Here is a 170,842-nt window from a genome sequence, read left to right on the forward strand (position 1 = left end):
GCCACCAATACCGCCGGGAGAGGTAGGCATACCACTGTAGGGGTTGGGGTAGCGCGTGTTAGCTTCATAGCTGCCATCGGCGCGGGGGAAGCCCAATTGGCTGGTTGCGCGCCAGGCGCCGTTGCCGTGGGACATAAAACCAGATTGGAACAGCCCATCCTCATTGAATGAGAAGCTGGTATCGCCGTAGGGGCGAGTGTTGCGGTCCGAATTTTTGTAGCCGCCTTGATATTTCAGCGCGTTTTCCCACCAGTTGAGCGAGGCATCAGAGCGAATGTACTCTGCAGTAAGCAGGTAGGTGTCGTCGTTATCTTTCCATTGGAAAGAGGTCGCGAGCCCTTCGCGGTCGCGCTGGTCTTCTTTCATCATCAGATTGGCGCCTTGCGGCATCCACACTGTGCCCTTGCCATCGCTGCCTGCAAAGGCTTCTGCCCCCTTGATATTGGCAGCATCGTATTTCTTGTACACGTCAGATTGAATGCCGTGAGATACACCGACTAATTCAGAGCTTGCCATATTAATCAGAAAGCCAAACTCACCGGCACTGGTGTCCCAGCGGTCGCTGAACATGCCAGAGAACGATGGTTTCCACTCTTGGGCTATGTCACCCCAGGTGCCGTCAGCGGTAAATGCGAGCATGCGGTCAGCTTGATCAAAAGGCTTGCGTGTACGCAAGCTTACCGTGCCGCCAATACCACCTTCGATCATATCGGCAGACTGGTTCTTGTAAATGTCCACGCCGGACATCAACTCCGGCGGTACGTCCTGAAAGGACAGGCCGCGGCCAGAGTCGGCGGTAAAAGAATCGCGCCCGTTGAATTCAGAGCGGGTAGCGCTCATGCCGCGAATTACGGCACCTGAGCCTTCTACCGAAAAATGGTCTGGGTCATTAGCTGCCGCAAAACGCTCAATCGATACGCCGGGTAAGCGCTGCATAGCTTCCAATACACTGCGGTCGGGTAGGGAGCCTATGTCTTTGGCGGTAATCGAGTCGACAAACGTATCGGCATTGCGCTTTAACGCCTGCGCATTTTGCAAATTCTGGCGCATACCGGTCACGACGACCTCTTCAACAGTATCGTCTTTTTTAGTTGCTTCTTGTTGCGCGTAAGCGGGAGATTGCAGTGCAATGATGCACATTGCCAGCAGTGACTTTTTAAACAGACTCTGCGGCGCTTGGTAACCAGTCGATTGTTTTTTGTACATAGCCAACACCTTGTTAAATTTATGATTGGGCACTTGTTGCGCATGGCATCACCGGTCAACCCTGACACGTTCAGGCGTGCAGTGATTGACTTGTGTTCTTGTATGCTAGTGCATCAAGTTGGCGTCAGATTACTCAGCTGAAATCAAAAAGTCAAAGCAACTATAAGCCTGGGTGGTGCGGGTGTACCATTTACACTCCTTGAGGTTTTGGTGTTACGAGCGGTAGCACACCTGTGGTGTTATTGCTGGGGCAGGGGGGGGTAAGTATTGTGCCGATGATAAATGTCACCACGATTCCATGACATTGGCTGCTGTGATATCGCTATCTGCAGGGCTATTCTGAGGCCATAAAAATATCCCAGCCTAAGGATCATTACGGCATTGGGAAAACCTCTAGGCTCAGGTGCGGATATTGATTGATAATGCCGCGCGACACCTTTATCGGTTTTCCTTCAGCCGCCAACGAACAGGACATATTGTGACGAATAAAGACGAACTCCTATCGCAACTGCGTATTAATCGCGACCATCCAGCTGAATCCAACCACAAGGCTCGCCTGTGGATTGGCATAGCAGCAGCTGTTGCTGCTGTAGTAGTGGGCATCAGCTTATTGAGTGACCCAGCACCGATCAAAGTACAAGTCGAAATGGCGCGCATGGCGGTGCCCGATTCTTCTTCTGCCACAGTATTGGATGCCACCGGTTATGTAGTCGCGCGCCGCACTGCCACAGTGTCTTCAAAAGTGACGGGCAAAGTTGCCGAGATTTATATTGAAGAGGGGCAGCAGGTTGAAAAAGATCAGGTGGTTGCGCTGTTAGATGATTCCAATACGCGCAGGTCCTGGGAGCTGAGTAAAGCCGAATTGCATTCAGCCAAAACCTATGTGGCGGAAACCCAAGCGCGTTTAACCGAAGCGAAATTAAATTTGGAGCGCAATACCGAAATGGCGCGCCGCCAGTTGGTGAGTGCAGCGGTATTAGATAAAGCACGGGCGGATTTTGAATCGCTCAGTGCGCAATTAAAATCGCGGCAGGCCGATATTACCGTGAGTGAAAAACGCTTGGCCTTGCAGCAACAAAATTTGGATGACTTAACCTTGCGTGCACCGTTTACCGGTGTAGTAATCAGTAAAGATTCACAGCCGGGCGAAATGATTTCCCCCATTTCAGCGGGCGGCGGTTTTACTCGCACCGGTATTTGTACCATTGTCGATATGAGCTCGCTGGAAATTGAAGTCGATGTTAATGAGTCTTACATCCAGCGTGTACGTGTCGATCAATTTGTGCAAGCGGTGTTAGAGGCTTATCCCGATTGGAAAATTCCAGCCAAAGTTATCGCCATTATTCCTGCGGCAGATCGCCAAAAGGCAACGGTAAAAGTGCGTATTGGTTTTCAAATTAGCGATGCGCGAATTCTTCCCGATATGGGGGTGAAGGTTGCATTTATGAATGCCGAACCTGTGGCCGAAGAACAAGCCAAAGAGCCGCTGGGGGTGCGTGTGCCGATTACCGCCATGCGCTCTGAAGAGGAAGATAAATTTATTTTTGTGGTGAAAGATGGCGTAGCCGAGTTGCGTAAAGTGACACTCAAAGCAAGCTACGGCACCGATGTTTATATCGCAACTGGCCTGCGCCCGGGTGAGGATTTTATTGTCAATATCACCCCGGAAGTAAAAGACGGCGTGAAAGTGGAGCTGCAATAACGCCGACTTTTTTGCTGAAAATTGCTCGACTAAAACTGTCTGTTAATTCTGGTCTAACTTCCTGGAGGATCTATGACTGCGCTCGAATCCCAAACATTGGTTGCCGATGAATTGCTGGTTCAATTAAAAGGAGTAGGTAAACGTTATAAAAAAGGTAAAGAGCAAGTCAGCGTATTAGAGAATCTCAATTTAGATATTCATCGCGGTGATTTTTTGGCGCTGATGGGACCTTCGGGTTCAGGTAAAACCACGCTATTAAATTTACTGGGTGGTTTGGATAAACCCAGTGCTGGTGAATTAATGATTGGCGGCCAGCGCTTGGATCAAATGTCCTCCGCGCAGTTAACCAAATGGCGTGCGCGCCACGTGGGTTTTATTTTCCAGTTTTACAATTTAATGCCGGTATTAACCGCCGAGAAGAATGTCGAACTGCCGCTCTTGTTGACCAATTTGTCCAGCAAGCAGCGCAAGCAGCATGTGGCAGCCGCATTGGAATTGGTGGGTTTGTCCAATCGCGCCAAACACTACCCCAGTGAATTGTCTGGCGGGCAGGAGCAGCGTGTCGCGATTGCGCGTGCACTGGTGAGCGACCCGGATTTGTTGTTATGCGACGAACCAACCGGTGATTTGGATCGTGCGACTGCGGATGAAATTCTCTCGCTCTTGCAAACACTCAATCAGCAACAGCAAAAAACCATCATCATGGTTACCCATGATCCGCGTGCGGCTGAGCACGCGCGTCACACCTGGCATATGGATAAGGGCTCGCTGGTTACTAACAGCAGTAGTAACAATGGCAATGCAGGAGGACGCTAATCATGTACTACTTGCAATTTCTATTGAGCAATTTGGGGCGCAAAAAAATGCGCACCACACTGACCCTGCTCTCCATCATGATCGCGTTTTTATTATTTGGTTTACTGCGCAGTTTGGCCGCAGCATTTGATCAGGGCGCAGAAATCGCCGGTGAAGACCGCTTGGTCAGCATTAATAAAATCAGTTTAATCCAGCCCTTGCCTGAATCCTATCTGCCCAAGGTGCAAGCACTTGCGGGCGTCGATAAAGCGACCTCTGCCAATTGGTTTGGCGGTTATTATCAAGAACCTAAAAATCAATTTCCGCAATTTCCGATTATCGCGGAAGATTATTTTGAAATTTATAAAGAAATGATCAGCTTGCCCGATGAACAAATGCAGGCGTGGAAAAAGAATCGCATTGGTGTGGTAATCGGAAAAGCCTTGGTGGATCGCTTTAAATGGAGCATTGGCGATCGGGTTTCGTTAAAAGGTATGTTTCCGCGCGAGGGGGGCAGCACCACATGGGAATTTGAAATTTCAGGTATTTATGAGGCGAAAAGCAAAAGTGCCGATACCAGTGCCATGCTCATGCATTACGATTATTTTGATGAGGCGCGTCAGTACGGCAAGGGTGATTTGGGCTGGTTGATTGTTCGCGTAAACGACCCAAAACAATCTGCCCAAGTGGCTGCCGCTATCGATGCGCTGTTTGCCAACTCTCCCGCCGAAACCAAAACCAGCAGCGAAAAAGAATTCGCTAAATCTTTTGCCAAACAATTTGGCGATATAGGTTTAATCACTACGTTAATTCTCGGTGCAGTGTTTTTTACTATGTTGCTGGTTGCCGGCAATACCATGGCGCAATCGTTTCGCGAGCGAATTCCAGAGTTGGCGATTTTAAAAACCCTGGGTTTTTCCGATTTTGCGGTGATGCTTATGGTGTTGTCAGAAGCGATTTTAATTTCGCTTATCGGCGGCCTTGCAGGCTTAATGCTGGCGAAATTTTTTATTACCGGCGCGGCAGAATCCATGGCCGCTACACTGCCGGGTTTAACCCTATCCAATACCATGCTGTTGTTCGGTGTAGGCCTGATGTTTTTGTTTGGCCTGCTCACCGGCATTATTCCCGCGCTGCAAGGTTTGCAGCTTAATATTGTTGCAGCATTGCGGAGGCGTTAATTATGTTTAATGCAATTACTCAAATTATTGTTGTTACCCTAATGAATTTGCGCAACTTACCGCAGCGCCTGGGCACTTCTGCTGTTGCTGTTTTTGGTGTGGCCTGTGTGGTGGGGGTGTTTATTGCGGTGCTCTCAATGGCCAGTGGTTTTCAGCGCACTATGGTGAGCGCCGGTGCCGAAGATGTATTAATTCTCATGCGCGCGGGCGCAACCTCGGAGATGAGTAGCGGCATGGGTTATGATCAAACCCAACTGATCGCTAACTTGCCCGGCATTGCCAAACTCGAAGGCAAACCGCTTAGCTCACCGGAATTATTTGTGATAGTGGATGTGCCCATGCGCACCAAAGACACTAATGCCAATGCTCCTCTGCGCGGTGTGGAGCCTATGGCATTTGAAGTGCGCGAATCGTTCAAGATTATTGAAGGGCGCAATTTTGAACCGGGCAAAAATGAATTGATTGTCGGGCGGGCCGCGCAAACACAATTTGCCAATTTAGCCGTGGGTTCAGTGGTGAAGTTTGGCCAAAATCAATGGACAGTGGTCGGTGCATTTGAGGCTGGCGGCGGTTTGGCCGAATCTGAACTCTGGTGTGATGCAAAAATTTTGCAAAATGCCTATCGCCGCGGCAACAGTTATCAAATCGTGCGTGCGAAGTTGGACGATAAAAATGGCTTCGCTGCAGTGAAAGATGCCATCGCAGCAGACCCAAAATTTAATCTGGATGTAAAACGCGAGGCGGATTACCTCGCCGAGCAATCAGAACCGCTGAGTAAATTTATTAAAATGGTGGGCTACCCGCTCGCATTTTTAATGGCGCTCGGCGCAATTTTTGGCGCAGTCAATACTATGTATACCTCAGTCTCCAACCGCACCCGTGAAATTGCTACGTTGCGCGCAATTGGTTTTGGTTCAACACCGGTGGCTATATCCACACTCGTTGAATCGCTGGTGCTAGCGGTGATCGGCGGCCTAATCGGCGCGCTGATTGCGTATCTGGTATTTAATGGTTACACCGTTTCCACCTTAAATTTTGCCAGCTTCAGCCAAGTGGTATTTGATTTTGCCGTCACCCCGGACCTGTTAATTCAAGGTGTTGTATTTGCAATAGTAATCGGTTTTATCGGCGGCTTCTTCCCCGCCATTCGCGCCGCCCGCTTGCCGGTGGCGACGGCATTGCGCGAAGTATAGATAATCTTTAGGGGTTTTCCGGTAAAAGCCGCTGCCTGTCAGCGGCTTTTTTATGGCTGGCAGTTTTGCGCTGCAGGTCAATATTTGGTCAGTACTGGGCTATTCTTGCATGCTGTACGTAAAAAGGGGGTTGATGTAGTATCGCTCCCTTATTGCATAAATATGCAAAACAACAATTACAACAAAAATGGAATCACAGCGAGGGTAAACAAGTTGAAAGACGATAAACCCACATCCTTTGATATTGCCTTTCGCGCCGGGGTGTCCCAGTCCACCGTTTCCCGCGCGTTGCGTAACAGCCCCTTGGTTAACTTGGAAACACGCCTCAAAGTTCAGCAAATTGCCCGCGAATTGAATTACAAAGTCGATAAAAACGCGAGCAGCCTGCGTTCCCAGCAGACTAAAACGATTGCACTTTTATTGTGCGAAGATCACGGCACCGGCAACTCCTTAATCAATCCCTTTTTTCTATCCATGCTCGGTAGTATCACTCGCGCAACGGCGAGTCGCGGGTTCGATTTGTTGATTTCCTTTCAGCAATTCAGTGAGGACTGGCATGCGGATTATGAAGATGCTAATCGCGCCGATGGCATTATCTTTTTAGGCTATGGTGACTACGAAACCTTTGTAAAAAAACTCACCTATCTGACGGAAGTCGGTGCACACTTTATTACCTGGGGGCCAGTACTTGAAGGTCAGCCCGGTGTTTCTATCGGCTGCGATAATTTCAATAGTGCTTACAGCGCCGCACAACACTTGCTGTCGCTCGGGCGCAAAAACATCGCGTTCCTTGGTGATGTCTCTGAACACAGCCCTGAATTCTCTGATCGCTATCGCGGCTTCTGCAAAGCATTGCAAGAGGCCGGAATTGAAGTGAACCCCAAGTTACAAGTTGCCGCCGAAACTTCGGAAGAAGAAGGCTACAAAGCGACCCTAAGTCTGCTGCAGCGCCGCCTGCCATTTGATGCCATTTTCGGCGCAAGTGATTTGATCGCCATAGGTGCAATGAAAGCATTGGAAGAAGCGGGCATGCATATCCCAAAAGATGTTGCAGTGATGGGCTTTGACGATATTCCCATGGCCTCCTACACCTATCCACCACTGTCTACAGTGCAGCAAGATACTCTGCTCGCGGGTGAACTATTGGTAGAGAATTTATTGCTGTTGGTAGATGGCGAAAGACCCGAGTCGATGTTATTACCCGCGAAATTAATTGTGCGCGGTTCCTGTGGGGCAAATCCGGTTAAAAAATAAAATCATGCTTGAGAGCAGCTATAGATAATACTTGCTTGAATATTGGTCAGTGAGTACCATTAAATACCCAAAATAGGTACTTAATGGGGGCTGTATGGTCAAAAACACAAGTATTACCTTAGGTGATCACTTTGACGGGTTTATTAGTGCCCAATTGGAGTCTGGGCGGTACGGCTCTGCCAGTGAAATTGTGAGGGCTGGTCTGCGTTTATTGGAAGATTCAGAGAATAAACTCCATGTTTTGCGACAAATGCTTATTCAAGGTGAGGAGAGCGGCGTTGCAGATTATAACTACAAGGATTTCCTTGCTGAATTGGATGAAGAAAAACCGTAAATGGAATCTTAATCGTAAGAGTTCTGCTCAAGAACATGGATATAGACTTGCATATCTAACACGATAAAAAATCAAAATCCCTGTTGTTTAATAAACGGCAGGGGTTTTATGTTTCGATTTTGTATCAATGCCCCTGCACAACCAAATCGCTTTTCTCTCCCGCATCCTTCACAAAATAAACCGAAATCGCGCCGAGAATCATACACACGCCCGCGAGTACCAAAATATAAATCGCCTCGTTATTAAAGACATATTTCAAAATTTGCCCTGCGACTAGACCGGAAACAATTTGTGGTGCGGCGATGGTGAAGTTAAATATTCCCATGTACACACCGGTTTTATCCGCAGGGAGTGAGCCAGCGAGAATGGCGTAGGGCATGGCAAGTATTGCGGCCCAGGCGATGCCGACGCCGATCATGGGGATTAATAAATTCAGCGCGCCTTGTGGTACATCCACCTGCGTTAACCATAAATTCACATGTACAACGTCTGCGTTTTGAAATAATAAAAAACTCATATAACCCAACCCACCGGCAAGTAGCGAAAGGGAGTAGGTGAGCTTGCGGCCAAAGCGATTCGCGATGCGGGTAAGTACAATCGAAAATAGCGCAGCAAATAATGAATAGGCGGCGAAAATAATACCGACCCAATCTCCCGCTGCACCTTTTGCGGCGGCGACTTCTGGCGGGATGACTTCGAGCGAATGTAAATAATCTGCATCAAACCATTTGGCTTCTATGCCCCAAATATATTGGGTGATCGCCGGGGTGGTGTAGACCCACATAATAAATAATGAAAACCAAGAGAAGAATTGCACCACTGCGAGTTGGCGCATGGTTTTCGGCATGTTGATAAATAATTGCCAGAAATTACCGAGGCGTATAGCGAGCGATGGTTTAATTGCTGGCGCTACGGCGGCAGTTAGGCCTTTGTAGCGATTGTAATCAGCCGGTGCATATTCTTTAGTGCGAATGACTGTCCAGAGTACAGTGAGGAGCAGTGCGCTAGCGCCGATATAAAACGCCCAGGTGACCGTTGGTGCAACTTCGCCTTTGGCGGCAGTGTTTTCCAGCCCGATAACATTAGTGAGCACAAACGGCAGTATGGAGCCAATGACGGCGCCTATATTAATGAGCAGTGCTTGAATGGAGTAGCCGAGCGTGCGCTGTTCATTGGGCACCATATCGGCAACCAGTGCGCGGAATGGCTGCATGGTCACGTTAAAGGCGCCGTCCATTAACGCTAACATCAAACCGCCAAATAACATGGGGGTGATGAATGCAACAAACAGCGATGCATTGGGCATTAATAGCATGCCGGTGGCTGCAGCAATCGCACCGCCGAGAATATAAGGGCGGCGGCGACCAACACGGTTCCAGGTGCGATCAGAGGCGGCGCCGACAATCGGCTGTACTAACAAACCCATAATCGGTGCGGCGAGCCAAAAGAGTGAGAGTGAGTGTAGATCGGCACCGAGATCGGAGAGTACGCGGCTGACGTTAGCATTTTGTAATGCAAAGCCAAGTTGCACCCCTAAGAAGCCGAAACTGACGTTCCAGACTTGCCAGAAGGGGAGGGTGGGTTGTTTCGTCGTCATCGTGTACTGCCTTTGTTATAAATTTATTTTTTAAATTAAAAAAATGGATCCCCGCTACGCGAGGATGACGATTCCCATACAAATTAAATTTTTAGATGTCCGTCGTCACTCCCGCGTGCGGGAGTCCAGCTGTAAAATGGTTCTATTTCACGTAGCGCGCTTCGGTGCTCGCGTTACGATCCCATACTTTGCCGTCGCTGTAACTGCGCAATAATTTCACATACTCCGCGTGGGTCCAGGCCAATGGCGTTGCGCCGTTAGTCCCTTCGCCGATTTGATAATGGTAAGCGGCATTACTGCCGATGCCATCCCACACTTGCTCGGGCAGCATCATGCCTTCGTTGGCAAATAATTCCATCGCTTTTACATAGGTATTGCGCAGTTTGTCCATGTCGATAGCGCTATTTGTTTTAGCCAGTTGCAATTCATAGTGGCCGCGTTCGCCGGTAAAAAATGGCCACACGCGCCCGCGCCCTTCGCTGGAGTTATTCGCTTCAACATAACCAAAACCGGTTTGCAGGTCTTCACCATAGCCGTCGATACCATAACGGCGCCAGCCGGGGAATGTGCCCTCAACACCGGGGAAGGTAAATTCGTATTTGATGCGCAACAAATCGGGCAGTTGTTGATTGTCGTATTCAGGAATGGTTTCAAGGATATGTTTATCATTCGCGGCGCGTACACCGTAGCGCACCAATTCCAAAAATCCGCCATCGACAACTTGTGATTCATCGTTAATCACTTGCGCGTTGCTGGTGCCAAGTGCGGAGCGATCATTGGGGTTATCATTGGCATTAATGCGCAAATAATAATTGCCATTGCCCATCTCGCCAGTTAATGAACCGTTGGTGGTGAAGGTGAGTGATTCCAATTCACCGGAATATTTATCGGCTGCGGCAAAATACTTTTCAGCACCGGCTGTGTCGCCCGCTTGTGTGGCTATATCACCGGCAGAAACCAAACCGGCGATGATAGCGGCGGTAGTAGACGGTGAATATCCTTTTTGTTCTTCCCAGCGTTCTTGTTGGGTATAGGGAGGTTTGATTTCAGTATCGTTCCACATGATTTTAACTTTGCCGCCGTCCGCTAAAAAATCCGCAGCCGGTTTGAGCATACTGTGATACCAGCGCGTAATTTCTGCATCGCTCAATATGCCTTCTTTCCACAGGCGCCAGCCAAGCATAATCGGCATGCCGGTTTGATCGAGCTGCACACCTACCCACTCGGGTTCGCCATCAACGTGCGTTTTTTGTAAAAACCAACCGGGTGTACCGCTGTAGCCAGCAATTTTTTCGCTCGCTTGCACTTGCTGTAAATATTCAAATGCAATGCGTGGCGATTCAGTATCGCCCAGCGCTAGCATGGCCATGGCTACCTGATAAAAATCCCGCGGCCATACTGCTTTGTATCCCGTGGCCGATTGCTCGGCGGGTTTGGTATCGCCCCAGGGGTTGGAGAGCGAGGCGATAAAAGCACCTGCGTGAGTTTTATCTTCCTGCGCTTTTAATACCATCGCGCTGGTATAGAGTAGTTTCCCACCGTCGGTTGCGGTTGCAGATAATTTTTCTAGCGCGGGTAGCGTTTGTAAAAAATCCTGCCAGCCAATCGCATCGCCATCACCGTTGTAATGTGCGAGTACCTTGTCATAACCGCGGGCTAGGGTTTTGTCGGCTGCAGCCAGGCTCTCAGTTGAATTCTTACCAAAGCCCAAGACAAAGTCCCACTGCGCAGTTTCACCTTTTTTCATTGCTGGTAGTTGCAAAGTGAATGCGACATTACCTTTTTCTGCGCCGGTTGTTGCATAAGTCTTGCCGAGCGTGCCGGATTTTTTTAATTCGGTTATACCATCGGACGTTCCCTCAAAACCCACGGTGCTTTGCACAACTCGCGCACTGGTTTTTAAGGTCATGCTGTTGTCGCCATCGGTAGCGGTCCAGCTGTTATTGCTAAAAGCTGCGCTATCGTTGCTACCGGTATTGGCGATTGCAGGGTTTACATAAACGTAAGGAGTTATGTCATCGGCCAGTGCGCGAAATTGCACACGCATCATTAAACTTTGCGAATCCGGGTCAGTAAAAAAATGTTTTTCAATTTCATATTGCTGGTTTTTATCTTTGTTAATAATTTTGTAGGCAAGGGATAGCGGGCGCCCTTGCGCATCAGTAGCTAAATAGTCGGTGGTGGAAACTGTGTCTTTCTTTTCTTCATCGAGAAAGTCTTGGCCTTTAATAAAAAATTGCAGCTCTTGCAGTTGCGCTTGATGAATCAAACCGTACATGGTTTCGGTGAGTACGCCCTGTGCAATCGAAAACCAGACTTTAGAAATGGTGCCCGTTGCTCCCGAATCGCGGTAAGCGCCATTGGTGTATTGTTCGTACGATGTGCCTATGCCGGTTTTCCCCGCATAAGCCCATACCGATGGACTGCCGGGTGCGCCGGGTGCGATTGCATCGCTAGCGGCGCCAGAGCTTGTCGATGAATGATCCGAGCAGGCAGATAACAACAGGCTGCTGCTGATAACCAGCGCTAAAATATTTTTTGTCATGACAAGACTCTCGTGTTTTAAATTGACTGTATTAAAAGATGTTATTGCTGTTTTGCATTCCTGGCCATCTACGGCTAATAAAGGTTATGTAGCGCTTGGATATAAGCGCTGGCAGTCATAGCAGAAATGACTCTTTCATCACATTAGGCTTTGGCTAGAATCAACTCAAGTGCGTGCATACGTATTCAGCCTGCATACGTATGCATTCAAGACTAGTCCAAAATTTTTAATGCAAGGGAAAATTCTATGTATTTATGAATACGTATTCTATGTGTTTTTTGCGCGGAATTTACTGTTCGTCTGCTTGCATACGTATGTAGTCGCTTGGCGAAAAAATAGCGCTCGCGTATGGTGTGTACATCGGAAACAGAATCGATGTTGGGTTGATGGCGATACCGCAATTCAGTTCGTCATCAATCAGTTCGCAAATCAATAAAAAGTAGAGATTTCTGCAATGACAACAAATCCCTGGTGGCGCGGTGCAGTGGTGTATCAGGTATACCCACGCAGTTTAATGGACGCCAACAATGACGGTATTGGCGATATTCCCGGCATTATTAGCAAGCTCGACTATATCGCCAGCCTCGGTGTAGATGCGATTTGGGTGTCACCTTTTTTCAAATCGCCAATGAAAGATTTTGGTTACGACATTAGCGATTACCGCGATATAGATCCTCTGTTTGGCAGTCTGGCTGATTTTGACAGGTTGATTGCTGAGGCTCATGCGCGCGGCATTAAAATTATTATCGACCAGGTATTGAGCCATACATCGGACCAGCACGCCTGGTTTTTGGAGAGCCGCGAGTCGCGCGATAACGCCAAAGCTGATTGGTATGTATGGGCCGACCCCAAGCCCGATGGCACGCCGCCCAATAACTGGCTAGCGATTTTTGGTGGCTCTGCATGGGAGTGGGAGCCGCGCCGCTGCCAATACTATTTGCATAATTTTTTAAAATCCCAGCCAGACTTGAATTACCACTGCGATGCGGTGCGCGCCCAAATTTTGGAAGAGGTGGAGTTCTGGTTAAAACGCGGCGTTGATGGGTTGCGCTTGGATGCGATTATTTTTTGCTTCCACGATAAATTGCTGCGCGACAATCCGGCCAAACCGATTGAGGAGCGCAGAGGGCGCGGCTTCCGCGAAGACAATCCCTATGCTTTCCAGCGTCATGTGTACGATTGTGATCGCCCGGAAAACTTGCAGTTTTTGGAATCGCTACGCAAGTTGATGGATCGCTACCCTGGTGCCGTTACACTCGGTGAAATCGCCTCGGAAGATTCACTGAAAACCATGGCCGAATATACCGCTGGTAATTCGCGCCTGCACATGGCCTACAGTTTTGAGTTATTGGTTGATCAACTGTCGGGTTCTTATATTCGCGAAACCGTAGAAACCCTGGAGAAAAATTTAACGGAAGGTTGGCCTTGTTGGTCAATCGGTAATCACGATGTGGTGCGGGTAATGTCGCGCTGGGGTGGCGCCGAGCAGTCGCCTCAATTAGCAAAAACACTCAATGCACTCTTATTATCATTGCGCGGCAGTGTGTGCAGTTATCAAGGTGAAGAGTTGGGTTTGCCGGAAGCGGAAATTCAACAGCACGAATTGCAAGACCCCTATGGCATTACCTTTTGGCCGCGTTTTAAAGGCCGCGATGGCTGCCGTACGCCTATGCCTTGGCACCACACGGAAACTCACGCAGGCTTTGCGCAAGCAAAAACCTGGTTGCCTATCCCCGCTGCTCACAAAGAGCGCGCGGTCAGCTTGCAAGATGATGATAGTGCGTCAATACTCAATGCATATCGCACCTTTATGCAGTGGCGTAAACAGCAGCCAGCGTTGCGTTTAGGCGAGATAGCATTTGTTGCCGATGCGCAGGATTATCTGGTGTTTATTCGTCGCTATGAAAATCAAGCGCTTTTGTGTGCGTTTAATTTTGCCAATACATCACAGCGCGTCTCGCTCGATCGGCCTTATAGTTTGGCGGCAATTAGTGGTCATGGTTTGGCATCGATAGAAGTCAATACTGACACACTTGAATTACCTGCTTATGGCGCGTTGATCTCGCGAATTATCTGATTTTTATTGTTCGTTTTTTGTAGTAGTTCCCCTGGTTGTTTTATTGTTGGTCTCGCTTTGAGAGGGCTTGCGCTCTCTCTTTTTTCTTTTGTCCCCCGTCTTCAGTTTTTCTCTCCTTCTGTTATTGCTATCTGCGCTGTAAACACCGCTGCTTATTTGCTTTTTATCGTTAAAATTCTGGCTGGTAAAAAAACATCAGCTAGGCTTAAGCCTGTAAAACACACGCGTTTGTTGATTTTTTTTTAGGAATGCATACGTATGCGGCGTGTTGAATACGTATGCATTCTATTGTGACTAGGGCTGAGTAAGGCCTACTATCATTTCAACGACAGAACCATTCTGTTTTGTGCTTGTCGCCTAAAACAAGAGTCGTTTACGGAAAACGTTAACAATAAAAGATATACCTCTGCGGAGAGAAACCTCATGAAAAAGCAATCGTTCAACCATATGCTCGCACTGGCCGCAACAATGGCACTCGTGTCGGGTTCACAAGCTGTTTATGCACAGCAAGCTGCTGAGCAAGTAGAAGAAGTGACTGTTACTGGTTATCGCGCTACGGTGCTTAACTCAATTGAAACCAAGCGCCAATCTGATGTGGTCGCCGATGTTGTCGATGCAAGCGCAGTTGGATCCTTACCTCAAGTATCGATTGCCGATGCGTTGGGTCGCATTCCAGGCGTCACTACTGTGCGCGATTCTGGCCAGTCATCGCAATTAAATATTCGCGGTATGAATGGCGACTTTATTCAAACCACTTTGAATGGCCGCGAGCAAGCGACTACCAGTTCTTACACTGAAAGTCTGCGCTGGATGTCATTCGACCAATACCCCGCTGAGTTGATTAGTCAGGCGGCGGTGTACAAATCACCAAAGGCTTCGCACATAGAAGGTGGTGTTGCAGCGGTTGTTGAACTCAAAACTGTTAACCCATTGTTGGCGGCGAAAGAGCACAATTTTAACGCCGGTGTGCGTTTGTCGAAAAACAATGACGCGACTGGCGATGATCAAGGCGAGCGCTACAGCCTCTCTTATCAAGGCAAGTTTTTAGATGACACATTGGGGGTTGCCCTGGGTTATTCCAGCCTTACCCAGCCTAATAATTTTGAAGGGTCGCGTGCCGGTGCCGACGGCCAAATTGGTTATGCCTCTGCCAACTCTGATTTTGCCCGCGCCTATCAATTTCAAACCGGTTACGGCGATGATCAGCGCGATGCATTTATGCTGACCACTGTGTTTCAGCCGAATGATTTTTTCAAAGCGCAAATAGATTATTTTAAATCTGAGTTTGAATCAGAAGACAAGCGTCATGGTGTAACTGTGGGCGGCTTGTCAAATGCGACTGCGACTAATGGTGTAATCAACATTGGCAATCCTAAAACGACTGGCGATTCATCGCCCTGGATTGAGGCGCGCACTGAAGATCAGTCTACTAATGCCGACTCAGATAGCGTTGGTTTAAATCTGGAATTTAATCTGACCGACACTACCACGCTCACGCTGGATTACACCAATAGTAAAGGTGATAAAACCCGTAAAGACCGTTTGGTTTCTATGCATGCGTACCAGTTTGGTACCGCAACTGGCAACCTGAATGGCAGCAGCGTAACTGGCGCAACTTGGGAAGAGTTGGCTGGCCAAACCATTTCCATTATCGAAAATGGCGAAAAAACACCAACGATTTCATTTAACAATCCTGATTTGCTGACCAGTTCCAATATGCGTTTGTCGCGCTACGAGGAATATCCACACGTTTATACCGATGAAGTAGAAAGCTTCAAGCTCGATGTAAAACAAGAATTGGAAATGCCATTGATAAAATCGGTTGAAGCGGGTGCGCGTATGTCAGAGCGTGTATTCGATTCTCGCCGTGGTACCTTCCTCTACGGTGCGCGCGATGGTCAATTCAACTATGTAGATGGCAGCGGTAATTGGCAGTCTTATTGTGCTGATAACCTCACTGATCCATTTATCGCTTGTAAGCCACAAGCAATTGATGGTTTTGTATCCGTGGGCTCAGTTACTGGTGCACCAGATCATTTAGTGGTGAATATGCAAGGCCTTGCCGATCAAATCTTTGGCGCAGGTAATTATCAAGGTAAGCAAGTATTCAGTCGCGATTGGACTTTTGTTGAGTCGGGTGCATTGGAAGAAAAAACCGATGCATTTTATTTAATGGCTAACTTGGAAACCACATTGGGCAGCGTTCCTGTGACCGGTAATATCGGTGTACGTTACGTAAAATCTGATGTGAAATCCAAAGGTGTACAAAACGTTGGTGCTGGTAACGGCGAATCAATTACCGATGATGTTGGTGTAACCCAAACCAATTACAAATACGTTGAGTACGGCCCGGAATTTAGCGATACCTTGCCCAGCTTGAACTTGAACTTTGAGTTGAGCGATAACGATGTATTGCGCTTTGCAGCAGCAAAAGTAATGGGTCGTCCACCGGCAGGTCAGTTAAAAGGTGGTGCAGGTTCTTGGAATGGCGGTGATCGCGGCGGTAACCAATACAACGTGTGGACTAAAGGCTCTCCTTATCTGGATCCATTCCGTGCGAACCAACTTGATTTGTCTTACGAGCATTATTTTGACAATGGCGGCGCGATTACCGTTGCAGGCTTCTGGAAAGATATTGAAAGCTTGGTGGAAAATATTTCCTATAACCCGGTTATTCAGCGCGATGGCAATGGCAATCCAGTGTTGGATAGCAGTGGCCAGGTTGTGGTGGTTGAAGACACGCTACCAATCTTCCAAGCCAATGGTTTAATTATTCCAGCAGGCATGGTTGCCGGTACCTACAATACTGCAGTAAACAATGAGAAGGGCGGTTACATTCGCGGTCTTGAATTGGCCGGTACTTATACGTTTGACTCATTGCCCGGTATTTTTTCTGGCTTAGGTACTACTGCAAGCTATTCTTTCACGCAGAGTGAAATGGAAATTACCGGTGGCTCACTGTTCTCGGAAAAACTTTCATTGCCGGGTCTGTCGGAAAATGTCTGGTCGGTAACTGCGTTCTGGGATATTGGCCAGTTCAGCACTAACCTGAACATGCGCTACCGCGATGAATATGTGTTGAATATGCCGGTACCAGGTAGTTCAACACCGGTGCTTGGTCAGGCTTATACCACTGTGGATTATCAAGCGTCTTATGCGTTTGATAATGGCGTAGATGTAGTGTTTGAAGTTACTAACTTGACCGATGAACCAGTGGTGCTGTCTTACGGTGAAGACAATCGTTTAGGCGAGTACAAAACCTTTGGTCGTCAGTTTTATGTAGGTGTGAACTACAAGTTTTAACCGCTTGAAGTAACACTGGGAAACTCCAGCGACAATCAGGAACCGCCCGTCGAGCCGATTTGACGGGCGGTTTTTTACTAAATGGCGGCGATAAAAGGTGTTGTTATGAATGGCAAACGTGTACTGATTTTGGGTGGTGGTACTGCCGGTTGGATTACCGCTAATTTGATGGCGACCCACTGGCAAGGAAAGGGTTTCGACATCACGCTAGTGGAGTCGCCTGATATCGGCATTATCGGTGTAGGTGAAGGTTCAACACCGCCATTAAGAGGCTTCATGGATGTAATCGGAGTAACAGAGCAGGAGTGGATGGCCGAGTGTAAGGCGACTTACAAAACCGGAATCACTTTTAAAGATTGGTCAGTAAAACCTGGCTTTACCGAGTATTTTCATCCCTTTTTATCCCAGCCAGATGATTTCAGTGCGCCGGCCTTTTTTCACAATAGCCATTTGCGCCGCAATGGCGTGGATTTGGAAGGTCACCCCAATCACTTTTTTTTAGCCGCCGAATTAGCGCGGCAAAAGTTGGCACCTATCGCGCCGGAAAATTTTCCGTTTGAAATTAATTATGGCTATCACTTTGACTCATCGCTCTTGGGCAAATTTCTAGCCAGAGTCGCGGCGCGCAAAGGCGTTAAGTATATTCAAGCAACCTTGCAGGAAGTGCTGCTGGCGGAGGATGGCAATATTCGTTCGCTCAACATGCGCGACGGTCAGCAGCTAGAGGCAGATATTTTTGTTGATTGCACAGGTTTCAACAGTGAGCTGTTACAAAAAGCCTTGAAAGTGCCGTTTATCAGTTGCGCGGATACTTTATTTAACGATTCTGCCGTGGTATTTCCCACTGAGCAAGAAGAGCAAATTGAAGTACAAACCATCGCGACTGCATTGCAATATGGCTGGGCGTGGAAAATTCCGCTTACGCATCGTAACGGTAATGGCTATGTATTTAGCTCAAGTTTTTGCGACAAAGATAAAGCAGAAACTGAATTTCGCGCGAATTTGAATTTGTTGGATACCGATGTGGAAGCGCGACATTTAAAATTCAAAGTGGGACGTGTGGCAGAGCAGTGGCATAAAAACTGTTTAGCCGTTGGTTTGGCGCAGGGCTTTATTGAACCGCTAGAAGCAACCGCATTGGATATGGTGCAGGAAACCGTCGCGCGTTTTATTGAAGCTTACAACAACGGCAACTACAGCGATCAGTATCGCCAAGATTTTAATGATCGCATCAACGCTCGCTTTGACGCGGTGCGCGATTATATTGTGTGCCACTATCGAATTTCATCGCGCACAGACACAGATTATTGGATTGAAAATGGCCGCAATGAAAAAATTTCCAATTCCCTTCGCGCCATTTTGCTGAGCTGGATACAGGGTAAAAGTATCACCGATGAATTGGAGCGGCAAAAACTCGACGCCTATTTCCCCAATGTCTCCTGGAGTTGTCTGTTGGCAGGCAAAGGGATTTACCCTACACAAGCACAATTAAAACCCGGTAACGAACTTGCGCACCAATATGACCTCAATCATATCAAGCGTTATGTGCGCGGCTGTGCGCTGAATTTTAAACCCCATGTTGAGCAGCTAGCCTTGTTGGCTAAATCGGCAGCGATTTAACCGGGTTAGATTTATCGCGCAGCGACAATAATAAGGAATCCTCTTAGATGAAGAACTCTTCTCGATCCAGCTTACTGGTGCTGGTCTCTGCACTGCTTTTTCCGATCAGTGTGTTTGCCGACACTTCCTATAACATAAAACACCTCGAACCTGCCAATTGGTGGGTGGGCATGAATTACCATCAAGTTGAGTTGATGGTGCACGGTGACAATATCAGCGCGACCAAACCACAGCTTGATTACCCTGGTGTGCAAATTGTTGCGGTGACAAAAACCGATAACCCCAATTATTTATTTGTCACAATCGATATTGCCGCAAATGCCAAGCCTGGAAAATTCCCCATTCAATTCCAAGTGGATGGTAAAACCCAAAGTCGGTTTGATTATGAATTACTGACGCGGGAGAAAAATTCTGCCCAGCGACAAGGTTTTTCCGCTAAAGATGCCATTTATTTAATCACTCCCGACCGCTTTGCCAATGGTGATACCAGTAATGATGCAGTAGTTGGTTTAACTGAACAGCCTAATCGCGCGTACAAAGGTGGTCGTCACGGCGGGGATATTGCAGGCATGACGCAGCACTTGGATTACATCGCCAAGATGGGCTTTACCCAAGTCTGGCCCAATCCGCTTGCCGAAAATAATCAGCCGGAATATTCCTACCATGGTTATGCCGCAACGGATTTGTATTTAATCGATGCTCGTTACGGCACTAATCGGGACTTTAAAAATTTTGCACAAAAAGCCAAACAAAAAGACATAGGTGTTATTCAAGACATAGTGCTCAACCATATAGGTTCAAAACACTGGTGGATGGCGGATATGCCCGCCAAAGATTGGTTAAATTTCCCCGAGGTATTTACTGGCACTAATCATCGCCGCACTGTGATTCAAGATCCCTATGCCGCGCCTACAGATAAGGCTCGTTTTGTTGGCGGTTGGTTTGTTAAGTCCATGCCGGATTTAAATCAGCGCAATCCGCAGCTTGCCAACTATTTAATTCAAAACAGTTTGTGGTGGATTGAATACGCCGGATTAAGTGGTATTCGGGAGGATACCTATGGTTATGCTGATGAACAATTTTTATCGCGCTGGGCAAAAGCCATTATGGACGAATACCCCAATTTTAATATTGTGGGCGAAGAGTGGAGTTCCAATCCTGCTGTTGTGGCTCATTGGCAGCGCGGCAAAGAAAATAAAAGTGGCCATGTTTCATATATGCCTAGTGTGATGGATTTTCCCATTCATGAAACTCTGCGTACTGCGCTTAATGAAGCAGAAGGCTGGGACACAGGTTTTATTCGCCTGTACGAAATGTTGGCCAATGATTTTCTCTACGCCGATCCATTTAATCTGGTTATTTTCCCCGATAACCACGACGTATCGCGAATTTATTCCTCGCTCAATGAAGATATAGATTTGTTCAAAATGGCGATGGTGTATATGGCCACCATGCGCGGCATTCCACAATTTTATTATGGTTCGGAAATTCTATTGACCAGCCCCCGTGAGCGTGACGACGGTGCGGTGCGAGCTGATATGCCCGGTGGCTGGAAAGGTGATGCTAAAAATGCGTTTACCGGAAAAGGTTTAACGGCCAAAGAAAAAGACGCACAACAGTTTATGAAAACGCTGCTAAATTGGCGCAAACATGCCGATGTCATTCACAACGGAAAGCTGCGTCACTATGTGCCGAGCAACGGTGTTTATGTCTATGTCCGCTATCTGGATGATAAGGCGGTAATGGTCTTGCTCAATAAAAACAGCCAGGATGTAACGCATAATCTGCTTGCCTATCAGGACTTTTTAACGGGCAAACAAAAAGCAGTGGATGTGCTCGCTAAACGTGCGGTAGATATCAGTAAGCCACTGCAGCTTAACGCAAGGTCAGCGCTAATTATTGAGCTGGAAAAATAAAACTGAATGGTCATGGCTAGTCGGTTATCGCTTTAAATGAGAGAGTTATGAAAACAAAAAATATATACGCTGGCATATGGATTTTTTTTGTTGCACTGGTGTGCGCGCCGCTCAACGCTAAAACCCTGAGCCAGGCATCACCCAGCGGCAATATTATCTTTTCTGTGAATGATGACACTGGAACACCCGTTTATTCGGTGAAGTATCGCGGTAATGACATTATCAAACCGTCGCATTTGGGTTTGGAATTTAACAATATTGATGGCTTTGTACGCGATTTGAAAATTGCATCGCACACCAGCGCATCGGCTGATTCAACCTGGGAGCAACCCTGGGGCGAGCAGCGGCTGATGCGCGATCATCACAATGAACTCCTGCTCACGTTTAGCGGAATTCACAACACTAAAAAAATAATGAATCTGCGCGTGCGGGTGTTTGATGATGGTGTAGGTTTTCGCTATGAGGTGCCCGAGCAAAAAGGTCTGACTAAAAAGTCAAATAGCGCGATTGAAATCATCGACGAGAAAACCGAATTTGTTATTCCTGAGCCCACGCAAACTACGGCGTGGTGGATTCCCGGCCGCGGCTGGAATCGCTATGAGTATTTATATAATACAGCCGCGCTAACGAAGGTTGACCGCGCACACACGCCCTTCACGTTTAAATTGCCCTCGGGTGTGCATGTCAGTATTCACGAGGCGGCACTGACGGATTATGCCGCAATGGTATTGGATCAACAGCGCGACGGTGTATTAAAGGCCGATCTCACGCCTTGGTCAGATGGCATTAAAGTCAAAACCCAACTTGGGTTTACATCATCATGGCGCACCATTCAAATTGCCGATAATGCAGCGGGCTTAATTAATTCCAGTTTAATTTTAAATTTAAATGAGCCGAATAAACTGGGCGATGTCAGTTGGGTAAAACCGGGTAAATATATTGGCATCTGGTGGGGCATGCACCTGAATAAAAATACCTGGGGTTCGGGGCCAAAACACGGTGCCACTACCGAAAATACCAAAGCCTATATAGATTTTGCTGCGCAATACGGATTTGATGGTGTATTAGTCGAAGGCTGGAATGAAGGTTGGGATGGCGACTGGTTTTATAACGGCGATGTATTTAGCTTTACCAAACCCTATAAGGATTTTGATATAGCCGACATCACTCGTTATGGGTTGAGTAAAGGTGTGCGCTTGATCGGGCATCACGAAACTTCCGGCGCAGTGACCAACTATAAAAACCAAATGAGTGATGCCTATGACTTGTATAAAAAATACGGCGTCACACAAATCAAAACCGGTTATGTCGCCGATGGCGGTAAAGCAAAGCGTATCGACGAAAACGGCATAGCACGCAACGAATGGCACGATGGCCAATTTATGGTGGGCGAGTATTTGCGCTCGGTCACCGAGGCAGCAAAACGACACATCAGCATTAATACTCACGAGCCGATTAAAGACACAGGTTTGCGCCGCACTTATCCCAACTGGATTGCGCGCGAAGGTGCACGCGGTCAGGAATATAACGCGTGGGGCTCGCCGCCCAATTCGCCTGAGCATACGGTGATGTTGCCCTACACCCGTTTGTTGGCTGGCCCTATGGATTACACGCCGGGTATTTTTAATCTCGCACCCTATGGGCTGGATGCAGAAAACCGTGTGCAATCTACCCTTGCAAAAGAGCTGGCGCTCTACGTGATTATTTACAGTCCCATCCAAATGGCGGCGGATTTAATTGAAAATTATCTGCAGCCCGATGGCAAAACAATTAAGCCCGCCTTTCAATTTATTCTCGATGTACCTACCGATTGGGAAACGTCAAAGGCGCTTGCCGGTGAGGTAGGGGACTACACGGTAATCGCGCGCAAAGAGCGTAATGGGCAGGATTGGTATCTAGGGGCAATTACCGATGAACATGCGCGTGATATTTCAGTTTCACTCGATTTTCTCGATGAAAATAAACAATACGAAGCGCAAATTTATCGCGATGGCGCCAAAGCCGAATGGAAAACTAATCCTTACGATATGGTCATTGAAAAGAAAATTGTTACGGCCAAAGACGTGCTGAATTTTAAGTTGGGCACCAGCGGCGGTGTTGCGATTCGGTTTAAAGCACTGCCACAACAAGGTAAGCCTGTCGTCTACCAAATTTTTACGCGCCTTTACGGCAACACCAATAAGACCAATAAACCCTGGGGTACGATTGAAGAAAATGGTGTGGGGAAATTTAATGATATTAATGAAACTGCACTCAAATCGATTAAAGCCTTGGGTGTGACCCATGTGTGGTATACCGGTGTGCCACACCATGCGGTGATTCGTGATTACACTGCCTATGGCATCAGCAATGACGACCCGGATGTTGTAAAAGGTCGCGCTGGTTCGCCCTATGCGGTGAAAGATTATTACAACGTAAATCCCGACCTTGCGGTTGACCCCGCCAAACGCCTGCAAGAATTTGAAGACTTAATTGCGCGCACTCATGCGCAGGGCATGAAAGTTATTATCGATATAGTGCCCAATCATATCGCGCGTGCGTACCACTCATTGAGTAAACCTGCCGGCGTTACAGATTTCGGTGCGCTTGATGACACAACAGTTGAATATGCGCGCGATAATAATTTCTATTATGTGGTCGGTGAAAACTTTAAAGTCCCGGAAGCACAAAACAACTATCGTCCATTAGGCGGTGAATCGCATCCACTTAGCGATGGGAAATTTGCAGAAAACCCTGCCAAGTGGACTGGCAATGGTTCACGCCTTGCTCAGCCGAAATTTGATGACTGGTATGAAACAGTAAAAATTAATTACGGCGTACGCCCGGATGGCAGTAAAGATTTTCCTGAATTACCTGCAGGCTACGCACAAAAAAGCGTGCAGGAACATTATCGGTTCTGGAAAGGGAAATCCGTTCCAAATTCCTGGATTAAATTCCGCCAGATCGCCGAGTATTGGTTAAGTAAAGGCGTTGATGGTTTCCGTTACGATATGGCGGAAATGGTGCCGGTGGAATTCTGGAGTTATTTAAACTCAGCGATCAAACAACAAAATCCCGATGCGTTTTTGTTGGCAGAGGTCTACAACCCGCAGGAATACCGCAATTATATTCGTCTGGGAAAAATGGATTATCTGTACGATAAAGTAGAAATGTACGATAGCTTAAAAGCGATTATGCAAGGTAAAGCCGGTACCGATGTGATCGCTAAGGTGCAAGCGGGCATGAGCGATATTGAAGAGCATATGTTGCATTTTTTGGAAAACCACGACGAACAGCGCATCGCCAGCCCGGAGTTTGCAGGCAGTGCGGAAAAAGCCAAACCGGCGATGGTGGTCTCTGCGTTAATCAGTCGCTCACCTACCATGTTGTATTTCGGTCAGGAGGTGGGTGAAGCGGGGGCGTTGAATTCCGGTTTTGGCAGTGCATCGCGCACCACCATTTTTGATTATGCCGGTGTACCTGCACACCAACGCTTTATGAATGCCGGAAAATTTGATGCGGGCCAATCAACAGCAGAAGAAAAATCCCTATTGGCATTTTATCGTCAGCTGTTAACGCTCTCTGCTACTGAATCGGGTTTTAACGGTGAATATCGCGAACTGCATTCATTCAATCTTGCGCAAGCGAAAGGCTACGATGAAAAAGTATTTTCTTTTGCCCGTTGGGATTCAGAACAGAAATGGTTGGTGGTGAGCAATTTCAGTGCAACAGAAGCAAGAAAGTTTAATTTGCAACTAACACCAGAGTTGGTGAATGTGTGGAATCTTTCTGGTAAGTCGCGATTACATTCGCGATTGGATAAGGACAAGACCTACGAATTGAGTGTGAATGATAAGCATGCTCATGTTGCAATACAGTTGGCTCCGTTGGAATCAGTGGTGTTGCTATTACAAAAGTAAATACCGTCACGGCAAGTAATTATTCAATACATTAATAATTGTAAAGAGGATTGCTGAATACGTATGTAGTGAGTTGGTTGCGGAAAATTTCATGGTTATTCTGTGTGCATAACAGTGAATAACTTAATTAGGATGTTGTATGCAACCGGCTCACTTTTCAGCGATCAATCTTGATCCTGCCCGCTATATTCATTCATTAACCCCGTTGCGCGGTCTTGCAGCACTTTGGGTTGTTCTCTTTCATATTGATGTCAGTCTTTATTATCGTGACCTTGGTGCATTATTGCCTCGCGCCAGCACGGGTATATTTTCACAGGGTTACCTGTGGGTTGATTTTTTCTTTTTGCTCAGCGGTTTTATTATTGCACACGTCTACGGCGAACGGCTTCAGTCCAGTAATAAGTCTCATGCTATTAAAGAATATTTATGGGCAAGGTTTGCACGTATTTATCCCCTGCATGTGTTTACGCTTGCGTTGTTGGTTGTTGTTGCGCCATTGGTGGCCTATTTTTTTCCTGCAGTCATAGATGGTAGTTGGAAAACGTATTTTGCCTGGAGTGCAATTCCCTCCCATTTGCTATTTACGAATGCAATGAACCAGCATGAGTATCTTTCCTGGAACATTGTGTCTTGGTCGATTGGTGCAGAGTGGTGGACATATCTTGCTGCGCTTGGGGCGATAATCGGTTTGTGGCGAAAGTCACTGCTGATTGTTGTAATCGGCATGTTGTTGTCTTTTATTTGTTTGACCGGATTGGTGTATTGGTTGCCAGAGAAAAAATTAGACATTACGTTTAATTATGGTTTTTGGCGCTGCTTGTTTGAATTTATTGTTGGGTTAGGAATTTACCAGTTTTATCTGCGCCATTACGGTCGGTTTTGGCTAAAGCGAGACAGTATTTTTGCGGTACTATTGGTGGGAATTGCGGCAATATTTCATTTTAAATGGGCTGACTTGATTGTTATTCCGATATTTTCACTCTTGATATTGTCTGCTGCTTATAATCAAGGCGTTTTTTTTACGATACTGCAAAAACCCTTTTTGCAGTATCTCGGCACTATTTCTTATTCAATCTATTTAATTCACGGACTGTGGTTTTTTGTTTTCTGGTTTAGCTTCCCCTTTATTAAAGAGTCCTATGAATTGGCGCAATTGCCACTATTAGCAAAGTGTGGCTATGTGTTGGTTTTTGTTGCTGCCACTCTGGTTTCTGCTCATTTTTCTTATCGTTATATAGAGGTTCCTGGCCGGCGTTGGTTTAGGCCTCAATCCTTTACTTCTGTATAAGTTACACGGAATTTTTAAAAATCAATAAGTATTATCTATGGGAGAGTGTATGAAACTGGCAATAACATTATTCATGTTGTTTTGTTCTGTGGGATCGGTGGCTGCCAATTATAAAGTTGATCATCTTGAGCCTATGCATTGGTGGGTGGGCATGAATAACCCTCAGTTGCAATTATTGCTGCACGGGAAAAATATCGCCGAACTTGAACCAGAAGTAAATTATGACGGCGTATCCTTGCTGGGGGTAGAGCGCACCTCTAATTCCAATTATCTATTTGTTAATTTACAAATTTCACCGGCTGCGAAAGCTGGAGAGCTATCAATTCGGTTGATGAAAAACGGTACTCCAGAATTGACGTTGCCTTATCGGTTGGAAAGTCGTTTGGCTGGTTCCGCATTGCGCAGTAGTTTTTCGGCGAAAGATGCGGTGTATTTGATTACGCCGGATCGCTTTGTCAATGGTGATATTCGCAACGACTCACACGCGGAAATGCTTGAGCACGCAAATAGGATGAACCCGGTTGGGCGCCACGGCGGTGATATAAAAGGAGTGACAACCGCGTTGAAATACATTGCTGATATGGGTTTTACCATGCTTTGGCCTACACCGCTCATTGAAAATAATCAGTCTGAATATTCTTATCATGGTTATTCCCCAACAAACTTATACCGGATTGATCCTCGCTTTGGCAGTAATGAGGATTATAGAAAATTGGTTGCCGCTGCGAATAAACAGGGTATAGGTGTTATCCAGGATATAGTGCTTAATCACATCGGTGATGGGCACTGGTGGATGAAGGATTTACCCGCGAATGATTGGTTGAATCATCAGACGGGTTTTGTGCCAACAAATAACCAACACACCACAGTGCTGGATATCCATGCTGCCCCCGAAGACCTAAAAATGTTTACTGACGGTTGGTTTGTAGAATCCATGCCCGATATGAATCAGCGCAATCCTCTGCTGGCAAATTATCTGGTTCAAAATACGATTTGGTGGATTGAATACGCTAATTTGTCTGGCATCCGTGAAGATACTTATGCGTATTCGGATAAAGCGTTCCTTTCTCGTTGGGTTAAAGCAGTTTTGGATGAGTATCCGAATTTCAACATCGTTGGGGAAGAAATGAATTCCAATCCGCATATTCTTGCTTATTGGCAAAGAGGTGCTTCTAATCGCGACGGGTATAAATCCAATTTGCCCAGCTTGATGGACTTTCCGGTTGTGTTTTTGATGCCTGAAGTGCTAAACGCGGAAGAAAGCAGCTCCAGTGGTTTAATCAAACTCTATGAAATGATTGCCAACGATTTTGTCTATGCTGATGCCATGAGTTTGATGGTGTTTCCTGATAATCATGATATGTCCAGAATCTATTCGTTATTACATGAAAATCTGAATTTGTGGAAAACCTCCATATTATTTACTGCTACAACACGTGGCATTCCCCAAATTTATTATGGTACTGAAGTGCTTGCTACCAGCCCAATTGTGCGCGATGACGGTTTATTGCGGTCAGATTTTCCTGGTGGTTGGGGTGGTGATAAAGTAAATGCGTTCACAGGAAAAGGATTAACTATGCAGCAACGGGAGGCGCAATCATATTTAAAGAAACTATTGCAGTGGCGAAAGACGAGTCTGGCCGTCGAAAAAGGAAAGCTGGTTCATTACATTCCAGCCGGAGGTCATTATGTCTACTTTCGCCAACATAAGGATGAGATGTTGATGGTAGTGTTGAACAAAAACAAACAACCTTCGCATTTGGCTCTGTCACGCTTTAAATCTATGTTAAATCACAGGACTTCAGGTGTTGATATTATTTCGGGTAAAAGAATAACCTTGGATGAGTCATTGATTCTTTCCCCTCTTCAGTCGATTGCGATTTCATTTAAGTAAATGTTCTCCATACAGGTAATGGCTTCATTACCTGTATCATCATCCTTCTGCACTACTCGGATATCTTTGTGATTTTTGGTTCTTCTGAATTTTTGTAAAAGTGTTACTTTTATTCCACTTTCGTCCCTTTGCATACGTATGCAAAGGGGCTTTTTTTTAACCTGAGTTTTTGCATACGTATGTAAATTGCGGATGATTTTTTGCACTCATAGACTAGACTCACAGGTGTCCATTTATTTTTTATTGGTTTTCCAATCTCATCTTTTTAGCGCAATTTTCATTTCAAAAATAATTAACCGGGGGATAAATCCAATGATCATTTCACGCGATCTTTTAACACGGCAGAGGTTGGGGCTATTGGCTCTAACATTTGGCGCGTTGCTGCTCAGCGCTTGTGGCGGTGGCAGCGGTACTGACAATAAACAAACTAATTTTCCCAGCTGCCGCGATCCTTTGGTGTTGTTGGATAACGGCACCTGCGGTGAGCCGCGCGAGCCCTATGTGCCGCCGCCATGCCCCGAAGGCCAAGTGCGCAATGGCGCAGTTTGTGTAGTGCCAGATTTTCCCGTGCCGGAAAAAATTGCTGGCCCCAATGAAGCGGTTATTTATGTCAATGTCGATAGCGACACCAAGTTGGATAGTTTTGCCAGCTACAACCTGCATTTGTGGCAAGACTGCGGCAACGGCTGGGGTAGCACAGTGGTGGATGGCAAAGGTGCCAGTTATGCGATTCCGACCACTTGGCCCAATGGCCCGGGTGTGGCGAGTAAAGATGATGGCCCCATCGGCGTAAGACACGACCCCTACTACGGCGCTTATTTTGTGATTCCGATTAGCGCTACAGGCACTTGCGGCAATTACATTATTAAAACGCCCGGTGGTGCAGCGCAGACCAACGATTTACAAATCAATATTAAACGTGATGACAGCGATTACGCGCGCATGGCCTGGGTGATTATCAACTCAGACAATATGCGCAACAGCCGCGTGAGTGCGTTGCCGATTTGTATTAACGATGTGTGCAGTTTGAAGCGCCCATTGTTGAGCATTACCGATGTGGAAGCCCATTGGATTAGCCCGCGCACTATCATTTGGAATCGCGAATTTGCGGCAAATAAAAAAGTTGAAATTTATCGCTCTACCGAAGGTGGTATGACGGCAGCAGACAACGGCAGCATCGCCGGTGGTCAATTGTTGGCGACGCTCAATGCTGGCCGCCCAATGACCAATGAAGAGAAGGCCTTGGTGCCGCACTTGGCTTCTTACACCGCGTACGATTTACCGGCGAGCATCTCCCTCGACACCATCAAAGCGGCATTAAAAGATGAGCTGTTAATTCTTGGCCGTTACGATTCACTTGAAGAAAACAGCAGTGGGGCGATGGTCAGTGTAGAGCGTGGTCGCGCAACCCGTATTCAATTGCCACGGGTATTGGATGCACTGTACACCGCCGGTGTTAATGATGCAGACGAAGCAAAACTCGGCGTGAATTATGCCAATGGTGTGGGCGTTTCGGTGTGGGCACCGGCCGCACAAAATGTAGAGTTGCGTATTTATTCGGGCGAGCCATTGCGCTTGGCGGATTCCAAAGCCATGCAGTGGAATGCCAATACCGGTATTTGGAGTTACACCGGTTCTGCCGCGGAATTGGATCGCAAGTTTTATCGTTTCCGTGTAACCACTTACAACGCGCAAGCGAAAAAAGTACAGCGTTTGGAAGTGACCGATCCCTATTCCGTATCGCTCGCCAGCAATGGCCGCTATTCACAATTTGTGAATTTGGATGATGCAGATGCAAAACCCGCCGGTTGGGATGGCCACGCCGTACCGACGGTAGTCGCGCCAGAAGCCATGACTATTTATGAAGGCCATATTCGCGATTTTAGTATCAATGACCAAAGCACGCCGGCGGCGTATCGCGGCAAATACATGGCATTTACTGAAGCCAATAGCGCGCCGGTTGCGCATTTGCGCGAGTTAGTGGGTGCGGGTTTAACTCATATGCATTTGCTGCCGAGCAACGACAGTTCCAACATCGAAGAAGATGTGAACGCGCAGGTCAATCTGGACAGCTACATTTTTGAGCTCTGCCAAAAAGTGCCGAACAAAGCCTCGGTCAGTGTGTGCGACGGTTCGGTTAGCAACGGTGCCACTGTGCGCAGTGTGTTGGAAAGTTTTGATCCGCAATCTGACAAAGCTCGCAACTTGATCGCTGCCATCGCCAATTTGGATGGTTTCAACTGGGGTTATGACCCGCAGCATTTCAATGCTCCAGAAGGCAGCTATGCCACTAATCCTAACGGCATTACCCGCGTGAAAGAAATGCGCGCAATGAATATGGCGCTGCATCAACTCGGTTTGCGCGTGGTGATGGATGTGGTGTATCCGCACACAGTGTCATCGGGCAATCAGGCGGCCAACTCGGTCTTCGATAAAGTCGTGCCCGGTTATTACTATCGCACCAATCCCGCAACTGGCGAGCCGGAAACCGGCACCGGTGCCGGTCCAGATACCGCCACTGAGCATCGCATGATGGGCAAGTTTGTGGCTGACTCTGTGGTGCAATGGGCACAGGCCTACAAAGTAGACGGCTTCCGTTTTGACCAGTCTGGTTATATGCCGAAATCCGTTTTGGTCGATGCCTACAACGCGGTGAAAGCGGTTGACCCAGATAACTACTTCTACGCCGAAGCCTGGACACCCGGTGGTGGTTCCTCGGGCGATCGCATTGCTGAGCGCTCAGTGCAGGAGGCATTAGCCGGTACGGGTATAGGCACTTTCAATGACCGCCTGCGCAATCCGCTGCAGCAGATGGCATTGGTCAAAGGCGATAGTTTGGATGCAGTGCGCGCCGGTCTGGCGGGCAACCTGAAAGACTTTATGCTCAAAACCAAATCCGGTGCGGTAATCAAGGCGGCAACTGTGGGTGCTTACAACTTGGATCCGCAAGAAGCCATCAACTACGTTGAAAAGCACGATAACGAAACCCTGTGGGACTGGATGCATCGCCCGGGCGCATTGCCTAGCGATATGTCGCTCGCCAATCGTGTGCGGGTCGATAGCCTGACCCTGTCAGTGCCGCTGTTGAGCCAAGGTGTGCCGTTTATCCAAATGGGTAGCGACCTGCTGCGCTCTAAATCCATGTCGCCTAATAGCTACAACGCGGGCGATTGGTTTAACGCGGTGGATTTCACCAAACAAAACAACAACTGGGCCGTCGGCCTGCCGCCAGAATTGCGCGATGGCGTGACTGATGCGCATGTCAAAACCCTGTTTGCCAACCCCAATACCAAGCCGATGGCCACCGATATTGCCAAGTCGTCTGCAGTGTTCAACGAGTTCCTCAAAATCGCCTCGGGCAGCCCGTTGTTCAGCTTGCAAACCGCTGAGCAGGTCATGGATCGCGTCGGCTTCCACGACGGCGGCAAAACTCAGGTTGCCGGTCTGATTGTGATGAGTATCGATGACGGTGTTGGCACGGTTTCCGGTACCAGCGCAACCGCCCGTGCCGATTTGGATGCCGCGGTAAATGCCATTGTGGTGGTCGTCAACGCGACCGCAACGGCGCAATCGCCCAAGGTTAAAACTGCCAGTGGTTTTGTATTGCATCAAGTGCAGCAAAACTCGGCTGACGCCACAGTGCGCAACGCCAGCTTTGCCGTCGATGGTGAAAACGGTGTGTTTACAGTGCCTGCCTACACCACCGCTGTCTTTGTGAAACCGCAAGCGGGTGCACAGGGTATGGGCTTGGCGGCGAACGTGACTATAGGTTCCAGTGTGGCCGTGCCCTATGGCGATACCGCGCTCTATGTGCGTGGCGATGTGTCTGCCGCCGGTTGGGATGCCACCGCAGCCAACCGTATGACCTACGAAGGTGATGGCATCTACGCGGTGTACCTCAATGTCACTGCTGGCGCCCATAACTTTAAAGTGGCTGAAGCCAATTGGAGCAACCCAAACCTGGGCTCCAATCAGCCAATCGAAGTGGGTGGCAGCATCACTCTGGCGCAGGGCAGCAACGACAATATCGCGATTAACGTTGCCACCTCTGGCACTTATCGCTTCGAGTTGGATGCGTCATCCAGCACCAGCGCACCGACCTTGAAAGTGATTGACCCAGACACCTACAAGGCGACTTCGGTCTACCTGCGCGGCACCGTCACGGCGTCCGGCTGGGGCGATACCAATTCCGGTAACAAGTTGGTCCATGAAGGTAAGAGTATCTACGCCATCAGCGTGGCCATGACCCCGGGCGACTATATGTTCAAGGTCGCATCGAGTGACTGGAGCACAGTCAACTTGGGCTCGGCTACGGCGGTGACACTGGGTGATTACGTCGGCCTGACGCAAGGCAGCAACGACAACTTGCTGCTGACCGTTGCCACAGCGGGTAACTATCGCTTTGAAGTGGATGCCAGAAACCCAGCCGCGCCTGCGATCAAGGTGTATCGCGAAGACTTGTTTGCCGCTACCCCCGTCTACCTGCGCGGCACTGTGTCCTCGTCTGGCTGGGGCGATACCAACAGCGTCAACCGCCTCAACTACGTGGGTAAAGGGCTTTATACCCAAACCCTGACCATGGCCGCGGGCGATTACATGTTCAAAGTGGCAGAGGCTAATTGGAGCAACCCCAACCTGGGTGGTTCCGCGGCGGTGTTGGGGCAACCCACCGAGCTGACCCAAGGCTCCAACGACAATATCGGCCTGAGCATTACCACTGCCGGTGACTACCGCTTCACGCTGGATACCAGCAGCCAAAACGCCATCACCATCACCGTTGATGCGCTGAATTAACCGGTCGCGCCCTCCCTGTGAGGGCGCTTGAAGCGATAGCAAACAGATAACACGCTGAGATAAAGCATATGAAAACATTTACTGTAAAGCCGCTGGCCGCTGTAGTGTCTGCTCTGGCCATGACCTCAATGTCCCACGCCCTGCTGGCGCAAGATGCTGCGCCAGAGGTGGATAAAGAGGTACAAATCGAAGAAGTGATGGTGACGGGTTACGCTCGCTCCATTCAAAATAGTCTGGATACCAAACGCAATGCCGATACCGTGGTGCAGGCAATTTCCGCTGCCGATATCGGCGGTTTGCCCGATGTATCCATCGCCGATGCCCTGGGCCGTGTGCCGGGCATCACCGTCACCCGCTCCGGCGGGCAGGCGGGCACAATTCAAGTGCGCGGTATGGGTGAAGGGTTTGTATTTTCCACCCTGAATGGTCGCGAGCAGGTATCGCCTAACGGCACCCGCGCTATGGAATTCAGCCAATTCCCCTCGGAGCTGATCCAATCGGTTGAAGTCTATATGTCGCCCAAGGCATCGCTGATTGAAGGTGGTGTGGCGGGTACGGTAGAGCTGAAAACCGCCAACCCGCTGGAAATGACTGAAGACCAAAAAGTGTCTATTGGCGTGCGCGGCAGCTACAACGATCAAGCCGGTGATATTTACGGTGCTGAGCCAATCGGGCAGCGCTTTTCCGTATCCTTCCAGAAGAAATTGTTCGATGACACATTAGGTGTAGCGCTGGGTTATGCCCACTTGCTGCAACCGCGTTCGGCCACGCGCTTTGAGCAATATAATTACGAAGGTGAAGCCTATAGTTTGCTGGAGCCAAACAGCCGATTGAACACCACTATAGTGGATCGCGATTTCAACGCCGTGCCTACCGACAACCGCCCAGCCGCCGTGTTTATGAGTGATGGCTTTGAACTGTTTCAAACCGGTGGTGAAGAGACGCGCGATGGCTACATGGCGGCGATTCAGTTTGAACCCAATGAACACCTCGCGGTGCAATCGGATTTGTTTTACTCCAAGTTCGAATCCGACAGTTACTCGCGCGGCTTCCGTATCCAACCGTTAAAAAATGCTGAAATTAGCAACTTGGTGTTGTTTGAAAATATCGCCGTAGTCGGTGGTGAATTCAAAGTGGGCGATACCAACCCCACCGCGTTTAATTTGCAAATCAACAGCAACGATGTAACGCAAACTAACGAATTGTTATCCGGTGGTTTGAATCTGAAATGGAAACAAGATGCACTGACCGCCGCGCTCGATTTGTCCCACTCCGACGCATCGGGTGTGCAGGCGGATGGCGTAGTGCGGGCGCATTTGTATCGCCCCAAAGCAACGCCTGTTGCCGGGTTTGACGCCTATGAGCGCGACCCGGATCAATCCATGACTTATTTGCTCGATGGCATTAATCGCCCCAGCATCAGCCTGAGCCGCGATTACACCCAGTACGATGCTGCAGGCGTCAGCAATTTGCGCATGACCAACTACGAACGCTATCCGCGCATTAATGACGATGTGATCAGCGCCGCGCGTTTTGATTTGAAATACGAATTGGAATTGCCGCTGATCAGTTCGGTAGAAGCGGGCGCGCGTTATTCCGAGCGCAATCATAAAGATCGCCGCCAAGTATTTGTGTATGGCGACGGCGCCAACGGCACTATTCAAACCGATTTCTCGTTGCCAATCACCACTGCGACCTCGGACGTAGTGAATTGGAAAGGCGAGTTTGCTAATTTCCCGTCGTTCCTCGCGATCGATGGCGACAAAATTATTCAGCAAGCCTATGAGAATGGTTTGGTGTTAGGCCCAGTGCCTGCGGTAACCGCTGGCAATTTAAATCCGGTTGCATCACCGCGTTCAATCGAACCGGCTGCACGCTGGGGCGAAGGGCGCGATTGGTCGATGAAACAGCGCTCGGAAATCGATGAAAACGTCACCTCGTTTTATTTACAAGCGAATTTGGCCACCACATTATTTAATCGCGATTTGGTGGGCAACATTGGTGTGCGCCATGTAAAAACCGAACAGGCGAGTACTGCATTAATTAACGTCAATGGCAATTTAGAAAAAGGCGCGCGCGAAATTTGCGACGAAGTCGGCGAATGCAAAACCGATTTTTCTTATCAAGATTTAGGCGCAACTTACAGCTACAACTTGCCCTCGCTTAATTTAAATTACAGCCTCGCAGAAGATGATTATTTGCGTTTGGCCTTGGCGCGTGTCTTGTCGCGCCCGCCTATTAATCGCTTGGCTGCGCCCGACTCTGAAGGTTCGGTTTCGCTGCGTGGTGACACCCCGTATTTCAACTACGGTAGCAATACCTCGCCGTTCTTAACGCCGTTTATTGCCGACCAAGTTGACCTATCGTACGAGCACTACATGCCCGACTACAACGGTGCATTTGTCGTGGCGGTTTATCACCGTGAAATCAAATCGTTTATTCAAGATATCACCTACGAAAATTTTGATTTCCGCGCAGCCGGTTTTGATATGCCCGACACCTGGATTGTTAACGACGGTGGCGGCAACTTTGTTGAAGCAGAAGTGCAAAACGGCAACTACGCCACCTCCATCAACAACCAAGAAGGCGGCTTCATTCGCGGGCTGGAAGTGTCCTATACCCAAACCTTTAATTTCCTACCCGAAATTTGGCAAGGTTTAGGTGTAAGTGCGAGTTACTCACTCACCGACAGTAAAATCAGTGTGGTAAATCCGGTCGAAAGTTTTGAAGGCGACAACAATCTGCCGTTCCCCGGTTTGGTAGAAAAATCGGCAAACTTCACCCTGTTTTATAGCTTGGGTGGTTTTGAAACCCGCCTATCCACCACCTTCCAGGATTCGTTTGTCGGCGAGACACGCAACATCAATTTGCAACCGATTATCTATGCCCCGGAAACCCTGCTGGATTATCAAGCCGCGTATAAATTTGATAGCGGTTTAGATGTGGTGTTCTCCATCAGCAACCTCACCAACGAACCCAACAGAAGTTATATGTTCGACGAACAATTAACCCGCACCCTGCAATGGTTCGGCCGCACCGCGTATTTGGGGGTGAATTACACCTTCTAAGTTTTCTCCATCGTCAGCGTAAAACCCTTGGCGCAGCATTAGCTGCGCTTTTTTTGCGCGCTTGTTTATTATTGCGCGTACTTTCGGCGAAATCCGTTTGTGCAGGCGCCCTATAATTCGCAGAGTTATAACCGTTATTCCTATGTGTTTAATAACCCGCTGCGGATTTGAAGAATGCGATGAGTCAAGCTGACTCGACCAGCACCAACGGAAACCTATTGTCGCAAGTTGGATTGTGGGTCGGAGCCGGGGGTGGCGCATTAGAAAAATCTAGAGGTTATATTGGTATTCACAGAACTAATTCTTTTGACTGGCGGTTTTACAAAAATGGCTGGACTGGGAATGGGTACGTTAATACTCAGCGGCTTGCTAATGCGGGAAGAGCGGCAAGTGTTGCTGGGACTTTAATAGGGATTGCAGCTGACACTAACAAATTGGCTAACGCGCGTACATCAAAGCAGGTTCATGATGCTAAGGTATCACTTGTTTTAAATACAACATTAGGTGTTGCTGCTATGAAGTTTCCAAAGTTAGGATTGCCTGGGCTCGCAAAGGGCATCACTGATGAATACGGTCCGCAAATTATGGGTGGAGCGATGCAGTTACTTATAGGTGCTCAGAAAGATTCTAACGCGTATATCCGGGCTCCCAACAATGATTTAGAAAAAGCATTTGAAGCTTCCTTTGTTGGCTATAAAGCTGTGAGGCAGTGATATGGAAAAAAATAGTTTTATTTGGTCATATGACTTCTTTTTTTACACTTGGGTAAAACATTTTAGAAAAGAAGGTACTCTCGGTGATATAGCACCTTTTGCAGCTGCATGCGCTGTGTCATTTATGATTGGCATAATTTATTTAATTGTGATGCTGATACAAATGGGAAATTGTTATCCTAACTACTTAGTTGTTTCGTTATTCCCTGAAGGTTACGACTGGTTGAATGGTCGGTCTTATTTGATATTAAGTATTGCTTTGAATGTTTTGTATTTTAAGTGGGGTAAAAGGTACCAACAAATAGAGGCTAAGTTTGATAATTTACCATTAAAAAGCAAAACAGTAGGGCACAGAATTTCGTGGGGATGTTTTTATTTTATATTTGTTTTTTTTCTTGGTACATGTTGGTGGTTTCCGGTTGATGCTTATCTTTCTTGTAGTGAGATCCCCTAAATTTTCACGATTAAATGGTCAGGTTTCTGGATATTTAACTAAAAACAACAAACCTCAGTATTTGTTTGTGTTACAAAGTCCAAGCGGTGAAAGCTGTTCGGGCTTTTTTTAGAACAAATATCAAAGAAGGTAGGTTGATAGATAATCAGCAATAATAGAGCTAGCATTTAAAGCCTAAAATCTAAATTCCAAGGAGAGGTATATGGCAAGGCTGCCGGGGTTGTACGTAGCTTCTGGCACTTCGCGCCCCATCAACGGTTGCTCGCGTAGCAGATCTACTGTTTCAACAATCCGGTCAACAAACTGCTCGGCATAAAGGGTACATCGCGGGCAATGTATGCATAGATATCGCCCAAATCCAGTTCGGCGGGCTCCGCCCATTCAATCTTCATACCTGTTTCTGATGTCTTGCAAGTATGCGTGCTTTGACTTGGTCGTGCGGTATGGTTCGGCCTTCCTCAATGGCCTTCAGGCCAGCCTCAATTTTTTGTTTTACGTAAAGCTCGTACATGATGTCGCCCCACGAGGCCTGCTCGGGCAGCTGGCTGATAACTTGTTGTGCTGATTCTTTCGCATTCATATTGCACCTCGAAAGATGGGTTGGTTTGTTGCGGGCTTATTCTGTTTCAGTGCTCACAATAGTAGCACGAAGAGGCTGCGCCGCTTCAACCAATGGAGTGGCCCGCTGGATAATTTATTAATCCCAACCTCTACCGCAAAAGGGTTTACCGACCACGAACATTTGGATGCGGTGGGATTGATCCATATGACAAAAATGCAAGGAACATTTTTGAACGCCGCAGGCGGCCCGCAGGGCGAGTCTCATGGATGAGACGAGTAGCGGCCGTGTGTACGATCCAGAACTAGGCCGCTTTATGAGCGCCGACCCGTTTGTGCAGGCGCCCTATAATTCGCAGAGTTATAACCGCTATTCGTATGTGTTCAACAACCCGCTGAGTTTTACGGATCCGAGTGGGTACCTCACGAGCGATTATTGCCCAGGGAACAATACTGCAGTTTGCAAAAAAGATAAGAAAAAGGATGAAGATGAAGTTGAAAAGGTTGATGTTACTGGTAACAAGGGCGAGCAAACGCGCTTACAAAATCAAGAAAAAGGCAACAACATCTCACGCGATCAGCAGAATAGAGATTATATTCGAGAAACCTTATTGGGAGGAAAGGACTTTGGTGTTGTTGAGCTCGACGGTAATAAATATTTAGTCTCTGTGACAGATCCCGGAACGGTAACTGCCGGCGTTGGCGGGGCGGGAGACTACTCTAAAAACACACTTATGGGAGATATATCTGACCGGTTTGGTTTTAAATTTTTCAAACACTATCAAGGTGGAAAACTCGCTAAGTGGATAGATGCACAAAATGCCTTAGGCTTAAAGGTAAGGGTAATTTCACATAGTTGGGGTGCGGATACCGCAATGGGAGTTATTGCGAAAAAACATACAGTGGATACGCTCATCACGGTGGATCCGGTTGGTTGGTTTCGGCCAAACTTGGCAAATGTTAAGAGTAATACCCGCATGTGGATAAATTACGATTCGGATTATCCTGGCATTTCGTTTAGAGGTGGAAATTTCTGGTCTTGGATTGGAGGTTCTTATAATGACGCGCCGAAAGGATACGCTGATTTTCATTATGATATTACAACCCAGCCACATGCAGATATTTGTTCGTATTTGTGCCGACAGCAAGCAGGAAAATATTGAGGAGTTAATGAATGATTAGATCAATGTTAAAGATAGTATTCTGGGGTAGCTTTTTCGTTCTGTTTGGATGCAGATTCAAAAGTATTGATATGAAAATTGACGATGCGTATATTGTTAAAAAAAGCGACATACGCGCGTATGTCGGTGATGATATTGATGGTGATTGGGTGAAAAAAAGAATTGATGGTGATTTTCTGGTGGTTGACATTAGCACAAAACAAGACCTGGTGCTTTTTCAAAAACAACATACTGCTGGGATGTTTCATCAAGCGCATTTTTGCCAACAACCAATGATTGTTTCTCCATTAGTTATTGGTGGCGTTTATTTAAAAGGTAAGGAGGTAATCAAGTATTTGTGGGCATCATCGTCGCTCCATGATGTCAAAAATAGCCAAAAAGAAAGCGGCTGGTATAAGTATAACGTTGTTTTTTTTACGAGATTTGATCAGGATATTCCCTTGTACGAAGAACAAATAATGGACAAACGGCAAAAAAATTATGAAAAATTTGATCTTCGTAAGCAACCAGAAGATATATGTTTTGAAATTGGGAATGCTGGCATGATGGTTTCGTATTTATCGAACACGGCTAGATTAACTAAAGACCAAATTAAACAAGCATTTGAAGGAGAAATCATAAGTAGTTCAGACACCTTGAAAAAATAAGTCGTTCGTTTTTAGTAGTAAAGTACAACCCAACCCAGCGTTTGCTGGGTTTTGTTTTTGATCAAGGGGTCAGACTCCTTGATCTGTTTTTGTTCTTGATCAATCTGATCAAAAAGTAATAAAGTAAAAAATATTGTGAAAATTAATTTCAAGGAGATGTATATGGCAAGGCTGCCGAGATTATATGTGCCGGGTTGTTCGCATCACATCATTCAGCGAGGTAACAACCGTGATGCGTGTTTTTTTGATGAGAAAGACTACGCATTTTATTTGCAGCAATTGCAAATATCAGCGGAGCGATTTGGCGTGGCGGTTCATGCTTTTGTTTTAATGACCAATCACGTGCATTTGCTGGTAACACCTGCTGCTGCAGCTTCTTGTGCAAGCATGATGCAGTCGCTGGGTAGAAAATACGTCCAATACATCAACTTAACGTATCGCAGAACCGGAACCTTGTGGGAGGGGCGTTATAAATCCACATTGGTTGATAGCGACTCCTATTTCCTTACCGTCAGCCGTTACATCGAACTGAATCCCGTGCGCGCCAAGATGGTTGCAAGTCCAGGCAAATATGTTTGGTCGAGCTACCGAGGAAATGCAATGGGTAAGGATATTGGATTATTAACGTCACACCCTATCTACTTGGCATTAGGCGAAACAACCGCGCAGAGAATAATTCGATACCGTAAATTGTTCGCCGATGTTATTCCTGCGGATGCGCTTGACCAAATAAGGGAGTGCACCAATAAATCTTGGGTATTGGGCAGTTCTAAATTTAAAGCGCAGATAGAAGCTGCCGCCAATCGTAGGATTGAATCATTAGGGCGGGGTGGTGATCGAAAATCGAAGCGGGTAAAAGATCAAGGAGTCTGACCCTTTGATTTGCTTTGATTGTGTGACCCTTTGATTGCACAAAAATAGAGTTAAAACGGAAATTCCGAGGGGGGGTATATGGCAAGGCTGCCGGGGTTGTATGTACCGTGATGCGTGTTTTTTTGATGAGAAAGACATTGAAAACCAGATCATCTATACTTGAGGTTCTATGAGAACCTTGGAGAACCGCAATGTCTTTAAAAGCTACCTCGGTGAGACTGGATGACGAAACCTTAGCCCGCGTAGGTCAGATGGCTGAAGCGATGAACAGACCTCGTGCATGGCTTATGGCGGAAGCCATCAAGCAATATGTGGCGCGTGAGGAATGGTTTATCCATGAAGTGGAAAAGGGAGTAATAGCCGCTGATGAAGGCCGCTTGATCGACCATAAAGACATTAAGGCCAAGTGGGAGGCCAAACGTGCAGCTCAAATGGACTGACCTTGCTGACATGGATCTGGAAAAGATCGAAGCCCATATTGCTAAAGATAACAGCCCCCTTATCGCTATCGATGTGGTGATGAACATTATCGATCGCACACACTTAGTCCTACCTGAACACCCCCGCGCGGGACGTCAAGGCCGCGTTAAAAATACGCGAGAGGTGGTGATTGACGGCTTACCCTTTATTGTGATCTACCGAGAGCATGTGGCTGAGAGCTGCTTAGAAATTTTACGTGTTCTCCATGAAGCCCAGCAGTGGCCGACAGCTAAATGATCAACGAACGGAGTCTGAAACTTTGGCTTGTTGAAAATTATCTATTGCTCGCGAGAAATTTCATCGGGTTGTAAATTTCGGCGTTTGTGAATAACAGCCAGCACTCCTAAGTGATCAGTCCACTTCACCATGTTTGAATATCGCGTAGTAATTGGTCGGCATCAGTGGTTTTACCCTGCTCGGCATCCTGTTGGCCTCGACGAATATTTTCCAGTACATAAAGGCGATACATTATCTCTTCAATGTCGGCATTGTCTGGAAGGTTCTGCAGGGTTTCCAGCGCGTCTTGTTTGAGTGTATGAGCGAGCATGTCAGTTCCTCATGCGTTGGTAATGGTTATATGCTAGCACTCATTAATGGCAGGTGACAGTTGCGACAGTCGTCAGGGGCGTGGATGTATATTTTCGACTCTCCCTTGAATCACCTAAGCCTCGCCCCATCTCTTACCTAACTCAAGCCTTGGCGGCACCTATGCCTATCCACTCTCCCATGCAACAGCAAACCTTTAACCGGCTCTTATGGAGCGGGATTCTGGCTGTTGGGTTTTTGTGGCTATTGGCGCTGGGTAGTGTTGGCGATCAATTCCAGCATAGCGGCAGTGATGTCGAACGCGATGGTCGTGTGGCGTCGGTGGATATGCCGCTGCATGCTAGCAGCGAACATTCGTTATCGCTCTAACGCTTTTTTAATCGTTATAAAGATCAGCCCAAGTCTGCTGAACCCATCGAGCCAATATGGGTATTAGGTGCAAGTGAAATTATCGTTGTGCTGCCGTTAGTAGCGGCGAATACGCACAAGCCAATCATTCATTCCCCGTATTTCAGTTTGCTGCAATTGCAGACGCTCAATATCTCCCGCGCTCCGCCAATCGTTTAATCACTCCCGTTTTAAAAAACACAATTCAATTAATTTTTGCTTTCCTTTTTGCTCGTTCATGTGAGTAAAAAAGAAAGCATGGTGGAGTATTAGCGATGAAAACACTTTTTTCGCGGGCGATTGTCTATGGCCTGATTATTTTATTTGGGCTGCTCTGTGCACTGCCCAATGTATTACCTGATTCAGTTTCAAAAAAAATACCCGATTGGTATGCACAAAACCAATTAACGCTCGGGTTGGATTTGCGCGGCGGCTCGCATCTATTGTTGGAAGTAGATACCAGCGAGCTAACCGCGAATAAAAACCCGGCGCTGCATGAACAAATCGTGCGCGATGCGGTGGAGCAAAGTTTGGAAGTGGTGCGCCGCCGCTTGGATGAAACCGGCATGGTGGAGCCGATGATCACGCGGCAGGGCAGCGACAGCATTTTAGTGCAGCTGCCCGGTGTGAGTGATCCGCAACATATCCGCGAGTTATTGGGTACTACCGCGCGCATGACGTTTCATTGGGCAGCGAATGATAAGTCGGCGCTGTTGGGGAAAATCATTTCTGTGCAGGGTGATACGCCCGGCGCGCGCTATCAATTGGAAGAGCGAATCGCGTTAGAGGGAAAACATATTAGCGATGCGCGTTTGGCATTTAATTAGGAAACCGGCGAACCGGTTGTTAATTTTAAATTAGACAACGAAGGCGCGCGCCGTTTTGGCGATATGACCAAACGCAATGTTGGCCGCGTGCTTGCTATTGTGTTGGATGACAAAGTCGTCACCGCGCCAGTAATTCGCAGTGCCATTCAAGGCGGCAGCGGCGAAATCAGTGGCTCGTTTACCAGTGCGAGCGCAAATGATTTGGCGTTACTGTTGCGCGCGGGTGCCTTGCCTGCACCCTTAAATGTGATTGAAGAGCGAACGGTGGGGCCGGATTTGGGTAGCGATGCGATTGCAATGGGCATTAGCACCGGCATTGTCGGCGCATTATTAGTACTCGCATTTATGGTGGGAATTTATGGTCGCTGGGGCTTAATTGCCTGTACGGGGTTAGCGATCAATATAGGTTTGAGTTTTGGTGTGTTGAGTTTATTGGGCGCGACACTGACACTGCCGGGTATCGCCGGTTTTATTTTAAGTATCGGCATGGCGGTGGATGCGAATATTTTAATTAATGAACGTATTCGCGAAGAAACGCGGCGCGGAGAAAACGCAAATGCTGCACTGCACGCCGGATTCCAACGCGCCTACAGCACCATTCTCGATTCCAATATCACCTCGCTAATCGCCATCAGCTTATTGTTTTTATTTGGTAGCGGCCCAGTGCGCGGTTTTGCGGTGACTATGGCGGTGGGTTTATTAATTTCTATGTTTACTGCGATATCCTTTACCCGCTTGGTGATGGAGTGGCGTGTAGAAAAATTGGGTAAACAGTCGCTCAATATTTCCGGTATTAAATTGCTGGATCGCATCAGTGAAAATACCATTCCGTTTTTGCGCGCGCGCTTTTTTGGTTTGATCGCATCTGCTGTATTGTCGCTCGCTTCAGTATTTTTGTTTCTCAGTCCAGGTTTGGATTACGGTGTCGATTTTAGCGGCGGTACGGTGATTGAAGTCAACGCACCCGCGACTAACATCGCGCAGTTACGCAACGTATTTACCGAGCAAAATACTGTGCCTATGGCGATTCAGGAATTTGGCGCGCAAGGACATTACCTAATGCGCATGCCGATGCAATCAGCCGAAGATGTCGCCAACGGCGCGAGTGTACAAGCGGTTAAAAGCGCGGTGCTAGCCATCTCGCCCGATGCAGAATTCCCACGGATAGAAATGGTTGGGCCAAGAGTGAGTGGCGATTTTGGCGATGCCACAATTCTTGCAATTATTTTGGCAGGCTTGGGCATGTTGGGTTATTTGTGGCTGAGGTTTGAATCCCATTTTGCACTTGCCGCCACAATCACGCTCGCGCTGGATTTAACTAAAACTATCGGTTTTTTTGCGCTCGCCGGCGTGGAGTTTAATCTCACTGCCGTAGCTGCATTGCTCGCGTTAATTGGTTATTCGGTGAATGACAAAGTGGTGGTGTTTGATCGCATCCGCGAAAACTTACGCCTATCGCCCGATAAACCCTTCGTGCAATTGCTCAATGAAAGCATCACCTCCACCTTAACACGCACGGTGTTTACTTCCGTCACCACATTCCTCGCCCTCTTACCCATGGCAATTGCAGGCGGCAGCGCTGTATCGAGTTTTTCATTGCCCATGTTGTTCGGCATAGTCATCGGCACCAGCTCATCAATTTTAATTGCTGCGCCGATTGTGTTGCTGCTGGGTGAGCGGCGGTTGCGCAAAGGAAAATCACAACTGCATGCAAGTGCAGAAGCTGCGCAACGGGAGATTGATTTGTTGCCTTAGTTTTTTTTGGCGACTGGCTATTACTGTTTGGGGTGATAGCCATTGCTTTTTTGGTTTAAGAATTAAGTGCCATGTTCGTTTGTTGTGAACTGAATGCAAGAAAATATGAGTTTTATTTGTGTATAGTTGTGGTTCTGTATTTTTGTTTTTAGATTTGGCCATATAGGATTGGCTAAAAGGATTAATAACGTCAACATGGTAGTAATCATAAGGGGTGGAAATGAGTGCTGTGCGTATAGTGTGTTCGGTTGGGGAAGGTGGGAAAAATCAAAGGTCAGATGTTTTAGCTATTCAAAAATCACTTAATTGTGTTATTCGATGTAATTTATTATCTCCGCTTATTTCGCTCAAAGAAGATGGTGTTGCAGGGAAAAATACCAAAGCAGCGATTCGTCGATTTCAACAAGTTTCGGTGCGGTTGTTAGTGCCGGATGGTCGCATTGATCCTGGCGGTAAAACCCTCGCAAAATTAAATTCAATAATTTTATCGGTTAAGCAAAGAGCTTCCTCATTAGAAAGTAAGGTTGATTTAATGGCTGTGCCGAATAGCTTGTTATCTGGCTCGGTTCGTCAGTCGGATAATAAAAAATTTGACCTTTTTGTAAAAAGTGAATCATCTGAAAATGTTGATTTTAGATCGCTTTCTAAAGAGGATTTTGTTCGGAAGGTATATGAGGCTGCACAAAAAGAGTCTTCGATTTCGGGCGTTCCTGCTGCAGTAACTGCAGCGCAAGCTATTTTAGAGACAGGTTACGGAAAGTCTGTGCCTACAGATATTAAGACAAAAAAATATAGTTATAATTTATTTGGAATTAAGGGGGTTGGAACTGCTGGTTCAGTAAGTGTTTATACGCATGAGGTAATTGGCGGTGAGAGAATAAAAATTATTGATAAATTTCAGGCTTACAATAGTTTTTCTGAGTCTATTGCAGGGAGGACGACGTTCCTTAAGCGAAATATAAGATACAAATCTCTTTTTAATAGCACGGATTCGAGAGTATGGGCGGAGGGGTTGCAAAAAGCAGGCTATGCGACAGATCCTAATTATGCCAAAACATTAATATCAATTATGGATTCATGGAAGTTAATATGATTATTCGTTTGTTTTTTTTGATCTTGTTTTCCATGCACTGTGGTGCTTGTAGTGCAGAAGTGAGTAACGCCGAAGTGGAGGTTTCACTTGAGCGTGCTGTTATATCTTTCTCTGGCTCAGTATCTAGTGATGATGTTTCGGGATTTAAAAATATTGTGGATTCGGGGGGGGTGCTGCTTATTAGAAAATTCACATCAGGAAATCTTGGTGGGCGAGGAGCTGAGTTGAACGAAAAGTTTTCTGCATCCGTTGTGACAAGTGACATGGCGTTTCCAATTAAAGGGCAGACCCCGTTTAGCGTGAAAGTGTTGTTTCCTGGCTTGCCAATAAAAAATGTTAAAGGCTTGTCTCGCTACACATTTCCTGTTGCAGCTTGTGATTTACATTTTGGTCAATGGATGGCGTTGTTGAAAGAAACAATTGCGCCATTGCCTGAGGCAGTTGAGGGTAGTTCAATTATTTTAAACGCAGTGTCTGGGTGTTGGATCTATGTGGAAGCTCAAGTAATAGATGATATTTTAGTGGGCGGATTTGCTGTTTTTAAGCGAGAAGAAAATGAGGTGAAGTTAGTTTCGATTATTGAATTATTATAAATATTAGTTTTTCTTACCTGCATCTGTTTAAGAGTTTAGCTGTGAATTTGATTGAGAGGCTATAAGGGAATGATGAGGTATCTGTGCCAGAGCGTACTTCTTTTACTGGTGTTGTCCGCTTGCTCAGCAGACGAAAATAAACAGATTGTCGCCGCAAAAACGGATTTCGATTTGTTTTGCGAGCAGTTGACAATGGTGACAGAATCCGCAGATTTTTCGTCTTTGACAAGTGAAGATTGAGCGTCAAAAACTGGATGCTATGTTGACTGAAAAGCTCGAACCCTCCAGCAATGCTTATATCGCCTGGACTGCTATTCGCAATGGCTCGCCATCAGAGCGATATTTTTTGTATAAAGACGCTGCTGCAAGTACAGGATATGAGGATTGGGTATGTCCGGCAGCAAAATTACACGGCTCCGAGATGGGCTCGCTTCACGATTAAATCCGCTGACGTTTTAGAGTCAGGCCGCCGAACTTCGCAGTTCGGCCATTTTCAGACGCTGGCATTTGATGTGGGTCGTGATGGTCTGCCCCTGGTACAAAGATCATAGGCTATGGATATAGCCCTATTGGATTTCTTTGAATCTCTAGAATTTTTGTCATTTCAAGCTCAGGGACATCATAAAAATGATCCTCTAAACCGTTGAACTCTGATGCTCCCTGAACGATAAAGTCACCACAAAACATAGGGGGGCGCTTCAGGTCTAAAATGGTTGGAGTCAATTCTCTTTTGCCCAGCATTTTTTCATTATTTTCAATTAAGGCAGGTAGAGCCATCTCAAAGTAAGCAACGCCACAATTCTTTGCGCTACATGCAATTTTGCAATACTCCTCATGACTTCGAGCAAAGAAATGACTTTTTGACTTCTTCCATGTAGGAAGTAAATCAAATATAAAATCAGAACTAAGGTCTAACTCATTTCGTCTTGCAAGAAACCTAATTTTTTGCATTGCATAAAGCAATAGAAACTCTCTTGGCCAACTGCTCGCAAGCGAAGTTGGCGGAAGTAAATGCCCTTGCTTACGAGTCAAATATACCGCGCTATCGATACTTTCTCTCAACATGTCGTTTGGCATATGAAGAAGTAGAAAACAAATCGAAGCGGCAAGCTCGTATGCCTCCGCCACGTCGGTTATTTGTGAAGCTGACGCATACGCATGAGCAATAGCATGGTATTCAGGGAAATCGGGGTTATATACAAAATCAATAGTCTTCTTTTTAAGAGAATGCTTTTCTAATGGCCAAATCTCCGTATTTGTGAGCATAGGGACTACATCTCGCAGCTCCTGAAAAACAGCACAACATTCTAGTATTGAGCCTAAATATATAGGTGTTTTAAAATGAATTTTAGTCTCGTCACTTGGATGGTGAAAGCAAACAGATAGATGCTCATCAAAATCATGATGCAAAGGTCTGCTTATCGAAAAGCTATGCGTCCATGGTTGCTTCAAATATTCTCCTTTTTCAATAAACATACCAAGACTCAAATCTTTTTTTAGCTGCCAGACATAAGGCATATCCATCCTCAGAGATTTCTGCAATTCAAAAATTTTGCTAATTGTCATTATTCCCTTAATTGAACAGTTCATGTCAGTCCAGTGACGTAATTCGTGCACCAAAGGTCTAACTATTTCTTCAATGCCTTGAAAAATTTGGTAGTCAAAATTTGTGGGATCTTTTAGCGCCTTGTCAAACCTGACAACTTGGTCGGCAGTTACGCTATCTAAATGGATGGTTTGGGTTAAGTGATTGTATTTAGCAACAGTTGTGTCTGCTATTTTGTTGCAGCCAAAAAAAGAAGCTTCTCGCATCACTTATAACCACCCCATAAAAAAATAAATTATCTTCAATGCTAAATTCAACTTACGCTTTGGGCATAACTACGACTTCCGGCGGCTTGCTTCGCTAAACTCGCCCTACAAAACCTGGCGGTCTTGTTGCTGGATTCAATGGACACTACGATAGCTGTTTGTATGTGTCAATTACACGACATAACCATTGGGGTGTTGCGACCGTACCTGTTGCAATAAATCTGCGCTGTCGCTTCGGCTGGAATAAAAAACGCCCGCATCGGCGGGCGTTAATCATCAGGCGACATGCTTGGAAAATTTAAAACTTTACACTCTTGGAATCTTCACCAAAATAGCGGGGTTTTTCATCGCCACGTGCGAATTCAACGGTGAAGCCGGAGTTGCCGAAGCCTTGGAAGTAGGAGATGTGTACTTGGTGATCGCCTTCGTTTAAAAAGATTAAACAGGGTTGCACTGTGTATGGGCGGTCGCCCAGATGTTCGCACACTAGTTTGCCGTCGATACTTAACGAAAAACCGTCATCACTGCCCATCAAAAAGCGATAGGTGTCTGCTTGTTTGACTGAGATTTTATGATCGACATCGACAAAAAAATCATCGCTATAGGTTGCGATATTGCCGAGTTTTGGATGGCTGAAACGACTTTTGTCGAGCAGGTTTAGGTTGTCGACCATCACTTCGCGGGTGAATTCAATATCACGCTGCTGATAGATGTTGCCAATACTGACGCGGTTTTTACTGATCACCAGTTTTACTACCGGATCGACAGTGACTGGCGTGATGCGCACTAAGATGAGAATCACAGTTAGTGCGATAAGCGCAGTGAAAATACTGTTTTTATTTAAAAAGTTCTGCATGTTCATGATTATCTCACCACCTGTAATTTCCAGAAGCTAAACCAATTGCGTAACTCAAATTGATCCTCGGTTAACCCCAGGCCATATGTGAAGGGTGAGAAGAACGCAAATACGGCGATGACCAACAGCGCAAACAGGCCGGCGTTGATAATGGTGTGTTTATTATTGGCGAGCACTTCATCGCGATAAATATAATTAAAAATAAGTGCGAGATTGACTGCGCCGAACAGGAGTGGCACCAGGTAGTGGTAGAGATACATCACCCGCTCGATTTGCAATATCGCAATCATGTAGCTGATATATAAGCCGGTGAATGCGCAAATCCAATAGAAGAGTTTTTCATCTTTAATCGGGTTGTTGTAAATAAAGCGGCCAATAATTAAACCGGAAGATAAAATGATACCCGCGACCACTGAGAACCACACAATCGGGTTGCCGATCAGATATTTGTATTTGGTAATGGTTTTGCCATCAACTGTGTCTCTATCCCAGCGGTAACTGATAGTTTTACTGCTCAGTGGCCAGTTCATGGCGTAGCTGCCGTTTTCATCGGCTTTGCACACATCCAAGCGCGGTACGCCATCGGCGTATTCAGACATGTATTTCCAGTTGTCGCGCATGCCGAGTGAAAATGTTTTGAGTGACCAAGTGTTGCCCATGCGAATTTGATTGAGGTATTCGGGCGAGGCTTTGTAGGTGCGATCTTGATACACCTGTGTGCCCATGCCGATATGAACATAAAAGACGGCAAAAAATACCGCGGCAACCGGAATTACACCTGAGGGTACGGTGGTGGCGAGACGTTTAAGTAATGCTTTCCAATCCCATTGTTTAATTGCGCTCCATTGATCTATGCCAAACAGCATTGCAAACAGCAGCAGCAAAATAAAAGCATTCACTTTTACAGCAATCGCCAAACCGATCAGCACGCCGAGAATGACATAGTGTTTCAGCTGGATTGCTTTTTGATGCAGGGTAAATTGCGTAGCGGTGCGCACAAAATAATACAGTGCACCGAGCACAAAAAAGAGTTGAATGCCTTCTAGCATGGCTGCGCGTGAGTGAATGACCAAAGCGTTGTCAAAAATCACCATGCTGGTGAACGCGGCAGCGAGCCATGCGCGCTGGGTGATGCAATTGATAATGCCGTAAAAAAATAATACCGAGAACGCCATCATCACCACTGACGGCCAGCGAAAACCTTTGTAGGTCATCTCTGGCGGTGCGTTATCACCCGTGAGGTAATCGGTCTCCAGCAATTTGCTTTTGTTAACTTTTTCATTGCCGCCAAATAGAACTTCGCCGATGGCCATGAGCTGTTTGCCCAGCGGCGGATGTGGCTCCATATACATCACACCGTCAATGTGTTTCTGTGCGGAGGCAACGTGATAGTTTTCATCCCAAAACATGGCTTGCGGTGTGCCGTAATAGGGAAAATAAACCCCCAGTGAAATAAGCAAAATAACGGCGGGATAAATAAATCGTGCGTAGGTCTTTAAGACGTTCTTTAAGGAATTGTTCATGATGTCTGTTGTTATATTTGAAGTTGTTGTCAGGAATTATTTTTTGCGCAAACCTTTACCGGTTGCTGCCCAATAAAGTCCACCGTAGATGTGCTCAAGAAACAGTGAGTCGCTGTAGGTCGCTGGCAGGTGCCCAAGCGCAGTGTAAAATGCGCGGCCGCCATCGTAGTCGTGGTACCAAGCGATGGGGTGAAATTTGCCCATGCCTTCACCTTTTTTATCGCCCCAGCTGACTTTTGGGTCGTAGGTTTGTTCATCGACTGTCAAAATATAATTCAAACCTTTGATGCGCTCGGCACCAAATTCGTACCACTCATCTGTCCACAAAAACCGCTCTGGCATGCGTTCTACACCGGGAAATTTGCGATTGGTGACGGTGAGTTCGGCAGTTTGAATAACAGGATGAATATGAAAGGTGCGCCCCACCATTTTGGTGTACCAGTCCCAGTCGTATTCGGTATCCGATGCGCTGTGAATGCCAACAAAACCTTTGCCGGAACGGATAAAACGCTCCATCGCGGCTTGTTGTTCATCGTTGAGGATATCGCCGGTGGTTAACAGAAAAATGACGGCTTGGTAATTTTTGAGTTTTTCATCGTTGAAAATACTCGCGTCTTCATGCCAATCGATATTGAAGTGGTGGCGCAGGGCCATAGCGCGCATGGCGGTAACCCCTTCATTAACCGACTCATGATGCCAGCCACTGGTTTTGGTGAAGAGTAAAACGTTAAATTGTTGTGCCTGGGCGCTAAGGGTGGTGCAGAGGGATGCGCAGACCAGAGCAAAGGATAAAGCGATTCGTTTATACATATTTTGCCTCGCTGATAGGGGAGTTATTGTTGTCCCGGTTTCTTCTTATCTTTTTTTAAACCGGCGCCATCATAAGCGATACAAATTTATAGGCAATAAAAAAGGGCGCTGAGAGCGCCCTTTTTGGGGTGGTCTAATTCACAGTGAGAACTAGACAGTGCGACGGCGTGTAGCGATCAAGCCAAGTAAGCCCAGCGCAAACAGCATCACAGAGCCTGACTCTGGAACCTTAACGGCTTCAAAGGTGATGGACTTAAGTTTGAAATAATCATTGTTTTGCGAAAGTGTTCCACCAAAAGCACGGTTGTATGCGCCAACCAGCCAATATTGCGCTTTCACATCGGCAGGGTTAACTGCAAAAGTACCTACGCCGTTGCGATTGTAGTTGCCAACCACGCTCCAGCCACTGCTGAGCAGTGCTGCCCAGTTGCTGCCAAAGCCGGTGAGGCCGCCAGAGAAAGGGGCTGCGCCTGTGTAAGCTAATACAGATACATCGGCATCGGTTTTGTACCAGCCAATGCCCAGGCCGCTCACATCAACAACTTTGTTGAAGGAGAACAGGAGTGCGTCGTAGTCGCCATTGGAGTTATCGACTGAGTGTTGCGGGCTGTTTTGGTTCTCAACACCAATGCCTGAACCAGACCATCGTGCAATTTGATCTTGTGCGATGGCTTTATCACCTGTGGATTTGTTGGACCATCCCGTGACAACGACATTGGCTTCTGTTGATGTGTAGCTAAACGAATTAGTATAACCGGCGGTGTTGGGCGCCAGGTTGATGGTGACCGGTACGGCAAACGCATTCATAGCGAAACCGGTGCTCAATGCGAGTCCTGCAATAAGCGATTTGATAGATAGCATGATAGTAGAGTCCATTAGTGAGTGGTGATGGGTACTGCAGCGGCATCTAAGGCAATTTTTGCGCCATGATTGTAACCATTTGATTTTCATTGTGATCCGGTTCGCATCTTAGATTGTGCTGGGGATTTGTGTAAGGTTTGTCGACAGAGGGGTATGTTGTTGGGGGCTGGCTTTACCCAGGATGGGGTAGGCGGGCACACTAGGTGTCATCACATTGGACTGAGTTTTCCATGACCCTGACTGAATTGCGCTATATCGTTGTGCTTGCTGAAGAGCAGCATTTTGGCCGAACCGCTGAGCGCTGCCATGTAAGTCAGCCCACCCTCAGTATTGCTGTGCGCAAGCTAGAGGAGGAGTTGGGAGTGGTGCTATTTGAGCGCAGCAAAACCAGCGTCCGCACCACCCTTTTGGGCAACAAAATTGTCGCCCAAGCGAGACTGTTACTGGCGAATGCGGCAGTGATTAAATCCTTGGCTGAGGCGGGAAGAGATCAGTTGACTGGTCCTTTGGTGGTGGGCGCAATTTTTACTCTGGGGCCCTATTTGCTGCCACAGCTTATTCCGCGCCTGAGGCAGCAAGCGCCCAATATGCCGCTCTATGTGCAGGAAGATTACGCCGAGAGTTTGCGCAAAAAACTTCGCGATGGCGTGCTGGATGCGATTGTGGTGTCGCTGCCGTTTAGTGAGCCGGATGTAGTGACCCAAGAATTATTTGATGAGCCGCTAGTGGTAGTTATGCCGCAGTCGCATCCGCTGGCGCGCAAGCAGGAAGTTGCCCCTGCGGATATCGCAAGCGCCAATTTACTGTTGCCGGGAGCGGGGCATTGCCTGCGCGAGCAAATCTTGGCATTGCATCCTGAATGGCGCGATGAACAGTCGGCGCGCCACAGGGCTGAAGGAAATAGCCTTGAAACCCTGCGCTGTATGGTGGCGGCAGGGTTGGGGGTGAGTGTGTTGCCGCGTTCAGCGGCAGAATCGGGCTTGTGTGCGGCTAATCGATTGGTCGCTCGTCCGCTGGTGGGTGGACAGCGCAAGTTGGGGTTGGCATGGCGTGCAAGTTTTCCGCGCCACAAGGCGATTGATGTGCTGCGCAAGGCAATCCAGACTTGTAGTGGCGACTACTGGAATTTCACTACTGAGCAGGAAGCGGTTGAGCAGACCATGCTGCCGCTGCAAGGTTGGTAATAATTGAATGCCATGTGGCGATGGGTACAGGTATGAACCCCCTTAAAAAAATTGTCATCCTCGGTGGCGGCACATCCGGCTGGATTGCAGCCTCGATGCTGGCAGCTCATTTCAAGCGCGAGCGGTGCGAGATCGAGTTGATCGAGTCAGATGAAATAAGCTCGGTTGGCGTTGGTGAATCCACTATTCCACCGGTGGTGCGCCTGATTAACCGCTTGGGTATCGATGAAGCCGAGTTTATCCGTGAGACTCAGGCCTGTTATAAGCTGGGGATTAAGTTCGTCGATTGGCGCACCAAAAATCAATCTTATTTTCACCCCTATGGCGCACTGGGTAAGCGCATCGACGCGCAAGATTTTTATCAGTGCTGGCTCAAGGCGACTATGGCCGGGGAGCAGTATGATTTGCAGGATTTTTCGCCATGTGCGGTGATGGCGGCGCAGGAGCGTTTTTTTCCTCCCATGCAAGCGATGAATACGCCGATAGGCGGCGCCAGTTATGCAGTGCATCTGGATGCCAAGCTGGTCGCTGCTTATCTGCGCCGCTACGCTGAGGCGCGCGGTGTGGTGCGCAGCGAGGGCAATTGTGTGCAGGTGCTGCGCAAGGATAATGGTTTTATCGATGCGCTTGAATTGTCGGATGGGCGCAGCATTCACGGCGACTTTTTTATTGACTGCTCGGGTTTTAGTGCGCAGCTGGTCGAAAAGGCACTTGGTGTTGAGTTTGAAGATTGGTCGAGCTATTTGCCCTGCGATCGCGCCATAGTGGTTAAAACCCAGGTGGCGGGTTCGCGCATGCCCTATACCACGGCGACGGCGCGTAAATCCGGTTGGGCTTGGCGTATCCCGTTGCGCAATGGCACGGGGCATGGCTATGTTTATTCGAGTCAATTTTGCACCGATGCTGAAGCTAAAAATACATTGCTAAAACATTTGGATGCCCCGCGTATAAGTGAGCCGCGAGTGATCCAGTTTGCTACCGGGCGGCGGGCGGAATTGTGGAAAGATAATTGTCTGGCGCTGGGTTTGTCAGGTGGATTTATCGAGCCGCTTGAGTCCACCGCGATTCACTTGATCGCGCGCGGCATGGATTTCTTTTTGCGTTTTTTTCCGGATGTAGAATGCGAGCCCAGCTTGCGGCGCGAGTACAATCGCCGCATGCACGCAGACTACGAAGAGGTGCGCGATTTTATTCTGCTGCATTATTGCACCAGTGAGCGCGATGACAGCGAGTTTTGGCGCTGGTGTAAAACTCTGGTGCTGCCCGAATCCCTGCGTGAGCGTATTGAATTATTTAAGGGGCACGGAATTTTGCGCGAAGATAATGATGAGTTGTTTCGCGCGAGCAGCTGGCAGTCGGTGTTTGAGGGGATGGGGATTCGCCCATTAAAATACAGTCCGCATGTAGATAATCTCGATTATGGTCGAATTAGCAAAACCTTGAAATTGGCGCGCTCGGCCATTTTCAATATGGTAAAAACCTTACCTTTGCACGATACCTATTTAGAGGAGCATTATGGTGCAGCTGCGGAGTCGCCAACAGCCTTGCCGCTGAACTCGGGTGACTGATGCAGGTCACAACTACTTGAGTGCCAAAGCGGTATGAAATCCATTATTGATAATAGGGTGTGTGCATGACTAAGTGGGGAATTTTGATTTTGGCAGCACTGTTGCTGATGGGCTGTAGTACGAACAACGGGCGCAGCTACGTCGAAACCGAAATGGCCGAGACGCTGGAGGTGGAAATATTGCCCAACACCAGCAAAATGTTCACGTATCGTTTGCGCTGGCCGGAAGAGTTAATTCCCAGTCATATCAATGTCGCGCGCAGAGGGAGTGACCCCGGCCGGGAGTTTGCTCAAGGCGGTGTTGATCTGGGGCGCAATACCTACGATCGCCTGCTGACGAATACCGCTTACGCCGTCAAGCAGGCGGGCTATTGTCGCGATGGTTTTTTTGAGCTGGATCGCAGTATTTCGCGCTATCACCTCTGGGTGCGCGGCGAGTGTAAAGATGGTGCTACTGAGGCTGATCGGCAGGCTTTTGGCGCCAAACAAACCCTGACTCCCGAGCGCTGGCAAAAATCCTCCTAGTTTTGCCAATGGTAGATTAGGGGGCAGGGTAATCGTCAGGTTGGCGTGTTTTTGCGTCAATTTGGTTCGCTTTTCATCCTCTGCCACTTCGGTGCTTGTCTTGCTAATAGCCTGCTAAGCGGGTAATATCCTGCGCCCATTTGCCTAGCCCCTACACATCAGGGGCTTTTTTGTCTGGGATGTGATTTGGCGCGGCTTTCGCATGTGCTTTTGGCTTTTAGCCCACGTATCCCTTGATAGAGTTTTTTGTTGAGAATCAGCCTATGACCACTGGCCTCTACCAGATAGACGAGTTCAAAGATAACTGCGGTTTTGGTTTGATTGCCCATTTAAAGGGCAAGACCAGCCATCGCCTGCTTACCACTGCTATCGAAGCCCTGACTTGCATGACCCACCGCGGTGGTATCAATGCGGACGGCAAAACCGGTGACGGTTGTGGTTTGTTAATCCAAAAACCAGACAGCTTTCTGCGCGCTGTGGCGAAAGAAGCCTGCGGTGCAGAGCTGACTCCTATCTATGGTGTGGGCGCGATTATGCTCAGCCCAGAGGTTGCCGTTGCCGACAAGGCGCGCGCAATTATGGCGGAAGAGCTGACCGCTCAAGGGCTGATTGTGGCGGGCTGGCGCGAAGTGCCGGTTGATCCGACGTGCCTCGGTCCAATCGCGTTGAAATCGCTGCCGACCTTTAATCACCTGTTTGTAAACAACCCTGATCTGACCATTGAGCAGGTCAATTCAAAGTTGTTTATGGCGCGTCGCAAAGCGGAAATTCGTCTTGCCGACGACAAATCCTTTTACGTGTGCAGCCTGAGCACCGGGATTCTCTCCTATAAAGGATTGATGATGCCGGTAGACTTGCCGCGTTTCTTTTCTGATCTGGCCGATGAGCGTTTGGAGACCGCGATCTGTGTATTCCACCAGCGCTTCTCTACCAACACGTCGCCGCGCTGGCCGCTGGCGCAGCCGTTCCGTATGTTGGCGCACAACGGCGAGATCAATACTATTGTGGGCAACCGCAACTGGGCGGTTGCACGTACCCCCAAGTTCGTCACGCCGCTCCTGCCTGACTTGAATAGCGTTACCCCGCTGGTAAACCGCACCGGTTCTGACTCTTCCAGCCTGGATAACATGCTGGAAATCCTGACCCTCGGTGGTATGGAGCTGCACCGCGCCATTCGTATGCTGGTGCCGCCGGCCTGGCAGAACGTGGAGAACATGGACCCGGATCTGCGCGCCTTCTACGAATACAACTCTATGCATATCGAGCCCTGGGATGGCCCCGCTGGCTTGGTAATTACCGATGGTCGCTACGCGGTTTGTACGCTCGACCGCAACGGTCTGCGTCCATCGCGCTGGGTTATCACCAAAGACGATATGATCACCGTGGCTTCGGAAGTGGGCGTGTACGCTTACGATCCGGCTGACGTAGTAGCAAAAGGTCGCCTTGGCCCAGGCCAGATCATGTCGATCGATACCTTGACCGGCACCTTGCATAACACCAAAGATATAGACAACCAGTTGAAATCTACCCAGCCCTACAAAAAGTGGCTGAAAGAGCGCGCGCTGCGCATTGAATCTACCCTCAACACCGACGCCAAAGAAAACGGTCTGGACGGTATTGCGCTGAAAGCCAATATGAAAATGTTCCAGGTCAGCTTTGAAGAGCGCGACCAGTTGTTGCGCCCACTCGCGGAAGGTGGTCAGGAGGCCGTTGGCTCCATGGGTGACGATACCCCAATGGCTGTGTTGTCACGCCAACAGCGCTCGCTGTACGACTATTTCCGCCAGCAGTTTGCTCAGGTTACCAACCCGCCAATCGACCCATTGCGCGAAGCGATTGTGATGTCGCTGGAAACCTGTCTCGGCCGTGAATTGCCTGTTTATGATGAGTTGCCTGAACATGCTGACCGCGTGATTCTGACTTCGCCCGTACTCTCGCCAGAGAAGTTCCGTGGTTTGATGAGTCTGAACCGCCCTGGTTATGAGCAGGCAACATTCTCGCTTTATTACAATGCTGACGAGACCAGCTTGAAGGCGGCATTAACCAAGTTGTGCGACGACGTAGCTGCTGCGGTTAAGTCGGGCAAAGTGTTGATCGTATTGAGCGATGCAGGTTTTGCGAAGGGCCAATTGCCGATTGCTGCGCTGCTTGCAGTGGGGGCGGTCAACCAGCATTTGACTAACGTTGGTCTGCGCTGTGACGCCAACCTCATTGTGGAGACCGGCAGTGCTCGCGATCCACATCAAATCGCTGCGTTGATTGGTTACGGCGCCACCGCTGTGTATCCATTCCTGAGCTACTACGTGCTCAACGATCTGATCGAAACCGGTGAATTGCTGAGTGATGTTGATACAGCCTACAAAAACTACCGTAAAGGTATCGACAAGGGTTTGCTGAAAATCCTGTCGAAAATGGGTATTTCCACTATTACCTCCTACCGCAGTGCGCAATTGTTTGAAGCGATTGGTCTGTCGGAAGAAGTGGTTTCTATGTGTTTTGAGAGCACGCCGTCCCGTGTGGCGGGCGCGCGTTTTGAAGACTTGGAAGCGGATCAAAAAATTCTTGCACAGAGTGCATGGGTGGAGCGTAAGCCGATTGTACAGGGCGGTTTGCTCAAGTATGTACACGGCTCTGAGTATCACGCCTACAACCCGGATGTTGTGCAAAGCCTGCAAAAGGCAGTGCAGAGCGGTAACTATGCGCTCTGGCGCAATTACGCGGATTTGGTAAATAAGCGCCCGGTATCTATGCTGCGCGATTTGTTGGCCATCCGTGAAGATGCTTGCAAGCCTGTACCACTGTCTGAAGTTGAGCCGATCGAAAGTGTGATCAAGCGTTTTGACTCGGCCGGTATGTCGCTCGGTGCCTTATCGCCAGAAGCGCACGAAGCCTTGGCTGAAGCGATGAACCGCTTGGGCGGTCGCTCTAACTCAGGTGAAGGTGGTGAAGATCCGGCGCGTTACGGCACCATCAAAACCTCCAAAATCAAACAAGTTGCCTCTGGCCGCTTTGGTGTTACACCAGCCTATTTGGTTAACGCTGAAGTACTGCAAATTAAAGTTGCCCAGGGTGCAAAACCCGGTGAAGGCGGTCAGCTGCCCGGCGGTAAAGTGAATGCGTTGATTGCGCGTCTGCGTCACTCGGTTCCCGGTGTGACCCTGATTTCGCCACCGCCGCACCACGATATCTACTCGATCGAAGATTTGGCGCAGCTGATTTATGACCTGAAACAAGTCAATCCCGATGCGCTGGTATCGGTTAAGCTGGTGTCGCGTCCTGGTGTAGGTACTATCGCTGCCGGTGTGGCCAAGGCCTACGCCGATTTGATCACTATCTCTGGTTACGATGGTGGTACTGCGGCCAGTCCGATGACTTCTATTAAGTATGCCGGTTCACCGTGGGAGTTGGGTCTGTCTGAAACTCACCAAACCCTGCGTGCTAACGACTTGCGCGATAAAGTTCGCGTGCAAACCGACGGCGGTTTGAAAACCGGTCTGGACGTAGTGAAGGCGGCCATGTTGGGTGCGGAAAGCTTCGGTTTTGGTACTGGCCCTATGGTGGCGCTCGGCTGTAAATACCTGCGTATTTGCCATTTGAACAACTGTGCGACCGGTGTTGCTACCCAGCAAGATAAGCTGCGTAAAGACCACTACATAGGCACGGTTGAAATGGCGATGAACTTCTTCAAATTCGTCGCAGAAGAAACCCGTGAGTGGATGGCACGTCTCGGTGTGCGCAGTTTGGGTGAATTGGTTGGCCGTGTGGATCTGTTGCAGATTCTTGAAGGTGAAACGGTTAAACAACAACAATTGGATTTAAAACCAATCATCCATACCGATGCGTTCCTTGAAACCAAGCCGCAGCTGTGTGCAGTGAGCAAAAATGAGCCGTTTGATAAAGGCGAAACCGCCGAGGCGATGATCAAGGTATTGCTGCCAACCATCGAAGCCAAAACCGGCGGTGAGTTTGAATTTCATATCACCAACTGCGACCGCTCCATCGGTGCGCGTATCAGTGGTGAAATCGCCAAGCGCTACGGCAACCAAGGCATGGCCGACAAGCCACTGAAGCTGAAGCTGACCGGTATCGCAGGTCAAAGCTTTGGTGTGTGGAACGCCGGTGGTTTGGAGATGTATCTCGAGGGTGATGCCAACGACTACGTAGGTAAAGGCATGGCAGGCGGTAAGCTGGTCATTCGCCCACCGCGCAGCTCGGGTTTCCAATCGAACAAAACCAGCATTATGGGTAATACCTGTTTGTATGGTGCAACCGGCGGTAAGCTGTTTGCAGCCGGTACTGCAGGTGAGCGCTGTGGTGTGCGTAACTCCGGTGCCCATGTGGTAGTGGAAGGTGCGGGCGACCACTGCTGTGAATACATGACCGGTGGTGTAGTGACCGTACTGGGGCAAACCGGGGTTAACTTCGGTGCCGGTATGACCGGTGGTTTTGCCTATGTATTGGATGAAGCCAATGACTTTGTGGATCGCTACAACCACGAGTTGGTGGATATCCATCGTATCAATACCGAAGCACTGGAAGCGCATCGCCATCATCTGCGCACCGTGATTGAAGAATTTGTGCAAGAGACTGAAAGTGCCTGGGGCCAACACCTGCTGGACAACTTCGATGACTACATCGGCAAGTTCTGGCTGGTTAAACCTAAAGCAGCGTCTTTGGGCAGTTTGTTGGTTAGTTTCCGCCAGCGCGGCGAATAACTCTTGGTGACGAGTGAGGTCAAGATTATGTCAGCACGTTTAAACAATGACTTTCAGTTTCTCGATGTGGGTCGTCAAGACCCCACCAAGAAAGATATAGAAACCCGCAGACGCAACTTTGTGGAGATCTACCAACCTTTTGCCAAAGAAGAGGTAGAGGGGCAGGCACATCGCTGCCTCGAATGTGGTAACCCCTATTGTGAGTGGAAGTGCCCGGTGCACAACTTCATCCCCAACTGGTTGAAGCTGATCTCTGAAGGCAATATTTTTGAAGCGGCGGAGTTGAGTCATCAGACTAACTCCCTGCCTGAAGTTTGCGGCCGCGTTTGCCCGCAGGATCGTCTGTGTGAGGGCGCCTGCACCCTGAACGACGGCTTTGGTGCGGTGACTATCGGCAACGCCGAGAAGTACATTACCGATACCGCTTTTGCCATGGGTTGGAAGCCGGATATGTCCAAAGTGGTTTGGACTGACAAAAAAGTCGCTATTATCGGCGCTGGCCCTGCAGGTATTGGCTGTGCCGACGTACTGGTGCGCAACGGCGTTAAACCAGTTGTGTTCGACAAGTATCCCGAAATCGGCGGCCTGCTGACCTTTGGTATTCCCGAGTTCAAGCTGGAAAAATCAGTGATGAGCCGTCGTCGCGAAATCTTTACCGAAATGGGTATCGAATTCCGTTTGAATACCGAAGTGGGCAAAGACATCACCATGGAAGAATTGCTGCGCGATTACGATGCAGTATTCATGGGCATGGGGACTTACACCTACATGAAAGGCGGCTTCCCCGGTGAAGACCTGCCCGGTGTTTACGATGCACTGCCATTTTTGGTTGCCAACGTGAACCGCAATCTCGGCTTTGAAAAGAGCCCGGAAGACTTCATCAGCGTAAAAGGCAAAAAAGTTGTGGTGCTCGGTGGTGGTGATACCGCCATGGACTGTAACCGCACTTCTATTCGTCAGGGCGCGCTGAGCGTGAGCTGTGCTTACCGTCGCGACGAAGAAAACATGCCCGGCTCCAAGCGCGAAGTTGCCAATGCCAAAGAAGAAGGCGTGCAATTCCTCTACAACCGTCAGCCAGTTGAAGTGGTTGGTAATGGTAAGGTAGAGGGCGTTAAAGTAGTCACTACCAAGATGGGTGAGCCAGATGCCAACGGTCGTCGCAGTCCGGTGGTGGTTCCTGGTTCAGAAGAAATTCTGCCTGCCGATGTGGTCTTGATCGCCTTTGGTTTCCGCCCAAGTCCACAGCCTTGGTTCGAAACAAACGGTGTTAAAACCAATGATTGGGGTGGTGTGATCGCGCCTGAGAAACAGCAGTACAAGTTCCAAACCAGCAACCCGAAAGTGTTTGCCGGTGGCGATATGGTGCGCGGTTCTGATCTGGTGGTTACCGCTATTTGGGAAGGCCGCGAAGCCGCTGATGGTATTCTCGATTACCTGCAGGTATAACAGGCAAATCTGACATCGTAGGATGGGTGGAGCGCGAGCAATACCCATCATCTGCGCCGAGATATCTGGTGGGTATCGCTTAGCGCTCCACCCACCCTACAACCCCGCCTTTGCGGGGTTTGTTTTATCCATAACACAAGCAAGGCTAATGGCCTGAGGATAAGAGAATGACAGAGCTCAAAAACGACCGTTTTCTGCGTGCATTGCTGAAGCAACCTGTTGATGTAACGCCAGTCTGGATGATGCGTCAGGCTGGCCGCTACTTGCCAGAGTATCGCGCCAGTCGCGCTAAAGCAGGCGATTTTATGGGGCTCTGCACTAATCCTGACGCGGCTTGTGAGGTGACTCTGCAGCCGCTGGATCGCTACCCAGGTCTGGATGCGGCCATTCTCTTCTCCGATATTCTCACAATCCCCGACGCCATGGGTTTAGGCCTCTATTTTGAGACAGGTGAAGGACCCAAGTTTAAAAAAGCCGTACGCACAGAAGCCGATGTGAATGCGCTTAAAGTGATTAACCCGGAGCAGGATTTACCCTACGTAGTTAACGCGGTCAAAACCATTCGTCGTGAGCTTAATGGCCGCGTGCCCTTGATTGGCTTCTCGGGTAGCCCTTGGACGCTGGCAACCTACATGATCGAAGGTGGCTCCAGCCGCGATTTTCGCCGCGCCAAAGAAATGCTATACAACCAGCCGCAGGTGATGCATCGCTTATTGGATGTATTGGCTGACTCAGTGACCGTTTATCTCAATGCGCAAATTACTGCCGGCGCACAAGCGGTACAGATTTTTGATACCTGGGGCGGCGCTTTGTCCCATGCGGCCTACCAAGAATTTTCGCTCAAGTACATGCAAAAAATTGTCAGCGGTTTGATCCGTGAGCACGAGGGGCGCCAAGTGCCTGTGATTCTGTTTACCAAGGGTGGTGGCCAGTGGTTGGAGTCTATGGCGGCAACTGGTGCAACGGCACTAGGTTTGGATTGGACAACCGATATCGCCGCCGCGCGCGCGCGCGTGGGTAATCAAGTCGCATTGCAAGGCAATATGGATCCGACGATTTTGTATGCCTCGCCCGAACGTATTCGCGCTGAAGTGGGCAGTATTTTGGCTGCTTACGGTAATGGCTCTGGTCACGTGTTTAATCTGGGGCACGGCATTACGCCAGAAGTTGATCCCGCTCATGCCGGTGCGTTTATTGATGCAGTTCATGAGTTGTCTGCGCAGTATCATCCATAGTTATTGCCTTGTAGGGTAGAGATTGCGCCTTTAATCCGTCGGCTATGGCATGGCGCGCCTTTCTTGATTACACTCCACGCACTATTGAGGTTTTTTTAGGATAATTTAGAGCCTGAGTCAGGTTGCGCAGACGGATGAGATTTGTGAGCGCCGCCGTGCAACTCAGGAATATTTATCTAAGTCCCGAACTAAATAAGGCTGATAATGCGCACCTGAGGGTGCTGTGGGGAACAGGCGTGGGAATCAAGCAAGTCAAAGTTGACGTCAATGAGTTAACCATAGGCATGTTTGTGTCGGGGCTGGATCGCCCTTGGTCACAAACGCCTTTTCCCCTGCAGGGGTTTTATTTGCGTGATCTGGGCGAAGTTAATCAGCTCAAAGCGCTCTGTAATTATGTTTTTATCGATATCGAAAAAGGTCGCGGTCCGATAGCAGCCAATCTGAAAACCGTTGCCCCCTCTGGTAAAAAGGCCCCTATTCGCGAGCGAGCGAGTTCTTTTAATGAAACTGTAGCGCCACTTAAAATCCAACGTGGACTTTATCGCGAAGTTGAACCCTTGCAGCGCGAGGTGAAAAAAGCCCGTCAATTGCATCAGAAAGTATACGGTGCGGTGGAAGAGGTGATGGAGCAGCTCGAAAAAAATCAGTTTGACTCCCTATCATTGGGCGAAACCAAGCGTGTTGCCAGCGAAATGGTAGACAGCGTACTGCGCAATCCGGATGCCTTTACCTGGCTGTCGCGGGTGCAGGAAAAAGACGAATATACCTACAGCCATGCGGTACGTTCATCCGTATGGGCGATTTTATTTGGTCGCCACATTGGCCTGCCCAAGCGCGACCTGGATGTGCTGGCGATGGGCGTCTTGTTAAAAGATGTGGGCAAGGTCATGTTGGATGTAGCCTTGCTGTCCAAAATGGATCGCAACGCTGACGAAGAGCATCTCTACGAAACGTTTATTGAGCTCGGCTGTGAAATCCTGCGAAAGACGCCGGGAGTCGAGCCGCGCGTGATTAGCGTGGTAAAAACCCACTGTGAGCGATTGAATGGTAGCGGTTTTCCACAGGGCTTGTCGGGCGATAAAATTCCCTTGCTGGGCAAGATTGCAGGCATAGTAACCTATTACGATTTTGTTACTAACCCGCGTGGTTCGCGTCACCCCATTGCGCCCTCCAAAGCTGTGGCCAAGCTTTATGAGTTGCGCAATATTCAATTTCAAGAAGAGCTGGTAGTGGAGTTTATTCGCGCTATTGGGCTTTATCCTACCGGCACACTGGTAGAGTTAAGCACGGGTGAAGTGGCCGTTGTGGTTGAGCAAAATTTTGAACGCCGGTTAAAGCCACGAGTCATTGTTGTACTGGATGCATATAAGCAGCCGCTAGGTGAATACTTGCTGCTGGATTTGTCGGAAGATGACAAACGCAAACAAGAATTGCTCGATTCCGGTAAAAAAACGCGTTATGAAATTGAAAAAATTGAAATTGCGCGGGATCTTGAGCCCGGCAGTTACGATGTGGATATCGCCAGTATTCGCGATCACTATTTAATGAAAAATGAGAAGAAAGGTTTGATGGCACTGCTGAGCCGGCTGACAACCCGTACCTGATCTTAGCGTTAAGGTATTTTTTTTGAAAACCGCAGGCAGAATTGTCTGCGGTTTTTTAATGGGCGTTTTATTCGTAGTCACTATCACTGGAGTTAATGATGTTTGAATGGTTGGCAAGTCCGGAGGCCTGGGTTGCATTGGCAACACTCACCGCGCTGGAAATTGTATTGGGAATCGACAATATTATTTTTATTTCGATTCTAGTGGGGCGTTTACCCGAAAGTCAGCGCAAGTTTGCGCGCAACGTCGGCTTGGGTTTGGCGATGATTACACGCTTGGCATTGCTCTTTTCGCTGGCATGGATAATGGGGCTGGTGGATCCGCTGTTTAGTGTGCTGGGGGAGGAAATCTCTGGGCGCGATATTATTCTCATCGGCGGCGGTTTGTTCCTGATCGCCAAAGCAACCCATGAAATTCACAGTAGTCTTGAAGGTGCGATTGAAGCGGAGCGCAATGTCGCTGCTCATGGATTGATGATTGTGTTGGTGCAAATTGCAATTTTGGACATAGTGTTTTCACTCGATTCAGTGATCACTGCAGTCGGTTTGGTGAGTCAGGTGCCGATCATGGCTACTGCAATTATTATCGCTGTGGGAGTGATGTTATTTGCCGCAAAGCCGATTGGCGATTTTGTCGATGCCCACCCCACCATTAAAATTCTTGCCTTGTCATTTTTGGTGATTGTTGGATTCACATTGCTAGTTGAAGGTTTTGATGTGCATGTGCCCAAGGGTTACATCTACTTTGCGATGGCGTTTTCACTCGGGGTAGAGATGATTAATATTAAGTTGCGCAAACATCAGGATAAACCGGTGGAGTTACGCAAAGATTATCCAGGTGAGCAGAAATAAGTATCGCCGCGCACTACAAACAAAAAGGCCAATCTCGCGATTGGCCTTTTTTATTTCTCTTAGTGCGGTAGCTTAGATTTTATTGCCCATGCGCTCACCCATTTTGGTTGGGCTGCCTGCGCTATATTGTGTATCCCATTGCATTTTATCTTTAGCAAACAATACCACTGCCGTCGAGCCCAATTTAAATCGCCCCATTTCATCGCCTTTGTTCAGAGTGATGTTTTGGTAGGGGTAAAGCGAAGTGGCAATTTCGCGGCTGGCAAAAGGGGCGATTTGGCCATCCCACACGGTTTCAATACCAGCCACAATCATGGCGCCTACCAGCACCACGGCCATGGGGCCTATATCGGTATCAAAAATGGCGACCGCGCGTTCATTGCGGGAAAACAAGCGCGGGACGTTTTCAGCGGTGACAGTGTTGACCGAAAATAATTCGCCGGGGATGCTCACCATCGCGCGCAGTTTGCCACCGTAGGGCATATGTACACGGTGGTAATCGCGCGGCGATAAATACACGGTGGCAAAATTACCATCGGCAAATTCAGCGGCCAGAGCCTCATCGCCGCCGAGCAATTCCAAAGCGGTGTAACTCTGACCTTTTGCTTGAAAGATGCGACCATCAATAATTTTACCCAGTTGACTGATGGCACCATCGGCGGGGCAGACGATTGAATCGGCATTGATATCGATGGGGCGAGCATCTGGTTTTAACGCGCGAGTAAAAAAATCATTGAAACAGGAATAGGCAAGCGGGTTTTCTTCCGCTGCTAGACTCATATCCACTTTGTAACGTTTTACAAACCACTTGATAAAGGTGTTTTTTAGTAGCGAGCTTTCTGTGCTGGCTAGCCAACCGGCGGCGCGTGAAAGGCCGTGTTGGGGTATCAAATGTTGCAAGCGGATGAAAAGTTTGTCATTCATGTATTTTTATAATTCCTGCATAGGCAGCGCACTGCCTGAAAAAGAGAGTGCCGCAGTTTAGCAAATATTGAATAACAGTGAGGTTCTTATGCGTAAGTTACTGCGAGTCTTTAGCCCGCTCCTGACATTGTTTTTTCTGTCAATTGCTGCTGCGCATGAAGGGCATGACCATATGCCGGTGACGATGAAAAAGGCGGTGGAGATTGCATTGGCTACCGCGCGGGATGCCAGCTTTGCTGCCCAGCCAGCCCTGAGTTTGCCGCAGCTGGAGCAGAGTTGGCGCGATTTGCCAGTAGGCGCCGCGCAGATTGTCGAAAACGGACGGGGCTATTATTTGGTAAGGGTGGAAAATCCGTCACAGACAAAAATACTACACCTAAAAATTTTGCTAGATGGCCGTGTTGAAGCGGCTAATGTTTCCGATCGCGTAGTATCCTCGGCGGCGACCAGCGCTATTGCACCATAGTCGATATTGGTTGACGCTTAAATATTCTTCCAGTTTGTATTCTCCAACAATTTAATCTTTCTCTGTCGCCTCAGTTTTCCAATGGTTTGACAGCGCTGTCGCAGGGGCGGATATTCGTTGGTTCGGTTGTCCATCTGCTCGCCACTCAGGAAGTTAGAATGTATTTGTGGCGATTCTCATAATAATAAGATCGACCGTGCTCTCTCCTATGATTTTGCTGTTCATAAGCACTCGCTGGACTACTGATTGTGCATCGCTTCCTGGTTTGCCCGTGTGGGGCATGAATTATTTATTTGCTAAATAGTTGCGCCGCAATACAGGTAAACCCGATGGCGACGGTGATTCCCGAAGCAGGGAATTGTGTCTAAATCCGGTTAAGTGAGGATGTGAATAATGAAAAATAATTTTATGACGACGAGTGGGTTGGGCGCTGTGATATTGGCCTTGTCTGCATTGAGTTTCGGGCATGGTTTTGTCGATAGTCCCGGTGCGCGCAATTACTTCTGCGGCAAGGTCACCAAACCCGATGAGGTCGCCAATGGAACCGCCAGGTACCCTGTGTGTGGCGATGCATTTGCGAATGACTTTAACGGCGGCTACTCCTATATGAGCGTGTTGAATCATCATCAGGGGCGCAAAGTGTTGGGGCCATCTACCAAGCACGTATGTGGCTTTGACAGTGAAACATGGCAGGGCGGTAAAACCCCGTGGGACAATGCCATTAATTGGCCGGTCAATAACATCAGTTCGGGGCGGCAAGTGTTCTCTTGGGATATTAGCAACGGCCCGCACTTTGATGACACCTCCGATTTTCGTTACTGGATTACCAAACCGGGATTTACTTATCAAGTAGGGCGAGAGCTAACGTGGGCGGATTTTGAAGATCAACCTTTCTGTGATTTGCCCTACAACGACGACAATCCCGGCGCCTATCCCAACGTACGTGCGGAAAAAGCCACAGCACATATCCACACCACCTGTACCGTACCGGCGCGCACGGGTCGCCATGTGATATACGCCGAATGGGGCCGCGAGCCGCCAACCTATGAGCGCTTTCATGGTTGTATCGATGTGCAAATCGGCGGCGGTGGCGCCAGCTCAGTCCCTGCAACATCATCGAGTAGATCGAGCATTGCGCCAGCCTCATCAAGTCGCTCGAGTATCGCCCCCGCCTCATCCAGTCGTTCAAGTGTTGCGCCCAGCTCAACACCCGCTTCCAGCAGGGCATCCAGCAGTGCGGGTACAACTGCCGGCTTGAGTTGTGCCTACGTAGTTACTAACTCATGGGGCAGCGGTTTTACCGGTGTGATTCGCGTAACCAATACGGCTAGCGCGACCAAGACGGGCTGGACGGCGAGTTGGCAATATACCGGTAGCAACCGCATCACCAGCTCCTGGAATGCGACGCTTACCGGTAGCAATCCATACTCGGCGACTAATCTCAGTTGGAATGGCACTTTGATTACCGGGCAGACGGCTGAATTTGGCTTTCAGGGGAATACCAATGGCAATGGTGTAGAAACACCGGTGGTTACCTGCCGTTAATCGCACAACATAACACTGCATTACCCGACAGGAATGGTGCGATTCCTGTCGGGATCAGTTGCGCGCAAGTCATTTGAGGTAGTGAGTGAATCGACCAAATACCAATAATCCTTTGCCCTTGTGGATCGCCCTAATGGTAGTGCCAATACTGTCTCTGGCACTTTATCTACAGTTTGCGGATGCGCCAGCAACAAATAAGGATGATAGTGTAGCTAGTCGTGTAACTGAGCATGAGCAATCTGCAAACCATCATTCCAAAGCGGTAAATAGCAAGGCGGATGCTAATTCTCCCCAAGTTGCTATTACAAAAGCGCCGAATGAGTTACCTGAACCAAAGGTAAGTTCTGATGTGAGGCTTGATCCAGAGACTGCGCGTGCAGCAGTGCAGAAGGTGGAAAACAGTGTTTACGAGCGCGCTACGGCGATGTTTGAGCGCGAGCCAGTGGATGTTGAATGGGCGAATAGATATGAGCAGTCGCTGCGCGATATGTTTGCGCTGCATCAGGGGTTGCAGCGCGTTAGCATCAATAGTATTAGCTGTCATACCACCATGTGTCGCATAGAAGTATTTACCCCGCGCGATGCTGATGCCGATTTTTTTACTGCGATGTTTTATGACGGTCTCGCCAGCTTTCGTGCCGGTGAATTAAACGCCGAAGCGGCGATTGCCCGCCGGATGGAGCTCGGGATGACCTCTGTTTATGTTGCGCGCAAGGATCACACTCTTGGCTTCTACTGAATTTACCCGTATCAACCTGTGTTATCGTTGTCGCCTCGATTAATACGAGGTGTCTAGTCTTGCCTTTTTTAATATCTGTCTCATCTCTTTTTGCGCTCAGGCATGACAATGGCTGAGTGGTTTGGCTTAAAAAAAGCAGCACCTGTACCTACAGACTTAGGTTTTGAATTCAGTATCGCCCGCTCGCCCAAGCGGCGCAGTATTAGTATTGAAATCCGCAAAGCCCAGGTGGTGGTGCGCGCACCCATGGGTGTTGCGCAGTCGGTACTGATGGGTTTTTTGCAGGAAAAAGCTGTCTGGGTTAAGGCTAAGATTGCCGAGCAACAGCAGGCTTTAGCGCTCCAACCTGAGCCGCGCCGTTATGTGCAGGGCAGTCAGATTCCATTTATGGGAGAGGTTTTAACGCTGGTGCTTGGGCGCGGCGCGCGCGCAGCCATTGCGCGCATCGACCAACAGCTGCACCTGATTTTGTCGTCGCGTGTGCGAGTGGATGAAGAAACACAGATTCGCCAGCTGCTCAGCCGCTGGTATCAACAACAGGCATTGCGCATTCTCACCGATAAAACCCAGCGCTTATCCCAGGCGATGGGGCTGGTGTGCGCCCAGGTAAGCATTAAGGCAACTCGCTCAAAGTGGGGGCACTGCACTAGCCGCGGCGCGATCCAGTACAACTGGCAGATACTGCTAGCCCCGGAGGCCATAGTCGATTATCTTGTCGCCCACGAAGTCAGTCACCTGCGCCACCACAATCACAGTGCGGATTTTTGGGCGTTGGTCGCCAGCGTCTGCCCTACCTTCAAGGCAGATCGCGCCTGGCTCAAGTCCGAAGGCGCAAGTCTCAGTTTATAAACTCCAAAAGGTTTTAACATGAATGACATAATCACAATCGATCCGCTGAGCGACGACCCTGCCGAAAATTTGGATCGTTTTATCGTAGAAGCTATGGAGTTAGGTTGTGTCTGGGGCTTGGAAGGGCCAGACGGTTGGGCGCTGAGCGCATCAGAGGCCCATAACGATGTTGATGTGATGCCATTTTGGTCGCAGGAAAGTTTTGCGCAGGCTCATTGTCAGGACGACTGGAAAGATTACAAGCCAGTGGCGGTGGAACTGGTGGAATTTCTTGAAGATTGGTTGCCCGGGCTGCATGAAGATGTGCTGTTGGTGGGCATTAATTGGAATGACGCGCTGGAAGGTGAAGAGTTGGAACCGCTCGATTTGCTTGAAGAATTTGAAGCGGAGATGGGCGAGTAAACCCGATTAATAAAAACCATTGTCGGTAAATTGATTGTAATCATCATCGTCGTCGCCAAACAGATGCATGTGCAAAATATCGACCTCATAATGTTTAACGTAATCGTTAAGCATTTTTAGGCTGGCCAAGCCAGGTGTCACGCTGTACCAATAATTACTCGTTTCATCATGCGTCGCTAATACAAACTCCAGCGCACCTGGCACCATCTTGCGGCTGAGATGGCTAAAAATTTTGCGCTGCAATTGCAATACTGAAAAATTAAAGCCCGTACATAAATGCACTAATTGCAGATACTGGCTATCGCGCCGGTCTTGCAGGCGAAGGTCGCGGCTGCCGAATAGCTCATCCGGATTAATCAATGTTTTACACGGTGAGTTGGGCATAGGCTTTTAGTCAGTTAAACGTGAATAATACTTATAAGCTGACCGTCAATGGTCGGGTGATGCCAGCAGAAGCTCGCTGCTATTTTCCCGGAATGATATGTGTAATCTTATTTTACCGGCTCATCGACGCGATGCTAAAGACGAATACCCAGTAAAAAGAGCGCGGATTAGATCACATTGAGGTTAATGTGCAAGTGCTGGTATTCACATTTTTGTTGGGAAGGGGATTGAAGTGAAATTTATTGTTGTAACACAAAACATATTGCATCAAATCGTAACAATGACGGTTGCAATGTATATTAAAAGAGCGATTACATTTTTTTTAATAACCTGCAGTTTAGTGTTGGCGAGCTGTTCGAGTTTGCAGCCAAAATTGGAACAGCCCACCGTAAAAGTTGTGAGCGCGCAATTATTGCCAGCGCAGGGGTTTAGTCAGCCGATTGAAGTCAGTTTATTGATCGCGAATCCAAATGATCGCGATCTCAGTCTGCGTGGCATGTCCTACACCATCGGCATAGAAAACTTCGAGGTGCTTAGTGGTGTCAGTGATCAGTTGCCCGCGCTGACTGCTTACCAGGAGACTCCAGTGAAAGTGGTTGTCAGCGCAAATGTACTGCAGTTAGTGCGGTTGCTGGAGCACTTTGGTCGCAATGGTCTAAAAGAAAATGTAAATTACTCTTTTTCGGCCAAATTGGATTTTAGTGCTTGGTTGCCATCCTTGCGTATAAATGAGCAAGGCTCAATTCCACTGACTGCCAAAAAGCGTTAAACCAGATTAGCGCTATAATTTTTTAGTATTCATCAAACGAGCAAGCTGAATTTTGTATTTTCAGGATATTCAATGAGTGACGAAATAACCCTGCCCGAGGCCGATGAGCGTATCGCGCTCAAAGACTACACCGAGAAAGCCTATCTCGATTATTCCATGTATGTGATTCTCGATCGCGCCCTGCCACATATTGGCGATGGCCTTAAACCAGTACAGCGCCGCATTGTTTACGCGATGAGTGAGCTGGGTTTAAAGGCCAGCGCCAAATATAAAAAATCCGCGCGCACCGTGGGTGATGTGATCGGTAAATTTCACCCGCACGGCGACTCTGCATCCTATGAAGCCATGGTGTTAATGGCACAGCCATTTTCCTATCGCTATACGCTGGTTGATGGACAGGGTAACTGGGGTTCACCCGATGATCCCAAATCCTTTGCGGCGATGCGTTATACCGAATCGCGTCTCACCAAATACAGTGAAGTTTTGCTGGAAGAGTTGGGGCAGGGCACGGTTGATTGGCAGCCGAATTTTGATGGCACGCTGGAAGAGCCTATCGTATTGCCCGCGCGCGTTCCCAACGTATTGCTGAATGGCACCACCGGTATTGCGGTAGGTATGGCGACCGATATTCCCCCGCACAATTTGCGTGAAGTCGTGAATGCTTGTGTGCATCTGCTCGATAACCCACAGGCCACCGTGACAGAGTTATGCGAGTTTATTCAAGGGCCGGATATGCCCACCGAGGCGGAAATTATTTCGCCGCGTGAAGACCTTATTAAAATGTACGAGACGGGGCGCGGCAGTGTGCGCATGCGTGCGGTCTGGCAAAAAGATGAAGAGTCGGGCGACGTGATTATCACCGCACTACCGCATCAGGTCAGTGGTGCAAAAATTCTCGAGCAAATTGCCGCGCAAATGCAAGCAAAAAAATTGCCTATGGTTGCCGACTTGCGCGACGAATCGGATCATGAAAATCCTACGCGATTAGTTATTATTCCGCGCTCAAATCGTGTTGATGTTGAGCAGGTGATGCAGCATCTATTTGCTACCACCGAGCTCGAACGCACCTATCGTGTCAATATGAACATGATTGGAATCGATGGCCGCCCGGCGGTGAAATCGCTCGGCAAAATTTTGACTGAATGGTTGAGCTTTAGAACCGTTACTACCCGTCGCCGATTGCAATACCGTTTGGAAAAAGTAGAAGAGCGCTTACTGCGTTTGGCGGCATTGATGGTGGTGTTCCTCAATGTGGACGAAGTAATTCGCATTATTCGCGAAGAAGATAACCCCAAGCCAGTGTTGATGGAACGTTTCAATTTAATTGAAATGCAAGCTGAATATATTCTCGAAACCAAATTACGTCAGTTAGCGCGTTTGGAAGAGATGAAAATTCTGGAAGAGAAAACCGCGCTGGAAAAAGAGCGCGACGGCTTGCAAAAAATTCTTGAGTCGGCAGTCAAATTAAAAAATCTGGTGCGCAAAGAATTAATCCAAATTGCTGAAGCCTTTGGTGACGATCGTCGCTCGCCAATCGTTGCGCGCGCTGAAGCTCAGGCTCTGACTGAAACCGAATTGTTGAGTGTTGATCCAGTCACCGTGGTGATTTCGGATAAGGGCTGGATTCGCGCCGCGAAGGGGCACGAGATAGACCCAGCTGGCTTAAGTTACAAGGCCGGCGATAGCTTTAAGTTTGCGCTGCGCGGCAAGAGCAATCAGCAGGTGATCCTGATCGACTCAACCGGCCGTAGCTATTCCCTGCCTGCACACAACCTGCCGTCAGCGCGCGGTCAGGGTGAGCCATTGAGTGGGCGAATCAGTCCGCCCAATGGTGCGACCTTTGAAGGTGCGTTAATGGGCACCGATCAGCAGCGGGTATTGCTGGCGTCTGATGCGGGCTATGGTTTTATTGCTCGTCTTGAAGATCTCACCAGTAAAAATAAAGCTGGTAAAGCCTTGTTAACTTTACCTGATGCAGCGCTGGTTTTGCCGCCGCAATTACTTGATAATCCCGAACAGGCATTGCTCGCTGCGGTCAGTAATGATGGCCGTTTATTAGTGTTCCCGGTGACCGAGTTGCCCGAGCTGGCGCGCGGTAAAGGGAATAAGATTATGAATATACCCTCGGCGCGAGCGGCAACGCGCGAAGAGTTTGTGGTTTCGGTTAATGTCATCAATCCGGGTCAATGCCTGACGCTGCATTCAGGTAAACGTCACATTACCTTGAAATTGTCTGATCTGGAGCATTACAAGGGTGAACGCGGTCGGCGCGGCAACAAGCTTCCGCGCGGTTTCCAAAAGGTCGATAAGGCTGAAGTGACCGATAAGTGACGATAAAGTAGGGGCGGTTATTCCGCCTTTATTTTTTAAGCAATCTGCGGCAGTAATAAAACATAGCGGTACAACAACAATAATTCAGGAGCTTTCATGAACTCGAAAGACAAACGTCGGCATGTGCGCACAACCTTTGCTTGCCGGATTAAAATTGCCCATGAATCCGTGGGCGAGTTGTTGGTAAAAACCCGTGACATTTCCGATGGTGGTGTTTTTGTTGTGCTTGAGCCAGAGCAAATCCCGCCAATCGGAACGCGACTTACTGGTCAGGTACAAGGGCTGATGGACGACGCCCCTATATTGCAACTGGAAGTGGTGCGTGTTGAACCCGCCGGCGTGGGGCTACGCTTTTTGCAAGAAGACTGAGCTCTAGTTTGCCTCTGTAATTTATTCCGCAATGAGCTTCGCAACAACTTGCGCGGAGTCATCATTGTTTATGTTCGTTGCGCTGCAAGGCGTTTCCTTTTTTAGTGCTTTCAGAAAGACTGTGTCTGTAATAAACGAATAAGATCACAGCATAACTCTGAAAACTGAAGGAGTTTTTGTGTACAAGCTTATCTATAAAAACCAATTTGTTGCAGGATTTGATGCGGATCAAGTTGTGGGCAATTTGGCGCAGTTGCTCCAATTAAAACCAAAAACAATTCGTTTGTTATTTCTCTCCCAACGTCCCAGCGTGATTAAGTTGCTGGAAAGCTCCGCCGAGGTTGAACAGTGGCGCACGGCATTTTTGGAGGCGGGAGTGTATCTGGATGCGGTAAGTATAACCGCGCCCGATGTCGATAATATTGCCGACCAAATTGAGCTGGAGTTGGAACTGCATAGCCTGGATGAAGATCTGGACGATGAAGATGAACCGCCGCGCCAACTATTGGTTAAAAAAGTTATTGTGCGCGAGCCAGTGGAATCGCCCGACGACATAACTGCTCATCTAGCAGAAACGGATGCTGAGAAAAATGCGCCGCCGCAAAATCAACTTGAATCTGAATATGAGCCGGTAGTATCGGAAGCAACTCCGGCCCCCGATAAGCCTGAAACCGCGGCGTATTTCGATGTGGCGTCTGAGACGCCAGTTGCGCCCGAAGTCTATGCTCCAGCAGAAAAAGAAATCGAATCTGAGCCTGAATCCGAATCTGCGTTAGAGGTTAAATCAGGGGTAAAAATTGAAGCAACAGAAAATGTTCAGCTAGACAATACTGCAGAAGCAGAAGCAGAAGCAGAAGCAGAAGCAGAAGCAGAAGCAGAAGCAGAAGCAGAAGCAGAAGCAGAAGCAGAAAGCAAACAAGAAGTAGAGGTTAAAAAAGAAACTGAAGTTAAAAAAGAAACTGAAGTTAAAAAAGAAACTGAAGTTAAAAAAGAAATAAATATTAAACAGGCTATAGAAACTGAAGCGACTGCAGATGTCGATGCTGAAATTAAATCAGCACAAGAACCAACATCAAATTCAGCTGCCCAGGAAGATCGCGCAGTAGAGGTTGATGATGCACATACAGATGTGGATTTCCACAAATCCACTTTTGTCTGGGGCATGTTGGCAATTTTGTTGGCGATAGCCGTAACTGTATCAATTATTTTGTGGCTAAAGCGCCCGCTCTGGCAGCCGGTAACCGTTACGGCAAAATCAGAGCAAATTGTAAATGCGCTGGCAACTGAATCCCTGTTTGTTTTGGCTCATGCCGACGTGTCGCGTTTGCAGCAGCTGCCAGATACGTTGCAGTCCGCAGAAGGGCTGCATAATCTGCCCGCCCCTGTCGATAATTTCTGGAAAAGTATGGAGCAATCCGGAATTAATATTGCGCAGCAATTGGATCAGGTGTGGGTGTCTGCCTATCGCGCTAATAATCAAAATCAACCGCTCTGGGTGTTGACGGGGCAATTTGATGCCAAAAAAATTCGTGCTTGGCTAACACAACACTATGTGATAGATGAAGAGTCGCCGCAGCAAATAATGTTTTCGTCGGTGGATGAAAATACCTGTGCAAAAAATCCAGTCATGATGGCGGTAGTTGAATCTGACCGAATTATTTTGGGTGCACCAGAGCGCGTGGCTGCATTTCGCGGTCGTATGGATGCAGCAGCCTCCGCGGAAAAAGACTTAACGGATTGGCGGCGTATTAGCGCCACACAAATGCTGAGCGTGGCTCTGCTAAACCCGGCACAGTTTGCCGATGCGTCTACTGCAATTGCGCTGGGGAAATTATCGCTGGATTCCGCACCGGTAAAAGGTATTTACCTCGGTGTTGCACCGCGCTTACTGCCGCCAGTATTGGAATTTAATGCCGTGCTGGTAGGTGCCAATCAAGACTTCATTAACACTGCCGAAAAAAATGTCGCGCCACTATTGGCTGAGGTAAAAAATACTATCGCGCAAGATTGGCCTGAAACCCTGCCTATTTATGAGCGAATGAAAATTACCAAGAGCGATCAGCAATTAGCAGCCTCAGTGATGTTTGATGAACAGATAGAGGCGCAATTGCAGCTCTGGGCTAACTCCTTGCTCGCGCGAACCTTTGCAATGAGCGAAAGTGATAGTCCAGCCACTGCGGAGCAGATTGATAATACGCCACGGCAGTTCACCAATTTGACTTCTGCACAGCTGCCAGATTTTTCAGCCAATGCCCATTTGAATCCTGCATTAGCCGCACAAACTATTGCGGGGCCTTTTGGTGTGACGATTAGCAGTATTGAGGCGACGGCGAAAGGTGTGGTAATTACGCTGGATGCCAATGCATTTAATTTGCCCAATTTAGGCAAGGACGCGGGTGATGTGCAATTGCGTATTACCGATATTGTTGATCATCAGGATCAATCTCTATTAGCCACAAGCGGCTGTGATACATCGGGCGCGCGTCGAGCGGTTGATGTCAACATGATTTACGAAGGCACTGCACTCAATCAGGGGCAACCACTTCCGTATCTTGGTATTCGCGGCACAAAAAAAATCCTGTTGCCCAGCAATATTAATCTTTCCAATATTGGCGCGATTAAAGGCGAGCTGAGTTATAACTTGCCGGTTAGTATTGAGCGCATAAAAGTAGATGCTCCTTTAGCTGGTAAAGTTATTAATTCACACGGGTTGGAGTTGCGCTTTTTGTCAGCAGGCGCCAGCCGTTTGTATTTTCAATACTCTGGCAATAGCCCTGCGCTCTTGCAGGTAAATGCTTTGAATGCAGAAGGCAAACCATTGGAATCGGTTAATGCGATGCGTGGCGTGAATTTATTTGCTGCAGGTAATACCACCAGTATTCAAGTGCAAGGCACTATTGCTGCCGCAGAAGTGATTGTGGCAAGCCAATTGGAACCGCAAACATATCCTTTTAGTTTTGGCCGCATTCAACCCTTGGAGCAGGATTTCGCTGTCGCAAAACCTGCTCCCGAATTATTGACAGTGGCGGGTTTGGCTGCGCTTAAAGCGGACTCACCACCAGCGGATATTCAATACCCCTATCAAGCGCCGCAACAAACTATTGTGGCCGGCCCAGCCTTAATTGCTGTCAATCAAATGAGTATTCAGGCACAACAATTGTCGTTGATGGCCGATATTTATTTGCGCAATCAGCACGCACTTACGCGGCAACTGAGTGCGGCGCGATTTTTTATTACCGAGGTGGAAGACTCGGCCGGCAATATTCACCCGGTGACTTTTCAAGCGCCTATTGCACTTGAGTACCAAGGCGGCAATTGGGTAGATGGACAATATCAAACCGACCCGGCGCAGCCGTGGTTGCGCGGCCAATTGGATTTGCGTGGGCAGGACCTGGGGGTGAGTGATGTGATTGCCTTCTGGGGAAAATTAGTATTCCTCGCGGCGGCTGACCCGGTTGCAATCCAACTGCCATTTCAATTCGGTATGCAATGGAATGGCGCTGAGTCTTCATTCAAATTGGCGCGCTGGGAAGCTGGGCGCTTGCTGTTTGATATTCACGGTATTTTTCCCGAGCTGATGGCGATTAGTGCGTTGGATCAAAACGGCACTCTGATTAGCCAAGCAGCTGAGTTGCGCAGTAACCAAGGGGTAAACCAAGTAGAGTTACCTATCAAGCAACATCCAGCGACGATTGAATTCAGTATCGCGCGCAAGCAGCAAACGGCTGAATTTCCGTTTGAGATTCGCGCGCAGTATTAATATCCCGAGGTAAAAAATGAGAAAGGCGCGTGTTGCGGCTTCATCTGTTAAATTTTTTGCTCTGCTACTGAGTATTGTTTTTGCCTCATCTGCACAAGCGGCCGTAGTTATTTTGTATCACCATGTCAGCAGTAGCACACCAAAATCAACCAGCATTAGCCCTGCACACTTTGAAGCGCAGATGGATTATTTGGCGCGGAATGATTTTAAGGTGGTGCCGCTGCTGGAACTCACGGAAACATTGCGCAAAGGCGAGCCGCTGCCGGATAAAACGGTAGCAATTACTTTTGATGACTCATACGCATCGGTTTACGAATCGGCATTTCCGCGTTTAAAGAAACGCGGCTGGCCTTTCACCTTTTTTGTAAACACAGATTCCATCGGCACATCAAAACTGTTTGTCAGTTGGGATCAGTTGCGTGAAATGGCAAAACACGGCGTCACTATTGCAAACCACACGACTCAACATAATCACCTGCCTCGACGCAAAAAAGATGAGTCAATTGTGCAGTGGCGAGTGCGAATTGCCTCCGAGATTAATCAAGCGCAAACAAAAATTGAACAGGAAATCGGCACGGCGCCGATGATTATGGCTTACCCCTTTGGTGAGTACGATATTGATGTGCAGCAGATTGCCAAGAAGTTGGGTTATATCGCCTTCGGTCAACAATCTGGCGCGCTCTATGAAAAAGTTGATTTGCAATCTGTTCCGCGCTTTCCCTTTGGTGGCAGTTTTACCGAACTCGACGACTTCATAATGAAGGTCAATACCAAGCCATTGCCGACAAGAAGTGTTAGCTTTTATCGTGATAAAAACACCGAGCAAAAAAATCTGATAGTAAAAGCCGGTGATAAACCTTGGCTGGTGTTGGAGCTGGATAATGCAGCACTGCTGAAAAAAATAAATTGTTTTGCCACTGGTCAGGGCGCGATTACAGTAGAAGTAATTGATAATAAATTATGGGCACAAGCCAAGCAGCCGCTAAACCCTGGACGAACACGCTATAACTGCACCGCTTATGCCGGAGAAAAAGGGAGGTTTTATTGGTATACCCAACAGTGGTTGGTTACCGATAGAAAAGGTGAGTGGACATACGGGGATTAAAATTTTAATTTTTTTACAAGGCGCTCCCACACACTGGGAGCGCCTTTTGTTTATCTGTTGATTGTCAATTGAATGGTGTCTTTCAGTTCGCTGCCGTCACTGCCAATAATGACTTTGTTGTCACTATCCAAAAGCTTGGCTGATAGTGTAACGATCATGGAGCTTTCGATAATCATCGAGCTGCTGATGGTCACCTTACCTGTTTTTGATTCCAGAGTAACTTTACTTGAGTCATAACCCGTTGGTGTACTGGTGATTTCCCATAGGGTGTTGGTGCCAGAATAAATTTCTGGATCTATTCCTGTACTGGTTGGGTAAGAAACTTTGATCCGCGGTTCAACACTGCCGCCGACAGAGACAGAAATAGATTCTGTTGATGTGGTGCTGGTTTGCCCAACGATTTCCATTTTTAACAGCTCGGGTTTTAATACTTTAATGATGAGAGTTTCAGTCGTGCCGTCACAATTGGCGGTGAGGTTGACGTCGGTGCCGCTAATGGTACCTGCAGCCGCGGTAATAACCCCGGTTGTTTTATTAACGGTGAGTGCGCTGGTATTGCTGCTGGTCAAGGAGACATTTTTAGTGATGTTGACACTTGAGCCATCTTTATATTCGCCAGTGGCAGTGACAGTTGCCGTTTGCCCCTGACGCATCTCCAAACTTTTATTGGAGCTCAATGACAGTTTTGTGAGATTGCTGAGAATATTGAACTCAAATTCCGGTGATGGAACTATTTTTTTGTCGTTGTCTAAACCTGAAGCAACAACTTTAATAACTCCATTTTTGCTTGTGCTGAGTGAGGGGACGTTAGTGTCCGCAAAGCTCGCAATATTGACTGGATTGCTGCTGGTAATTTTCCAGGTCAATGGATAGTCATAACTCTCTCCATCGCTAAACACTGTGTCTGCAGTGAATTGTGTGTCTTTGCATACATCGACAGATCCTGTTGGATGTTTGACGGTAATGCCGGTGAGGTTGGCATCGGTCAAGGCTATATCCAATGATCTGCTCATGCCCGCATAGCTGACAACAAGTTGCAGAGGAGCTTTTTTACCCGCCGCTTTGAACAGGCCATTTTTAATGCTGCCCAAGCTGGGGTCGCTTAGGGTCCAGCTAGCTTTGTTGTTGAGGTTTATTTCTTTGCCATTTGCATCTGCGCCAATTAAATTAAATTGACGGCTGCCTTGGATGTGAACACTGCTGCTGGTGTCTGCAAGCTTAATAGTGGTTATCCCATTTTTACTTGCATCAACGGTTTGCGCAACGCGTGCACTGTCGCCATCACCGCCGCCGCAGCTGATCAGTGTGAATGCACTGGCACCTAATGCGAGTGCCGATAAAAGTTGTAATCCTTTAGAACGCATAAGTTACTCCCAGGCTGATGCCATCAACGCTTAAATTGTCATCTTTGTAATAGCGAATTAAGTCGAGGGTCCAATAATAAGGTTTACCTTCTATGATTGGGTCTTGCACTGAGATGCCATAACTGAAATCAGAAAAAGTATCGCTGTTGCTGCCCGTTTCGCCGAGAGACGGAAGTTGGGTTTCGATTTCAGTTGAGGCATAACCAAGCAAAATACTGACTTTAATATCGCCCGATTCCGTCTCTGGGTTGGTGAGCGTGATATAAGCGGCGCTCTGTTGTTTGATATCCAGCGTCAGGCCGTTTTCTTCTGCGCTGCTCATGGGGACTGCAACAAGTCCTTGCAGGCCAATGCCGTCTAACAGTCCATCGGTAACTTCAATATCCGCTTTAAACTGAAACAGCGAGGGCGAAAAGTTTTCGCCAGCTGCTTTAACTTTGGTGTAAGCCGCTTGCCCGGACACATGAAATGCTACCGGCAGCTCTGCTTGTGCACTCAGGCTGGTGATGCTGCCCAGTGCGCTGATGATAATTGCCAATCGTTTACACATAAGAAATCCTTGCTGTGTGGTGGTGTAGCCATGGTGAATTGTCTGGCTGTGGATTATTCCAGATTGTTACTGCGAATAAGGGTACGCAATTCATGAATATAAACACTGCCGCGCCCGGAGTATTTGCCCAGTTCGGCCACCATCGCGCTGCCGGTAAATTGTTGCGGTGTATCGCGCAATTGTGCGCGCAGCTGCCGCCAGGGGCGATAAGTGTTGTGAGTATTAATGTTGTTGAAGTATGCCGTAACCGACTCTTCAACATTGTTAAATTTCTTAACCTCGTGTTTGGCGCCGGCGGGGCGTTTGTTAGGTACTATGCCGCAGCCCTCTTTATAGCACCAATGGCCAAATAAATTGTGCGCCTCCTCAGCAAAGCGAGAGGTGCCCCAGCCAGATTCAATAGCCGCTTGTGCCAAGACCATTGCCGGTGGAATTGTGTCAACGCGCAGCAGCAGAATTTCGATTGCCTTGGCATCTTCAGGATAGGTTTCATAGGTCACATGAAACTTTTCACGCAGTTTCTTTAGGTTGCGCTCATTCACACCCGTAATTTGTTGCGATTCAACCCATTCAGTTTTGATTTTGATTAATCGTTCGCGGGACTTTAATAGGTTTGCGTTTTTCTCATCGACCATTGGGCGCAGCATCTCAAGAAACTGTGCTTTGCGCTCAGGTGTTTGCTCAATCGCGGAAAAGTCGGGCAGCAGTGTATTGCTCGATAAATCATCGCCAGCTTGTTCTGCATCGGCGAAAAAATAATTTGCGGGCAAGCTGGCAAGTGTGAGTACTAATACCAGTGTTGCAATGGGGAAGGCGACCAGTAATAAGCCTAGTAGCCATTGTGATGCGTTTTTATTCATAAAAAAGGTTGGTCCAAAAAATTAAAAGTGAATTACAAATCGAGTTGTTTGCGCAGTTCTTCCATGCGCTTGGCGTTTTCTTCTTTGCTCAGCGGTGTTTCTATCGTTTCGGGCAGTGCGGGTATATTCGGTGCGGGTAATTCTGTGCCGTTCATTACGCGCTCGCAGAGTTTTAAATAGTGCCGCTCAAAAATCGGGAAGGCGACTTTCTCGGCATTGGTGGTCAGAAAATACCAGTCGCTTGCACAACCAGCGTGATACACCGCCGGATGGCTCCATGCGTAAGCCGCTTTCGGGCTGGGCGCGCGGCAAGCTTCTACGTAAGCCTGGTGAGCATCCACCAAACCGAATTTATCCGGCTCGCCTTGGCAAGCGCGAATCATGCGGTTAAGCGTGGGCAAGTATTCCGATTCTTCAATCACCTTGCGCGCACCGCGCAAAATAGTTTCCGGCGCAAATTGCGCGAGTGAGTTCAACCAGAGGCGGCGCGCTTGATTGAGCAGCTCGTTGTCTTTAAACGCGGCGTAATACTGGTTGTGATAATTAATACGAAACAGTGCAAACACTTGATTGATCGCATCTATGTGGCCATCGCCGGGCGCCGGGCGCTCTTGTTCGTTGCGCTGCTGCTCAGTTTGCCCAGCTGCGGTCGTTGAGTTGTTGCGCGAGGCTGCTATCTCTTGTGCGACCTGCTGAATGAGGGAGTTGCTGTCCTGCATGGGTATTAACCTGCTGCGAGTTGACGGTTGTTAATGCGTGTTGTTTGGCCCAGTGAAACTTCACGTGCTGCAAAAATTTGGTATTCCAGCTGGCGAGCAATTGATTGCTGTCGCGCCAGTACAAAACAAATTCGGCGACCTGCTGCTGGGCAAATTTTAAATCGATATTGGCGAGTTTGAGTACATCGTACACATCTTTACTTGGCTGCCAATTATCGGGAATACGTTTGGGTTCGGTGTCGTGTTCCAGCGCCGAGTTGTAGCGATTCCATTGGCGTTTCACATGCTGGATAAACTTGCTGTTCCAGGTGCGCCCCACATCACCGCGCTCTTGCCAATAGACCACAAATTCCGGAATGGAATCCTCCACAAAGGCAAGGCTGATACTTGCATGCTTCACCAGTACTTCAAGCGCATCTTTGCTTGGACGCCACTGGCTGTGCATGGCGATTTCCAAATCGCGATTTAAAAACTCGGTATCGCGATCACGCACTTGTCGTTCACTTTCTTCGCGTTTTTGCCGCGCGATTTGGGTTTCATGGCTGCGCCATTTGTGCAATAAATCCTTTAAAAATTTCGCGCCCCAGGAGTGATTCGTTTCACCGCGCTCGCGCCAGTAAGTCACAAACTCGGGCACTTGCAAGCGCACAAAATCGAGCGGGATATTGTATTGCGCAATCTGGCGCAACAACTCCTGATCGGGCTGCCAGTTGGGCGATATCAAGGTCGCTCCGGCATGGATCACAGGGGCGGGTGCAGCAATAGGGTTTATTGCGGGCGGCGGCGCGAACGGCTGGGTATCGGCCTCATCAAATGCCAGCGTCAAGCGCTGACTCTCAGTGTAAGGCGCCGAAGCGAGCAGAATTATGCCCTTATCCTTCAAGCTGCGGCTAATGCGCTGGATATCCTGATCTGCCCAAAACGGCATTAAACGGTTTATCCAACTCGCATCCACATCCAGCCACTGGCGGCCATTGGCTGGAACCAGCGGCAAATAAGTCGCCATATCGCCCAAAATCGACAACATACAGGCCTCTTCCAGCCCGATAGTCGCGGCGAGAGACGGGGAAATTAGCAGTGGGCGCTCGGGAATCAGGGATGAACTCATAGCTCTCAGGCCGTAACAGCCGAATCAAAACAAAGGAGGGAATTGTAGGCGGATAGGGGGGGAGATGCCAGCGTTTACAGGGCTTGCTTCGGCGATCAAGTGTGGCAGGGTATGTCAATTCTAAAGCTCGCCCCGTGAGATTGGTCTTCATCAATCACAATGTCTCCGCCTAATTTTTGCGTTACCAAATTGTAAACAATGGATAGCCCCAAACCTGAGCCGCCAGTGCGGCGGGCGGTGGTGAAAAAGGGTTCAAAAATTTGGGGGCGAATGTCGGGGGCGATGCCGCAACCGTTATCCCTGTAGTGCAGGGTGATTTGCTCAGCTGTTTGTGTAAGTTGGATGCGGATTTGTTTTTCTTTGTGCTCGTGCTCAGCGTGGGAAAAAGCGTGGTGAATGGAGTTGGTAATTAAGTTGGTAATAATTTGCGCTATAGCGCCGGGGTAGCTATTCAGGGCTATCTCTGCGCTGGGCATTAGCTGGCAGTCGATGTGATTTTTTTTCAGTAGCGGCTGCAAACTTTTTAAGGTGAGGTCGATACAGCTGCGCAGTTCAAATTGCTCTTCTTCAGTGGATGCGTGAATGGAGCCGGATAACTTAAAGTTATGTACCAAGGTGGTGGCGCGGCTGAGATTGTTATTGATTAAGCCCAAACCATCGTCAAGCTCTGCTAAAAATTGCGCAAACTCTGCTTCATTAAGTGCTTCATCTTTGTAGAGTGCTTGTACCCGTTTTAATTCGCTGAGGCAGTGGCTTGAAGAGGTCACCGCTATGCCGAGCGGCGTATTGATTTCGTGGGCGAGGCCAGAGACCAAGCGGCCAAGTGATGCCAGTTTTTCACTTTCAATTAATTTGGCCTGGGTGTGATTTAAATTGCGCAGCGCTTCCTGCAGGATATTGGTGCGCTCATTCACTTTTTGTTCAAGCTGTTCATTAATTTCTTTGAGCTGCCGCTCGTAGTCATTGCGCTGCGCGGCGCTAACCGCGCGGCCATAGGTATCGGCCAGTGCGCTAGCAAAGGCAATTTCTTCATTGGTCCAGCTGCGTCTTTCACCCTGATGTTCACAGCAAATAATACCGAGCATTTTGCCGCGGTGCCTTATAGGGGCATCGAGCATAGAGGTGATGCCCAGCGGCGTTAAATAGCTTTGGCTAAATTCCGCTGTGCAGGGATCTGTGTGGGCATCGTTGGCGACTACGGCGCGCTCGCTATCCAGGCTGTCAAAATAATGGGGGAAGTCGCTGCGTGCGAGACAGAGGCTGGTGTCTAATTCACACTCATCACCATCGATGAGCATCTTTCCGCAAATGACCTGTTTGTCTTCGCTAAATAACCACACACCGGCGCGATTGATTTGCAAGCCGTCTATGGCGGCAGTGAGAATCAATAGACCGGCAGCGTTTAAATCACCGTTGTCGATCATTGATGATTTAGACACGTCGAGCAAAATATCGTAGAGCGATTTGGTCATGATTGTGGGTCTGGTTAATGATGAAATGAGTCAGGTAAATTTCTGCGAATATCGCGGAAGGCATCAAACAGTTCCAGCGCGGCGTCTACCATGGCCGGATCAAATTGCTTGCCGCGCCGCTCGCTGATGTAGTGGATAATGTCATTTTCCTGCCAGGGCTTTTTGTAGGCACGCTCGGAACCAAGTGCATCAATTACATCAATGATGGCAACTATGCGCCCCTCCAGTGGAATCGCATTGCCTTTCAATGCGCTGGGGTAGCCATTACCGTCCCAGTGCTCGTGGTGGCTCAGAGCGATGCGCGCCCCCATTTTGGCGATGGTGCGGGTGGAATCTTTTAATAAGTCATAGCCAATTTGCGCGTGAGTTTTCATGATTTCCCATTCGGCATCATCCAGTTTTCCGGGTTTGTGCAAAATAGTTTCAGGAATGCCAATTTTACCTATGTCGTGCAGTGGCGATGCGTGGCGCAACATTTCCGCATACTCGCTGCTTTGCCCGAGCTTTAGCGCCATTAGCTCACACATCAGCGCTACACGCCGCACATGGGAGCCGGTTTCTTTCGAGCGCTGTTCAATCGCATCACCCAATACCAGCAACAATTCTTTTTGGGTTTCCTGAATGTGTTCGCGGTTGTGCAGGTTTTGGAAAATCAAGGTGATATTGGCGGCAAACAAGGTGAGTATTTCATCTTGCAGCGCATTGTGCGCTTCGTGAAAACGGGTGTAGAGCACGCTGCGAGTCTGTTCATTGGTATGGTAGTAACCGATAAATACCTCTTCAGTTACCGAGGATTGCTGGTTCGCTAATGTATCGATAATGGTCTGTTTGACATCGGCGGGCAGTATGTCGGTATCCCATTGGGTATTGAGCCTGACTTCATCGCCAGTGGCGGCAAGTAAAATTAATTCGGCATCGCCAAACAGATCCACATGCTGGCTAACCAAATACATCTCGGCGGTTTTGATACCGAGCAACTGCACAGTGTGACTGAGAATGGCATTGCCGAATTGATACAGGGTTTGACTGCGCAGTACGGAATCGGACGCGGCGATCACTTTTTGCATGCCGCGCTTACTGGTTTCAATGGTGATTATGTCGCGGTAGGAGCGGATCGATGAATACACGCAGGTTTTTAATTTGGTATCGGTTAACTCGGTTTTGCTTTTGTAGTCGTTGATATCGTAAGAGCGAATCACAGTTTCTTCTGGCGCGGTGCCGGGTTGGCCGGTGCGCAATACAATCCGCGTGGAGTGGTTGTTTAAATCGTTACGAACCTTGTGGATTAACTCCAGCCCGGCATTATCGGTTTCCATAATTACATCGATAAATGCCAGCGCAATATCGGGGTGATCCTGAAATAAACGCAGACCTTCCTCGGCACTGTAGGCGTTGAGAAAGGCGATGGGTTGTTCATCAACCCGAGTGTTTTTTAACACCATTTGTGTGACCGCATGTACCTGTTGTTCATCATCGATAATCGCGACTTTCCAGGGTTTACCCTGTACGCTTTTGTTTGGCGCCAAGGGGCTTGCGGGTTTAAGAAACTTCATCGTCGTCCCTCCCTATTTTTCAAAGTATAGGTGCTGGCTGTGTTTCAGCAGTGCTTCTTTAGCTGTTTTTTTAATTATCCATAAGCCTTTTGCAATAATTCGATAGTCGGTTTTGTTGTTGTTACAGATTGATACAGACGCATGCGCTCTGTTACACCCAATCTTGTCGATCATCGCTAGGCTGTGCGCTCTTAATTATGCTGCTGTAACCGCAGCGATTGCCCTAGCCAAAAGGAAACCGCCATGCGCACATCATCCATCGTCACTCCAGGATTAGTCCTCTCGCTTTTAGCTGCCCCGGTTATAGCCAGTGATACAACAAGCCCCGCCCCGCCACCCGCGAATGACGCTGGCGTGGAAGAAATGGTAGTACAAGGGCGCAAAAGCGATTATTCGGTGATTACTGAAAATGCCCAAAAAATTATTGATGTGCCAGGTTCGCTGGGCGATCCGCTAATGGCAGTTTTCAGTTTGCCGGGTGTGATTAGTGAAGGCGATGGCGGCGGTGCCCCAGCGGTGCGCGGCTCATCGCCGAGCGACAATCGCTACTTGGTCGACGGTGCGCCGGCAGCCTATGTTTTCCATACTTTTTCTACGTCGATTTTTAATGAAAATATCATTCAGGATTTTGACTTATTTTCCGCCGGGTTTGGTCCGCGCTATAGCAATGCCATCGGCGGGATTTTTGATATCAAATTGCGCGACCCCAAAACGCAGGATATTCATACCAAAGTTGATCTTTCAATTCTGCGCGCCGGCATATTTGTTGAAGGCGATGTAACGGAAGATTCCGCCTTTTATTTGTCTGGTCGCGCCAGTCTGCTGCATTATTTTTTTGATAGTGATGCCGCCGAAAAAGAAGACGGCATTAAAGTGCAAGATGCACCGGAAGATACGGATTACCAGTTTAAATACCAATACCGTTTAGGTGATGACCACAAACTCACTTTGAGCGCGAACGGTGCAAGTGACTTGGCGGCAGCTGAATTTACCGAATTTTCTACCGAGGTTATGGAAGAGCCGGATTTTGCCGGGGATGCCAAAATTCAAAATACGTTTCACAACCAAAATTTGCGTTGGCAATTTGCTGCAGGGGAGGGCAGTGAGCTTGATATGCAAATGGGGCACTACCAAAAAAATGACGATACCTTTTGGGGAGGGGAAAAATATTTTTTTGATTTCACTACGGAAGATGTCTATGCGGTAGCGAATTTTTCGCTGGTGCTGGGCAACTCCCACAGTATTTCAATGGGCGCAGAAAGCCATAATACTGAATACAGTTACGATGCGCGGTTTATCAATTATTTATGTACTGAATTTGATCCCGATTGCGAGTTGCGCCGCGGCGAATTAATTGTCGCGGAAGATACAGTGACAATTAAAGAGCATTCTGCCTATGTGAATGATCACTGGGCAATTACCGATGCGCTGGCGGTAGATCTGGGGGTGCAAACCCACTACAACGATTTCACCGAAGAAACCTTTACCCATCCGCGTGTTGCAATCGCCTGGGAGTTTATCGACAACTGGACGTTAAGTTCTTCTGCAGGCAGCTACAATCGCTTGCCGGATATCGATAAAACCTTTCCACAAATTGGCAATACCGAATTGCAATCGCCCAACTCCAATCACTACACGCTGGGTCTTAAACAGGAATTGGCTGATGAATGGAGTTGGTCGATAACGACCTATTACAAAACCATGGACGATTTGCCGCTTGCAAGTGATGTGAATGATACTAACCAACCCTTCTACACCAACAATGTTGAAGGTGAGGCCTATGGGGTGGATTTATTCATCAATAAAGGTTTAACCGATCGCTGGTACGGCTGGCTTGCGATCAGTGCATCGCGCAGTACCCGCACCAATAAACTCACCGATATGGAACGCGATTATTATTTGGATACGCCGCTGGTAGTGAATTGGGTAATGAATTATCAAATAAACGATTTGTGGACTGTGGGTACGCGCTTGACCGCACAATCTGGCCGCGCGATAACGCCAATTGTGGGCATTCAGCCCAACCCCTGGTTTGAAAATCGCATCTTGCCGGTATATGGCGAGCCCTATTCAGAAAATTTACCGGTGTATTCGCGCCTGGATCTGCGCTTTAAACGCGAAATGACACTTTGGGGTTACTCTGGCACTTACAATATTGATATTCTCAACGCCCTCAATCGCCGCAATGTTACCAATCGTAAACTAGATTACAAACGCACTCACTCGGCGCAAGATTTCAAATTGGAAGATCAAGTCGGTATGGGCATTATTCCCGCACTGGGTATGTCGCTGGTTTTTTAAATCACACTTTTTACTGCACAGGTTATAAATGCTTATGTGGATCGGTTCGCGCGTTAGTCTTATCTGCGGCATGCTGTTTTCAGCAGGCGTCGCCATGCAGGTAATGGCTGGCGATCTCTCTAGCGATGTACGCAAAGGTGCCTCGGGGCCAGATACGGGTAATGGCGGTTATGTAGAGGTGGGGCTCGGTTTTGCCAGTTATACCAATCCAGTGGTGGGTGCGCCGGAGGGCAATAAAAAAGGCGAGGTGCACAATGAAGGCTTTATCGATATTAGTGCACGCTACCAATATAACGGCTGGTTTGTGGAATTGTTTTCGCAGAGCCTCGAACAATTCACTATGGGTTACAACTTTTACAATGGTACCCATGATTATACCAGCGGCAATTGGGCGCTCGATTGGGTGGCACTCGCCGAACACGATGAAATGAGTGGCGATGAAACGAATGATTATCGCGGCCTAAAAACCCGTCGCGGTGATTTTATGTCAGGCCCGCGCGCCACAGCTTACCTCGGCAATTATATTGTGCAATTGCACGCGCTTACCGATATTAGCCGCACGCATTACGGTGAACTCTATTCGTTGAAACTTGCGCGTCACTGGCAATATCGCAACTGGAATTTTCACGGCATAGTTGGCGCTACTTATCGCTCACAAGAAATTACCGACTATTATTTTTCTATCGCTGCCGATGAAGCGTCTGAAGTATTTCCTGAGTACAGTGCACCTGCGGGTATGGCCTATGTTGCGGAGTTTGGTGCGACCTATCCGATCAGCGAGAAGTGGGTATTTCGCGGTTTTATCCGGCGCATTGAGCTGGCATCCGTTGCAACTAAAAGCCCGCTTATACTCGATGACCACGGCGAAATTATAGCCACTGCTATTAGTTACGTGTTTTAGTGGTGGCGCTGCAAATGGAAAATTGTATAACCCACGCTTGGCAGAACATCAGATGCCTATGCAAATATGTACGGCACTTGATAAGTGCAAGTATTGTCTTGGGTATAACACATGCCGCAGTAGCGGATGAAGCTGCTAGCGCGGCCGCACAGCTGCAATTAAAACCTCAGCGCTGCGTGGCTTTGCACCAGGGACAGATGTGTTATCAGAGCGTGCAATTATTCTGGCGCGCTCCGCAAGCGGGGCATTATTGCCTTTATCAGCAGTTTGCCGAAACGCCCATTCACTGCTGGCAAGATGTTGCAGCAGGGCAATTTCAATATGAGTTTGCCAGTGATACATCGCTAGACTTGCAGCTGGTTAATGTGCAAGGCAACAAAATCCTGGCTACGGCCACACTGGAAGTGGCTTGGGTGTACAAGGCAAATACCCGGCGTAAAACTCATTGGCGACTTTTTTAATGATGAATACAGAAATACCCGCCAGCATTTTATTGGTAGAAGATGACGCCTCTTTGGCGGAGTGGATATTGCAATATTTGCGCGGCCATAATTATCAGCTGCACCATATTGATCGCGGTGATCAAGTGTTGGCTGCGGTAAAGCAACAGCCGCCGGAATTAATTATTCTGGATGTAATGCTGCCTTACAAAAATGGTTTTGATCTGTGTCGCGAATTGCGCGCTTTTTATTCCGGGCCAATTTTAATGCTCACCGCCTGCGGTGAAGAGGCCGATGAAATTCTCGGGCTGGAACTGGGCGCCAATGATTATTTAACCAAGCCGGTGCGCCCGCGAGTCTTGTTAGCACGAATTAAAGCCCTGCTGCGGCGGGAGCACATTGAACCGGCGAGTGCTACTGCGCAAGAGGGTGAATTGCAATTTGGCCAATTAAAAATCCTGCGCGATGCCAAAAGTGTCTTTTATCGCAACCAGATGATTCCTGTCACTGCCAATGAATTTGATGTGCTCTGGTTATTGGCGAGTCAGGCTGGGCAAGTGATTCGTCGCGAGGCATTGGTAACACAATTGCGCGGCATTGAATACGATGGTTTTGATCGCTCGATTGATATCCGTATATCGCGCTTGCGAAAAAAATTATTTGATAACACCGAGCAACCTTTTCGCATTAAAACCATCTGGGCCAAAGGCTATTTGTTTTCGCCCGAGGCGTGGGAATAATTGTGCAGCGTTTAACCCTGTCGCTGCTCTTGGTAGTGCTCACCGCCGTGGTTGGTCTCGGTTGGGGGATTGACCGCTGGTACAGTGCACAATTTGCCGATGAAGAAGACCCCACCGTTAGCGCCTATAAAAATGTCGGGCGTGAATTGGCGCTGTTGCTTGATGCGGGTGTGCCAACCCAGCAATGGTTGACTGACTCGCGGTTACATCCGCAGCTCTCCGACTACAGCGACTTCCCTTTGCCGGAAGGTGTTAAAACCCATTTTGAAACTGGCGAGCCGCTACTACTCGAGTCGGGCGATCAGCTCACCCTGCATTTTTATCTCAAACAGCAACAACAGGTTTTATCCTTTGCGCTACCGAATGAATTGCGTCAGGAAAATAACGGCGCACTGCGCTGGTTGCTGACCTTGTTATTTTACGGTGGCGTCATTGCCATGGTGTTAATTTGGCTGTACCCCTTATTGCGTCGCCTCGCTTTGCTGCGCAAATCAGCTCAGGCATTTGGTGCTGGTGATTTGCAGGTGCGCATCGCCGCAGATAAGCATTCCTATATCCAAACTATCGAGCAGGATTTTAATCGCATGGCGCAGCGCATTGAGCAGCTGATCGCCGACAATAAATTATTATCGCGCGGTTTGTCCCACGATCTGCGCACGCCGCTCGCTCGCTTGCGTTTTGGTTTGGATGTATTGGAAGAAGCGAACCTAACCCCGGAGCAGCAACAAAATCTCGCCCATTTAAATCGCGATCTTATGGCGATGGAGTCGCTAGTGGAGGCGTTGTTAAATTATGCACGTCTTGAGCAAGCGACCATTTCATTTACGGCGCGGCCCATTCAGCTGGCAGAGTTTATAACGCAGCTGCACGATGATTTCTATTGCGAGCAGGTGGAGTTGGCAATCTCTTCATCCGCATTAAATGTATCTGCGCAGGGTGATCCAGAATACCTCGCTATGTTGTTGCATAACCTGCTGCAAAACGCATTGCGCTATGGTGGTGGGCGTGTGCAGCTCAGCCTGCAGTGGCTGAGTGGTCAGTTGCAGTTAAATGTGGCCGACAACGGCACCGGAATTCCAATCGCTGAGCGTGAAAAAGTGCTTGCGCCGTTTTACCGCAGCGAGGGCAGTCATCATCAAGGGCGCGGTCATGGGTTGGGCTTGGCGATTGTGGCGCGTATCGCACAGTGGCATGGGGCCGAGCTGATTCTCACTGAGTCTACTGAGCTGGGTGGGCTCAGTGTTGTTGTGATTTTTCCAACTGAAAAATTAAGTGCCTAACGCGCAGACCCTATGATTTTTAAAGCACTATTATGGTGCTTTTTTCTCAGATTGCGCCCGTTCATTTCTGCTTGGGTGATCTTGCAAAACATCAACCTTCAATTAATTTTCCATTATTCGCGAGCCAGCTGAAAATCGTGCTAAATTGCGCCCAATAAATAATAATATTTCGGCGCTTTTTTGCTCATCTGCTGTTTTCAATAGGTTGACTGGATATGGAAAAATTCGAGGCTCGCCAGTTCACGGCTCGCTATAACAAAATCATGCTGTATACCTTTTTTGCGGTGTTGCTGGTTTCAGCATTACTGATCAGCATTCAGACTATGAGCGAGGCAAAATATAAAAATAATCAGCTCATTGAGCAATTTAAAACGGAAGCTGTTGCAATCGATAATTTGATTGTGCGCGTCACTGTACTGCTGGATGTAATGCAAAAGAATGCGCAAGATTATTTTACTGATCCGCGCGCTACAGCGAGTTTTTATTTCAGCGGGCTTGCACCAATCGGCATTAACGAATATGGACTGGATAAGATTCCCGCACCCTATGTGGCCAGTGATACCGGCAATTTAACCGGCAAGGGGCGCATGGCAGAACTCAATAGTGAGTTGAAAAATGAAATAGAAATGGCATTCAGCCTGAATAGCGCTTTTAAGTCCACGCTCAATAGTGTCCCCAATGCGGCGTGGGTTTATTACACCTCAAAAAATAATTTTATTAATTTGTACCCCTGGGTGCCTTCGGCGGATTTTAAATTCACCGAGAAATTGCACAAAAAGGAATTTTATACTCGCGGTGTGCCAGCGGCAAATCCCGGTCGAGATATTTTTTGGACGTCGATTTATCTCGATGAGGCAGGCAAAGGCATTATGGTCACTGCGGCAAAACCAATTTATCGCCACGATGAGTTTTTAGGTACGGTCGCGATTGATTTTACGCTGGAAGAATTGGGTAATTACGTCAAGCAGTTTAGGCCTGGCCTAGGCGAATTGTCGATCACCAACTCAGCTGGCCAGTTGCTGGCGCACACCCATATGCAGCTCACGGAACACTCAGTTTTTAAAGATGCCTTGCCGGAAGGTGTGACAACAGAAGCTTTCTCTGCCTCGTGCAGCGACTTGCAATTGGTACAGTTAAATGGTTACCAATATATTTGTTATCAATTAACCAATGCGCCTTGGCAGGTGATTTACCTTGAGCAAACCCAATCTTTTATGAGCCGTATGTTCTCGTCTATAGGTACAGTTTTTATTGTATTGCTAACGGCTTTAGGTATTTTGCTGTACTTGATTAAAAAACTTACCTTTCGCGAATTTATCTACCCTGCCGAATCTTTAGTTCGGCATATTGCCAAACAAGGGGTTGAGGAGAAACCCTCGTCGCGGGTTGTGCCTGCACCCTGGCTGCCTTGGTTTTCCAAAATCAGTGAAACCTTTCAACAAAACCGCAACTTGATTGATGAGATAAAACAAAAAAATACCGAGCTAACTGACCTCAATATTTCCCTTGAACGCTATATGCCGAAATTTATTTTGGTAGTAAGTCAGGAGCAGGGTTGCGGCGCCTCCACCCTCGGCAGTTATTTTGCTGGCAGTTTGGCAAAAATTAATAGTGATAAAAAAACCGTATACATGGAATACCCGGCCAATAATCGCCTAAGTTCAGATTTAGGTTATGCCCCCAGTGAGCGAATTCACAAACACGCCAATGGTTTTGACATCTGGAATGATTTTGATTTGGGTGAAGTGCCAGAGGGCGCAGAGTCATCGCTATTGATGACTAAAATTCTCAACCAATATGCCAATATTGTTATGCATGCAAGGGTCAAGGGCGATGTTAACGGGTTTATTGATACTTATCTTGAACCTTTATTTCGCTATGCCAAGGCGATAGTAGTGATGGTGCCTAATGGCGATAAGGCGGGGCAGCGAACATCGACCTTGGTGAAAAGCATTCAGCGGCATGTGCGTCAAGATCAAACCACGCTCTACACTATTTTAAACCGGACGAGGGAGAATATTAGCCTTGATATGAAGGTGAACTTTGAAATTCCGTATATTGCCGAGCTTGCTCCTTTCAGCAAGGCAGTATTTAACCTGCCCGAACTTGCGGCCAAAGTGGTGAATGAGATTGTGGAGCGCATAGAGCGTGTGCATCAGGTGTGTATTTTTATTCCCACCACCATCAATATTGATCAACCGTTTGACTCGGCGCTGTATGTGGATAAAACCATGGTGTTTTTGGGTGAAAAATTTGGTGGTGCGACCTCTTCCGAGGCGCGGGGTGTGTGGAATAGCGATGGCTCGGGTATGGTCAATGAGGCGGTTCATTTAGTGATTTCCTATACCACTGAAGATGATCTCAACCGCTTTGCCAATGAAGTGATTGAGTTTATAAAGTTGCTCAAAGAAGAATTGCAACAGGAAGCGATGGCGCTTGAAATCAATAAAAAAATGATCTTGGTATAACACTATGCGGCACTTGACACGAATTACCTTTGTATTTTTTCTGAGTATTTTCTCGCTATGGGCAAGCGCGGAGGAAATTGAATTTGCTCAGGAAGATCGGATTGAGATTCCGGTTGGAATTTATATTACCTCGCTTTACGCATTGGATATTCCCGAGAAAAAATTCACCGTGTCTGCTTGGATTTGGTCAACCTTCGATCCCGCAAAACTACCGGACGACTATCGGTTTTATAACAAAATAGAAATCACCAACGCGCGCAGTTGGAGCATTATTGAAAACGAAAACTTCACCATAAAAAATGCCGACGGCACTCTGCACTCCATGACCAAGTTTACTGCGGAAATCAATCAGGATTGGGATGTAAAGTATTTCCCCTTTGATCGGCAGAGTATAACCATCAATATTGAAAGTATTGAATTGGACTCAACCCAAATAAAATTTGTGCCTGACATGAAAAATAGCCGGGTCAGTGATGAATTGGAATTGTCCGGCTGGCATGTATCGCCGATTGATATTCGCAGTTTTGATTATAAATACCCCACGACGTTTGGTATTCAAAGTGGGGCTCAGGGTATCTATCCACGCATGTCATTTATTGTTCCCATCGAACGCAATGGCACGCGGATTTTTTGGACCTATTTTTTAGGCTTCTTTGTTTCTTATATCATCATTTGTATTCTGTATTTTTTTACTGGCGAGTTAATTGAAAGCCGGATTGGCCTGATTATGACGGCCTTGTTTGCTTGCGTTGGGAATAAATACACAGTGGATTTATTGCTGCCATCGAATGATGTGTTTACCTTGTCGGATTTGATTCAAGTTGCCTCGTTTATCATTGTTGGTGTTGGTCTGCTGAGTAGCGTGCTTATCGTGGTGTTAGTAAAAAAAGGTGCGCAGACACTTGCGCAGCGAATTGATTTTTTTATTACCTGGGCGGTCACCCTTGGCTACCCGGCAGCCATATTGATTGGCGTGCTAATGGCGCCCAGTGTGTTGGCGGCGCAAGGTTGATCGGTTAGTTGTTGCTTGCGCCGAAGTCAGGTAGATACATCGGCTGACAACGTTGTCGAATATTTTTACATTATTCGCAGCGAGGCTTGTGGCGGTGTGATGCAAGTCACTGTTTTACTTCAGTCTTCCTACTGTGGTGTGAAAATTGCTTTGGTGTGAGCTGCCGTAATGGCCACTACTTATTAAAACAATATCTCTTACACACAAATACTATAAATACGGCATGAGACCTGACAATCAACCAAAGGTATTCATGTGATTAAACAACTTTTTAAATCAGCGGTGATGGCGTGTGCGTTGACGTCCAGTGCTGTATTTGCTGTGCCTGTAGATTTAGGTTTGGCAGGTGACTATACCCTGCTAAGCGCAGGTCAAATCCCACAAGGTTCCTTAAATCTTGGTTCTTCATCGCATATTTACGGTAACGTGGGTGCGCGTTGGGTAGTAGGTGCAGCACCGGGCACCATTATTGAGGGCGATTTACACGGCGGATATATCAATGCTGCACCGGGCTTGGTAGTTACCGGTGAAACTCGCACCTTGAGTGATGCCGAGTGGGATGCAATATTTGCCGATCTTAGCGCTGCATCAGCGCAAGCACTTGGCATGGGGATGTTTGGTACCAATTTAGGTGCAATTAGTGAATCTACCATCCTGAACGCTACCGGAAGCCTGAGTGTCTTCAATGTTAACGGTAGTATCAATCTGAACAATGGTAAAAGCCTGACCCTTAAAGGCAATGCGAGCGATCAATTTGTCATTAACGTTTCAAATGATTTTTTCCTTTGCAAAGATGCTTTTATCGGTTGTGATGCAGGAATTATTCTTGACGGAGTCAGTGCAGATAACGTGCTTTTTAACATGTATGGTGCTGGTTTAGCGCAAGTGAATGGCGATTTCGTTGGCGCCATGCGCGGTAATTTTATCTCTGCAGGAAACTTTAGCTGGATTCTGGGTGACGGAATGGTTTTTGACCAAGTGCGAATCTTGGCAGGTAATATTCCCACTGCGAATGTGCAAGATGTTTTTGGTATTACCCCTCCACCAGTGAATGTCCCTGAGCCATCATTATTATTGATGTTTGGTTTTAGTTTGCTGGGTTTAGGTTTGGCGCGCCGCCGTCAGCGTTAATTGACGGGTGCCGAGCCAAAAAAATGCCCGCACTGCGGGCATTTTTTTGCAAAGAACTTATCGCGGAATTAAGTTGTTATTTTTCAACCGGCGTAGTTGGGTGATTACCCCATTCGGCCCATGAGCCGTGATAGCCGCGAATATTAAATCCTAACGCTTTGCCCACTAAATAGGTAAAACCAGAGCGATGATGGCTTTGGCAGTGAGTGACAATGCGTTTGTCGGCAGTCAGGCCGAGCGCCGCTAAATATTCACGCGCATCGGTGCGGATACGCAGGGCGTTATCGCGATCCATTAAATTGGTCCACTCACAATTAATCGCCCCGGGAATGTGGCCATTTTTTTGCGCGGTGATGCGTTCGCCAGTAAATTCCGCAGGGCTGCGTGCATCCCACACTACAAAATCGCCGCGATCCAATTCGCCGAGAATATCGGTCACTTCAATCACGACACGCGGATCTATTTTTACATTTACCTTGCTTGGGGTAAGCACGGGAATTTCTTTGCTCAACGATTGGCCAGATGCCAGCCACGCATGCAAGCCGCCATTCAAATAGGAGTAGTGTTTGTGGCCGATGGCATCGAGCGTCCAGATCATGCGCCCCGCCCAGCCACCACCTTCATCGTCATACACCACAACGTGAGTGTCGGGAGTTAAGCCCAAAAACGAAAACACCCGATTGAGTATGTCGGCCGATGCAATCTTGCCCGGCACCGGCGGTTGGCCGCTAAGGATTTTATGTGGCGGCACATGAATCGCGCCATCGATGTGGCCTTGCAAATAAGTCTGCTCGGCGCACATATCAATAACTAATAATTTACTCGTGGGCTGCGCCAAGAGTGCAGCGAGCTGTGTTGGCTCAATCACAAAAGGTAGTGCCATTTTTTTATTCCTTTGGAAGCTGTAATTTTAACCCCCTCCCAGCCTCCCCCTTGGCAGGGGGAGGAGCTTTAACTCCCTCCCTTTTTTAAGGGGAGGGTTGGGGTGGGGTGACTTTAATTCTCGTTTAACGTGCGCAAAATATATCTGTAGGAATCCATACGTGTTGCACTGACTGTGCCATCTTCCAATGCTTTTAAAATTGCACAGCCGGGTTCGTGGCGGTGCGAGCAATCGCGAAATTTACAGTGGCCAATAAACGGTTTGAACTCGATAAATCCTTCCAGTACTTCATCTTCCTCCATGTGCCACAAACCAAATTCGCGGATGCCGGGTGAATCGATCAGGTGACCGCCACCGGGGAAGTGCAAAAGTGTGGCACTGGTAGTGGTATGAGTGCCCTGTTGGCGTTCAGACAGACCGCCCACGCGCAAGTTCGATTCCGGCAGCAGCGCGTTCACCAGCGAGGATTTCCCCACGCCTGACTGCCCCACAAATACACTGGTGTAGTGCGCAAGGTATTCGCGCAATTCATCCAGCCCGGTTTCGGTTTTGGTGGATACCATCAATACCGTGTAACCCAGCTTGCGATAAGTCGTCTCCAAATAGGTGACTTTTTCGCGTGTGGCATCATCAATACGGTCGGTTTTGTTAATCACCAATACCGGCTCAATGTCGATGGCATTGGCGGCGACCAGATAGCGGTCAATCAAATTGGCATGAGGTTCGGGGTAGGGGGCGACCACAATCATAATGCGATCGATATTGGCAGCTACGGTTTTCATATCGCCGTGCGGGTCAGGTCGCTGCAGGGCGGATTCGCGCGGCATCACCGCCACTACCACGCCCATAGGGTTGCCGGTGCGCCAAACCACTCTATCGCCAGTCACCAGTGAACCCAGGTTGCTGCGGAAGTGGCAGCGCTGGTGTTGCCCTGCCAACTCACCTTCAGTTGCCTCTACCACCACTTGCGTGCCGTAGTGGGTAATGATCAGCCCCAGTTGTTCCGGTCCTAAATCGCTCTCATTCATTTGTGCATCGGCTTGTTTGTCGCGCTTGGCGACGCGCGCGGTGCGCTCTTCTTGAACTTTTTCAATACGCCATTGCTGGCGGCGGGTGAGTTTGCGTTTAGACATGCGTGGGTGCTTTTAACCTGCGGTCGGGTGGTTGGATGGGTTCGTTTGGCTAGACTGGATAATTACATTAAGCTGCGCGCAATTGTGCCCTATTTACGCAGTAAAAACCCATGTTGCCGAGGAAAAACCCATGCTAAATGAAAACAACCTAATCTGGATCGATCTGGAAATGACCGGCCTCGATCCCGATACCGATGTGATTATCGAAATCGCCACCATAGTCACCGATGCCGACCTCAATATCCTCGCCGAAGGCCCCGTATTCGCCATTCATCAGCCTGACAGCATCATGTTAAATATGGATGAATGGAACACCAACCAACACGGCAAATCCGGCCTTACCCAGCGCGTGCGCGAGAGCCAAGTCAGCATTGAACAAGCGGAAGCCGAAACGATTAAATTTTTGGAGCAATGGGTTCCCAAAGGCAAATCCCCCATCAGCGGCAATTCCATCTGCCAGGATCGCCGCTTCTTAGTGCGCGGCATGCCCAAACTGGAAGATTATTTCCACTATCGCAATTTAGACGTAAGCACCGTAAAAGAATTAGCTCGCCGCTGGAGACCGGATGTAATTGCTGGCGTAAAAAAATCCGGCGCACATTTAGCGTTGGATGATATTAAGGATTCGATTGCAGAACTGCAGCATTATCGGGCTACGTTTTTTAGGATGGAGTAGTTTTTTGCGGGGTTGGAATGATGAAGGCGCCGGTTGGCGCCTTTTCTTTATTCTATTGGACGGTATACCTGTCTGAGTAAAACATCATTGAGAATGAAGTTTTTTGGAAGCGTTTGAAATTCATATTCTAACTGAATTTCCATATCTCTCACTATGCTTTCAATGTATGTATATGATTCCGACAAATTTGCTGTTTTTCCTCCCAGTGATAAGCATATTCTGTCGGTTGGTAATTCAAGTTCAGCTAAAATTTCTGGCCGTTTAAATTTGGGTTCGCTTTTTAGTGTTCCTGGCTGTAACGTACAAAAATAAGCTTCAAGAGGTGTTGAGTTGAAAACAGTCATCCATGTCATAACGCCGAAGGCTGCTCCGCCTTTTGATATAACACTATCAAATCTTTGATGAGGATGGTCGGCTATATTTCGAATATCAATTACCTGTTCAAGAGAGTCTGAAAATGATCGTACTCCTTCAGTGAGAGGTTCTTTAATTGCATGGGGGAATTTTATGTATAAGTTTCTAAGTTTGTGAATGGCATCAACCATTGCCCATGCATCGAGAAAAACGTATGGAATGACAGTTTGTAGTTTATCGGATTGGGGGGGCGATAATGCAATTTCAGTGAGTAGCTCTCTCATGCGAGAGTAAGAAATTTCAATAATATCTGCTGCATGTCTGATTCCATCAATAAATACAGTTTGTTTTGGATTTAATGTGTTTGGGACTCTTCTGAAGCTTGAGTTTGTAGAAAGCATAACGCGATCTCTTTAACTGGTTAAGTGCGCAGTGCTCTAAGCACTGCCTGCGGCTCCTTCGCCACCACATTTAATAAAACCAACGCTGGCCCTTGTGGTGTGCGATCACCTCTTTCCCAATGACGTAACGTTGCGACGCTAATACCAAATGCAGAAGCAAATTCATTTTGTGACATGCCGACTTTTGCGCGCAGGTCTTTTACATCGATAGCAGTAAATTCATGGATAACCGCTTTGCTCGCGTTACCTTTTGAAAATTCCAAAGCGTCTTCAAGACCCTGTTTGATGCTGGAAAATGCGCTACTCATTTTTATCACCGTAATGCTTATGTAATAGGTCGGCCAGCTTGGCTAAATCATTGCGTTCTGCGGGCGAAATATTGGTTTTTTCATTTTTACCAAAAGCCGTTAGCAGAAACAGTGGAATGGCTTCGTTGTGATAGTAGTAAATCACTCTTGCACCACCACTTTTTCCTTTTCCTTGAATTGCCCAGCGGAGCTTTCTGATGCCGCCTGTACCCCTGATTAAGTCACCTGATTGCGGGTGTGCTGCGAGGTAGTTGATAAGGCTTCGCTTCTCGTCATCAGAAAATAATCCTTCTGATGTACGAATAAATTCGGGGAGTTCAACTATGGTTTGCATTAATGGTCATCCTAATCCATTGGATTATAGCAATCAATCCGTGTTTTCAATTGATTTCGTTCTGTTTGAAGGGGGCTTATAACGAGAAATTTACCAAAGATAGCATCTGATCCATAGGCAGATTGTGCATATAGTCTATAGGTCAGTGCGCGCTTATCTGCGAGCAATTAATCACCGCCGCCATCTCCACCACTATCGCCATCACTATTTTTACCTCCACCCAAAAATCCTCCACCGAAATCATCCGATCCTCCATCGCCTCTGCGATTACTGTGGGAACGACGTATAAGCCAGATAATCAATATCAACAATGCGGCGGAAAATAGCAGAGGGAATAGCATGCCCCTGATTATGTCGGGGGAGGTGATTTCACTTTGGGAATAGGCGATTGCCATGATGATCAGCAACAGAATGGGTCTACGCATGGTTACTACTCCTTGGCGCCTACTGCTGAGGCGGCGGGTTACTGCGCGTGGCGCGCCCTACGGTCAATGTTTGAGCAAGAGTAGATTATCACTAATTTTTATTCTGGGGTGAATTACGCGACATTACTCGTAGTGCGTCCACATCCGCAGTACTTTCACTGTTTGCAGTTCATCTATGACCTGATACACCAGGCGGTGCTGAATATTAATGCGACGCGAGTATGCGCCGCTCAAATCGCCAATCAACTTTTCATAGGGTGGGGGATTTTGGAAAGGATTGGATTTGAGAATGTCCAGCAATGCAATAGCTTTGTCCTTTAAGCCTGCTGCCGCTAATTTTTGAGCATCTTTTTGAGCGTGTTTGCTAAAAATAATTTCCCAACTCACCAGTCCAACTCCTTGGCACATTTATCGATAGGTTCTGCCATGGATTCACGAATGGATTCGCGCATTCCAGGCACGGAAAGAAGATATAGCGTTTCTTGAATCGCAGTCCAGTCTTCTTCCGAGATTAGAATGGCATTGTTACGTTTGCCGGTAATGAGAACGGGTTGATGACTGTCTGCCGCTTCATCAATAAGGCGATAAAGGTTTGAGCGAGCTTCGCTGACGGTGAAACTGGACATGAGATTGCTCCTGAAATGAACAGATAAAGCGTACGCCATTGCGTACGTCTTATCAAGTTGCTTTTCAATGCCAAGTTGGCTAGGGTTTATCTGGTATACAAGTATATTGATTTTCGCCTTAAATCCATCCATAACCATAAAAGCTACTACTTATGAGAAATTCACGAGCTATTTATTCGCAGCTGTTGCTGCTGATTTGCCTTTCTTTACTCTCTATTTCCAATGCCTTTGCCGATGTCAACTTGCCGCGCCTGTTGAATGACGGTGCAATTCTCCAGCGCGATAAACCTTTAACGATTTGGGGTTGGGCGGCTGAAGGGGAGAAGGTGACGGTGAGTTTTGCGGGTAAGGAGAAATCGACCCAGGCCGTTGATGGAAAATGGCAAGTGACGTTTCCCGCGCGTAAAGCGGGTGGGCCTTACGAGTTGGTGGTGACGGGCGAGAAGAATCAATTGAAACGCAACAACATTTTGCTGGGTGATTTATGGGTCGCCTCTGGTCAGTCGAATATGGAATTGCCATTGCGCCGGGTGAGACACCAATACCCGGGTTTGATTGAAACTACGCAGCAGCCCAATATCCGTGAATTTAATGTGCCGGTTGCCTACGAATTTAAAGGCCCCTTGAGTGATTACACACAAGGCGCCTGGAAAACCGCGACGCCGGAAAATTTGGAAGGTTTTTCTGCAGTAGGATTTTTCTTTGCGCAAAAACTATTGGCAGAAAATAAAGTGCCGGTGGGCATTATCACAATTCCTGTCGGCGGTTCACCGGCTGAGGCTTGGGTGAGTGAATCGGTACTGCAACAATATCCCGAGTATTTTAAAAAGCTGCAGCCATTTAAAGACGATGCCCATGTGCAGGCGACTATCGCCAAAGATAAAGCCAATAGCGACAAATGGTATGGCGATTTGGGTGCAGCCGATCTTGGTTTGAAAAATAATTGGTCGCAAGAAAATCTCGATACCAGCGAATGGAAAACCTTGCAAGTGCCGGGCTTTTTAAAAGAGCAGGGCATTGATTTCACCAACGGCGCATTCTGGGTGCGTAAAACGATTGAATTGACGCAAGCGCAAGTGGCCAAAAAAGCGGTGTTGTGGTTGGGTTGTATTGTGGATGGCGACCAGGTTTTTGTGAACGGACAAGCCGTTGGGCAAACGGGTTATCAATATCCACCGCGTATTTATGCTGTGCCTGCGGGGCTGTTAAAAGCCGGTAAAAACAGCATCGCCATTCGTGTAACCAGTTATTCGGCCAATGCCGGTTTTGTAAAAGATAAACGCTATGCGCTCATGTTGGGTGAAAGTAAATTTGGTGCGGCTTACTCGGGTGATGAAGAGGTTTCATTGCGCGGCGAGTGGCAATATAAAATCGCTGCTACAGCGGGATCTATGCAACCTGGTACGACCTTGCATTATCTTCCATCATCATTGTTTAACGCGAAACTGGCACCTGCGCTGCAGCTGAAAATAAAAGGTGTGATTTGGTATCAGGGTGAATCCAATGTGAGTCGTGCAGCGGAATATCAACAATTAATGACGGATTTAATTAACGATTGGCGCAAACAATTCCAACAAAAAGATCTTCCTTTTGTGTATGCACAATTGGCCAACTTTCTGCCTGCCGTTAGTCAACCAGGTGAGAGTGGCTGGGCAGAGTTGCGCGAAGCACAGCGCAAAACTCTCGCGGTAAAAAATACCGCGATGGCAGTGGCAATTGATGCCGGTGAGTGGAACGATATTCATCCATTGGATAAACAAACGGTCGGTGAGCGTTTGGCGCTGGGTGCGTTGAAAGTGGCTTATGGTAAAAAATCGTTGCTTGCCTCTGGGCCATCGCTGAAAAAAGTGAAGGCTGAGAGCGGTAAAGTGGAGTTGACCTTTGCGGATGTGGGTAAGGGCTTGGAAACTCGCGGAGGTGAGTTAAAGCACATCGCCATCGCAGGTGCGGATAAGAAGTTTGTGTGGGCCAAGGCGGAAGTGAAGGGCAGCAAGATAGTCGTGTGGGCTGATGCTGTCGCTGAGCCTAAGTGGGTTCGCTACGCATGGGCGGATAACCCTGCAGGGGCAAATCTGTATAATAGCGCCGGTCTGCCTGCATCGCCGTTTGAGGCCAGTGTTTTGGATTAGTTATTTGCTGAGCCCCCGCTGCATGGACTCCGGAGTCTTTTCCGAGACTCGCCGTGAATCCATCCGTGGAGGCTCATTGCCCGCATCCCTGCGGGCAACGGTCTCTGAAAAGACTCCGCAATCCATGCTGCTACCTATGAGTTCTACATAGGAAACAACAGTAAACGCCGATGCAGAAATCATTTTCTCATCGGCGTTTTTTATTGTGAAACAATTCGATATTTTTGATCTTCCCCCTACAAGAACCGTTGCGATCATTGGCGGCGGCCCTGCGGGTTTAATGGCGGCAGAGGTAATTGCCGCTGCGGGACATCAGGTTTCTGTTTACGATGCCATGCCATCGGTTGGGCGAAAATTTTTATTGGCTGGAGTGGGCGGAATGAATATCACCCATGCAGAACCCGCTGAAGATTTTCGCGCGCGCTATTCTGCCAATTCACATTTCATTAATACCCTCAAACAATTTGATGCCGATGCATTGCGCAGCTGGGTGCATGGTTTGGGTGTTGAAACTTTTGTGGGCACTTCGGGGCGCGTATTTCCGGCGGATATGAAAGCGGCGCCGCTGCTGCGTGCTTGGTTGCATCGTCTACGTGAGTTAGGGGTGAAAATTTATCCGCGCCACCGCTGGTTGGGCTTTGAAAACAATAAAGAATTAATTTTTTCGGCGCAGGAAAACGGCAATAACACGACCAAAAGAATCACGGCAGATGCGGTGCTGTTGGCCTTGGGGGGCGCCAGTTGGCAGCGTTTGGGTTCCGACGGTGCGTGGGTGCCGTTGTTGCGGGAGCGCGATGTGCAAGTGAGTACACTAGTGCCGAGCAATTGTGGTTTTGATGTGAGTTGGAGTGAACTGTTGCGCAGCCAACATGCGGGTGCGCCGCTGCACGGAGTGGGATTAAGTTGTAGTGACTTGCAGGGCATGCACCGCAGTATTTTGTCGGAAGCGATTATTAGTGTTTATGGTATCGAGGGAACAGGTATTTATGCTTTATCAAAATATTTGCGCGAACAGTTAACACAAAATGGTTCGGCATTATTGAATATCGATCTGCTGCCAGATTTGCCGCTGGAAAAAATTGTGCAGCGGTTAAATAAACCGCGCGAGAAAAATTCGCTCAGTAATTTTTTGCGCAAACAATTAAATCTCTCGCCTGCCAAGTTGGCATTGTTGCGTGAACTCACCAGCAAGCAAACCTTTGAAAAAACGGATCTGCTCGCGCTGGCGATTAAAAAACTGTCGCTCACTTTAACTGCCGCTCGCCCAATCGATGAAGCGATTAGTAGCGCCGGTGGGGTTGCGGCTAAAGAGTTGGATTCCGCCTTTATGCTTAAAAAAATGCCCGGTGTTTTTTGCGCTGGGGAAATGCTGGATTGGGATGCACCCACTGGCGGCTATTTGCTGACGGGTTGTTTTGCATCTGGCCGCGCGGCCGGTTTTGGTGTTGTTCGCTATTTGCAGGCGCAGCCATGAAACAGGTATTAGTGATTGGATATGTCTGGCCTGAGCCAAATTCCTCAGCTGCCGGTAGCCGCATGCTGGAATTGATCCACGTATTTTTGGCGCGCGGCTGCGCGGTGACCTTTGCCTCAGCGGCGGCTTTGTCTGAACATAGGTTTAATTTGGCAAGCATCGGTGTTGCGGAAAAATCCATTGCACTCAATTGCAGTAGTTTTGATGCATTTATTGCGGAGCTGCAACCGGATGCGGTGTTGTTTGATCGCTTTTTTACCGAGGAACAATTTGGTTGGCGAGTAGAGCAGGTGTGCCCGAGTGCATTGCGTATTCTGGATACGGAAGATTTGCACAGTCTGCGCCATGCGCGCCAGCAGTTATTAAAATCAGCGCAGAAAGCGTGCGCGAACGAAAGAGAAAAACAATCGGTTGCACCAATCACTGCAGATAGCGCGCTGCTTTATCAGCAGATGTGTGCCGGTGATATGGCGGTGCGCGAAATAGCGGCTATTTTTCGCTGCGACTTGTCTTTAATGATTTCAGAGTATGAAATCGAATTGTTGCAGCGTTATTTTTCAGTGCCTGTACAATTATTGTTTTACTGCCCCTTTTTATCACAACCAAAAATAGATTCTGCGTTATTGCCTGAGTTTTCGGTGCGGCAACATTTTATCGCCATCGGCAATTTTCGCCATGAACCCAATTGGGATTCGGTACTCTGGTTAAAACATCAATTGTGGCCGATGATCCGCGCACAGCTGCCACAGGCGGAGTTACATATTTACGGTGCCTATCCGCCGCCTAAAGCGACCCAGTTGCACAATGCCAAAGAAGGTTTTCATATCAAGGGTTGGGCGGTCGATGCGCAAACGGTGATGCAATCGGCGCGTGTTTGTCTCGCGCCGCTGCGTTTTGGTGCCGGCATTAAAGGCAAGTTAATGGATGCTATGCGCTGCGGCACTCCGAGCATTACCACCGCGATTGGCGCTGAATCCATGTGTGGTGAAATGCCTTGGGGTGGTGCGGTTGAAAATACGGCGGAAGAATTTGCTGCGGCCGCAGTTGCGCATTATCAGGATGAAATTCTATGGCAACAAAAACAGCAGCAGGGTTTTAGTATTTTGCGCAATTATTTTTATCGCGCAGATTATAGTGTTGTTTTGCAAGCACGTTTAACTCAACTTGCCGAACAGCGCGAGCATGAGCGCAATAATAATTTTATCGGCCAAATGCTGCGCCATCACTCACATAAAAGTACTCAATATATGGGGCAGTGGATTGAGGCGAAAAATAAATAAATTTTGATGTGCTGGCAAAGGCAGCCTTATCTGCTTGAGTTGCAACCTGTCATGGGCTAGGCTAAGTTTTTCATTACTCTGCAAGGTAGCGCTGTGATTAATTCTCTCGGTAAATACAGGTTTTTATTTCTATTTGCGTTAGTGCATTCCCCAGTGCAGGTGTTGGCCCATGCCGAACACGATAAGGAGCGTTATGTTGCTGTGGATGGAGTAGATGAGGGGCGTTGCGATCAGAAAACCGCTCCCTGTAATACCATCGCCTATGCCGCAAAACAGGCGGGTAAGGGCGACAAAATTTTAGTGGCGGAAGGCCGTTACGATATTGCTGATGTTGACTCTATTTTTTATCTTGCAGGTAGCGCGGTACCTGTCACTGCGGGTTATCAAAAAGGTAGCTACAAACCGTCAGCACAAACGGGTAATACCATTTTGGTCGGTGTGCCGCCTGAGTTTAGTGCTGGCCTTGCGCAGAAAGGCTTTACCGTTATTGCTGATACTAAAGGGCTTAATCGCGAACAGCAGCAGTATCTCAATGCCAAACAAACACAAGTGGATGCGATGGCGCAAGCGCAAGTTGCGGTGCCTTGTGTTGCCGGCAAAGCGGGCGAGTTTAGTTGCAATAAATTAGATCTGCTCGCGCATGTGCCACTCGCTACACTGGGTAATAGTAATTCGCGCGGCAATGATATTTGGGGTCACTTTGACTTGAACGACCAACGCGAATACGCGCTGGTGGGATTGACTAATGGCGTGAGTGTGGTGGAGGTGACTGATCCACTGAATCCCCGCATCGTCAATTTTATTGCCAGCCAAAATACGATTTGGCGCGATCTAAAAACCTATCAATATTTTGATCAAACCCGGCGCCGCTGGATGAGTTATGCCTATGTCACGGCGGATGCGGCCTCAGTCGGCACAATGATTCTGGATTTGACGCAGTTGCCTGAAAAAGTAGTGCAGCTATCGAGTGAAAAAACCGACACCAGTGCGCACAATATCTATATCAGCAATGTGGATTATTCGACTGGCGTTGCACTTACTGGTCGTACACCCTACCTGCATGTGGCGGGCAGCGATAAACAGGGCGGTGCATTTAATACTTACTCGCTGGCTAATCCCATTAGTCCGGTTTCGGTTTATAAAAACGCAGCCAATTCGCGCAATTTTTATAGCCATGATGTGTCATCGCTGTGGATTGGCGATGCGCGCCGCGAGCAGTGCGTCGATAAAAATAATGATTGCGATTTGTTGCTGGATTACAACGAAGATGAAATTTTGTTGTGGGATAAAACCGATAACGCCAAGCCGTTTAATTTGGCGCGCAGCACTTATCAATATGTTTCCTATGTGCACTCCGGTTGGTGGACGGAGGATCGGCAATTTATCACCGTGCACGATGAATTGGATGAACAGCGTTATAGCTTAAATACACGCGTGCGTTTTTTCGCAATTAATAATTTGCGCGCGCCGGAGTTGGCTGGTGAATATATCGGCCCAACCGCTGCAATTGATCACAATGGTTATACTCGCGGCAATCGCTATTACATCTCTAATTATGAGCGCGGCTTGGTGGTGCTGGATATTTCTGACCCGCGCAAGCCGGTAGAGGCCGGTTTTTTTGACACTTATCCGCTGGCTAATTCTGCCTCGTTTAATGGCGCTTGGGGCACTTATCCGTTTTTGCCGAGCGGCAATATTGTGGTGAGCGATATCAATAGCGGCTTGTACGTGATTCGCGATAATACTGCAGGTGCGCAGGGCAGCGTGAAATTTTCCGGCGCACAGCGCACCGTGAAAGAAGGTGATGTAGTGCGTTTGTCGCTAATGCGCATCGGAGGAAATGTAGGTGCGGTAGAGGTGTTTTTTGAAACGCAAACCGGCAATGCTGACGCTGCAGATTTTACAATGAGCGCGGGCAGCGTGAGCTGGGGCGATGGCGATAGCAGCGAAAAAATAATTGAAATCCCGATTGTGGCCGACGGTGCAGACAATGAATTTACTGAGACTTTTTTTGTGCGACTGTTTAATCCGCGCAATGGGTTGATGTTGGCATCGCCCAATTTGGTTGTCATTAATATCGCTGATAAGCCCGATGAACCGGTGGTGCTGAGTTCATCATCCAGTAGCTCTTCGGCAACTGCGTCATCAATCGCATCTTCATTGAATTCGACCAGTTCTGTTATTGCATCCAGCGGGCAAAAATCGACTGGTGGTGGATCTATACCAGCGCTATTCATTGTTGCCCTCGGAATCTTGTTTGTAGTTAAACGAATTACCCGCGGTGAATAAAAATGGCAGTAGAAATTGAGCGTAAATTTTTGGTGGTGGGTGATGCATGGCGCACTGCCCCTGCGGTGTTTTATTCGCAGGGGTATTTGAATCGCGACAAGTTGCGCACGGTGCGGGTACGCATAGCGGGTGAAGAAGCTTTCCTGACGATTAAGGGGGAGTCTGTCGGTGCGCGCCGCGCCGAGTTTGAATATCCCATTCCCCTGTGGGATGCACGCGAATTATTGAAGCTGTGTGAGCAGCCGCTGATTGAGAAAAACCGGCGCAAGATCCTTCACGAAGGTTTTATTTGGGAGGTCGATGAGTTTTTGGGGGAGAATCTGGGCTTGGTAGTGGCGGAGATTGAGTTGCCTGCTGAGGATTCTGAATTTCCACGACCTGCATGGATCGGCGAGGAGGTAACTGACGATTCGCGCTATTTTAATTCCAGCCTCTCGCTTGCGCCTTTTAGTCAGTGGAAATAGTTAGTGGCTATTAGATTTATGTGGTTAATTTTCTTTGGTAATGATTATCGCTTGCGTAGTATGGACTCATCGGCTGAAGACGAGTGAATCAGCCCTCCATTAGCAAGCGAGGATCTCATTATGGCAAAGACCGCAACATTTGCAGCAGTTCACTTTAGCGTTGCCTTTTCCGTCGGCTACGCCTTGACGGGTAGTGTGGTTATTGGTGGCACTATGGCTCTGGTGGAGCCGGCCATTAATACGGTGGCATTCTATTTCCATGAGATGGGCTGGCAGAAATTTGCCGAGAACAAGGCAGTATTACAGGAGGCTTTTGCCAATAGCGTCTAGTTGGCCTTGATAAAAAACGGCCTACTCTCATGCAAGGGTAGGCCGTGTTTTATAGCAATAAGATTATTTGTCGGTGGTTTTTTCTATCTCGTCGCCGCTAGCTTCGCGTTCGTCTTGATCTTCTGTTTCTTCGCGCTCTTCACTGCGGCGCTTAATCATGCGGCCAAAAAATAAACCTGCTTCAAACAACATCCACATAGGAATAGCGAGCATGGCCTGCGAGAATATGTCCGGAGGGGTAAGCAGCATCCCCACGAAAAAACACGCAACAATAATGTAGCGGCGCTTTTCTGCCAGCCCTTCGGGAGTGACAACACCGGCGTGAATCAGTAACACAGTGGCAACCGGAATTTCAAAGGCAAAACCAAAGGCAAAAAACATATGCAGCACCAAGTCCAAGTACTTGGTGATGTCGGTCATAGTGCTAACACCTTCCAGCTCAATGCCCATGGTGAAATTAAATAACATGGGCAGCACTAGAAAGTACGCGAACGCCATACCGGCAAAAAATAACAGTACGCTGGAAATCAGCAGGGGCGCCGCCAGTTGCTGTTCATGTTTATACAATCCGGGCGCGATGAACGACCAAATCTGAAACAAAATAAACGGCACTGCCAAAAACATCGCCAGATAAAACGTGAGCTTGAGCGGTGTTAAAAACGGCGAGATCACATCGGTTGCGATCATGTGGGTGCCGGCGGGCAGCACCGCCTGCAGTGGCGCGGAGATGATGCCGTAGATGTCGGTCGCAAAGGGAAACAGGCAGACGAAAACGGCTAACAAAAAATACACAATATGCAGCAGACGGGTGCGCAACTCGATCAGATGCTGTACCAGCGGCTGCTCTTTATCCTGGGGTGACTGGTTCATGAGGTGCTAGTGGCCTGTACCTGACTGGGGTTGAGCGGTTGAAGTTGCCGTCGGCTCGTCGCCTGCCGCGGTGGTAGCGGAGTTTGGCGGCGCTGTTGAATCAGCGGTGTGAGCGTGATCGGGTAGCTCTTCCGGTGGGCCATAGTCTTTAGCGCTAGGGGCTGGCGTTTGATCGATATTCGCTGCCGCCTCGGCTTCCGCTTCGCGCATGGTTTTTTCAATTCGCAGGCGAGCTTCTTCCAGGTTTTGCATCACTTCTTCGTTGTGCAGCTGGCGGCGAATATCATCTGCGCCGATTTGCCGCTCAATTTCTTGGCGGGTATCGCGCAGGCTGCGTTTCAATCGGCCAATCCATAGGCCGACTGTGCGTACAGTACCGGGCAATTGCTCCGGACCTATAACCACCAGTGCAACAATTAGACAGACCAGTAATTCAGTAAAACCAATATCGAACACGGCTTAAACCTTAGTGTTTTTTTGGTCAACTTTATCGCCGGCAGGTGTGGCGCTAGTGCTTTTTTGATCGATAATTTTCTGCGCGTCCTCTTCTTCTTTTTTGGCTTCATCGCTGCTCATCGAGTTTTTGAAGCCCTTGATCATACTGCCCAAATCGCCACCCAAGGTACGTAAGCGCTTGGTGCCGAACAGCATAACCACAATCGCCAGAACAATAAGGAGTTGCCAAATACTAATGCCGCTGAGACCCATAATGATTTCCTCGCAAAAAGATAAGTAAGTTTGATTATTATTCCTGAGTACGCGCTGCTTTTTCGTCGTGACCCGAGACGTTAAAGCGACGTGCCAGCTCTTTTAATACTGCATCGGCGTCGGTGCCGAGATGCGATAACATTACCAGACTGTGAAACCATAAATCAGCAGTTTCGTAAATCAGCTCGGAATTATCGCCAGTGGCTTGAGCGTCCTTCGCGGCCAAAATCGTTTCGGTGCATTCCTCACCGACCTTTTCCAAAATCTTATTCAGCCCTTTTTGATGCAGGCTGGCAACGTAAGATGTCTCAGCACCCGCATTATTTTTGCGCGCTTCGAGAATTTCAGTCAGTTGTTGCAGTATATCGTTACTCATGAACAGCTCTTTTACTGATAACGGGTGATAATCTTAGCGGTAGATGTCGGCTGGATCTTTTAATACGGGTTCGACAGTCTGCCATTCGCCATCTTTCAACACCCGGTAAAAACAGGATTCTCTACCCGTGTGACAGGCGATGCCGCCCAGTTGTTCAACTTGCAGGACTATGACATCTTCATCGCAGTCGAGACGAATCTCATGCAGCTTCTGGATATGGCCGGAGGTTTCACCCTTGTGCCAGAGTTGATTGCGCGAGCGCGACCAATAGACTGCCTCACCGCGCTCGGCTGAAAGCTGGAGCGATTCGCGATTCATCCAAGCCATCATCAAAATGCGACCGGTGTTGGCATCCTGTGCAATAGCGGGAACCAAACCATCGCTGTTCCAATTCACGGCGTCTAACCAATTACTCATATGTTTACTCTGTAGAATCTTACGCCAAATTTTGTGCGCGCAGTGCTTTTATTAGATTGGCGCGCAGATGTTGGACATTGACGGTGCCGATAATGGCACTAGTGACCCCAGGGTGAGCGTAGGCAAAATCCAATGCGCTCTGGATGGGGTCTTGGTTACGGTTTTCGCGCTGTTCGGCATCTTTTGCGGCAGCGTGAACGGGAGGCGCATCATGGCAGATATGGCCGCTTGCGAGAACCTTTTTTAGTAGAACTGCCGCACCTTGTTGCGCAGATTTTGCGATCACCGCCTCTTCATCGGTGTAATCCGCGTGGTACATCAGCATCACTGCGTCGCAGACTTCGGCGGCGAGCAGCCCGCCTTCCACCGTTTTGCTGGAGATGCCCAGTGCGCGAATCCAGCCTTCCTGTTTGAGCTGTTGTAAGGTTTGCAGTGCGCCGCTGTTGAGCAGTATGTCCAGATCATTGCCGTCTGAGTGAATCATCACCAGGTCGAGATAGTCGGTGCGCAAGCGGCGCAGCGAGCGCTCCACACTCATGCGGGTGTGTTTGGGGCTGAAGTCGAAGTAGGATCTGCCTTCATCGGAAAATTTATCGGCTTCAAACTCTTCACCGACTTTGGTGGAGATGACCCAGTCTTTGCGCTCTTTGCGCAGTAAATCGCCCAAGCGCTCTTCGCTATAACCATAAGAGGGGGCGGTATCGACAAAGTTGACCCCCATGTCACGGGTACAGTTGAGCAATTCGCGCAGTTGCTCATCGCTGGGCAGGCTAAAACTCTGGGGGTATTTCAGGCCTTGGGTGCGGCCAAATTTTACCGTGCCCAACCCAAAGGTACTCACCTCTATATCAGTGCGGCCAAGGCGTTTACGCGGCATCATTGTTGGTCGTCCTCATCATCTGGCTCCCGAAAGCGCAGTGCCAGTGCCTCTTCAGCGCTCATCGCCGGGGGGAATGCCAGTTCCCACGGGGTTTTGGCCAGCTCGGCGTAAGGCAGATACTGGTGCAAATTAATGTTGTTGTGCGATTGCGTTATACCCGCGTCGCCCAGTAAATCGAGTGCTTGGTTGGCGAGGTTGGGCGCAAGAGTCAACTTGGTCGGCCAGCCGACCAGTAGGTTGCTTGCACCTTCGGCGTGGGCGATAAAGGCGTTATCGGGGCGCAGCAAGCCGGGTTGCAATGGCTCGGCGCGGGCGATTGGCAAAGTGGCCCATTCCGCGCCTTCGAGGTTCACCCAGGGGATCAGCTCGCCTAATTCCTGTTTGGCTTGTTCGATAAGATCGTCGGGTGTCATGCCTGCGCCTTTTTCAGCCAAGCTGCCACCCAGATACCAGACCTGCGCGCCATCGGGCAGGCGGTGACTGGAAATGGTCAGGCGCGGTGTGCTCTCTTGGCCTAGGCAGTGGCCGTAAAAATCAAACGGATGGTGGTGTTTTACCATAACCTGCTGCAGTGGACGCAATTGCATCGCCGGGCTTGCCAGTCCTAGTTGCTGCAGTAATTCGGCATTGCCCTTACCGGCGGTAAACACAAAACGTTGGGCATGAATCTCAAGCGGCTGCTCCGGCGTATCAATTCGCAGGCTGACTTTTCCCTCGGCATTTTTGTGCAGCTTGGCTTGTGACCAATCAATCTGGAAGCAGTGACTTTTTACATTAAGCGCGAGATTGGCGACGAGGCTGGGGGCATCGATCACTATGTCTTCCAGCCGATACAGGCTGCCGGTGAAATCTTTATGGCGCAGCAGCGGCGGGCGGCGATCTTGATGGACTGGCTCAACCCGGCCACGGGTAATTTTGCTGGCAAGGAAGCCGGTGAGCTTGCTGCCTAGGTCATCCCCCGACCACATAAAAAAGTGGTCGCTGAGGATGCGGGTATGGCGTAAATCCACATCGCCTTCACCGCACAGGCAGGCGCGCCAGTGTTTGGGCATTTCTGCTATAGCTTCGGAGGCGCCGGTGAGTGCACCCGCGAGGGTGTATTTCATGCCGCCGTGGATCATGCCTTGGGAGGCGAGGGTTTGCTCGCTGCCGAGCGCTTTGGCTTCAAACAGGGCGATACTGAACCCGGCACGCTTGGCGCGATTAGCCAGCCAAAGTCCGGCCACGCCGCCGCCGATAATCGCCAGATCAAGATGAATGGGAAGTGGGCTTTGGCTCATGAATAGGGAGGTTCCGACAATGGCGCAGGTGTTAATTCAAAATGGGCGCGCAGTATAAGTCTTTCGCGCGTGAATTACCCTTGCAGCGGGTGCTGCTGCTAATATGCATAAAATTTTACGGGTATGTTGATCGCAATGTCATTCAAGTTATTGTTAACCGATGTAATTTCTCCGTTGGGCAGGGCGCTCGAGCATGAGCTGGAGCGTGAGTCGTTCAAGCTGCTGACGCCGAGCGCAGCCGAATTGGATTGGGCAGATGCGCAGAGCTTGCAGGCCTATCTGCACAAACACCAACCGGATTTGATTATTAATTGTCGCGGCTGGGAGGAAGCTTTTTATCGCGATGACCAAGCCTCCTTGGTCAATACTGCGCGCCTGCTGGCGCAAGTCTGTGCCACACAGGAGATCCCACTTATTCACTTGTCTAGCTACTTTGTGTTTGGCTGTGATGGCAAAGTTACCCATAGTGAAAAAGACGCAATTGCGCCGCTCAATGAAGCTGGCCGCGCCTTTGCGGAGGCGGAGCAGGCGATTGCCGGGTTGCCCAAGCACATCATTCTGCGCCTGAGTTGGGTGATTGGTGCCTATGGCGATAATTTGCTCGCGCGACTACTCAGTGCATTTCTGGCGGGCGCTTCAGTTGCGGTTAATCGCCATTTGCGCGGCGCCCCCACTGCGCTGTCCGATGTGGCGCGCGTTGTTGTGGCCATGAGCAAACAAATTCACTGCGGGGCGGACAACTGGGGCGTGATGCATTACTGCAGCAGCGACGCCTGTACCGAGGACGAGTTCGCCGAGCAGCTGCTGCAACTCTTGATTCAACAGCAACTGCTTACCGCCGAACCCAGTATTACGCTAGATGATAATGAACCCACCGATCAGCCGCTTAGTGCCATTCTCGGCTGCCGCCGCGCGCGCGATTACTTCGGTATTCAAGCCCGCTCCTGGCGCCCGAGTTTATTGCCGCTGGTAAAGCAGTGGTTGCATAACCGCGAGCAGATGAACGCTGAACAGTAGTGCTTTGTTAATAGTGATAGCGCAATTGCGCGATCAACAATCCGCTGTCGCTCATTTTGTAAATTAAGCGATGTTCGTCGTTGATGCGGCGAGACCAATAGCCTGCCAGTGCATGTTTGAGTGGCTCGGGTTTGCCGATGCCGGAGAAGGGTTGGCGCTGAATTTCCCTGATCAAGGTATTAATCCGCTCCAGTATTTTACGGTCACTCTTTTGCCAGAACAGGTAGTCATCCCAGGCTTGCTCTGAAAAAATCAGTTTCATTCCAGTAATGCCCGTTCCGTGCCTTTAGTGTCTTCAAGTTGGGCGATTGCTGCCATTAGCCGTTGCGCGTTTTTAGGGCTTTTGAGCAGGTAGGCGGTTTCTTCCATGGCTTTGTAATCATCGAGCGAGATCATCACCACGGATTGTTGGCCGTTGCGGGTGATGATAAGTGGTTCGTGGTCTTCGCATACCTTATCCATAGTGCTGGCAAGGTTGGCGCGGGCAGTGGTGTAGGTGATGGCGTCCATAGATACCTCGATGTATATGTACGCAATAATGTACAGGTTGGATGGGTTTCTGTCGAGCCAGGTGTTAATGGTTGAGCAATAAAAAAACCGCGAGGCGCTGGTGCGGCTCGCGGTTTTTGTTTTTACGGCTGGGTATTAAACGCGTTGAAAAACTAATGTCGCGTTAGTGCCGCCAAAACCGAAGCTGTTAGACATCACACGGTTCAGTTTCACGCCGTCTTGACGCTTGAGCACAATCGGCATGCCTTCCGCTTCTGGGTCAAGGGTTTCGATGTTGGCCGAGGCGCAGATAAAGTCGTTTTCCAGCATCAGCAAGCTGTAAATCGCCTCTTGTACACCGGTTGCGCCAAGGCTGTGGCCGGTGAGGGACTTGGTGGAGCTGATGGCGGGAATTTTATCGCCAAACGTCGCTTTGATCGCTTTGAGTTCGGCTAAATCACCCACTGGCGTAGAGGTGCCGTGAGAGTTGATGTAGTCGATCTCGCCATCCACAGTCGCCAGCGCTTGTTTCATGCAGCGGGTTGCGCCTTCGCCTGATGGGGCAACCATGTCGTAGCCGTCAGAGGTGGCGCCGTAGCCGACGATCTCGGCGTAAATTTTCGCGCCGCGCGCTTTGGCGTGTTCGTATTCTTCAATTACTAAACAGCCGCCACCACCTGCAATCACAAAACCATCGCGATTGGCGTCGTAGGCGCGTGAGGCTTGTCCGGGGGTTTCGTTGTATTTGGTCGACAATGCGCCCATGGCATCAAACAGGGCAGTCAGGGTCCAATGCTCTTCTTCGCCGCCGCCGGCAAAGACAATGTCTTGTTTGCCGAGTTGGATTTGCTCTAGCGCTACGCCAATACAGTGAGCGCTGGTCGCACAGGCAGAAGAGATGGAGTAGTTAACGCCTTTGATTTTGAACGGAGTCGCCAAACAGGCTGAGGTGGTGCTGCCCATGGTTTGGGTGACACGGTAGGGGCCAACACGCTTAAGGCCTTTTTCCCGCAGGATGTCGGCCGCTTCTACCAAGTTCATCGAAGATGCGCCACCGGAGCCCATGATGATGCCGGTGCGCTCGTTGGAAACTTGCTCTTCGCTCAGGCCTGCGTCGGTAATCGCCTGTTGCATAGAGATGTAGGCATAGGCTGCTGCATCGCCCATAAAGCGCAATACTTTGCGGTCGATTAACTCTGACAGATTGATATCAATAGAGCCTGCAACATGGCTACGGAAGCCCATCTCTTTGTAGGTTTCCTGAAATTTGATACCGGAACGGCCAGCGCGCAATGCATCCAGCACGGTATTTTTATCATTGCCCAGGCAGGACACAATTCCCATACCGGTAACAACAACGCGTTTCATAGGCTACCTCTTTTGTTTTTAGCTAAACCTGAACAGCACTAATGGCTGTTTTATGCGGTTAAAAGGGCGAACATTATGCCATAAGCAGTCAGGTGCTCACCCGTTATCATTATTGTGGATACTTAAACGCTATCGTTTTTTTGGAATAATCCAACACGTAAATCTGACGCGAAATAAATATCTTTGCCATCGCAGGAAACGCGACCATCGGCAATACCCATAATCAACTTGCGCTCGATTACACGCTTTAAGTTGATGTGATAGGTGATCTTTTTGGCGGTGGGAAGAATCTCGCCAGTGAACTTAACTTCGCCACAGCCGAGTGCGCGGCCGCGACCGGGGTTGCCTTTCCAGCCAAGGAAAAAGCCAACCAATTGCCACATAGCATCTAAACCTAAGCAGCCCGGCATTACTGGATCGCCAGCGAAATGGCAGTTAAAAAACCACAGGTCTGGGTTAATGTCCAACTCGGCCACTATTTCGCCTTTGCCGAATTCACCGCCGGTCTGACTAATGTGAGCGATACGATCTAGCATAAGCATATTGTTAATGGGCAGCTGCGCATTGCCTGGGCCAAACAAGTGGCCGTTGCCGCATTTGATCAACTCTTCTCGGCTGTAGGAGCTTTGGGGTTCAAAGGTAGTCATCGAATATACTCTGCTAGTGATCGTTGAGTGCAGGCATGGCCTGCGCAAAAGTGCGCCATTCTAACCGCTGTGGCTCAGTTGTCCAGTTGGATGGCGCAGGTGTTCTGGTATAGATGGTAGCGATTAAAAGCTGCGCGCCAGTGAAAACTCGGCTAATTGTTTCATTGCAGTGGTGTAAGTGTTATCGGGTAAATGTTGCAATTGTGCCAATGCCTGCTGCACTTGCTGCCGTGCTGCGTCCAGAGTATAGGCCATGCCGCCGGTGGCTTGGACGATTTCCAGCACTGCCGGCAACAGGCTCGCATCGCCAGTGCGAATCGCGTTGGCGATAGTCTCAGCTTGCTCGGGCGTGCCAGTGCGCATCGCGTGAATCAAGGGCAGAGTGGGCTTGCCTTCGGCCAAATCATCGCCGACATTTTTGCCGAGGGTGGCGGCATCGCCGGTGTAATCCAAGGCATCGTCAACTAGCTGAAAGGCGACACCCACATGGCGGCCATACAGACGCAGTGCTTCGCGCTGAACCGGCGTGGCGCCACACTGTACCGCCGCAACTTCACAGGCGGCAGCAAACAGGATCGCAGTTTTTTTATCGATCACGCGGAAGTAGTTTTCTTCATTCACGTTCGGGTCTTTAGCGTTTACCAGCTGCTGCACTTCACCTTCGGCGATGATATTGGTGGTGTCACTCAGGATCGCCATTACATCCATGCTGCCAATTGCCACCATCATCTGAAACGCGCGGGAGTAAAGGAAGTCGCCGACCAATACACTCGGCGCATTGCCCCATTGGGCGTTGGCGGTGGGGCGGCCACGGCGCAGGTTGGACATGTCTACTACATCGTCATGCAATAAGGTTGCGGTGTGGATGAATTCGATAATCGCCGCGAGCGATAAATGATCCTTACCCTGATAGCCCAGTGCGTTGGCGGTGAGCAATACCAGCAGTGGACGCAGACGTTTGCCGCCCGCTTCGACCAGATAGTGACCGATGTTTTCCACCAGACCGACATCCGAGTGGAGCTTGTCGATGATGAGTTGGTTAACTGCGCTGAAGTCGTCTTTAACGGCCTGATGAAATGGCAACATGGTAGTTTCTTTTTATCTTGGGTTGGCGGGCTGGGTCAGGTATTGGCTTGGTAAATTTTCAGGTCGCCATGCTAGCAGTGGGGGCGAGCGAGTCAAGGAAAAGCTGGCACGGAAAGCACATCAAACCAGCTTGGCGTCAGCGGCTGTTGGCATTTGCTGGCGAGTGCGGCGTAATTCTGTGCCCCCAGCGTCCACTGATGAAACTGCCATTCATCGCGGTCTTGGTTCAGTTCTGCTGCAATTTGCGCATGAATCCTATCGTTCGCGAGTTCAAAGGCTATTTTCTCCAGTCCTGCCGAAATTCCTGTGCCTATTGCTTTAAAGAAGGCTTCTTTAAGCGTCCAGAGGCGATAGAAATAATCGTGTTGTGCGTCGCCAGCGAGTGTTTGAAGGTGCGCAAATTCGCGCGGGTGATAATAACTTTCGGCGATGCCGGTTAAATCCCGCGTGCTGCTTACTGCTTCTATATCTACCCCGATCAGTTCTATGTTGCTGACCGCCAGCAGCGCCCAGTGGCCGCTGTGGCTCAGGCTGAAGTGAATGTCGCGCTGCGGCAGATAGGGCTTGCCTTTGTCGCTGCGCAAAAACTCTATCGCCTCGGGTGTGGCTCCGGTATAGCGTGCCAGCACCTTGCGCAGCAACCAACGGCTGGCGATATAACTTTCTTTGCCGCGCACAAACTTTTGTGCGCGCTCTCGCTCGCTCGGGTTCATGACCCGCGCTGCATCGGCAAAATGCGCTGTGGTGAACTGGTTGATGTCCAAGCACCAGATATGCACTTCGTCCGCGCGCAGGGGGCGAGCAGTTTCAAACCTGGGCGTGTGTAATGGTGTAAACGGTGTAGACATAACGTTGAATAGCGATAGTAGGTGGGCGGCTATCATACGCCGATTGGCTCCCGTGCCGCAGCGCTAAGAGATTTGCAATCTGTGCTTTGCGCCACATCGATAAATCAGCGACAATTCGCGCCCTCAAAAAACCTTTCTATTGAAACGATCCCCAATTTGGAGTTGCTATGCAAATCACTGCCGATAAAGTCGTCAGCTTTCACTACCGTCTGAACGAAACGGGTGGCGAACTGCTGGAGTCATCCTACGAAACCGAACCCACTCTTTATCTGCACGGCCACAATGGTTTGTTGGCGGCATTAGAAGACGCGTTGGAAGGCAAACAAGCGGGCGACAAAGTTTCCATCAGCATCACTCCGGAGCAAGGCTATGGTGTGCGTCAGGAAGGTGCGGTGCAGCGTATTCCTATCAAACATTTGCACGGCCATGAAAAGCTCAAAGGCAAATTAAAGCCAGGCATGAAAGTCGCGGTAAATACCCAGCACGGCCCCTGGGATGCAGTGGTATTAAAAGTGGGTAAATTTAATGTCGATATCGACAGCAACCATCCACTCGCCGGAAAAAATCTCGACTTTGAATTAGAAGTGATGGAAGTACGCGATGCAACTGATGACGAGTTGGCGCACGGCCATGCACACGGCGTAGGTGGGCATCACCACGATTAATAGAGTGTGATTGCCCCTCGCAAAAGCCCGCGCATGTCGCGGGCTTTTTATTGGCGCTAGTTTGCCCTGATGAGTTAATCCGTGTTGAGAACTGTAAAATCCGGGGCAACGTTGTCAGTTTTGATTGCAGGGCTGCGCTTGGCTCAGGTATGGTGCTTTTTGTGAGCAATCACACAGCGAATTTTAATAATAATTTGACCCACTACTGCCCAAATCAATAATACCAACACAGGCATACACGATGAACAATCCCTCTGCGCTTGCAAGCCGCGTTTTATCCATTGATGTGTTTCGCGGCATCATTATTTTCACCATGGTTTTTGTCAACGAGTTGGCGGGTATCGCCAATGTGCCCCAGTGGATGAAACACTTACCCGCGAATGTGGACGGCATGACGTTTGTCGATCTGGTCTTCCCCGCATTTTTATTTATTGTCGGCATGTCGATTCCGTTTGCGATTCAGGCGCGCATTAATAAGGGCGATTCAGCGCTGGAAACTTTCAAACACATTGCGCTGCGCAGTTTGGGTTTGATTGTAATCGGTGTATTTATGGTAAATGCTGAATCCGGTTATGACGTAGCGGCGATGGGAATTTCTATCTCGCTGTGGACGCTGTTGATGTTTATTTATGTATTACTGATTTGGTCGAATTATCCCAAAACACTTTCGCCTGCAATTAGCCTGGGCGCAAAACTGCTGGGCATTGCGGGTTTGGTAATGCTGTGGTGGATGTATAGAGGCCCGAACAATACCGGCATGACCACCCAGTGGTGGGGTATTCTCGGTTTGATTGGTTGGGCCTATTTAATTGCAGCTTCTTTGTTTCTTATTACTCGCCAGTTTGCCTCGCCAGCGGTGCAGTTTTTTACGCTCGCATTTGCTGCACTGGCATTAATCGGATTCTTTTTTGCATTGAATAAAACTGCATTGGCATCTATGCCGGTATTTCAAACACTGGCTAGTGCCAATGGCAATCACACTCATGCCGCGATTGTATTGGCCGGTGTGATTCTCTCGCAATTATTCTATTTGCCGAATTTTTCCGCGAGTAAGTTGAAAAACTATTTGGTGTTTACCTGTGTGGTGCTGGTGCTTGCGTTTGCCAGCTGGCACATCGCGCCCATCTCCAAAATTTGGGCGACACCGAGCTGGGCATTGTTTAGCGTATTTTTTTGCTGTGTGATTTTTGGCGTGGTGTATTGGTTGGTCGATGTAAAACATCAGCGCGCTTGGATAAGATTCTTTGAGCCATCGGCAACCAATCCATTGTTGGTGTATATATTGCCGTACATGGTGTTATCGCTGTGCGGGAGCTTGGGGTTCAAACTTCGCCCGGACATGTTTGATGCGGGTTTTCTGGGGATTTTGTGGAGTCTGGGTTTTGCGTGCGTGATTATGGGAATAGGTGCGGGGTTAACTCGAATGGGCTTGCGGGTTAAGCTGTAGCTTGCTGCTCTCAGGGTAATCTTAAGTGACCTGATTGCGGCGGTATGTTTTTATTATTGACGTCTAAGAGCACTTTTGTCTGTGACTTTTTCACAATTTTTCATCACAATTTTTAACAAGTTTTAAAAAACCACTCTGGTACTATTTCTGCGCAATGTGAGTAAGCATTGTGCGTGCGTCACTGCCGAGTGTTCGTGCGCTGTTAACTAATAACAAGATTGGATTCAATATAATTTTAAACATAGGTTGATTGAGGCGAATTAATTTTATGTTTTTATTGAATCCGACTTGTTATTGAAATTTGTAGTCGTTAGGATGCCCTCGACCTAAAAGTGTGGGTCGGCGCAGCGAATGCTGAAGATTTTTTAATGGGAAAGTTTAAATTTTAAGGATCAGAGACGGCAGTGTAATCCAAGGGGGCTCCCTTGTTTTGCTGGTGGGAATGTAGGGCGTTTCGCTTTACATTTTTTACGGCAATGTTCCTCTCTCTATTGGCGGTTTTTCTTGCGAAAAACAGTGCTGATTCTTTTTTGCTTTCCTCCTTAATTATTTTTTGTGCATTCAATAAATTATTGGCGATTATTTTTTGTGGATTTTATCTGCAAAATTTACGTATTTTTTTATTGGTGTAATTAGTCGCGGCGCCTTGGAACACTTGCTGCTTTTAAGTTGTTGCAAGGATCGCAAACCAACAGGTGATGCCGGGTTTGGCACAGTTTAACCCTGCCGCCTGCCGCAAATATGATGGTTGCAAAAAGTGCGACTGTCGCAAAGGAGATGAGATCATGCCCCAACTGCTTAGTGAAGACTATTCCGATATTGTGCGCCTGTTGCGCGCACGTTCGTCCCTTCAACCTACTCGCCTCGCATTTTCGTTTCTCGATGATCGAACCCTGAGTGGGCGCGAAATTTCTTATGCTGAACTTGATTTTCAGGCGCGCAGGGTGGCGGCTGAACTGCTGGCGCTCAACCTCGGCGGAGAGCGTGCGGTATTATTATTTCAGCCTAGTGCAGAATATATTTTTGCGATGATTGGCTGCTGGTATGCAGGTGTTACCGCGGTGCCAATTTTTGCGCCGCGCATGAATGCCTCGGTTGAGCGTGTGCGGGCGATTGTCGCCAATGCGGATGCGCGCATCATGCTATCTAATAGCAATGTGATCAGCACCCTGAGTGCGCCTGAATGGGATGATTTGGTGTCGGCAGGCTTGGTGATGATTGCTACAGACAGTATCGATGATGCAATCGCCGATGCGTGGCAAATGCCGGAGATTAGCCCGCATACTTTGGCGGTATTGCAATATACCTCTGGTTCAACTGGAACCCCCAAAGGGGTGCGCCTCCAACATAAACACTTGATGGTCAATTCGCGCATGATTGCGCGCAACATGCAAACGGATTCCTCAAGTGTCGGCGTGGTGTGGATTCCGCCTTATCACGACATGGGGTTGATCGGCGGCATTGTGCAGCCGTTCTATACGGGTTTTCCAATCTACTTAATGGTGCCGGCCAGCTTCTTGCAACGACCTATGCGGTGGCTGGAGGCCATTAGTCTTTATCGCGGCACCCACACCGCGGCGCCCAATTTCGCCTACGACCTTTGTGTAAAACGTGCGAAGCCAGAGCAAATTCCGGCGCTGGATTTATCTTGCCTGCGTATGGCGGGCAATGGTGCTGAACCTATTCGCGCAGAGACCCTGCATCGGTTTATCGACACCTTTGCCCCTGCCGGTTTTGATCCGCGTGCGTTTTTCCCTTGTTACGGCATGGCTGAAACAACGCTCTATGTCAGCGGCAATCAAGTGATGCGCGGGCTAAAAACCCTGCAGGTCGCCCGCCATACGCTCGCGACCGGTACGGTCATGGCATCGGCCGATGGCGAGCTTGAATTGGTGAGCAGCGGAGTTCCCGATATAGAAATTGAGGTTGCCATTGTCGACCCTTTAACGCAGTTGCGCTGCTCGTCGGGCGAGGTGGGCGAGATATGGGTTGCGGGTGAAACAGTGGCCGATGGTTACTGGAATCGCCCTGATGTGACCGCAGAAACATTTGCTGCCCGGTTGGCGGATTCATCGCACAATTGGCTGCGCACTGGCGATTTGGGGGCGTTGGTAGACGGTGAAATTTATGTGACCGGGCGAATTAAGGATCTGATTGTTATCCGCGGTCACAATCATTATCCGCAGGATATAGAAGCCACCGTGCAGCTTGCCCACGCGGCGGTGAAGGCCCACGGCGTTGCAGCCTTCTCGCTGGAAACCGAGGAGGGAGAGAGTATTGGTTTGGTGGTTGAATTGGAGCGCGGAAAATTTCAGGGTGAAACAAGTGAAATTGAAGCCGCGATACGCAACGCCATGTCGCAGGCGCATCAGTTGGCGCCTGCCAGCATTACCTTCGTCAAACCTAATCGTATTCCGAAAACGTCGAGTGGCAAAATCCAGCGGTTGCAGGCGCGGGATATGTTGTTGGATGGACGTTTTGCGCAGGTGAGTTTGGCGCAGGCTGACACGGAGGAAGTGTGATGAATCATTTGCCTCAATACAGTGAAGCCTTGCGTCTGGAACAATTGCTGGGCGACCCAGAGCTGGCCAGCAATTGCCTGTCGTTCGCCAATGCCATGCGTCTGGATGAGCAGGATGCCTTCCCTGAAGCAGAAGTGTCGTTTTTGCTCGGTCACGGTTTGCCTGAAGCTTATGTGCCTGCGCATTTGGGCGGTACATTTACCTCCAGTGAAACATTTTTGGCGCTGGGGCGTGTATTGGCTCGCCGCAATATGACGCTGGCAGTGAGTTACAGCACCATGTTGTGGAGCATGCTGGGTTGGATTGGCGGCTCCTCGTCGCAGCAACACAAGATTGCGCACTGGGTAATGAAGCAGGGGTTGTTTCCTTGCTTGGCTTATTCGGAGGCCAATCACGGCGCTGATTTAACGGCGAATGAGCTGACCGCAACGAAAACTCCGCAGGGCGATTACATTCTCAATGGTGAAAAATGGCCGATTAATCGTGCAACCCGCTCGGGCTTTCTGGTGTTGTTGGCGCGCACCAATGACAGTCTAAACCTGCGCAACCATTCGCTGTTTATCATCAACAAAAATGATCTGGAATCCCGCCATTACTACCATTTGCCGCGGGTAAAAACCCATGGTCTACACGGTTGCGATATCAGTGGTATCGGTTTTCGCAATTGCTTGATTCCCGCTAGCAGCCTGATTGGTGAAGAGGGGCACGGGTTGGAGTTGGCACTCAAGGGTTTCCAGATCACTCGTTCATTTTGCAGTGCGTTGTCCTTGGGGGTGGGCGACAGCGCTCTGCGTCTGGTGGCGGATTTTGCGGCGCATCGCAAACTCTATGGCCGTACCGTGGCCGCCTTGCCCCATGCGCGCGACATTATGGCCAATGCCTATGTATCGCAATTAAATGCGGAGGTGGTTAGCCTTCTTGCGGCGCGCGGGCTGCACTTTTTTCCCGCGCAGTTTTCTACCTGGTCGAGCATTGCCAAGGTACAGACAACCCATTTGATCGATCATGCCTGTCAGCAATTGGCTTCTGTATTGGGCGCGCGCTATTACATGCGCGAACAACATGCGGAGGGCATGTTCCAGAAAATTTTGCGCGACGGTTCAATTGTTTCGGTGTTTGATGGCAGTACCCCTATCTGCTTGGACAGCCTTGCGACACTCTTGCCCAGCCTGGCCAAAATGCGCCGTGCCGATGTGCCCGCAGCGGATACCGCTGCCCTGTTTGATTTGCGCGCCGAGGTGCCACCACTGAACTTTGCGCAGCTGACCCTGTTTGGTCGCGGACGCGATGCGGTGATTGAAAGCCTGCCCGGATTGTTACAAAAACTGGAGCAGTTGCCAGCAGATCACAGCTTGTCGGCCGATCATCTCAGCAATCTGCGCTGCCAAGCCCGGGCGCTGCAGCAATCGGTTGCGCGGTTGGACGAAGACATTCTGGCCGAACCTATGGTGCGTGGCGCATCCAATAGCCCTCGTCAGTTTGCGCTGGCGGAGCGTTATATCGCCTTGCACTCCGCCGTTGCTGCGCTGGGCCTCTGGCTGCACAACCTCGACCATATGGGGGTGTTTTTCAAGCAGGCGGTTTGGCTGCACGCCATTCTGCTGCGCCAAGGTGAATATCAGTTCCGCAGCGGACAATTGCCTGCCGACTTGCTCGACCATCTTTATCCGCAACTGGAGCATCAGTTGAATCAGGGCAAAATGTTCTCGCTGATCGACTGGCCGGTCGCCGCTAAAGGTCTGCCGCAAACCCCTCCTGAAAGCCAATCTCACCACCACAAGGAAATTAGTTATGAACGCCATTACGCATGAATCGCTCGATCTGCACTCAACCTTGGTCAGCATGTTAGCGAAGGAGCTGCGCCTACCGGAAGCCAGTGTTGAGCCGCATCAACCCCTGACCCAATACGGTTTGGATTCCATTTCCGCGTTGACCATTGCCGGTGATTTGGAAGACATGCTGGATATGCAATTGCCGGTAACCCTGCTGTGGGATTGCCCAACCATTAACGATCTGGCTGAGTCGCTCGCCCAGATGATCAGGGAACGCTAATGGACACGCTCAAGGATGGGACTGTCCAGGTGGAGGCGCCATTGCCCCACCTGGAGGCCAGCTATCCCCTGGCGCCGGAGCAACAAGGGCTTTGGTTTTTGCACCGCATGGCACCCGATTGTGGGGCCTATCATCTTTTGTTCAGTTTTGAGGCCGAGATCAATTCTGCGCACCGCACGCACTATCAGGCGCTGCTGCCGGCGCTGCTGCGGGACTATCCGATTCTGCGCACCGCGCTGCCCGAAACAGCTGCCGGCCCCTGCCAGCAGGTTTTTTCATCGGTAGCGGCCGATATCCGCATGACCGATGTGATTGGTATGGATGACTGCCAATTGCGCGAGCTGGCGCGACAGGATAGTCGCCAGCCATTTAATCTCGCCCAACCTCCGCTATGGCGTGTGCATCTTTACCGGCGCAGTGCCAATCGCTGGCTGGTGGTCGCAGTTGCACACCATTTGCTGCTCGACTTTTGGTCGCTGGGGCTGCTTTTACAAGATGTCTGCCAACGTTTGGGGCTGCCCATTCCCAGTAGTACCCAGCCGGATGGGCAGGGTTACGGTGTACGTGCCGAGAGTTTGCAGGTTGTGCCAGAAGCCCGGCAGGCGCAATGGCGTGATTATTGGTGCGAGCAACTGAAAGGCATTCCCCCCGCCCACGGTATACCGCTGGATCAGCCGCGCCAACGCCTGCAATCCTACGAGGGGCGTTCGTTGGCCTTTAGTTTGAGCCGCGAAACCAGCGATCAGCTCAAAGCCCTGACGCGCGCGCGCGGTGTGACCCCGTTTATGACCTTTCTCGCTACCTGGGCCATCAGTCTTCACAGTCTGTGTGGCGATGAAGACTGGGTGATCTCATCGCCCGTGGCGGGCCGTTTGGCGCGTGCGGAGCGGCAGCAGCTGGGGCAGTTCGTCAATACCCTCGCATTGCGTGTGGGGGTTGATGGCAAGCAAACCTTTGCGGAGGTGTTGCAACAGGTGCGCGAGCGGGTGATTGGCGCAATCAAGCATCAAGATTGCCCCTTTCCCTGGTTGGTAGAGCAGCTGGCACCGGAGCGCGACCCAGGTTTAGCGCCCCTCAGCCAGATAGGTTTCTCCTGGGAGCGCCTGCCATTGCTGGCGGATTTTGAAGGTTTTTTCCTGCCGGAGCCGCCCGCGCAGGTGCTGCGGTTTGACGAGGTGATGCTGAGCCCGTTTGCGGTGCCGCAACAGGAAGGCCAGCTCGAACTGCAACTCGAAATGGGCGGCGAGCGCGATGGCGCATATACCGGGCAGTTAAAATATGTGACTGGGCTGTTTACCCCTGCCAGCGCCCAGCGCGTGCGCGACAATTTTATGCGCTGGGTAAAAACGCTGGTTGCTAATCCCGAGACACCCATCAACCAATTGCAAACCCTCAGTGAAGAACAGCAACAGCTGTTGCTGCAGTTGGGGCGGGGGCCGGAGCGTCTCTGGTATCCACCCCATGCGCAATTCGGGATGGATGAAATTCTGGGCGATATCGCCGAGCGGGTGAAAACCACGCCCGATGCACTGGCGGTAATGGATGGCCAGCAGCGCTACAGCTACCAACAACTCTGGGCGCGGGCGCACAGCATTGCCGGTGCGTTGGCTGCACAAGGTGTCGCACCGCAAACCCATGTCGGCCTGTTCTTGCACCGCCATTGCGATCTGCTGGCCAGCATTTTGGGCGTGTGGCTTTGCGGCGCTGCCTATGTTCCGCTGGATCCCAACTTTCCCGCAGAGCGCTTGGCCTATATCGCCGAAGATGCCCAACTGCACTTATTGCTCACTGAAAGCGCGCTGCTGAATGATTTACCGCTGCCGATGGCCTGTCTGGTGGTAGATCAGCCACTGGCTGCCAATGCGGGTTTCCAGCCAGTTCACGGCCAAGCGGCGTATATTCTTTACACCTCAGGCTCTACCGGCAAACCCAAAGGTGTGCGGGTGGGACATGCCTCGCTGCGCAACTTTCTGCTCTCTATGCAAGAGTTGCTGGGTTGGGACGCACAGCATCGGCTGTTGGCAATCACGACTACGGCGTTTGATATCTCGCTGTTGGAGCTGTTTTTGCCAATGTTGGGTGGTGGCAGCCTGATGATTGCCGATAACAGCACCAGTCACGACGGTCAGGCATTGGCGCGTTGCCTCAATGACCATGGCATTAATTGCCTGCAGGCGACACCGGCGAGCTGGAAAATGCTGCTCGATGCGGGTTGGCAAGCCGCGCCGGGTTTTACCGCTCTCTGTGGTGGTGAGGCACTGACACCCGATCTCGCCAGTCGCCTACACGCTCAGGTTGAACATCTGTGGAATGTTTACGGCCCGACTGAAACCACGGTCTGGTCTACCGCCAGCCGCTTGGAGCCGGGCACTAACATTCACTTGGGGCAGCCGCTGGCCAATACGCAATTGTATGTGCTGGATGCCGAAGGTCAGCTCGCCGCTCCCGGCGCGTTTGGTGAACTTTGGATTGGCGGTACAGGTCTGGCGTTGGATTACTGGCGCCGCCCTGAATTGACGCAGGAAAAATTCACCTATCTACCTCAGTTGCGCAGTGCGGGTCGCCTCTATCGCACCGGCGATAAGGTGCGCTGGAACAGCCTTAACCAACTGGAGCACCATGGCCGCCTTGACTTCCAGGTCAAATTGCGTGGCTACCGCATCGAGCTGGGTGAGATTGAGCAGCTCATCAAACAGAGTGCAGGTGTTAAGGATGCACTGGTGATTGTGCGTGAAGACCGCCCCGGCGATACCCGTTTGGTGGCGTATCTCATTGCAGATGAAGCACTCGATCAGGCCGTGATAAGCGCACAGTTGGCGGAAAAATTACCGGCCTATATGCTGCCAAGCGCGTGGGTCAAGCTGGCTGCTTTTCCCGAGACACCCAACCGCAAGGTAGATCGCAAAGCCCTGCCCAAGCCCAGTTATGACGATACCGGCCGCACCTATCGCGCACCTGCGGATGCGTTGCAAATGCAGTTGGCAGGCTTGTTCGGTGAATTGCTCGATATGAGCAATGTGGGGGCTGACGATGATTTTTTTGCCTTGGGCGGCCACTCACTGCTGGCGGTGCAATTGCTCTCTGCTATTCGCCGCCTGACCGGCGCCGATCTGGCACTGGCCGATTTACTGCAACACAAAACCGTGGCCAGTTTGGCTGCGCGTATCCGCAACCATAGCGATCAAACAGGGGGGATGAACATTACCTTGCGCGCCGGTGTGGATACCCAACCGCTGTGGCTATTTCACCCCATCGGCGGCAATGTGTTCTGCTATCTGGAATTGGTGCGTCAGCTCAATCCCGCGCGCCCGGTCATCGCCTTTCAGGCACCGGGTCTGGATGATATGGATGCCGCTGAAGTCAGTATCGAAAATATGGCTAGCCTCTACCTGGAGCAGCTGCGCCAGTTACAACCGGAAGGGCCTTACTTGCTGGGTGGCTGGTGTTTTGGTGGCACTCTCGCGTTTGAGGTTGCACGGCAACTGCAGCGTTCCGGCGAGTGGGTGGATGGCGTCGTACTGATCGATACCCGCGCGCCCATCGAAGCGAATGTGCCAGCGGATTCGGATGACGCCACCTTGCTGTCCTGGTTTGCCCGCGATCTGGCCACCCCCTACGGCAAAAGCTTGCGCATCGCGCCGGAAACTCTGCGCGAACTCGCTCCGGAACACATGTTTAGCCATGTGCTGGATGAGGCTAAAGCCATTGGCGTTCTGCCGTTGGATGCGGATGTGGCGGCACTGGAGCGTTACTTCCAAGTGTACATAGGCAATGGTATCGCCCTGCGCCTTTATTTCCCGGAACCTGAGCCTCTGCCATTACTCTTGTTGCGCGCGCTCGATGAGCAAGAAGATTACGGCCCCAGTTTGGGGTGGAGTGAACTGGCCGCTGCCGGCCTGACCCAAATCGATCTGGCGGGCGATCACAACTCCATTATGTATGCACCTCAGGCGCAAGCTGTCGCCAGTGCTATCGATAACCATTTTTCACTGAAACCCCACAAAGGATTTGCCGCATGATTCACGCCGATTATCACTATCACCTGAATATCGACCCCGATGTGGGGTTTGATTATCTGGCCAACCCGCTCAATGACCAGTATTGGCAAAGCTCCTGTGCCGCGGTGGAAATGGCTGCCGCCGAGCCGGCGGTTGGTGCCCAGTACAAAATCAAGTTCAACTTTCTGGGGCGCACGATGGATTTTGCCTGCCAGATTACCGAGCGCGACCCGCTCAAGCGTTACGCCTTCGCAGTGCTTGAGGGGCCTTTTATTTACCGGGGCTGCTATGACTTTACCCCCACGGCGGAAGGGCTCGATGTGCATTGGCAGTTTGAAGCGGAACCCGGTCGGTTCTTCGGGATTATCCCGGCCAGCTTGTTGCGCAAAGTATTGGTTAGCCAGGTGGAACGCGACTTGGTGAAACTCCGGCGCCTGCTGCCTGCGGCACAACCAGCCTAACTTATTCACATTTTTCGGAGCCATCTGTCATGAACCGTTACGCCCGTACACTGCTCGCCTACCGCCGCTGGGTGATTGCTATCACCTTGCTGATTACTGCCGTTTTGGCGTCGTTCGCCTCTACGGTAAAAATTGTGATTGACCCTGCCGAGCTGGCGCCTCAGGGGCACCCACTGATTAAAGCCACCAATAAAGTAGAAGCTGTTTTTGGATCCAAATACTTGATGCTGATTGGCATTACTGCCGAGCAGGGCGATATTTTTCAACCTGCCGTATTGGGTGCAGTTGAACGCATCACCCGCAAATTGGAGGCAACGGATGGCGTGGTGCAAACCACACTGCTCAGCCTGGCCGCCCGTCAAGCCAAAGGTATTCACGCGACCGAAGACGGCTTTGAAGCCAAACCATTGTTGGCTTCAGGCGCGTTGGACGCCGCGGCAATGGCACAGCTTAAAGCCGCATTGGCGGAAAACCCGTTATATCTGAACACGATTGTTTCTGCCGATATGCGCACCGCTGCCATTTTGGTGGAATTGAAAGAGCGCTCAGATGGTTTCCAAAAAATGCTTGAACCGGTTCACGCCATTATCGATGCAGAGCGCCGCGAAGGTATCGCCATCACGCTGGGTGGCAACCCGGTTTATCTCGATAAAACCGAGGTGTTTGCACAGCGTATTAATCTGTTATTCCCGCTGGCCATCCTGATTATCGGGCTGTTGCATTTTGAAGCCTTCCGCACCAAGCAGGGTTTGATTTTGCCACTGGTAACCGCGCTGATGGCGGTGGCTTGGGGCATGGGGTTGATGGGTTTGCTCAAGCGCCCGATGGATATTTTTAATTCGCCCACACCGATTTTAATTTTGGCGGTGGCGGCGGGGCATGCGGTGCAATTGCTCAAACGCTACTACGAAGAATATGCGCGCCTGCGCAGCGAATCGCCGCAGATGGATGCTAAGGCCGCTAACTATGAAGCCGTTATTTTATCTATCGCGGGTGTCGGCCCCGTCATGCTGATTGCAGGCTCGGTTGCCGCACTCGGATTTTTCTCGCTGATGGTTTTTGATATAGCCACGATTCGCGCGTTTGGTTTATTTACCGGTATGGGCATTCTGAGTGCGTTGGTGCTGGAGATGACGTTTATTCCCGCCGTGCGTTCGCTGTTGCCGGCACCCAGCGAGAAGGATATCAACAACGAATTGCGCGAGCGTTTTTGGGGGCGTTTCCCGCGTTGGTTGGGCGCGCAGTTAGCCTGTTACAACAAGCGCCGTGGATTGTATGCAATCACGGCATTATTGGTATTGGTATCGGCCTGGGGCATGAGCCGTATCAATATCGATAACGCCACCAAAAACTTTTTTGCCGAGGGTCTGCCAATCCAACAGGATGACAGTTTTCTCAATCAGCAATTGGGCGGCACCAACAGTTTGTACATCATGGTGGAAGGGAAGGCGGCAGATGCGATAAAAGATCCGCAATTGCTCGCGGGTATTGAGCACATCCAGCGTTTTGCCGAAGCGCAACCCCATGTTGGCAAAACCCTATCACTGGTGGATTACATCAAGCGTATGCATCAAGCAATGAATGCAGAAGCAGGTGACGCACAATCAGTACCTACCGACGGTAATTTAATTGCGCAATATTTGCTGTTGTATTCCATGTCGGGCGAGCCGGGCGATTTTGACTCGTTTGTCGATTACCAATACCAGAATGCAAAAATTACACTGTTACTCAAAACCGGTAGCAATGCCTATATCAAAACATTGGTCGCAAAATTGGAAGCAGAAACGCGCAAAACCTTTGGTGATACCGCGACTATTCGTTTTGGTGGCGATGTAGCACAAACCATCGCACTCACCGATACCATGGTAGAGGGCAAACTGCGCAACATTATGCAAATTGCTCTGGCTATTTTTGTTATCTCCGCCATCGCGTTCCGCTCGTTGACTGCAGGCGTTATTGTTCTGGTGCCATTGGCCTTGGCCGTGGTTGTGGTCTTTGGGGTGATGGGGGTGGCCGGTATTCCCCTGAATATTCCCAACTCATTAATCTCTGCTATGGCGGTTGGTATAGGTGCGGATTACGCTATTTATTGGCTTTATCGTATGCGGGAAGAAGTTGGCAAAGGTATTGAAGGTAACGCCGCCGTTATCAATACCCAAGGCAGTGCTGGTAAAGCCGCGTTATTTGTTGCCACGGCGGTTGCGGGCGGTTACGCAGTCTTGTCATTGTCGATTGGCTACAACGTCCATCTGTGGTTGAGCATGTTTATTGTAATCGCCATGTTGGTCAGCGTATTGGCCGCAATCACCCTGATTCCAGCCTTGGTATTAAGTTGGCGCCCCGGTTTTATTTTTAATGCGCGCCGCACTTCACCGCTGAAAATGATCACCTTGTTTGCACTGGGGGCGGCACTGGTCACCTTGGTTGGTGGCATCGCTAGCGCTAAGGCCGATGAAGTTAACGCCACAGAAATCATGCAAAAAAGTTACAGCGCAGTGAAATTAAAAGATTCACAAGGCAGCGCAACCTTCACGCTCACTAATAATCGCGGCGTAAGCCGCGTGCGCAAAACCCAAGGGTTTACCCGTTTGGTGGAAGGTGGCGATGACAACATGCGCTTGGTGCGTTTTCTATCGCCTGCCGATATCAAAGGCACATCCACGTTATTGATTGAAAATAGCAGCGGCGATGACAGTCTCTGGGTGTACTTGCCGGCATTGGGTAAAGTGCGCCGCTTATCGGCCTCCAATAAGCGTGACAGTTTTGTCGGCACTGATTTCAGTTACGGCGATATAGTTGGCCATAAACCAGCGGACTGGCAGCACACACTGATGGGCAGCGAGCAAATCAATGGAGTCGATTGTTATGTGATTGAGTCGCTGCCCGCGTCTGCTGCGGTTAAACAGCAGACCGGTTACAGCAAGCGCAAAAGTTGGATTGCCAAAACCCACTTTGTTGCATTGCGCACCGATTTTTGGGATACCAGCAACCGCGAGCTCAAGCATGTGTACAGCAGCGATGTGCGCCCGTTTGGCAGTCAGGGGCGTTTTCAGGCGATGCTGACCTCGGCCGAGAATGTGCAAACCGGCCACAAAACCCAAATCCAGTTCGATGACTTTACCGCAGAGAGCGGCGTCAGTCTGGCACTCTTTAAACCGCAAGCGCTCAACCAATGAAAACGCTTTATTCCTGTCTCGCAATTGCTTTGCTACTCACCACCCATGCCCAGGCAAATCCGGCCTTGGATGCGAGTGGCACTGTTAAAACCAGCTATTGGACTGGCGATAGAAGCCTCACACAGGAGGCTGATATCGGCCTCGCGAGTGTGTGGGGCAAGGCGCGCTTGAGCACGGAAACGGCAGGTCAGCTTGTCGCTGAAGCTTGGCTGCAATCCGACACTGACAATCATCAGCAACACAGCCAGGTGCGCGAATTTTATTGGCGCTTTGACGGAGCAAATTGGCAGCTCAACATTGGCAAGCAGTTACTGGCTTGGGGGCGCGCTGACGGCCTTAATCCTACTGATAATCTCAGCCCCAAGGATTTCACCCAGCTGGCCCCGAAAGACAGCGACCTGCGCGAGGGGATTGTGGCGGTTAACGGCCAATACCAGTTGGAAAACTCAACCCTGAGCCTGCTTTGGTTTCCTGCCGCGGCGAGCCATCGCATTCCAGTGGAACAAATGCCCGGTGTTGATTACCGCATCGCCGAGGCACCTGACAAACCCCAATACGCACTGCAATGGGACTACCTTGGCGCCAGCGCGGATATGTCGCTGAGCTGGTTCGATGGCTACGATCTTATGCCGGATTTACGGGTGGGAAAGGTGGGGGCAGAAGGGCTGGACATTATTCTGCACAACCAGCGGCTCACAGTGCTGGGGGGCGATCTAAGTGTTGCCGAGGGCAATCGGGTGTGGCGGGCGGAAATCGCCTGGAGTCAAACCGATTCCAGCGGCACAGCGGATTTTTTCCACAAAAAAGATCAGCTCTGGTTTGTCGGCGGGCCAGAATTCAATCTGCGCAACAATTGGGTGGTCGGCCTGCAATTGAGTGTGAAGCGAGTGTTTGATTTTGCCGCGCCAGAAGATTATTTACCTTCGGGCATCCTGCAGCAGGTCGCCCAGCGGCAACTGGCAACGGCCAATCAAACCCGTGCCACCCAAACTGGCATCACATGGCGCATTGCCAAATCGGCCTTCAATGACACTGTGCAGATGGAAACATCCGGAGTTGCGTTGGCTGATGGGGAGGGGGGGCTAAGGCGCGCGCATGTCGATTACATGCCGCGCGATGCCTTGCACATTCGCATTGGGCTAGAGGATTATCACGGCGCAACGGCAAGTTTTTTTGGTCAATTAGCGCAAAACCGTTTGGGGTATGTGGAGCTAGCATACGACTTTTGACGCGTCCGCAACTCGCCATAATGTCGCTCACTCAGCTTGAAAATTAGCAGCGGGCACCCATAGTAAAAACCTCTTTTTTTGCAAATTGGAATAACTATGAGTGCCACTCAAATCAATTGCCCACACTGTTTTGCGACTAATCGTTTACCCGCCGAGCGCTTAACCGATCATCCTAATTGCGGTAAATGCAAACAGTCGCTATTTATAGGCCAGCCGCTGGAGTTAAACCCAGGCAATGTCGCCAACACTATCGAGAAAAATGATATTCCCGTGTTAGTCGATTGCTGGGCGCCTTGGTGTGGACCCTGCCAAAGTTTTGCGCCGGTGTTTGAGCAGTTGGCGGCGCAATCTGAACCCTATTTGCGCTGCGCCAAATTAAATACTGAAGCTGTTCCATCCGTAGCGCAAAGTTGGGGAATTCGCAGTATTCCCACACTGATTTTATTTAAAGGTGGCAAAGAGGTTGAGCGAGTTTCGGGTGCTATGTCGTTGCAGCAATTAAAAGCCTGGTTGGTGCAGGTAGGGGCATTTAGCTAAGTTCGTCATCCTCGCGTAGCGGGGATCCATAAGTTGTTCAATCAAAAGCTGGACTCCCGCAAGCGGGAGTGACGAAGAGGAAATAAAAGGAGTGACGGCAGATAATTGAAATTTACCAATAACGTGGTAATTGTTTTTTGATTTCAATATAGCCGGAGCATTGTTCGATATATTCGCCAATCAACAATTGTTTCATGATCCGGCTTACCATCTCGCGCGATGAGCCGACCATGTTGGCAATATCTTGATGAGTTACTTTCGGGTTGTGAATACGTTTATCCTGATCCGCTAATTTTTCCAGTGCATTGCTCACCCGCCCATACACATCTAACAGTGCCATATCTTTTACACTATCGGTTAAATCGCGCACGCGGCGGGTGAGTTCGGTAATCAACACCATCGCAAATTCCGGGTATTTATTTAACAGTTCAAGCACACCGGCGCGTGGAACTAAAATCATTTCACAATCGGTTACGGTCATTACCGATGCCGAGCGCGGTTGACCATCCAGCAATGAAAGCTCACCAAAATATTCGCCTTCTTGCATGTAATTTAAATTCACTTGGCGGCCATCTTCATTGGTTAAAAATGCGCTCGCGGTTCCTTTGCGAATAATGTAAAGGTAAGTGGATTCATCGCCCTCGGTAACCAACACAGTATTTTTAGGAAAGCGGCGCGGAATGCTGAGCTTTTCCAATTGCGCACGGTATTCAGCGGGCACATCGGCGAAGAGGCGAACGTTCTCTAACATGGCATTGGCTTCTTGTTGGGTAATTGGCGTGGCTGTCATCATAACCCCTGAGGTGTGACAGGGCTAATATTGGCATCGAAATCAGCAAAAACCTGCGAATCTTCTCACGCTGTGAACTTACGACCATTGATAGGTTGTTAATTTGTGGCAAAACGCACAATAATTCGCCCTTGGTACTTCTGCCTGGTGTTTGTGGCAAGGATCATCATTTCTGATTTCACCATCTATCGCTATCGCACGGAGAGCCGACTGCTTATGGTCGCCGAACACAATCAACATTGTGAACAGACACTTATGTTCACCGACATAGTCGGCTACTCACGCCTTATGGGGCGCAATGAGGCTATGGCGATTGAAATGTTGGGCGACTATCGCCAAATTTTGCTTTCGCATATTGAGCAACAAGGCGGCCAGTTAGTTGAATTTATTGGCGATGCAATTTTCGCGCGCTTTGATTTCGCCGCGAGCGCAACCGCTGCCGCCATCGCCATCCAGCAACATCTGCAAGCCTTTAATGAAGTGCGCGATAAAAAATTACCGCCGCTGCAAACGCGCATCGGTTTGCACAAAGGCGAAGTGATGCTGCGCGATGGTGCAGTCTTTGGTGATAGCGTTAATATCGCTGCGCGCCTTGAACCGCTCGCCGTAGCCGATGGTATTTGTCTGTCGCAAACCGTGTACGACGACGTCCGTTTTTCCCTGTCGTCCCCCGCCAAGCGCTTGGGTGTACAGGCCTTAAAAAATATCGAACAAAAAATTCGCGTCTATTTAATTAAACCGTCCGGCATCGGCTGGCGCGATCACCTTTATTATTTTCTGCGCGGTCTAAATAAAAAAATACACGCTTATCGCTACCCATTAACCGCTTGTTTGTTCGCGCTTATCGTTGCCGGTTTTTATTTTATCCCCCGCTGGTTAGTGCCGGGTTATGCGGCGAATTACGTGGAAATCGCCGATTTCCAAAACCTGATGAATGAAAAAGCCGACGCCGACTATTTCTCCGCCGGTATCACCGCCGCTGTGCGCTCGCAATTAGCAGACATGCGCGATGTATATATAGTCGATGCAAAAGAAGGCATCCACGCACCTATCCGTTTGGAGGGCAGTGTGCAGCGCCTGGGCGATAATCTGCGCATCTCCTACCGCTTATTTCGCCGTAAAGATAATGTGCAAATCGCCGGTGGAAAATTGGATGGAACCTATCAAGATATTTTTATTCTGCAAGACCGTTTGGTGGGGGAAATTGCGCGGTACCTAGCGGAAGAATTTGATTTGCAGAATTTTAGGCCTGCGCCGCTGCGCTTGACGGGAGATGTGACGGCTTATGATTATTATTTGAGGGGGCTGGATTTTCTTGAAAAGCCAGCGTCGCATGAGAATGCGGATGGAGCAATTAAGAATTTCAGTACAGCGCTTGTGCATGATGCTAATTTCCCTCTTGCAAATACAGGTATTTGTGAGGCTTATTGGAAGAAATATGAAATTACAAATTCCGCTAAATGGTTGACTCGTGCAGAGGATTATTGTTCGAGGTCTTTGTCAGTTGATAACAAGCTTTCAAGATCTTATATCGCAATAAGTGTGATATATCGTGATACCGGTCGTTATGAAAAGGCTATTGAGTTTTTGGAGAAGGCAAGCAATATAGATGCAAGTGACGATTTACTAAAAATAAATCTTGCATCTGTATATGCAATGATGGGAAAAGAAAGAATTGCAGAAAAAATATATCTTGAACTCTTGGGTAGATCACCTGATAACTGGAGGGGATATTTTGGTTACGGCTATTTTTTGACGCGAATAGGTAGGCATGAAGAAGCGATAGCTAATTACAAAAAAGTCTTAAAGTTTCTCCCAGAAAATATTAGCGCCATAAATAATATGGCAGTTGGTTACTCTTATCTGGCTGATTATGAAGCGGCGGCAAGAATGTTTGAGTTGGCTTCTGATATCGAGCCAGATATAGGTGTTTTTACTAATATAGGAAGTATGTATTATTCAAGTGGAGAATTAAAAAAAGCTGCGGCAGCCTATGAGAAGGCATTAGAATTAGATCCTGAAAATTATCAACTAATGTCTTATTTGGCTGATGCTTACAAATTTATTCCGGGCTATAAAAAAAAATCCGATGAAATATTTGGTAGAGTTATTGACTTGGCTGCAAGGGAGATAAGTGTCAATCGACGGGTAGCACTTCCTTATCAGGCGCTAGCACGGTCATATGCTTATTTTGGCAATATTGAGATGGCGAAAAGTATGATGCTAAAGTCTGATCAGCTGGACTCAATTAGTACAGATTCACTTTATTCAAATTTACGTATTGCTGTGGCTGAAAAAAATGATGAGAAAATTTTTAGATATGCACGAACTTTACTGAATAGTGAATATTCTGCCAAATTTCTTTTGGCTGACCCGGATTTTTCTGTTTTGAGGGAAGAGAAGTATAAAGAGTTATTTTTTGAATAATGATTTTTAACCCTAGGAGATTGGTTGTATGAGAAAAATTATTGCTGTTGTTTTGTTGGTTATAGGTTCCACTGGATGCGTTGCTGCCGACAAAAAAGGTAGTGAATATGTGGCAAATACTTCGACTAGGAATCTTCCTAGTAGTTATGCGTTACCAGGAACAAATACTGCCATTGTTGGGATTGGTGTTGATAAAAAAGGAATTCCACTTGAGACAGTTAAAGAGGTTGTTTTGCTTCCTGGCCAGAGAGCCATTTTTGCGGGGCCTGATAAGTTTCAAATCGTATTCAAAGGTAAAAAAACGCCTACTCGAAAGCTTAAATATGAGTCTCAAAATGGAGTAGTAACTATTTTGGTGCCTAAGGATATTTTTGATCGGCCTGAGTTTGAGAGAGAGTTAAGGGAGAATAATTATGTCAGGTTTGACTATTCAATTATTGTAAATGGGCGCGAACTTGACCCTCCGTTTAAAGTAAAAAGAGAAAATTGATGGGAGATGCCAGTGCGTATTTGTACTGGCTCTTTCCGTGAATAAATCACAAATCCCCCCTGCAATAGCGCACAGATTCCCTCATCTAATTCCTTTAACTTAACCACTGTAGCAGGGCGTTAGCAAGGATCAGCGAGCGGAGCCAAGGGTTCGCAAGCTAGGGAGAGACTGTGTGTTGTGGCGCCCCGTTACGTTTTAAGCTCGTCACCTGTGTGAATGGACCAAGTCCGGCGTTTATACCATCGGCAAAAAGGAGTTACGCGAATGTTCAACCACTCATTTATCTTTCTCGCGTTGCTATCTTTTTCAATAGCCGCCAAGGCTGCCGCTATCCCCATGGATGCGGGACAAGCAGCTTCCGGCGCTATCCAACACGCGGACACGCACCAGGATGTGATGCAGGCGCAAGGAGGAAATCCCGACAAGGATGTCGCAAATATTCACGCCATCACTTGCCCACCCGATACACAATGCGAGGGCGAAAATACCTCGGTGATTCCGACTAAGCCACCTGTAGTCAGCGGTTGGTTGCTGGTGGGCGATAGCTCCAGCGCCTTGCAACCGCTGGGGGTATTGCTGCTGATAATTGGTTTGATTGTATTTTTCCTCTCGCGTAAATCTGCTTCGACTAAATAGCAGCTGTCTTTGCAGTAGCTGTTTATTCCTGCTCGCCCGTTTTCCGGATTAATGCTATACATAAAACTATGGCTGACGACGGAGACCCGCTGTGCGTAAAAATTATATTTTTATCGACTACGAAAACGTCCAACCCGAATCCATCGCCGGATTGGAAAAAGGCAATTTTTATATCTTATTGTTTCTTGGCGCCAATCAATCAAAAATAAATACCCAGCTTGCCCGCTCGCTGCAACCTTTGGGCAGCCGCGTAGAATACATAAGCCTCTCAGGTAGCGGCAAAAATGCACTCGATTTTCATATCGCCTACTACATAGGTGAGAGGGCAGCGATTGAGCCGGAGGCCTACTTCCACATAGTCTCCAAAGATGCCGGTTTTGATCCGCTCATTGAGCACCTGAACGAGCGCAATATTCTCGCCTCTCGCTCTGGCAGTATTGGCGAAATTTCCATCCTGCAAAAATCCAGTTTAAAAACCCTACCCGAACGCACCAGCGTGGTAAAAGCCCGTCTCGCACAAATGGAAGGCAAGCCCAACACTGTAAAAACTCTCTCCAGCACTATCAATGCGCTGTTTCAAAAAACCTTGAGCGATGATGAGGTGGATATGGTGGTGAAGGATTTGTGCAGTAAAGGCTTGATCGCGATTATCAACAAAACGCGCGTTGCGTATTTGATGAAGTAGCGATGGGGAATGAGCGCTTGATGCTTAAATTATATTTTGATGGTTGCTATGAGGTTGGGTGATCCCCGGTCAATAACTTTTCTGCTGCTGAATTTTCCCGATATCGAGAAAAGCGATTGACTGCAGTTTCGGTCTTTACGGTTAATCATGAGATTAGATATCTACCGGCTGTTGTTGCTGGGCAGATACCGGTGTTGTTGGCTGAGTGAGATAAATTGACAAATAATTAAGCTCCCTTTGGTCAACCTTCTCGATGATCGGGTGATCTACTCGGATACCAAAAACGATTGCGTTCGCGTTTTGTCCACACGGCAATGGGTGGCAATGATCCTTCGTGCTAGCTAAGAGGTGTTTTTGGGTTATGGATTTTTTATGGATGGCAATAAAAAAAGGGTTTGCAAGCGCTAACCTGCAAACCCTTTACATATATGGTAGCTAGAGGCGGACTTGAACCGCCGACCCCAGCATTATGAGTGCTGTGCTCTAACCAGCTGAGCTATCTAGCCATAAATGAGGCGCGCATTTTGGCGATAGGAGGGCGCGCTGTCAACCCCAAATTTGTCGTTTGATGAAAGTTCGGTGATGCGAGAGGGGGCTGATGCGGGTATGATGCGCTCTTTCTTTTTTGGCCCCCGCGTTGGCCTTCACTCTTTTGTACAATTTCTTTGATAAATAGGTCCACGATGGAATTTCTTGATCTCGCTCCCATTACCCGCGCCCAGGGCACCGTGCAATTGCCCGGTTCCAAAAGTATCTCTAACCGTACCCTGCTGCTGGCGGCGCTGGCGTCAGGTGAGACGGAGATTCGCGATCTGCTGAAGTCGGACGATACCGACCGTATGCTGGAAGCTTTGGCGGCCTTGGGTGTGAGCGTGACCAAAACTGGCGAGAACGATTACCGCGTAGTTGGCACCGGCGGCAACTTTGCTAATAAAGAAGCGGATTTATTCCTCGGCAATGCGGGTACCGCATTTCGCCCACTGACGGCGGCGCTGGCGTTGAGCGGCGGCACTTACAAGCTGCACGGCGTTGCGCGTATGCATGAGCGCCCGATTGGCGATTTGGTCGATGCGCTGCGTCAGATCGGCGCGGATATCACTTACCTGGGCGAAGAGGGTTTTCCGCCTTTGTTGATCAAACCAGCTCAGATCGCCGCAAACGGCAGTATTAAAATTCGTGGCGATGTCTCCAGCCAATTTCTTACAGCATTGCTGATGGCCTTGCCCATGACCGGCAAAGAAACTCAAATCGAATTGGTGAGTGAGTTAATTTCCAAGCCTTATATTGAAATCACCCTCAAGTTGATGGCGCAATTCGGTGTGGCTGTGCAGCGCGATGGCTGGGAGCTGTTTACCGTTCCCGCCGCAACGGGTTACACCAGCCCCGCGACTGTCTATGTAGAAGGCGATGCGTCGTCTGCATCTTATTTCCTTGCTGCCGGTGCACTCGGCGGCGGCCCGTTGCGGGTGCAAGGTGTAGGTGCAAACAGTATTCAAGGTGATGTGGCCTTTGCCGATGCACTCGAAGCTATAGGTGTGACCATTACCAAAGGCGAAAACTGGATTGAAGCCTCGGCGCCATCATTGCCGCTGAAAGCCTTTGATCGCGATTTTAATCACATTCCCGATGCTGCCATGACCCTCGCTGTTGTTGCGCTGTTTTGCGATGGCCCTTCACGCTTGACCAATATTGCCAGCTGGCGAGTAAAAGAAACCGATCGCATTGCTGCCATGGCGACTGAGTTGCGCAAACTCGGTGCGATAGTGGAAGAGGGCGAAGATTGGCTGCGTATTACCCCGGTGAAAGAATTAATTCCCAATGCCGCGATTGATACCTATGACGATCACCGCATGGCGATGTGTTTTTCGCTCGCCACTTTTGGCGGCGTGCCAGTGCGGATTAATGATCCGAAATGTACTGCGAAAACCTTCCCCACTTATTTTGAAGTGTTTGGTTCGGTAGTTAAGTAAAGAATTACTTATTGTTCTGCACAAAAAAATGCCGCACATGTTGCGGCATTTTTTATGGAGCGATTAAACGTTTTTAAAATACAACTTTTTAAAATAAGAAGCCGAGTTGCGGTGCTGCGGTCATAAACAAGGCGCCACTGATAATGCTGCCTGCAATCAACAAGCGGAACATTGCTGCACCAAAGCCGTCGGCGGTTTGGAATTTGTCCCACAAGTCGAGCCGTTTTTGCAGCGCGCGCTCTTCGCCGGGTGTCAGGGTTGGATACTCGGTGGGAATTGTCGCTGCGTCGGGCGCATCTTCTGTTGCTTCACCTTTATTTATCCACACGGCTACGCGCGTTTCGGTTTGCAGTAAATGGGCAAGACTGATTTGGCGCAGTGCACCCAACCAACCCAACGCTGAATTTATCCAGCTATCGACGGCGTTGAGCCAACTACTCATGTTTTCGCGGGTGGGTGGTACAAACGTAAATTCGCCCAGTGCAGCGCTCCAATTTTCAATCTCTAATTTTTCGCGCACTGCGGGCGGCAGGTTTACCTGCTGGGCGCCCTGATAAACAGCGTACAGTGCGCTGAATACTTCGTGCCCGGCTTTGACCAAACGATCCAGCTCGCGTTTGCTCACGTTGCGGTCGGCAGTCACCACCGCATAGGTGTTGTTCATCAGTGCGCGGCTATCAACAATATTGGCGTGTTGGTGATCGGCATAGTGCAGCAGTGCCAGCAAACCGTTTAAATATTTATCCCAGCCTTTACCTAATTTGCGCGCGGCCAACATGTGCGCCGTGCGGCATTCCATATCGTGTTTAAGAACTTCCTGGTGCGCAGCAGAGCATTCATCAGTCAGTGTTTCAATGAGTGCGGGCAGTTCGCGTTTTTTAACTTCTTTGCCGCGAAAACGAATCACGCCATCCGGTGGTGTGTAAAAACCATCGCGCAATGCGATCAATAAATTGCGCTCTTTTTCCAGCATGCGCAGACTGTCCAGTTTTGCAATGAGTGCTTCCGGATAGAGTGCGCTGAGCGCATTTTGCACCGAATCGATTTTAATATCGTACAGCTGATGATGTTTTTGTGATGAGCGCACAAATGAGCGGCCAAGATAGGCACCGCGATAGCGGCCATTTAAATATTCGTGAGTGTAACGCTTGTCCAGCTCGGCGAAAATTTCGTCATCGGGTTTGAATTCCAATTTGAAGCGTTCGAGTAAGCGCTGGGTAAACTTTTCCTTGAGTGCGTTGGCATCATCAAAAATAATCCAGCTGCTGCGATTATCCAGCACACCGGGCACGTAGATCTTTTTAGCGTTTTGCTCGCGCTCATGGTTGTAAGGATGCGTCGCCCACATGCGCGGAGGCTGTGCAATCTCGGCGGTAAAAACGCGATGTTGCTCGGGTTGCTGGCCGGGAACATTGGCGACTTTGCCGTACAGTGGATCATTGAGGATTTTGGCAGTGTGCTGCATGACCCGGGTTTGAATCGCAAATACATCTTTACTGGCGACGCCTTGATTCACCTGATCGTTTAGAAAGCCTTGCGCGCTGTCCCATGCTTCATCGGCCGCTTGCAATTTATGCAGTGCGTGAATCAGGGCATCGCTACCGGTTACAGACACGGCGACCAAATCGGCCTGGAACTCCATCTCCCGTGACAGGGCGCGCTGCGCGAGCAATACCAGATTAAAAAATGTCTCCATAGTGGCGCGCAGTGACCAGACGATTAAACGCAAGGTCCAGCCAATCCAGGCGATACGGATATCGATGTTGGACAGAAAACGCAAAAATTTATCCAGCGCATCGCGGCGCGCAATAATATGCGCAGCAATTTGTTGTGCAACATAAACCCAGTTGCCTAATGCCATAGAGCGCTGGGCAAAATGGCCAAACTCATGCGCGAGTACCGCTTTTAGTTCACTGATGGTGAGCGCATTAACCAGCGGCAAACCAATTTCCAAATTCTTTCTGGAAGGAAAAATAAAATTGAGTAGCGACAAATCGTAAAATACACAGGCGTTAACGCGCGGTGATAAAAATACCCGATGCGGACGCGGCGCACCGGTTTCATCGGCCAGACGATTCAAAAATGCGATGAGTTGCGGCTCGCTGCTAGCGGTGACTTCGTAGTCTTCTGTCATGCTGCCTTTTTTTACAAACAGCAGCGCCTTGATCATAAAGATCGCTAAAAACCCGGAGCTAAGAGCGAGCACCCAGATAAAAATGTTGGGTTTATTGCTCGCGATCTGAGTCTCAATCAGGTGATATGCAGACCAGGCAAACCAGCCGGTTATAGCGAGATAAAACAGGATAAAGCCCAACAACCCCAATGCGGCGAGTGCTGCCTGGCGTTTATGGGAGCTGCTGGGTTTAGTGAGGTCGGCGGGAACGTTGGCAGGGTTGGCCGGGTAAATATGATCCATAGTCAAACTTCCTTTGTCGGGTATTAATTGTTGAATTTTGGGGTGCCGCAGTAACTATAGGGTTACAATTATATTTTTTGGGCGTGCTGAGTTTAGTGGTGGCGGCGCTGTTCGGCAATTGGGCGACGGGAGCGAGCGTTAGAATTTTTTGCACGAATACTGATTATTTAACGGATTCAGGTTGTTAGGCGGTGGCAACCGATTTAGTGATAGGAGCCGATTCATGTCATATCAACAACTGCAGCAACGCTTTTTAAAAATTTCCCACTTCAATCACCTCGATGCAATCTGCTCCTGGGATCAGGCAGCGGTAATGCCCGATGGCGGCAATGATGCACGGGGTGCAGCTATGGCCGAACTGTCGGTGTTAATTCATCAACTCACTACCGCACCGCAACTGGCCGATTGGATTGCAGCGGCAGAAATAGAAAGACTTGATGCACAACAAAAAGTGAGTCTCGCTGCAATCAAACGCCGCTGGCAGCAGGCTAATCAGTTACCGGAAGAGCTGGTGATGGCACAATCGCTCGCTAACTCCACTTGCGAGCATGCCTGGCGCGAGCAGCGCAAAAATAATGATTGGCAGGGCTTTAAAACCAATCTTGCCAAGGTGGTGGAATTAGCCCGAGAAGAAGCGCAGATACGCGCGGCGGGTACTGCGTTGAGCCGCTACGACGCGATGCTCGAACTTTACGAGCCGGGTATGAACTGTGAAAAATTGGATGTGTTGTTTGGTGAGGTAAAAACCTGGCTGCCGGAATTTATCCAGCGCGCGGCGGATATTCAAGCGCGAAAAATATTCATCATACCGGAAGGCCCGTTTGCCATCGCGCAGCAAAAAGAATTGGGTTTGGCGGCGATGCAATTGCTCGGTTTTGATTTTAATCATGGCCGTTTGGATGTGAGCGCCCATCCGTTTTGCGGTGGTGTGCCCAGCGATGTGCGCATTACCACGCGTTACGACGAAAGCGATTTTATGAAGGCGCTATTTGGTGTGATTCATGAAACCGGTCACGCGCGCTATGAACAAAATCTTCCGTTGCAGTGGGCGGGGCTGCCGGTAGGTGAGGCGCGCTCGATGGGTGTGCATGAATCGCAAAGTTTATTTTTTGAAATGCAATTGGCGCGCTCGCCGGAGTTCACCCGGTTGTTAGCACCTATTGCAGCAAAACTGCTTGGCCGCGAGCAGGATGCCGCGTTTAGTGAAGCCAATCTCTACGCCGTTAACACGCGTATGAAACGGGATTTTATCCGTGTGGATGCAGATGAACTGACTTATCCCGCGCATGTGATTTTGCGCTACGAAATTGAGCGCGCATTGATTGAAGGCGATATCGAGGTGGATGACATTCCCGCGCTCTGGAACGAAAAAATGCAGGCTTATTTGGGGCTATCTACCGAAGGCAATTATCGGAACGGCTGCATGCAGGATATTCATTGGGCAGGCGGTTCGTTTGGTTATTTTCCCTCCTACACTCTGGGCGCTATGTATGCTGCGCAAGAATTTGCTGCAGTGGAGCGCGCAGCTCCGCAGCTGCGTGAAAAAATCGCCGCGGGTAATTTGAATGAGTTGTTTCAGTGGTTGAAAGATAATATCTGGTCGAAAGGCAGTCTGTTATCGACCGATGAACTGATGATTGCCGCAACCGGCGAACCATTGAACGCGCGTTATTTTAAAGCTCATCTTGAACGCCGTTATTTATCCGCTGAATAAATTGAGAATTTTTTTTAACGCTGTTGTTGGAAGCGAAATATGTTTGTTGGCTTTGATTATGGTACGTCTAACTGTGCTATGTCTTATATGGATCAAGACGGTGCAAGTTTAATTCCACTCTATGGTGATAATACCTTTGTACCCTCTACGCTCTATGCATTAGAGCGCGGATTTATCGCGGAGCTGATTGCACAACAGGTGCAGGATGGCGAGGCAAAAATCCATTACACCCAAAGCCGCTCAGCGCTGCTCGGGCAGGCGCGCGCCGGAAAAGTGGAGCATGATCTCGATCATGTGCGCGACGGAATTTTTTTTGGTAGTGAGGCCATAGAGCATTACATCAGTGCGCCGGGCGAAGGTTATTTTATTAAATCGCCCAAATCCTTTTTAGGTGCGAGTGGTTTGCGCCAGCAGTCGGTCGATTTTTTTGAGGATGTAGTGGCGGCGATGATGCTCAACGTTAAACAGCGCGCCGAGCAGTATTTGCAACAAGTGATTACTCAAGTCGTGATTGGCCGCCCGGTTAACTTTCAGGGCATTAATGCACAAGAGAGCAACCAGCAGGCGCAAGCGATTTTGGCGGCAGCAGGCAAACGTATTGGTTTCACCGATATAGAATTTTTGTTTGAGCCACTTGCGGCCGGATTTGATTTTGAAACACGGCTGACCGAAAACAAAACCGTGTTGGTAGTGGATGTGGGCGGCGGTACCACCGACTGCTCTATGGTATTGATGGGGCCAAACCATATTCAACAGCTCGACCGCAGCCAGGACTTTCTCGGTCATACTGGTGAGCGGGTTGGTGGCAATGATTTTGATATCCAGCTCGCGCAAAAAATTCTGATGCCGCACTTTGGTATGTTGTCGCCACTAAAAACCGGTCTGCCTATGCCATTAATGCCATTTGTAAATGCGATGGCAATTAACGATATAGGCGCGCAAACGGAATTTTATGATCTCAAAACCAAATTGCTGTTGGAGCGATTGACCCGCGAAACCTTTGAGCCGGAATTGCTCAAGCGATTTATTGCCATGCGCGAACACAAACACAATTTTGCGGTGGTGCGTGAAGCTGAGCTGGGCAAAATTGCGCTCTCAGCAGAACCACAACACGGTTTTCCGCTGGATTTTATCGAGCCAAATTTAGCACCGGAATGCAGTGCAGAAGATTACGCTGAGGTAAGCGAACAGCTTCTGCAAAAAATCGCCACGCTCATCAGCGAAGCGACCCGGCAGGCGAGTGTGCAACCGCAAATGGTTTATATCACCGGTGGTAGCGCCAAATCGCCGTTGATCCGCAAGGTAATTCGCACATTATTCGGCGATGAGATTGCGATTGTCGATGGCGATCACTTTGGCAGTGTGGCCGCCGGTTTGGGGGTTTGGGCGGGGCGGGTGTTTAGTTGAGCCAGTTTTCCAACCGTAAGGCTTCAACTCGCTCAAATTCACGTAAATTGTTAGTTACCAGTATTAATCCCATGCTGCGCGCGTGCCCAGCAATGTGTAGATCATTAACCCCAATGGGTGTGCCTTTGCGTTCGAGTTTTGCGCGTATGTCGCCGTATTGTGCTGCCGCTTTTTGGTCGTAATCCAGCACCTGTAAGCGTGAAATAAAATCTTCTACATGTTTATGGTTTTCGTCTGGTTTTGCACTTTTTTCGGCACCGTGGAGTAGCTCTGCATGCGTAATCGAGCTGATCGATAGTTGCCCTGCATGGTGGTTAAACGTATTAAGAATTTCTACAGGGCGGCGTTTGATTACATAAATGGCAATGTTAGTGTCAAGCATGTACTTAAGCATTAGAACTCTTCTCGCTCTTGTTGTTCTTGAGCGCCACGGTCATTCATAAAATCATCACTTACTGTTTCGGTGCTGAGGAAAAAACTATCCCAAGTTGCATCTGCAGGAGAGATGATGCGGTCTTGTCCCACCACGCGAACGGTGACTTTTTTTACCTTGTCGGGAAAGCGTGCCTCAGCCGGAAGGCGGACAGATTGGGTGCGGTTGTTGATGAATACAGAACCAGTTGCCATGACTTTCTCCAGTGTTGATGGGGTGGCTAAATTCTAATCGCATATCTGCCATATGGCAATGCTATATAGCTTGGCTTAAGCCTCCAACATTGGATGCGGAATCCGGCCATCCACTGAAAAATCCTCTCGTTGAAATTCAAAGCCACCGCTGATGCCTGCGCGCACAAAAGTGCAGGTGTCGGTGGTGAAGCGCACATGCCAGAGCTGTTGTTGTGCGGGTTCTTTTTCGGCGAAGGCAATGGGCGAAAATACTGCAATATTTTTGCCTTCGGCCAAGCGCGCGGAAGGATAAATAATAAATTCAGTGCCCAGTTCGCGCAGTTGTTTACCCAGTTGCTGAGTGTATTCCCATGAGTCGGGGCGATGAATATTGGTGCGCACCGAGTTGAACGATTCGCTGTGCATATCCAGCGCTTTCTGGCTAATTAACTTGACTGAAAATGCGGTGCGCTGGTCGCGTATTTGCGCTAGTGATCCAAGTGTTATCGGGCCTTGTTGGAATAACCAAAAGTAGACAGCGGTTTCTGCAAAAGCGGTTTTTAATTCGCAGGAGCCGTAAAAAATGCCGCGCTCCCAGGTGCTGCCAAAACGTGAGCCGTAGCGCAGCGGCGGATAGCGAAAAGGGGTCATCAATAAATAAGAGAGACCGGTGCAGTCGGCGGGTATTTTGGGTTTGGATGAATCCAACAATTCTTCAAGGCGGCTCTGTTCCGCAGCAGAATGGGTGATCGCCATAGTGGCTGCGGTTTCTTGTGTTTCCACCACGCGCCAGCAACTGCCAACAATATGCGGCGCGAGTAATCCGGCTAAATCCTGCATCGCAATCCATTAAGCAAAGAGTGGTTTAGATGCGCCCGCGCATGGCATCGAGATACCAGAGCACACGCGTCAGCCCATCGGCCTTGCGAATCAGTTCGGCAGGCGCTTCTTCGCCTAAGTGATGATTGGGTGTGCTCATCCAGTGTTTCATCGCCTCGCTATTGCCGCCGAGAATCGAAAACAGTGAGCGATACACACGGATTAGCAGCAGCGACATCTCAAACGGTTTTTGTTCCGGCACTGGCGACGAGCCATTCTTCATCCGCGCGACGGTGGATACAGAAACCCCAATAGCCTCGGCCAGCTGCTCGCGGGCAAGGCCAAGGGCATCGGCGGCGCTGATAACGCTGCCACCCACTAAATTGAGGTCTGAAATAGAAACCGGTTTGGTGTTCATAGCTTACCCTTGAGTATCAGGTGATTCTTTTGATTATAAGGTGTGTCATATGAATTGCAAGGCTGAAATTTGATCAATCAACGGTTTTGCAGGATGTTTTCCCGTTTTCATACCAACTCGTCCATACTCGTGGCCTGTAGTTTAGGTATTTATCGCTGATGTTAATGTTTCCGAGGTTTATATGAATATTTTGCCAAAAGTGGGTGTAGAGAATATTAAGTTGGGGATGAGCCAGCAGCAGGTGCAAGCCCTATTAGGTGCGCCTGCGAATATTGAAAAAATCGAGGAAGAAGACATCTGGGAGTTTGAGAGTGGCTTGGAGTTGTCGTTTCAGGCAGAGGACAGTTATCGCTTGAGTTCGATAACGGTGATGGCGGATTCAGCGCTGCTGGATTCAAAACCCATCATCGGTATTACAGAAGCTGAACTTGAAGCAATATTCCCCTCGTTTAGTTTGGATGAAGATTTTAAAAAAGATGGGAAAAGCTACTACGCCGATGAATTGCAAATCATGGCGTGGGTTTTTGATAGCGAAGTATTTAATGTGGTTATTTTCCCGGAATATGATGAAGCTACCGAGTTGCCAATTTGGCCTGCGTAAATAAAAAGTGGAGGCAAGATAATTGCCTCCACTCGTATGGCACTGCTGCCGTTAAGCAATCAATGCTTTATAGAGATTGAATACCGAGATTACGCTAATCAGTACGCCGACCAATATCAGCAAGGTTCTGGTCGAAAACTTTTTGCACGCATAGGCGGCAAACGGTGCGGCAAACAATCCGCCGATTACCAAGCCTGCCACTATGTGCCAGATGGTTTCATCCACCAAAATAAACAGCGATGCAGCGCTGGCTAGAGTGAGAAAAAACTCCGCAAAATTCACCGAGCCAATCGTAGTGCGCGGGTCGTGCCCTGTACCTACCAAGGTTGTTGTCACCACTGGCCCCCAGCCGCCCCCGCCCGACGAATCCACAAATCCGCCCAGTAGTGCCAATTTTGCCACGTGTTTGGGTTCGCCTTTGCGCGCGGCTATGTGTTTGCGAAAGGCTTTACTCAACACATAGATGCCCATTAACAATAAATACCCGGTGATAAATGGTTTGAGTATTTTGCCATCGATCTGCGTCACTAAAAGTGCGCCGAGCAGGCCGCCGATGATGCCGGGAATTAACAAGCGCAAAAATAATTTTTTATCGACGTTGCCAAATTTTGCGTGAGAGATCCCCGATACACCGGTAGTAAATACTTCCGCCATGTGCACCGATGCTGTCGCCAGCGCGGGTGATGCGCCAGTCGCCAACAAAAAACTGGTCGAGGTAATGCCGTAAGCCATGCCCAGTGCGCCGTCGATTGCCTGTGCAATTAAACCCACCAGCAGCGCGCTCCAAAACATGGAGTCGTTAAGGGTGAGTTCAATGGTGTTAACGCCATCGGACCAGCTATTGCCAAATACTTTGGATATTCCCAACACCACTAAGCCGATCAGGGTGAAGGCAGTAAACCAAATCGCGGAGCGAATAATTGGGTGGAGTGGAATGACTTCGATGGGTGGAATACCGAGGCGCTGATGCTCCTCATTGATGGGTGTATCGGATAAATCCAGATTGCGAATTTTCATTTTTTCATTTCCGTTGTGATAGTCGCCGGGTGGTGAGTTGGGCGCATCTTAGGGGCAATCTAATTGCGGCGGAAATACTGAATGTTTCTTACCTTATAACGAAATTTTTAATGCACATTTTTACTGATGCTTTGGTTTCAGTTGTCACTTATCGCAATTAAGAGTCATTGTTATTTAAGAAAGGTAAAGTGGTTAAAGCCGCTGCAACTTTAGCGTTATGTTATGGGTCATTCAGTGGCTTGCGCTTGCAGCTTTCACACTTTTTTCGCGGTGATACATGATTACTTGGTTGTGCAGAAAACCCCGGAGTTGTTCAAGATAGGTTGGAGTGGGTCAAGTAGATTGAGTTTATGAACCGCAATAGCTTTTTTGTGTTAATTTAATTGGCATGCCACCGGCATGCGGCCCGTAGAATAAACTTTTAGGTGTAATCAGTGCTCCATTTTATAGATGCCGAGGCAAAGCATGCCGAACTTCTTCGAGATACGTTAATCGAATCGAAGGGCTATTGGGGTTACTCTCAAGAGCAACTTGAGGAATGGAGATCAAATTTAAAATTTGATGAAGAGTATATCGCCCGCAATACAGTCAAACTGATTTTGAATGATGAAGAGGTGATTGGATTTTTCGCCATAGTGAAAGGCGATAGCAATGAGCTTGATCACCTGTGGTTATTGCCAAAAGCCATTGGCAAGGGTTTTGGTAATTTGGTGTTTGAGCAAATCCTTTTTGAATGCAGTGCGTTGGAAATATCTAGCTTCTACATCATATCTGACCCGGATGCTGAAGGGTTTTATTTAAAGAAAGGCGCATTGAAAGTTGGGGAGGTTTATAGCGAGCCACAGAAAAGAATGTTGCCTAAATTAAAGTTCACGAAAATCGGCTTATAGGTTTAGTAACAACGCACTCTGTTTATATAAGTGGTCAGCTCTGCCAGAAAAACCACCAACGGTAATTACGCTGACGCTATCGTGGGAGTAAGTTTTGAATCCATATCTTAAATCACGGAATTTCTAATTAAATTAACATTTACAGGGAAATAAATATGAAACATGTGTTTTTGCTCGTAGCGGTATTTGTAATTACATTCCCAGCAGCAGCTAAAGAAAATTCTGACTGGAGCGCTAGCTATGCTGAGCAGGCCGTTGAATATCAGAAAATGAATGTTGCACTGCATTGTGGTTACTCTGCAGATAGATGGCATACAGATTATGAAGGGCACAAATTATTTGCAGGGGCACTAGGTAAAGATGCTGCCGATGCAGAAAACAAGGTTAGAGAAATTGCCATTAGGCAGTGTCGGGATGCGTGGACCTATGCCGAGCAGGGTGTTTTACAGAATCAGGAAAATTTAAATCGAAATTGTGGTCTTACGGGGGCTATTTGGCATTCAGATAAAAAGAACCACTTTGCGTGGGCGATGAATCAAACACCTTATATGATTGCGATTCACGACCAAAAACGACGCACTCTGCTTGCGCTATGCAACCGCTAGGATGACGGCATCTTATTTTGCTCTGACCAATTGGTGAGGTTCGGTAGCTTGCCTGCGAAGCTCACTCCACAATTTGATTGTTAACCAGCGTCCCAAAAAAATACGACGGCTTTTTGCAAAGCCGCCGTATTTTTTGAAACCCTAAAGCCAGTAGTAATTTTCTGGCTTTATTTGGTTTGGTTGTTACACATTAAACAAGAAGTGCATTACATCGCCATCTTTGACGATATATTCTTTACCTTCTTTGCGTGACTTGCCGGCGTTTTTCGCGCCTTGTTCGCCGTTGTATTGCACGAAGTCTTCGTAAGCAATGGTTTCGGCGCGGATAAAACCTTTTTCAAAGTCGGTGTGAATGACGCCTGCCGCTTGCGGCGCAGTGGCGCCTACGGGAATGGTCCAGGCGCGCACTTCTTTTACACCGGCGGTGAAATAGGTTTGCAGGCCGAGCAGTTGGTAACCGGCGCGAATTACACGATTCAGGCCGGGTTCTTCCATGCCCATTTCATCGAGAAATTCTTTTTTGTCATCGCCTTCGAGTTCGGCGATGTCGGCTTCTAGCTTGTTGCAAATCGGCACCACGATCGAGTTTTCTTCTTCGGCAATTTTGCGCACTACATCCAGGTGTGGATTATTTTCAAAGCCATCTTCCGCCACGTTAGCGATGTACATGGTCGGTTTGAGCGTGAGCAGGTTGATCTCTTTCAGTAGCGCTTTTTCTTCTTTGTCGAGCGGGAAAGAGCGCAGCGGTTTGGCTTGATCCAAGTGCGGTTGGATTTTTTCCAGCAGCGCTTTGATCGCCATGGCGTGTTTGTCGCCGCCTTTGGCGGATTTGGCGTAGCGGTTGATGGCTTTGTCTACCGCTTCCAGATCGGCGAGGGCGAGTTCAGTATTGATCACTTCAATATCGGCGGCGGGATTAACACCGTTGGCCACGTGAATTACGTTGTCGTCATCAAAGCAGCGCACTACGTGGGCGATGGCATCGGTCTCGCGGATGTTGGCGAGAAATTTGTTGCCCAGGCCTTCACCGCGCGAGGCACCGGCAACAATACCGGCGATGTCGATAAATTCCATGGTGGTGGCGATAACACGCTCGGGTTTGACGATTTCAGCGAGTTTGTCCTGACGCGGATCGGGTACGGTCACGATGCCGGCGTTGGGTTCAATGGTGCAGAAGGGGAAGTTTTCGGCGCTGATGCCCGCGTTGGTCAGGGCGTTGAACAGTGTTGATTTGCCGACGTTGGGCAGGCCGACGATGCCGCAATTGAAACCCATGATGCTATTCCGCTATGAGAAGTATGAAAAATAAGAGGTGAAAATCGAGAGGGCGCGATTATACATGCTCAGCGCCCTTTAGACGAAGTTTGCGCAATTCGTTACTGCGCGATGTGCCGAATGGCTATTTTTTAGGATCGGTATGCAGGTTTTTCATCGCCGTATTCCAGTCGCCTTTAAGGGCATCGGGCATGCATTTGATGGCGCGGGCGATGGCGTCATCAGTCAATTCCTGTTCGCTACTGGGTGCGCGCTTTAGTACAAAGTTGGCGACCATCGCCGCGACACCTGGGTGACCAATACCTAAACGCAGGCGCGGGAAGTTGGGATTGTTGCCGAATGCGGCGATGATATCGCGCAGGCCATTGTGGCCGCCGTGGCCGCCACTCTGTTTAAAGCGGGCGATACCGGGGGCGAGATCCAGTTCATCGTGGGCGACCAAAATCGCGGCAGGTTCGATCTTAAAAAAGTTGGCCATAGCGCCGACCGACTGGCCGCTGCGATTCATATAAGTGGTGGGCACTAGCAGGCGCAGGTCGCGGCCTTGATAATTGACTCGCGCAGTCAGGCCGAAATATTTGTTGTCGGGGGCGAGTGAGGCACCCAGTGAGCGGGCGAAGTCTGCGACAAAATCTTGCCCGGCGTTGTGGCGCGTGCGCTCGTATTCGCTGCCGGGGTTGCCCAGCCCTACAATCAATTGAATCTCGGTATTGGCCATAACTTGTTTTCACTCATACTTTTTTGCGATTGCGCGCATTGTACCTATCAAATGCTGCGATGAAATGTGCGCCCAAAAAAAAGGCCGACTCCGAAGAGTCAGCCCTTTTTGCAACCGGAAAGAGGCAATTATGCTTCTTCGGTAGTTTCTTCTGCAGCACCTTTTGGCTTTTGAATAGTAACAACAGCCAGGTTGTGATCATCACCTTTTTGCAGGTCAGCAGAAACAACGCCGCCAGGCAATTTCAGATCGGTAATGTGCAGAATGCTGCCCACTTCCATATTGCCTACATCTACTTCGATGAATTCTGGCAAATGTTGTGGCAAGCAGATTACGTCCAATTGGGTCAGGTTGTGAACCACTTTACCGCCTTGGATTTTCACGCCTTTTGAAGTCGCTTCATTGATGAAGTGCAAAGGTACGTGAGTGTGGATCTTGGTTGATTTATCAACGCGCAAGAAGTCCAAGTGCAATACCACTGGCTTGGATGGGTGACGTTGTACATCTTTCAGGATTACGTCCTGAGCAGTGCCGTCAACATTCAAGCTGATGATGTGCGAGTAGAATGCTTCGTGTTCCAAGTGCTTCATCAGCTCATTGGCAGAAACAGAAACGCTAGTTGGGGCTACAGTGCCGCCGTAAATTACAGCAGGAACTTGAGCTGCCAAACGACGTAGGCGGCGGCTCGCACCTTTCCCTAAATCGTTACGGGCTGTTGCATCTAATTTAAAGTCTTCAGACATTTTATCGTCCTCAATTTTCCATTCAGATCCGCGACCAGAACCTGATGGGTTTCAGTGACCACTGTGCAGAATGCGCAGTGGCAGTTTACCGAGTGTAATGCTCTATTAGCGGAACATTGCACTCAGGGATTCTTCATTGCTCAGGCGACGCATAGCTTCGGCGAGCATTCTTGATAGGGTCAGGCTGCGAATGCGCGAGCAATTTTTTGCCGCTTCGCTGAGCGGGATGGAGTCGGCGACAACCAACTGATCCAGCTCGGAATTGTTCAGATTTTCTATCGCCTTGCCCGATAACACCGGGTGAGTACAGTAGGCGATCACTTTTTTCGCGCCTTGGGCTTTAAGGGCTTTGGCGGCGCTGCACAGGGTGCCAGCGGTATCGATAATGTCATCCACCAGCAGGCAGGTGCGACCTTCCACTTCACCGATAATGTGCATCACTTCCGCAACGTTGGCGCGCGGGCGGCGTTTATCGATAATCGCCAGATCAATGCCCAATTGTTTGGCTACCGCACGGGCGCGCACTACGCCGCCTATGTCGGGTGATACCACAATCAGGTCTTCAAATTTTTGTTGTTCAATGTCTTCCAGCAATACTGGCGAACCGTAGACGTTATCCACCGGCACATCAAAGAAGCCTTGAATCTGTTCCGCGTGCAGGTCAACGGTAAGTACGCGGTCAACACCAACACCGACCATCATATCGGCCACTACTTTTGCCGTGATTGGCACACGAGCAGAGCGCACGCGGCGATCCTGACGGGCGTAACCGAAGTAGGGTACTACCGCAGTGATGCGACCGGCAGACGCGCGACGCAGCGCATCGACCATGACAATTAATTCCATCAGGTTGTCATTGGTGGGGGCGCAGGTGGGCTGCACTACAAACACATCGCGACCGCGCACGTTATCGTGCAGTTCTACGGCGATTTCGCCGTCAGAAAATTGCGAAACAGAAACATTGCCGAGTGGCATACCCAGGTGATCCACAATTTTTTGTGCGAGATCCGGGTTTGCGTTGCCGGTAAAGACCATTAAGTCAGTCACGTCAGATACCTTTTGGTGATGGCTGGGGTGATTGCAGGTGGTAAAAAGCCAGAGCCGATATTGTCTGTCTGCGCAAAGCAGTGTTTTTTACCCTAGGAAATTTCGGGCTGGAGCGCAGATTCAGCAGTATCAAAAGGGAATTAATCAGAATGGTCATCGTTTAGGGTTCGTGTTAGTGGTGCGAATTAAATGGTGAACACACCTGAAACAATGACTTAAAAATAGATGGCAGGGGCGGAAGGACTCGAACCTACGAATGGCGGGATCAAAACCCGCTGCCTTACCACTTGGCGACGCCCCTATTGTGTTTAAAACACAGTTCTTGATTAGTCTGACGGAAGGAAGTTGTAGAGCGGTGATTGGTTTACACCTTGTGCTACAAAACCGGGTAGATTGTTGGGCAATTTTGCCTGCACCTTAAGTGCTTCTTCTACCGACTCAAAGCTTGCAAATACGCAGGCTCCGGTTCCCGTCATTCGTGCGTTGCGATCAAATTTCTGTAACCAGATGAGTGCGTTATCAACTTGCGGATAGAGCTTTCTCACCAAGGCTTCGCAGTCATTTTTACCGCCCCGCTCAAGGAAGGCCGCCACTTTAATGGCCGAAGTATCTCTTGTCAAATCTTTGTTAGAAAAAATTTCAGCAGTGGATACGTGACAATCAGGTTGTATAACCAAAAACCATTTTGGCGACATTTTGATAGCTTCCAGCGCCTCCCCGACACCTTCTGCCCAAGCGGTTTGGGCGTTTATAAACACGGGTACGTCGGCGCCGAGTTGCAATCCGATCATTTGCAGTTGATTTTTGCTCAGGCCGCAGCCCCATAAATGGTTGAGGGCGACCAGAGTTGTTGCGGCATTGCTGCTGCCGCCCCCTATGCCACCGCCCATCGGCAAGCGTTTTTCCAGTTGGATATCTACACCCGCTGCGGAAGCTTTGTAGGGTTCCAGTGCGCGCATCGCTTTGATAATCAGATTTTGCTCAAAGCCGACACCGGGTAATTCCGGCGCAAGCGTGATTTGACCATCGCTGCGGGTAGTAAAGGTGAGGGTATCGCCGTAATCCAGCAATTGAAAAAGGGTTTGCAGATTGTGGTAGCCGTCCGGGCGGCGCCCGGTGATGTGCAAAAACAAATTGAGTTTGGCGGGTGAGAGTAAGGTCAGGCTGGTCATTGGTTTGTATCCTGCGCCCCCAAGTGCCAATCGCGAATCACCAGTATCAAACGTACATCCTCAAATTCAGCAGTGATTTTTCCTGGCAGTGGCAAAATAACGCCATTGAAGGTGTGATCGCGGTAGTTGCTGTAATTAATACTCCAGCCGCCTTGAATCAATTGGGCGATCAGGCCGCTTTCGTTCTGTTGCAGATGAGTGATGCGCAATTTGGGCGCGGGCACACCGCGTACCCAATAGGCAAGCTGGGCGACCGGTAGGGTCCAGCCAGCCGTTTTTTTGATTAAGGCCTCGGCGGTTTTGGCTTCTTGCGCCGGTTCGCCGCTTTGTTCAAGGCGCACCTTTTCCGGCGTGCCAGTGAGAATCATGCTTTTTTGTCCGAGCGGGCCGCTGAGGTTGATCTGGTAGTGGGCGAGTTGTTGCACCCATTTGACGCTCGCGCTACCGCTGTCGTCTGCAGTGCGGATGCCCAATTTGCCGCTCAGTTGCCAGTCGTTAATTGCTTGCAGTTGACGCTGATGCTCAATCACATCCTCTGGCGGTGTCAGTGAGCCGCGATGGACGCAGCCGCTAATGAATAGCAGTGATAAAAGTAACAGTAGGCTGCGTTGCATCATAAATCGGCCTTGAGGCGATTGAGTGTTTCTTGAATGACTGGATCATTGGGGGCGTGTTTTATGCCCTCTTGCCAGACTTGGCGGGCCTCCGCTTTGTTACCCAATTGCCACAAAATTTCACCCAGGTGAGCGCTGATTTCGGCGTTGGGGCCAGCGGCATAAGCCTTGCGTAACAGGGGTAACGCCTCGGCGTATTTGCCGGTGCGGTAGTGCAGCCAGCCCATCGAGTCGAGAATGGCTGGGTCGTTTGGCTGCAGTTGCATGGCTTTTTCCAGCAGGCTGCGCGCTTCGGCAAAACGCTGGGTGCGGTCTGCCAATATATAGCCCAGCGAGTTGAGTGCGGCGGCATTGTCGGGTTGCTGTTTTAATATCTGGCGCAGATCGCGCTCGGCGGCGGCGATGCGGTCGCGCTGGTGATTGAGCATGGCGCGGGCAAACAGCAAGCGGGTGCTGGTGGCAAAATTGGCGAGCCCCTCGCTAAACACACTATCGGCTTGGGGCAGATGATTGTGCTTTATCAGGGTTTGACCGTGCAGTACGTAGAGCACTTCGCCCTGCTCGGGGAAGCGCAGGCGCAGGCGATTCATGTGTTGCTGGGCGCTGAGAAAATCTTGCTGGCGCACGAAAATATCCAGCAGGCTGATGGTCGCCGGCAGAAAATCATTGCCGCTTTCCACCTGCAAGTAGTGAATGATGGCCTCTGGTAGATCGTGCTGCGCCTCAGCCATGCGCCCTAAATAATAATGCGCAGTGGAAATATGCAGGTCGCGATCCAGCAGCGATTCAAATGACTTGTGTGCGGTTTCCAGATCTTTGCGTTCCAGTGCGATTATCCCGAGTGACAGGAGCAGGTCGCCATTGTCGGGCAGCTGTTGGGTGAGGATTGTAAATTGCTCCTGCGCCAGCGCCATATCGTAATGGGTCAGAATACGGGCGTACTGTTGGCGTAGGCTGGTGTTGTCAGGGTAGAACTCCAGCAGATTGGCCATTTTGGCAATCGCCTCCTGATCGCGCTTCATCTGGTGTAGCAAGTTGGCTTCAAGAATGGCGGCCGGAATACTGCGCGGATGTATTTTGAGTGTCTGCTGGACTAGATCCATAGCCTCGTCGTATTTGCCCTGCTGTTGTAGCAGTATTCCCATGCCGACCATAAGCTGCTCATCTTCTGGATGGCGTTGCCGTTGGGTCACAAAATCATTGAGCAGTGCGGCTCGCTCTGCCTCCCTGAGGCTGACGGCATTGGCGGCAATGTTCTGGAATAGCGGCTCCCCACCTTCATCCAGCAAGCGGCGCGAATACTCAAATGCCTCGCGCAGTTGGCCGGTTTGCATATAGGCCATAGAGGTATTGGCCAGGGCATCTTTATCGTAGGGTGCGGCTTGAACCCAGATGCGCGCCATTTCCAGTGCTGCTGGGTTGTCGCCCAGGTAGCGCGCAATCATGGTGGCGCGCTCGGCAATCTGCGGGTCGCGGGTTTCGCGCGCCTGCTGCACATAATTGCTCAGGGCGACATCATATTGCGCGCGGCTTCCGGCGATTTCTGCGGCAAGCAATGAGTAAAGTGTTTCTGTCGGAAAAGGTTTGCTTGGGGTTTGGATCAGTATTTCCGGCTGGGGTTCGGGTGCCGCAACCGTGCGAGCTGATTGCAGGCTGCAACCACTCAATACCCAGTAAAGGGTCATGCTCGACAGAATAATTGGGCGGTGTTTGATCATGCGTGACCAGTAATGGAGCGGATGAGTGAGCGCAAACCAGGTCGCGCGGCCGGACATCATAAACGTGAAGTTGAATGATAAAAAGTGCGTTTTGGTAATGCTGTGAAAAGATCCCGTCATCACCCATGTAGATGTATGCTGGTTAAAGCCCGGTGCGCCGCGCCAGTGCTGGGCGGGTATCGATAAGCCGGCGGGTTTCAAGAAAGGTCTGTTGGATGAGGTAGGCATCGCCACTGGCGCGATGGCGTTTGATATCGAGGCGCTTTTCCAGCTTGTGTTTGGTTTTATCCCACAGTAGCAATTGTGCCTCGGTGGCGATTATTTCGATGGGGCTAAGGTGAAAGCTCGGGTTCATTCGTGCGGCAAAAAACAAGCGGCTGAGCCAGGGGCTATCGTGGGTCCAGGCATCGCTGTAAGCGGTTATCTCGCCGAGGAATTCGTTCAGTTCGGTGCAGATTTCTCGCGGCGATCTGCCGCGATTTTCGATGAGTTTGCGGGTAATGCCGTGAATTGCCTGGGCACTGTCGCTCCAGTGATCCCATTCGGGTTGTGGTGCGATTAGTGCGCAGTAGCGCTCTCCATTGGTTTTGACCACACCGATTTCAATCGGGTAGCTGCGCGAACCAAAGCCTGAGGCTTCAATGTCAATAATGGTCGGGTTGTACGGTCTTCGCATTGAGCAGCTCCAAATTGCATCTGTGGTTGAGTATAGATGGTGATGTTCGGGGCGATGAATCGGCTTAATAGCACCCCTTTATTGCAGGATTAGGAACTTGCCTCTTGTCACGCTCCCTCTGTGACCGGACAATACCGCCCTTCGGCATACGCTCCCCCTAAAACAATTAGTCCGACACATGACCCTGTTAGCCTTTGGCATCAACCATACTACCGCCCCACTTGCCTTGCGCGAGCGGGTTGCGTTCGCGCCGGAGAATTTGCACGGTGCTATGCAGGAAGCCTGTGCCCATGCGGGTTTGAGCGAAGTGGCCATACTCTCCACCTGCAATCGCACCGAAATTTATGCGGCGAGCGAAAGCGATGCGACGGCGATTCAGCAGTGGTTGGTTGATCACACCGCGATTAATGCGGCGGATTTAGCCAACAGCTATTACTGCTATCAGGATCACGAAGCCGTACGCCACATGATGAAAGTGGCGGGTGGCCTCGATTCACTGGTACTGGGTGAGCCGCAAATTTTAGGCCAAATGAAGTCGGCCTTTGCGGTCGCAAAAGAAGCGGGCACTTTAGGGGCGGAATTACACGCTACGTTTCAGCAGGTTTTTCATATCGCCAAGCGTGTGCGCACCGAGACGGCGATTGGCGAGAATCCGGTTTCTGTTGCTTATGCGGCGGTCAGCCTTGCGCAGCAAATTTTCTCTAACCTAAAAGAAGATACCGCGCTTCTGATTGGTGCAGGTGAGACCATTGAACTGGTTGCGCGCCATTTGGTAGAGCAGGGTATTAAACATATTATTGTTGCCAACCGCACGCTTGATCGCGCCCAGCGGCTCGCGCGCGAATTTAATGGCGAGGCGATTTTACTCGCCGATATTCCCGAGCAATTGCATCGCGCCGATTTGGTGATTTCCTCCACCGCTAGTCAATTACCGCTGCTCGGCAAAGGCGCGGTAGAATCGGCGCTGAAAAAGCGCAAACACAAACCCATGTTTATGCTCGATATCGCCGTGCCGCGCGATATCGAAGAGCAAGTGGGCGAGTTGGATGATGTGTATCTATACACCGTGGATGACTTGCACGCGGTGATTGATGAAAACAAAAAATCCCGCGTTGCAGCGGCCGATCAGGCGGAAGAAATTATTACCCAGGGCGTGGAATTGTTTTTGCGCCAGCAGCGCGCGCTCAACGCGGTCGAAACAGTAAAAGCCTATCGCCATAAGGCGGAGCAACTGCGTGATGCAGAGTTGGAAAAGGCGCTGCGCAGCTTGCACACAGGTGCAAACCCCGAGCAAGTGTTGCAATTGTTTGCACGCAATCTCACCAATAAATTGATTCATTCGCCCACTAGGGTTTTAAAAGAGGCGAGTGCCAGTTCGCGCCACCACGTTATTCAAGTTGCACAAGAGCTATTTGATTTATCGCTTAACGCTGAAGCCTTAAACGCAGCGCAAGAATCTGTTAACCCTGCTGCTGAACTTAGCAGTGATGCAAGTGAGTCATAATGAAAGCATCAATTTTAGAAAAACTGGATCGCCTGAAAGAGCGCTATGAAGAAGTGAGCGCAATGCTGTCGGAAGCCGACATCATCAACAACCAAAATAAATTTCGCGATCTCTCCAAAGAGTACGCCGAATTAGAGCCGGTGGTGCAGGGCTATCAAAACTATTTGAACCTGCTCGCCAATATCGAAGAGGCCAAACACCTGCTGGTGGATGGCGACGCCGATATGAAAGAAATGGCCGAAGAAGAGCTGAAAGATTGCACTGCGCAACTTGAGCCCATGCAGTTGGAGTTGCAAAAACTCTTGCTGCCAAAAGATCCTAATGACGAGAAAAACTGTTACCTCGAAATTCGCGCCGGTACCGGTGGCGATGAGGCGGCAATTTTCTCTGGCGATTTATTCCGCATGTATTCGCGCTACGCTGAAAATCAAGGTTGGCGTGTGGAAGTTTTGAGCCAAAACGAAGGCGAACACGGCGGCTTTAAAGAAATTATTTCGTTGGTGAGCGGCCAAGGTGTTTATTCAAAATTAAAATTTGAATCGGGCGCGCACCGGGTTCAGCGTGTACCGGAAACCGAATCCCAGGGCCGTATCCATACCTCTGCTTGCACTGTGGCAGTAATGCCGGAAGCGGATGAAATGGAAGAGATCAATATCAACAAAGCTGATTTGCGTATCGATACCTTTCGCGCATCTGGTGCGGGTGGTCAGCACGTTAACAAAACCGATTCGGCGATTCGTATTGTGCACATTCCCACCGGCTTGGTAATTGAATGCCAGGACGAGCGCTCGCAACACAAAAACCGCGCCCGCGCGATGAGTTTGCTCGCCACCAAATTAAAGCAGCAACAAGAAGATGCCGCGCACAAATCGCTTTCCGATGAGCGCCGCAGTTTGGTGGGCTCGGGCGATCGCTCCGAGCGAATTCGCACTTACAACTACCCGCAAGGCCGCGTGACCGATCACCGTATCAACCTGACGTTGTATTCGCTGGATGCGATTATGCAAGGCGATTTGAATCCGGTTGTTGATCCACTTGCTCATGAATACCAAGCAGATCAGTTGGCGGCGATTGCGGATTGAGATTATTGAGCGCACATTCGTAGGTTGGCGGTGAGGAACGAACCCCAACACTTTGTGGCAAGATTGATATGTTGGGGTTCGTTCCTCAGTCTACGCGACCCGCCACAACCTACGGACTCCCCTATGAACAACATCACCGTTGCGCAATGTTTACAGCGTGCAGGCGAATTGGAATTGATCAGCGATTCCGCTCGCCTCGATATCGAATTAATTCTCTGCCATATCCTGCAAAAAAATCGCACTTATCTTTTTACCTGGCCGGATAAAACACTCACCACTGAACAAGAAACGTTATTTAACGATTATTTCGTGCGTCGCAAAAATGGTGAGCCAGTCGCGCATATTATTGGCCAGCGCGAGTTTTGGTCGCTGCCACTTGCCGTTAATAATTCCACGCTGATTCCGCGCCCGGATACTGAGCTACTGGTGGAAACCGTGCTGGAATTATTCAGCGGCGATTCCACCCAGCAAATCCGCCGCTGCCTCGATTTGGGTACGGGCACAGGTGCGATTGTGCTGGCGCTGGCGAGTGAAAAGCCGCACTGGCAATTGTTGGGGGTGGATAAATCCGCAGACGCGGTTGCGCTTGCCGAAACCAATCGCCGCGAATTGCAATTTGATCAGGTGCAAATACTGCAGAGCGATTGGTTTACTGCACCGGCGTTACAAGGAGATGCAACCGGCGCGCAACAATTTGATGTTATCGTCAGCAATCCACCTTATATCGACCCGCAAGATCCGCACTTGGAGCAGGGTGATGTGCGCTTTGAGCCGCGCTCGGCATTAATAGCGGATAACCACGGTTTGGCGGATATCGAATTCATCATTCAACACAGTTGGGATTATCTGCGCACACAAGGCTGGCTGTTGTTAGAGCATGGTTATGACCAAGCCGCCGCAGTGCGCAGCTTGTTAACAGCGCGCGGTTTTGTGCAAGTAGAAACCCGCCGCGATTTAGGTGGCAATGAGCGCGTGAGCTTGGGGAGAAAATAATGGGATATAAATTGTATGAAGGGAATCGTCATTCTCGCGTAGCGGGAATCCATAGGTGTTTAATAAAAAGCTGGACTCCCGCTAGCGGGAGTGACGAAGACAAAATGAATTATTGAGCTGTCTATGAACGACGAACAACTACTGCGTTACTCGCGCCAAATCATGCTGCCCGATGTGGATTTGGATGGGCAGGAAAAATTATTGGCGGCGCGGGTATTAATTATCGGCCTCGGCGGATTGGGTTCACCTGTTGCCATGTATTTGGCAGCGGCGGGTGTTGGTCATCTCACTCTGGTGGATTTTGACTCGGTTGATCTCAGCAATTTACAGCGGCAAATTGTGCACACCAATGCGCGCATCGGGGTAAACAAAGCAGCTTCGGCCGCGCAAAGTGTGCGCGAGTTAAATCCCGACGTGGCGATTACTTGCATCGAAACATTATTAACGGCAGATGAGCTTGCCGAACAAGTAAAACAAGCCAGTGTTGTGGTTGATTGCAGTGATAATTTTCAAACTCGTTTTGCGATTAATGCTGCTTGTGTTGCGGCAAAAGTTCCGTTGGTATCCGGTGCGGCGATTCGTTTGGAAGGGCAAATTGCGGTGTTTGATTCGCGCACTGAAACCAGCCCTTGTTATCGCTGTTTGTATGAAGAAGATAGCGACGATTTAACCTGTGCCGCAAATGGTGTCTTAGCGCCTTTGGTTGGCATTATCGGCTCCATGCAGGCGCTGGAAGCCATTAAATTGATTTGCGGTTTTGGCTCCAATCTCGCCGGGCGTTTGCTGTTGCTGGATGCACGCCACAGCCAATGGCGCGAATTAAAATTACCCAAAGATCACAACTGCCCGGTATGTAGCCAACGTGTGCCTGAATAAAGCGTAAGACTGTGTAAAGGGCTTGTTTTTTATCATCGCGTCTTTATATTGGCGCTAACAAAATCTCTCCGAATTAAAGGTGTAAGCATGAACGATGTACCTCCCGTATACAAAACCGGTTTTTTCCCCTCGCTGATTTTCAGCTCGCGCTGGTTGCAATTACCTCTGTACTTGGGGTTAATTGTCGCGCAGTGTGCTTACGTGTACCTGTTTTTACATGAGCTGTGGTTGTTGGTCATCGGAGTGTCTTCACTGGGCGAGCAGCAAATTATGCTAATCGTTTTAGGTTTGATCGATGTAGTGATGATTTCCAACTTGTTGGTGATGGTGATTGTGGGCGGTTATGAAACCTTTGTGTCGCGCTTGCGCTTGCAGGGGCATCCAGATCAGCCGGAGTGGTTGAGTCATGTTAATGCCACCGTGCTCAAAGTAAAACTGGCTATGGCGATTATCGGTATATCGTCAATCCATTTATTAAAAACGTTTATCGAAGCAGGCAATATCGGTATGCCCGGCGCTAAGTTCACTGAAGAGGGTGTCATGTGGCAAACCATTATTCACATGACCTTTATCGCGTCGGCCATTGGTATTGCTTACACAGATTTGTTGATGCAAAAAGTAAGTTCTGCGAATAAGATTAAACATTAATGTTCGGCGATGGGTGGCGCGCAAGCTACATCCATCGGCTTGTAGCAGTATCGGCAATTGTAAAATCCAATAACAGGAGTTTGATATGAATGTTGAAGTAGGTGGTTTTTTCGGCCTGTTACTGCTGATTTGTGTGATCTACGCGATTATCAAAACAGTGCAAAGTAAAGCGGGCACAGGTACCAAAGTTATATGGGTTGTGGTGTTATTGCTTTTGCCATTTCTGGGCTTTATTTTGTGGTTATTGTTTGGCCCCAAGTAGCGCGTGATGGGTATCGCTTAGGCTCCACCCATCCTACGTTTTAACTGCTTTTTAGTTAAAAAATCCTGCTTTTAATTCTGCATGTTGTTCCGCTTTTAAACGTGGGCCAAATTGGCTCACAACTTTTGCGGCGGCGAGGTTGGCAAATTCAGCCGCTGTTTTAAAATCTTTGCCGTTATTGATTGCATACAAAAATGCTCCGGCAAACATATCACCCGCACCGTTGGTATCGATGGCTGTTACGGCAGGTGCAGCGACCTTAATCAAGGTTTCACCATCAAATACCAGTGCGCCTTCGCTGCCGCAGGTAATGGCAAATTGTTTGCAGTATTGTTTTAGTGCTTCGCTGGCGGCTCCAATGGTTGTTGTTTGGGTGAAGCCGAGTGCTTCATCGCGGTTGCAGAAAATCAAATCTACGCCGCTGCCAATCATTTCTACTAAACCATCGCGGAAAAATTGCACCATCGCCGGGTCAGATAAGCTCAGCGCCGTTTTGGTGTTATTCGCTTCTGCTTGTTGGCGCAATTCAATTGCTGCGGCGCGGCCAGTGGGCGAGGTGACTAGATAACCTTCGATGTAGGCGTAGTGGGACTGCGCAATTGCTGCCGCATCTAATTCATTGACCGACAAGGTTTCGCTAATGCCGAGAAAGGTATTCATGGTGCGTTCAGCGTCAGGTGTAATCATCACCAAACATTTACCGGTGATACCTGCTGGTGGGGTGATATGCGCAGGTGTAGCGACACCGGCTGCGTGAATATCGTTTAAATAAAACTCACCGTTTTCATCGTTGGCAACTTTGCAGGAAAAAAAGTTGGGTGAACCAAAATAACCGGCGGCGATAATACTATTGGCCGCCGAGCCGCCGCTGGCGCGATGGGATGCAACCAAGTGATCTTGCAGATAAGTGATCAATGCATTCTGGCGCGCTTCATCAACCAGTGTCATAACCCCTTTGGTCACTGCCATGGTGGTGAGATCGGCATCGGTCAGGGTGATTTCAGTATCGACCAGCGCTGCGCCTATGCCGTAAATATGATATTGCTTGTTCATGGATGTGACCTTGTGGATTAAGTGATCGATTTCAGGATTGTGCCGCATTATGCAAAATTCATGGTGCACGATAAAGCGGAAGCGTGTTTTTCGCACCCAAGTACTTTTATTTTGTTTCGCATTCGTCAGGCGTGGCGGTTAAACTGCCCCCCGCTTTTTTCTCGCTAATATCGCCTTTTTATTCGCTTTAACCATCACTAAGACTACTTATGACTAAACGCCGCGCTACTACTCGTCGCCCTAAAAGTTCCGGTTCTGCTCCTCGTCGCGGTTGGGCGCTGGCGCGCTTGTGGATGTTGTATGGTTTACTGTTAATGGTGGCGCTGGTGGGAATCTGGACGCTGTACCTGGATTCGGTGGTGCGGGAAAAATTTGAAGGCAAAAAATGGGCGCTGCCGGCGCGGGTTTATGCGCGGCCGCTGGAGTTGTACCAGGGGCAAACTCTGACTCCGGCACTGTTTGAACAGGAGCTGCGCGCGCTCGGCTATCGCTTTGAAGATAATGCCAACACCCCAGGACAAGTCCTGAAAAAAGTCAGCGCAGGCTCCCATGAGGTGGTGTATCACATCCACAGTCGCGGTTTTGATTTTTGGGATAAAAAAGAAGTTGCGCGCAAATTTATGCTGCGGGTGAATAACAATAGCGTGCAGGGTTTGATCGATTTAGCCGGTGCCGATTTACCACTGGTGCGTATGGAGCCGGAGGAAATTGGCGGTTTTTATCCAGCGGATAAAGAAGATCGCCTGCTGGTGCGGCTCAGTGATTTGCCACCGCTGCTGGGTGAAACCTTGTTGGCAGTAGAAGATAAAAACTTTCTCGATCATCACGGAGTATCGCCCTTGGCGATTGTGCGGGCGGCCTGGCTCAATGCTACGCGCAGTGACGGCGGTTTGCAGGGCGGCAGTACGATCACCCAACAATTGGTGAAAAACTTCTATCTCACTAACGAGCGCAGTGTGCTGCGCCGCAAAATTCCCGAAGCGATTATGGCGATGTTGCTGGAGGTGCATTACAGCAAGTCGGAAATTTTAGAAACTTACATCAACGAGATTTTTTTAGGCCAGAGTGGCGACCGTGAAATTCACGGTTTCGCACTGGCGGCGCAACATTATTTCCGCCAGCCATTGCGCGAATTAAAAACCCATGAACTCGCGCTGTTGGTGGGCTTGGTCAAGGGTGCGTCTTACTACAACCCTTGGCGCAATCCCGAGCGCGCAAAAAGCCGGCGCAACGTGGTGCTGGCGGTGATGCACAAAGAGGGGCTGATCAGCGAGCAGCAGTTGAAAGCCGCGCAAGCCGCTCCGCTCGGTATTGTTGCCAAAGGTGAAGCGCGCACCACTACTTATCCTGCCTTTATGGATTTAGTGAAGCGCCAGTTGAAACAGGATTACAAAGAAAGTGATTTGCGCAGCGAGGGGCTACGCATCTTCACCACGCTGTCGCCCATGGTGCAGCGTCAGGCTGAGAAGTCGATGAAACTGCGTGTGGAGCAGTTGGAAAAACAATTTAGAACGAAGGATGTCCAGGGCGGAATGGTGGTCACCTCGGTGGGTGGTGGCGAAATTCTGGCGTTGCTGGGTGATAAAGACCCGCGCTTCTCCGGCTTTAATCGCGCGCTGGATGCCAAGCGTCCTGTTGGTTCATTGATAAAACCTTTCGTGTATTTAACCGCGCTGGAAATACCCCAGCAATACAATCTCGGCACCATCATCAGTGATGCACCGGTGAGTTATAAATCTGGCGGTAAATGGTGGTCACCAAAGAACGCCGATAAAAAAGATCACGGCGATATCCCGCTCTACAAAGGCTTGGCCTATTCCTATAATCAATCCACTGCGCGGTTGGGCATGACGATTGGTCTGGATCGTGTTGCTAAAACAATAAAACAAGCCGGTTACGCGGGCGATGTACCCAAATTGCCGGCGATATTATTAGGGTCGATTGATATGTCGCCGCTAGAAGTGGCAGGTATGTATCACACCATTGCTGCGGAAGGCGTATTCACACCCATCCACGCAATTCGCGAAGTGCTCGCAGCCGATGGCAAACCATTGAAACGTTACCCACTCGAATTGGAGCAGCGCTTTTCCATCGAGTCCACCTTTCAGTTGCAATACGCTCTGCAGCGCACTTTGCGCGAAGGTACCGGGCGCAGCGCCTACAACCAGATTCCATCGCATATCGATCTCGCGGGCAAAACAGGGACTACCGACGATCAGCGCGATAGCTGGTTCGCCGGTTTTAGTGGAGAGCATTTGGCGGTTGTGTGGCTTGGGCGTGATAACAACAGTGCAACCCCGTTAAGTGGCGCTGGTGGTGCCATGCAAGTCTGGGCTGATTTTATGAAGCAGGTGCCAACACGCAGTCTGGAGCAAATACCACCTGCCGGGGTGAGTTTCGATTGGCTGGATACTGCAACCGGTAAACTCAGCGCCGAGACCTGCGAAGGCGCCGTCTGGCTGCCGCTGCGCGATGAGTTTCGCCCGCTGGATTCCGTTGACTGCCATCAGGATCGAAACCCGCTCAAATCCCTGTGGCAAAGGATAGTGAACTGATCAGCTGATCTGGAAAGACTTGTCACTCCTATCAATCATCATCGGGGAGTCGTCATCCCCGCTTGCGGGGATCCATGGGTATTAAAAGCAAAAGCTGGACTCCCGCAAGCGGGAGTGACGTCGAGTTTCAAAGGAGTGACGACGAGACTCATGGGGAGTGACGGTCAAGATCTTACATCGCAAAAATAAACCGCTCAGATGAATCCGAAGCTCACTAGACTGTGTCTTAGTTGTGAGTTGGGGGCAATATTGATCTAATCCTGCCCGGATTTTTCCTGAGAGGCTTTTCCCATGACCTTATCGTTTACCTTGTCGCGCCAGTTGTTAGGCGCTTTTGGCATCGTACTGCTGTGCGCAGTTCCGGTTATTCACGCCGCTGAGCTGGAAGGTACGCCTGTACCTCTGGATGCGCCCCATGCTACTTCTGCAGCGGCCGCAGATGCCCCTTCAGCACCTGATCAGGCCACTGCTCCAACTGCAGAACAAGCCCCTCCGGCTCCGGTTGCGGATGATTGGCAGCACCACAACAACTGGGAGCGCGATTGGGAGAAGAACCTGAATCAAGCGTTTGGCGGCGACCATGAAAATAACGGCGGCTTCCATCCGGCGCTGCTGATTCCTCTGTTTGCCATAGTCTTTATTTTTGGTGGCCCAATAATCCTGTTGATTTTGATTCTGGTGTTTTTCTTTGGCGCCAAGCGTCGTCGCCAGCAAGACATCAATATGAATATCGATAAGTTACTCGCCGCCGGGCGCGATATTCCGGTTGAATTATTGCGTGGTGATGAACCTAAAAATGACGAGCCGGTAGGCAGCCGCGACAAGGGGATTCGCAATATTTTTCTCGGCACTGGTTGGCTGGTGTTTCTCACCATTATGGTGGGGTTCGATATAGGTTCAGCCGGATTTATCTGGATTGCACTGGGTGCATC

The 170,842-nt window shown here is 49.2% G+C and carries 146 protein-coding genes, 2 tRNA genes and 1 pseudogene (1 of these 149 running past the window's edge); 90 read left to right on the top strand and 59 right to left on the bottom strand.

Annotated elements, in window-relative coordinates:
- Nucleotides 1-1,206: the 5' end (the start) of a TonB-dependent receptor gene (locus tag AWU77_RS11960; RefSeq protein WP_084618322.1), read on the bottom strand. The gene continues 2,226 nt to the left of window position 1, outside the view; 1,206 of the gene's 3,432 nt are visible here — the first part of the coding sequence; its start codon is at nucleotides 1,204-1,206; the stop codon falls past the left edge of the window.
- Between the two features lie 478 nt (nucleotides 1,207-1,684).
- On the opposite strand from AWU77_RS11960, the gene AWU77_RS11965 reads away from it, so the two are divergent.
- The 6 genes from AWU77_RS11965 (at nucleotide 1,685) to AWU77_RS11990 (ending at nucleotide 7,665) form a co-directional block, all read left to right on the top strand.
- Nucleotides 1,685-2,908, top strand: a complete 1,224-nt coding sequence (locus tag AWU77_RS11965; protein WP_062063683.1) for an efflux RND transporter periplasmic adaptor subunit — start codon at nucleotides 1,685-1,687, stop codon at nucleotides 2,906-2,908.
- A gap of 72 nt (nucleotides 2,909-2,980) precedes the next feature.
- A complete protein-coding gene (locus tag AWU77_RS11970; protein ID WP_062063685.1) occupies nucleotides 2,981-3,724 on the top strand; it encodes an ABC transporter ATP-binding protein in 744 nt (247 codons plus the stop codon).
- 2 nt (nucleotides 3,725-3,726) lie between these two features.
- Nucleotides 3,727-4,884, top strand: a complete 1,158-nt coding sequence (locus AWU77_RS11975; protein WP_062063688.1) for an ABC transporter permease — start codon at nucleotides 3,727-3,729, stop codon at nucleotides 4,882-4,884.
- 2 nt (nucleotides 4,885-4,886) lie between these two features.
- Complete coding sequence (locus AWU77_RS11980; protein ID WP_062063690.1) at nucleotides 4,887-6,077, top strand: ABC transporter permease; 1,191 nt, start codon at nucleotides 4,887-4,889, stop codon at nucleotides 6,075-6,077.
- 213 nt (nucleotides 6,078-6,290) lie between these two features.
- Nucleotides 6,291-7,331 carry a LacI family DNA-binding transcriptional regulator gene (locus AWU77_RS11985; RefSeq protein ID WP_062063958.1) on the top strand — a complete coding sequence of 347 codons (1,041 nt, stop codon included), beginning with the start codon at nucleotides 6,291-6,293 and terminating at the stop codon, nucleotides 7,329-7,331.
- Nucleotides 7,332-7,425: 94 nt separating this feature from the next.
- On the top strand, nucleotides 7,426-7,665 hold the full coding sequence (locus AWU77_RS11990) for a type II toxin-antitoxin system ParD family antitoxin (protein WP_062063695.1): 240 nt from the start codon (nucleotides 7,426-7,428) through the stop codon (nucleotides 7,663-7,665).
- Between the two features lie 124 nt (nucleotides 7,666-7,789).
- Here AWU77_RS11990 and AWU77_RS11995 read toward each other — a convergent pair whose 3' ends face one another.
- A complete protein-coding gene (locus AWU77_RS11995; protein ID WP_062063697.1) occupies nucleotides 7,790-9,262 on the bottom strand; it encodes an MFS transporter in 1,473 nt (490 codons plus the stop codon).
- Between the two features lie 142 nt (nucleotides 9,263-9,404).
- Complete coding sequence (locus AWU77_RS12000; RefSeq protein ID WP_062063699.1) at nucleotides 9,405-11,807, bottom strand: glucan 1,4-alpha-glucosidase; 2,403 nt, start codon at nucleotides 11,805-11,807, stop codon at nucleotides 9,405-9,407.
- A 454-nt stretch (nucleotides 11,808-12,261) separates the two neighbouring features.
- Between AWU77_RS12000 and AWU77_RS12005 the strand changes: the two genes are divergently transcribed.
- From AWU77_RS12005 to AWU77_RS12055, 11 genes are all read left to right on the top strand, one after another.
- Nucleotides 12,262-13,884 carry an alpha-glucosidase gene (locus AWU77_RS12005; protein WP_062063702.1) on the top strand — a complete coding sequence of 541 codons (1,623 nt, stop codon included), beginning with the start codon at nucleotides 12,262-12,264 and terminating at the stop codon, nucleotides 13,882-13,884.
- A 423-nt stretch (nucleotides 13,885-14,307) separates the two neighbouring features.
- The gene (locus AWU77_RS12010; protein ID WP_062063705.1) at nucleotides 14,308-17,187 is read left to right on the top strand and encodes a TonB-dependent receptor; all 2,880 of its coding nucleotides are present in this window, start codon (nucleotides 14,308-14,310) and stop codon (nucleotides 17,185-17,187) included.
- A gap of 105 nt (nucleotides 17,188-17,292) precedes the next feature.
- Nucleotides 17,293-18,807 carry a tryptophan halogenase family protein gene (locus AWU77_RS12015; protein ID WP_062063707.1) on the top strand — a complete coding sequence of 505 codons (1,515 nt, stop codon included), beginning with the start codon at nucleotides 17,293-17,295 and terminating at the stop codon, nucleotides 18,805-18,807.
- A gap of 47 nt (nucleotides 18,808-18,854) precedes the next feature.
- Nucleotides 18,855-20,723: a glycoside hydrolase family 13 protein gene (locus AWU77_RS12020; protein WP_062063710.1), complete on the top strand. Its 1,869-nt coding sequence runs from the start codon at nucleotides 18,855-18,857 to the stop codon at nucleotides 20,721-20,723.
- 47 nt (nucleotides 20,724-20,770) lie between these two features.
- Nucleotides 20,771-24,622, top strand: a complete 3,852-nt coding sequence (locus AWU77_RS20125) for a glycoside hydrolase family 97 catalytic domain-containing protein (RefSeq protein WP_084618324.1) — start codon at nucleotides 20,771-20,773, stop codon at nucleotides 24,620-24,622.
- Nucleotides 24,623-24,761: 139 nt separating this feature from the next.
- The gene (locus AWU77_RS12030) at nucleotides 24,762-25,910 is read left to right on the top strand and encodes an acyltransferase (RefSeq protein WP_062063713.1); all 1,149 of its coding nucleotides are present in this window, start codon (nucleotides 24,762-24,764) and stop codon (nucleotides 25,908-25,910) included.
- A gap of 49 nt (nucleotides 25,911-25,959) precedes the next feature.
- On the top strand, nucleotides 25,960-27,804 hold the full coding sequence (locus tag AWU77_RS12035; RefSeq protein WP_062063715.1) for a glycoside hydrolase family 13 protein: 1,845 nt from the start codon (nucleotides 25,960-25,962) through the stop codon (nucleotides 27,802-27,804).
- A gap of 357 nt (nucleotides 27,805-28,161) precedes the next feature.
- Nucleotides 28,162-32,598: an alpha-1,6-glucosidase domain-containing protein gene (locus tag AWU77_RS12040; protein ID WP_238582402.1), complete on the top strand. Its 4,437-nt coding sequence runs from the start codon at nucleotides 28,162-28,164 to the stop codon at nucleotides 32,596-32,598.
- A 68-nt stretch (nucleotides 32,599-32,666) separates the two neighbouring features.
- Nucleotides 32,667-35,666 (top strand): TonB-dependent receptor, encoded by a 3,000-nt coding sequence (locus AWU77_RS12045; RefSeq protein WP_062063717.1) that lies wholly within the window; start codon nucleotides 32,667-32,669, stop codon nucleotides 35,664-35,666.
- Nucleotides 35,667-35,845: 179 nt separating this feature from the next.
- Nucleotides 35,846-36,379 (top strand): hypothetical protein, encoded by a 534-nt coding sequence (locus tag AWU77_RS12050; RefSeq protein ID WP_062063720.1) that lies wholly within the window; start codon nucleotides 35,846-35,848, stop codon nucleotides 36,377-36,379.
- A gap of 1 nt (nucleotide 36,380) precedes the next feature.
- Nucleotides 36,381-36,833: a hypothetical protein gene (locus AWU77_RS12055; RefSeq protein ID WP_062063723.1), complete on the top strand. Its 453-nt coding sequence runs from the start codon at nucleotides 36,381-36,383 to the stop codon at nucleotides 36,831-36,833.
- 275 nt (nucleotides 36,834-37,108) lie between these two features.
- On the opposite strand, the gene AWU77_RS20920 is transcribed toward AWU77_RS12055, so the two are convergent.
- The gene (locus AWU77_RS20920) at nucleotides 37,109-37,225 is read right to left on the bottom strand and encodes a type II toxin-antitoxin system RelE/ParE family toxin (RefSeq protein WP_193747531.1); all 117 of its coding nucleotides are present in this window, start codon (nucleotides 37,223-37,225) and stop codon (nucleotides 37,109-37,111) included.
- Nucleotides 37,222-37,413, bottom strand: coding sequence for a hypothetical protein (locus AWU77_RS12060; RefSeq protein WP_062063725.1), 192 nt, complete (start codon nucleotides 37,411-37,413; stop codon nucleotides 37,222-37,224). Before AWU77_RS12060 ends, AWU77_RS20920 begins: the two co-directional genes overlap by 4 nt.
- A 244-nt stretch (nucleotides 37,414-37,657) precedes the next feature.
- Here AWU77_RS12060 and AWU77_RS12070 point away from each other — a divergent pair, with 244 nt between their 5' ends.
- The 5 genes from AWU77_RS12070 (at nucleotide 37,658) to AWU77_RS12090 (ending at nucleotide 40,809) form a co-directional block, all read left to right on the top strand.
- Entirely contained in the window at nucleotides 37,658-38,554 is an 897-nt protein-coding gene (locus tag AWU77_RS12070) for an RHS repeat-associated core domain-containing protein (RefSeq protein WP_062063730.1), read from the top strand.
- An 11-nt stretch (nucleotides 38,555-38,565) separates the two neighbouring features.
- Nucleotides 38,566-39,219, top strand: coding sequence for a hypothetical protein (locus AWU77_RS12075; protein ID WP_152625347.1), 654 nt, complete (start codon nucleotides 38,566-38,568; stop codon nucleotides 39,217-39,219).
- 162 nt (nucleotides 39,220-39,381) lie between these two features.
- Nucleotides 39,382-40,092: a transposase gene (locus AWU77_RS12080; RefSeq protein WP_062063735.1), complete on the top strand. Its 711-nt coding sequence runs from the start codon at nucleotides 39,382-39,384 to the stop codon at nucleotides 40,090-40,092.
- A gap of 191 nt (nucleotides 40,093-40,283) precedes the next feature.
- Nucleotides 40,284-40,532, top strand: a complete 249-nt coding sequence (locus AWU77_RS12085; protein ID WP_062063739.1) for a CopG family ribbon-helix-helix protein — start codon at nucleotides 40,284-40,286, stop codon at nucleotides 40,530-40,532.
- Nucleotides 40,513-40,809: a type II toxin-antitoxin system RelE/ParE family toxin gene (locus AWU77_RS12090; RefSeq protein ID WP_062063742.1), complete on the top strand. Its 297-nt coding sequence runs from the start codon at nucleotides 40,513-40,515 to the stop codon at nucleotides 40,807-40,809. Before AWU77_RS12085 ends, AWU77_RS12090 begins: the two co-directional genes overlap by 20 nt.
- A 124-nt stretch (nucleotides 40,810-40,933) precedes the next feature.
- On the opposite strand, the gene AWU77_RS12095 is transcribed toward AWU77_RS12090, so the two are convergent.
- A complete protein-coding gene (locus AWU77_RS12095) occupies nucleotides 40,934-41,119 on the bottom strand; it encodes a hypothetical protein (RefSeq protein WP_062063744.1) in 186 nt (61 codons plus the stop codon).
- Nucleotides 41,120-41,280: 161 nt separating this feature from the next.
- Between AWU77_RS12095 and AWU77_RS12100 the strand changes: the two genes are divergently transcribed.
- The 6 genes and pseudogenes from AWU77_RS12100 to AWU77_RS12120 all read left to right on the top strand — a co-directional run bounded on the left by AWU77_RS12100 (nucleotide 41,281) and on the right by AWU77_RS12120 (nucleotide 46,215).
- On the top strand, nucleotides 41,281-41,487 hold the full coding sequence (locus AWU77_RS12100; RefSeq protein WP_062063746.1) for a hypothetical protein: 207 nt from the start codon (nucleotides 41,281-41,283) through the stop codon (nucleotides 41,485-41,487).
- Between the two features lie 293 nt (nucleotides 41,488-41,780).
- Nucleotides 41,781-42,332 (top strand): preprotein translocase subunit SecD, encoded by a 552-nt coding sequence (gene secD, locus AWU77_RS20760; RefSeq protein WP_238582404.1) that lies wholly within the window; start codon nucleotides 41,781-41,783, stop codon nucleotides 42,330-42,332.
- A 15-nt stretch (nucleotides 42,333-42,347) separates the two neighbouring features.
- A pseudogene (gene secD / locus AWU77_RS12105) lies at nucleotides 42,348-44,087 on the top strand (protein translocase subunit SecD); the annotation flags it as partial.
- A 220-nt stretch (nucleotides 44,088-44,307) separates the two neighbouring features.
- The gene (locus tag AWU77_RS12110) at nucleotides 44,308-45,180 is read left to right on the top strand and encodes a glucosaminidase domain-containing protein (protein ID WP_062063748.1); all 873 of its coding nucleotides are present in this window, start codon (nucleotides 44,308-44,310) and stop codon (nucleotides 45,178-45,180) included.
- A complete protein-coding gene (locus AWU77_RS12115) occupies nucleotides 45,177-45,773 on the top strand; it encodes a hypothetical protein (protein ID WP_062063750.1) in 597 nt (198 codons plus the stop codon). The genes AWU77_RS12110 and AWU77_RS12115 overlap by 4 nt, the downstream gene beginning before the upstream one ends.
- Before the next feature lie 259 nt (nucleotides 45,774-46,032).
- Complete coding sequence (locus AWU77_RS12120; protein ID WP_152625348.1) at nucleotides 46,033-46,215, top strand: hypothetical protein; 183 nt, start codon at nucleotides 46,033-46,035, stop codon at nucleotides 46,213-46,215.
- A gap of 110 nt (nucleotides 46,216-46,325) precedes the next feature.
- Here the strand turns inward: AWU77_RS12120 and AWU77_RS12125 are convergent, their stop codons facing one another.
- The 5 genes from AWU77_RS12125 to xdp1 all read right to left on the bottom strand — a co-directional run bounded on the left by AWU77_RS12125 (nucleotide 46,326) and on the right by xdp1 (nucleotide 51,635).
- Nucleotides 46,326-47,588, bottom strand: coding sequence for a hypothetical protein (locus tag AWU77_RS12125; RefSeq protein WP_152625349.1), 1,263 nt, complete (start codon nucleotides 47,586-47,588; stop codon nucleotides 46,326-46,328).
- Nucleotides 47,589-47,883: 295 nt separating this feature from the next.
- Nucleotides 47,884-48,447 (bottom strand): PA14 domain-containing protein, encoded by a 564-nt coding sequence (locus AWU77_RS12130; RefSeq protein WP_238582406.1) that lies wholly within the window; start codon nucleotides 48,445-48,447, stop codon nucleotides 47,884-47,886.
- A 2-nt stretch (nucleotides 48,448-48,449) separates the two neighbouring features.
- Nucleotides 48,450-49,964, bottom strand: a complete 1,515-nt coding sequence (locus AWU77_RS12135) for a phospholipid carrier-dependent glycosyltransferase (RefSeq protein WP_062063754.1) — start codon at nucleotides 49,962-49,964, stop codon at nucleotides 48,450-48,452.
- Between the two features lie 36 nt (nucleotides 49,965-50,000).
- Nucleotides 50,001-50,774, bottom strand: a complete 774-nt coding sequence (locus AWU77_RS12140; protein WP_062063755.1) for a ThuA domain-containing protein — start codon at nucleotides 50,772-50,774, stop codon at nucleotides 50,001-50,003.
- A 150-nt stretch (nucleotides 50,775-50,924) separates the two neighbouring features.
- Nucleotides 50,925-51,635 carry an exosortase-dependent surface protein XDP1 gene (xdp1, locus tag AWU77_RS12145; RefSeq protein ID WP_062063756.1) on the bottom strand — a complete coding sequence of 237 codons (711 nt, stop codon included), beginning with the start codon at nucleotides 51,633-51,635 and terminating at the stop codon, nucleotides 50,925-50,927.
- A 230-nt stretch (nucleotides 51,636-51,865) separates the two neighbouring features.
- Here xdp1 and AWU77_RS12150 point away from each other — a divergent pair, with 230 nt between their 5' ends.
- The 8 genes from AWU77_RS12150 (at nucleotide 51,866) to AWU77_RS12185 (ending at nucleotide 64,762) form a co-directional block, all read left to right on the top strand.
- Complete coding sequence (locus AWU77_RS12150) at nucleotides 51,866-52,819, top strand: hydrogen peroxide-inducible genes activator (RefSeq protein WP_062063758.1); 954 nt, start codon at nucleotides 51,866-51,868, stop codon at nucleotides 52,817-52,819.
- A 32-nt stretch (nucleotides 52,820-52,851) separates the two neighbouring features.
- Nucleotides 52,852-54,387 carry a tryptophan halogenase family protein gene (locus AWU77_RS12155; protein ID WP_062063760.1) on the top strand — a complete coding sequence of 512 codons (1,536 nt, stop codon included), beginning with the start codon at nucleotides 52,852-52,854 and terminating at the stop codon, nucleotides 54,385-54,387.
- A 65-nt stretch (nucleotides 54,388-54,452) separates the two neighbouring features.
- Nucleotides 54,453-54,911, top strand: coding sequence for a hypothetical protein (locus tag AWU77_RS12160; RefSeq protein ID WP_062063762.1), 459 nt, complete (start codon nucleotides 54,453-54,455; stop codon nucleotides 54,909-54,911).
- A gap of 263 nt (nucleotides 54,912-55,174) precedes the next feature.
- Entirely contained in the window at nucleotides 55,175-59,626 is a 4,452-nt protein-coding gene (gene gltB / locus AWU77_RS12165) for a glutamate synthase large subunit (protein WP_062063764.1), read from the top strand.
- A gap of 27 nt (nucleotides 59,627-59,653) precedes the next feature.
- Nucleotides 59,654-61,072 carry an FAD-dependent oxidoreductase gene (locus AWU77_RS12170; protein WP_062063766.1) on the top strand — a complete coding sequence of 473 codons (1,419 nt, stop codon included), beginning with the start codon at nucleotides 59,654-59,656 and terminating at the stop codon, nucleotides 61,070-61,072.
- 167 nt (nucleotides 61,073-61,239) lie between these two features.
- On the top strand, nucleotides 61,240-62,307 hold the full coding sequence (gene hemE / locus AWU77_RS12175) for a uroporphyrinogen decarboxylase (RefSeq protein ID WP_062063769.1): 1,068 nt from the start codon (nucleotides 61,240-61,242) through the stop codon (nucleotides 62,305-62,307).
- A 236-nt stretch (nucleotides 62,308-62,543) separates the two neighbouring features.
- Complete coding sequence (locus tag AWU77_RS12180) at nucleotides 62,544-63,911, top strand: DUF3391 domain-containing protein (RefSeq protein ID WP_062063964.1); 1,368 nt, start codon at nucleotides 62,544-62,546, stop codon at nucleotides 63,909-63,911.
- Between the two features lie 95 nt (nucleotides 63,912-64,006).
- A complete protein-coding gene (locus AWU77_RS12185; protein ID WP_238582409.1) occupies nucleotides 64,007-64,762 on the top strand; it encodes a TerC family protein in 756 nt (251 codons plus the stop codon).
- Nucleotides 64,763-64,834: 72 nt separating this feature from the next.
- On the opposite strand, the gene asd is transcribed toward AWU77_RS12185, so the two are convergent.
- A complete protein-coding gene (asd, locus tag AWU77_RS12190; RefSeq protein ID WP_062063773.1) occupies nucleotides 64,835-65,686 on the bottom strand; it encodes an archaetidylserine decarboxylase in 852 nt (283 codons plus the stop codon).
- Nucleotides 65,687-65,774: 88 nt separating this feature from the next.
- Between asd and AWU77_RS12195 the strand changes: the two genes are divergently transcribed.
- The 5 genes from AWU77_RS12195 to AWU77_RS12215 all read left to right on the top strand — a co-directional run bounded on the left by AWU77_RS12195 (nucleotide 65,775) and on the right by AWU77_RS12215 (nucleotide 69,687).
- A complete protein-coding gene (locus AWU77_RS12195) occupies nucleotides 65,775-66,152 on the top strand; it encodes a DUF6488 family protein (RefSeq protein ID WP_062063776.1) in 378 nt (125 codons plus the stop codon).
- Nucleotides 66,153-66,545: 393 nt separating this feature from the next.
- Nucleotides 66,546-67,697 (top strand): lytic polysaccharide monooxygenase, encoded by a 1,152-nt coding sequence (locus tag AWU77_RS12200; protein ID WP_084618328.1) that lies wholly within the window; start codon nucleotides 66,546-66,548, stop codon nucleotides 67,695-67,697.
- Between the two features lie 85 nt (nucleotides 67,698-67,782).
- Nucleotides 67,783-68,436, top strand: coding sequence for a hypothetical protein (locus AWU77_RS12205; protein WP_152625351.1), 654 nt, complete (start codon nucleotides 67,783-67,785; stop codon nucleotides 68,434-68,436).
- 108 nt (nucleotides 68,437-68,544) lie between these two features.
- Nucleotides 68,545-69,285, top strand: a complete 741-nt coding sequence (locus AWU77_RS12210; protein WP_062063780.1) for a M48 family metallopeptidase — start codon at nucleotides 68,545-68,547, stop codon at nucleotides 69,283-69,285.
- 18 nt (nucleotides 69,286-69,303) lie between these two features.
- Nucleotides 69,304-69,687, top strand: coding sequence for a DUF2750 domain-containing protein (locus tag AWU77_RS12215; RefSeq protein ID WP_062063782.1), 384 nt, complete (start codon nucleotides 69,304-69,306; stop codon nucleotides 69,685-69,687).
- A gap of 6 nt (nucleotides 69,688-69,693) precedes the next feature.
- On the opposite strand, the gene AWU77_RS12220 is transcribed toward AWU77_RS12215, so the two are convergent.
- Nucleotides 69,694-70,071 carry a hypothetical protein gene (locus tag AWU77_RS12220; protein WP_062063784.1) on the bottom strand — a complete coding sequence of 126 codons (378 nt, stop codon included), beginning with the start codon at nucleotides 70,069-70,071 and terminating at the stop codon, nucleotides 69,694-69,696.
- A gap of 361 nt (nucleotides 70,072-70,432) precedes the next feature.
- Between AWU77_RS12220 and AWU77_RS12225 the strand changes: the two genes are divergently transcribed.
- The 5 genes from AWU77_RS12225 (at nucleotide 70,433) to AWU77_RS12245 (ending at nucleotide 78,405) form a co-directional block, all read left to right on the top strand.
- Complete coding sequence (locus AWU77_RS12225) at nucleotides 70,433-70,840, top strand: LEA type 2 family protein (RefSeq protein ID WP_238582410.1); 408 nt, start codon at nucleotides 70,433-70,435, stop codon at nucleotides 70,838-70,840.
- Nucleotides 70,841-70,912: 72 nt separating this feature from the next.
- Entirely contained in the window at nucleotides 70,913-73,171 is a 2,259-nt protein-coding gene (gene parC / locus AWU77_RS12230) for a DNA topoisomerase IV subunit A (RefSeq protein ID WP_062063786.1), read from the top strand.
- Nucleotides 73,172-73,267: 96 nt separating this feature from the next.
- Nucleotides 73,268-73,540 (top strand): PilZ domain-containing protein, encoded by a 273-nt coding sequence (locus tag AWU77_RS12235; protein WP_062063788.1) that lies wholly within the window; start codon nucleotides 73,268-73,270, stop codon nucleotides 73,538-73,540.
- A gap of 178 nt (nucleotides 73,541-73,718) precedes the next feature.
- Entirely contained in the window at nucleotides 73,719-77,300 is a 3,582-nt protein-coding gene (locus AWU77_RS12240; protein WP_062063790.1) for a hypothetical protein, read from the top strand.
- Nucleotides 77,301-77,316: 16 nt separating this feature from the next.
- On the top strand, nucleotides 77,317-78,405 hold the full coding sequence (locus AWU77_RS12245; RefSeq protein WP_084618330.1) for a polysaccharide deacetylase family protein: 1,089 nt from the start codon (nucleotides 77,317-77,319) through the stop codon (nucleotides 78,403-78,405).
- A 50-nt stretch (nucleotides 78,406-78,455) separates the two neighbouring features.
- Here the strand turns inward: AWU77_RS12245 and AWU77_RS12250 are convergent, their stop codons facing one another.
- The 7 genes from AWU77_RS12250 to AWU77_RS12280 form a co-directional block, all read right to left on the bottom strand.
- A complete protein-coding gene (locus AWU77_RS12250; protein ID WP_062063793.1) occupies nucleotides 78,456-79,769 on the bottom strand; it encodes a hypothetical protein in 1,314 nt (437 codons plus the stop codon).
- Nucleotides 79,759-80,319, bottom strand: coding sequence for an outer membrane beta-barrel protein (locus tag AWU77_RS12255; protein ID WP_062063795.1), 561 nt, complete (start codon nucleotides 80,317-80,319; stop codon nucleotides 79,759-79,761). Before AWU77_RS12255 ends, AWU77_RS12250 begins: the two co-directional genes overlap by 11 nt.
- A 53-nt stretch (nucleotides 80,320-80,372) precedes the next feature.
- Nucleotides 80,373-81,179 carry a glucosaminidase domain-containing protein gene (locus AWU77_RS12260; RefSeq protein ID WP_062063798.1) on the bottom strand — a complete coding sequence of 269 codons (807 nt, stop codon included), beginning with the start codon at nucleotides 81,177-81,179 and terminating at the stop codon, nucleotides 80,373-80,375.
- Between the two features lie 32 nt (nucleotides 81,180-81,211).
- A complete protein-coding gene (locus AWU77_RS12265; RefSeq protein ID WP_062063800.1) occupies nucleotides 81,212-81,898 on the bottom strand; it encodes a replication protein P in 687 nt (228 codons plus the stop codon).
- On the bottom strand, nucleotides 81,810-83,006 hold the full coding sequence (locus AWU77_RS12270; protein WP_062063802.1) for a DnaT-like ssDNA-binding domain-containing protein: 1,197 nt from the start codon (nucleotides 83,004-83,006) through the stop codon (nucleotides 81,810-81,812). The genes AWU77_RS12265 and AWU77_RS12270 overlap by 89 nt, the downstream gene beginning before the upstream one ends.
- Nucleotides 83,007-83,101: 95 nt before the next feature.
- A complete protein-coding gene (locus AWU77_RS12275) occupies nucleotides 83,102-84,478 on the bottom strand; it encodes a GAF domain-containing sensor histidine kinase (protein ID WP_062063804.1) in 1,377 nt (458 codons plus the stop codon).
- A gap of 14 nt (nucleotides 84,479-84,492) precedes the next feature.
- Entirely contained in the window at nucleotides 84,493-86,031 is a 1,539-nt protein-coding gene (locus AWU77_RS12280) for a response regulator (RefSeq protein ID WP_062063806.1), read from the bottom strand.
- Nucleotides 86,032-86,274: 243 nt separating this feature from the next.
- Between AWU77_RS12280 and AWU77_RS12285 the strand changes: the two genes are divergently transcribed.
- The 8 genes from AWU77_RS12285 to AWU77_RS12320 all read left to right on the top strand — a co-directional run bounded on the left by AWU77_RS12285 (nucleotide 86,275) and on the right by AWU77_RS12320 (nucleotide 96,304).
- Nucleotides 86,275-88,332, top strand: coding sequence for a TonB-dependent siderophore receptor (locus tag AWU77_RS12285; RefSeq protein WP_062063808.1), 2,058 nt, complete (start codon nucleotides 86,275-86,277; stop codon nucleotides 88,330-88,332).
- A gap of 28 nt (nucleotides 88,333-88,360) precedes the next feature.
- Complete coding sequence (locus AWU77_RS12290; RefSeq protein WP_084618332.1) at nucleotides 88,361-89,233, top strand: MipA/OmpV family protein; 873 nt, start codon at nucleotides 88,361-88,363, stop codon at nucleotides 89,231-89,233.
- Between the two features lie 14 nt (nucleotides 89,234-89,247).
- Entirely contained in the window at nucleotides 89,248-89,694 is a 447-nt protein-coding gene (locus AWU77_RS20855) for a DUF3019 domain-containing protein (RefSeq protein ID WP_152625352.1), read from the top strand.
- Entirely contained in the window at nucleotides 89,694-90,413 is a 720-nt protein-coding gene (locus AWU77_RS12300; protein WP_062063814.1) for a response regulator, read from the top strand. The genes AWU77_RS20855 and AWU77_RS12300 overlap by 1 nt, the downstream gene beginning before the upstream one ends.
- Nucleotides 90,414-90,415: 2 nt before the next feature.
- Nucleotides 90,416-91,693, top strand: a complete 1,278-nt coding sequence (locus AWU77_RS12305; RefSeq protein ID WP_062063816.1) for an ATP-binding protein — start codon at nucleotides 90,416-90,418, stop codon at nucleotides 91,691-91,693.
- Nucleotides 91,694-91,908: 215 nt separating this feature from the next.
- A complete protein-coding gene (locus tag AWU77_RS12310; RefSeq protein WP_062063818.1) occupies nucleotides 91,909-94,161 on the top strand; it encodes a cache domain-containing protein in 2,253 nt (750 codons plus the stop codon).
- Between the two features lie 4 nt (nucleotides 94,162-94,165).
- A complete protein-coding gene (locus AWU77_RS12315) occupies nucleotides 94,166-95,173 on the top strand; it encodes a hypothetical protein (protein WP_062063820.1) in 1,008 nt (335 codons plus the stop codon).
- A gap of 255 nt (nucleotides 95,174-95,428) precedes the next feature.
- Nucleotides 95,429-96,304, top strand: a complete 876-nt coding sequence (locus AWU77_RS12320; RefSeq protein ID WP_062063822.1) for a collagen-binding domain-containing protein — start codon at nucleotides 95,429-95,431, stop codon at nucleotides 96,302-96,304.
- A gap of 76 nt (nucleotides 96,305-96,380) precedes the next feature.
- On the opposite strand, the gene AWU77_RS12325 is transcribed toward AWU77_RS12320, so the two are convergent.
- Nucleotides 96,381-97,187 carry a sulfurtransferase gene (locus AWU77_RS12325; RefSeq protein WP_062063824.1) on the bottom strand — a complete coding sequence of 269 codons (807 nt, stop codon included), beginning with the start codon at nucleotides 97,185-97,187 and terminating at the stop codon, nucleotides 96,381-96,383.
- Nucleotides 97,188-97,300: 113 nt separating this feature from the next.
- Nucleotides 97,301-98,320: a small ribosomal subunit biogenesis GTPase RsgA gene (gene rsgA, locus AWU77_RS12330; RefSeq protein ID WP_062063826.1), complete on the bottom strand. Its 1,020-nt coding sequence runs from the start codon at nucleotides 98,318-98,320 to the stop codon at nucleotides 97,301-97,303.
- Nucleotides 98,321-98,450: 130 nt separating this feature from the next.
- Between rsgA and orn the strand changes: the two genes are divergently transcribed.
- Entirely contained in the window at nucleotides 98,451-98,996 is a 546-nt protein-coding gene (gene orn / locus AWU77_RS12335) for an oligoribonuclease (RefSeq protein ID WP_062063827.1), read from the top strand.
- 47 nt (nucleotides 98,997-99,043) lie between these two features.
- On the opposite strand, the gene AWU77_RS12340 is transcribed toward orn, so the two are convergent.
- The 6 genes from AWU77_RS12340 to AWU77_RS12365 form a co-directional block, all read right to left on the bottom strand.
- Nucleotides 99,044-99,751 (bottom strand): hypothetical protein, encoded by a 708-nt coding sequence (locus tag AWU77_RS12340; RefSeq protein WP_062063829.1) that lies wholly within the window; start codon nucleotides 99,749-99,751, stop codon nucleotides 99,044-99,046.
- Nucleotides 99,752-99,771: 20 nt separating this feature from the next.
- Nucleotides 99,772-100,059: a NadS family protein gene (nadS, locus tag AWU77_RS12345; RefSeq protein ID WP_062063831.1), complete on the bottom strand. Its 288-nt coding sequence runs from the start codon at nucleotides 100,057-100,059 to the stop codon at nucleotides 99,772-99,774.
- Complete coding sequence (locus tag AWU77_RS12350; protein WP_062063834.1) at nucleotides 100,052-100,393, bottom strand: type II toxin-antitoxin system RelE/ParE family toxin; 342 nt, start codon at nucleotides 100,391-100,393, stop codon at nucleotides 100,052-100,054. The genes nadS and AWU77_RS12350 overlap by 8 nt, the downstream gene beginning before the upstream one ends.
- Before the next feature lie 167 nt (nucleotides 100,394-100,560).
- Nucleotides 100,561-100,818 (bottom strand): hypothetical protein, encoded by a 258-nt coding sequence (locus tag AWU77_RS12355; protein ID WP_062063836.1) that lies wholly within the window; start codon nucleotides 100,816-100,818, stop codon nucleotides 100,561-100,563.
- Between the two features lie 123 nt (nucleotides 100,819-100,941).
- Nucleotides 100,942-101,205, bottom strand: coding sequence for a Txe/YoeB family addiction module toxin (locus tag AWU77_RS12360; RefSeq protein ID WP_062063838.1), 264 nt, complete (start codon nucleotides 101,203-101,205; stop codon nucleotides 100,942-100,944).
- The gene (locus AWU77_RS12365; RefSeq protein ID WP_062063970.1) at nucleotides 101,202-101,444 is read right to left on the bottom strand and encodes a type II toxin-antitoxin system Phd/YefM family antitoxin; all 243 of its coding nucleotides are present in this window, start codon (nucleotides 101,442-101,444) and stop codon (nucleotides 101,202-101,204) included. Before AWU77_RS12365 ends, AWU77_RS12360 begins: the two co-directional genes overlap by 4 nt.
- 152 nt (nucleotides 101,445-101,596) lie before the next feature.
- Here AWU77_RS12365 and AWU77_RS12370 point away from each other — a divergent pair, with 152 nt between their 5' ends.
- From AWU77_RS12370 to AWU77_RS12395, 6 genes are all read left to right on the top strand, one after another.
- Entirely contained in the window at nucleotides 101,597-103,573 is a 1,977-nt protein-coding gene (locus AWU77_RS12370; RefSeq protein WP_084618336.1) for a sialate O-acetylesterase, read from the top strand.
- Nucleotides 103,574-103,778: 205 nt separating this feature from the next.
- Nucleotides 103,779-105,047, top strand: coding sequence for a TIGR03862 family flavoprotein (locus tag AWU77_RS12375; protein ID WP_084618338.1), 1,269 nt, complete (start codon nucleotides 103,779-103,781; stop codon nucleotides 105,045-105,047).
- Entirely contained in the window at nucleotides 105,044-106,327 is a 1,284-nt protein-coding gene (locus AWU77_RS12380) for a glycosyltransferase family 4 protein (protein ID WP_062063841.1), read from the top strand. The genes AWU77_RS12375 and AWU77_RS12380 overlap by 4 nt, the downstream gene beginning before the upstream one ends.
- Nucleotides 106,328-106,420: 93 nt before the next feature.
- The gene (locus AWU77_RS12385; RefSeq protein WP_062063843.1) at nucleotides 106,421-108,616 is read left to right on the top strand and encodes a choice-of-anchor B family protein; all 2,196 of its coding nucleotides are present in this window, start codon (nucleotides 106,421-106,423) and stop codon (nucleotides 108,614-108,616) included.
- Nucleotides 108,617-108,618: 2 nt separating this feature from the next.
- A complete protein-coding gene (locus AWU77_RS12390; protein WP_062063845.1) occupies nucleotides 108,619-109,080 on the top strand; it encodes a CYTH domain-containing protein in 462 nt (153 codons plus the stop codon).
- A gap of 120 nt (nucleotides 109,081-109,200) precedes the next feature.
- Nucleotides 109,201-109,410 carry a DUF2061 domain-containing protein gene (locus AWU77_RS12395; protein WP_062063847.1) on the top strand — a complete coding sequence of 70 codons (210 nt, stop codon included), beginning with the start codon at nucleotides 109,201-109,203 and terminating at the stop codon, nucleotides 109,408-109,410.
- Nucleotides 109,411-109,473: 63 nt separating this feature from the next.
- On the opposite strand, the gene tatC is transcribed toward AWU77_RS12395, so the two are convergent.
- Genes tatC through AWU77_RS12430 form a run of 7 tightly spaced genes read right to left on the bottom strand, consistent with a single transcriptional unit; the run spans nucleotide 109,474 to nucleotide 113,941 of the window.
- Nucleotides 109,474-110,280 (bottom strand): twin-arginine translocase subunit TatC, encoded by an 807-nt coding sequence (gene tatC, locus AWU77_RS12400; protein WP_062063849.1) that lies wholly within the window; start codon nucleotides 110,278-110,280, stop codon nucleotides 109,474-109,476.
- A gap of 6 nt (nucleotides 110,281-110,286) precedes the next feature.
- Nucleotides 110,287-110,736 (bottom strand): Sec-independent protein translocase protein TatB, encoded by a 450-nt coding sequence (gene tatB / locus AWU77_RS20130; protein ID WP_084618340.1) that lies wholly within the window; start codon nucleotides 110,734-110,736, stop codon nucleotides 110,287-110,289.
- A gap of 3 nt (nucleotides 110,737-110,739) precedes the next feature.
- Nucleotides 110,740-110,988 carry a twin-arginine translocase TatA/TatE family subunit gene (gene tatA, locus AWU77_RS12410; RefSeq protein ID WP_062063851.1) on the bottom strand — a complete coding sequence of 83 codons (249 nt, stop codon included), beginning with the start codon at nucleotides 110,986-110,988 and terminating at the stop codon, nucleotides 110,740-110,742.
- A 37-nt stretch (nucleotides 110,989-111,025) separates the two neighbouring features.
- A complete protein-coding gene (locus tag AWU77_RS12415; protein WP_062063853.1) occupies nucleotides 111,026-111,364 on the bottom strand; it encodes a phosphoribosyl-ATP diphosphatase in 339 nt (112 codons plus the stop codon).
- Nucleotides 111,365-111,397: 33 nt separating this feature from the next.
- Nucleotides 111,398-111,781 carry a phosphoribosyl-AMP cyclohydrolase gene (gene hisI, locus AWU77_RS12420; RefSeq protein ID WP_062063855.1) on the bottom strand — a complete coding sequence of 128 codons (384 nt, stop codon included), beginning with the start codon at nucleotides 111,779-111,781 and terminating at the stop codon, nucleotides 111,398-111,400.
- Between the two features lie 19 nt (nucleotides 111,782-111,800).
- A complete protein-coding gene (locus tag AWU77_RS12425; RefSeq protein ID WP_062063858.1) occupies nucleotides 111,801-112,661 on the bottom strand; it encodes an aldo/keto reductase in 861 nt (286 codons plus the stop codon).
- Nucleotides 112,658-113,941, bottom strand: a complete 1,284-nt coding sequence (locus AWU77_RS12430; RefSeq protein ID WP_062063860.1) for an FAD-binding oxidoreductase — start codon at nucleotides 113,939-113,941, stop codon at nucleotides 112,658-112,660. Before AWU77_RS12430 ends, AWU77_RS12425 begins: the two co-directional genes overlap by 4 nt.
- 135 nt (nucleotides 113,942-114,076) lie before the next feature.
- On the opposite strand from AWU77_RS12430, the gene AWU77_RS12435 reads away from it, so the two are divergent.
- Nucleotides 114,077-114,958, top strand: coding sequence for a sugar nucleotide-binding protein (locus AWU77_RS12435; protein WP_062063975.1), 882 nt, complete (start codon nucleotides 114,077-114,079; stop codon nucleotides 114,956-114,958).
- Nucleotides 114,959-114,965: 7 nt separating this feature from the next.
- Here AWU77_RS12435 and AWU77_RS12440 read toward each other — a convergent pair whose 3' ends face one another.
- The 6 genes from AWU77_RS12440 to AWU77_RS12465 form a co-directional block, all read right to left on the bottom strand.
- On the bottom strand, nucleotides 114,966-115,220 hold the full coding sequence (locus tag AWU77_RS12440) for a Txe/YoeB family addiction module toxin (protein ID WP_062063863.1): 255 nt from the start codon (nucleotides 115,218-115,220) through the stop codon (nucleotides 114,966-114,968).
- Nucleotides 115,217-115,468: a type II toxin-antitoxin system Phd/YefM family antitoxin gene (locus AWU77_RS12445; RefSeq protein ID WP_062063865.1), complete on the bottom strand. Its 252-nt coding sequence runs from the start codon at nucleotides 115,466-115,468 to the stop codon at nucleotides 115,217-115,219. Before AWU77_RS12445 ends, AWU77_RS12440 begins: the two co-directional genes overlap by 4 nt.
- Before the next feature lie 135 nt (nucleotides 115,469-115,603).
- Nucleotides 115,604-116,815: a beta-ketoacyl-ACP synthase I gene (fabB, locus tag AWU77_RS12450; protein WP_062063867.1), complete on the bottom strand. Its 1,212-nt coding sequence runs from the start codon at nucleotides 116,813-116,815 to the stop codon at nucleotides 115,604-115,606.
- 122 nt (nucleotides 116,816-116,937) lie between these two features.
- Nucleotides 116,938-117,462 carry a 3-hydroxyacyl-[acyl-carrier-protein] dehydratase FabA gene (fabA, locus tag AWU77_RS12455; protein ID WP_062063869.1) on the bottom strand — a complete coding sequence of 175 codons (525 nt, stop codon included), beginning with the start codon at nucleotides 117,460-117,462 and terminating at the stop codon, nucleotides 116,938-116,940.
- Nucleotides 117,463-117,585: 123 nt separating this feature from the next.
- Complete coding sequence (locus AWU77_RS12460; RefSeq protein ID WP_062063871.1) at nucleotides 117,586-118,548, bottom strand: polyprenyl synthetase family protein; 963 nt, start codon at nucleotides 118,546-118,548, stop codon at nucleotides 117,586-117,588.
- A gap of 92 nt (nucleotides 118,549-118,640) precedes the next feature.
- Nucleotides 118,641-119,432: a 4'-phosphopantetheinyl transferase superfamily protein gene (locus AWU77_RS12465; protein WP_084618342.1), complete on the bottom strand. Its 792-nt coding sequence runs from the start codon at nucleotides 119,430-119,432 to the stop codon at nucleotides 118,641-118,643.
- A 131-nt stretch (nucleotides 119,433-119,563) separates the two neighbouring features.
- Between AWU77_RS12465 and AWU77_RS12470 the strand changes: the two genes are divergently transcribed.
- The 10 genes from AWU77_RS12470 to trxC all read left to right on the top strand — a co-directional run bounded on the left by AWU77_RS12470 (nucleotide 119,564) and on the right by trxC (nucleotide 135,483).
- A complete protein-coding gene (locus AWU77_RS12470) occupies nucleotides 119,564-120,061 on the top strand; it encodes a peptidylprolyl isomerase (protein WP_062063875.1) in 498 nt (165 codons plus the stop codon).
- Nucleotides 120,062-120,302: 241 nt separating this feature from the next.
- Nucleotides 120,303-121,508 carry a DUF5009 domain-containing protein gene (locus AWU77_RS12475; protein ID WP_062063877.1) on the top strand — a complete coding sequence of 402 codons (1,206 nt, stop codon included), beginning with the start codon at nucleotides 120,303-120,305 and terminating at the stop codon, nucleotides 121,506-121,508.
- 785 nt (nucleotides 121,509-122,293) lie between these two features.
- Entirely contained in the window at nucleotides 122,294-124,030 is a 1,737-nt protein-coding gene (locus AWU77_RS12480; protein ID WP_193747532.1) for a fatty acyl-AMP ligase, read from the top strand.
- Complete coding sequence (locus AWU77_RS12485) at nucleotides 124,030-125,841, top strand: acyl-CoA dehydrogenase (RefSeq protein ID WP_062063880.1); 1,812 nt, start codon at nucleotides 124,030-124,032, stop codon at nucleotides 125,839-125,841. The genes AWU77_RS12480 and AWU77_RS12485 overlap by 1 nt, the downstream gene beginning before the upstream one ends.
- Nucleotides 125,822-126,082, top strand: coding sequence for an acyl carrier protein (locus tag AWU77_RS12490; protein ID WP_062063882.1), 261 nt, complete (start codon nucleotides 125,822-125,824; stop codon nucleotides 126,080-126,082). The genes AWU77_RS12485 and AWU77_RS12490 overlap by 20 nt, the downstream gene beginning before the upstream one ends.
- Nucleotides 126,082-130,101, top strand: a complete 4,020-nt coding sequence (locus tag AWU77_RS12495) for an amino acid adenylation domain-containing protein (protein WP_084618344.1) — start codon at nucleotides 126,082-126,084, stop codon at nucleotides 130,099-130,101. Before AWU77_RS12490 ends, AWU77_RS12495 begins: the two co-directional genes overlap by 1 nt.
- A complete protein-coding gene (locus AWU77_RS20585) occupies nucleotides 130,098-130,541 on the top strand; it encodes an SRPBCC family protein (RefSeq protein ID WP_202966651.1) in 444 nt (147 codons plus the stop codon). The genes AWU77_RS12495 and AWU77_RS20585 overlap by 4 nt, the downstream gene beginning before the upstream one ends.
- A gap of 29 nt (nucleotides 130,542-130,570) precedes the next feature.
- Nucleotides 130,571-133,717, top strand: a complete 3,147-nt coding sequence (locus AWU77_RS12500) for an outer membrane lipoprotein-sorting protein (RefSeq protein ID WP_202966652.1) — start codon at nucleotides 130,571-130,573, stop codon at nucleotides 133,715-133,717.
- A complete protein-coding gene (locus AWU77_RS12505; protein ID WP_062063884.1) occupies nucleotides 133,714-134,946 on the top strand; it encodes a hypothetical protein in 1,233 nt (410 codons plus the stop codon). Before AWU77_RS12500 ends, AWU77_RS12505 begins: the two co-directional genes overlap by 4 nt.
- Nucleotides 134,947-135,042: 96 nt before the next feature.
- A complete protein-coding gene (gene trxC / locus AWU77_RS12510) occupies nucleotides 135,043-135,483 on the top strand; it encodes a thioredoxin TrxC (RefSeq protein WP_062063887.1) in 441 nt (146 codons plus the stop codon).
- Between the two features lie 112 nt (nucleotides 135,484-135,595).
- Here trxC and AWU77_RS12515 read toward each other — a convergent pair whose 3' ends face one another.
- Nucleotides 135,596-136,273 (bottom strand): Crp/Fnr family transcriptional regulator, encoded by a 678-nt coding sequence (locus tag AWU77_RS12515; protein ID WP_238582415.1) that lies wholly within the window; start codon nucleotides 136,271-136,273, stop codon nucleotides 135,596-135,598.
- A gap of 216 nt (nucleotides 136,274-136,489) precedes the next feature.
- Here AWU77_RS12515 and AWU77_RS12520 point away from each other — a divergent pair, with 216 nt between their 5' ends.
- The 4 genes from AWU77_RS12520 (at nucleotide 136,490) to AWU77_RS12535 (ending at nucleotide 140,511) form a co-directional block, all read left to right on the top strand.
- On the top strand, nucleotides 136,490-138,700 hold the full coding sequence (locus AWU77_RS12520) for a tetratricopeptide repeat protein (protein ID WP_062063890.1): 2,211 nt from the start codon (nucleotides 136,490-136,492) through the stop codon (nucleotides 138,698-138,700).
- A gap of 28 nt (nucleotides 138,701-138,728) precedes the next feature.
- Entirely contained in the window at nucleotides 138,729-139,190 is a 462-nt protein-coding gene (locus AWU77_RS12525; protein ID WP_238582418.1) for a hypothetical protein, read from the top strand.
- A gap of 264 nt (nucleotides 139,191-139,454) precedes the next feature.
- Nucleotides 139,455-139,826: a hypothetical protein gene (locus AWU77_RS12530; RefSeq protein ID WP_062063892.1), complete on the top strand. Its 372-nt coding sequence runs from the start codon at nucleotides 139,455-139,457 to the stop codon at nucleotides 139,824-139,826.
- Nucleotides 139,827-139,917: 91 nt separating this feature from the next.
- Nucleotides 139,918-140,511 carry a PIN domain-containing protein gene (locus tag AWU77_RS12535; protein WP_062063893.1) on the top strand — a complete coding sequence of 198 codons (594 nt, stop codon included), beginning with the start codon at nucleotides 139,918-139,920 and terminating at the stop codon, nucleotides 140,509-140,511.
- 429 nt (nucleotides 140,512-140,940) lie between these two features.
- Here the strand turns inward: AWU77_RS12535 and AWU77_RS12540 are convergent.
- Nucleotides 140,941-141,017: transfer RNA gene (locus AWU77_RS12540), tRNA-Met, on the bottom strand.
- 177 nt (nucleotides 141,018-141,194) lie between these two features.
- Here AWU77_RS12540 and aroA point away from each other — a divergent pair.
- Nucleotides 141,195-142,481 (top strand): 3-phosphoshikimate 1-carboxyvinyltransferase, encoded by a 1,287-nt coding sequence (aroA, locus tag AWU77_RS12545; RefSeq protein WP_062063896.1) that lies wholly within the window; start codon nucleotides 141,195-141,197, stop codon nucleotides 142,479-142,481.
- Between the two features lie 88 nt (nucleotides 142,482-142,569).
- Here aroA and AWU77_RS12550 read toward each other — a convergent pair whose 3' ends face one another.
- On the bottom strand, nucleotides 142,570-144,897 hold the full coding sequence (locus AWU77_RS12550; RefSeq protein WP_062063898.1) for a M48 family metallopeptidase: 2,328 nt from the start codon (nucleotides 144,895-144,897) through the stop codon (nucleotides 142,570-142,572).
- 223 nt (nucleotides 144,898-145,120) lie between these two features.
- Between AWU77_RS12550 and AWU77_RS12555 the strand changes: the two genes are divergently transcribed.
- Nucleotides 145,121-146,611, top strand: coding sequence for a carboxypeptidase M32 (locus AWU77_RS12555; protein ID WP_062063901.1), 1,491 nt, complete (start codon nucleotides 145,121-145,123; stop codon nucleotides 146,609-146,611).
- 39 nt (nucleotides 146,612-146,650) lie between these two features.
- Nucleotides 146,651-148,018 (top strand): molecular chaperone, encoded by a 1,368-nt coding sequence (gene yegD, locus AWU77_RS12560; RefSeq protein ID WP_062063903.1) that lies wholly within the window; start codon nucleotides 146,651-146,653, stop codon nucleotides 148,016-148,018.
- On the opposite strand, the gene AWU77_RS12565 is transcribed toward yegD, so the two are convergent.
- The 4 genes from AWU77_RS12565 to AWU77_RS12580 all read right to left on the bottom strand — a co-directional run bounded on the left by AWU77_RS12565 (nucleotide 148,011) and on the right by AWU77_RS12580 (nucleotide 149,861).
- Complete coding sequence (locus tag AWU77_RS12565; protein WP_304413302.1) at nucleotides 148,011-148,400, bottom strand: type II toxin-antitoxin system VapC family toxin; 390 nt, start codon at nucleotides 148,398-148,400, stop codon at nucleotides 148,011-148,013. The two genes, yegD and AWU77_RS12565, sit on opposite strands and share 8 nt — an antisense overlap.
- Nucleotides 148,401-148,411: 11 nt before the next feature.
- The gene (gene vapB / locus AWU77_RS12570; protein WP_062063910.1) at nucleotides 148,412-148,645 is read right to left on the bottom strand and encodes a type II toxin-antitoxin system VapB family antitoxin; all 234 of its coding nucleotides are present in this window, start codon (nucleotides 148,643-148,645) and stop codon (nucleotides 148,412-148,414) included.
- Nucleotides 148,646-148,720: 75 nt separating this feature from the next.
- Nucleotides 148,721-149,464, bottom strand: coding sequence for an RES family NAD+ phosphorylase (locus AWU77_RS12575; protein WP_062063913.1), 744 nt, complete (start codon nucleotides 149,462-149,464; stop codon nucleotides 148,721-148,723).
- A 25-nt stretch (nucleotides 149,465-149,489) separates the two neighbouring features.
- A complete protein-coding gene (locus AWU77_RS12580; protein ID WP_062063916.1) occupies nucleotides 149,490-149,861 on the bottom strand; it encodes an XRE family transcriptional regulator in 372 nt (123 codons plus the stop codon).
- 181 nt (nucleotides 149,862-150,042) lie between these two features.
- Here AWU77_RS12580 and AWU77_RS12585 point away from each other — a divergent pair, with 181 nt between their 5' ends.
- Nucleotides 150,043-150,462 (top strand): hypothetical protein, encoded by a 420-nt coding sequence (locus AWU77_RS12585; protein ID WP_062063919.1) that lies wholly within the window; start codon nucleotides 150,043-150,045, stop codon nucleotides 150,460-150,462.
- Nucleotides 150,463-150,513: 51 nt separating this feature from the next.
- On the opposite strand, the gene AWU77_RS12590 is transcribed toward AWU77_RS12585, so the two are convergent.
- Complete coding sequence (locus tag AWU77_RS12590; RefSeq protein WP_062063921.1) at nucleotides 150,514-151,479, bottom strand: sulfite exporter TauE/SafE family protein; 966 nt, start codon at nucleotides 151,477-151,479, stop codon at nucleotides 150,514-150,516.
- 434 nt (nucleotides 151,480-151,913) lie between these two features.
- On the opposite strand from AWU77_RS12590, the gene AWU77_RS12595 reads away from it, so the two are divergent.
- Nucleotides 151,914-152,369: a GNAT family N-acetyltransferase gene (locus AWU77_RS12595; protein ID WP_062063924.1), complete on the top strand. Its 456-nt coding sequence runs from the start codon at nucleotides 151,914-151,916 to the stop codon at nucleotides 152,367-152,369.
- A 155-nt stretch (nucleotides 152,370-152,524) separates the two neighbouring features.
- Nucleotides 152,525-152,974 (top strand): hypothetical protein, encoded by a 450-nt coding sequence (locus AWU77_RS12600; RefSeq protein WP_062063926.1) that lies wholly within the window; start codon nucleotides 152,525-152,527, stop codon nucleotides 152,972-152,974.
- A 183-nt stretch (nucleotides 152,975-153,157) separates the two neighbouring features.
- Here the strand turns inward: AWU77_RS12600 and ychF are convergent, their stop codons facing one another.
- From ychF to AWU77_RS12645, 9 genes are all read right to left on the bottom strand, one after another.
- On the bottom strand, nucleotides 153,158-154,249 hold the full coding sequence (ychF, locus tag AWU77_RS12605) for a redox-regulated ATPase YchF (RefSeq protein WP_062063928.1): 1,092 nt from the start codon (nucleotides 154,247-154,249) through the stop codon (nucleotides 153,158-153,160).
- Between the two features lie 124 nt (nucleotides 154,250-154,373).
- Nucleotides 154,374-154,967, bottom strand: coding sequence for an aminoacyl-tRNA hydrolase (gene pth, locus AWU77_RS12610; protein WP_062063930.1), 594 nt, complete (start codon nucleotides 154,965-154,967; stop codon nucleotides 154,374-154,376).
- A 128-nt stretch (nucleotides 154,968-155,095) separates the two neighbouring features.
- Nucleotides 155,096-155,710: a 50S ribosomal protein L25/general stress protein Ctc gene (locus AWU77_RS12615; protein WP_062063932.1), complete on the bottom strand. Its 615-nt coding sequence runs from the start codon at nucleotides 155,708-155,710 to the stop codon at nucleotides 155,096-155,098.
- A 105-nt stretch (nucleotides 155,711-155,815) separates the two neighbouring features.
- Entirely contained in the window at nucleotides 155,816-156,745 is a 930-nt protein-coding gene (locus AWU77_RS12620) for a ribose-phosphate pyrophosphokinase (RefSeq protein ID WP_062063983.1), read from the bottom strand.
- Nucleotides 156,746-156,983: 238 nt separating this feature from the next.
- Nucleotides 156,984-157,058: transfer RNA gene (locus tag AWU77_RS12625), tRNA-Gln, on the bottom strand.
- Between the two features lie 25 nt (nucleotides 157,059-157,083).
- A complete protein-coding gene (gene ispE / locus AWU77_RS12630) occupies nucleotides 157,084-157,929 on the bottom strand; it encodes a 4-(cytidine 5'-diphospho)-2-C-methyl-D-erythritol kinase (RefSeq protein ID WP_062063934.1) in 846 nt (281 codons plus the stop codon).
- On the bottom strand, nucleotides 157,926-158,546 hold the full coding sequence (gene lolB / locus AWU77_RS12635) for a lipoprotein insertase outer membrane protein LolB (RefSeq protein ID WP_084618346.1): 621 nt from the start codon (nucleotides 158,544-158,546) through the stop codon (nucleotides 157,926-157,928). The genes ispE and lolB overlap by 4 nt, the downstream gene beginning before the upstream one ends.
- The gene (locus AWU77_RS12640) at nucleotides 158,543-160,381 is read right to left on the bottom strand and encodes a tetratricopeptide repeat protein (protein WP_238582420.1); all 1,839 of its coding nucleotides are present in this window, start codon (nucleotides 160,379-160,381) and stop codon (nucleotides 158,543-158,545) included. The genes lolB and AWU77_RS12640 overlap by 4 nt, the downstream gene beginning before the upstream one ends.
- A 22-nt stretch (nucleotides 160,382-160,403) precedes the next feature.
- On the bottom strand, nucleotides 160,404-160,937 hold the full coding sequence (locus AWU77_RS12645) for a hypothetical protein (protein ID WP_062063936.1): 534 nt from the start codon (nucleotides 160,935-160,937) through the stop codon (nucleotides 160,404-160,406).
- Between the two features lie 178 nt (nucleotides 160,938-161,115).
- On the opposite strand from AWU77_RS12645, the gene hemA reads away from it, so the two are divergent.
- The 6 genes from hemA (at nucleotide 161,116) to AWU77_RS20135 (ending at nucleotide 166,302) form a co-directional block, all read left to right on the top strand.
- A complete protein-coding gene (gene hemA / locus AWU77_RS12650; RefSeq protein WP_062063938.1) occupies nucleotides 161,116-162,441 on the top strand; it encodes a glutamyl-tRNA reductase in 1,326 nt (441 codons plus the stop codon).
- On the top strand, nucleotides 162,441-163,523 hold the full coding sequence (prfA, locus tag AWU77_RS12655; protein WP_062063940.1) for a peptide chain release factor 1: 1,083 nt from the start codon (nucleotides 162,441-162,443) through the stop codon (nucleotides 163,521-163,523). The genes hemA and prfA overlap by 1 nt, the downstream gene beginning before the upstream one ends.
- Before the next feature lie 123 nt (nucleotides 163,524-163,646).
- Complete coding sequence (gene prmC, locus AWU77_RS12660) at nucleotides 163,647-164,516, top strand: peptide chain release factor N(5)-glutamine methyltransferase (RefSeq protein ID WP_062063943.1); 870 nt, start codon at nucleotides 163,647-163,649, stop codon at nucleotides 164,514-164,516.
- A 123-nt stretch (nucleotides 164,517-164,639) separates the two neighbouring features.
- Nucleotides 164,640-165,392, top strand: a complete 753-nt coding sequence (locus AWU77_RS12665; protein ID WP_062063945.1) for a molybdopterin-synthase adenylyltransferase MoeB — start codon at nucleotides 164,640-164,642, stop codon at nucleotides 165,390-165,392.
- Between the two features lie 87 nt (nucleotides 165,393-165,479).
- Nucleotides 165,480-166,040 carry a TIGR00645 family protein gene (locus AWU77_RS12670; RefSeq protein WP_062063947.1) on the top strand — a complete coding sequence of 187 codons (561 nt, stop codon included), beginning with the start codon at nucleotides 165,480-165,482 and terminating at the stop codon, nucleotides 166,038-166,040.
- A gap of 85 nt (nucleotides 166,041-166,125) precedes the next feature.
- On the top strand, nucleotides 166,126-166,302 hold the full coding sequence (locus AWU77_RS20135; RefSeq protein WP_084618348.1) for a PLDc N-terminal domain-containing protein: 177 nt from the start codon (nucleotides 166,126-166,128) through the stop codon (nucleotides 166,300-166,302).
- Nucleotides 166,303-166,353: 51 nt separating this feature from the next.
- On the opposite strand, the gene AWU77_RS12675 is transcribed toward AWU77_RS20135, so the two are convergent.
- Nucleotides 166,354-167,355, bottom strand: a complete 1,002-nt coding sequence (locus AWU77_RS12675) for an adenosine kinase (protein WP_062063950.1) — start codon at nucleotides 167,353-167,355, stop codon at nucleotides 166,354-166,356.
- 209 nt (nucleotides 167,356-167,564) lie between these two features.
- Between AWU77_RS12675 and mrcB the strand changes: the two genes are divergently transcribed.
- Both mrcB and AWU77_RS12685 read left to right on the top strand, forming a co-directional pair.
- On the top strand, nucleotides 167,565-169,910 hold the full coding sequence (gene mrcB, locus AWU77_RS12680) for a penicillin-binding protein 1B (RefSeq protein WP_062063952.1): 2,346 nt from the start codon (nucleotides 167,565-167,567) through the stop codon (nucleotides 169,908-169,910).
- 291 nt (nucleotides 169,911-170,201) lie between these two features.
- On the top strand, nucleotides 170,202-170,842 hold a 641-nt coding region (locus tag AWU77_RS12685), incomplete at its 3' end, for a DUF6249 domain-containing protein (RefSeq protein WP_202966653.1).

Origin of the sequence: Cellvibrio sp. OA-2007 (assembly GCF_000953825.1) — a bacterium.
GTDB lineage: Bacteria > Pseudomonadota > Gammaproteobacteria > Pseudomonadales > Cellvibrionaceae > Cellvibrio.

What these genes read in the sequence shown, in the direction of transcription:
- AWU77_RS11970 (WP_062063685.1), top strand. Translation starts at nt 2,981, where the DNA reads ATGACTGCGCTCGAATCCCAAACATTGGTTGCCGATGAATTGCTGGTT.
- AWU77_RS11975 (WP_062063688.1), top strand. Translation starts at nt 3,727, where the DNA reads ATGTACTACTTGCAATTTCTATTGAGCAATTTGGGGCGCAAAAAAATG.
- AWU77_RS11980 (WP_062063690.1), top strand. Translation starts at nt 4,887, where the DNA reads ATGTTTAATGCAATTACTCAAATTATTGTTGTTACCCTAATGAATTTG.
- AWU77_RS11990 (WP_062063695.1), top strand. Translation starts at nt 7,426, where the DNA reads ATGGTCAAAAACACAAGTATTACCTTAGGTGATCACTTTGACGGGTTT.
- AWU77_RS11995 (WP_062063697.1), bottom strand. Translation starts at nt 9,262, where the DNA reads ATGACGACGAAACAACCCACCCTCCCCTTCTGGCAAGTCTGGAACGTC.
- AWU77_RS12000 (WP_062063699.1), bottom strand. Translation starts at nt 11,807, where the DNA reads ATGACAAAAAATATTTTAGCGCTGGTTATCAGCAGCAGCCTGTTGTTA.
- AWU77_RS12005 (WP_062063702.1), top strand. Translation starts at nt 12,262, where the DNA reads ATGACAACAAATCCCTGGTGGCGCGGTGCAGTGGTGTATCAGGTATAC.
- AWU77_RS12010 (WP_062063705.1), top strand. Translation starts at nt 14,308, where the DNA reads ATGAAAAAGCAATCGTTCAACCATATGCTCGCACTGGCCGCAACAATG.
- AWU77_RS12015 (WP_062063707.1), top strand. Translation starts at nt 17,293, where the DNA reads ATGAATGGCAAACGTGTACTGATTTTGGGTGGTGGTACTGCCGGTTGG.
- AWU77_RS12020 (WP_062063710.1), top strand. Translation starts at nt 18,855, where the DNA reads ATGAAGAACTCTTCTCGATCCAGCTTACTGGTGCTGGTCTCTGCACTG.
- AWU77_RS20125 (WP_084618324.1), top strand. Translation starts at nt 20,771, where the DNA reads ATGAAAACAAAAAATATATACGCTGGCATATGGATTTTTTTTGTTGCA.
- AWU77_RS12030 (WP_062063713.1), top strand. Translation starts at nt 24,762, where the DNA reads ATGCAACCGGCTCACTTTTCAGCGATCAATCTTGATCCTGCCCGCTAT.
- AWU77_RS12035 (WP_062063715.1), top strand. Translation starts at nt 25,960, where the DNA reads ATGAAACTGGCAATAACATTATTCATGTTGTTTTGTTCTGTGGGATCG.
- AWU77_RS12045 (WP_062063717.1), top strand. Translation starts at nt 32,667, where the DNA reads ATGAAAACATTTACTGTAAAGCCGCTGGCCGCTGTAGTGTCTGCTCTG.
- AWU77_RS12050 (WP_062063720.1), top strand. Translation starts at nt 35,846, where the DNA reads ATGAGTCAAGCTGACTCGACCAGCACCAACGGAAACCTATTGTCGCAA.
- AWU77_RS12055 (WP_062063723.1), top strand. Translation starts at nt 36,381, where the DNA reads ATGGAAAAAAATAGTTTTATTTGGTCATATGACTTCTTTTTTTACACT.
- AWU77_RS20920 (WP_193747531.1), bottom strand. Translation starts at nt 37,225, where the DNA reads ATGAAGATTGAATGGGCGGAGCCCGCCGAACTGGATTTGGGCGATATC.
- AWU77_RS12060 (WP_062063725.1), bottom strand. Translation starts at nt 37,413, where the DNA reads ATGAATGCGAAAGAATCAGCACAACAAGTTATCAGCCAGCTGCCCGAG.
- AWU77_RS12070 (WP_062063730.1), top strand. Translation starts at nt 37,658, where the DNA reads ATGGATGAGACGAGTAGCGGCCGTGTGTACGATCCAGAACTAGGCCGC.
- AWU77_RS12075 (WP_152625347.1), top strand. Translation starts at nt 38,566, where the DNA reads ATGATTAGATCAATGTTAAAGATAGTATTCTGGGGTAGCTTTTTCGTT.
- AWU77_RS12080 (WP_062063735.1), top strand. Translation starts at nt 39,382, where the DNA reads ATGGCAAGGCTGCCGAGATTATATGTGCCGGGTTGTTCGCATCACATC.
- AWU77_RS12085 (WP_062063739.1), top strand. Translation starts at nt 40,284, where the DNA reads ATGTCTTTAAAAGCTACCTCGGTGAGACTGGATGACGAAACCTTAGCC.
- AWU77_RS12095 (WP_062063744.1), bottom strand. Translation starts at nt 41,119, where the DNA reads ATGCTCGCTCATACACTCAAACAAGACGCGCTGGAAACCCTGCAGAAC.
- AWU77_RS12100 (WP_062063746.1), top strand. Translation starts at nt 41,281, where the DNA reads ATGCCTATCCACTCTCCCATGCAACAGCAAACCTTTAACCGGCTCTTA.
- secD (WP_238582404.1), top strand. Translation starts at nt 41,781, where the DNA reads ATGAAAACACTTTTTTCGCGGGCGATTGTCTATGGCCTGATTATTTTA.
- AWU77_RS12110 (WP_062063748.1), top strand. Translation starts at nt 44,308, where the DNA reads ATGAGTGCTGTGCGTATAGTGTGTTCGGTTGGGGAAGGTGGGAAAAAT.
- AWU77_RS12115 (WP_062063750.1), top strand. Translation starts at nt 45,177, where the DNA reads ATGATTATTCGTTTGTTTTTTTTGATCTTGTTTTCCATGCACTGTGGT.
- AWU77_RS12120 (WP_152625348.1), top strand. Translation starts at nt 46,033, where the DNA reads ATGTTGACTGAAAAGCTCGAACCCTCCAGCAATGCTTATATCGCCTGG.
- AWU77_RS12130 (WP_238582406.1), bottom strand. Translation starts at nt 48,447, where the DNA reads ATGAACATGCAGAACTTTTTAAATAAAAACAGTATTTTCACTGCGCTT.
- AWU77_RS12135 (WP_062063754.1), bottom strand. Translation starts at nt 49,964, where the DNA reads ATGAACAATTCCTTAAAGAACGTCTTAAAGACCTACGCACGATTTATT.
- AWU77_RS12140 (WP_062063755.1), bottom strand. Translation starts at nt 50,774, where the DNA reads ATGTATAAACGAATCGCTTTATCCTTTGCTCTGGTCTGCGCATCCCTC.
- xdp1 (WP_062063756.1), bottom strand. Translation starts at nt 51,635, where the DNA reads ATGCTATCTATCAAATCGCTTATTGCAGGACTCGCATTGAGCACCGGT.
- AWU77_RS12150 (WP_062063758.1), top strand. Translation starts at nt 51,866, where the DNA reads ATGACCCTGACTGAATTGCGCTATATCGTTGTGCTTGCTGAAGAGCAG.
- AWU77_RS12155 (WP_062063760.1), top strand. Translation starts at nt 52,852, where the DNA reads ATGAACCCCCTTAAAAAAATTGTCATCCTCGGTGGCGGCACATCCGGC.
- AWU77_RS12160 (WP_062063762.1), top strand. Translation starts at nt 54,453, where the DNA reads ATGACTAAGTGGGGAATTTTGATTTTGGCAGCACTGTTGCTGATGGGC.
- gltB (WP_062063764.1), top strand. Translation starts at nt 55,175, where the DNA reads ATGACCACTGGCCTCTACCAGATAGACGAGTTCAAAGATAACTGCGGT.
- AWU77_RS12170 (WP_062063766.1), top strand. Translation starts at nt 59,654, where the DNA reads ATGTCAGCACGTTTAAACAATGACTTTCAGTTTCTCGATGTGGGTCGT.
- hemE (WP_062063769.1), top strand. Translation starts at nt 61,240, where the DNA reads ATGACAGAGCTCAAAAACGACCGTTTTCTGCGTGCATTGCTGAAGCAA.
- AWU77_RS12185 (WP_238582409.1), top strand. Translation starts at nt 64,007, where the DNA reads ATGATGTTTGAATGGTTGGCAAGTCCGGAGGCCTGGGTTGCATTGGCA.
- asd (WP_062063773.1), bottom strand. Translation starts at nt 65,686, where the DNA reads ATGAATGACAAACTTTTCATCCGCTTGCAACATTTGATACCCCAACAC.
- AWU77_RS12195 (WP_062063776.1), top strand. Translation starts at nt 65,775, where the DNA reads ATGCGTAAGTTACTGCGAGTCTTTAGCCCGCTCCTGACATTGTTTTTT.
- AWU77_RS12200 (WP_084618328.1), top strand. Translation starts at nt 66,546, where the DNA reads ATGAAAAATAATTTTATGACGACGAGTGGGTTGGGCGCTGTGATATTG.
- AWU77_RS12210 (WP_062063780.1), top strand. Translation starts at nt 68,545, where the DNA reads ATGGCTGAGTGGTTTGGCTTAAAAAAAGCAGCACCTGTACCTACAGAC.
- AWU77_RS12215 (WP_062063782.1), top strand. Translation starts at nt 69,304, where the DNA reads ATGAATGACATAATCACAATCGATCCGCTGAGCGACGACCCTGCCGAA.
- AWU77_RS12220 (WP_062063784.1), bottom strand. Translation starts at nt 70,071, where the DNA reads ATGCCCAACTCACCGTGTAAAACATTGATTAATCCGGATGAGCTATTC.
- parC (WP_062063786.1), top strand. Translation starts at nt 70,913, where the DNA reads ATGAGTGACGAAATAACCCTGCCCGAGGCCGATGAGCGTATCGCGCTC.
- AWU77_RS12235 (WP_062063788.1), top strand. Translation starts at nt 73,268, where the DNA reads ATGAACTCGAAAGACAAACGTCGGCATGTGCGCACAACCTTTGCTTGC.
- AWU77_RS12245 (WP_084618330.1), top strand. Translation starts at nt 77,317, where the DNA reads ATGAGAAAGGCGCGTGTTGCGGCTTCATCTGTTAAATTTTTTGCTCTG.
- AWU77_RS12250 (WP_062063793.1), bottom strand. Translation starts at nt 79,769, where the DNA reads ATGCGTTCTAAAGGATTACAACTTTTATCGGCACTCGCATTAGGTGCC.
- AWU77_RS12255 (WP_062063795.1), bottom strand. Translation starts at nt 80,319, where the DNA reads ATGTGTAAACGATTGGCAATTATCATCAGCGCACTGGGCAGCATCACC.
- AWU77_RS12260 (WP_062063798.1), bottom strand. Translation starts at nt 81,179, where the DNA reads ATGAATAAAAACGCATCACAATGGCTACTAGGCTTATTACTGGTCGCC.
- AWU77_RS12265 (WP_062063800.1), bottom strand. Translation starts at nt 81,898, where the DNA reads ATGCAGGACAGCAACTCCCTCATTCAGCAGGTCGCACAAGAGATAGCA.
- AWU77_RS12270 (WP_062063802.1), bottom strand. Translation starts at nt 83,006, where the DNA reads ATGAGTTCATCCCTGATTCCCGAGCGCCCACTGCTAATTTCCCCGTCT.
- AWU77_RS12275 (WP_062063804.1), bottom strand. Translation starts at nt 84,478, where the DNA reads ATGACCAAATCGCTCTACGATATTTTGCTCGACGTGTCTAAATCATCA.
- AWU77_RS12280 (WP_062063806.1), bottom strand. Translation starts at nt 86,031, where the DNA reads ATGAAGTTTCTTAAACCCGCAAGCCCCTTGGCGCCAAACAAAAGCGTA.
- AWU77_RS12285 (WP_062063808.1), top strand. Translation starts at nt 86,275, where the DNA reads ATGCGCACATCATCCATCGTCACTCCAGGATTAGTCCTCTCGCTTTTA.
- AWU77_RS12290 (WP_084618332.1), top strand. Translation starts at nt 88,361, where the DNA reads ATGCTTATGTGGATCGGTTCGCGCGTTAGTCTTATCTGCGGCATGCTG.
- AWU77_RS20855 (WP_152625352.1), top strand. Translation starts at nt 89,248, where the DNA reads ATGGAAAATTGTATAACCCACGCTTGGCAGAACATCAGATGCCTATGC.
- AWU77_RS12300 (WP_062063814.1), top strand. Translation starts at nt 89,694, where the DNA reads ATGATGAATACAGAAATACCCGCCAGCATTTTATTGGTAGAAGATGAC.
- AWU77_RS12310 (WP_062063818.1), top strand. Translation starts at nt 91,909, where the DNA reads ATGGAAAAATTCGAGGCTCGCCAGTTCACGGCTCGCTATAACAAAATC.
- AWU77_RS12315 (WP_062063820.1), top strand. Translation starts at nt 94,166, where the DNA reads ATGCGGCACTTGACACGAATTACCTTTGTATTTTTTCTGAGTATTTTC.
- AWU77_RS12325 (WP_062063824.1), bottom strand. Translation starts at nt 97,187, where the DNA reads ATGGCACTACCTTTTGTGATTGAGCCAACACAGCTCGCTGCACTCTTG.
- rsgA (WP_062063826.1), bottom strand. Translation starts at nt 98,320, where the DNA reads ATGTCTAAACGCAAACTCACCCGCCGCCAGCAATGGCGTATTGAAAAA.
- orn (WP_062063827.1), top strand. Translation starts at nt 98,451, where the DNA reads ATGCTAAATGAAAACAACCTAATCTGGATCGATCTGGAAATGACCGGC.
- AWU77_RS12340 (WP_062063829.1), bottom strand. Translation starts at nt 99,751, where the DNA reads ATGCTTTCTACAAACTCAAGCTTCAGAAGAGTCCCAAACACATTAAAT.
- nadS (WP_062063831.1), bottom strand. Translation starts at nt 100,059, where the DNA reads ATGAGTAGCGCATTTTCCAGCATCAAACAGGGTCTTGAAGACGCTTTG.
- AWU77_RS12350 (WP_062063834.1), bottom strand. Translation starts at nt 100,393, where the DNA reads ATGCAAACCATAGTTGAACTCCCCGAATTTATTCGTACATCAGAAGGA.
- AWU77_RS12355 (WP_062063836.1), bottom strand. Translation starts at nt 100,818, where the DNA reads ATGCGTAGACCCATTCTGTTGCTGATCATCATGGCAATCGCCTATTCC.
- AWU77_RS12365 (WP_062063970.1), bottom strand. Translation starts at nt 101,444, where the DNA reads ATGTCCAGTTTCACCGTCAGCGAAGCTCGCTCAAACCTTTATCGCCTT.
- AWU77_RS12370 (WP_084618336.1), top strand. Translation starts at nt 101,597, where the DNA reads ATGAGAAATTCACGAGCTATTTATTCGCAGCTGTTGCTGCTGATTTGC.
- AWU77_RS12380 (WP_062063841.1), top strand. Translation starts at nt 105,044, where the DNA reads ATGAAACAGGTATTAGTGATTGGATATGTCTGGCCTGAGCCAAATTCC.
- AWU77_RS12390 (WP_062063845.1), top strand. Translation starts at nt 108,619, where the DNA reads ATGGCAGTAGAAATTGAGCGTAAATTTTTGGTGGTGGGTGATGCATGG.
- AWU77_RS12395 (WP_062063847.1), top strand. Translation starts at nt 109,201, where the DNA reads ATGGCAAAGACCGCAACATTTGCAGCAGTTCACTTTAGCGTTGCCTTT.
- tatC (WP_062063849.1), bottom strand. Translation starts at nt 110,280, where the DNA reads ATGAACCAGTCACCCCAGGATAAAGAGCAGCCGCTGGTACAGCATCTG.
- tatA (WP_062063851.1), bottom strand. Translation starts at nt 110,988, where the DNA reads ATGGGTCTCAGCGGCATTAGTATTTGGCAACTCCTTATTGTTCTGGCG.
- AWU77_RS12415 (WP_062063853.1), bottom strand. Translation starts at nt 111,364, where the DNA reads ATGAGTAACGATATACTGCAACAACTGACTGAAATTCTCGAAGCGCGC.
- hisI (WP_062063855.1), bottom strand. Translation starts at nt 111,781, where the DNA reads ATGAGTAATTGGTTAGACGCCGTGAATTGGAACAGCGATGGTTTGGTT.
- AWU77_RS12425 (WP_062063858.1), bottom strand. Translation starts at nt 112,661, where the DNA reads ATGATGCCGCGTAAACGCCTTGGCCGCACTGATATAGAGGTGAGTACC.
- AWU77_RS12430 (WP_062063860.1), bottom strand. Translation starts at nt 113,941, where the DNA reads ATGAGCCAAAGCCCACTTCCCATTCATCTTGATCTGGCGATTATCGGC.
- AWU77_RS12435 (WP_062063975.1), top strand. Translation starts at nt 114,077, where the DNA reads ATGTCATTCAAGTTATTGTTAACCGATGTAATTTCTCCGTTGGGCAGG.
- AWU77_RS12440 (WP_062063863.1), bottom strand. Translation starts at nt 115,220, where the DNA reads ATGAAACTGATTTTTTCAGAGCAAGCCTGGGATGACTACCTGTTCTGG.
- AWU77_RS12445 (WP_062063865.1), bottom strand. Translation starts at nt 115,468, where the DNA reads ATGGACGCCATCACCTACACCACTGCCCGCGCCAACCTTGCCAGCACT.
- fabB (WP_062063867.1), bottom strand. Translation starts at nt 116,815, where the DNA reads ATGAAACGCGTTGTTGTTACCGGTATGGGAATTGTGTCCTGCCTGGGC.
- fabA (WP_062063869.1), bottom strand. Translation starts at nt 117,462, where the DNA reads ATGACTACCTTTGAACCCCAAAGCTCCTACAGCCGAGAAGAGTTGATC.
- AWU77_RS12460 (WP_062063871.1), bottom strand. Translation starts at nt 118,548, where the DNA reads ATGTTGCCATTTCATCAGGCCGTTAAAGACGACTTCAGCGCAGTTAAC.
- AWU77_RS12465 (WP_084618342.1), bottom strand. Translation starts at nt 119,432, where the DNA reads ATGATAGCCGCCCACCTACTATCGCTATTCAACGTTATGTCTACACCG.
- AWU77_RS12470 (WP_062063875.1), top strand. Translation starts at nt 119,564, where the DNA reads ATGCAAATCACTGCCGATAAAGTCGTCAGCTTTCACTACCGTCTGAAC.
- AWU77_RS12475 (WP_062063877.1), top strand. Translation starts at nt 120,303, where the DNA reads ATGAACAATCCCTCTGCGCTTGCAAGCCGCGTTTTATCCATTGATGTG.
- AWU77_RS12480 (WP_193747532.1), top strand. Translation starts at nt 122,294, where the DNA reads ATGCCCCAACTGCTTAGTGAAGACTATTCCGATATTGTGCGCCTGTTG.
- AWU77_RS12485 (WP_062063880.1), top strand. Translation starts at nt 124,030, where the DNA reads ATGAATCATTTGCCTCAATACAGTGAAGCCTTGCGTCTGGAACAATTG.
- AWU77_RS12490 (WP_062063882.1), top strand. Translation starts at nt 125,822, where the DNA reads ATGAACGCCATTACGCATGAATCGCTCGATCTGCACTCAACCTTGGTC.
- AWU77_RS12495 (WP_084618344.1), top strand. Translation starts at nt 126,082, where the DNA reads ATGGACACGCTCAAGGATGGGACTGTCCAGGTGGAGGCGCCATTGCCC.
- AWU77_RS20585 (WP_202966651.1), top strand. Translation starts at nt 130,098, where the DNA reads ATGATTCACGCCGATTATCACTATCACCTGAATATCGACCCCGATGTG.
- AWU77_RS12500 (WP_202966652.1), top strand. Translation starts at nt 130,571, where the DNA reads ATGAACCGTTACGCCCGTACACTGCTCGCCTACCGCCGCTGGGTGATT.
- AWU77_RS12505 (WP_062063884.1), top strand. Translation starts at nt 133,714, where the DNA reads ATGAAAACGCTTTATTCCTGTCTCGCAATTGCTTTGCTACTCACCACC.
- trxC (WP_062063887.1), top strand. Translation starts at nt 135,043, where the DNA reads ATGAGTGCCACTCAAATCAATTGCCCACACTGTTTTGCGACTAATCGT.
- AWU77_RS12515 (WP_238582415.1), bottom strand. Translation starts at nt 136,273, where the DNA reads ATGACAGCCACGCCAATTACCCAACAAGAAGCCAATGCCATGTTAGAG.
- AWU77_RS12520 (WP_062063890.1), top strand. Translation starts at nt 136,490, where the DNA reads ATGGTCGCCGAACACAATCAACATTGTGAACAGACACTTATGTTCACC.
- AWU77_RS12525 (WP_238582418.1), top strand. Translation starts at nt 138,729, where the DNA reads ATGAGAAAAATTATTGCTGTTGTTTTGTTGGTTATAGGTTCCACTGGA.
- AWU77_RS12530 (WP_062063892.1), top strand. Translation starts at nt 139,455, where the DNA reads ATGTTCAACCACTCATTTATCTTTCTCGCGTTGCTATCTTTTTCAATA.
- aroA (WP_062063896.1), top strand. Translation starts at nt 141,195, where the DNA reads ATGGAATTTCTTGATCTCGCTCCCATTACCCGCGCCCAGGGCACCGTG.
- AWU77_RS12550 (WP_062063898.1), bottom strand. Translation starts at nt 144,897, where the DNA reads ATGGATCATATTTACCCGGCCAACCCTGCCAACGTTCCCGCCGACCTC.
- AWU77_RS12555 (WP_062063901.1), top strand. Translation starts at nt 145,121, where the DNA reads ATGTCATATCAACAACTGCAGCAACGCTTTTTAAAAATTTCCCACTTC.
- yegD (WP_062063903.1), top strand. Translation starts at nt 146,651, where the DNA reads ATGTTTGTTGGCTTTGATTATGGTACGTCTAACTGTGCTATGTCTTAT.
- AWU77_RS12565 (WP_304413302.1), bottom strand. Translation starts at nt 148,400, where the DNA reads ATGCTTGACACTAACATTGCCATTTATGTAATCAAACGCCGCCCTGTA.
- vapB (WP_062063910.1), bottom strand. Translation starts at nt 148,645, where the DNA reads ATGGCAACTGGTTCTGTATTCATCAACAACCGCACCCAATCTGTCCGC.
- AWU77_RS12575 (WP_062063913.1), bottom strand. Translation starts at nt 149,464, where the DNA reads ATGCAGGATTTAGCCGGATTACTCGCGCCGCATATTGTTGGCAGTTGC.
- AWU77_RS12580 (WP_062063916.1), bottom strand. Translation starts at nt 149,861, where the DNA reads ATGAACACCAAACCGGTTTCTATTTCAGACCTCAATTTAGTGGGTGGC.
- AWU77_RS12585 (WP_062063919.1), top strand. Translation starts at nt 150,043, where the DNA reads ATGAATATTTTGCCAAAAGTGGGTGTAGAGAATATTAAGTTGGGGATG.
- AWU77_RS12590 (WP_062063921.1), bottom strand. Translation starts at nt 151,479, where the DNA reads ATGAAAATTCGCAATCTGGATTTATCCGATACACCCATCAATGAGGAG.
- AWU77_RS12600 (WP_062063926.1), top strand. Translation starts at nt 152,525, where the DNA reads ATGAAACATGTGTTTTTGCTCGTAGCGGTATTTGTAATTACATTCCCA.
- ychF (WP_062063928.1), bottom strand. Translation starts at nt 154,249, where the DNA reads ATGGGTTTCAATTGCGGCATCGTCGGCCTGCCCAACGTCGGCAAATCA.
- pth (WP_062063930.1), bottom strand. Translation starts at nt 154,967, where the DNA reads ATGGCCAATACCGAGATTCAATTGATTGTAGGGCTGGGCAACCCCGGC.
- AWU77_RS12615 (WP_062063932.1), bottom strand. Translation starts at nt 155,710, where the DNA reads ATGTCTGAAGACTTTAAATTAGATGCAACAGCCCGTAACGATTTAGGG.
- AWU77_RS12620 (WP_062063983.1), bottom strand. Translation starts at nt 156,745, where the DNA reads ATGGTCTTTACCGGCAACGCAAACCCGGATCTCGCACAAAAAATTGTG.
- ispE (WP_062063934.1), bottom strand. Translation starts at nt 157,929, where the DNA reads ATGACCAGCCTGACCTTACTCTCACCCGCCAAACTCAATTTGTTTTTG.
- lolB (WP_084618346.1), bottom strand. Translation starts at nt 158,546, where the DNA reads ATGATGCAACGCAGCCTACTGTTACTTTTATCACTGCTATTCATTAGC.
- AWU77_RS12640 (WP_238582420.1), bottom strand. Translation starts at nt 160,381, where the DNA reads ATGACGGGATCTTTTCACAGCATTACCAAAACGCACTTTTTATCATTC.
- AWU77_RS12645 (WP_062063936.1), bottom strand. Translation starts at nt 160,937, where the DNA reads ATGCGAAGACCGTACAACCCGACCATTATTGACATTGAAGCCTCAGGC.
- hemA (WP_062063938.1), top strand. Translation starts at nt 161,116, where the DNA reads ATGACCCTGTTAGCCTTTGGCATCAACCATACTACCGCCCCACTTGCC.
- prfA (WP_062063940.1), top strand. Translation starts at nt 162,441, where the DNA reads ATGAAAGCATCAATTTTAGAAAAACTGGATCGCCTGAAAGAGCGCTAT.
- prmC (WP_062063943.1), top strand. Translation starts at nt 163,647, where the DNA reads ATGAACAACATCACCGTTGCGCAATGTTTACAGCGTGCAGGCGAATTG.
- AWU77_RS12665 (WP_062063945.1), top strand. Translation starts at nt 164,640, where the DNA reads ATGAACGACGAACAACTACTGCGTTACTCGCGCCAAATCATGCTGCCC.
- AWU77_RS12670 (WP_062063947.1), top strand. Translation starts at nt 165,480, where the DNA reads ATGAACGATGTACCTCCCGTATACAAAACCGGTTTTTTCCCCTCGCTG.
- AWU77_RS20135 (WP_084618348.1), top strand. Translation starts at nt 166,126, where the DNA reads ATGAATGTTGAAGTAGGTGGTTTTTTCGGCCTGTTACTGCTGATTTGT.
- AWU77_RS12675 (WP_062063950.1), bottom strand. Translation starts at nt 167,355, where the DNA reads ATGAACAAGCAATATCATATTTACGGCATAGGCGCAGCGCTGGTCGAT.
- mrcB (WP_062063952.1), top strand. Translation starts at nt 167,565, where the DNA reads ATGACTAAACGCCGCGCTACTACTCGTCGCCCTAAAAGTTCCGGTTCT.